Source organism: Staphylococcus caprae (genome assembly GCF_003966625.1).
Taxonomy (GTDB): Bacteria; Bacillota; Bacilli; order Staphylococcales; family Staphylococcaceae; genus Staphylococcus; species Staphylococcus caprae.
Map to the genome: position 1 here is coordinate 1959761 of NZ_AP018587.1, position 230686 is coordinate 2190446.

The window sequence follows — 230686 nt, forward strand, 5'->3', positions numbered from 1 at the left end:
AATCCTATTTGCTACTCAATTATATAAAAGTTCAGAATCCGCTTTTGAAAAGTCTCAAGATAAAAATGACGCGCAACGTCAATCAAATTTAAGAGATTCAAAAGTTAATCCTGAAAAGCAACCTATTTCAATTTTATTCTTAGGAATAGATGATAATGAAGGTAGAGAAAAGAATGGACAAAGTATAGAACATTCCCGATCAGATGCAATGATTTTATCCACATTCAATCAGAAAAAGCATCAAATTAGAATGCTTAGTATCCCACGAGATACAATTAGTTATATACCTAAAGTTGGTTATTACGATAAAATTACACATGCGCATGCTTATGGTGGCCCAATTGCTTCAATGGATTCAGTCGAAGCAACAATGAATGTACCAGTTGACTATTATGTTCGCGTTAATATGAAAGCTTTCGTTGAAGCAGTTGATGAATTAGGTGGCATTTATTACGATGTGCCTTATAACTTAAACGAACCAAATAGTGATGACACTGGAAGAATTAAAATTAAAAAAGGCTATCAAAAACTTAATGGTGATCAAGCTTTAGCAGTAGCCAGAACAAGACATCAAGATTCAGACTTAAAACGCGGACAAAGACAAATGGACTTAATTAAAATTCTTTTCCAAAAAGCACAAAGTTTAGATTCTATTGATAAATTAGATAATGTAGTAACGATTGTTGGTAAAAATGCTAAACACAACCTTACTAAAAAAGAAATTAAAGCTTTAGCAAAAATGTATTTATCTGGCGACACAGATATAAAAACTTCCCAACTTGAAGGTAAAGATGACTACCTAGACGGCATTTATTATTACAATCCAAGCGTAAAAAGCATTATGAAATATTCAAATATCTTGCGCTCTGATTTAGGCTTATCTAAAATAACAGATAAAGATGAATTTTTAGATCACAGAGTTATCAAACATTATGGTTCACTCGTACCTCTAACAGAACTAGATGACAGTTTATTACGTAAAAATCAAAAAGATACTACAAGTGACGATAATGATAGTAACAATAACAACGATGAGAATACCAATAACAATGATAATGAACAGAATAACGTTCAAAATAATCAAACTACAGATAACCAAAATACTTACGAGAATAATAATCAAGACCAATATCAACAAAATAATTATTAAAACAATACTATGAATGATGGTAATAATATGAACGTACAATAAAAGATTGAATGAGTATTCATATTTCAGTATTGGTACATTTAAGAGAGGAGCTAAAGCAATGAGTCGTAAAACATACGAAAAAGTCGCCCATATTAACGGCATGTTTAATATGTTAGAACAACAAATTATCCATAGTAAAGATATGGCGCTATTTCGAAATGAATTCTTCTATGTTAATCATGAACATAGAGAAAATTATGAGGCCCTTTTAATTTATTATAAGAATAGTATCGATAATCCAGTAGTAGACGGCGCATGTTATATTGTTGCCCTACCCGAAATTTTCGATAAAGTGGATGTATTCGAATCTGAATTACCATTCACATGGGTTTATGATGAAAATGGTATTACAGAAACGATGAAAAGTATTAGCATACCATTACAATATTTAATAGCTGCTGCTCTTGAAGTTACAGATGTGAATCTCTTTAAACCATCAGGATTTACAATGGGGATGAATAACTGGAATATTGCACAATTACGTATATTTTGGCAATATTGTGCCATTGTTCGAAAGGCAGCTTTATAAAATAGCTTGATCCTTTCATTAATAAATAAAATAGTACTTAACCGCTAATAAGTTAGTTAGCTTTATTAGCGGTTTTTTTATGCTTTTATCAAAAACGATGACGACTTCGATTTAAAGTGTGTACATTTTTATGTGTGAAAAATTCAATGAATTTTCATCATGTTTTTGATTTATTTACTTAATTTCGGGAAGAACTAGAGATAATGGAGGTGTTTAAAATGTTTAAAAAAGTGCTTGATGATAATATGTTGAACGATTGTTATACAGTTAGAAAAAAAGTATTCGTTGAAGAACAACATGTTCCCCTATCCAATGAAATTGATGATAAAGAATCGATTTCTTACCATATTATTGGTTACAAAGTGAATGGAGAACCTTTTGCTACTGCAAGAATAAGACCAATTGATAACTATTCAGGGAAAATTGAACGTGTCGCGATTACAAAAGAAAACAGAGGTTTAGGTTATGGCATTCAATTAATGGAAGCCATTGAAGAAATTGCCAAAGATTTGAATTTTAAAGAATTGATGATGCATGCTCAAACACAAGCACAAGGCTTTTATACTCGTCTTGGATATAGCACTCACGGGGAAACCTTTATAGAAGAGAATATAGAGCACATTATTATGAAGAAAACTATGGAATGACCTTTCATCGAGAAAGCAACTTAATTTAAAATCAAAAATGTAATACTACGTATAAATTTCGAGTCCCCTTTTTACTGAGGAATGCTGAAATCAGTGGTTTGGACAAAAATTTTACAAAAAATCTTTATAAGCTACAGGTTAAAGTTATATTACAAATCTGTTAAAAGTAATACAGAAATTACAACTAATATTATAATTGACTCAAAATAACATATTAAGAGGAGTAAATAAATATGACGAAGAAATTCAATTACAAATTACCGTCGATGGTTGCATTAACGTTATTTGGAACTGCCTTTACTGCCCACCATGCACATGCTGCAGAAGAAACACAAGATCAAACTAAAAATTCAAATGTACTTGATGACCAAGCCACACTTAAGCAAGCCGAACAAGCTAAAAATGAAGTGACACAATCTGCACAAAATGTTTCAGGCACTCAAACTTATCAAGATCCAACAAAAGTTCAATCTAAACAAGATACTACTTCTAACAATTATGATGCATCATTAGATGAGTTAAACGATTCTTCTAGTAAAGCTTCTCAACAAGAACAATCGAATAATTCAAATCAACCTACAGATTCAAAAGAAACAAATACATCATCAGTCAATACATATCAAGATTCAACTAAAGACATTAAGAATAATGAAATTTCTAAAGATGCTGTCACTTCAGAAGATAATGAAACTTCAAAAGTAGACAACACGAATAAAGAGGTTTCAGAAACTGAACAACAAGAATCAACTGTTGAAAATGTTAATAAAGATGAAAACAGTAATAACAATATTCAAGCCTCTTCTAATCAAACTAATAACCTTAATGATCAAGAAAAACAAGAAGCTACATCTAATCAAGCATCTAATAATAAAACATCTCAACAGGCAACAACAGATTCAACTGAGAAATCTAATAATAAAGTAAGTCAGACAAATAGTTCAGGTTATAATTTTGACGATGATGAAGATGACGTTGATACTACAAACGCTCAAAGTAAAAATACTAAAGCTGACCAACCTCAAGTTGCATCACTTTCAGCACAGAACAATGTAAATACAAAGTCAGAATCAAATCCTACTATTAAAAATAGTACTAACAGTACAAATACTAGCAAATCAGCAACTCAAAATACAAAAGTTTCTAACACTCAAGCTAATAACACGACAACTGAAAGTAATAACAAAGTTTCAACATTCAGTTCAGTTGCCAAACCTAGAATGATGTATGCAGTAAATAAGAAAACGACTTCTTCTTTACCTAAATACACACCTCAAGTGAAATCTTCAATCAATGATTATATTCGTAAGAAAAACTATAAAGCACCACAAATTGAAGAAAACTATACTTCTTATTTCCCTAAATATGGATATAGAAATGGTGTAGGTCGCCCAGAAGGTATCGTTGTACATGATACTGCAAATGATAATTCAACAATTGATGGCGAAATTAATTACATGAAGAATAATTACCAATCAGCCTTTGTTCATGCCTTTGTAGACGGTAACAGAATTGTAGAAACAGCTCCTACTGATTATCTATCTTGGGGTGCTGGGCCACAAGGTAACGAACGTTTCATTAATGTTGAGATTGTACACACTCACGATTATGATTCCTTTGCACGTTCTATGAACAACTATGCTGATTATGCTGCGACACAACTTCAATACTATGGTTTAAAACCTGATAGCGCAGAAAACGATGGTCAAGGTACAGTATGGACGCACTATGCAATTAGTAGATATCTAGGCGGAACTGACCATACAGACCCACATCAATACTTTAGAAGCCATAACTACTCTTATGCAGAGCTTTATGACTTAATTTATGAAAAATATTTAATCAAAACTGGTCAAGTGGCACCTTGGGGTACATCTTCTACAAGTCCATCTAAACCATCTAAACCATCAGATAGTTCAAACAACAATAAATTAACTGTTTCTGCTAATAGTGGTGTTGCTCAAATTAAACCTAGCAATAGTGGCCTTTACACAACTGTTTATGACGAAAAAGGACATTCAACAGATCAAGCTCAAAAAACATTATCTGTTACTAAATCTGCAACACTTGGCAATAATAAATTCTATTTAGTCGAAGATTACAACACTGGTAAAAAGTATGGCTGGGTAAAACAAGGCGATGTTGTTTATAATACAGCTAAATCACCTGTTAAAGTTAACCAAACATATAATGTAAAAGCTGGTTCAACTTTATACACAGTACCTTGGGGTACGCCTAGTCAAGTAGCTTCAAAGGTTTCAGGTTCTGGAAATCAAACATTTAAAGCTACAAAACAACAACAAATTGATAAAGCCATTTATTTATACGGAACAGTGAACGGTAAATCTGGTTGGATTAGTAAATATTACTTAACAACACCTTCATCGTCTAATACGAAACCAAGTAAACCATCGACAGATAATAGTTCAAGTAATAATAAATTAACTGTTTCTGCTAACAGTGGTGTTGCTCAAATTAAAGCTAAAAATAATGGTGTTTACACAACTGTTTACGACAAAAAAGGTAAAACTACTGATCAAGTTCAACGTACATTATCAGTTACAAAGTCAGCTACTTTAGGAAATGATAAATTCTACCTTGTAGAAGATTATAATACTGGTAAAAAATATGGTTGGGTAAAACAAGACGATGTTGTTTACAACACTGCTAAATCACCTGTCAAAGTTAATCAAAATTACAGTATTAAACCTGGTGTTAAATTATATACAGTGCCTTGGGGTACATATAACCAAGTTGCTAGCACTGTTTCAGGTTCTGGAAACCAAACATTTAAAGCTACAAAACAACAACAGATCGATAAAGCTACTTATTTATATGGTACAGTAAATGGTAAATCTGGTTGGGTTAGCAAATACTATCTAACTACTCCTACGCAATCTAAAGTAGCAGTATCTAAACCAAAGACTTCTACTAAAGCCGTAAGTACGAATAGTAAAGCTACAACAGCAGATAGAGCTGCTATAACGCAAACATCTGCTAAAGCGTCTAACACTAACTCGACTCAAACGATAAATAAAATCGCGCAAGTTAAAGCTAACAATTCAGGTATCAGAGCTTCTGTATTTGATAAAAAAGCTAAAAGTGGTGCAAAATATGGTAACCGTACTTACATCATTACGAAACAACGTACTGAAGGTAATAACACATATGTCTTACTTCAAGATAGTACTCGAAACACGCCATTAGGCTGGGTAAATGTTAAAGATGTAACAAGTCAAAATATTGGTAACCAAACTAAAGCTACTGGCCAATACAAAGTTAGCCAAACAAATAATGGATTATACTCTATTGCTTGGGGTACTAAAAATCAACAATTACTTCCATCAAATACAATTGCTAGTAAAACATTTAATGCTTCAAAATCACTTTATGTTGGAAAAGACTTGTATTTATATGGAACTGTAAACAATCGTACTGGATGGATTGCAGCAAAAGATCTTATCCAAAGTAATAAAGATGTACAAGCTCGTCCTTATAATTACACATTTGTAATCAGCAACAGTAATAGCTATTACTATGAAGATCTTGGTAAGAATGCACGTTACTCATTGAAACCTTATTACGACAAGACATTTGTAGTTTCTAAACAAAAAAATATCAATGGTGTAACTTGGTATTATGGAAAATTAACAAATGGTAAATATGTATGGATTAAATCAACAGACGTCGCTAAAGAATCTGTAAAATATGTTAATACTGGATATACTTTAGCTCATGCTGCAGAGATACAAAATGACCTTTATGATACTCCACAAATTCAAAAGGTTCCAGGCCAATGGACAAATGCTAATTATAATGAAATCAAAGACGCTATGGACCCTAACAAGTTAACTAAAGATTCAGGTGCTAGATATCAATTCTTACGCTTAGATCAGCCTCAATCTTTATCTGTAGCAGCGCTTAATGAATTATTAAAAGGACAAGGCGTATTAGAAGGACAAGGTGCAGCATTTAGTGAAGCAGCTAAAAAGTATGGTATCAATGAAATTTACTTAGTCGCACATGCTTTAGTCGAAACTGGAAACGGTACTTCACAATTAGCTAAAGGTGGAGACATTGTAAATGGTAAATTCTCTGATAAAACAAAAACGAAATATCATAATGTCTTTGGTATAGGCGCTTATGACAGTAGCCCATTAATTGAAGGCATCAAATATGCCAAAAACGCTGGATGGGATTCAGTATCTAAGGCAATTATTGGTGGAGCTAAATTCATCGGTCAATCTTATATTAAAGCAGGACAAAATACGCTTTATAAAATGCGTTGGAACCCATCAAATCCAGGTACTCATCAATATGCTACAGATATTCACTGGGCAACTGTAAATGCTCAAACTATTAAAGGCTTTTACGATAAAATTGGTGAAGTTGGTAAATACTACGAAATTCCAAAATATAAATAATTATTAATGTTAAAGAGCTTGGGACATAATTCCCAAAAATAATAGCAGTAAGAGGATTTCAATTGGAATCTTCTTACTGCTACTTTTATATTCAATACTTCGTATTGTATGGCTTCGCGTTCCTAGGGTGCCGTCTCAGACTTGGTCTTTAAAGCAATTCTTTGATTTCAATCATTAGAATTGCTTACTTAAGTGCTAAGCACTTAAGTTCATTTTTAAAAGAATCAGGAGTCTCGCCATAAATACTACGTATTAACATGTAATTTTACATCAATTTACTTTTAAAAAATAAGGCACTTTCGTATAATTTAATAAATACCAATAAACTAAATTAACGAGGTGCTTTCATTATATATCAACGAGTTAACCGGCATAATTACTCTAATAAATTCCAAATTAAATCTCTCACATTAAACATATGCTAATATTAACAACGCAACTCTATTTCAAAATCAACCTTCCCCATCCCATTCTTTTTCTCCAATAAAAAAATAAGCAACTTTGATGAGTAATAAAGCATTACTTCAAAGTTACTTACCTTTTTAGTCAAATATTTAATTAGATGTATATTGCACCCTAAAACAAAAATTAAAATAAAGCGTGCATTAAATGTAAATATGTCTACTATTCAATTTATTTAATAGCTGATTTAGGCTTTCAATTTCCTCAGGCGATAAACATTGGCATCTTGCTTCAATCAATTCACATCTTGCAGTGTTAATTTGTTGAATAAGTGAGCGAGCCTCATCAGTTAAAATTAATTCCTTACATCGTAAATCTTCATGAGATTGTTGACTCGTAATATATCCTTTTAATACTAGTTTCTTAATCCATCGAGATACGATTGATTGTTCTCGGCTTATTTTCATCGTTAAATCATATTGTGATAAACGATCGTAATTATATAAAATACGTAATAATTCTAATTGCTCAGAAGTAATATCTGTGCGCTGTCCGAAACGTCTGTTTACTAAATTTAAATCATTATTTGTAAGTGTTATAAGTTTTTCAAGTTGTTTATACATGTTGTTCTACTCCACTATATTAAGTTGTTAATATTATATGCTTTATTTATAAAATATACAATACTATTATACACTTTGCACAAATTCGTTGCATAATTACCTAGAAGTATACTAAATTAGAAGAAGTCTAAACAGAGAGAAAAAGGAGACGCTTTATGACAGCCATCAAGGATAGGGATTATTTTTTCGATAATGCCCGTGCAGTACTCATATTTTTAGTTGTCTTCGGTCATCTTTTACAACCTTATACTACCGAAGATAAATATTTATCAGCTCTATATTTGCTTATTTATAGTTTTCATATGCCGACATTTCTATTTATTTCAGGCTATTTTGCTAAAAATTTAGATAAGCCACATTACCTTGAAAAAATTGCGAAGAAATTACTTGTACCATATGTCATTTTTTTCGCATTCTTTTCGATATATTATTATTTAACGGGAAAAGAAGATGCAATTCAATTAGATCCATTTAACCCTGTCTTTGCATTATGGTTCTTACTTACACTATTCTTCTTCCACGTCGTACTAGTTATTGTTCGTAGATACAATCCTTATATCGTGTTATCTGTAGCAATACTGGTATCAGTGTTAGCAGGATTTTCAGGGAATATAGATAGTTATATGAGTATTTCAAGAACCATTGTATTCTTTCCTATTTTTTATATAGGTCATTTAGTCACTAAGGAACACACTATGAAACTACGTAATAAAAAGTGGGTACCCATATCAATCATTATTCTAGTAGCCTTCTTTATAGGTTATGTTATCCACCCTATCAACGGTGATTGGCTATTAGGTAGTTCTCCTTATACATCGTTAGAAAGTAACGGTGAAGACGTGTATAGCCCATTCAAACGATTACTCTTATATATCATTATTCTAGTAACAATGGGCGCATTCCTTAATCTGACATCCCAGAAGAAGCGTTTCTATACCTATATTGGACGTCGAACAATGTTTATTTACTTACTTCACGGCATTGTTATTGGCGTCTTAAGAGGTTTTGAAATATATCCATTCAAAGACAACGTTTCAATATTAACTTATTTATTCTTATTGGTAAGTTCAGGTATTATTGTTTTCATTTTATCATCAAGATTTGTTTGCAAATGGACGAATCCTGTGATTAACTTACGCAGACCTTCAGAATTTAGGGATTAACAATTAAATATTAATGTATTTCATACCAGAATGTAGTGCTATAAATATGTTATGATAGTAATAATTTGAAAGAATTATGAGACTATTTTAACAATTCAAATACTACATTTTGGTATTTTTTTAGAGGTGTTTTCGGAAAATGAAGCTATCATTAAATACAAATTCAAAGTTTTTAAGAGCGCCAAGCATACGTCAATTTTCAAATCGAATTAAATACATCGATGATTGCGTAAACTTAACCATTGGCCAACCAGACTTCCCCATGCCAGACGTGGTTAAAGAGGCATATATCAATGCGATAAAAGAAGATAAAACAAGTTATTCACACAATAAAGGGCTACCAGAAACAAGACAAGCGATCAGCCACTACTTTAATCAAAAATATGGATTTACCTATAGCGAAGAGGAAATCATTGTCACAAATGGTGCCAGCGAAGCATTAGACACCTCTCTTCGAAGTATCATCGAACCAGGAGACGAAATTTTAATCCCAGGTCCCATTTATGCAGGCTACATTCCGCTTATCGAAACATTAGGTGGATCTCCTATTTATATGGATACAACGCAATCTGAGTTCAAAGTGACTCCAGAGCTTATTAAGAGCCATATAACGCATAAAACGAAAGCCATATTACTCAACTATCCTACTAACCCTACAGGCGTTATTCTGGAGCGCTCAGAGGTTAAAGCTATCGTAGAAACACTCGTCGATAAAGAACTGTTTATTATTAGTGATGAAATTTATGCTGAAAATACGTTCAAAGGCAATCATACGTCATTTGCAGAATTTGAAGAAATTCGAGACCAATTGTTGCTTATTGGTGGTTTAAGTAAATCACATTCTGCAACTGGTATTCGCATAGGATTTTTAATCGGTCCAGAATACTTAATTGAAAAATTAACATTTATGCATGCCTACAATTGCATTTGTGCCAATGTTCCAGCTCAAATTGCCTGTATCGCTGCTTTAAATGAAGGATTAGAAGCACCTCAATATATGAATGAAGCCTACATGAAACGTCGCGATTACTTAAAAGATAAACTAGAATCACTCGGTTTTGATTTAACTGCTCAACCAGAAGGTGCATTCTACATCTTTCCAAGTATTAAAAAATTCACCGACAATGACTTTGATTTTTGTGTAGATGTTTTAGAGCAAGCACATGTCGCCATTGTTCCCGGCTCTTCATTCACAAACATAGGTAAAGGATATATTCGTATCTCATATGCCTATGAAATGGAAATGCTTAAAGAAGGCATGCGCCGTTTAGAAAAATATTTACAAGAGAATTATCCTGATAAAATGTCATAACATCTCGCTCTTCTTTTCATCTAAAAATCATCAATAAACAAAAAATCCACTCGATTGACATCATCTTATCAATCAAGTGGATTTATTTATATATTCACTAAACGCTTATGGGAATTTAGGGAATTGGTCGAAATCAGGATCACGTTTCTCTTTGAAAGCGTCACGACCCTCTTTCGCTTCATCAGTTGTATAGTAAAGTAATGTCGCGTCCCCAGCCATTTGTTGTAAGCCAGCTAAACCATCAGTATCTGCGTTCATCGCTGCTTTTAAGAAACGAAGTGCAGTTGGAGAATGTTTCATCATTTCTTTACACCATTGAACTGTTTCATCTTCAACTTTATCTAAAGGTACGACTGTGTTAACAAGTCCCATATCTAAAGCTTCTTGAGCATTGTATTGGCGACATAAGTACCAAATTTCTCTCGCTTTTTTATGACCCACGATACGAGCTAAATAACCTGAACCGTATCCTGCATCAAATGAACCTACTTTAGGTCCTGTTTGACCAAAGATTGCATTGTCAGCAGCAATAGTTAAATCACATACAACGTTTAAAACGTTACCGCCACCAATCGCATAGCCTCTAACCATTGCGATAACTGGTTTAGGAATGACACGAATTAAGCGTTGTAAATCTAATACATTTAAACGAGGAATTTCATCTTCGCCTACATAACCACCATGGCCACGTTTCTTTTGATCTCCGCCTGAACAGAAAGCTTTGTCGCCTTCACCAGTTAAGATAATGACTGATATATTTTGATCATCACGTGCACGTGAGAATGCGTCAATCATTTCAGCTACTGTTTTAGGTGTAAACGCATTACGTACTTCTGGACGATTAATCGTTACTTTTGCAATTCCTTCGAAAAATTCATATTTAATTTCATCATATTCTCTAAGTGTTTCCCACTGTCTAGTCATTTTGCTCCTCCTTTAAAAAACCTACTACCATTGTATCAAATTCCGTACTATCTTCCACATGAATTGTATGCCCAACATTCGAAATGTTTACCGTACGACTATGAGGTATCGCTTCAGCTAATTTTTGACCAATACGAACAAATTTTTCATCCTTTTCACCCGTTAAAATGAACGTGCGAACAGCTATCGATGAAATTTGAGGCCAAAGATTCGGCATATTGCCCGTACCATAATCACGTAGCGCTTTAGCCAACCTCACAGGGTTCTGGCTCATTCGATTCGCCCGTATGGCTTTCCGCACCTCAGCATCAAGCCCATACTGCGACCGGAAAAGCGGCAACTTCTCCCAATCATTCACAAATATCTCCAACCCAGCAATCTCAAGCACCTTCGCACGAGCCGCATCCACTTGAACACGTTCCACTTTATCCGCCTCATCTTGAATCCCCGCTGAAGTACTCTCTAAGAGCAGCCCTCGTAGCGCTACACTGCCATATAAAGCATAGTATAGCGCTACGCGGCCGCCCATAGAATAGCCGAGTAGGTACACGTCATACGTGTCAAATTGCGACAATACCTCATCAAGTGCATGAGCAATATACGGGAAATCCCAAGTATCTTGCATGTCTGAAGTATCTTGACCATGTCCGGGTAAATCAATCGTTAATACATTCACATGTTGACTGAAATACGCTACATGACTATCGTACGTTGTTGAATCACTAATAAAACCATGTAACATAACAAGCAATTGCTTGCTATCATTTTCAGATTCAAAAAATTTAAAGTGTAACATTAACGATATCACTCAATTTCTTATATAAAATTTGATGTTGTTGCATATTATCTTCTCGACTAGTTAAAACCTCATAAATATGAGAATCCATGGAAGATAATTCCGCATATTTAAAGTCATTTAAGCTTTCAAAACGTTCAAAAGTAAAATCATAAAGTAACGCCGCATGTTCAAAATCTAAGCCAGTTGGCGTGCCAAATAAACGTTCGAAATAGTCACTTGCCGAATCCTTTTGAGGAAGATAAGAGAAGATACCTCCACCATCATTATTCACTAAAACAATATTAATGTTGATGTCATTTAATTTCGCCATTAATAAGCCATTCATATCATGATAAAACGATAAATCACCGATTAATAACGTTACTTTTTTATGCACTGCCATTCCAATAGCAGTAGATACGACGCCATCGATACCATTAGCTCCGCGATTGGCATAAACTTCGGCTTCAGTTTCAAACATTAAATTATCAACGTCTCGGATTGGCATGCTGTTACCTACAAAAAGTGCGTCACCTTTAGATAATTTATGAATGACCTCTCCTACATAAACCGCTTCATCAGATGCATGATTGAGATAGTCTTTAATTTCAACTCGAGACTGCTGTTCTAGTGATTGCCATAGTTCCAACCAATCTTTACGTTGAACACTCTCTTCCTCCATCAATGATCTAAAGAAATCGTTTGCCGAAATTTCATATGAAATATTAGGCGGCATTGGGAAAACATCAATTTTATCATTATTCTGCACTAAAATTTGGTACGCTTTCGTACGTTTTAACCATTGGTTTAATTTCTTAGAAATTACCGGTTTACCCACACGAATAACGAAATCCACATCTAAATCTAAACCTGCACGATAAAGTAAATCATATGTTGTTATCACATTGGGATGATTACTTTTACGTAATTGACTTAATGGATCAGCTAAAATCGGCATATCATAAACTGTAGAGTACGTCAGAATTTGGTCGACTTCTTGATGTTGCATATCTCCTACAATGATAAGTCCTTTTTTCTTTTGCAATATCGCACTAATCCCTTTTACCGCAATACTCTTTTGATAATGCGGTAATGTTTTAACTTGAGACTTCAGTAAATCTACACGATTCATATCAGGCGTTAATGGTTCTCTAAAAGGCATATTAAAATGAATCGGGCCCCGATGTGGGCCGTATAAATACTGGCTAGCAATTTGCATTTGATAGTGAATCGTATAAAGCATTTGCTCAGTGCCATCCGCGATAGGCAAATCAAATTGAAAATTAACATAATTACTAAACATATTAACTTGATTGATTGCCTGCGGTGCGCCTACACTACGTAATTCATGTGGTCTATCACTTGTTAACACAATCATTGGCACTCGACTAATTTGACATTCAGCAATTGCAGGCGTGTAGTTCGCAGCTGCTGTACCTGACGTACATAATATCGCAACTGGCTTTCCGCTTCCTTTAATCAACCCTAATGCGAAGAACGCTGCGCTACGTTCATCAGGATGTATCCAGGTTTTAATTTTCGGATGTGCCTCAAATGCAATCGCTAATGGTGTAGAACGAGATCCTGGACTAATAACAACTTCTCTTACGCCATACGCATATAATTCTGATGCAAACGTAAACACTTGTTGTGTCAAAGCATCGCTATGATTCGTCATAATTATCTACTCCTAATGCATTCATCATTGGTGAAAATTTGACTGCCGTTTCAGCAACTTCGCTATCAGGATCAGAATTCTTAACGATACCGCAACCTGCAAATAACGTTGCTTGATCACCTTTAATCAACATGGAACGAATCGCTACAATAAATTCACAATCATCGTACACGTCAATATAACCTACAGGAGATCCATAGAGGCCACGCGTACCGAATTCATTATTCTCAATAAATTCTAATGCTTCGGCTTTAGGATAACCACCCAACGCTGGTGTTGGATGTAAGCAATCGATTAAACCAATGTATGATTTGTCGTTTAAATGCCCTTTTATTTCCGTATATAAATGATATAAATGATCATTCTTTAGAATATTTGGCGTTTCATTATAATCGATATCTTGCACAAAGGGTTTAATATCATTCAAAATACTTTCAACAACAAACTGATGTTCACCTAGGTTTTTCTTATCTTTTAAGAACGCCTTAATATTCTCTTCATCTTCTGCTTCATTATGAGAACGTTTAATTGTACCTGCTACAGCCTTTGTCGAAAGAATGCCATCTTCAACTTTAATTAATTGTTCAGGTGTTTGTGAAAAGAATATAGATTGATTAGATTCTAATAAGAAAATATAACTATTCTTCTCATTCTGGAGTGCTCGATTCAACACATAAGGAATATCAATTTCTTTATCAAACTTAATTAAACGTCTACGTGCAAGAACAATTTTTTTAGATTCATCAATTTTTTCAATGGATTCTTCAACGAGTTCACGCCAATCATCTTTATAAATATCTTCCATACGTGTGACGTTACCTCGTTCTGTTTCCGAAGAATCAACTTTCGTATGCTCGAAATACGAAACCAATTGTTTGAACGCTTCAATATCAAAATCTTGACGTTCAGTAGTATAAGTGATGAATGTACGTTCCCCTTCATTAGATATCAATACTTTAGGTAATACAAAGTGATTCAATCCATACTCTCGCCACTCATCATCAGACTTATGACTTGAAAATTGAAATCCGCCACATAATCTAAGATGGTGTCTACTTGTATCTGGATGAATTAATTCGATTTCATCTTTTAATTTTTCCCATTCCCTAAAGATAGACTGCTTATTTTCAAAGTTATTTTTAAACCTTTGAACAGCGTGATATCCAAAATATGAAGAATAATTGTCGTTCAATCGCATGTAAAAACGGTCTCCCGCTTCTTGTTCTGTTAAACGGAACAAAGCACTTGGTTCAATCGTTCTGTCTATTTCGACTTCTACAGAAACCCAGTCTTTGGTACTTGCGTATAACTTATCGACAATGTCTTCTTCTTTTACATTCACAGCCATTCTTATTTCACTTCTTTCTCCTTCGAATTTGACTCATTAATGTATTGTATCACTTTTATACGTAAGTGTTATCATTATTGCTTAAACTAAAAATGCAATTTTTCACGTCAATTGACCTTTAGCTATGATTCCTTTAAAATATTTATGATAAATATATAAAAATAAGAGGTTATGCATAATATGTCAGATCAATATCAACAATACTCAACCGTTAAGAAATACTGGCAGTTAATGAGACCTCATACCTTAACCGCAGCAGTTGTACCGGTTTTAGTTGGCACAGCCACTGCGAAAATTTATCTACTTGGTAGTGAAGACCATCTGAAATTTAGTTTATTCTTAGCCATGTTAATTGCATGTTTATTGATACAAGCAGCAACGAATATGTTTAATGAATACTATGATTTCAAAAAAGGTCTTGATGACCACAATTCTGTAGGTATCGGTGGCGCCATCGTGCGAAATGGTATGAGTCCGAAACTTGTCATGAACATAGCAATTGCATTTTACATTATCGCAGCACTGTTAGGTATCTTTTTAGCTATTCAAAGTTCATTCTGGATTATACCAGTCGGAATCATTTGTATGGCTATCGGTTACCTTTATACTGGCGGACCAATGCCAATTTCATGGACTCCATTTGGTGAGCTATTCTCTGGCTTATTTATGGGTATGATTATCATTGTATTATCATTCTTCATCCAAACTGGAAACGTCCAAGGCTATGCGTTCTGGATTAGTATTCCAATCGTTATTACTATTGGCCTCATTAATATGGCTAATAATATCCGTGACCGTGTTAAAGACAAAGAAAGTGGCAGAAAAACTTTACCTATTTTATTAGGTAAACGCGCTTCAATCATTTTCATGGCTGCAATGTATATTGTTGCTTATGTGTTCGTCATTTTCACAGCACTATTTAGAGCACCGGGTTCACTATTCTATTTATTAGTATTGTTATCATTCCCTATGCCAATTAAAGCTGTAAGACGATTTAATAAGAACGATACACCAGCTACAATGATGCCAGCAATGGCTGCCACAGGCAAAACCAACACATTCTTTGGACTTTTATATGCATTAGGTATATATATAAGTGCACTTTGTGGCGGTATCTAATTTCATATTTTCGATAACGAACTCGGCAATGAAATCATATTCAATTGTCGAGTTTTTAATTTAGTGTCATATGATGATACTTATGACCATATAAATCAATGTCCCCTACATCTTCGAAGCCTAACTTTTTATATAGCTTTAGCGCACCCTCATTATCATAATCACAATTCAAACTCCACTTTGCATTCGGATCACTATCAATCAAATGTTTAAATAACTGTGTTGCAATCCCCTGTCCACGATATTCCGGAAAAGTAGCTACCGCTTCAATATAAATTTCATCATCATAAGCTTCTTTTTGAGGTAAAGGCGTACCTAATTCACGAATATCATCTTCGAGTGGCAAATCTAACCACTGTTGTTCCAAATCTAACTCTTGTTTCCCAGGATAAGCAATGATACATCCCGCAACGCTGCCATCTTTCTCATATACCCAAATATGATCATAATACGTACGATATTTAACATTTACAATGCTTAATTCAATTGCTTCAATGACACGTTCTTGAGTCAAGGCCTGTGTTATATCTAGTTCCATATCTTCCCATATGATATAACACAATTCAGCAATCTGTTTGTTATCACTTGGACGAGCCTTTCTTATCATCATACATTCCCCTTTACAAATTAGGTTGCAATGTCATTATATATAATTTATTTGATTAAATAAAATTATTACTAAAACGATTGTTTTAACTTTGATGCTGTATAAAATTTTCTAAAATTCTAAAATTTACTTTTAAGAGAATCAAAATTCGGGTAGTAGCTAGATAATAAAACTTTAATAAAGGGAGAATGATTATGGATATTTTAAGAAGAGTATTTAGAATCCTAGTCACGGGCTATATTGTCAAAGTTATTAGAAACCTTATTTCAGGAAAATCAAGCCAAGACAACAAAAATGACAGTGACAATAAAGAAAAGTAGTGAGTGGAATAGAAATATCACTTAACAAAATGAATTGCGTAGTTCCACACCCAACTTGCAATGCTTGTAGAATTTCTTAAAAAAGAAATTCTCTATGTTGGGGGTATTCAAGAGCAAGAATAAGTAACATTGAAAGGAGTTTGAGATAATAACTCTTTCAATTTAGAAAATACTCTACTTTGATAAAGAAATTAAAAATATTTCTTAAAGTTAAAGTGATGAACGACAACACAAGCACTAGAATACTTTGTATTATAATAATCGAATAAAAGCTTTTATAATGGCGGCCATATAAAGTGGTCGCCATTTTTTCATGACATTAACTACCCATCTATGAACCATTGACTCACTAGATAGATTGTAGTTTTTAGATTAACTTTAGCGTAGTATATAAAAAAGAGGATTTAACAACCACTTCATGTGATTGCTAAATCCTATCTTTAAATGTAAACAAGTTTTTAAATAATATTAATTATCATTACCAATAAGTCTTACATCATTTTTTAGTTTTCCCTCTTTAGGAGCTTCCAGCTTATAACTATCTCCATCTTTTTCTAATTCGTATACATAACTATCTTTTCCATTTACTGCATACTCCACATATCCTTTATTTTTTATATCTGCCCCAAAAATATATTTAGAAAAATAAGATAGTATTAAATATTTTTTGCTATTTTCTTCTTTTATTTCATATTTTCCTGTAAATTCTTCACCAGCATTTGGTTTTCCTTGTGCTGAAACTACCTTGAAGGTTCCATCATCTTTAAAAGTAAATATAGCATCAGTTTTTCCATCTACTACACCTTTTAATTCTTTTCCAACAAGACCATCGCTACTTTTTCCACATCCAGTTAATAATATCATCAATATACAAATACTGATCGAAAGTAAAACACCTTTAATATGTTTCAAATACCTCATACAAAATCACCTTAATTAAATAATTTTATTATATTATATCAAAAACACCGATTTGATAGTGAACACTTTCAACTTTTTTGAATATTATTCCTATTTTCTTATAAGGCTGCTCTTTATAGATTCTTAATTGAGAATAATCAAATGATTAGAACATTCAAATTTTGAAATCACATGGCGTGTATATAGCCATTTATTAGAGGAATTAAAAAGTGAAGAAGATGCAAAGCTCGTTAATATAATAAATTTTTAAGTGGTCAACGAAATGGACAACTTGACAATAACTCAATTAAAATTGACCACGAATTGACCAAAATATTTAAAACAGACTTTTACAAATTTCTACCAAAATAAAAAAGAACGTTGATTTAACAACGTTCTAACGTAATTCAGTAAAACAAAAGTTTACTGATTTTTACTATTGTACGGAAACGGAGGGATTCGAACCCTCGCGCCGCTCTCGCGACCTACACCCTTAGCAGGGGCGCCTCTTCAGCCAACTTGAGTACGTTTCCATATGGCTCCGCAGGTAGGATTCGAACCTACGACCGATCGGTTAACAGCCGATAGCTCTACCACTGAGCTACTGCGGATTAATGTTATTTTATGTATCTCTATCAAGCACAAATATTATTATATCAATCTTGTTGAGTTTTTCAAGAGATATCTTAAAAAAATATACGGAACATTTACACTAATTTAATATTAACGTTCCGCATATTTTAAAAATAAACACACGAAGTTCAAAACAATTATTAATATTAAAATGCTAAAATTTACGGCTATTTCTCTTCAAAAAGAGAATATCTAGATAAAGCTTCGAAAATATTTAATGAGGATTGATTATAGTCAATGGGTTGCTCAGGATCATTTGATTTCATACGCGCTTGCTTATCGACCATGTAGTAATAAATAATTGCATTCGTATATTGATGCCATAAACTATGATACGAAACATTTAATATAAATGATTCATTATTAGCAAATGTGATTTTACTTTTACGGTTTTTAAGTTCTTTAATACTTTCAATATAATGCATGTTAATCCATATATTTTCTTCTTGTCGATCAGAATGAGTTGGGAAAAAGTAAGTTGGAAATAAAGGAGTAAGTAAAATAGGTGGTTTACTAGTGATACCAGTAATTCGATTAGTTTCAGACTTCTTGCTCAAATAGCTATTACCATAAAATTTGCAAGACCTTTCAATAATTCTTTGTACTTTAAAAGGACTCTCCTTTCTAGTTTTATCAAATCTAATAATCTCAGCTCCTGAAGTTTGTTGATATTCATCATACCTTGGGCGAATTAACATGTCACCTTTTCTAATAACATAGATTGATTCACTAAAATTAGTCATTTGATTACCTCACTTCACAAAAATATTAATTATTGTTACTATTTTCTTTTAATAATAATAACTTAATATTAGTTTATACAAAGCATAAATTAAATCAAGTTCTACTTTTATTTTCTTTTTACACATATTTCTTTCTAAATGTCAGAATATTCATTGATTTCAAAATACAAAAACTGTATACTACTCATATATAAATAAAAAAGAAAGGTAGTGATTTTTTATGAATCATAATACTAATGTTAAACACACTACTCTCGAAGACTTTGTGACCACTGTAAACGATTTAGGCGTTGAACTCGTTATCGATGAAGCACTAAGGGAAGCGAGAAAGAAACAACTCAAAACGCTTATCGATGAAGCACTTGTTAACAAAAATAAGGAAGATTTTATTCAGTATACAGAAGAATATAAAAAATTGGAGGCTTTTCTCAGTGAATAATTTAGATTCGAGTCACTCATTATAAAAGGTCTATTCCCTACTTAATTTAAGTTTGAGAATAGACCTTTTTAATATAATTAAGACATTAATCTAATAATTTCATATTTATCAATATCACCAAAATAGTGATAAAAGTCATAATTTGCTAATGCTTCTTCTAAATGTTCAAAGTCATGTAAGCAACCTACAAGTGCACGCTCTAACTCAGTAATATCTCCTTCACCAAAGAAATCACCAAATATCTTAGCATGTTCTATACGACCTTTTTTAACATCCAATTTGATTTGTATGAACCCTTTTTCAAATTTTTCTTCACGCTCAAAATTATATTTAGGATTATTACCGTAATTCCACTCCCAAGTACGATATTTCTCATTGCTCAACCTTTCAATGTTATTCCAATCTTCATCAGTTAAAACATATTCTTCTACTTCATTTTCCCCAAAAATAGTTTTAAGAATAATTTGTTTAAATTCATTAATGTCTAAAGGTTCTTCTAAAAACTCATCTATATTAGCAACACGCTTTCTAACTGATTTCACACCTTTAGATTTAATCTTAGCAGGATTAACTTTCAAAGCATTTTGAACTTCGTCTAATTCACAATTTAACATCAACGTACCATGGCTGAACATTCTATTTTTCACTTTCACCATAGCATTTCCCGATATTTTAGCTTCTCCCACTTGAATATCATTTCGTCCTGTCATTTCAGCGTTGACACCAAGTGATTGTAAAGCTTGAACAATCGGCATTGTAAATTTTTTGAAGTTGTGGAAACTATTACCATCATCATCAGTAATAAAACTAAAATTTAAATTTCCAGTGTCATGATAAACCGCACCGCCACCAGAAATACGTCGAACGACATCAATTTTATGTTGATCAATGTACGCTTTATTAACTTCTTCTATCGTATTCTGATTTTTACCTACGATAATTGAAGGTCTATTAATATAGAATAAGAAATAACTTTCCTCAGATGGAAGATTCTTAAGAACATATTCCTCCATTGCTAAGTTAAGTGTGGGATCAGTAATATTATTATTACTAATAAACTTCATAACATTCCTCTCCTTAAAAAGTCTCTCTATATGCCCTTACCCTAGTTATGAATGATTTATAATAAAATTTCCAATTATATACTCATTTATGTCTTACTTTTCATAATTAAATCTGCAAATAGAGTTTTTTTTAAGATATTAGTTTATTTGTTATGTAAATTTTAGTACAATATTACCTAGCTATGATTTAAGGGAGGACTCATTATGACTGTTGCAGAAGTAGGTAATATTGTAGAATTTTATGATGGTTTAAGAGGCCGTGTTGAGAAAATTAATGACAATTCTGTTATTGTAGATTTAACAATCATGGAAAACTTTAATGAACTAGATTTACCTGAGAAGACTGTCATTAATCATAAGCGATATAAAATCGTTGAACAAGAAGGTTAATTATAATGAAAAATGTTTCTAAAGCTTTAATTTGGTTTATTATAAGTTTCATCGTATTTCACGCTATTTTATTTGTGATGTGGGGTGAACACCAAGAGTACTGGTACTTATATACTGGCATTATGCTAATAGCAGGAATAAGTTATGTGTTTTATCAAAGAGACATTGCATCAAAACGATTATTAACTTCAATTGGGATTGGTATAATTACAAGTATTGTACTTATTATTGTACAACTTATTTTTTCACTTATTTCATCAGATTTATCATACGCATCGTTAATTAAAGAATTATCTAGAACGGGTGTTTATTTTAAATGGCAAATGCTCGTCACTTTATTGTTCGTGATTCCATGTCATGAATTATATATGAGAACCGTCTTACAGAAGGAATTAATTCGATACAAATTACCTAAATGGTTAAGCATACTTATAGTCGCAATTTGTTCAAGTTCCTTATTCATTTATCTAGATAACTGGTGGATAGTATTCTTTATATTTATAACTCAATTAATTTTATCAGCAAGTTACGAATATACTAGACGTATAGCTACAACTTCTATTGCTCAGATTGTTGCTATAATATTATTATTGATTTTTCACGGATAAAAAGCATTTCTTAGTCTGATTACTTTAGGCTAAGAAATGCTTTTTTAATGAAGTAAATTTACCTCGTGTCTCGTTGATAATAATGACGGGGTTATTTAAAGGTTAACTTTAAAATTATTTTCAACTTTTAAATCATAGTTTGTGTTTTTTAAATTGTTTCTAATCAAGCCGCCCATAGTTTCTCCATATGTTTCATGAATGATTGCATCTTCTAAATATTCTTTATAGTTTCTATAACAATAATCCGTCATAGTTATTCTGTACATTCGCTCACTATCTAAGTCTTCTATTTCGACCCTATGATAAGGTTCTTTATTCATATCAACTGTATAATTAAAACCTTGCCAAAATGTAAATAAAGTTTCATCTACAATCGTTAAACTCAATGTTCCCTGTTCAAATTCAATATGAGAGTAACTATATTCAATGATGTCTTTGATATTTTTACCTTTAACTGTTAAATCCACTGGTTTATCTGGATGAGGATAAGCATCATATAAATCTCTATTACGAATAATGCCACTTAAACCTTCTTCACCATTCTTGGGTATATGCACACAAGAAATTTTGTAATCATATGCATTCCTAATACCATCATGAAGTAATTGAGCAAATGGATGAGGCTTACAAATTATCTCCTCGATACCGTTAATTTCGAGATTAAATTTATTATTAGATATTACCTCGTCTGCCCAATATTCTACAGCCTTACGATCATAATACGTTTCTTTGAGTAATAACTCATCTTCTTCATAATTATTTAAATCTATGACTTTCGAATCTATATTATCAATTTCATATGAGGTCGTACGCTTTTTAAAGTGTATGGAGAGATGGACTAATTCTTCGGCATTTTGCCCCGCTTGAACATAAACTGTCTCATGATCTTTACCAACTACAGTTTGATGTTGATGTGCGGTAATAATTAAATCTATCACACCTAATTCTTCCATAATTTTTTCAGCTTCGTTTGCATTTTGTTCATTTCTTTTGTTTTGTTTGCTAATTTTATTGAGTCCGCCATGATAGATAACAATAAGGAAATCCGGTTCCTCTACTTCATGGATATATCTAATCCATCGCTTAGCAGATAATAACGTCTTTTCAATACTGACATCATCTTCCATTTCTGCATATTCATTTTTCATAAGTCCGTCCGCTGTTAATCCGACAATGGCTATTTTTAAATCATCGTAATTTTTAATCGTATATGGCGTTGAAAAATATGGCTCTCTAGTTACCGTATACTCTATATTCGCAGATAACCATGGAAATCGAGCCAATGCAACAGATCGCGTTAAAAATGATAGACCAAATTTAAATTCATTAGGACTTATACCACTAGCATCATATTGCATAGCATTCATTAATTTAATCATTGGATGTCGCTTATAAGGAGCGACAACTGCATAATAGAAAGCAGCAAGTGAACCGGCTAAACTTCCTCCGCTATCTAACAAAATGACATGTTTATTTAGTTTACGTGCATTTTTTACGTAAGTTCCTGCTCTGTATATATTAGATCCATAATCACCATTTAAGAAGTGACTATGCATATCTGAAGTTGCTATGACATCTACAGTTATATTTTCATTCTTTTCCATCAGGCCACTCCTCTCAATAGATTAAGTTTAACATGGAAGCAGTATCGAGTGTTATTAAACTAATAGCCAATTAGTAAGTTACGTAATGATTTTCAAGTTAAAATAAAAACACTTTCAGCAAAATAAAATATTTTACCAAAAGTGCTTTCATAATTTTTAACCAATTTGTATACGTTCTTTAGGATAGCTATATTTATCTGGTTCTTTACGTCCTGCAAGCATGATAATGAATGAAATTAAGCCAACACGTCCTATAAACATAAGAACCATTAAAACAATTTTAGTTATATTACTAATGTTGTCAGCAGTCGCGCCTAGACTCAGTCCACAAGTCCCAAATGCTGACATGACTTCAAAGAACACTTGTAAAAATGATAACTTACCTTGTTCAGTGGCTGATATCACAATCATACTTATAAAAGTTAAAATTGATGCCATTGTAAATACTGCGAAGGATCTTTGGATATCCATAATGTGAACTTCCCTATTAAAGGCCTTTATAGCTGTTTTATCAGCAGTATTATTAAAATTAATCACAAAAAGTATAAGAATTGCAAAGGTAGTCGTTCTAATTCCTCCCCCAACTGAACTTGGAGAGGAACCAATAAACATTAATATACTCATAATAATATTCGTTGCATCACTGAAGTGCGATGCATCTATTGTTTGTAAACCAGCACTTCTAGTAGTCGCTGACTGGAATAATGAATAGAATAAAGATTGATGCCAACTTAATCCCTTAAAAGCATGGTTATGTTCAAGTAAGAAAATTGATATAACACCAAATACGAATAAAAATAAGTATGTAGACGTTGTAATTTTAGTAAATAATGAGAACCTAAAATTAGTAACTCTATTCTTTAAATACGCTTTTAATTCTAATAGCACGGGAAATCCGATTGACCCTAATACAATTAAGAACATCACTATGGTTTGAACAAAGTAGTCTTTGGCATAGGGTACAAGTGATTGACCAGTAATATCTAGACCACCATTGGTCGTTGCTGAAACTGAAACAAATATTCCCTGCATAAAAGCATTTTTTAAGTCAGGATTATCTCGATAAAAATAAAAAGCTAATAATAATCCTCCTACAAGTTCAATCACAAATATTGTTCTTACAATTTCCAAAATCAGTTTAACTGTACCACTCATTGTATCCTTATTATTATCTAACATAATAAGTTGACGTTCTCTTATACCAATGTGTTTGCCTAAAACTACCCATAACAGTGTACCGATGGCCATAACACCAATTCCACCAATATTTAAGATAACTAATATGATAATTTGTCCAAACGTAGAATAAGTGTCTCCAATACTTACTGGAGATAACCCTGTCACACTAATTCCTGAAACTGCAACAAATAATGTATCAATAGGATTAACATTTACACCAGGTTTATGCACATAAGGTAGATTTAATAATAAGAATGCAACCACAATTGCAAAGAGATAATAAAGTACAATCCCTTGTTGAGGACTCGATTTCTTAAGTAATTGACTTAAAATAGACATAGATTTCACCTCAACGTTTATTTCAATTTAATTTTGATATTTTTTTCTGAACCATTTCTGTATATTTTAGCTGTTAAAGTTTTTAAATCGTCTTTATGACTAAATATTATCTGTCTGTAACGTAGATTATCTTCAACAGTTTTACCATCTAATTCTACTATTACATCATCTTTTTTCAAGCCTGATTTTTCACCTAAACCATTTTTTTCAACGTCTCCAATTAAGACACCGTTGTTTACATTAGAAGGTAAATTTGAAGAATTACGTTCTGACTCATCCATATCTGCTACATTTTTAATTTTAATGCCAGTATTCGGATATTTTACTTTCCCTTTATCTTCTAATTGTTGCGCTATTTTACGTACATCATTAATTGGAATAGCAAAAGCCATGCCCTCGACATTTTCCATATCAATTTTTAAAGAAACTATACCGATTAGCCTACCATCTTTATCAACAACTGCACCACCTGAATTACCAGGATTTACAGGAGCATCAATTTGAAATGCTTTCATTAATACATCATAACTACCATTTTTATCTATATCTACAGGTACATGACGATCTAAACCTGAAATAATACCCTTAGAAACACTGCCTTTAAAGTCTACACCTAATGGATTGCCCACGACTAAAATAGATTCACCTAATACTAAATTATTTGAATCTCCCATCGTAATAGTTTTGATACTGTCGTCTGAAATTTTAGCTTTAACCACAGCTATATCTGACCATTTGTCTTTACCAATGACTTTACCTTCAACTGATTTATTATTACTATATGTAACTTTCTGTTTTTCTTTGTCACCTACAACATGTGCATTCGTTAAAATATAAATAGAGTCGCCCACTTTTTTGTAGACGACACCTGATCCAATTTCATTATCTGAGCCAGATTTACTTTTCGGTACAGTAGTATTATTTGATAAATCATTTTGAACAGTGACTACTGATTTGACAGTGTTATTCGCATTCTTCATTGTTGTAGTATAATTTTTATTCGCCCCATTAAATGCACTATCATTTGTGTGATCATTTTTATTTACTGTAGTAAAAATAGCATTAAGTATTAATAACAATAAGATGATTCCTATAATAATCAGTAATTTAGGCCAATGTTTTTTAAAGAATGAGGTAATCACATTTATAATGTGATCAAAATGATCACCTTTGTTTTCGTGATGTTGATTATGTGAGGTCTCTTGTGATGAATGATTATTGTCCTTTTCAATATTTTGATTTTTAGGTTCTGTAGATTGATTATTTATAGGTGAGTAAGGTTTTTTATTTTCATGTTTACTTTTCTCTGCTGTCTTGTGATTCTTTTCTGGTTCATTACGTGTAGCTGAATCTTTATGAATCTCATTTTGATCACGAGTTATTTCTTTATTATCCACTACATCTGCTTTGGATGACTGTGGTTGATTTCCTTCATCCTTAGAAAGATTATTATCTTTACTATCTACATCTTGGTGATGATTTGTTATTGAATAAGGTACCTTATTTTCTCTATTGTCTTTATTTTGCGCAATTTGACTATGTTCTTTATTATTTCGTTGGTCTTCTGATAAATTTAAACCATCTTTAGTTTTGTTAGTTTCTGACTGTTCTAACCGACTTGCTTGTAATTCTTGATTTTCACCATTTTGTCTTTCCTGAGCTAACTCATGTTGCTGTTGAATTTCTTCCTGAGTTAATTTCTCTATTCTAGCTTTACGTAAATTATCTTTCACACGCTCTTCATTCATCTTAGATTGTTGCTGTGCTTTTTCAACTTTTTTCTCTCGTGCTTCACGTTCTCGTCTTATACGTTCTTCTCTTTCTTCATTATGAAAAAATTCTCGTCGTTTACGACGATACTGGCTACGGGGTATGACTTGCTTTTTATCATTATCCACTTGATGACCCACTCCTAAAATTACTTTGATTCGTATGATATGTAAAAAAATATATATAAGTTATTTCTAAGCTTTTCCAAATTCATAATGATTTAGTTCATAGTTTAAATTCTAATATTTAAACTATAAAACTGCAATGTTCAACATAACAAAGTTAAAAAGAAACTCCACTCAAATTTTAAGTGAGTGGAGCATTTCAAAACTAATACCATTACTTTTGATTCTTTTTATTTTTAATAACAGAAGTAAACCATCCAATAAGTACTAATAAAATAAGTACCGCCCAGAAGATTGACTGCCAAAGTGCCCCGTGTGGAAATTCTTCAGGTAAGACACCAATATCAGGATGTGCCAGTACCATTACTACTAGCTTAATACCAACCCATCCTACAATCGCGAATGCTGCACCTTCTAAACCAGGGTATTTGTTTAGAAGTTCAACAAACCAATTAGCAGCAAATCTCATGAGAATGACACCTATCATACCACCTAAGAACATAACGATAAATTGGCCTAAATCCATTCCACCGAAATGGATGCCCATCTTAGGTAACGTCACCGCAATAGCTAGGGCTGCTAACATAGAATCGATTGCGAATGCTATATCAGCAAATTCTACCTTGAAGACTGTGCCCCAAAAAGCTTTAGGTCCAACCTTCTTTTCATTACCAGATTCATCATAGTGGTGGTCATCACCCGTTTCTTTATGATGCTCTTCGTCAGATTTATGGAAGAAATCCCATAAGTTTTTAATAGACATATAAATTAAATAAATTGCACCAATTGCTTGGATCCACCAGAAATTCGCAATAATACTAATTAAGAATAAAGCAATAAATCTAAATATAAATGCACCTAATAAACCATAAAACAATGCTTTTTTACGTTGCTCTGGTGGTAAATGTTTGACCATCACAGCCATAACAATTGCGTTATCAGCTGCTAATAATCCTTCTAAGAACACAAGTACTACAAGCACCCATAAATAAGGTAAAATCAAACTTGGATCCATAGTGGACAACTCCTTTTATTTCAAAATACAAATAAAGAGACCTATGCTATATCCTAGCAAAGGTCTCACTAAGCAATAGTATTGCCCACTTTACCGGAAGACTTACCTTCGTAATGACGATAAAGTGTTAAATAGTATTCTACTAATCACTTTGATTAGCATTTACTATCCTCAAGTTACTCCCCTCTGACAAACGTGTCATAGGTATTCATTTGTTAATAATAGTATACATAGTTTGTATAACTAACTCAATCTAAATTATATTAAATTCGTTTTATACTTTTCTTAAAGATACCCATCAAATACCCTTCAAAATGAAAGTTAAACTTACAAATTATAATAAACTGTATAATTTAATATCAGGGAACTTTTCTTCAAACCATCTTGTCGCAAATTCGTTTTCAAATAGGAACACGTAATTATCGTATCTGTCTTTCACAAGAATTGAACGTGACGTATTCATGTTGTCTTTAATATCTTCTTCATTTTCAATCCAACGTGCAATTTTACGGCCAACCGGTTCCATTACTACATCGACATTGTATTCATTCTTCATACGGTGTTCAAAAACTTCAAATTGTAATTGTCCCACAGCACCAAGAATGATTTGATTGGTATGTAGTGTTTTATAGTATTGAATTGCACCTTCTTGCACGAGCTGTTCAATTCCTTTATGGAAATGCTTTTGTTTCATCACATTTTTAGCAGAAACTTTCATAAATATTTCAGGTGTAAACTGTGGTAAATCTTGGAAACTATATTTCTGTTTACCGCCAACCAGTGTATCACCGATTTGATAATTACCTGTATCGTATAAACCAATAATATCTCCCGCTACTGCGTGATTAACTGTTTCTTTATCATCCGCCATGAATGATGTAGAACGTGTAATCTTTTGTTTTTTACTCGTTCTTTGTAATGTGACGTCCATACCTCTTTCAAACGCACCACTGACAACACGCATGAAGGCAATTCTGTCACGATGTTTTGGATCCATATTTGCTTGAATTTTGAAAATAAATCCTGAAAAATCAGTATCAATTGGACTTACTTCAACCTCTTCATTTGTTTGACGTGCATTTGGCATAGGCGCATGATCAACGTATGCATTCAAGAAGTTTTGCACACCAAAATTAGCTAAAGCAGAACCAAAGAAAACTGGTGTAAGTTCTCCGTTTAATAACGCATCATTGTCAAAGTCTTCACCCGCTTCTTCTACAAGCATCATTTCTTCAATTGCTTGTTCAAAAGCACTATCATTTTTTATCTCATGATTTTCTTCTAGTTCATAATCTTCGTTTAGATGTAATAAATTCTCTTCATCTCTGAATGGTTCAATTGTTTTAGATTCTCTATCAATAATGCCGAAAAAGTTTTGTCCCATACCTATAGGCCAATTCATAGGATACGTTTCAATATTTAAAGTTTCTTCGATCTCATCTAATAACTCAAACGGCTCTTTACCTACTCGGTCGAGCTTATTTATGAAAGTAAAAATTGGAATGCCTCGCATTTTACAAACTTTAAATAATTTAAGTGTTTGAGGCTCAATCCCTTTCGCACAGTCAATGACCATTACAGCACTATCCACTGCCATTAATGTACGGTACGTATCCTCAGAGAAGTCTTCGTGTCCTGGTGTATCTAAGATATTAATTTTATAGTCATCATAATCGAATTGCATCACAGAACTTGTAACTGAGATACCACGTTCTTGTTCTACTTTCATCCAGTCACTTGTTGCGAATTTTCCTGACTTTTTACCTTTAACAGTACCTGCTTCTCTTATCGCACCACTGAAGTATAACAATTTTTCAGTTAAGGTCGTTTTACCAGCATCGGGATGTGAGATGATGGCAAATGTTTTTCTAGACTCTACTTCTTCCTTTAAATTCATTCATTTATTCTCCTTTTAGTTTGTTCCGATTAATTCACAAATGTCGCGTGCAAGTGCGTCCGCTTCATTTTCCGTATAAAAATTAAAAAATTGCATTAATAGTTCTTCATGAATTTCATCTTTAGACATTTCAATAGGCAGTTCAACAGACCAGTATATATCTGGAATCGCGATCATCATAACTTCCTTATCTACATTTTGGTAAAAATAGACATTCATTCTTAAACTATTATGGCAAAGTTGCTTAATCTTCAACAGGGCCACCGCCAAATTTCTTATACGCAGCTTCTAATCCGATTAAATCATCTCTATGCGGAACTTTCACATGTCCTGGCATGATTTGATAAGGTTCTCTACCTTTAGAGGCTAATACGACAGTATCGCCAGGTTCAGCTACATCTATTGCATGTCTAATGCCTTCTGCACGATCGTCAAATTCCACATAATTATCATGTGTAGCGCCTTTAGCCAATTCGGCTGTAAGCATTTTAGGGTCATCGTTAGCAGGGTTGTCTGGAGTAAAGATAACATAATCTGCACGACAAGCAACACTACCCATTTCTGGAGTTTTAGTCATATCTCTTTCACCAGCCATGCCAACTAAGAATATTAATTTTTGTTTTACAAATGGTTGCACAGCATCAATTAATTTATTCATACCGTCTGCAGTATGTGCATAGTCAATAATTAAATCGATTGGTAATGATGGGTCAAGCACTTCTAAACGGCCTTCCACAGGTTCTAAAGAAGTTACAGCATTAATAATTTCTTCCATTGTGGCACCTTTACTCCATACCGCAATGATAGCTGCCATAATATTAGAAATGTTGAAACGTCCAACATATGGTGACTTCACATGATAATCTCCGAATGGTGTACTCAAATCAAACTCGACACCTTGAAGAGATTCATTAATATTTTTAGCCATAAATTGTGCTTCGTTATCTATACCATATGTAAATACTTCATAAGGCGTGACATTTGCTAAGTAACCTGAAAAATCATCGTCATTATTCAACACAACATATTTTTCTTTAGATAAATCTTCACCGAGTTGGCTAAATAATAATGATTTAGCATGACCATATGCTTCCATTGTGCCATGGAAATCCAAATGATCTTGAGTTAAATTTGAGAAGATAGCTACATCAAATTCAACGCCTCTTAAGCGTCCAAGAGATAAACCATGACTAGACACTTCCAACGTCATTGCTTCAGCACCCTCATCCACAGCTTCTTTAATTTTCTTAGTTAAAGAGACCGTTTCTGGTGTAGTGTTTGCACCTTTCGTTTTCTTTTCATTAATTTGGAATCCATTTGTTCCTAAATATGCACTACTTTTATTTAACTTTCTGTAAATTAAATGAATCATCGTAGCAATTGAAGTTTTGCCGTTGGTACCTGTCACACCGTATGTTGTTAATTGATGACTTGGAAAATCAAATAACGTATGGGCAAGCAAACTCGCAACACGTAAAGTGTCAGGAACAATGACTTGTGTCACGTCTCCCTCAAGTTCTAGTTCTCTATTCACGACAACAATACGACATCCTTGTTCAATGACATTTTGACAAAATTTATGACTATCGACTGTATATCCTTTAGAAGCAACGAATATACTTCCTTCTTTGGCTGTACGTGAATCAGTAGTAATATCATCTACATTTATATCTAACGTTCCAATTACGTTTTTTACTCTTATTTTTTCGAACAACGCACTTGCATTCAAAATGTATCGCTCCTTTTTTTACAATAATTCTATTATACACGTTTTGTGAGTGTTGATAAATTTATTCTTATTTGTGCAATTCAATGTGTTCCAAATGAATTCTTCAATATTTAATATTATTTCATTTTAACTATCTATATATGATTTTAATGTTAATATGAAGCAATTTTATTAAGCTAAAGTAAAAATATCTTTAAAATATTTCCATAACCCTTTTCATCCCGATACAATTTCTACAAATAATGCTAGTATGAAAATAGGTTAAGAAATTATAAAGATTTTGCTAAGATACTTTTGAGTTACAACGAATTTTTATTTGAGTAATTAAAAAATTATTTTGAAGATGAGTATGGTATAATGCATAAATAAAAATTTTAGTTATTTAGTTTGCATAGTAGTTAAACTATTTGGAAAGTGTTGCGCACTGCATTTATAGTGGATGATTGCTAAGATTTATTGTCGCTTAATTCCTTTTATAATGTATGAAAATACGTTACACTTATTATAAATTTTAAAAATTAATGGAGGGTGGCTATAAATGGTTACTCAAAATAAAAAGATATTGATTATTACTGGCTCTTTTGGTAACGGTCATATGCAAGTCACGCAAAGTATTGTCAACCAATTGAATGAAATGAACCTCGATCATTTATCAGTAATACAACATGATTTATTTATGGAAGCTCATCCAATTATGACTTCTATATGTAAAAAATGGTACATCAATAGCTTTAGATATTTTAGAAATATGTATAAACGTTTTTATTATAGCCGCCCTAACGAGCTTGATAAATGTTTTTATAAATATTATGGATTAAATAAGTTAATTAATTTACTTATTAAAGAGAAACCGGACTTAATCTTATTAACATTCCCTACTCCAGTGATGTCAGTATTAACAGAACAATTCAACATTAACATCCCAATTGCCACTGTCATGACTGATTATCGTATGCATAAGAACTGGATTACTCCGGATTCGCAAAGATATTACGTAGCTACAAAGGATACGAAACAAGATTTCGTAGAAGCTGGTGTTCCAGCCTCTCATATTAAAGTTACAGGTATCCCAATTGCAGATAAATTTGAAGAACCTATTAATAAAGAAGCTTGGTTAGCCAAACATCATTTAGACCCGAATAAACCTACGATTTTAATGTCAGCTGGTGCATTCGGCGTATCTAAAGGGTTCGATTACATGATTAATGAAATATTAGATAAGAGTCCTCACTCTCAAGTGGTGATGATATGTGGGCATAGTAAAGAACTCAAACGCTCATTAAAATCAAAATTTAAAGATAATCCAAGCGTTTTAATTCTTGGCTACACAAATTATATGAATGAATGGATGGCTTCAAGTCAGCTCATGATTACTAAACCAGGCGGGATTACAATTTCCGAAGGATTAACAAGATGTATTCCGATGATTTTCTTAAATCCTGCTCCTGGACAAGAACTTGAAAATGCTCATTATTTCGAAGAAAAAGGATTCGGCAAGATTGCAGATACACCTAATGAAGCAATCAATATCGTATCCGATTTAACCAATCATGAACATAAATTGGAAAATATGACTAATCAAATGCGAGAATCAAAGGTAAGTTATTCGACTCAAAAATTATGTAGAGACTTATTAGACTTAATTGGTCACTCATCACAACCTGAAGAAATATACGGAAAGGTTCCTTTATATGCAAGATTCTTCGTTAAATAATTATTCTAATAACAGAAATTTCGTTATTATGTTAGTTATTTTATTCTTAATGGAATTTGCACGAGGCATGTACATACTAAGTTATATTAACTTCTTACCTACTGTGACGTCGATTGCAATTGCAATTACTTCATTTGCATTTTCCATTCATTTTATAGCTGATGCAGCTACGAACTTTGTCATTGGTTTCTTACTCAAGAAATTTGGTGCCAAAGTGGTACTTACTGCTGGCTTTTTACTCGCATTTGTAAGTTTATTTTTAGTGATTTGGTTTCCAGCCTCACCTTTTGTAATTATCTTTAGTTCAATTATGCTGGGTATTGCTGTGAGCCCTATATGGGTGATTATGCTGTCTAGTGTCGAGGAAAATAATCGTGGCAAACAGATGGGCTATGTTTATTTCTCATGGTTACTTGGTTTATTAGTCGGTATGGTTGTAATGAATTTATTAATCAAATTACATCCTACTCGATTTGCATTTATGATGTCATTAGTTGTTCTTATAGCTTGGATTTTATATTACTTTGTTAACATTAAATTAACTAACTATAATACTAAACCAGTTCCCGAGCAACTTAAACAAATTGTAGATGTAACAAAACGCCACCTTGTTTTATTTCCCGGGATATTATTACAAGGGGCAGCTATAGCAGCACTAGTTCCAATTTTACCTAAATACGCTACTAAAGTAGTTAAAGTTTCTACCGTTGAATATACTGTTGCTATCATTATTGGCGGTATTGGCTGCGCAGTTTCAATGTTATTCTTATCGAAGATTATTGACAATAACAGTCGCGGATTTATGTATAGTATTATTTTCGGTGGATTCATCTTATATACTATCCTAATATTCGGACTATCAATGGTAACTAATATTTATATCGTATGGGTCATTGCCCTGTTTATTGGATTAATGTACGGAATTTTGTTACCAGCGTGGAATACGTTTATGGCTGGACATATTAACCCCGACGAACAAGAAGAAACTTGGGGCGTATTTAATAGTGTTCAAGGTTTCGGATCTATGATAGGTCCTTTAATCGGTGGTTTAATTACACAATTTACTAATAGTTTAAATAATACATTCTATTTTTCAGCTTTAATCTTTATATCGCTAGCTGTATTTTACGGTTATTACTTTATTAGTGGTAAACAAAACTCCAAATCATAATAGATCACTAAAGCGTTCAGAATTTTTGTGTTCTGAACGTTTTTCTTTTATCTTAGTAAAAAAGAAAGCTAAGACATGATTATCTCAGCTTTCTTTAACATATTGGCAATAAATGTCTGAATTGGGATTGCGCTTATGCTTATACTAAGCTTCTTTCAATCATAGCCATCCTTGCCGACAATTCACAACATAGAGAATTTCTTTTTTATGAAATTCTATAAATAATGCAAGTTGGATGTGGAACAACAAAAATAATTTGCCAAATGAAATGTCTGCCCCACTTCCATATATTTTTATTATCCTAACTTAAATGTCTCTATTACTGACCATTTATCGTCTTCTTCACTATATTGTAGTAAAGAAAGTTCACTAATTGTTTCTTTATGATCTACCCCTGCTAATTTAACTTGACCATAAATATCTTCGAACTCTTGGCTTGAAAGGCCTTGTGCAATTGTAAAATGCGGAACAAAAGTATGTTCAGCTTTACCATAAAACTCGTCAGTGTTAAATTGATCGAATAATTTTTCTAATGAATCAGTTTTTGCCACTTTGAAGTAAATCACATTTGTTGTTGGAGCAAAATTTGAAGCTTTTGTCGCATGTACATCGACAGGTTGAATGTCGCTAATACGTTTTTTCACTTCTTCTTTAATAGAATTTAATTCATTATCGTCGATTTCAAATTGAGATTTAATTGTAATATGAGGCATAATTTGCGCATAATGCGTATCATAACGCTTACGGTATGCATTCACCTCATCTTGAAATGACTCAGACGGAACTAATGCTAATCCTAAAATCATTTAAATTCCTCCTTTGTTTAACATATTTCCATTATATCAAAATTTTTTGAAAACCGTTACTTTAAAAGTGAAAACAATTACATTTTAGAAATTTCTACATTTAAGATATCTACTTTTCAAGAAACTTTTAAATCATTTTTATAATGTCAAATATATCTTTTAAAACAAGGACTTAATCAGGGATAACATCGCTTAAGAAATATTTTAAGATATCTCCTAACATAGGTTTCCACGATTTCCAACTATGACCGCCTTCAAATTCAGTATAATAATAATCCATATCATAGCCTTTAATGAGCTCAGAAAGTTCTCTATTTGGTGTGAGAAAATTAGCTCTTTCACCATTAGTAGGTAAAGTAAAATCTTCTTCCTCTAAACCAATTGCATGCCATAAAGTAAGTTGCTTTCTATCATCACAACTTTCTAATTTCTGTTTAATATTTTGGTTATACATCGGGCTTAACATTGCAACCTGACTGAAAATCGTCGGATACGTTAAAGCTGTCATCAAAGCAATACTACCAGCCAAACTGTCCCCGATAAGTAATCTAGCGTTACCTACTTTATAAGTTGGAAAAGTAGAGTCAACATACGGCAGAATCTCTTTACCAACAGCTTGTACTGTTAGATGAGAACGGCTTCCAGAAGGATGGAATTCTTCTCTACGTTTATCAACATCTTCATAATGAAATCCTACAATAATTGCTCTTTGTATGTCATTATCCTTTCTCAATTGTTCATAAGCACGTTGTATTCTACCAAATCTTAAGAAATCTAATCCATCAAAACATAAAATAACTTGATACTTAAATAGTTCTGTATACTCCTCTGGCAAATAAATGGAGAGCGTTACATCTCTATCTAAAATATCACTATGTATTACCTTTTTATTTATCTTTCCAGCATTAAACTCTGTCATATATAAGCCCCCCTCGTCGTAGTAGTATTATTGTACCAATACTTAAACTACTTTTAAATTCTTGAAAATCAATTTAACGACTGAATATCATGTTTAAATCACATTTTAAAAAATCAAAGTCGTTCACTAAATCATGTTCATTGTTAAAACCATATATTCTGATTCTCATCATTCTCAACGATGACCAGGAAAGCATTTTTCTCTTTTTAAAGATAGGTTTTTAAGATATACTTATTAGGAATAAATAAATGAAACGTAATAGGAGGAAAGAGGTTTATGTTCAATAAAGTTTGGTTCAGAACTGGCATATTTTTCATCATGCTGTTCATACTCATCAAACTATTTATGGAAGTACACAATGTATTTACACCAATTGCTACAATTATCGGCTCTGTATTCCTTCCATTCTTAATTAGTGGTTTTCTATTTTACATATGTTTACCATTCCAAAATTTGCTTGAAAAGTGGGGATTTCCACGATGGGCAAGTATTCTAACAATATTTATCGGTTTAATAGCAATCATTGCTATTGTAGTTTCATTTATCGCACCGATTATTATTTCCAATATAAATAACTTAATCAAACAAACACCAGCATTGCAAAAAGAAGCTGAACATCTCATCAACTTCTCTTTAAAACAAATGGATAAACTACCTGATGATGTGACACACCGCATTAATAAAGCTGTAAGATCTATGGGTGATGGCGTAACATCAATCCTATCTAATTCAGTCACATATATTACATCATTTATTTCAACAGTTTTCTTATTAATCATGGTGCCTTTCTTCTTAATCTATATGTTAAAAGATCATGAAAAATTCATTCCTGCTATTGGTAAATTTTTCAAAGGTGAACGTAAAGTATTCGTAGTAGATTTACTAAAAGACTTAAACTTCACTTTAAAATCTTATATCCAAGGTCAAGTAACGGTTAGTGTCATACTAGGTATCATTTTATATATTGGTTATACTATTATTGGATTGCCTTATACGCCGTTACTAGTATTATTTGCCGGCGTAGCTAACTTAATTCCTTTCCTAGGACCATGGCTATCATTTGCGCCTGCCGCTATTCTAGGTATTATCGATGGACCAACAACATTCATTTGGGTATGTATTGTAACTTTAGTTGCTCAACAACTTGAAGGTAATGTAATTACGCCTAACGTTATGGGTAAATCTTTAAGTATCCATCCTCTAACAATCATTGTTGTGATTTTGGCAGCAGGAGATTTAGGTGGCTTTACTTTAATTCTTATCGCTGTACCATTATATGCAGTACTTAAGACATTAGTTAGCAATATATTTAAATATCGCCAACGTATCATTGATAAAGCGAATAGCAATGTTAAAGATTAACAATAACTTGATATTTAAACATCACTTACCTTTTCGTAAGTGGTGTTTTTTTATGAATACAGAAAAAGCGGTTGAGCTTGCAACTCAACCGCTTCACACACTTCAATATTCAAATGAAGTTATTATTTAATTGCGTGGAAACCACTATCAACGTGGATGTTTTCACCAGTTACACCGCTTGATAAATCACTTAATAAGTAAGCTGCTGTTTTACCAACCTCTTCTTGATCCACATTACGTTTTAATGGTGCACGTTCTTCAATTTCTTTAAGAATTGTATTAAATCCGCCTACACCTTTTGCACTTAAAGTACGGATAGGACCAGCTGAAATAGCATTCACACGGATATTATCTTCACCTAAATCTAAAGCTAAATATTTCACATTAGCTTCTAAGCTTGCTTTAGCAACACCCATCACATTATAGTTTTGAACCGCAAATTCTCCACCAAGATAAGTTGTTGCGACAATGCTACCGCCTTCAGGCATCAATTTCTTAGCTTCATGTGCAACAATTGTTAATGAGTAAGAACTAATATCTTGTGCAAGTAAGAAACCGTCACGAGATGTTTCAGAGAAACGACCTCTTAAATCTTCCATATTAGCGAAAGCAATTGAATGATATACACCATCAATGTTACCTACTTCTTCACCAATTTTAGCAAAACCATTGATAACGTCTTCATCACTTTGCACATCAATTTGATATAAATGATGTTCAGATTGATTTAATTGTTCTAATAATTTCTCTAATTCTTTGCGACTACGATCTTTACGATATGTAAATACTAATTTCGCACCTAATTTGTCTAATACTTTAGCAACACCAAAACCGATACTACGTTTATTCGCAATACCCATAATGACATATGTTTTATTCTCCAAATTTAACATTGCAGTATAACTCCTTAATAATAAAATAATTAATGTTTATTTATGGTTAAAAACCAACTTCATTTATAACCTATTTACCATATACAGTTTAACACTTTTAGTACCTGATAATAAAGTGATTTAGCATGCCACGAAAGACTTATACTCAACCCTACTTAAAAGAACTGGCGCATTTTATCATGCACCAGTTCATTAACTATGGGGTATTCTAATTTAATAATAAAATTCTAATTCTTGTTTAAGTTCATCAACATATTCTTTTGATCCTGTAACAATTAATCGGTCTTTATAACGCAATTGTGTATCACCATGAGGCACTATGGATTCGTTATTACGTAAAATTCGAACAAATATAATGTCTCCTCCGAATGGGAAATTACGTAATTGAATATTTTCATATTTATGATTTAACATTTGAATTTCATATAGTGATGTTTCCACATTACTTAAAAGATTTAACATATTCGGTGTTTCAATTAAATCTTTTAATAATATTTTATTACTAAGGTAGTTACTAAATACTTCAATACCTTGTGCTTTAATTTCAGCATCTTCGTTTGAATTTTCTAATCTACAAATCACACGATTCACTTCATGCTTTTTAGCCATTAAAGCAACTTTTCTATTAATTTCATCATCATTTGTTGCGCATACCACAATATCTCGTTCAAAAAGTCCTAAACGTTCTAGTAAGTCTTCTTCATAATCAGAAATCTCTACCATTGTAATTTCATCTGATAATTTTCTACTGTCACTTAAATCCTTTCGATAATAAAGTGATATATCATACAATTGAGACGTCAAATTCTGTGCAATTGGAATTGTTAACTGATTCTTACCAATTAAACTCACTTCTATGCGACGATTAACTTCATTCGGAATTGGAAACATTTTTTTGAAAATAATCGGCACAAAAACGCATGTAATGACAGCACTTAAAATTAAAATGCCTGACGTTTCCGCTGAAATTGTTTTGAGTTGCTCTGCAATTTTTGCTGCTGCAATAACTAATGAAAGTGTAGAAGTTAATAAAAATGCCGAAGCAATCGTCGTTTTTGTATCAAACCAACGCTTTATAAAGAATACTGGTATAAGTTTTGAAACGATAAAAGCTAAAATAAGTACAGGAATAATTAAAAGTATCGATGGTTCTTTAATTAAGGACGGAATATTTAAGTCCACACCTACCATAATAAAGAATATCGGTATAAAGAATCCGTAACCGAAAGAATCTAATTTTTCCACCATTTCTTCATCTGGATTAAGTAAAGACACGACTACACCTGCTAAGAATGCGCCTAGTATATATTCAGCGCCTACGCCCTCAGCTAGAGCTACTAGTAAGATAATCAATGCAAAAACTGCACGAATCCCTATTTGTGTCGTCCCATCCATTAACTTTTGTAAAAACGACATTCTTTTAAATAGTCCACCTAGTATGTAGAAAATGACAGTGAAAACAATTAATATACCAGTTAACCAAATCGTACTACCACCATGACCGTTGATAGCACCATAGATCGTTAATAAAATCATTGTAACTAAGTCAGCCAAAACTGCGACTAATAGTATGAACTGACCTATTGTGGTACGCATAATATTCATTTCTTTAAGTGTCGGAACCACAACGCCTAAAGATATGGTAGATATTATGATTACCATTAATAGTACGTCATCTACTAAACCTAACCACTTGAATATGTAGGCTAAAATGATTGAAATAAGCATGATAAAACCAAATACAGTTAATGCTAGGTTTAAATGACTCGGTATATTTGTTTCTTGTTTATTTTCACCTTGTCTTGAACGGGAATCCTTTTTAAAAGCCTTAAAATCAATTTCTAAACCACTTAAAAACATTAAAAATATAAAACCTAATGTAGATAAAATATTAAGTACCGAATCTCTCTCTACTATGTTGAGAAGAGAATGGCCAATAATAATTCCCATCAAAATCTCTGCCACAACGACAGGCAAGAAATTAATATTAAGTCGGTTAACGATAATTGGAGTTAAAAATGCAGCAACAACTACAATAACTAATGATAAAAACTCCATGAGACCTCCTAAGTTAAATATGACATAAATGAAGTTGCTAAACCGAAATAAATTAACATACTGACAATATCATTAATTGTTGTAATAAATGGACCACTTGCAACTGCTGGGTCAATTTTAAATTTATTCATAAGAAGCGGAATCATTGAACCTACTAATGTACCCACTGTCATAGCACAAGTTAGACTTCCACCTACAATAAGTGCTAATAACGGTTGTCTGTATATAACTACAATAATTAAGAAAAGTACAATAGCACAAATCAGTCCAGATAAAAATCCACTACCGGCCTCTCTTAATGCAATTCTAAATTTACTTTGTTCATTTATTTCTCCAGTTGAAATATTACGTACTGAAACGGCTAACGATTGTGTACCTGAATTTCCAGACATCCCACTAATAATAGGTATAAATGCAGCTAATAAAGCAACCTTCGATAAAGTATCTTCGAAACTACCTAGAATTGTTGCCGTTATCATCCCTAAGAACGTTAAGACGATAAGCCATGGAAGACGTTTAGTCGCAGTTTTCACAACAGAATCACTTGTAGAGTCTATATCAGAGACACCGGCTAAACGTGAGTAGTCTTCACTAGCCTCTTCATCCATGACATCTAAGATATCGTCTATAGTAATGATACCTAATAAATGATTTTGATAATCTACAACTGGTACTGCGATAAAGTCATAATCTCTCATAACTTGTGCAACGTTTTCTTGGTCATCAGCGACATTTACACTAATGACACGTTCACTCATAACATCTTCTATATATGAATCATTCTCCGCAACAATTAAGTCTCTTAAAGAAAGTACGCCCACAAGTTGGCCTGCTTCATTCACAGCGAAGATAACGTAAATTGTTTCAGCATCTGGAGCTTGTTCTTTAACATGCATCAGTGCTTCTTTAACAGGTGTCGTAGTTTTAAGAGAAATATACTCTGTAGTCATGATACCGCCAGCGGTATCTTCTTCATAATGTAATAAAGCTTTTATCTCATTTGCTTCATCTTTGTCCATTAGTGTAAGTAAGCTAGCGACTTTAGACTTAGATAACTCATTTAAAATATCTACTGAGTTATCATAAGACATTTCTTCTAAAACATGACTCGCATAAGTAGCATTAATCTTATCAAAAAGGTCTTCGTAATCTTCATCGTCAATATCTAATTGATCGAAGAAATTTGCTACTTCTTTCGGAGATAAAAACTCAAATATTTTTTGTCTTTTATTATCGTCTGTGTCCTCAAAGTACTCACTTTGTTCGTAATTGTGCATAGATAAAAATTCATCTCTAAACTGATCTATATCATTTTCATCTAATAATTTATCTAATAATTCTTCATTATATACGTCTTCACGCACATTCTCTTTAGTCTCTGCGTCGTTAGACATTCATTACACCTCCAAAGCATATTTATTATAGCATGTTAAATAAATTAATTAATTGTTTGTAATCAATATTTATTGATATTTCATTTTTGTAAATTGGATGAAGAAATTTAACTGCACAACATTGTAAACTTTGTCCTTTTATCTGTCTATGGTGTCCTCCATATAAGTCATCGCCAACTATCGGGTGCTCTATATGCTGAAAGTGCACACGGATTTGATGCGTACGTCCGGTATGTAATTTGACTTTACACAAACTCGCATTGTCTTTTTGAACTAATGTGTAGTAACTTGTTTTAGCATATTTACCATCTTTTGAAATTTTACGAGTAATAATACTCTTATTATCCCTTGCTATAGGCGCTTCAATGACACCTTTTGATTTTGTCCGACCATATGCAAGACAGACATATTCCTTTTCAAACTTAACTTTTGAAAATAAATGATGGACATGTCCATACTTAGCAAATACAACTATTCCCATCGTATTTCGATCTAACCTAGTAACTATGTGCGGGTTTGACTTTTCGCCTTTATTGATTAGATATGCTAACACCTGCTCCACTAAACTCTCATGAGGATGTTCTCTAGAAGGCGCACAGTTTTGATATTGAGGTTTGTTAACTATAACTAGAAAATCGTCCTCGAAAATAATTTCCAATGCTTTTTGATAAGGGATTAAATTTGAACTAGGTTGCTCTATTGGCATATGGACTTCTAAATGATCACCAAAAGACATTTCTTTCCTGACGGTTACAGGCTGCTTATTTACAATTAAAGCGCCATTACGTTTAATGGCGCTAATAGTCTTTTTAGAGTAATCATGTCTCTGTAAGAAAGATTTAACTGTTTCAAATTCCTTTATTACATAAGTGAAAATCATTTTTCATCATCACTTGAGATAAATGAATCGTGCACTCTTTTCCAAAAAGGAAATGGTCGAAATCTCGCAAACCTTACTTTTTCATTTGCTACTCTAAATTGAATGGCATTTACATTTTTATGTTTAATACTTACGTGGTCAATTGTTGTTCTAATTGTGTCATGATTGACAGGCATAATTAGACAAGTATGATGCTTTGGTAATACCAAAGGCGATCCCACAGTTCTAAACACACGATTATTAATTGAAGCTATTTCAGCTATTTGCATCGCTTCTAATGATGGATGAATGAGCGCGCCTCCTAAAGCTTTATTGTAAGCTGTTGAACCAGAAGGTGTTGAAATACATAGCCCGTCTCCTCTAAATCGTTCAAAATGTTTGCCACGAATATTAACGTCCACAACTAATGTTGAACCATTTTCAGTTTTCATGGTGGCTTCATTTAAAGCAAGATATCGCGTTTCATAACCGTTATCGTTATATCTCACGATAAGTTCTAATAAAGGATATTCAATAACTTGGAATTCAGAATTATTGATTTCAATAATTAACTTCTCGACTTCATGAGGTAACCAGTCTGCATAGAATCCTAAATGACCGGTGTGTATACCTACAAACGCAACTTTTGAAAGCATATGACTATATTGATGGAATGCTTGAAGTAACGTGCCGTCCCCACCAACAGATATGACGATTTCGGGATTTTCACTATCCTCTACCATTTGAAAATCCTTCATATGATTAATCATTTTATGTTTTAATGCATTCGATTTTGAATCACCTTTAGTTAGGATTGTATAACGCATCATTTACACCTCATTAGTCATTTTCATGTTTCTTGGCACGTTTCTGAGTATAATATTTTTGTGCCTCTTGAATTTCATCCTTAATCTCGGACATTTCCTCATCAAGTAAATATGCTGCTTCAGCAGCTCTTTCAAGACGATGTTGAATTTCATCAGGATAATCGCCATCATATTTGTAACGAAGCGTATGTTCTATTGTTGCCCAGAAGTTCATTGCTAAAGTTCTAATTTGAATCTCTGCTAAGATATGTTTTTGTCCATTAAGCGTTTCAATTGGATACTCAATGATGACATGATAAGAACGATAACCACTCTCTTTTGTATTACGAATATAATCTCGTTCTTCAATAACCTTAAAGTCTCTTCGCTGTCTTAGTATGTCCACTACCACATCAATATCATCTACGAATTGACACATCATTCTTAACCCAGCAATGTCATACATTTCTTCATGTAAGCGGTCAAACGGAATACCTCTTTTATTAGCTTTATCAATTATGCTTGATATTGGTTTTACTCTTCCTGTAACAAACTCGATAGGTGACGTGTTTTCACCTACTTCATATTGTTTACGTAAACCTTTGAGTTTTACTTTTAGCTCATCTACCGCTTGTTTATAAGGTGTTAAAAATTGATCCCATTGGTTCATTTTGTTTCACTCCGCTTCACTCTAGTTCGAAAGTTTTTTCAACAGCTAAAACAAACTCCTTACCATAGTTATTATTTCCTTCAATATTATCTAATATATAATCTAATTCTTCTTGGAAGTGCTCTAATTCTAAATGATTATTTATGATAACCTTCTTATCTCTATTTTCATGTAACATCGACCATGTCTCTTGTACAAAAATTAAATAAGAATACGATTCGCCGTCATCAAGTATGTATGCGAAACCATAATTATCACTGTCAACAAGCATTTGTCCAACTTCTTCTAATCCGTCTGTAGGATCCTCAGAGAAGCAATAAATGCCATCTTCTTCTACTTTAATTTCATTTATATAAATACGCATGCCTGTCTTCCTCCTTATTCCATACTAGTTTAACATAATATATACTTACAAAACACGCCACAACTTACATAGAAATCATAGTACAACTCACTAAAATTCATATTTTCACAACTTATTTTCAACTTTAGAAATCTTAGCAAATATTAAATTCATTTTCAGATAAAAAAGGATCACAGAAAAAAATTTCAGATTGCTACTTACAATGATTAAATTACTTTAATTTAACAAGAACTTTCTTCATAATTAGAAATACTCAGAAGCGTTTAAACGAGGTGTTAATTATGGCAACAAATAATGAAATTGAGTTCAAGCAAATTTTAAATGAAAACGTATATCATCAAATTCGTAACACTTATTTTGAAAATGATAAACCCTTTACTCAAACGAACTATTATATTGATACGAATGATTTCAAACTGAAGAAACATCAATCAGCATTGCGTATAAGAGTTAAAGACAATCAATACGAAATGACTTTAAAGGTACCTGCAAAAGTTGGTTTAACCGAGTATAACCACGCGATTAATATTTCTCCTAAAATAGATACAACAATCTCATTGTCTCAACTGCCTGAAGACATAAGGGATATTATTGAAAATCAATTTGGCGTTTCCGATAAAGAACTTATCATTTTAGGAGCGCTTACCACTCATAGATTAGAAACGCAATTTCAAAATGAACTTTTAGTTTTAGACCAAAGTGAATATCTAGGTAAAACCGATTATGAACTTGAATTTGAAGTTCATTCATACGATGAAGGTTATGAAAAGTTTAATCATTTACTTCAAGAGTTTAATTTAAGTCATGAGAAACCGTTAAATAAAGTTCAACGATTTTTTGAAGAAAAGCAAAATTCAAGCAAAGAATAACGAGATTTCCCATAAGGGCAAATTACTTTCAAATGTAAAAATTCATGTTATATTAGATATATATTAATGGAACACGGTGATATTATGTCTAAAACACCATATGAGATAGTAGGTCCAGAAGCATTGTATCAAATGATTGACCACTTTTATTATCTAGTCGAAAGAGACGAACGAATTAACTATCTATTTCCAGGGGATTTTAGTGAAACAAGTCGAAAACAAAAGCAGTTTTTAACTCAGTTTCTTGGTGGACCAGACTTATATACTCAAGAACATGGTCATCCTATGTTAAAAAGAAGACATATGGAATTTACAATTACTGAATACGAACGTGATGCATGGTTAGAAAACATGCATACAGCGATTCAACATGCAAACTTCCCTGCAGGTGTCGGTGATTATTTATTCGAAAGACTACGTTTAACTGCTAATCACATGGTAAATTCCGAAAAATAATTGTAGGTGAATATACATGGCTGAAGAATTAAGAATAATGGATAATAAGAGTCGTGAAGAGACAAATCTGTCACCTGTAAGTAAAATAGAAATCTATTCATTTTTTGATCCTTTTAGTAAAGAGTGTTTTAAATTATCAGCTATCTTATCTAAATTAAGAATTGAATATAATCAATATATCCGAGTAAGACATATCTTAAATCCATCTCTAAAGGTTTTAACAAAGTGTCAAGCTCAAAGTACTTCTGATTTCGATAATATCGCTCTTGCATATAAAGCTGCAGAACTACAAGGTCGTATAAGAGCTGAGAGATTCATTCATTTAATGCAGAATGAAATAATACCTAAGCGTGATATTATTACAGAAGACATGATTTGTGATTGCATAAAAAATGCAGGCATAGATTATGAAGTTTTCAAGGAAGATTTACAAAAAAGTAAACTCACAGACAGTTTAAAAGTTGATCTTCATATTGCTCGCGAAATGGATATCGAACAAGCGCCTTCTCTCGTTTTCTTCAGTGAAGATGTGCACGAAGAAGGTTTAAAAGTCGAAGGCTTATATCCATACCATATTTATACTTATATTATTAATGAGTTAATGGGCAAACCTATCGAAAAGAATCTTCCGCCTAAATTAGAACAATATATTCAAAAGAAACAATTAGTTACAATGGAAGAATTATTAACTATATACGAATGGCCAGAAAAATTATTAAATAAAGAATTAAAAAAACTATCACTGCAACAAAAGGTTGAGAAATTACAGTATCCTGAAGGCGATTTTTGGAAATCCAAAATGCCTCAGTGTTAATCGAATCATAGATATGAAAAAGGACGACTAATTTTCTAGTCGTCCTTTTTCATATCTATATACGAGTATTCTTATACCCTTTTATGCATATAAAATGTATATTTTACACATGCAAAAGTTAGCGATTTAAATTTAAACATAAAAAAACGCCGTGTCTGATTACACGACGCTAAACAAAGGGGATGGGAGAAATTTTTCACTTCAAACAAAGGGGTATGTTTGTTATGTGATTAATTTCATGTTCATAATATAACACGGTACATACCCCTTTTCAACCTTTGATTAATTATAAATTTAAATTGTCACAATCTGTTCAAATTGTAAGCGAATTCAATCATGTTAAGCTTTCATAAGTTTTTCAAAAGCGTCTAATTTTTGTTCAAATACCTCACATGCTTCTTCAATTGGTTTAAGAGTAGTCATATCTACACCCGCATTTTTCAAGATATCAATAGGATAATTTGAACTACCTTTTTTCAAGAATTCATTAATATATCTTTCAACTGCCGGCTTACCTTCTGTTAAAATTTGATGGCTTAAACTTTGTGCTGCACTATAACCAGTAGCGTATTGATATACATAATAATTCATATAAAAGTGTGGAATACGAGACCATTCTTTACTAATATCTTCATCTGTTTCAACAGCATCGCCAAAGTATTGCTTATTAAGCTTCGCGTATTCTTCATTCATACGAGTCGGTGTAAGTGGTTCCCCAGCTTCTTCAATTTGGTGAATTTTATGTTCAAATTCAGCAAACATAGTTTGGCGGAACAACGTTGCTCTGAAACGTTCTAATTCTTGATTTAATAAAAGTAAACGACGCTCATCGTCTAAATGCTTATCCATATAATCGCTTAGTAATGCTTCATTACATGTAGATGCTACTTCAGCAACGAAAATTGTATAATCGCTTAAATTTGATGGTTGATTTTGACGACTAAAATAACTATGTGCTGAATGACCAAACTCATGTACTAATGTGTATAAATCAGAAACAGTATTAGACCAATTTAATAAAATAAAAGGATTCGTTAAATGCGCACCAGATGAGTATCCTCCAGAGCGTTTACCTTTGTTTTCATATACGTCAACCCATCGATTTTCTAAACCTTCTTTAACTACATTTAAGTATTCTTCACCCATTGGTTCTAAAGCTTTTAGCATCCATGATTTAGCTTCTTCATAAGGCATTTCAAATTTTACATCCTTAACTAGAGGAGTATATAAATCATACATTTTTAAGTCTTCAATACCTAATAACTCTTTTCTTAATTTCGTATACCTGTGTAACAACGGAAGATATTTGTGCACTGTTTTAACTAAGTTATCGTATACTTCTTCTGGTATATGATTATTACTTAATGCGCGTTCACGAGCAGAGTTATAGTTATGTGTTCTAGCATTAAACACATTTTTCTTCACCTCACCTGCTAATGTTGCACCTAATGTATTATTATGTGAGCCGTAAGCTTTGTATACATTTCTAAAAGCTGATTCTCTTAAATGACGATCGTCTGACTCAAGATATTTGATAAATGTACCTTGAGTGAGTGAATGTGCATTCCCATCTTTATCAATTGCGTCTTCAAATTCTAAATCTGCATTACTAAACATGCCATAAACATTTGAAGGCGTTGATAAAGCATCTTGTGCTTCTGTTAATAATTTTTCTGTATTCGCATCTAAAATATGTGGACGTTTTTCATTGATGAGTTTCAAATCAAACTCGTAACGTTTTAATTTATCGTAAGATGAAACAAAAGATTCAATTGTAGATTCATCAATTTGAAGTATTTCAGGCACTAAAAAGCTCCACGCAGAACTATATTTAATTACCAATTGATGTGCACGTGCTTCTAATCCAGTATATTTATCATTAGCAGTATCTTGGTCTTGTTTAAGGTGTGCATAGACATAAACTTTTTCCAGTTTAGTTCCTAATTCATCTTCAAACGCTAATGCGTTGTATAGCGTTTCAGGACTATCTCCTAAGTGACCTTTAAACTGCTCTTCTTTACCTATTTCATTTTCAACTTCTTTAAAGGCTTCTTCGAAAGCATTATCATCTTTGAAAATTGTAGTTAAATCCCATGTATATTCAGGATATTTACGTTCCTGTTCTTCTCTTGTTAATTGTTGACTCATAAAGTAAACCTCCTTGATTATATCAATAGCTTAATTTTCTCATTTTAGCACTACTTTTGCACGTTTAAGCATTTAATAAAATACATTTTCTCAAATTCGTTTACTAGATTCTTCAATACTGTGAATTTGTTGTACCTATAGCATGCAAAACACCTGAATTTAACTTTCCCCATCAATAATTGACACGCTTCATAACTCTTAAAATCTCGTCTTAGTAATAAATATTGAAGCTGCCATTCAATAGGATGTGTTTCGATGTATATTTGATTTTCAAAAATAAATCCTAATCTATCGCAAACTTTTTCATCATTCATTCGTAATTGATACATTGCACTTAAAGTTGGCTCTAATACTGAATTTTTCCATCTACATTGCTTAATGTAGTTTAAAATTTTGGCTCTGGTTAATTGGTAGACTTTATAATGTCTATGATTACTTTTATTAAAAAGCGTTGTTAAATTTGATGTATAACTTTTAGCTACAAATTTTTTCCCACCAATATTTTGAAGATGTCTATAGATTACCAATTCTGCTTTGTCGATACTCCATGTGAAAAGTGTCCGACTCATAGGGTTAATAAATGTAGCTTGAAATTGATTAAGTTTCATGATGTTCTTTTTGATTACCATATCACTAATCAACCAATAAACGCTTAATCCAATGCTTTCTAACCCTCTAGTTCTTTTCATAATTTCATTTACACTTATTCTAGAAAATTGGACTTCTATAGCATATTTATTATCAATAACTAAATCAGGATATTGATATACCCCACCATAATAAGGCTCAATTTGTACATGATGATTTAATTTCTCAAATTTCTGAGCTAATAATATTTTTGTTTGATAATGTTCATACGTTTCGTTTTTATAGCACGGTCTAGAACCTTTTACTTTATGTGCAAAATGAGGAATGACTTTCTCTCCACGTCGAAACACGACTTCGGATTGACAATGTGGACACACATACATTTGTTTTTTTGATGCATTTTTAGCTAAAATTCTTTGATTATTTTCACCAATTGCTACTAACATCTCTTCACCTCATATATTACAACGAGGTTGTAGGTATTTTTACTTTTAAAAATTAAAAAAAGGCACCTTTATCAGGCACCTTGTAAAAGAACTCTAATTATTCTTCTGCGTCAGTAAAATATCTACGAACTTGAGAAGTAACATTATGACTCATGATGATTTTAGCGTAGTCATTTAAATAAACTTCTGTCTTATCAGTAGGATAAGCAAATTCTAATAATTGACTATAGCTATCATTAATGGCTTCTTGAGAAACAGAGTCATCAAAATAGATTGAATAATAATACTGATTATTAATCATATATAATAAATCTTCGTATTCACTCGTATTTTGGTTATTGTGATATGCATAATTAATGACATGTTCTAAATCGTCAAATTTAACAATTACTGTTCTAACATTTGAACGTTTTTGAGTACGTTCATGATTAGCTTTTTGTTCTGCTTTCTTCTGTTGACTGCGTTGTTCAAATAACTCTTCTAAATTATCTTCACCGTCTAAGGTTTGAGCTAGTAATTCATTAACTTGATCATCAAACTGATCATTTGTATCTTCATCAGACATGTTCATTGCATCTTCATTTTTAGATTTAGAGATGGTAACTTCCACACCTTTTTCGAAAGCATGTACTTGAATCCATAAAGGACCTTCTACCACAAAATCTTCTTCTTCATTAATTTCGTCCATCATTGACCAGAAGAATTCTTCGCCACGTTTACGGTTAGTCCATAAATCTTCACGGTTAAAACCACGTGCTTCAATGTCGCTGTATGTTATAAACAATTTAACTGTTGTATCATCAACGCGTTCTATTCTCATATCATCTCACTCCTTACAGTCGATGAATAGTAATCATATTGTATTAGAACGGAACGTAAATTACAATCTATTTGTTTGATTAAATTTAACTATTTTCATTTGGATATTCATATTAACATATTCCCTATTTTGACGCCAAAAAACCATCCGTCAATAATAAGTCGCAACATGCAAAAAACAACACTATCAACAATGAATAGTGTTGTTTTGAATCTTTTAGTAAAGTGATTAAATCACATAGTTATATTGGTTATTAGTCAACCAAACGTTGAGCTTCTTGTAATTGGAACGTACGAACTTTTCTTGGTAAGAAACGTCTAATTTCATCCTCGTTGTATCCAACTTGTAAACGTTTGTCATCTAAAATAATAGGACGACGTAATAAACCTGGGTTATCTTGAATGATAGAATATAAATCTTGTAAAGGTAAAGAATCAATGTCTACATTCAATTTTTGATATGTTTTAGAACGAGTTGAAATAATTTCATCAGTTCCGTCTTCAGTCATTTTTAAAATTTGTTTAATTTCATCAATTGTTAAATGTTCAGAAAAAATGTTACGCTCCGTATATGGAATGTCATGTTCTTGTAACCATGCTTTCGCTTTACGGCAAGATGTGCAACTTGGTGAAGTAAATAATGTTACCATACATCTCACTCTCCTATTGAATGAATTAAATTCATTATTTTTAATATAATTATCGATTTAAGAAATTGAATTTTTAAGCTTTCTTAATCTTACACTTAATAGTATAACCACCTAAGATTAAAATTAAATGAGAAAATCCTAATTTTTCTGAGAAATCTTGAAATTCATCAAATAATTAATTTGTATATTGTGTATACCCAAATATACTAATATTCTAACACAACTTACAATTTAACGAAATACTGTTATAATGTTATCTAAACAATATTAATTAGAAAGTAGGCATCTAATATGGAAACTTTATTTTCAGGAATTCAACCGAGTGGTATTCCTACTATTGGCAATTATATAGGTGCACTAAAACAATTCGTAGATGTACAAGATGACTATGATTGTTTTTTCTGTATCGTTGATCAACACGCCATTACAGTACCACAAGATCGTTTGAAATTACGTAAACAAATTCGACAATTAGCAGCAATATATTTAGCAACGGGAATTGATTCAGATAAATCAACACTCTTTATTCAATCTGAAGTTCCTGCGCACGTGCAAGCTGGTTGGATGCTTACAACAATTGCTTCAATAGGTGAACTTGAACGTATGACACAGTTTAAAGATAAAGCTCAAAAACGTGTCGATGGTGTACCAGCAGGTTTATTAACTTATCCTCCTTTAATGGCAGCCGATATCGTTATTTATAATACAAATATCGTTCCAGTAGGAGACGACCAAAAACAACATATGGAACTTACACGTAACTTAGTAGACCGTTTTAATAGTCGTTATAACGATATTTTAGTAAAACCAGAAATCCGTATGCCTAAGGTTGGCGGGCGCGTAATGAGTTTACAAGACCCTACTAAGAAAATGAGTAAAAGTGATAATAATCAGAAAAACTTTATTTCACTTTTAGATGAGCCAAATGTGGCTGCTAAAAAAATCAAAAGTGCTGTAACAGACTCTGACGGTGTTATTAAATTCGACCGAGATAATAAACCTGGCGTTTCTAATTTATTATCAATTTATTCTGGTTTAACTGATGAACCTATTAAAGATATTGAAGCAAGATACGAAGGCGAAGGCTATGGTAAATTTAAAGGCGACTTAGCTGAAATCGTTAAAGAATTCCTTATTAATTTCCAAGAAAAATATGAAAGCTTTTATAATTCAGATGAGTTAGATGACATCTTAGATAAAGGTAGAGACAAAGCACATAAAGCTTCATTTAAAACATTGAAAAAAATGGAAAAAGCAATGGGATTAGGACGTAAAAGATAACTACAATATAAATGGTACTGGAACAACTACTCCAGTACCATTTATTTATGATTAATTTATTATTTTCTTCCCTTAGGATTAAATGCATCTTTAAGACCTTCACCTACAAAGTTAATACTTAGTATAGTGAGTGTAATCATCAAAGCTGGGGGCATCCAAATCCACGGCTTACTACTTAATACATCCCCTTCTTGAGCATCACTTAGCATATTACCCCAAGAAGGTATTGATTTGCTTATACCAAAACCTAAGAAACTAAGTCCAGATTCGACAACTATCATTCCAGCAAACGTTAATGTTGCTTGTACAATAACTACACTTAAAATATTGGGGAGCAAATGTTTTAATATAATCTTGTATGTAGGTGTACCTATAGATTGTGCTGCTAAAAAGTACTCATTTTCTTTTTCTTGTAGCACCTTACCTCTTACTAATCTAGCGATGCCTCCCCAACTAAGTATAATAATTACAAATACTAAAATGATGGCTGAGCCATATGGATTCTTAATTTTATCTCCTAATGCTGCATTTAAAACAATTGCAAAAATTAAGAATGGAAATAACATAACAAACTCCGTAACCCTCATTAATATAGTGTCTAAAATCCCACCAAAATAGCCTGAAATTACACCAATAGTTATCCCTATTACGAGCATACCTATAGTTGAAGTAAAACCAATAGCTAGAGAAATTCTTCCAGCATACAACAATCTACTAAAATTATCTCTCCCTCCAGCATCAGTACCTAATAGATTTTCAACTGACATATCACCTTTAATATTTAATAAATCTTGTTTGTTTATTGGTAAAGGTGCGATCAGAGGCGCAATGATTGAAATAATTGCTATTAATATAAGAAAAGTAAGTGAAATCATAGCTAGTTTATTGTGACAAAACTTTCTTAAAGATATTGTAAATGGCGAATAAGATTTTTTCTTCAAGATAATCATCCTCTCATTTAATTACTTCGTATTCTTGGATCAACTAGACCATACGTAATGTCTGAAATTAAGTTACCTAATAATCCTAAAAATGAGAAAAATAATGTCATTGCCATCATTACCGGATAATCTTGACCTGTCACAGATTCTAAAAATAATTTTCCTATTCCATTGTATGAAAATATAGTTTCTGTAATGACTGCACCACCTAAAATACTGACAATATCTGCTCCTAAAAATGTAATAATAGGAATTAATGAGTTTCTCAAAATATGTTTGATATAAATTCTATTGGTAGAAAGACCTTTTGATTGTGCAGTTAAGACATAATCCTTTTGGGAGTTTTCAATAATATCGTTACGTAAATATTGTATATAGCCTGCTGTAGAAAGTAATCCCAATGTCGCTGCAGGTAAAATTGTGTGATATATCTTGTTTATATAATACGATAGTGTTCCCTCTTGTACATTGATATCTACAGACCCTTGAAATGGAAATAAATTCAATTGAAATGCAAAGAAGAAAATTGCAAATACTCCAGCTATAAAGGAAGGAATTGCTAACATGATATAGTTAAATATTTGAATTGAATAATCACTAATTGTATATGCATATCTACCTGAAATAATTCCTAATGTGAAAGAAATTATATATGTAATAATAAGGGACATTGCACCTAAAAGAATCGTGTTAGGTAACCTTTCTTTAATTAAATCCATTACTGGTCTTTTATATTTAATCGATTCTCCAAAATTACCATGAACAATATTATTTGCCCATCTTATATATTGCTTTGGTATAGAATCATTTAGTCCTAACTTTTCTCTTTGCGCATCAAGAGCTTCTTGCTTAATGTTTGGGCCTTGCTGTCCAGAAAATGGATCTCCCGGTTGTATGATTGCCAATGAAAACACAACCATAGAAATTAAAATAAGCAAAGGAATCATTAATCCTAATCGTTTAAGTATTAATTTAACCATTAGCTTCACTCCCCACACTTTTAGGATAAAAACAAGCGACTTTATGACCGTTTATTACTTCTCTTAGTTGAGGTTTTTCTCTTTTACATTTATCTTGAACTAATGGACATCTTGTTTGAAATGGACAACCACTAGGAGGATTACTAGGTGAAGGTAACTCACCCTGTAAAATAACTCTGTTCTTTTTTTCTTGATTAAATTGTGGAATTGAAGAAATAAGTGCTTGAGTATAAGGATGTAAAGGCTTATTGTAAATATTTTTATGAGAAGCTATTTCAACCATATGACCTAAATACATCACTCCTATAACATCACTTATATGCTTTACAACGCTTAAATCATGAGCTATAAATAGATAACTAAGTTTAAATTCATCTTGTAAGTCTTTCAAAATGTTTAACACTTGTGATTGAACTGATACATCTAATGCACTCACTGGTTCATCAGCAACTATTAATTTAGGGCGCAAAGCTATAGCTCTTGCTATTCCTATACGTTGTCTTTGACCACCGGAAAATTCATGAGCATATTTATAATATGCTTCTTCACTAAGGCCTACACAATTGAGTAAATGCATTACCTCTGCTTTAACTTCTTCTTTACTCATTTTCTTGTAATTTAATAAAGGCTCAGCAACAATATTTCCTACCATCTGCATAGGATTCAAAGAAGCGTAGGGATCTTGAAATATCATTTGAAAATCTTGTCTAGCTTCTCTTAATTTTTTACCTTTCAAGTATGTAATATCTTTATTGTCTAATTTAATTTGACCACTCGTAACCGTATCCAATCTAACAATAGTTTTACCAATTGTGGATTTACCACAACCTGATTCACCTACTAAACCGAATGTTTGACCTTTCTTAATAGAAAAAGAGATGTCATCAACAGCTTTAACATATTGTTTATTTTTAAATATACCTGTCTTTAATTCATAGTATTTTTTGACATTTTTTACTTCTAATAGGTTATTCATGATGTTCTGCCTCACTTTGTCTATCGAATAAATGACATCGCACTAAAGTGTCATTTATATTACTCATACTTGGACATATACTATTACAAATATCTAATTTTTCGTCACATCGATTTGCAAATCTACAATTATTAAACTGAAATTCCGTGATAGATGGCACTATTCCTTCTATCGTTTCTAATCTTTCTCTTTCACTATCTAATGTAGGAATAGTTCTCAATAATTTTTTAGTGTATGGGTGCTTAGGATTTTCCAAAATTTCTTTAAGATTTCCATACTCTACAATTTGGCCCGCATACATAACCATTACTTTGTCACAGAATTCTGAAACGACACTTAAATCATGAGTAATTAATATGATGGACATCTGAGTATCTTTTTGAATGTTCTTTAATAAATCTAAAATTTGAGCCTGTATAGTCACATCCAATGCTGTAGTAGGTTCGTCAGCTATTAGTAATTTTGGAGAGCAACTAATTGCCATTGCTATCATTACTCGTTGTCTCATTCCTCCTGAAAGTTGATGAGGATAACTATTTAGAACTTCCTCTTGCCTGGAAATTCCAACTTTTAACAATAAATCTTTAGCTTCTTGATACGCCTCTTTTTTAGATTTCTTTTGATGTACTAATATACTCTCAATGATTTGGTTTTTTATTTTGAATACAGGATTTAATGCTGTCATAGGTTCTTGGAATATCATTCCTATATCATTACCTCTAATTTTTAGAAAATCACTCTCGTTATATTCATCTATGCGTTTTCCTTCAAAAATAACTTCACCATGTGTAATTTTCGATATTTTATCTGGCAATAACTTAATAATTGACTTATTCAATATTGATTTACCGCAACCTGATTCACCCACTACACCTAAAACTTCACCTTTCTCTAATTTAAAACTTACTTTATCGACTGTAGGATACCATTGTTTATTTATAAATAAAGATGTCTCAAGTTCTTTAACTTCTAAAAGATGATTCGTCATCATATCCCCCCTTTAAAAATAAACCCCGACAAATCGTCGAGGTTTAGCTCATTTTAATTAACCTTCGTTAATTGATATAAATCTTTGTCACTACCAATTTCTATATCATAGTTACGAACTTTATCATTAACTATACCTATAGATTTCATTTGTAACATTGGTAAAGCAGGCAACTCTTCATTCATATATTTTTGCCATTGAACATATAGTTCTTTACGTTTTTTCTCATCTTTACCAACCTTGTCAAAATCTAAAGCATCATCTAAAAGCTTATCTGATTTTGGAAGAACTGTTCTCATTTCATTCATTGGTCTATCAGTATGGTATAAATCAGATGGATCTGGATCAGTTCCACCTGCCCAAGTTCTAAAGTACACTTCCATATTTTTAGAGGCATTAGCTAAATCATCATTATATTTTCCAAACTCTACTAATTTAACTTTAGTTTTTAGACCAACTTTTTCCCAGAAATCTTTAATTGCTGCAGTTCTTGGTTCAAATGTTGGGTTTGAACCAGCATAATGTTTAAGATTAATAACAAATGGTTTACCTTTAGGATCTTCTCTAAATCCATCACCATCTTTATCTTTATAACCAAGTTTATCTAGAATCTTTTTAGCTTTCTCAGGATCATATTTATATTCTTTTAAATCTTTTGAATCAGCTGCAATCCATTCTGTTGAAGGAACGTATGAATTGATTTCAGTTCCATAACCATTGAAGAATGCATTAATCCATTTTTTTCTATCAATTGCATAAAGTAAAGCTTGTCTAAGTTCTTTACTTTCATATTTTGGACGAACTTCACCAGTTTTATTCTTAGCTTTATCATAATCATGTGATACAAAACCAATAACTGCATAATCAAGACTTGGCGTAGATAAAACTTTAATTTTTTCTTTAGACTTTTTAGCTTCTTTAGCCATTGGCGCCGTAGCTTCATTCACTAAATCAATATCGCCTTTTTCCAAAGCTTTAATCATTTGTGGTTGATCGATTACTTTTATTTCAATTTTGTCTAAAGCTGGTTTACCTTGCCAATAATCATCAAAACGTTCTAATTGAATCGCTTCACCTTGAACAATTTTCTTAACTTTATACGGTCCAATACCAATAGGATGCTTACGAATTTTATCTGACTTAGCTAAATCTTTTACAGGGACATCGCTTAAATATTTCTTACTTAACAGAGGCCCAGATATAAATCCAGTTAAATAATTAACTTTCTTCTTATCAAATGTAACCTCCATAGTATAATTATCTTTCTTCTTAATACCACTAATATGATCTGCTTTACCATCGTGCATTTCTTTGGCACCTTTAATATTTTCTACAGATGGATAGTAACTTCCTGAATAATCTTTATTTGCTAACACTTCTAAAGTGTAAATCCAATCATCTATTGTCAATTCATTACCATCATGCCATTTGATACCTTTTTTAATCTTAAATTCAATTTTTTTACCTGGGTCAATATCTTTCCATGAAGCAATAAAAGGTTTAGGTTTAACTTTTTTATCAACTTTAATGACATTTTCATTAAAATAACCTTCAACTGTAGCATCTGTGTGATCAGAACTTAAAATTGATGAATAAACGCCAGTAGGTGCAGCAGGCATACCAACTTTTAATGTACCGCCTTTATGTTCAGAAGTATCAGTTTTACTTTCATCATTAGAAGCGTCTTGTTGTTTGCCTTTTCCACAGCCACTTAGTACTAATATAATAATTAAAACTAGAGTTAAATACTTAAAGTATTTTCTCATCCAATTCCCCTCCTGCTAATTCTTAGTTGTTTGTTTTAGTTTACTATTAAAAATTTATATTACAAGTTAATTTTTAGAAATTTCTGATAATTTGTTTTCTTAATTTCTATAATGTTTATCAAAATAAAAAAGATGTGCGAATTATATTTTTAAATATATACATACTGAAACACTTCACTCATTTGGAACAAAACTTAGATCAGCTCTATAAACCACAAAAGCGGCACTGGATTCAACTATCCAGTACCCTATATTACTCATTAATCTCTTATATTTCGTTTTAGCTATTGTTATTTCATTTTCAATATAAAAAATCTTCAAGTGCGTCATCTATAAACCCACTTGAAGATTTTTATTTATATTCAATTAGTCTTCAAATTTCTTAAATACTAACACTGCGTTGTGTCCACCAAAGCCTAAGCTGTTACTCATCGCATAAGTAATTTCTAAATCTTCAGCTTTATTAGGAACGAAATCTAAATTACATTCTTCATCTGGTGTCACAGCATGAATTGTAGGTGCTACTTTAGAGTCTCTGATAGATAAGGCTGAGAAGATAGCCTCAATTCCACCTGTTGCACCTAATAAGTGACCAGTCATTGATTTAGTTGAACTTACTTTTAATGTTTTAGCAGCGTCTCCAAAAGTATTTTGGATTGCTTTAACTTCATATAAGTCACCTACTGGCGTACTTGTGCCGTGTGCATTTAAGTATTGAACATCTTTCGCTTCGATTCCTGCATCATCTAAAGCAGCTTGCATTGCTCTTGAACCGCCTTCACCTTCTGGCGCTGGTGCAGTAATATGATAAGCATCTCCAGTTGAACCATAACCTACTATTTCCGCATAAATTTCTGCGCCACGTGCTTTAGCTGATTCTAATGATTCAAGGACAACGATTCCTGCGCCTTCACCCATAACAAAGCCATCACGACCTTCTTGGAATGGACGACATGCGGTTTCTTTATCATCATTTGTAGATAAAGCACGACTTGCACTAAATCCAGCAATTGCCATGTCAGTAATTGGCGCTTCTGTACCACCAGTTATCATCGCATCAGCATCACCACGTTGGATGACTTTAAATGCTTCACCGATTGAGTTCGTACCTGTCGCACATGCTGTAACAGTGGAACCGTTAGGCCCTTTAGCACCTAAGTCAATAGATACTTGTCCAGTAGCCATATCAGGAATTAACATTGGTACGAAAAATGGACTCACACGACGAGGTCCTCTTTCGACTAGTGTTGTATGTGCCGTTTCAAATGTTTCCATACCACCAATACCTGAGCCAATCCATACACCAATACGATCAGCTGTATCATCATTGATATCTAATTTCGCATCTTGTACCGCTTCTCTTGCTGCAACAACTGCATATTGTGTGAAACGGTCCATACGACGCGCTTCTTTCTTATCTATATGATCTTCAATGTTAAAGTCTTTTAATTCACCTGCTAAATGCACGTTATAATTATCAGTATTAATACGTGTAATTCTATCAATACCATTAACTCCATTTAAAGCATTTTCCCATGTTGTTTTAGCATCGTTACCGATAGGAGATAAGGCTCCGATACCCGTTATAACAACTCTGTTTTTTTCATTCATACGTTATCCTCCTATTTTCCCCATTTGATAACGATTGCGCCCCAAGTTAAGCCACCGCCGAAGCCAACTAAGACTAAATTATCGTCATCTTTAATTTTTCCGTTTTGCAATTCTTGGTTAATACTTAATGGTATAGAAGCTGCTGAAGTATTACCATATTTATTAACAGAAACACTCATCTTTTCTTTTTCTATACCCAATCTTTCTCTTGCAGATTCCATAATTCGAATATTTGCTTGGTGAGGTATAAATAAATCGATATCATCTGAAGTTAAACCAGCTTTGTCAACAACACGTGTTGAGGCATCGCCCATTATTCTTACAGCAAATTTAAATACTTCTCTACCATTCATTTTTAATTTACCAGTTTCTTTATCTAAATATAAGTATTTTCCACCGCTACCATCAGAACCCATTTCATAACTGATGATACCTCGACCTTCAGAAACCTCGCCCATCACTACTGCGCCGGCACCATCACCGAATAACACAGCTGTTGAACGGTCTGTAAGGTCTGTAATTTTAGATAATTTGTCAGCACCAACAACCAAAATATTTTTATAATCACCAGATTGGATATATTGTTTAGCTGTAATCATTGAATACATAAATCCAGAACATGCAGCGAGTTGATCCATTGTGGCTACCTTTCCAGTTCCTAATCTCTCTTGTAAAATATTAGCCACACTTGGGAATGGCATATCGCCTGTAGCTGTAGCTACGATAATCATATCGATATCTTCAGGTAGAATTCCTGCATCTTCAATTGCTTTAATACTTGCGTTATATGCTAAGTCAGATGTGTCTTGATCTTCATCTGCCCAATGTCTTTCTTTAATACCAGTCATTTTAGAAATCCATTCATCGGATGTTTCTAAAAATTGCTCAAAATAGGCATTGTCTACAATGTTTTCCGGAGCGTATGCGCCGAAACCTTTAATACCCACGTTCATGGTCGTACACCTTCTTAAATAAATTTTTAATACCAGGTATTAATTTAACACATACTTGTTTTTAAACTCAAGTAGATTCACTTTTCCTCGTTGGTTAAAGGCCTATATTTATACACTTAAAAAAGTATCCGCTTCAATATTATTTCAATTTTAATTTTTAAAATGCCTATGCAACACTCAATCATTTTAAAAACATCAGTCACAACAAAATTGCTACAATGTATGTGTTAAGCATTGATTTACACTATACAAATTTAAATATTTCACTTAAAATAGAGATATCGATTATAAAAGCGGAGGTCAAATCAAATGAAATACCTCATGACATTTATATGGGCAGTATTATTGCTAGAAATGGTAAACTTTGTATTAAACAGTCTAAACAGTGGTCCAGCATTAAATGTAATTAACCCTATTATTATGGCTGTTGTGTTTACAATTTTTGTAGCAATTTTTGGTGCTATCATGAAACCAAGTAAAGGTTCAGATCAATACGAATCATAACATCATGAATAAAAGACGAGATACGTTGACATCAGTGTCAAACGTACCTCGTCTTTTTTTACTCTATTTTATTTTTAACAAATACAGCTTATTAAATCATTCATAAAGTCATTAATGTTGGTGCTTCATTAAACTTTTCTTCCTACTAAATTAATTTTTGCTTTATCTAATAATTTAGAATCTACTTGATGCAATAATTCATTTAAATAGAAAGCATTTTTCAAGTTAAGCTTGTCACTTAAAGCATAAACTACAAGTTCATAGTAATGATCTTTATCTGGAGGCGTAGGTCCTACATAATGATTTTCAATCTCTGAAAAATCTTCATCCAATAAACCTGTTGCAAAGCTGTTCTTACCTTGTACAAAGTCACTTTTAATTCTAGAAAAGTCTTCAACAATATCGATTGTATCGCTATTGACACTCACGTTAGCCACGACCCAGTGAATCCATGGGAAACCACATACTGGAACAGCATCATAATCAATTAAAGTCCAAGCAATATATTGTGTACCTGGTGGCAAGTCTACTACATTAAATGGAAATGATTTAATAGGATTATTGTTAATTAAGTCAACCGGTTGTGCGCCTGCAGCATAGTCATAAGGTATAATGTTGTTGTTAAAATTAGTGTTGATTTTCATGTTGTCTTCTCCTTTAATTTAATGAGTGATATATAAATACATTCGTGTATTATTACAAAATAAAAGTATAAATATATACTACTACAAAACCCCTGCCGTTTAAATTAATATCCTTTAATAAAAAATAAATCCAAGAAGGTGACTTGCACACACTTTCTTGGATCTTTGTTTGATTCATTCTATTTCATTAAATATTTTCTGCTTTTTCAACGTCAAATTGTAATTCATTGTCAGAATTTAAATCTACTTTAATTGTTGTACCTTCAGGTAGACTTTCTTTAATCATCATGCGGGCAAGTGGTGTTTCGATTTGTCTTTGAACAAAACGTTTTAATGGTCTGGCACCGAATTGTGGTTCATAAGCCTCTTCACCTAGCCATTTTTTAGCTTTATCAGATACTTCAATTGAGATTCGTTGCTCTAATAATCTAATGTTTAATTGAGTTAAGATTTTATCGACAATCATACTCATATCACTAACTGATAATGGTTTAAATAATACAATATCATCCATACGGTTTAAGATTTCAGGTTTGAAATAAGCATGTAAGCTATCCATTACCGCTTTCTCAGTACTTTCGCTAATTTCTCCAGCGTCTTTAACGTTTTCAAGTAACACTTGTGATCCAATATTACTTGTCATGATGATGATTGTATTTTTGAAATCAACACTACGTCCTTTAGAGTCAGTAAGTCGACCTTCATCTAATATTTGAAGTAGCACATTAAAGACATCGCTGTGCGCTTTTTCTACTTCATCTAATAAAATAACTGAATAAGGATTTCGTCTAACTGCTTCAGTTAATTGTCCGCCTTCATCATGACCAACATAGCCTGGAGGAGCACCAATTAAACGAGAGACTGCATGTTTCTCCATGTATTCACTCATATCAATTCGAATCATGTGTTTTTCAGAATCAAATAGTGAAGCAGCAAGTGATTTAGCTAATTCAGTTTTACCTACACCTGTTGGTCCTAAGAATAAGAAGCTACCAATAGGTCTATTTGGATCTTTGATACCTGCACGTGCTCTAACTACTGCATCAGAAACCAAGTCTACTGCTTTGTCTTGGCCAACGACACGTTTATGAAGAATATCGCCAAGGTGCAATAATTTCTCTCTTTCAGTTTCTACAAGTTTAGAGACTGGAATACCTGTCCATTGACTTACAATATCGCCAATTTCTTCATCAGATACAACCTCACGAATCATTCTGTCGCTGTCTTCACCTGTTTCATCTTGGAAGACATCTTCTAACTCTCTTAATTCTTTCTCTAATTGTGGAATTTTACCGTATTGTAATTCTGCAGCTTTCTCAAGGTTGTTATTTGTTTGTGCATCTTCGAGGGCTTTTCTACTTTCATCTAATTCAGCTCGTTTTTGTTGTAATTTACCTATTTTTTCTTTTTCTTGTTCTACACGAGATTGTAATGATGCTTGTTTTTCTTTTTCATTAGAAAGCTCTTCCTGTAGTTCTTGTAGTCGTTGTTTACTTGCATTATCAGATTCATTTTTCAATGCGCTTTCTTCAATTTCCAACTGCATTACACGACGATTAACTTGGTCTAATTCAGTTGGATTAGAGCCCATTTCAGTACGAATTGTCGCACAAGCTTGGTCTACTAAATCAATCGCTTTATCAGGTAAGAATCGATCAGTAATATAACGATCTGATAATTCAGCCGCAGCGACTAGCGCACGGTCTTGGATACGAACACCATGATACACTTCATAACGTTCTTTTAAACCACGTAAGATTGAAATTGTATCTTCAACATCTGGTTCGCTGACACCTACTTTTTGGAAACGACGCTCTAAGGCAGAATCTTTTTCAATATATTCTCTATATTCATTTAACGTTGTTGCACCAATGCAATGCAATTCACCACGTGCTAACATTGGTTTCAACATGTTTCCTGCATCCATTGCGCCCTCAGTTTTACCAGCGCCGACTAACATGTGAATTTCATCTATAAATAGAATAATACGACCTTCTGATTCTTTCACTTCTTTAAGTACTGCTTTGAGACGTTCTTCAAATTCACCTCTATATTTCGCACCAGCGACTAAGGCACTTAAATCGAGTTCGAAAATCGTTTTATCTAGTAATGATTCAGGCACGTCTTTTTTAACGATACGTTGTGCTAAACCTTCTACGATGGCAGTTTTACCTACACCTGGTTCTCCGATTAATACAGGATTGTTTTTAGTTTTTCGACTTAAAATTCGAATTGTATTACGAATTTCTTCGTCTCTACCAATCACAGGATCCATTTTACCTTGTCGAACTTCTTCTACTAAGTCACGACCATATTTTTCTAAAGCTTCGTAGTTTACTTCTGGATTTTGAGTTGTCACATGATTTCCCCCTCTTACTTTTGTGATAATTTCTTTGATAACTTCTGCTTTATTACCAATAAATTGTTGCGTTGTTTGATCAATGTCCATAGCAGCACGTAATATATGTTCCATAGAAATGAATTCGTCTTCATATTCTTTCATATATGTTTCTGCTTTATTTAATAATTCATTGGCTTTCGGACTAATATATTGTCCGTATTGTACATTATCTCCTTGTACTGATGGATAATTTTTTAATTTATCTTCATAAGCTTTCGTTAATTGATCGACATCAATATTTGCTCTTTCTAATACACTTTTGAATAAACTTTCACTTTCTTCTAATGTTGCTTTTAGAAGTGCTTCATTTTCAATATTTTGTAATTCATATTCTTTACTGATTTCGACTGCTTTTTGTAAAGCGCCTTGAACAGCGTAAGTCATTTGATTAATATCCAATTTTTTCACCTCTATTTATTTAGAGTAAATAGGTCTAAAGCAAATGTTTTTTGACTTTGACTTTCTTTGACCTTAATTATATTATAGACCCTCTTTCATCAATATTCAACAATTTACACTTATTTTTTGACCTTTTTCCCTATTAATTTTTGAAAATAAATTCTACAATATCTAGTTTCTTTATACCTTTAATTACATAAAAAGAAACTAGCCCAACGTTAGCTGATTAACGTCAAACTAGTTTCTCATTAAACCTATTTCTTTTTCATATTTTTCAATATTTCATCTGTTAGAGCTTCGACACCGCTATTTTCAAGATGTATACCATCTGGAGCAAAGTACTCTGTATGCCCTTCTGAACGTTTGTACCAATCAACAAGTTTTACATTCTTATGACTTTTAGCAGCATTTGCCATTAACTGATTCACATGGCCTTCATATGATCTTGGCACTCTCGTATTAACAAGGTAGACTTGAGCTTTTCCAAATTTATCAATTAGATCATCTAATTGCTCTTTTGAGAAATCCCCATTAGTACCTAATTCTAAAACAACTTGGTCAGAAGATTTACTATAATTCTTATAATTGCTATCTACTAATGGAAGTGCTTGATACAAGTTTCGCCCCACTTTACCATCAATATTTGCCTTCGGAACTCTAGATTTAAACTGTTCACCAATATCGACCATGACCGAGTCCCCGATTAGTAATGGTTTAATATCAGAATACACTTCATCCTCATTCTTACCTTCTTTTGTTTTTCCATCATTCGTAAGCGTAATGTCATCAATAGGCAACATATGGATGAGATATTTGTCATTTTCATTTGTATTAAATGATTGTGCTTTATCAGAAATTTTATCTTTACCTAATTTATCAAATGCACCTGCAAGTATCAGAATAAGTGGTAATGCTAATATAATTGTTACCACAGTTCTTATAAATTGAGGTTTAAATCTCTTCTTAATAGCAAACGCTTTAAGTCCTTGCTTTCTGAAAGGTGTCTCTACGTATCGATAAGATAATTCGGCAAACATAACAGTTAATATGATATCTAAGAAATAAACATAAACTGGAATTTGCCCGTCTATATAATGACTATGAATGAAACTAATTATAGGAAAATGCCACAAGTACAGACTATATGACCGTTTACCAATATAGACAAACAATGGATTACCTAAGGCTTTAGATACCAATGTAGCAGGATGAACGACACTCGCTATGATAAGTAAAGACATAGCTGAGATGAGATAAAACCCGCCATTGTAAATCCAGTCACTCTCATCTTTAACTGTAAAGAATAAAACAACTAAAAATAACAAACCGACTATTCCGGCAGTATCAATAGTTGCTTTTAGTGCCCTAGGTGGATTTGCCTTAAGTTTAAATGGTGGCCACATAAATGCAAGAAGTACACCTAACAGTAATGTTTGTAGTCTTGTATCAGTGCCAAAATATACACGTGAATGATTCATATGTGGTTGAGAAATTACAACCATTAATAAAAGTGAAATTAAAGAAATAATCCAAAATACAAGCGCTACATTTTTATACTTCTTCATTGTCATCAATAATAAAATTAATATTGCTGGGAAGAACAGATAAAATTGTTCTTCAATAGCTAAAGACCATAGATGTTTTAATGGCATAAATGAAAATTGTTCAAAGTAATTAACTTCTTTAGCTATATACCACCAGTTAGATACATAAAAAATTGCGGCAATAATGTCATGCTTGACCCTAACGATATTATCAGGTTCAAGAACAAGTGTTGCAAAACCAACCACAATCAATAAGGCTAACACCGCAGGTAAAAGTCTTTTTATACGTCTAATCCAGAAACTTTTAAGGTTAATAATTCCTGTTTCTTCATATTCTTTTAATAATAGACTTGTTATCAAAAAACCTGAGATAACAAAGAAAGTATCTACTCCTAAGAAACCGCCAGTGAGCCATTTCTTATTTAAGTGATAGATAATAATTCCAAGAACCGCAATTGCGCGCAAACCATCAAGTCCAGGCATATAACGCATTTTTTTACCGCGTTGATGACCTTTCTTTAATTCTTTTTCCATTTTTTATAGTCATTCCCTATTAATAATAAATTTCTAAAAATAAATAAATTGAGCTTCTAACAATGATTCATTGAAGTGACAAACTTCTCAATCACACTCTTCGAATAAAACATTTTATTCAATTTTTCCCGTAAATTGACTAATTACCTTATGTTCCATTCTTGGTGTCTCATTATCAACTTATGTCGAATTCTTCACAATATTATTAATTATACTATTAATAAAGTATAAAGTTATTTATTTTAATGTGAGAATTAATTTTCCCCGAAAAGTAGTAAGTGTTAAACATTGTAATATATTTGTAACATTAATTCAATTTAAATAGCAGTTTGATTTTATTAAAAATTTCTTAACTCCATTTCAGGTTAAATAATCACTTCATAAATATTTTTTATCATTTTCCACACAAAAAAGAATAGCTACTATCATTTTCACAAAGAAAATGTGTAACTATTCCTTAAAAACACAAATTTATCCAACACCTAGAGCGATCTTCGCATAACGAGACATCATATCTTTATTCCATGGTGGGTTCCAAACAATATTAACTTCTGTATCAGAAATCTCAGGAATTTCTGCTAAAACACCTTTAATTTGTTCTATAATTTGTGGTCCTAAAGGACATCCCATAGAAGTCAATGTCATTTCAACTGTGCATAGACCTTCGTCGTCTACATCAACTTTATATACTAAACCTAAATTGACAATATCAATGCCCAATTCAGGGTCAATAACCATTTCAAGAGCTCCTAGGATGCTATCTTTTAAAGCTTCCTCCATGAGTATCACCTCTCTAAATTATCTTTATACTAATATATCAAATATCCGACAAAACGCCAATAAAATGCTATGATACTGATACATGATAATACGAAACACAAGGAGTCATTTATGCAACCATATTTAATTTGTCTAGACTTAGATGGAACATTATTAAACGACAACAAAGAAATCTCATCTTATACAAAACAAGTTTTAACTGAATTACAACAACGCGGCCATTACATTATGATTGCTACTGGTCGACCTTATAGAGCAAGTCAAATCTACTATCATGAATTAAACATGAACACACCCGTTGTTAATTTTAACGGCGCTTATGTACATCATCCAAAAGCTCAAGATTTTGAAACAATTCATGAAGTTTTAGATGTTGAAATATCTAAGAATATCATTACTGCTCTTCAACAATCACATGTAACTAACATCATTGCTGAAGTAAAAGATTATGTCTTTATTAATAATCATGATCCCCGTCTATTTGAAGGCTTTTCAATGGGGAATCCTAAAATACAAACAGGTAATCTATTAGAGCAATTGAATGAATCTCCAACTTCTTTACTCGTTGAAGCAGATGAAGATAATATTCCAGAAATTAAAGATATGCTCACTCATTTTTATGCTGAAAATATTGAACATCGTCGTTGGGGCGCACCTTTTCCAGTAATAGAAATCGTTAAACGTGGTATTAATAAAGCACGAGGCATTGAATATGCAAAACAATATCTCAATATCGCAGACGATCGAATTATTGCATTTGGCGACGAAGATAATGATATAGAAATGATTAAATATGCTACATACGGTATTGCCATGGACAATGGATTGCAAGACTTAAAAGATGTAGCAAATCATACAACATACAGTAATAATAACGATGGCATTGGTCGCTACTTAAATGATTTCTTTGATTTAAATCTACGTTATTACTAATATATACAAATCGTAAATGGGAAGACGTTCATAGAAGTTTCCTTCCTATAAACAAATAAAGGAGTTTACATCGTGAATAAAATTGTTATCGTCGGTGCGGTTGCAGGTGGCGCTACTTGCGCAAGTCAAATTCGCCGTTTAGATAAAGAAAGCGAGATAGTTATTTTTGAAAAGGACAGAGACATGAGCTTTGCAAATTGTGCTTTACCTTATTATATCGGCGAAATCGTTAACGAACGAGATAACGTATTGGCTTATACACCTGAAACTTTTTATCAGAAAAAGCAAATTAAAGTCAAAACATATCATGAAGTTATAGAAATTAATGATGATAAACAAACTGTGACTGTATGCAATCGACAATCTGGAGAAACTTTTGAAGAATCATATGACACACTTATATTAAGCCCTGGTGCTGACGCTAATTCTTTAGGTTTCGAAAGTGATATTGCATTCACTCTAAGAAACTTTGAAGATACTGAAGCGATTGATCAATTTATAAGTGAAACGGATGCAAAGCATGCACTCGTCGTAGGTGCAGGTTACATTTCTTTAGAAGTATTAGAAAATTTACATGAACGTGGCTTGAACGTGACTTTGATCCATCGCTCAAATCATATTAACAAACTAATGGATCAAGATATGAATCAACCTATTATTGATGAATTAGAAAAAAGAAATATCTCTTATAGATTCAATGAAGAAATTAGTAAAATTGATCAACATCAAGTCACTTTCACCTCTGGTAAAGTTGAAAATTACGACCTCATTATTGAAGGTGTTGGAACACATCCAAACTCTAAGTTTATTCAATCTTCAAATGTTCAATTAGATGAACATGGTTTTGTACCAGTGAACGACAAATTTCAAACTAATATTCCTAATATTTATGCCTTAGGAGATGTCATTACATCGTTTTATCGTCACGTTGATTTGCAAGCACAAGTTCCGCTTGCATGGGGCGCACACCGTGGTGCAAGTATTATTGCCGAACAATTAGCTGGAGATGCTTCTATTTCATTTAAAGGCTATCTAGGTTCAAATATTGTTAAATTCTTTGATTATACACTTGCGAGTGTTGGCGTAAAACCTATTGAACTTGACTATTTCAATTATGAAATGGTCGAAGTGAAACAAGGCGCGCATGCAGGTTATTACCCAGGAAATACTCCCCTTCATTTAAGAGTCTACTTTGAAAAGGATTCTCGTAAACTTTTACGTGCTGCGGCAGTCGGTCAAGAAGGCGTAGACAAAAGAATAGATATTATGTCAATGGCAATGATGAATCAAATGACTGTTGATGAATTAACAGAATTTGAAGTCGCTTATGCCCCTCCTTACAGTCATCCAAAAGATTTAATCAATATGATAGGTTACAAAGCAAGATAAAATTAAAAAGCTGCGTATGTACCGTTGTGGTAACGTACGCAGCTTATTATTTATATTCAATTCTATCCTAAACCAAGCATTTTAGTTATAGGACCCCATGGTAAAATAATACCGATGACCATAGTTATAACAATTAATGCAATTGTAATCCAAAAGAATTTATGCCCTTCTTCTTTTTTCTTTCTTTTCGCAATAGATACTTCCATAAAAGCAATCACCGCTAAACCACATAACATTTTGAATGTTAATAACATGTGGTTACCGCCGCCACCGTGTGCAGCAGCAACAAACTCTTTTATTAATTCCCAGAAACCGGAAATCAATGTGAGTAGCATGAATAAACGCAATGCCATATGTAATGGTTTAAAGTAAGGTGTTGCACCTTGAACTTTTGAAAAGTTTAAATAAGTCGCGATAAACAAAATAATTGCTAAAACCCAACTTAAAATATGGACATGTAACATATGTGTCCCCCCATATATATTTTTCTCAACTATCATAACATATTTAGGAAATGTTAATGATAGCATCACTCTTATTTTTATTTCACAACTTCATTAAAATAATCATCATTTTAAATTTATGATATTATTCCAAGAAAAAGGGCACCCTAAAAAGTTCAATTTTACTCCAACTTTTAGGATGCACTTTAAATAATAAAGTAGTTTCTAAAAAATTCATGTCTAAAACTCATTAGAGTACAGAGACATAAATGAAAAGCATTTATTATTTATCTTCAGAAATATAAGTTGTTAACGTACCAATATTATCAATCGTAACTTTAACTTCATCGCCAGGTTGTAAGAATTGTGGTGGTTCCATACCTGCACCCACGCCTGCAGGTGTACCAGTAGCGATAATATCGCCTGGATGTAATGCAACATATTTAGAAATTTCTTCGATTAATTCATCAATTTTAAGAATCATTTCTCCCGTACTACCATCTTGACGAATTTCGTTGTTGACTTTAGTAACGATGTTTACATTCTCAGGAGTAGGAAGTTCATCTTTTGTTACGATATATGGCCCCATTGGACAAGCACCAGTTAAACTTTTAGATAAGAAAGCTTGGTCGTGAGCATTTTGTGCTGTACGGTCAGTAATATCATTAATAATTGTATAACCGTAAATATAATCTAAGGCTAAAGCTTTAGGAATCTTCTCACCTGATTTACCGATGACGATACCTAATTCGCCTTCATAATCTAATTGGTCAGTAATGTCTTTGTGATTAGGAATTGTTGATTCATCACCTGTTAAAGATGATGCAGCTTTAGTGAATACATATAAACGTTCAACTTCATGATTTAACTCGCTTGCATGATCTTGGTAATTACGTCCAAATGCGATGACGTTATTAGGTGGAGTGACAGGTGGTAAAAACTCTACATCGTTAAATGAAATTTTAAATTCTTCTTCTCTTCCACTATCTTCAGCAGCCACTACTGCTTTACGCACTTGTTCTTGGAAATCTAGTGTTTGGTTTTGTTGTAAGCCTTGTAATAATGTTTTAGGATGGAAATCTTCTTCACCAAATTCTGCAAAGACCATTGGTAAATCCCAAACAGCATCTTCACGTTTTACTTTGACACCGTATGAAGTTCTGTCATTGTGTTTGAATGATAGAAATTTCATTCATAATCAACTCCTCATCTATATCTTATTACATATTATAACTATATCTGAGTTCAAATAACAAATATATAAGTAAGAAAATTAAGAAATTTCTTACAGAACATATTTCTCTTAGTTGTTAAAAAAGCCATGTTCTCGAATGCGATACGCTTACGAGAAACATGGCAAATTTTTAACTTTTTATTTTTTTATTTGTTCGATTATTTATCAATTTCTAACATACCAAATTTGAAGAAATAGAGATATCCTTGAACTGGTTGTTTAAGTATTGTCTCTAACGTATTACGATAATACTTCATTTGAATTTGATACTTTTCTTTAAGTTGTTGACCAATCTCATCATCAGTCATACCTTTTCTTCTATTAAATGCATCTGTTTTATAATCAACGAAATAGTATGCTCCATCCTTTTGGAAGATTAAATCAATCATACCTTGAATAATTGAAACGTCTTCTTCCGACTCAGGCAATTGATCTACTTTCGCTTGATTCACAACAAATGGTAATTCAGTATACACTTTATCCGCTTGTGCGATTTGCATATACAGATCACTTTCAATAAAACTCATCATCTCATCAAATTTAATATCTGCTTTAGCATCTTCTTCAATAATATTACGTTCGATTAATTCATCCACATACTGGTCTAGCTCTTCTCTAGTCATACGCCCTTCTTTAAAAGGTAAATGTTGCATGACTGTATGCATTAAAGTACCGATTTCATTAGCTTTACGCTTTTTATTTTGACTTAAAAATCGAGGGCGCTCATATGTGGCAACACCAATACGATATTGTCTGACTCTGTCGTAATTCGTGTCACTTTCTTCTGTTTCAAGTTGACGTTTTAATTCAGACACAGACTGTTTTGAAGGTTTCAAAGTATCCTCTTGATATGGATATTGATACGTCAGTTGTTGATGAATTTTAGCTTTAACGTCATCATTGCCACTATTGATATCATCAATATCACTCACTGTTCGGCGTTCATTTTCAGGGGTAACTTCTTCAGTAGAAACATCTTCGTAGTGATCTACAACGATGGATACCCTTGGCTTCATTTCAGAATTGAGTGTTTCAATATCCTGTTCAAACTTCTGATCATGAGGTAATGACGCACTTTGATGCTTTGCAAGAATACTATAGATTAATTTAAATGAATTCTTAGCAGTTAAACGCTCATTTACAGCAATATGATTCCCAGATATTGCTAATTGTTCAAGATCGGTTAATTCTTTTTCTTTTTTAACCCTACCTATCAAGATGAGTTGTTCTTTCGCACGTGTTAATGCGACGTAAATTAATCGCATTTCCTCAGAAATATGTTCTTTACTATTAATTGCTCTGTAAGCTACTGAAGATAGAGATGGATATATCATTTCCTTTTCAGTATCGAAATAATCCATACCTAAACCATATTGTTGATTTAAAATGACTGGCTTAGTCAGATCGCTTTCATTATATTTCTTAGAAAGGCCAGAATAGATGACGAATGGGAATTCCAAACCTTTACTACTATGAATAGTCATCATTCTAACGACATTATCGTTCGGCCCAACAATATTTTCCTCACCGAAATCTCTTCCACGGTCAATCAATTCATCAATAAATCGAATAAATTGGAACAATCCTCTAAAGCTAGAATTTTCGAATTCTATAGCCTTATTAATGAGTCCATAAAGATTAGCTCTTCTACCCTTGCCACCGAGAAGACCACTAAAATATTGAATAACAAAGTGGTCGTTATAAAATTTATCAATTAACTGGTAAACAGGTTCACTTTGACTATAAATCTGATATTTTTTTATATCTTTAATAAATCGTTTTAACTTATCAACAAGTTGAGCATTTGCGTTGTCATCATTAATATAATGTTCTATTGATTGATAGAAATAGATATCGTTAGGACTTATCACTCGAATTTCAGCTAATTCATCTTCTGTAAATTGATAAATCACTGAACGCATTAAACCAACAAGATAAATATCTTGCAAAGGATTATCTACAGTTCGTAAAAAAGATAATACGAGTCGTACTTCAGTTTGTTCAAAGTATCCTTTTTTACTCTTAACATGAAAAGGAATGTCACTATTTTTAAACGCTTGTTGAAGATTACGAGCATTATCAGTATTTCTCTCTAATATGACTATATCTTTGTAGGTCGCATTTCTATACGTCCCATATTTCATATCGTAAACTTGTCTATTTTCGATGATATCTTTTACTTGTTCAACAATGTAGTCCGCCTCTTGTTCGCTTCCTGTTAAATCACTAGATTCCTTATCCGCTTCAATTAATGCACGAAGTTGTACGGGATTCTCAGCTTGATCATATGGCGCACCGTAATAAAGTTGAGCCGCATCATCATAGGTGATTTCTCCTACATTTTCATCCATCATATGTTTAAATAAATAATTTGTTGTAGAGAGTACCTCTTGTCTAGAGCGGAAGTTTTGTGACAAGTCAATAACCATACCTGAATCTTGTCCGTCACATGTAAAGCGATTGTATTTTTCAATAAAAAGATTGGGATCAGCCTGTCTAAATTTATAAATCGACTGTTTTACATCACCTACCATGAACAGATTCCCGTTATGTTCGTCACCCGTTTTAATACATGACAAAATCTTTTCTTGTACACGGTTTGTATCTTGATACTCATCGACAAGTATTTCTTTAAAGTGTTCTCGATACGTTTCGGCAATGTGAGAAGGTGTCCCATCCTCATTAGTGAGAATTTGTAAGGCAAAGTGTTCATAATCTGCGAAATCCAATAAATTGCGACTACGCTTTTGCTTGCTAAACGCCTCAATCACATCTTTAACGATTTGAGCTAAATATGCTACTCTCGGTGCCAATTTTTGCATATCTAACTTCAAATCTTCTGCGCTTCTTGAAAAGTAGTTATTTTTCACTTCAGTGACTAGTGCTTTATAATGATCATAGTGTTTCTTAGCGTCGTTTAATGCCTCTTCCATACCTTCATTTGTTTCTTTAATTTTCTTGGATATAGAAGGAAAACGACTTACAAATTGATGAGACACAAGCGTGTCAGTGTGAATGACTTCTCCTTCTATCACTTTAGAAACAAATCGACACTCATCTTCAACGACTTCTAAATGTTTCTCCACATCCTCTAACATAGAGAATAAATCGAAACTCTTTTGTATTTCTTCATGAGCTGCTTTTAAGAAAATCATAGCCAAATCATTTAATAATTTTAATAATTGAGCTTGTTGTTCTTCATCTCTATAAGGATGAGATAATTGATTCAACCATTCGAAAGGATTAGGATTCGCAATACTAAAGAAGTACATACGTTTAATAATGTCTCTAAATTGATCATCATTTCTATCAGATGATAATTGTTCGGTTAAATCTATAAAATCTGGATCTAAAATATCATAATGGCGTTCTAAAACATCATCAATCGTTTGATCGAGTAACAACACATTTTCAGCTTCATTACTTGTTCTGAAATTCGGATCAATATCTAATACGTCATAATGTTGTTGAATTAATTTCAAACAAAAACTATGTAACGTTGAGATTTGAGCTTGATGGATTTTAATGCGTTGATTTTTTAAATGTTCATTATTCGGGTCTTCTATTGAAGCTTCTTGAATACGCTGGTCAACACGATGTTTCATCTCACGTGCACTTAAATTTGTAAATGTTACGACTAATAAGCGGTCAACATCAATTTTATCTCTTAAGATACGCTGAATAATACGTTCTACTAAGACAGCTGTTTTACCTGATCCTGCTGCAGCAGCAACAAGTACGTCTTGACCTTTCGCATAAATACTGCGCCATTGCGCGTCAGTCCAAATCACATCATTCGGTTTAGTAGGAATCATCACTTGTCACCACCTTCGTCGATCATTTTTTGAATTAATTCCAGGGGTTTAATGGTTTCATCTACTGTGCGATAACGTTTACTATCTATCATGCCATCGACATGACATACAGATTGATAACTACAAAATTGACACGGCAATGTGTTTTTGTATTTTAAAGGTGCCACTTCAGTGTGACCATCCATAATATGTGTCGCAGTCTCAATGAAATTATTTTTGTTATGTTGAATAAATTGGCGAATAACATCTTCATCGGCTACACGACTTGTATTCTTACTGATTGCACCTTTAGTTGTTAAACCAAGAGGGACAATATCCGAAGTAAAACTTGGTTCCATACGACTATCTATCGCATCAATGACTTCTTCATCACTATTTAGAAGACCACTCATCTTAAAGCTTTTAATTAATTCTTTATCTAATTTTTCTTCATCAATTTTGGACCAATTTTCAAATTTAATACGCGGTTCATGAACATGGAAATAAAGTAGACCACCAGGTTTAACAATATCTGTGAGACCTAATCTTTCTTGATTTTGCAAAACAATATCCATGTAGGTCATCATCTGCATTTGCAAACCGTAATATACTTTCGTTAAATCTAATGTAGCGCTGCTCGTTGATGATTTATAGTCAATGATATTAACATAACTATGATCACCTTTAGTATACGTATCAATACGGTCAATCTGCCCCCGAATATTAATAGGAATACCTTGTTTAGTGTGTAAAGGTTGTGCTACCAATTCCTCTTTATTTTTAGGAGATTTGCGGAAACCTGTTTCGAATCTTTGAGGTACAAATTTTGAAAATCCAGTTTGATACTTCAATGCACTTAATGTTGTCTCTACAATTGAACCTATTCTTCTAGATAAATACTTATAATACGCCGAAGAATTTAATAAATTAAATTGAACTTTAGGTAAAATCATTTCCAGCGCTTCTTCTGTTAATGCTCTGATTTTCTTGCGATCTAAATTTTTAAAGTCTCCTTCAACGCGATCAGATATATGTTTCAGCACTGAATGGAAAATATCTCCTAAATCAAAATTTTGTAATTCATACTTGGTACGTTCATTTAAACGTAAACCATGTGAAGCATAATGTTTAAACGGACATTGTTGATAACCTTCAAAACGAGACACACTTGCATTGATTGTTTTGCCATACAATTGTTGCGTTAAAGATTCGTTAAGTTGTATTGTTTCGTTGTCGTACGTAAGTGATGTGATTAAATAGTCTAGACCTCGATTGAGTCGCTCATCATCTCGTATAACTTGATACGCATCGAGCCATCTTATATCTACATCCTCTTGATCCAACCACGCACGTAAGGCATCAAATAATTCAATTTTAGTTTGATGAACATGTTGCATTAGACTGATTGGTTGTTCTTCATGTTCTTGATGAATGTTAGTGATCTCTAAATGATGATACATGTCTTTAATTTGTGATAGAAACGGGCTGATTTCCTTTTCATCACCAGAATTGCCCATTAAACTATATGAAAATGTCACCTTCTGACGTGCACGTGTCATAGCAATATAACAAACAAATGCTTCATCCATTTGTAAAATATCTGAAGTAGGACTTAATTCTATATCAGCATTTTGTTCGAAATATTTTTTCTCTTCATCAGTAATCAAACTAGAAGAAGATACTGGCTGTGGCAAGGAACCATCATTCATACCTACCATATAAACGTGTTGCTTATTATCCACTTTAGCCAAATCCATTGTACCGATACTAACTTGATCCAATGTTTGAGGTATCATAACAAACTCAAGTTGTTCTAAACCTATATCGAACACCTCAAGAAATTGTTTCAAAGACATATCTTGTGTATCAAATACAGTAACTAAGTCATCTAATATTTGTATGAAACCATTCCATATTTGGTCAATTTCTTCAGCTTGTTGATGCGCGCCTGCTACATCTAATTCATCTCTTTCTGTCATCAGTTGATTAGGTAATTCAAAATATTCCATACTTTCGTAAAAAGCAGTCGCAAAATCTCTTACAGTAGTTGCTTCGCTCATCGCTTTTTCAAAATAAAGTACTTTATCGATCACATGATTCTTCAGACGAATGACTTCTTCATATGTTTCACGTTCTTCAGGCGTTAAAGCATGTGATTTACGCCCCATCTTGTTAAACTGCTCAACATTAAAAATGTCTTCATCTAACCAGCGTTTACCATAAACACCACGTTCTAGGGCAAAATTTTCAAGTAAATCTATCAAATAACTACTATTCTTAAGTTGCGACGTCAGTATGTCAGTCTTGAATAAACGTAGCATGGCATTAATATTCCAATTGGATTGAATCACTTCTATTAAAGAGCGAATCATTTCCATGATTGGATGATGTGACATTGATTTTTTCGTATCTATATTAAAAGGAATATCATACAAAGGAAAAATAGAGTCGAATAAATAGGCATATGACTCATCACGATACAAAATTGCAATATCTTGAAACCTTAATTGATGATCGCGCACGTCTCTTAAGATTCTTCGTGCTAATTCATTCACTTCTTCTCGCATACTGGAAGATTCAAGTATTTCTATAGCATTTGAATGCCCTTGTGGCGTCATTTGTAACGCATCAAAGTCACTTTCTAAATGTTTGAGGTCCTTATTTTCAAAACGGTAACGATGATTAAATTGTGTTTTATTCAGCTCAATATTTAAGTGACTGGCAATGTCCTCTAAGTGAGTCAAAACCTCAGAGGGCTTTCTAAATAAACTAAACTGGTCTTGATTACCATCCGTGGTTAATAGTACTGTCACTTTCTTCGCGTGTTGAACAAGGGCTTCAATCATTCTATATTCAAGTGTTGAAAAGTTATGGAAACCATCAATAAATATTTCGGCACGTTTTAACCATTCTGATTGCGACATTTGATCTATAAATTGCTCTAAACTATCCTCTGTCGTTATAAATTCTCCACTCATACGTGCTTCTAAATGTCTGTATATGAGAGAAATGTCTTCTAATTTATGTTGCGTTCGCGTTTGTAATTGATGTTCAGAAATAAATTGTTCTAAATGGTCAGGTGTGACGCTATATTTTTTAAAGTCTTGAATTTGTTCAGCAAGTTTTTCACTGAATCCATAATATCTAGATTGCGAACGGTACAATTTAAGTTCTGACTCATGTTGCTGGACAATGTGATAAATCATCATTTCCATTGCGGCTTTAGATAACCTTTGCTCTGTATACCCGCCCACTTCTTGAAAAACACGATGACTTAATCTTTCAAAGTGAAGGACTTCTGTTCTTAAACTACCATTCAGTTCAGGATCATTGACAAAGGCTTGTTCAAGTTGAAATGTACTTTGTGTTGGAGCAATTAAAATAATAGGGTCACCTAATGGATCGTGTTTCATTTCGTTCTTTATATAATCAAGCATAGATGCTGATTTGCCCGTACCAGCTCTACCGATATATGTATTTAATTCCATGACATTCCCTCACTCCTTTACCTTTAATATTATCACATCAAAGTCTTATTCTAATATAAATAGAAATGGAGATCTCTATAAAATTTATTTATAGAAATCCCCATCATTGATGTTCTTCTGTTAAGTTTTTTTGCTTAATTTTTAGTGTGATCTGGATTGAAATTAGATTTAAATTCGCTAAATGGCCAGAATCTAAATGAAACTTTACCTACGATTTGATCTTTATCTATCAAACCAAATGAACGACTATCTTTACTTACTTCACGATTATCACCTAATACTAAATATTTACCTTTAGGTATCACATTTGATTTAGGATTCGCATTTGGTAAGTCTTTAACTTTAAAAGTACCAGTAATATACTCAATTTGTTTACGCTTTTCATTATAGTTTAAATATGGTTCTTCTTGCTTTTTACCATTGATATATAATGTATCCTTTTTATATTGAACACTATCGCCTGGTGTTCCAATCACACGTTTGACATAGTCATCTTTTTTATTAGCGTGGAAGACAATGACATTTCCTTTTTCAACACCACCGATTTTATAACCAATGATGTTAACCATGACACGTTCACCATCTTTTAACGTTGGATCCATGGAATCACCTTTAATTGTGTATGGCTTAGCTACAAATGTTTTGATTGCAAATATAAGTGCAAGCGCTACGGCAATGGCGACAATCCACTCCATAATTTCTTTTTTCAATTTTTACACCTCTTCTAATTTCTAAAATTGATAGGCAAATTCTTTAAATGGGTAATATTTTAAACTTACATCGCCAATGATATCCTTTTTGTCAATCAAACCATAGCGTCTTGAGTCTGATTTGTCACTATCTTTATCATTTAATACGACATATGAACCAGGCGGAATTGTATCTCCATCCGAATTTTTAATATCACGTAATGCAATGTTATTGATTTGTCTATGTTTGGCATATTTATCATTTACACGTCTATCATCTCTGTATAAATGATGATTTCTAATTTCAATTGATTCTCCAGGCTTACCAATGATTCTGCTAAAATGAACTCGCCCATCTTGTCGATACATAATAATATCACCATGGTCAAGTAAATCGAAGGTAACTTTAATTTTATTTACAATCACTCTATCATCTTTATTTAAAGTTGGGGACATACTTTGATCTGGTATGACTGCGCCTATAATAATAAAGCTTTGAATGAATAGTACAATAATAATTGCAAAAATTAAGGAAATCAAATATTTAATCGCACGTCGCACATTTTCACTCCTTAGTAGAACCCATGAAATGTTTTTCTACTTTTTTACTAATAAACCAAAGTGCAACGAGTAATAATAGCATAATAAGCGCGCGTATCGGATTAGTAAAAATGGTAGTTACTTCCCTTCCCATTACTCCTAAAATAGTGATTGAAATTAGTTTTGAAATAGTTAATACAATAAAGTAATACTTAACTTTGATATGAGATAAACTCGCTACTAGATTAATCAACGTATTTGGTGTAAATGGAAAGCATAATAATATAAATAAAGGTATTAAACCTTGTCTATCTACAAAACTTATAAGTCTCTGAACGGACTTTCTTCTTTTAACACTTTTCATTCTCTCAGTATTCACAAGTTTCTTACACACTAGAAATACTGTAAATGTACCAGTTACGATGCCTAACCAACTGATGATAATTCCCGGAATTGAACCATATGCGTGCATTAATAGTACAACATACAGCGTCAAAGGTAACACAGGCACAATTGCTCTAAGGTAGAGCATGATGAACCCAGGAATATATCCGAATTGCCGAAATACGTCAAACCATTCTTCTAATTGATGAAACGACAAAACATCAAATCCTTTCTAGGGTTAATATTACTTTATTATTATAGTGGTAATTTACGCTTTTTGAAACAACAAAATTTTGTTAACAATATAAATCAGTCCTTAGTTGTAAGGCTCTATGAATGAAATTGAGCAATATGGGGAGTGGGACAGAACTATAATTTAGCAAAATTATTTTCGTTGTCCCTCACCCAACTTTCATTGTTTGTAGAATTTCTTAAAAAGAAATTCTCTGTGTTGGGGGCCCCGCCGGCAAGGATGGCTAGGATTGAAAGAAGCTTGATATAAGTGCACTTTCAATTCAGACATCTACTGCCAATATGTTAAAGAAAGCTGAGACAATTAATTATGTCCCAGCCTCGTAAAAATACCAACGCCTCGAGTATATAACTCAAGACATTGGCATTTATTTTTAATGATATATGGTAAAACGAGACCTAATCATAATACATATTATAAACGGTCTTCTAATTCTTTTTTCTTATCTTCATATCCTGGTTTACCTAATAATGCAAACATGTTTTGTTTATACGCTTCAACACCAGGTTGGTTGAATGGGTTAACACCTAATTGATAGCCGCTCATCGCACAAGCAAGTTCAAAGAAGTAAACAACATAACCGAAAGTTTCTTCATCTAATTGAGGGATGTTAACTACAATATTAGGAACGCCACCGTCAGTGTGTGCTAATAATGTACCTTCGAAGGCTTTCGTATTCACTTCATCAATTGTTTTACCTGCTAAGTAATTTAATCCATCTAGATCATCGCTATCCTTTTCAATTGTAATATCATGTTTCGGATGATTGACTTTCACAACTGTTTCGAATAAGAAACGACGTCCCTCTTGAACATATTGTCCTAATGAGTGTAAATCTGTTGTGTAATTGGCACTTGAAGGATAGATACCTTTGAAATCTTTACCTTCAGATTCACCGTATAATTGTTTCCACCATTCATTGAAATATTGCATAGAAGGCTCATAGTTAATTAACATTTCAGTTGTATAGCCTTTGCTATATAAGATATTACGAATAGTTGCATACTGGTACGCAATGTTTTGATCTAAATCTTCTGATGATAATTCTTCACGAGCTTTAGCTGCACCAATCATAATGGACTCAATATTGATACCTGCTGTTGCAATTGGTAATAGACCTACTGCAGTTAATACAGAATATCTTCCACCTACATCATCAGGCACAACAAATGTTTCATAGCCTTCATTATCTGCTAATTGTTTCAATGCGCCTTTTGATTTGTCAGTAGTCGCAAAAATACGTTTCTTAGCTTCATCTTTACCATATTTATCTTCAACTAATTGTTTAAACAATCTGAAAGCAACTGCAGGTTCTGTAGTTGTACCAGATTTAGAAATTACATTTACTGAGAAATCTTTATCTGCTAAATAGTTAACTAATTCTTGTGTATAGCTTGAAGATAAATGATTTCCTACAAAAACAATTTCAGGATATTCAGTACTTGTTCTAAATGAAGAAGTTAACATTTCGATTGCTGCACGTGCCCCTAAATATGAACCCCCAATTCCAATCACTACAAGCACATCAGAATTTGATTTAATACGTTTAGATGCTTCCACAATTCTTGAAAATTCTTCTTTATCATAATCAACTGGTAAATCTAACCAACCTAAGAAGTCGTTACCTGCACCAGTGCCTTTATGGATAGTATGATGAATCGTTTTAACGATATCTTTTTGTTGTTCTAATTCATGTTTGTCGAAAAATTCTAAAGTTTTACCATAATCTAATTGAATATGAGTCATCTTATTGCCTCCTATGTTATGTACTAAATTAATTTTACTAAGTTTGTATGTGCTATTCAATTCACAAGTTTAACTCTTCTATTGAAAAGTGAGTTTTCTGTGACTTTTATCACAAAATATAATTAAACAAGCTTTTCTCTCTTCAGCTTACTATTAATATATTATTCATTTTACAGAATTTTTAAATATATCAAAAACACTATTATATCGAACTTTAAACATTATACATAAAAATAACTGGATTTTTACTTTTGAATATTTATGTAATAAAATGGTTTTATTTTCATTAACAATCTGCTATGATGTAGCCATATTAAAATTCTGAAAATTATTTGAGGTGTAAACTTATGAAAGAAAAAATCGTTTTAGCCTATTCAGGCGGTTTAGATACAAGTGTCGCTGTACAATGGCTTATTGATAAGGGTTACGATGTTGTTGCATGTTGCCTAGACGTGGGAGAAGGAAAAGACTTAGACGTGGTATACCAAAAAGCGTTAGATATGGGTGCAATTGAATGTCACATTATCGATGCAACTCAAGAATTTAGCGATGATTATGTGAGCTATGCAATTAAAGGGAATTTAATGTATGAAAATGCATATCCATTAGTTTCTGCACTTTCTCGTCCATTAATCGCCAAAAAGTTAGTAGAAATAGCTGAAAAAACAAATTCTGTAGGTATTGCACATGGTTGTACAGGTAAAGGGAATGACCAAGTACGCTTTGAAGTGGCAATCAAAGCATTAAATCCTAACTTAAAAGCTTTTGCCCCAGTTCGTGAATGGGCTTGGAGTAGAGAAGAAGAAATTGATTATGCGATTCAACACAACATCCCTGTATCAATTAATCACGATTCACCTTACTCTATCGACCAAAATTTATGGGGAAGAGCAAATGAATGTGGGATTTTAGAAGATCCTTATGCTGCGCCGCCTGAAGACGCATTTGACTTAACAACACCTCTTGAAGAGACACCAGATGAGGCTGACGAAATTATCATTTCATTTAAACAAGGTCTTCCAGTTCAAATCGATGGAAAAGCCTATCCACTCGATGACCTTATCTTGTACTTAAATAATCTTGCTGGGAAACATGGTATAGGAAGAATTGACCATGTTGAGAATAGAATGGTAGGTATTAAATCAAGAGAAATTTATGAAACACCAGGTGCGGAAGTATTACTTAAAGCGCATAAAGCATTGGAAACCATTACGTTAACGAAAGATGTTGCACATTTTAAACCTGTTATTGAAAAGCAATTTTCAGAGCAAATATATAACGGGCTATGGTTCTCACCTCTTACAGATAGTCTAAAACTCTTTATAGATAGTACACAGCAGTATGTTGAAGGTGATGTGAGAGTTAAATTATTTAAAGGCAATGCTATCGTTAATGGTAGACAGTCTCCATATACTTTATATGATGAAAAGCTTGCGACATACACTAAAGAAGATGCATTTAATCAAGAAGCAGCTGTTGGCTTTATCGACATCTATGGATTACCAACACAGGTCAATGCGATGTTACATGGAGGTTATAGTAATGAGCAATAAAGCTTGGGGAGGTAGATTTGAAGCACAACCTGAAGATTGGGTTGATGACTTTAATGCTTCAATAGATTTTGATAAAAATCTAATCAATCAAGATGTACAAGGCAGTATTGCACATGCAACGATGCTCGCGAATCAAAGTATTATTTCACAAGACGAAGCAGAGGCAATTATTAAAGGGTTAAAAGAAATTCAAAAAGATTTCAATGAAGGTCATATTGAATTCAAAGCTTCTTTAGAAGATATACATCTGAATATTGAACATGAATTAATCCAACGTATCGGTGAAGCTGGAGGTAAATTGCACACCGGACGTAGTAGAAATGATCAAGTGGCCACAGATATGCATTTATACACGAAAGGACAGGTCCAACATATTATTGAGCTCATTGAATCCTTCCAGCATACGATTGTCAATCTGGCTGACCAACATGTTGAGACAATTATGCCTGGGTATACACATCTTCAACGCGCACAACCTATTTCATTTGCACATCACGTATTGACTTACTTCTGGATGTTAGAACGTGATAAAGGTCGTTTTGAAGATAGTCTGAAACGTATCGATATTTCCCCATTAGGCGCTGCAGCTTTAAGTGGGACAACACATCCGATTGATAGACATGAAACTCAAGATTTATTAGGCTTTGCGCATATATATGAAAATAGTCTAGACGCAGTAAGCGACCGTGATTACATCGTAGAAACATTGCATAATATTTCGCTTACCATGGTTCACCTTTCTCGTTTTGCCGAAGAAATCATTTTCTGGTCAACCGATGAAGCAAAATTCATTACCCTATCAGATTCATTTTCAACTGGATCATCAATTATGCCTCAAAAGAAAAACCCAGACATGGCTGAACTCATCAGAGGTAAAGTTGGTCGAACGACTGGTCACTTAATGAGCATGTTGGTTACACTCAAAGGGCTACCTCTCGCATATAACAAAGATATGCAAGAAGATAAAGAAGGTCTATTTGATGCAATTCACACAATTAAAGGTTCTTTACGTATATTTGAAGGTATGGTTGCTTCAATGACAGTTAACACAGATCGACTTAGTGAAACTGTGAAGAAAGACTTTTCTAATGCAACAGAACTTGCAGATTACTTAGTAAGCAAGCATGTGCCTTTCAGAACAGCTCATGAAATCGTTGGAAAGATTGTTCTAGATTGTATTCATCAAGGGATTTACCTTCTAGATGTACCTTTATCTGAATATCAATCTCATCATTCGAGTATTGAAGAAGATATTTACGACTACTTAACTCCGGAAAATTGCTTAAAACGTCGTAAAAGTTATGGATCAACAGGACAAGAATCTGTAAAACATCAATTAGAGGTAGCTAAATCTTTACTAGCTAAATCATAATTAGTAAGTATAAGAACACAAATGTAAATATTAAACACCTAAATGATACAGTTTATTGAGATTACTTTAATAAATTTTGAAGTTACTAAATTTTAAATTAATATATTGTAAAATCGCCTTTCATCCTTTCAAATTATTGTAATTTTAAGATATCACTTTAATTTGAAAGGATGTTTTTATGTTCAAATCTAAAAAAGTTATTTTCACAAGTTTGACTGCTTTATCGATTGGTCTAGCTAGTGTAAGTGCACCAACTTTTGCCAATGAAACTGGGTTAAAAGGAAACCAAAACACTTCTATCCATTCAAAAAGCACATCTACTCAAACTCAACAGTCAGCAACACATCAAACATCGAACATTACAACACAATCCAGTAAAAATCAAAATTCTCATAATCATCAGTTTAAACGACAACCAGAAGCTGATTCTGTAAGTGGTAAAACAAATGATAAGCACAAAAAATGGGCTAAAAATTTAACTGGAGAAAAATTCACTACCATCGCGCATAGAGGTGCAAGCGGATATGCCCCTGAACATACATTTCAATCTTATGATAAAAGCCATAACGAATTAGGCGCGTCATACATAGAAATTGATTTACAGCGAACAAAGGACGGTCATTTAGTCGCAATGCATGATGAGACTGTAGACCGTACCACTAATGGTCATGGTCGAGTAGATCATTATACTTTGAAACAATTGAAAAAGTTGGATGCTGGAAGTTGGTTTAACAAAGCACATCCTGAATATGCGAATAAAAAATATAAAAACGCAAAAGTACCTACATTAGATGAAATTTTAAGTAGATATGGTAAAAATGCGAACTACTATATTGAAACAAAATCCCCTAATGTTTATCCAGGTATGGAGAAACAGTTACTTAATACTTTAAATCAACATGGTATGCTTTCTAATCACTCATTAAAAAATGGTCACGTGATGTTGCAGTCATTTTCTGGAGATAGCTTACAAAAGTTACATCAAATGAACTCACATGTCCCACTCATCAGATTGATGAATAAATTTGAATTATTAAATGCCTCAGAACAAGATTTAAAAGCAATTAAATCTTATGCGATTGGCGTAGGTCCAGAATATACAGATTTAAATATTAAAAACACTCGACACCTTAAAGATTTAGGATTCTTAGTGCATCCTTATACAGTTAATGACGTAAATGATATGAGACGATTAAATCAGTATGGCGTCGATGGTGTCTTCACAAATTATGCGGATCAATATAAAGCAGTTTCAAAAACACAACAATAATGAATATAAAAAAGACTTTGTGATTAGCTTAAATTGCTTCACAAAGTCTTTTTATAATTGATTCTTATTATGCCCAACCGCGGTAACGTGCAGCTTCTGCCGTACGCTTGATACCAACAATATAAGCAGCAAGTCTCATATCAATTTTTCTATTTTGAGATAATTCATAAATTGTATCGAATGCAGTAACTAATTTATCACGTAATTTTTCATTTACTTCTTCTTCTGTCCAATAATAACCTTGATTATTTTGAACCCATTCAAAGTAAGAAACTGTTACACCGCCAGCACTTGCAAGTACGTCAGGTACAAGTAAAATGCCACGCTCAGTTAAAATACGTGTTGCTTCAGGCGTCGTTGGTCCATTTGCCGCTTCAACGACAATGTCAGCTTTAATATCATGCGCATTATCTTCTGTAATTTGGTTAGAAATCGCAGCTGGCACTAAAATATCACAATCTAATTCGAATAATTCTTGGTTAGAAATTGTATCTTCAAATAAGTTTGTTACTGTACCGAAGCTATCGCGACGATCTAATAAATAATCTATATCTAAACCATTAGGGTCATGTAATGCACCATAAGCGTCACTAATGCCAACAACTTTGGCACCTAAGTCATATAAAAATTTAGCTAAGAAACTACCAGCATTACCAAAACCTTGAATTACTACTTTAGCATCTTTAACATTCATACCTCTACGTTTAGCCGCTTGCTCAATTGCGATAACAACACCTAATGCAGTTGAACGGTCGCGTCCTTGAGAACCACCTAATACGATAGGTTTACCTGTGATGAATCCTGGTGAGTTGAATTTATCAAGTGCACTGTACTCATCCATCATCCATGCCATAATTTGTGAATTAGTAAATACATCAGGTGCTGGAATATCTTTGTTTGGTCCAACGAATTGAGAAATAGCTCTTACATAACCACGAGATAAACGTTCAACCTCATGAATACTCATTTGACGTGGGTCACAAACGATACCACCTTTACCGCCACCATATGGTAAGTCAACAATACCGCATTTTAAAGTCATCCACATAGATAATGCTTTAACATCTTCTTCATCAACTTCCGGATGGAAACGTACCCCACCTTTAGTAGGACCGACAGCGTCATTGTGTTGCGCACGATAACCAGTAAATGTTTTAACGGTACCATCATCCATACGCACTGGAATGCGAACTTGTAAAAATCTTAATGGTTCTTTAATAAGATCGTACATTCCGTCGTCAAATCCCAATTTGTGTAATGCCTCTTTAATAATTCCTTGTGTGGAAGTCACTAAATTATTATTCTCAGTCATGATCCTATTCGCCTCTTTTTTAACTAATGATTTCGCTTTCAAATGTTATTGTAACACAAGTATACGCTTTTTAAAGAGTTTACAAAGCGAATGTTACAACTTTTTGAACTTATTCAAACACACTTTTAATCTTCTCTATCGCTAAGTCTAATTCCTCTTTAGTAATTACTAATGGTGGTGCAAATCTAATCACCGTATCATGTGTTTCTTTACACAATAAACCCTTTTCTTTTAGAGCTTCACAGTATGGTCTAGCACTTTCATGAAGTTCAATACCAATGAATAAACCTCGACCACGAACTTCTTTAATGGAAGGATGTTCAATTTTTTGTAATTCAGATTTAAAATACTCCCCTAGTTCTAATGAACGACCTGGTAAATCTTCATCAACAATGACATCTAATGCCGCAATTGAAACGGCACATGCGAGTGGATTTCCACCAAATGTTGAGCCATGAGACCCAGGTGTAAACACATCTAGCACATCATTATCAGCTAAGACAACTGAAATAGGAAGTACGCCACCGCCCAATGCTTTACCTAGTATATAAACGTCTGGTTTAACATTGTCCCAATCTGTAGCGAATAATTTACCTGAACGGCCTAACCCTGCTTGAATCTCATCTGCAATAAATAAAATATTATGCGCATCACATAATTCTCTAATTGCCTTAAGATAGCCTTCTGGTGGTACATTAATGCCTGCTTCACCTTGAATAGGCTCTACCAAGACAGCAGCAGTGTTCTCATTAATCGCTGCTTTAAGTTTATCTACATCACCAAAATCAACTTTACGGAAGCCATCCAATAATGGGCCATAGCCACGTTGGTATTCCGCTTCAGATGACAATGATACAGGCGCCATTGTACGTCCATGGAAATTACCATTAAACGCAATAATCTCTGCTTTGTTAGGTTCAATGCCCTTAACATCATATGCCCAACGTCGTGCAGCTTTAAGAGCAGTTTCAACTGCTTCAGCCCCTGTATTCATCGGAAGCGCTTTATCTTTGCCTGCTAATTTACAAATTTTTTCATACCATAAACCCAAGTTATCACTGTGAAATGCACGCGATACTAATGTGACTTTATCTGCTTGATCTTTCAATGCTTGTATAATTTTCGGATGACGATGCCCTTGATTCACCGCCGAATAAGCTGAAAGCATGTCCATATATTGATTGCCTTCTGGGTCTTTAACCCATACACCCTCTGCTTCTGAAATAACAATTGGAAGTGGTACGTAGTTCTGTGCCCCATAGTGGTTTGTTAATTCAATAATTTCTTCAGATTTAGTCATAATATCTCCCCTTTGTTTTAAAATAATGAAAACGTATTACCAATATCATAACTTATTTCTTACGGCTCTCATACTTATTTTTGATTGAAAATGAAAATCCAACAAACACTGTGTCAAAGGCATTCTTCACAACAATATTTTAGAGTTAGAAAAAGTATATTTTATTTATGAAAGCCCTTACAAGTATAATGACACAACTCTGTTACAATTTACAAGCAAAACTTTCTATAATTTCACAATTTTTAAAATACAGTTTGCAATATTTTGGTATAAAAAATAATCCAAGCCCTACATGTTAAAAGTAGAACTTGGATTAAACTTATTTCCTATTTATCTTTACGTGGTAATGGATAAAATCCTTCATTGAATTGTTGCCATAAATTTGGTGGTAGATGATGCTTATCTTCTCTATTAGGATCGAATTCGTTAATAATTTCATCTTCACGACCGTCTTTAATTTTACCAACGAAGTCATAGTCAAGTAAGATTTCTCGTCCTAATGCAACTAATTCTACACCCACGTCATTGACAGCATGTAACGCATCATCAGGTGTAAATACTGAACCTATACCCACAAGCGGCATACGACCATTAATCCAATGATGGATAAGTTTAAGACGATTTTCTCCTTTATATTTACCTTCACGTGTTTCAGAATCAATATCCATGATGGATACATGAATATAATCTAGTGGTTCATTAGCGATTTGGTTAATTAATTGTTCAGTGATTTCCATTGAAATGCCTGGTGATTCAACTTCTTCTGGTGATAATCTATAACCGATAATAAAATCATCAGAAGCGTATTCTTTCTTAGCTTTAACAACTTCATTAATTACAGCCATTGGGAATTTGAGGTTATCAGCCCATACATCGTTTCTTCTATTATAATAAGGAGAAACAAACTGATGAATAAGATAGTGGTTAGCACCATGAATTTCCACACCATCAAACCCTGCTTCAATTACTCTACGTGTAGCTTCACCAAAATCTTTAATAGTTTGTTCGATTTCATCTGATGTCATTTCACGTGCATCATGAGCTTCTTCTTGTCCAAAACTTTTAAGGGTCATAGGACTTGGAGCTACAACATCACCTTGAGGTGTTAAGTTAGGTAGTGATTGTGCGCCACCATGATGAATTTGAACGAGCGCTTTAGCACCATTTTTCTTCATTGCTTGTGCGAGTGTTTTTAATCCTTCTATATCTGAATCATGCGCAACTGATGGCTGTCCTGGAAAAGCTTTTCCTACATCGTTAACATTACTTGCTGCATTGATAGCTAAACCGACATCTTTAGAGCGCTTCTCAATATAAGGTACTTCCACATCAGAAATCGTACCATCATCATTTGATGAAATATGGGTTAACGGAGCTAAAACAAATCGATTTCGTAACTCTACGCCATTCGGTAAAACGACTGGTTCGAATAAAGGTTCATATTTACTATTCATGTTATTGATACTCTCCTTATTTTAATGCTGTCATGAATATATCATGTAAGTTTCATACAACCCTAATTATTTGCTTGCACGTGCATATAAAACTAGCCAATACAAAAAGATGAGTTACAATAGCATACTTCCTATTGTTAAGCCCCTTTGTCGCGGGCATGACATGAGAGAAATACGGAAATATCATTTCGTAAAATGATTTTCGTTATCTCCCCATCTCCCTAAATATAAGAAAAAACGATAACCTTCACGAGATAATGTCGTAAAGATTATCGTTATTATGTGATTACTTGTCCTTCGCAAGCTTCATCACATATGGCACGAATGTACAGTCATTCAGTCATTACGAATCGCACGTTTTGACTGTTTGATCCAGACCGGTAAGCGTTCTTCAAGTGTTTGAAACCCATACTTTTCCGTCTCTCTTATTTCATCTAAGACTGACTGCTTTTCTTTTTTACGTTCATAATTTTTAAAGTAATCATTATCCTTTAAAGACAAGTTCAGTTTACCTTCTTCATCGATTGATAAAATTTTAGCTTTAACAACTTGCCCTTCAGATAGAAATTTCTTCAAGTTATGGACATAATCATCCATGATTTCAGAGATATGGATAAGTCCTTCAGTATGGTCAGGGGTCTCAACAAATGCGCCATACGGTTGAATACCAGTCACACGTACCTTGATATGTTGACCTACTTTGTAGTGATTATTCAACGTGATAACCCCTTATTTCGATTTTTCTTAACACACATATCATAGCATAAATCATTTTTTTGGACTAACTAAAACGATAATAAATTTCAATTATTCTAAAAATTATTGTGCGAAACGTAATGCTACCCCACTCGACTTCTAAGATTAACCAAAATAAAAAAGCTTTAAGTCGCATGGTTTGCATCAACACATTACAACTTAAAGCTCAAACGTTTATCTTTTAAATTTATTCTTCAACATCAATTGATTCGATAACCACGTCATAAACTGGTTTATCTTGTGCACCAACTTTTGTATTCGCAATATCTTCTAAAGTAGATTCACCATCAATTAATTGACCAAATACAGTATGTTTTTGATCTAACCAAGGTGTACCGCCCTTTTCACCATAAGCTTCCACAATTGGTTGTGGCCAGCCACCGTCAAGTAATTGATTTAACATATTTTCAGGAACTTCTTTCATTTGAACGACAAAGAATTGAGAACCATTTGTATTAGGTCCAGCATTTGCCATAGAAAGTGCCCCATATAAATTGAATGCTTCTAATGAAAATTCATCTTCGAAAGCACCACCATAGATACTTTCACCGCCCATACCTGTAGCTGTTGGGTCACCACCTTGAACCATGAAATCATTGATTACTCTGTGGAATGTCACACCATCATAGTATCCATTTTTAGAATGTGTAACAAAATTTTCAACTGTTTTAGGTGCAATGTCTGGGAATAACTTAAATGTCATGTCACCTTTGTTCGTATGCATGATAACTTTAATTTCATTATCTTGAATCTCTTTATTTAACTGAGGATAGTTCGTCATTTAAATTCTCCATTCGTGTTATGATATATGCATATATTAACACATTTGAAAGGTAGGAATATAGCATGTTATATCGATTTGCTCACAAGACAGGAAGCTACGGTGTGAGTATTAAAGAAGATGATGGTGATCAAGTCTTAGTCCAAGTGGAACAAGTGATTAAACATCCTAAACAAGGTGATTTGCACAATCCAAATGAAACTGAAGGTGTCTTCTTCCATGAACGCAAAGCACTAAGTCACTTCGAAAAACGTTACGCCAAACGTTCACAACTAAGAGAATTCAACGTTGAAGAAATGAACTATGAAGATTCACTTCAACAAGCCATTACAAATTTAGAACACCAATTAGAAGAAGACGATTCTGAACATGCACGTCTATCACTTAAAAATTTAAACGCACTTAAAGAAGATTATTCAATTCAATATAAAAGAAAATTCACATAAAAATCATATTAAAATAACATCAATAGACATGAATTTATAAAAATTTTTACCCAAATTTTGACGTGTTTCTTCTTATTTAACAGTCCTTTAAAATCAATGCCCATAAGCGTTGACGAGGTTTTTCAGAAGAAGTTCATTCATGTATAATGTTATTCATAAATATATTTTAAAGGAGGACAACATAGTGAGTTGGTTACATATTGCGGTACTCCTACCGTTAATATTTGCACTCATTATTCCTATCCTATATCGATTCGTTAAACGTATACACTTAGGATGGTTTGTATTACCTGTCCCAATTGTCTTATTTATTTATTTTATTTCTTTAATTTCAATAACGATGTCAGGTAATACCGTAATGAAAACCTTAAATTGGATGCCACATTTTGGAATGAACTTCAATTTGTATGTGGACGGTCTCGGACTGTTGTTTAGTTTACTCATCACAGGTATAGGTAGCTTAGTTGTTTTATATTCTATTGGCTATTTAAGTAAATCTGAGCAACTCGGGAATTTTTATTGTTATTTATTACTATTTATGGGCGCAATGTTAGGAGTTGTACTCTCTGATAACTTAATTATTTTATATCTATTTTGGGAGTTAACTTCATTTTCTAGCTTTTTACTTATTTCATTTTGGAGAGAGAAGAAAGCTTCTATATATGGTGCGCAAAAGTCACTTATCTTAACAGTGTTAGGTGGACTTAGTTTATTAGGAGGTATCATCCTCTTATCTTTAGCTGCAGATACATTCAGCATTCAAACAATGATTGAAAAAGCGAGCGAGATTCAAAACAGTCCATACTTTATCTTAGCAATGATACTTGTTATGATTGGCGCATTTACAAAATCGGCTCAAGTCCCATTTTACATATGGTTACCTGATGCAATGGAAGCACCTACCCCAGTAAGTGCCTACTTACACTCTGCGACAATGGTTAAAGCAGGTCTTTATTTAGTAGCAAGAATGACACCTATCTTTGCCATTTCTGAAGGTTGGGTGTGGACCATCACTTTAGTAGGTCTTATCACACTATTTTGGGCATCGCTGAATGCAACGAAACAACAGGATTTAAAAGGAATCCTAGCGTTTTCAACTGTGTCTCAACTTGGTATGATTATGTCAATGTTAGGTATTGGTGCTGTGAGTTACCATTATCAAGGTGCTGATAGCCAGCTGTATGTTGCAGGTTTTGTTGCTGCAATTTTCCATTTAATTAATCATGCTACATTTAAAGGTGCATTGTTTATGATTACTGGTGGTGTAGATCACGCTACAGGTACTCGTAACGTTAAGAAATTAGGTGGATTACTTACAATCATGCCAATTTCATTCACGATGACTATCATCACCGCATTAAGTATGGCTGGTGTGCCACCATTTAATGGTTTCTTATCTAAAGAGAAGTTTTTAGAGGCTATGATTGATGTTACTCATGCAGATTTAATGAGCTTAAACACATTAGGTATTATTTTCCCAATTATTGCGATAGTAGGAAGCATATTTACCTTTGTTTATTCTATTAAATTTATTATGCATATATTCTTTGGGAAATATAAACCTGACAGTTTACCGAAATCTGCACATGAATCATCAATGTTAATGCTTTTATCTCCAATTATTTTAACTATATTAGTTGTGGTATTTGGACTTTTCCCAAGCATATTAACTCAATCAATTATTGAACCTGCAACACAAGCAGTAAGTCAAACAACTGGAATCACTGCTGAATTCCATCTTTTCCATGGGATTACGCCAGCATTTATCTCTACTTTAGTCATCTATGTGGTCGGAATTTTACTTATTCTTACATTTAGTTATTGGGTTCGTTTACTTGAAGCACAACCTAATCAACTTAAGTTTAACTATTGGTATGACACGACAGGTCGTGTAGTTCCAGGCTATTCTGAAAATATAACAAATAGCTATGTTACAGGTTTTACTAGAAATAATTTAGTCATTATTTTTGGCATCTTAATACTACTTACATTCGTAACCTTATTAAGTGTGCCATTTCACATTACCTTTAAAGATGTAAGTCAGCTTCGTATATTTGAAGGTGGCATCGTGATATTCTTACTTATTGCCTCATTCTTGATTATATTTGCGAAATCACGCTTATTTAGCATTATTATGTTGAGTGCAGTCGGTTATGCAATATCTGTATTATTTATATTCTTTAAAGCACCGGATTTAGCCTTAACTCAGTTTGTAGTTGAGTCTATCTCAACAGCTTTATTCTTATTATGCTTTTATCATTTACCTAACCTTAACCGCTACAATGAAAAGCCTGCATTTAAAGTTACGAATGCTTTGATTTCTATTGGCGTAGGTTTAGTAGTCATTATTTTAGGTCTAATCGGTTATGGAAATAGACATTTTGGCTCTATCACGAAGTATTATCAAGATCATGTTTACGATTTAGCACACGGCAAAAATATGGTGAACGTTATCCTTGTTGACTTCCGTGGCATGGATACATTATTCGAATCATCTGTATTAGGTATCGCCGGTTTAGGTGTATATACAATGATTAAGTTACGCCTTAAACAGAAAAATCAATCAAGCGAGGTGACTGACCATGAATAGACAAAAGAATAACTTAATGTTTCAATACGAAGCTATCGTCATTTTCTTCATGGTCATCGTCTTTGGATTCTCACTATTTCTAGCTGGACACTATACACCCGGAGGAGGATTCGTCGGAGGTTTATTATTTGCGAGTGCACTTCTAGTCATTACAATCGCTTTCGATGTTAAAACAATGCGTAAAGTCTTCCCGTTAGATTTTAAAATTCTAATAGGTGTAGGTTTGTTATTCTGCGTAGGTACGCCTATTGCCAGTTGGTTCATGTCAAAAAACTTTTTCACACATGTCACTTTTGACATTCCGTTACCCCTTCTTGAACCTATGCATATGACGACTGCGATGTTCTTCGACTTTGGGGTACTTTGTGCAGTAGTAGGAACTGTAATGACAATTATTATTTCGATTGGAGAGAACGAATAGTGGAAATTATCATGATATTTGTTAGTGGTATTCTCACAGCAATTAGTGTCTATCTCGTTTTGTCTAAAAGTTTGATACGAATTATTATGGGGACTACGCTACTAACACACGCTGCAAATTTATTTTTAATTACTATGGGCGGTTTGAAACATGGTACGGTTCCTATCTATGAAAAAGGAACTCCGAGCTATGTCGATCCTATCCCACAAGCACTAATTTTAACTGCTATCGTTATCGCATTTGCTACAACAGCATTTTTCTTAGTTCTTGCCTTTAGAACTTATAAAGAACTAGGTACAGATAACGTTGAACGTATGAAAGGAGCGCCGGAAGATGACAGAGAGTAACTTGCTCGTTTTAACGCTTGTGATACCTATTCTAACTGCAATTTTACTCATCTTTATTGGAAAGCGCCCGATAATCAAGCGTTATGTTGCACTGATTGGTTCAGCACTCACACTCATTGTGGCTATCATTAATTTAAGAAATGTATTACACGATGGTCCTTTAAAAGTAGAATTAGGTTCATGGAAAGCACCATACAGCATTGTGTTTGTATTAGATGTTTTTAGTGCTTTACTTATCATCACAAGTATTGTTATTACGATTTTAATTATTTTATATTCATATCGTTCCATTGGTATAGATCGAGAACGCTATTACTATTACTTTTCTATCATGTTTATGTTAATCGGTATTATCGGTGCATTTACGACTGGTGATATCTTTAACATGTTTGTATTCTTTGAAGTCTTTTTAATGTCTTCATATTGTTTATTAGTTATCGGTACCACGAAAATTCAACTCCAAGAAACAATCAAATATATATTAGTGAATGTCGTATCGTCATCATTCTTTGTTATGGGTGTCGCGGTACTTTATTCAGTAGTTGGTACTTTAAACTTAGCACATATTAGTGAAAGATTATCTAATCTATCTGTTCACGATAGTGGTCTCGTCAATATCGTCTTTATCTTATTTATTTTCGTCTTTGCCACTAAAGCTGGTGTATTCCCTATGTATGTATGGTTACCAGGTGCGTATTATGCCCCACCGGTTGCTATTATTACATTCTTTGGTGCACTACTTACCAAAGTGGGTGTATACGCCATTGCAAGAACATTGAGTTTATTCTTCAATAGTACGGTTAGCTTTTCACACTATGTGATTCTTTTCTTAGCGTTACTGACAATCATTTTCGGATGTGTGGGCGCAATAGCCTATTACGATACGAAGAAGATTATTCTTTACAATATTATGATAGCGGTTGGCGTTATCTTAGTTGGCGTTGCCATGATGAACGAGGCAGGAATGATGGGCGCAATATACTATACGATTCACGATATGTTAGTTAAAGCTTCACTGTTCTTACTCATCGGAGTGATGTATAAGATTACGAAATCGACCGATTTACGCAAGTTTGGTGGTTTAATTCAAGGATATCCTATTTTAGGATGGACATTCTTTATCGCTGCATTGAGTCTTGCTGGTATACCACCGTTAAGTGGTTTTTACGGGAAATTTTATATTGTTCAGGCTACATTTGAAAAGGGATTCTACCTAAGCGGCATCATAGTCCTCCTATCTAGCTTAATTGTTCTATATTCAGTGATTCGAATCTTCCTCAAAGGTTTCTTCGGCGAGGCAAGAGGCTATGATACAACGCAGAAAGTGAATGTCAAATACCTGACTACAATTGCAGTAGTATCGACAGTAATTACAGTCCTATTCGGATTATCGGCAGATGTACTGTTCCCTATCATTAAAGAAGGCGCTGAAACATTTACTGATCCAAATATTTATATTCATAGCGTTTTAGGAGGTAAATAATATGGCCGCACAATTTATCGTAAACTTATTAGTCGCAATGATTTGGTTATTCGTTACAGACAGTTACACGTTAAATAACTTTGTATTGGGCTTCATCTTTGGCCTTGTTCTTGTCTACCTTCTACATCGTGTCATGCCAGGTCGATTCTACTTGGTAAGAGTGTATCGCATCATTATGTTAGTGCTCACATTTTTAAGTGAATTGATTAAGGCTAATTTTGATGTCCTGAAAATTATTTTAAAACCAAGTATTACGAATAAGCCAGGATTCTTCGTGTATGAAACAGACCTCAAGACAGATTGGCAAATCGTATTACTTTCAAATCTCATTACATTAACTCCAGGGACGGTAGTATTAGGTATCAGTGATGATCGCAAGAAAATCTATATCCATGCGATTGATTTTAGTACTAAGGAAGAAGAAGTAGAAAGTATCAAATCATCTCTAGAAAAGGTAGTAAGAAAGGTGGGTGAAAAATAATGACACATAACATATTTATCATCATTGCACTCATTATTGTCGTATTATCAATGTTAGCAATGCTTGTACGTGTCATTTTAGGCCCTTCTTTAGCCGATCGTGTAGTTGCATTAGATGCGATTGGACTACAATTGATGGCAGTCATTGCCTTATTTAGTATTTTACTAAATATTAAATATATGATTGTAGTTATTTTAATGGTAGGCATACTCGCCTTTTTAGGGACGGCAGTCTTTTCTAAATTTATGGATGAAGGTAAGGTGATTAAGCATGATAGCAACGATCGTCACTAGTATTGCAATAATTTTTGTCGTACTAGGTGCTTTAATAAGTGCCTTTGCAGCCATAGGTTTATTACGACTAAAAGATGTATATTCTAGAGCACATGCTGCTGGTAAAGCAGCAACGCTTGGTGCCATGTTCTTACTCTTCGGTTCTTTCTTATATTTCATTGGTACTGAAGGTTATGTCAATATGCAATTAATTATTGGAATTATCTTTGTCTTTATCACCGGTCCCCTTTCAAGTCATATGATTATGAAAGCAGCTTATAATATTCAAACACCTTATAGTAAAGAAACAAAAGTAGATGAAATAAAAGACGATATGAAGGATACGAAATTGTAGAATTCATGCGATATGCCCTCAAAAGTTGGAAGAAACCAATTTTTGAGGGTACTTTTTTGTGAAAATCTCCTATTTGAGAGCACTACACAACATCTTTCTCTTAATTTGCAAGTTAGTCGTATGCGCCTTACTTTCCGATAATTATTTTGTACTCTTGGATGAAATATGATACTATTTAAATCGTAATTATTTCGATTTAACTTTTCAAAAAATAAAGGAGCGGTTTGAATGCATTGGACAATTATCGGTGGTGGTATTCAAGGAACAACGGCAGCAATCAAATTAAGACACGAAGGTTTAGAAAAAGATCAATTGACCATTATTGATCCTTATATAACTTTATGTGAACAATTTAATCAGTTCACCCAGCGTATTAGCATGCCTTTCTTGAGGTCACCATTTGTGCATCATATACATCCCCAACCCTTTCATCTCAAGCAATACGCAAAATTAAATCAATACACCTCAGCTTATTACGGTCCATACAAACGTCCTCAAAGAGATATGTTTATGCATCATGTTCATGATTTAGTGCACCAGTACGAACTCAATGATTGTCACATTCAAGGTACCGTATCTAAATTAAACCGCCATAGAGGTAAGTGGCAAGTCCAATTAAAGAGTGGCAAGATGGTCACGACTGACTGTGTTGTGATTGCAAGTGGATGTAATCATAAGCCTTTCATACCTGAACAATTTAAAGAGAATGCAAAGGTTACTCACATATTTGATCTTAATTACAATGCTGAAATAGACAATAAGACAAATCATGTTGTTGGTTCTGGTATATCTGCTGCACATTTAACTTTGAAATTATTAAACCATCAAAATAGCGATGACATCATACATCTTTGGCTTAACAAACAAATTGAAATACATGATTTCGATGCAGATCCAGGATGGTTGGGTCCTAAACGAATGAATCAATTATCAGTGATTTCATCATCTGCAGAACGGATGAAGCTCATTGAGCAAGAACGCCATAAAGGGTCAATGCCTATGGAGTTATTCTTACGTTTGAAGAAGCATGAACAGACCGGTAGATTACAGCTACATCATTCACCTATTGATGAGGTGCGTTCTAATCAAATTATTTCTGAAGGTCACACTTATCCTTACCAACACATCCTACTTGCAACTGGATTTGTAAATCAGTTAGGTGCTCAACCATTTGTGCGCGCTCTGATTCACGAAGAAGATGCCCCGCTAAATGAGTGTGGTTATCCATCATTAACGTATGATCTTGAGTGGCTACCACAATTATTTGTGATGGGCGGACTTGCTGATCTTGAATTAGGTCCCTTTGCTCGAAACATTATGGGTGGTAAAGAAGGTGCTGAACGTATTAGTAAAGCGTTAAGCCGTTTAAGTAAAAAGATATCGTAGTATAAAAGAAGCGCGTCCTTAGATTGTAAACTAACATGTTTTTTAACAATCTAAGGACGCGCTTTATTTGTATAATATTTATTTGATTGGTTTGATGGCTATTGTACCTCGCATAATGCTGATTAATTGATGATTGTCATCTTTTATTTCAACGTTCCATACTTGAGTTGATTGACCTTGATGCACAATCGTTGCAGTTGCAGTTACACGACCTTCTCTTGTAGAGCGTATATGATTCGCATTCATTTCTAAACCTAAAGGTATATATTGATTTGTATCTATTAAATTTGCTGCTCCCATAGAGCATGCTGTTTCACCTAAAGCTAGACTCGCCCCACCATGTAAATAACCGAAAGGCTGTTTTACCTTGTCAGTGACTGGCATAGAAATGATTACCTTGCCGTTGTCTTCATTTTCAATTCGCATTTCAAATGTCTCTAAAAGATTCGTCATGCTTTACACCTCATTTCATATTTTATAGTACCATAGCAGCTATCGTACCAAAAATCATTAGAGGTATATTATAGAATAAGAAATTCGGCACACATGTGTCACGAATATGATCGTGTTGACCATCAATATTTAGCCCTGCCGTTGGACCTAATGTTGAATCACTAGCGGGTGAACCTGAATCACCTAATGCACTCGCTGTACCAATGAGCGCAATCAGTGCCATCGTATCAAGACCAATGGATGCACCAAACGGTATAAATAATGACGCTATAATTGGAATGGTCGCAAATGAAGAACCAATGCCTAACGTAACGATAAGACCAATCACGTACATCATTATAATACTAATCAATTTATGATCACCTGTCAGACTCGTTAAACCTTTCACTAAGGTATCAATATCTCCTGTCGCATTCATCACTCCAGCAAATCCATTTGCCGTTAAAATAACTACACCAATGTAGGCCATTATTTTAATACCATCTACAAATTGTTCGTCTAATTCATACCACTTATATACTCTTGAAACAAAGAAGACAAGTACACCTGCAAGTGCACCAAATATCATAGAATCTGTAAATGTTTGAACTAAGAAAGTAGCTAATATCGCAATGACAGTCACGATTAACACATAAGGCTTTAATTCAGTCACTGTTTCACGATTGTTCACATTGCGTTGCTCGTAATCACGTGGCTTTCTATAAACGATAAGGCCTAATATCAGCCCTACAATATAACCCATTGATGGAATCAACATCGCTTTCCAAATCATGTTAAATTCAATTGGATGATGTGCCTTTTGGAAACCGCTTTGAATAATTTGTTGGAAAATTTGACCGAAACCATAAGGAAGTAGAACATATGGCCAACATAATCCAAAACCAATGACTAGACCAATGAGTCGTCTATCGATCCTTAAATCATTAAATAAACTAATTAATGGTGGTATAACAATTGGAATAAATGCGATATGTACTGGAATTAAGTTTTGACTCATAATACTCATTGCTAATAATGCAATTATAATGATGACTTTCACTTTTATTCGAGAGAGCCTACTATTTTCAGAGTGAATGCCTTCAATGATTTTACCGACTAAGTAATCAGTAATCCCACTATAAGAAATGAGTGCCGCAAATCCTCCTAATAAAGCATAACTCAATGCAACTTCTGCACCGTCTGTAATATTCTTTCCAAATACACTAATAACTTTCTCAACACTCATGCCAGAAATTAAACCACCCACAAGTGCACTGATAAATAAACTAATGACTACGTTTAATCTACATAGACATAACACAATCATTAGTATTACCGCTATGACAACTGCATTAACCATGACGCTCTCCATCCTTTATCACTCTATCGAACTAAAGTATTTATAATCTACATAGTAGCAATACATGATTTCAATGTCAATGTTAAAAGAGATCAGTCGCTTACGTTTTCCCCGGACAAAAATTCATAATTAAAATATAAACTTTGAAGGGAATTTTCCGTCATCCGACTAATCTCTAAATTTATATTGTTATCCATTTCTATGAGTGAATATATTTATTTATATTGCTGTTTCATCCATTCAATTACAGTAGGAATCATATAGCCTGTAGGTCCTTTAGGTCCTTTGAATGTAGCTCTGTTAATCGTAGCAGGTCCTGCAATATCAAAATGAATATGTGGCGTCTGACCACTAAAGTGAGTAATAAACGCTGCTGCAAATAATGCTTTACCATGCCCATTTGTGTGATTAACTAAATCCGCAACATCTGATTTCTTTATTAATTGCCCTTCCGTTTCTGTCACTGGTAATTCAAATACCTTTTCATCAACAGCCCTTGCAGTATCTAACAAACTGTTGATTTCATTTTCAGCGTGAGAGTGAAAGGCAGCTGCCTTATCTTCGCCAAGTGCTACTACTGCAGCTCCAGTTAATGTTGCAAAATCCAATATAAGATGAGGTTGGAATTGTGTGGCATAAAATACAGCATCTCCCAATACCATACGACCCTCAGCATCACTATTTAACATTTCAACTGTCTCACCATTTAATGCAGTAAACACATCATCAGGTTTCATAGAGGCTTCGTTAATCATATTCTCAGCAGAAGCAATAATTCCTACCACATTCACAGGTAAACGTAATTTCGCGATGCTATCTATCATACCCACGACATTCGCAGCCCCGCACATATCAAATTTCATCGTCTGCATACCCATCTTAGACTTTATACTATAGCCGCCTGAATCATATGTAATTCCCTTACCAACTAACGCAAGTGGCGCTTCGTCTTTCTTGCCACCGTTATATGTCATCGTAATTAATCTTGGACCATTTACAGAACCTTTACCTACCGCATGAAGGAGACCAAACCCTTCAGACACAATCGTTTCAGCATCTTTAATATCTACCGTAACTTCACTTTCTTTAAAATGATCATCAATTTCTTCGGCAAAGTATTTCGGTGTCAGAATATTCGGAGGCATTTGACTCAATTCTCGCGCAAGATTAATAGACTGTCCTAATTGCTGACCTTCTTGAATATAAGAATCTATATCTTTATGAGTAGTTTGGATACTAATATTTAGTTGATACGGTGCCTTTTTATCTGATTTATAATTATCGAATTGATAAATGGCTTGTTCACTTTGTAAGCCGAACGCTTTAGCGACTTCTGAAGGATGATTATATTTAGAGATAAACGTATCTAAGAGTAGCTCTGCTTCATTGATATGTTCTGCCTTTATATATTGAAAAGTATGCCCCCATACCTTTAATAATTGTTGATATGACAGATTTTTTAAGTTACCTAATCCAACTGTTAACAAACGTTTAGGTTGATTATTTATATAAAACATAGTTGAAGATACTTTTCCTACTGAACTACCAATAATGTGATGCTGTTTTAACGTTTCAAGTTGGTCGGTCATTGATTCGTCATAGTATTTCACATCATTTAATTGATTAATATGATCTGGTAAACCAATCACAAGTGTTTCTATAGGCTGTTTAGATTCTTTATTGATTTGAAAATTCATTATCTTCCTCCGTTCCACATGTGTGTATGTATATTGTGATATAAATATTAAAAAACCTCCCGCTCATGAGCAGGAGGCAAAATACATGATATGTTAATATGATTTAGTTTAGAATTTACCTTTTTTGAAAGCTAAACCTATGCCACCAATTTTGAATACAGCACGTGTATCAATGACTTTCTTCATGAATGCAGCTTTTTTACCTGCAATATCTCTGCCATAAACGATACCTACACCATCATGAGAACCTAATGAGCAAACTGTACCACGGTTAACATAGTGGAAGTCTTCTTTAGCTTCACCATTTAAGATATGTTTAATATTTTTAGCAACATGTTCACCTTGTTGCATCGCAATTTGTGCTGTAGTTGGTAATGGACGTTCTTCTCCTTCAGGAATAAACGCTGAACAGTCACCAATTACAAAGATATCGTCATGACCTTCGATAGTTAAATCTTGTTTGTTGATGATACGTCCACGTTTAACACCTTCAAATGATTCTTCCATTAAGTGGCTACCACGAACACCAGCAGTCCAAACTGAAGTACCAGCTTCTAATTGTTGTTTTTCTCCGTTTACTTCTACTACGAAACCTTTGTCGTTACAAGCAACGATTGGCGTAGCAATTTTAAATTCTACACCGCGGTCTTCTAAGAAGTTTACAGCATAGCTAACAAGTTCGTCAGAGAACATTGGTAACATTTTAGGTGCAGCCTCAACACAAGTAATTTTTACTTTGCTTTGGTCAATACCATATTTACTGCATAATTCTGGAATTCTTTCAGTTAATTCACCTAAAAATTCAATTCCAGTAAAGCCAGCTCCACCTACTAAGATTGCTAAATCTTTGTCATCTTTTTCTTTAGAAGCTGCATAGTTAGCAAATTTATCTTCAATGTGACGAGATAATTTACGAGAAGTTAAAACGTTCTCAATTTGGAAAGCATAGTCTTTCATACCATCAATGCCAAATGTTTCACTTACGAATCCTAATGCTACAACTAAAACATCGTAGTCGTATACACCTTTATCAGTTTCAACACGTTTAGCATTGCGATCAATTTTTGTTACTTCAGCAACAACAAAATTTACTTTATCTTGTTTTAAAGCACTTTCAACTGGATACATTAAGTCTTCATAGTTGATAGTACCAGCAGAAGCTTCATGTAACCATGTTGATTCATAATGATATTCATTTTTGTTGATTAAAGTAATTTCTGCTTCATCAGTAGAAATTTCTTTTTGTAATTTAGTAACAGTTTGTAAACCAGCATAGCCGGCACCTAAAACTAATACTTTCTTACGATTTTGAGCCATCTCTAATTCACCTAAGCTTTCATAATATTTTAACCAAAATGAAGATTAAGGCTATAAACTTATGACAAAGTAAATTGCCTTATCATTATAGACTTCCTCGACATCTTAAATTATAACGTCTTTTAATCAGGCAAAATCTTTAGTTGTTCACACAAAAGACAATTTTTAATCCAACTATAATTTTATAGCTTTTACACTACATTTTCAAGTTACAACAAGCGAGATTGTGAAATTTTTAATTTAACGAATGCTTCCTAAAATGAATTGTAAATGTGTACCAATTTTAATTAAGAGACGATCCATTAAATTAAATATTATCCAAACAGTTACACACTGACTTATACCCTTTTAAACATTTTTAAAATACAAAAAAGCAACCTATCTAGGTTGCCTTAAAACAAAATCATTGTATTTAATTTGTTATAGGATAATTAACATTGTTCAGGGTTTCCTGAAACTTTAGCTGTTTTAAATGAACTGCCACAACCACATGAAGCGATGGCATTCGGGTTATCGATTTGGAAACCGCCACCCATTAATGATTGTTTAAAATCAATTGTCGTACCATTTAAAACTGGGGCGTCATATTTATCTACGAGCACTTTAAGTCCATAATACTCTAACACTTCGTCATTATCGCCAGGTGTTTCTTCAGCAGACATACCGTATGTTAACCCAGTACATCCACCGCCATTTACTTTAATTTTTAAATAGCCATCTGACATATCATTACTTGCTAACATATCTTTCACTTCATAAGCTGCTGCTTCTGTTAAGATTACCGTTGGCATATTACTACCTCCCAAGATCATTCTCTCTGATAATAAAATTCTACTAAATCTATTCTAATATGTTTTGCTTTTCTCATTAAAACATATTCGTAATATCATTTTCTTCAATATGTTTATAAATGTTATTTAATAAATCATCCGGTGTATCACCTTCAACAATATCACCATCGACAAGTGCATACAACCCACTAGAACATATCCCACAATTTTGTAGGCATCCATATTCTAATACGTCAACATCTGGATCATTTTCTAGTTTTTCGTAGACAATATCTCCGCCCTTTGCCATATTCGAGACACAAAATTCTACTAACGGAAACATAAGACACCTTCTTAATATTTATTAGTTCACATATTATAACAAAGTTACTGCCTCTATGACTATCCGTCAGCTTGACGATTTCTACAACCTACATTTTTACTATTTTTACAAATTAAATTGCATTCTACATTTGTTTGTAGTCATTTTGAAAAACCGATATAATAGTGTTACACATACATATTTACTTTAAAATTCAGGGGTTAAGTAAATATTACGAAAGTTATCTTTGATGTTAACGGGTACATGAAAGATATTTTAAAAAGGGTCTCAATAATTAATAAATAAAATATGTTGAATAAAGGGGTATAAGGTAATGAAAAACTTAGTATTACTAGGCGGGGGTTACGGTAATATGCGAATTATGTCACGTATTTTACCTAATTCAATTCCCGAGGGGTACAACGTGACGTTAGTCGATCGTATGCCATTCCACGGTTTAAAGCCTGAATTCTATGCATTGGCAGCAGGAACGAAATCCGACAAAGATGTGCGCATGCGCTTTCCTGATAATAACCAAATTAATACGGTTTATGGAGAAATAAATGACATCGATTTGGACGCACAAATTATCTCAGTAGGAAATTCAAAAATTGACTACGATGAACTTATTATAGGTCTTGGTTGTGAAGATAAATATCATAATGTACCAGGTGCAGAGGAATACACGCATAGTATTCAGACTTTGTCTAAATCTCGTGATACTTTCCACAGTATTAGTGAATTACCAAGTGGCGCTCGCGTAGGTATCGTTGGCGCAGGATTAAGTGGTATCGAATTAGCAAGTGAGCTACGTGAAAGTCGCTCAGATTTAGAAATCTTACTTTATGACAGAGGTCCACGTATTTTAAGAAATTTTCCTGAAAAGTTAAGTAAATACATATCAAATTGGTTCTCAAAACATAATGTTACTGTAGTACCGAATTCAATCATTGATCGCGTTGAACCAGGGAAAATTTATAATAATGGAGAACCAGAAAACATTGATTTAGTAGTATGGACTGCTGGTATCCAACCTGTTGAAGTAGTTAGAAATTTACCTATCGATATCAGTAATACCGGACGTGTCATTCTTAATCAATATCATCAAGTTCCAACATACAAAAATGTTTACGTCGTAGGCGATTGTGCAGATCTTCCTCATGCACCAAGTGCTCAATTAGCTGAATATCAAGGCGATCAAATTGCTGATGTGCTCAAGAAACAGTGGAATAATGAACCACTTCCTGAAAAGATGCCTGAAATTAAAATTCAAGGTTTCTTAGGATCACTTGGAGACAAACAAGGTTTCGCGTACATTATGGATCGCACGGTGACTGGACGTTTAGCTTCTATACTTAAGTCCGGCGTATTATGGCTTTATAAATATCATAATGGTTAAATATGTTTATGAAGGCAAGTTCTATTTATTCTAGAACCTGCCTTCAATTTGTATATTCAATTAATTTTCAAAGTGAGCGTCAATAAAACGTGTGACTTGCTTCGTTTGAATGTATCCATCAGCGACATATTCATCGTTCATTGTCACTAAAGGGTAAAATAGCTCATCTTCATGAATTCTTTCAATAAACTGTTCATCATGATCCGTCAAATTCTCTTTATCTTTATTAATATCAATATAGGTGAACTCAAAATGATGTTCAGGAAACTTTCTTTTAAGTAATGGTTGTAACCACTCAAATGTATCTTTTGAGGTTGGTGCATTAACGCAACTCGCACACACCACGTCAGCGCCATACACAACAACACTAATTTTAGTCATCAAAATCCCCCATCTTGTTTTATAGATTTTTACTACTGAATCTATTATAATGAATAAATAATGATTATGAAATAAATGACTTGAAAGGAGACATGTCTCATGCCTACTGAGAATGCAACAATGTTCGATCAAGTAGCTGAAGTCATTGAACGCTTACGTCCATTTTTATTACGTGACGGCGGTGACTGTACACTCGTAGACGTCGAAGATGGTATTGTTAAATTACAACTACACGGCGCTTGTGGTACATGCCCAAGTTCTACAATCACATTAAAAGCTGGTATTGAACGCGCACTTCACGAAGAAGTTCCAGGCGTTATCGAAGTAGAACAAGTATTCTAATTCAATATATAAGAAACGCGATAAGTGCTCTAATGAGCGCTTATTTTTTATAACAAAGAAGCCAAACACTACTTTGTGAGGAATCCCCTGAAAGTTAGATTTTAATCAAACTTTCAGTGACTTACCGATTTGAGTTAGTGTTTGGCTTCTTTTTAATCTTTATTATTTTTTATCTTCTTTTTTCTCATGATGCTTTTGGTCTTTGTGTGTATCGTGTGGTGGTTTATTTTTAGAGTAATCTACTTTTTGATTTTTTGGATCTTGACCTTTCATATGTTTAGCAATTTGTTGATCTACGTAGACCCAACCTTTCCATCCAATATGGACAGCATCACTAATTACATACTTTTCATAATCTTTATTAGTCATATCGTAAATCTTACCACCATTATCGACAACGGTAGAATGAATTTTTTTATAAACGCCTTCACGTCGATCTTTATCAATACCGATATGGTCATACCATCTACCATTGGATGGAATACTTACATATTGTACGTCCGCACCTGCTTCATGCAATGTTTGTACTAATAATTTTAAGTCATCGAATTCAGGAGAATTAATATTGAACTCATAATCACGTTTAACTTTACGTTTATTTTCTTTAATTAATTTCCAGTAAGGATCTCTAATATCAAAACGATTTGTTTTAGTATTTGCCTTACCGATATCAACCGCTTTATCTTTCATCTCATCCCATGATGCATCCTCTTTAGTAGCAGGTTTAACATGTGCTAATGGAGGTTGCTTGAATGAGAATAAAGATTTAATCGCTTCAATTTTAACAAGTTGATTTTCTTTGAATGCTGAAATGTAATTGCCTGAAACGTCTTCAGGATGTTTCGCTTGCTCTCTTAAATAAGGTTTGTTGTGAGCATGCGGGAATTGTAATAATCTTTGTGCATAACGTTTCTTTAAGTCAGCTGGCATATCCTTCTGATTGAACATTTGGTTGATTTGAGTTTGAGACATACGAGCATCAAAATTTTGGTTCGTTAAACCATGGTTTGTAAACCATTGTGGAGAAATTATAAATGTTAATTTCTTACCCTTAAGTTGATCGTATTGAGATGCCAATTCAACAGCATTAATCAAATCTGTTGATCCACCTGTACCGAGTAAAAATGTTTGTTTGCTTGAATTGTGTTTATTCAAAGCAATTGCCGGATTAAATGGATCGTCTTTACCAAGTTCACTTGAACCAAAGATAGGATAATACTTATTTGACTCAAATAATTTATTTTGAATGAGCGTGCCTTTTAAAACTTGATCAGTTAGAGAAATTCTATTATCAGCTAGCGTTTTATTCGTTACTAGTCCTGTAAACCAACTGGCTGGTAAAAGAACAAAAATAATGAATATCACGCCACTGATTAAGATAGGTAAAAAAGGTTTAAATTTCATCGTAATTCTTCTAATGCTTCTACGATTTTATTTGGAGTTGCCCACTCATCTCTATCAAAGTCCATAATTGAAACTTCAATATCTAATTTATTTTGAATTTCCAAAAGTAAACCAACTGTTTGGAATGAATCAATAATTCCTTCTTCAAAGATTTCAACGTCTGGGTTTTCTTTTACAATATCATTTTCAGCAACTTCTGCTAATAAATCTAATACTTGATCTCTAAATTCCATAATTAATTACTCCTTTATTAAATAAATTTACCTGAGAAAATTAAGAATCCAAATGTTACAAAATGGAATGTAATAATGATACTTAGTGCGGTTGTAAATCCATTTTGCCAACGTGGTGGATGCTTTTTACGCCAACGTTCATAATAGCCATAACCAATGAACAATGCTGCATGGTATAAACCATATACAATGTAATAAACTTCAAGACCGTGCCATACACCCATGATAAAGAAGTTCAAGAAGAATGCCATATTAGACATTGCGAATTGGCTTTTCAATAACTTCTTACGAGACATATAGAATAATGATCTCATGTAAATGCAATCTCTAAACCAGAACGATAAAGTCATGTGCCATCTGTTCCAGAAATCTTTAATATTTCTAGCCTTGAATGGTTGATTAAAGTTCGGTGGCGTTTTAATTCCGTATAAATAACTTACTGCTATCGCAAATAAACTGTATCCTGCGAAATCGAAGAATAAATAGAAACTATACGCGTACATGTATAACCACATGTGCGTAAAGCCATGTAAGTTTAATTGTAACGGATTAACCGCATAAACTTGAATGAAATACGCAATAATGTATTTATATAAGAAACCTAACATAATCATGTGGATAGCTTTAAGAACAAGTTCTCTATATTCTCCACCTGTAGGTACCTTTTTATCGTCTTTAACAAAGCGTTTATAACGATCGATTGGTCCTGAAGAAATCGTTGGGAAGAATGAAATAAATTGAATTAACTTCCCTACTTTAATTTCTTTAATTGAACCATCACGAATTTCCATGATTAATTGAACACTTTTAAATGTGACATATGAAATACCAAGGAATCCAACAAATTCGATTAACTTGCTCTCATGAAAATGAATTTGATGTCCGCCTAACCAAGTACTTTGTAATATTTTAACCAAAGCTAAAGGTAGAATGGATAAAACCATTACAGTTACAAACTTAGCAAATGTATTATTCTTCTGTCTTGATTTATAGTAGAACATAATCAATGCGACTTGCCAAATAACATAAATAATAAAACTCAATAGTTGTACACTTAAATACTTTTGACCGAATAAATTGTGTTTATCTGAAGAGAAGATTAACACAATCATAATGGCAGTACTTATACCGTTATAAATATAACTTCGCTTACCTAAAAATCCGAGTATAATAACTGGAATAAGTACAATAAAAGCAATTAAGAAGAAGGTAAACGTTCCATATGGAATCATCCGTTAACTACCTCTGCAATCTTTTTACGATCTAATTTACCATTTGATGTAAGTGGCAACTGTTCCATCCATTCGAACTTTCTCGGAATCATATACTCTGGTAAGCGAGATTTAAGTTCATGTTTGATGTTCGTCGTCATTGCTAAATTATCTTCAACTGGTTCATGTGGCACAACTGCGCCAATGAGATGTACAACTTTACCATTTTTATAAACTGGTACAACAATTGCTTCTCTTACATATTGAGATTGACGCAATTGTGTTTCAATTTCTTCAAGTTCCATACGATAACCATTAAGCTTGATTTGGAAATCAATACGTCCTTGGATAAACCATTGTCCGTCTTCCTCTTTAGCTTTATCGCCTGTATGATATGTTCTTGTACCATCTTCAAAATTGAATACAGCTGAAGTTTTCTCTTCATTCTTCAAGTAACCTAAGCTCACACTTTGACCTTCAATGACAAGTTCGCCTTCATCTGTTGTTGATAAAGTAGTACCAGGTCTAGCCACACCAACTGGTAATGGATTGTAATGATCTAATATATCTTGTGTAATTTGAATACTAGTCACAGCTACAGTCGCTTCAGTAGGACCGTAAGTATTATAAATTGTAGCGTTAGGATATCTACTTACTAATGCATTCGCTGTTCTATGAGGTAAGATTTCTCCACAGAAGAAGAATTGATTTAAACTACCATATTGTTCCTCATTAAGATTAGGTAATAGTAAACACATTTCTATGAATGACGGAGTTGAAACCCACACATTAATAGGCGTATTGACTAACATTTCATTTAGTAGTTTAGGCTTTTTAATCATATCTTTGTCTACTAAATTTAAAGTTCCGCCTGATGTTAAACATGGGTAAATCGCCATTACAGATAAATCAAACGAGAATGGCGCTTGGTTAAGCCATTCTTTACCTTCGCCTGCTTTATTAAGTGAAACCATCCATTCTGCAAATTCAATCAAACTTGCATATTCGATTTGTACACCTTTAGGCTCACCTGTCGAACCAGATGTAAAAATGGTATAAACAACGTCATTTGTTTTCATTTGGCTATCGAAAACGATTGGAAATTGAGATTCCTTAACGTCTTTGATAGAAATGACTTCAGCAATAGATTGGTCTACATCTTCTTCTGAAGTATTGAAAATATATTCTGGTTGTACCTTTTCAATGATCATTTTCACACGTTCTTCTGGAACTGATGTGTCAATAGGTACATAACCACAACCTGCTTTGATTGCACCTATCATACCTACAATCATGTAAGGAGACATATGACCATATAAGACCATTGGTTTCTTACTATCTTGTAATTGATGCGCTAGCTTACTTGATGCATGATCTAATTCTTTATAAGTTAAGACTTCATTTGTATGTCTAACCGCAATCGCTTCAGGTTGTACCTTAACGAAATGGTTTAACGTATTAATTATTTCTGCCATAATTACTCTCCCTCATTAGAATTCATTATAAATGAAGTTATTATGTGTATCGCCACTACCGTATATTAAATACAAAGCTATAAATATAGCTAAATATAATAATGTTAGTAAGTAAGGCTTCATTTTCTCAAAATGCTTGTTAGGTTCTTTACCTTTAGCTTTCATATAGCACCTCTCAAACTTGGACTATTTTATTCGTTCATAAACAACTATTCTGCTTATATAAAATACGTCTATTAAAATCTAACGTTTTGAACCGTGATTTTTAAAATACAAAGCTACTTTTATATTTTAGTTTTACAATTTATTATAATCGTATTCGAATTATAATTCAATTCAATTTTTATAATCTTTGTATAATGAGCTAACTTAATATTGAATGACGAATAAAAAAAGTCGTCACGTATTTTAAACGATTGAACGTTCTCACTTTTATTAGAACAACATTATTTTAAAACTAAACAGTCAAATAGACAATTACAGACTGTATAACAAAATTGTTAGATTAAGCCACAAAAAACTCACGTAATCAAAACACGTGCTTCAAACTATGATTACATGAGCTTTTATGTCTATTTAATTTTTAAATTCCACAGCAGTGATTGGTGGTTTATTTTCCAAAACGGCTAAAATATTATCAACACAAAGTTGAATCATTCGATCTCGTGTACGGCGAGAAGCACTACCGATATGAGGCAACACCACTGCATTTGGTAGTTGTAACAATGGATGATTCATATCAATAGGTTCTTGACGTAAAACATCCAGGCCACAAGCTAAAATGTCATGACGTTGTAATGCTGCAACTAATGCTTCTTCATCAACGATGGCACCTCGCCCAATATTGATAAATATGGCATCATTTTTCATCATCTCAAAAGCTTTAGCATCGAATTTGTTTTCCGTTTCTTGGGTCAATGGTGCTGTACAAATCACAAAATCACTCTCTTTTAACAATTCTTCGAAAGTGACATATGTGGCGTTTAATTCCTTTTCAGCATCTGAATGACGAGAGCGATTATGATATAAAATACGTGTATTAAACCCCTTCAACCGATGAGCGAATGCCTTACCAATATCGCCCATACCAAAGATGCCAACTGTTGAACCATAAACATCTTTGCCTGAAAGTAGATACGGTCCCCAGCTTTCCCACTGGCCTTCTTGCACATATGTTGCCGCTTCTATAATTCGTCGCGCCACAGTAAGCATCAATGTAAACCCTAATTCAGCGGTTGTTTCAGTCAATACATGAGGCGTATTTGTTACTGTTATACCATACTGACTTGCCTTATTTACGTCGATATTGTCATATCCGACTGCCATGTTCGCAATAACCTTAAGGTTTGATGCTTCTTTTAATACTTCTTCATCTATTCTTTCACTTAAAGTACTTAAACATGCCGTGGCGTCTTTGATTTCCTCTAGGAATGCTTCTCTAGGCATGGGCGTTAGTTCTTTATCCCACATGACAACATTGCCAATCCGTTCTAATTGTTTCACAAATGGTTGCGGTACCTTTCTGGTAATCAGTATTTTATTCATTTAATCACTCCCTTACTTCCCAAAAAGTAAAATCTTATTCTGCACATTCTACTAACGCTCTTATTATCTAGGTTTACTTTTCAAGTTCGGAGATTGCAACATTTAAATCAGCAAATGAATGTGTAGGTGGAACGTCTTTAGTTTGAATCTCTTCATATGTCGTTACGCCTGTTTGAACGTGAATCGTATCAATACCTACATTAATTCCTGACATGATATCTGTATCATATAAGTCACCAACCATAGCAACATCTGATTTATCTAGCCCAAGAATTTCTATCGCTTTATTCATAATGATAGGTTCTGGTTTCCCAATAAATTGAGGTTGAACACCTGTTGAAACGCTGACAACACTAGTAATTGCACCATTACCTGGTAAGAATCCTCTTTCTTTAGGTATAGAAACATCTGGGTTAGTTGATATAAATTTAGCACCATTACGCACGCCAAGTGTAGCAACAGCGAGCTTTTCGTAAGTGACTTCCTCGTCTAAACCAATTACCACATAATCTACGTGTTCATCATCTTTAACTGTAAGTCCAGCTTGAGTTAAAGCTGTTTTCAATCCATTGCCACCTAACATATAAACAGAAGCATTAGGATGTTCTTCTGAAATGTAATCAGCAGTTGCAAGTGCTGAGGTTACAATTTCGTCTGGCTTAGCATCAATCTTCATATTGCGAAGTTTTTCCGTTACTTCGTCTGGCGTTTTCGTTGAATTATTCGTTACATATAAATGCGGAATATTGTTTTGATTTAAATAATCGATAAATTGTGCTGCACCATCAATTTCATCTGTACCTTTATACATGGTACCGTCTAAATCGATTAAATATGCTTTATAATGCTTCACTATTTATTCTCTCCTTTTCCAAATGCAGTGATTGGGACATTCTCACTCTCAAGAAATTGCGCAACTTCTTGAATAAACTGCTTATAATAAGGTAAAGCTTTATCAAATAAAGGAGCGATTTCTTCAATATTTAATTCTGTATAATCATGAGCAAACTGCTTTCTCACATCTACCGTGTCATTAATATGAGTTTGAGTCTCTTTAGAAATGACATTTTCCAATTCTAAGATATCAATCACATCTTTATAATTACCTGGGTCTCTTAATATAAATCCATCAATAATCATATTTCCAATATCCACAGAAGATTCTATTAACATTTGTGCAATTCGCTCAAATGCATAATGATTTTCTTTATTTTCACCATAATCTTGCGTTAAATTTTGTAAGTATGTTAATTTCTGAGTTAATTTATCTTTATCTACGAAATACATTCCCTAGTCACCTCTTCATACGTCTATCATGATTATCATATCATAATTTTGCAGTCCTCTTCATTTGTCGTTATACTTAGACGTAACACTTTTTGGAAAATAAAGGAGCGCATCACGCATGATTGATATGTACTTATACGATGACGAAGAACAAAGCCAAGTTCAATTCGTGGGATTTGTTGGCGAACACAGTCGTTATGATTTAATGCTCGTTCAAACAGATAGACATTACGGTAAAACACTCGTATTGAACATGCAAACAAATAAATTTGGAATAATCGGTACTGATGATATAGAAGAAGAGGGTTATATTGCGCATATCTTAGGCGTTACAGAAGAAGAAGGCAATGAAATTATCGAATATTTAAATGAGGTCATTCAGTAATTGAAGAGAGATTCAGTTGAGCTTGTATAGACCGAAAGTTTATCACCTTCAAATTCAAAAAATATTAAAGCAAAAAGTCCATTAAATCGAGGTATATTGACTCGACTTAACGGACTTTTATTTATGTTCATCTTTATTTTCAGTATCTTGAATGGTCGGTTGTATCTTAACATCATGAAGTTTATCTATAAGCACTTCTTCATCTTCTACTTCTTCAATCAGTTCATCGGCCGGAATATGTCGTAATACGAAATAAGGACATCCAAAATTGCAATATTCTAGCAAGTAATCTTGAATACTTGAAAAACGCTTGCTAATTTCAGCTTTTCTATTATTATCTTGATAAAACCCTTTTAAACGTAATTGATCATATCCGAAGTCGCCGACCACATAATCATATTTGTCTAAAATATCTGAATATCTCGATGCAAAAATTTCTTCATCAAAACAATCTCTATATTCTTCAATTAATTCAAAGTATTGTTCTTCCACTTTAATCATGATTTCACCTAATTTTATTAATATAAAAAAGGTTAGGACAATTATCGTTAAGTTACTCTGTTCAAACCCTAAACGTCTTTGTCCCGACCTCTTTTAAAATAGATTTATTTACTTAATTGTTCTTCCCCTTGACGTTGTCTTTCTTTAGCCGCTTCGTTAACTTGTTCATCGGCATGATATGAACTACGTACAAGTGGTCCTGCTTGGCAATGCTTGAATCCTTTATCCATAGCAACCTTTCTCATTTTGCCAAACTCTAATGGTGTATAGTATTTCTCAACTTTAAGATGTTTACGAGAAGGCTGTAAATATTGACCAATCGTTAAAATATCTACATCATTTGCACGTAAATCATCCATTGTTTCGTAAATTTCTTCCATTGTTTCCCCTAAGCCAACCATTAAGCTAGATTTTGTAGGAATATCTGGTTGTAATTCTTTAGAACGACGTAAAAATTCTAATGTTCTATCATACGTTGCGCGCGCACGAACTCTTGGCGTTAAGCGACGAACTGTTTCGATGTTATGGTTTAAAATGTCTGGTCTTGAAGCCATTAATGTCTCAAGTGCTTCATAGTCACCACCCATATCTGATGGTAAAATTTCTATCGTTGTAAATGGATTTCTCGCTCTTACTTTACGTACTGTTTCAGCATATACATTTGACCCTTGGTCTCTTAAATCATCACGTGCTACTGCTGTGATCACCACGTGTTTTAAGTTCATTAACTCCACTGATTCAGCAACACGTTCTGGTTCGTTCAAGTCTAATTCGTTTGGCAACCCTGTTTTTACCGCACAGAATCGACATGCTCGTGTACATACTGCACCTAATATCATAAACGTAGCTGTACGTCTTGCTCCCCAACATTCATGTATATTAGGACACTTGGCTTCTTCACAAACCGTGTGTAAATTCTTCTCACGCATCATCTTTTTGAGGCCAGTATAGTTTTCGTTCGTGTTAAGCTTTATTTTCAACCAATCCGGTTTACGTAAAATTTCTTCATTTTTAGTCGCCATAACAACGCATACCCTCCTGTTTATTCTCTCTCCGTATATTATAACGAAATTAACAATAAATTAAAATCTAATATACGTTAAATTTAAAGACTAAGCAACTTTTCCTTAAAAATGTCTCTTAAAAATTCAGGCATAATATAATCAGTTGGTAACCCTTTTAAAATAGGGAAATATCTCCCAAATGTATACATATCAACAGTGCCCAATGTATACTGCTTATCCCTTTGAATTTCCTCATTATTAACAAAATAACGATCTTCTGACTCAATGAAACCTATGTTATATAGAATGTATCCTCCGAAAATGTCTCCCCTAAATCCTAAACCTTGAGCATGTTCATAGATGTACTCTTGTTTTTGACTTTTCTTAATCACTTGAATCAATTCATCTCCAGTTAATCGTACTCTCACTAAGTTGATAGGATGTGGTAACATGCGATGAATGTCGTATTCTGTCACTTCATCCGCTTCTATACTATTTACAATTAAGCCTGCATTCACTATCGCGCAATCTGCATGGGTAAATTCATACACACTCTCAGCAAGTAAATATGATGTTTCAGTAATCATATCTGTTTTTTTCTGCAATTTCACATGATGGTTAATCACAGGTTCACTTAATAGTGCTTTACCTTCTTCGTCAAAGTGCGTTTCTACCTGAGGTAAACCGTCAAGTGGGTGAAGCTTTGCTCTTTTATCAGTTACTTTACCTTGCTCAATAGTAAGGTTGACTTCGCCTAAATAATGCCCATACTTTCCAGCCGCAGCCATTAAAACGCCATTGTTGATTTCTCCATTTTCAAAATAATGGTGCGTATGGCTCCCAAAAATAACATCAATTTCAGGAATTTCTTGGCATAATTTCTCATCAAAGAACACACCGACATGGCTCATAACAATTAAAATATCGAACTGACCTTGTTGTGCATCAATTCCGTCTTTAATAGCGGCTAGAGGATCCGTCACAATCCAATCTAACGCCCTATAGAAAGGCGTGAACGGTGCTGTCGCAGCTACAAATAGAATGCGTACGCCTTCAATTTCTTTAATATAGGAAGAAGCAATTTGGTTAGGTAACTGACCTTGCTCGTCAAACACATTCGCACAAATCACTTTGAACTTCGCTTCGTTATAAAGATTTTGCAACGCTTCGTGAGAAATAGTCATACCTTCATTATTACCAATGGTCGCAATATCACAGTGCGCTTCATTCAGTAGTTCAATATTCTTCTTACCTAGAGTGGCTTCTGTAACAGGCGCTGATAGGTCAACATGATCACCAATATCTATGTAAAGTGAGGGATGATGAAGTTGCGGACGGTGATCGGCTAAATAGGCTTGAATACGTGCATATTCATTTAAATGACTATGAATATCGTTTGTATGATAAATCGTTAACTCCATAACTAGACCCCCTCTTCAATCATTGATTATTATGTACTTATTTTTTACTTTAGCATTTAAATACGTTATCTAAAAGTAGAAGTGCTTATCAAATTATAATAACGATTTGATAATTAAATATGCACCTATAAGTAACATCACTGTTCTTAATAGCATGACAACAGTGTCAGATTTAATTGAACGATTCACTCTCACTCCAATTTGTGCACCAATAATACTAGAAATAATTAACGCAATAGAGTAACCCCACGCTACATGGCCTTGCACAATGTGTCCAACTGAACTCATCACACTTGAAAAGAAAATCATCATCATGCTTGTACCTACAGCCACATGAGGTGGAAATCTAAAGACGATGAGCATCAGTGGTGTCATAAGTGCGCCTCCACCTATACCAAATAGTCCAGTAAGTACTCCAATAAATAAAGTAGCTACAAAGGCAAAGAGTGGTGGCACACTGTAATGATAAGTTTTCCCTTCCACATCTACATATGTACGTTCGTATTGAGGCTTATCAAAGATTTTAAATGGTTTAATTTTGTGGCGAACCATCAGTAAAATGGCTACACAAATCATAAATATTCCAAAATATAAATTGAAAGAATCTAATGTTAAATATCTACTCAAAAACGAACCAATCAGAGACCCTGGGAGCAACCCAAATAAAAAGATTGACCCATTTTTAATGTCGACTTGCTTCGTTTTTAAATATCCTAAGGAAGAAGACAATCCGGTAACGATAAGAATGACTGAAGATGTACCAATAGCAATCTGTGGTGTGATACCGTGAAGTAAATGATGATTCACGCCTAAGTAAACAAGTGTTGGTACTATGATGATGCCTCCACCTATACCTACGATTGAACCAAGTATTGCAGAAAGGCCTCCGATAAGTACTAATAAAATAATAGTTAATAACATGACATTTCGCCTCTTAGAATAATTTTAATTGTTGTGGTGCTAATCCTTCGTAATCAATACCTAAAATATCTTGATACGTTTTAGCATTTTGAGCAGCATGACCACCAGAATTATTATTAAAAACGACATAAACCTTTTTAGCTTTATGATTTAATATCTTCACCTTTTGTGCTAAATCTGAAAGTTCTTCATCGTTATAATTATATAAATATCTTACATCTCGCCACTCTTGATCAGTCATATCCTTCTTCGTCCAACCGTGCCTATTTCGACCGTGATAACGAACAAAGGCAATTTCATGAGTAATACGATTGACCAATGGAATACTTCCTTCTTTCACTTGTGGTTCATCAACTACAGAATGAATAATTTGGTGTTCCATTAAGAAAGACAATGTTTGCTCTTTGAAACGTTCATCAAACCAAGATTGATGTCGAAATTCCACACACATTGGGAAATCCTCTAACTGTTTCCTCACATATAATATGTAATTAATATTTTGAACATTACAATCAAACCATGGTGGAAATTGAACTAATACCATTGCAAGTTTGCCATGTTCCTTGAGAGGTCGAATCATAGCCTTGAATTGTTCAAATAATTCGTTACGCGTCTCTGAAAAATCTTTATAATCCGCATGTAACGTTAACGCTTGATGTATTTTCACGATAAACTGAAAGCGCTTGGGCGTCTCATTTATCCATTTTAATATGTTTCGTTCTGGCTGAATCGCATAATATGAAGCATCCAGTTCCACTATTGGAAAATGACTAGCATAAGTCTTAAGCTTATCCGTTTTACGTTCTAAATCTTCATATAATGTATCATGGTCTCCCCAACCAGTAAGACCTATTTCTATCATATTTATCACCACCAACATGATACCATACAATAAATCAGCGATTCACTTTATCAATCTAAAATTTACATATTCTTTAATGATTAAAATCGAATCACTTTTATTTTGATTGAGAGAAGTATAATTTAAGCGCACTTTCAATTCAGCCATCTACTACCAATATATAAAAGGAGACTCAGACAACAAATTTTGTCCGAGTCTTCTCCAATTGTGACACTATTTTGATTTAATTCTGTTTTAATCTTTCCTCAACTTGTGAAACAACTTTATCCATAATCATAGCCGCATGCATTTTCTCAGCAAGTCGTGGCGACTGACCACTCCACATATGTGTGAGTTCTGGGTTACCATCTTTAGCAGCTGCTTTCCTAATACTATTCGTCAATTGATTTTGAATAGGATAATCAGGAATTTCTCCATCATATTGATTCATCTCATCGATAAACGCATTATGAATACCTCGCGCATACTTTCCGCTAAATACTTTAGTAACAACTGTATCTGTTTCTTTACTATTTAGGATGGCATTTTTCAATAAATCATTCGCAGCACTTTCATCAGTAATTAAGAACGCCGTACCCATTTGAACACCTTGGGCGCCTAGCATCATACTCGCAAGAAGGCCTCGTCCGTCCATGATGCCTCCTGCAGCGACAACAGGTAACGACACTGCATCCACCACTTGAGGGACGAGAGACATCGTTCCAATCATTGGTTCATACTTTCCATTATTTAAAAATGACCCTCTATGTCCGCCCGCTTCACTACCTTGAGCGACAATTAAATCCATACCGGCACGCTCGTTCTCAATGGCTTCATCTACAGTAGTAGCTGTACCAATCAATGTTACTTTCGCTTCTTTAAGTTTCTGTATCGTTTCATGATCAGGAATACCAAATGTAAAGCAACACACAGGCACATGATATTTAATGATCATGTCTATCGCTTGCTTGAATTGTATTTCTTCGGTCACATTTACTACAGGTTCTTCTAAGTTAAATGCACGTCGATAGGGTTTCAACCATGCATTCATATGCTCAACTTGATCTGGTAAATAATGATTCTCGCTAGGAACAAATAAATTCACACCAAATGGTTTATCAGTTAGTTGCTTCACTTCTTGAATTTCTTTTTCCAACTTTTCAGCATTAAAATAACCGGCACCAATCGTGCCTAAACCACCTTGTTCACTGACAGTCGCAACCAGTTGAGGTGTAGTGCTACCAGCCATCCCTGCTTGGATAATAGGATAGCGCACGCCTAGTCGTTCAGTCATGTCATTATCATTCCACATCATGCTCTCCCCTTTACAACTCAGTTATCGTCGTTCCACACTTTGCGGGAACTTTTGATTTTTCAATTTTTCTTCCTCTTCTTGGTCCATCTCGTCTTCAATGTCCATACCTAACAATTCCTCGATTAAATCTTCATGTGACACAATCGCATCGGTGCCACCATACTCATCAAGCACGATGGCTAAATGTTTACGTGTCACTGTCATTTTACGTAAGACCCATTCCGCACGATTATGCTCATTAACGAATAGTGGACTTGAAGCATAATTCGTAATCCTATCATTTTTATGCTTACTCCACGCAAGTAAGTATTTTGAATGAAAGACGCCAATAATATCATCAATATCTTCATCATATACTGGATAACGTGTATACGGTTCATTCATTACAGTTTCATATGCTTCATCATAAGTCACTTCTTTTGAAAATGCCACTACATTCACACGTGGCGTTGTATCTACATCGGTTACTTTTAATTTCTCAAAGTCCATTACATTTTGTAAACGTGCATTCTCCACTTCATTAAAGGCGCCTTCTCGCCCAGCAATATTTAATAACGTACGTATTTCTTCCTTATTAAAACGTTTTTCAACTGGCTTTCCTCGAGAAAACATATGATTAATTCCGTCAGTCATTTTATTTAATAATACTGTTATCGGCTTTAAAACAATGACACAAATATTGATCACAGGATAAACCAAACGTGAAATTTTGTCAGGGAACGTCGCGGCTACTGATTTTGGAATCACTTCCGAAATTAAAATAATCACTATCGTAATAATGGCAGCTGCAATTCCTATATTAACCCCCATTCGAATAGCTAAAATCGTCACTAATATAGGTAAAATAATGTTTGCTACATTATTACCAATAAGGATTGTAGTTATAAACTCACTCGGCTTGTCTAATAGTCGAGTTAACCCTTGGGCCTTTCGATCACCATTCTTAGCTTCCGTTTGAAACTTAGTACGATTTGCCGCTGTTAAAGCCGTCTCACTTCCTGAAAAGAAAAACGAGACAAAAATCAAAATAACAATCGCAACAATCATGATGCATTCTCCTTATAGAAATAATCAATTTAAGCATTAATAAACTATTTCCCGAGAAATACGTATTTGAAACGGGACCAATTCCAATGTGGTACGTATTAAAAAAGATGAGAATACTAAGTTATAAACTTAATACTCTCATCTTCTATATTGTGTGAAGGTAGTTGGAAAATTGAATTTATTTAGCATTTATTTCTCTCAATTAGATTCAGTCATCTAATCCTCTATAATTATAGCTTTAAAATCCGCATATTTTTTCATATATAAAAAGGCAACAACATTTGCTGAGAGAATAATGAGGATTGAAGCTATTATAGTAAATTTATTGTCTAAATAATATGGAAGCATAAAATATTCAATAATCTTCTCCACAAATATTAATTGTGCTAATGCTTTGAAGATAATACCCAATTTTGCAATTAATTTATTATCTATAAATTTTTCAATAAAAGGTACATCGATTAAAATAAACATGTTACTGATTAAGTCTAAAATACAAAAAAGTAAAATTATAGATGTAGTTACTAACCAAAAATTTTCTAAATTATATTTACTTTGTAGTGCTAATACATAGAAAATATTATGGAACATAAAAATAGCGTTATAAGTGCTTAAAATATTAACAGTTGTTAGAAATTTCGCATACTTCTTTACCTTAAACTTATTATCTATATTTTCGTATTTGAAAAAATCTTTAAATTGAATAACACTTATAATTATAATAATGATTTGAACTATCAAAAATATTCTTAATCCTAAATACATATCTTCAATATTTGCACCAAAAAGAAATACCAATGATGCATAACTCAATATTAAAAATAAAAATATACTAAGTACTTGAGCTCCTGGTTTTCTTATATCATCTAAAAATTCCGCAGTAGACATTTTTATCCCCTAACATATGACTATATATTCTTATTCGATCCAATCTAAATAAAATTACTGTTTCTAATTCAATGAAACTAGACAATTATAAAAATATTGAATGTTATTATTATTTAATTTTCACTTCATATATATCAAAAAAATGTTACCCACTATACATAATGTTAATTAAGTAGCAAGGCGATACTAATACTTACCCAAATAGCACACAAAATAGAAACTAATATATGATGTGTAACAATTTTATATTTAATTAAATAAAATATCATCTGTATGAATGTAAATATCAAGTAAAATACAACTGTTACGGCAACGAAAGAATAAAATTCATCATCACTTCTTATAAATTCATTATTATTTAATATAATTGTCATTAGAAACAAACAAATGGAAATATAGAAAAAGTGAAATCCTCTATTCTTTGAAGTTCGTAAAAATTCTAATTTTTCTTTAAGGTTACTTTGTCTAATATGGTCATTAGAATGTTTTATTTTCTTAATAATTAACGTCTTTCTCATTTTCACAAAATAACTTCTAACAGCTAAAATCATATATACATATGAACTGAGCAAAAGATTTTCATTTAACGATTTAGTATTATTGAAATAACTTAATATAAAAATTATTAAAAGTATACTTAAATTCACTATACAAATGTAAAACCTTTTAGTGTTAAAATCATCATTATTTTTACTTATATACGAGGAAATCATATATAATAATACGATTATTATAGTTATAACTATTGTCATATTTCACCTCTGTACATTTTTATTTAGTACCTACTTTAACTTTTACTTCTGACCAATTAGTTATGAAATTTGATTTAGTCATGTTATCTATATTCAAATATAAACTAAAACAAATATGGTGCTTCGATTTTTAAGATCATAATAGTTTTAGAAATTCCCTATGAAAATTCACATTACTCTTTTTTATAACCATATAAAATTTTATTTATATTCTTATTGCATTTTTAAAATCAACGACTCTGGCTTAAATAATGATAAATAAATATAACTCTTAATATATAAAATAGATTTAATATTAGTACTATAAGTTGAAACCATAAAAAATACTTGCTTTGTTCTAAAGATGGAAAAGTGAAACAATTAATCATTATATAAACCACACCCAATATAAGAAATATTGTTAAAATAGCAATATTTAAAATTTTATTAGCGTATACTATGAAAGTCGTTAAAATTAAAATAAATCCAATGTAAACTGCTGTATTTTTAAACCAAAAATTATAAATATTAATATCGTTAAATAGTACTATTGTAAAATAAATCATTGAAATTAGATATGGTATACTTAAGCCAAAAATTACATTATTAAATAAATAAGATTTCAATAAAATTTTCGATTCTCTATTGGCATTACGAATTTCAAAATAAAAATCATTAAAATAGAAAACTATGTTTAAAATCCAAATGAATAAGATGATTATTAGACTAAGGTATATATATGGTGTTGCCTTATTAATTCCTTCTAATACTACAAAACCTGTAATTATTATAAAAAAAGAAACAATATTTATTATACTAACAGGTACCAAATAAGCATCTTTATATATTCTATATTTATTCATTAATAAACTCCTTTTAAAAAGGATAACTATAGAGTACTCATTACCAAAATTCTTAAGTAATTCACTCGTTTTTTAAGTTCTATTAACACTTAATAATTCATGCTTAAAAGAAAAATACTAATTATTTTTATAGTCCAACTTGTCTCACTTATCAATTAGTATTATTTTCGATAAAAATTGATAACCAAAAAAAAGATTTATCTCCTAAATTAATATAGGAAATAAATCTCTAATATAAATACTAAACCATTTTAAAACTTCCGTTTTCAGTATAATATTGATAAATTTCTTATATTGAATATACTGCTATGGTTATAGTGCATTTCATTTTAAGTAAACATTCTAATTATATTTATACCCACAACAACTACTACAACAATAATTGATATTTGTAGTAATTGCGCGCCTTTTTTCTCTTCGTATTTTTTATATTTAATACTACAAAGTATGCTCCCTATTGCAAATAATGGGAAAATAACCGTTAATACTATAAAAATCCACGCCCATACCTTTAGAGCTTTTCCATCTTTTTCCATGCGTACAATTCTCCTTAAGTAAATAGATTAATAAAATATAAATTCTATGATTCAATTATATGAAAATTTCATTCATTTTCATATAGATTAATCGAAGATATTACCAACGATATAACTATTTCATTAAAATTATTAATAATTATATTTTCAACTGACTACTTAATTTATTTCTTTTCAACTTTTTGATTTTCTTCCTCATAATCAGCATCATGTTTTTTCATATATTTCATTGGATCCGCTTCTTCATCAAATTTTGCTTTGCCATCCTTAATATTATAATAGAAGTAATGTAATTTATTTTCCTTTTTAAATAATTGAATGCCAATGATGATAACTTTTCCATCTTTATAAACATGAGTATTACTTTTATCTCGATCAATTTTAGTATTTACTTTATCACTAAACAGTGAAATCTCTTTGTTGAGCTTTTCTTGTTCTTTATAAACTTTATCAATATCTTTTTTATATTTTTCCCCATTATTGCACCCTGCTAAAACTATCGTTAACATCAATAATATAACTAAAACTCTTTTCATAATATGTATCTCCCTATCATTTGATTTTATTAAACTATTATAAAATTAAGGTTGTTATAATAATCCAAATAGTAACAGTTAGAGGAACTATTGTTTTAAATAAGAAAATACCATAACGGCCCTTTCTATAAAAATCAATAATCAACCATAAAACTATTATAATAATCCCAATTAACATCAAAGTTGAATTCACAGAAACTGCATCATCCTTCAAATCAATATTCATCCTTAATTTTGTAATAATGAAAAGCATCACTGAAATAATAAAATAGTATACTGATCTAACTCTAGCAGTTTGTAAATTTAATTCACGTTCTTCCAAATCTTCATCTGAGTTTAAATGCTCTTTTAGAATGACATACTCAACTACTTTTGGTTTTATCCAAAAATATTTTATTGCAAAATACATATATACATATGAACCATACATAGTAAACATAAGATAATTACTTAAATCCTTAGGTTTTAAATATCCACCTATATAATAAAAAACAATAATCGATATTAAAATGAGTAAATCAATACATAAAGGTAAAATTGCAAAACCCTCTGTTTTTAATAAACTCACAAAAATTATTGTATAAAAGAGAATAAATAACCCTATTAATACTACAAATACCATTAAAGTTCTCCGTTCTTATTAGAAAAATTTACTCATTTTCATAAACTTTTGCTTTAACTTCTACCCATGCTTTTTCATTCTTATAGTTAGTCTTGAATATATGATAGTAAGGTGAAATAAATGTCAAATTATTTTCTTTGGCAAATGTCTGCATTTCATTTAACAATTCTATTTCATCTTTAACAAAATTATTTGAGGTTATGCGACCCTGAAGTAAATTGTTAATATAGAAATACGTTCTATACTGTAGTTCTTCACATGACTCGAATGGCTTATTGACCGCTATAAAAACTTCAATATTTGAATTCTTATGTAAATCCACTTGAGTAACCGCAAAATGTAAGGGGCTTTTAGCAATTACTCCTTTACGTTCTAATAACTTATTAAAGTTCAAAAATACGCTCTCAAAGTCACTTTCAGTTACATCAAAATATGTTTTGTAGGCAACATGTTTCAACATTATAGTTGAATAACTATGTTTATTCATTTACTTCACCATCATTCACTTCTAACTGAGCATATATTTCAAATGCCGTACCACCAAAATAATCTACCATTACATGATAGTAAGGCTCATCTTTAATCGATATATCATTATCTTTTGCAGCTGTTTCAATTTGTCTATATACTTGTTCAAATTCTTCTTCATCAAAACACTTTTCAGATAATGTTGGACCTACTTCTAAAACATCAATATATTCAATATTTAATTCAGGTATATCTTGTAATTCATTGTTTAACGAAATATAGGCTGTGTATTTAAATTCACCTAAACCAATAGATTTTCTTTGAAATACTATAGGTCCCGTAGGATAAATATCCTTATCCATAAAAAAATCATTTATCGTATCCAAACCTTCTAACCAATCATCATTTTCATCAATTTCATATGTAATTTTCACACAATATGGCATGATTAACATTCCCAGTTCCATTATTGCACTTCCTCTTCCCCATTTTTCATCAGATATAAATACCATGAATAATTGTAATAGCTTCTAGTTAAAAGACCATATACACATAATAAAGCTATAATTCCACCAACTATAAACATATTTTCACCATCTGTAATTGGAACGATAAAAGCAAAGTAAATTAAAGAAATAATAGATAAAATGATAAGAATAATTCCTATTACTTGTATTAGTTTATTAATTGATAAGTCAATAACTTTAAAATAACTAATGCAAAAGAGATGAAATCCTATCCATGATACTAAGAGTATAATTAATAAATATAACCAATAATTAAATACATTAAATTCATTAACAGTTGCCCCTATAAAATAAATTGAAATAAACGCGATTATCAAACTGTAACCACACAACACATTTACTATCATATAAGTAAGGACGTGTTTTTTACTAAGGTTAATACTCTTATTTCTCTCTTGTAGAATGGATATAATATTAATGATCAACCATAACACTATGAAAATAATTATATATATTGGCAAACGTTGATACGTATTATTTAAAGATAATAATATTCCATAAAATAAAATCGTTAGACCATTTATAGCTATTCCAAAAGGAGTTAAATACGCATTTTTTATATTTCTAACGGCTTGTTTTAACATTTAATTCACCTCTAATTAAAATTCATTTTAAATGCTGAAGTTGTTTTCTTCCATGCATCCTTCGCATTGTCCAAACCACTATTTATACCGTCTTTAGCTACTTGTGTAACAGACTTATGAATAAATGGAAGTTTCGTTTCTAATGCTAAACCTGCTATCGCTCCTACACCGGCTCCTACCAATGTTCCTAATACTGGAACTGGAATAGCAGTACCTATTGCTGCTCCTGCAGCACTGCTCGCCCCAATAGCAGCTAAATCCACGCCAGAACCTACAAAAGTTTTTTGTGGATCATCTTTTTTATAGTTGTCCATAATTGCTGAACCTATTGCAAGTGGTTTTAAAATCTTCCCTCCCATTTTTGTAATTTTACCTATTTTTCCTAGTATATTTTTATTTTTAAATTCGTTCACTCCACCTCTAACATTCTTATTCCAATATTTTTTGAAATTATTTTTAAAACCACTTATAGTGAAAGTCCCTTTGTTTCCAAAAGCTTCTCTAAGACCTTGATTAATAAAAGTATTTTTAAATTCGGTACTAGCTGCTTTTTTCATTTCTTTTGTATCAAAAAATTTCTTTGCATCACCAAATTGGTATTTAAAATTCTTATTTTTTATACTTTCTCTTAAAACTTTAGCATTCATACTATCATAGTTCTGCACTTTTGATAGCCAATTCACTAAGTTTCCTTTTTTAAATGGGTTATTTCTCACAAATTCACTAGCATTTTTAAATGAATTTTTTAACTTAATGTCTGACTTACTTACATTAAATAGAGTCATAACTCTACGTAATTGTCTTTTATTCATACTATTGAATATTTTATTTACGTCTCTGTATTTTAAAAATTTGTCAAAACCTCTTTTGACACTACCATCACCAATAGCTTTAACAACAAAGTACTCCCGTCCTGCTTGGACCATTGCTTCATAGTATTTTTTATTTAAACCAGGTTGACCTTCTATACTATCGCTAATACTTTCCATGTATTTTTGCCATTTTATCAATTCTTCGCTTGTTTTATGTACAAATCTTGCTTTATCTATCTTTCCACTTGTTGAACTTATCCTAGCTCTATTAGGTGATAGCTTTTTAACATATGAATTTAAACCACTTAATTCTTCGATTAAATTGTTCGTTCGATCCCCATCGATTGAATTATTAGTATCAAAATCACGAAGTTTTTCCAATGTCTTGTCTATTTGTTTATTGAATGTAGCCATCTTATTAGCTAAATTAGTGGTGTCAATTTTATTAGCAGTGGTTAAATCTGCTACATCCATAATCGAATTATTGGCGTCGTCACTTGATTTATAGACATCGCCTAAAGTATCGTCAATTTTTTGTTTATAATCTTTTATTTCATCTTCGACCAATATAGCAGATGAATTTTTATCTACTTCGCTCTCAAATTTATCTATTGATTTCTTTATATCTGATTTATATTTTTCATTTATTGTTTTTATTTTACTTATGTTTTTTTCATGAAAAGTTTTTGTATAATTTTTAACACTATCGGCAGCTTTCCCTTCAAAACCGTCAGTCCCAATCAAACTTGTCATACTACTATTTAAATTTTCAACTTTAGAATTTAGAGAATCTAGAGAACTATCAATTGATTGTTTCATATTATGAACTTCGTTCATATCTACTTTTAACCCCATAACAACATTCTCCCTTCACTATAATTTATTTTTTAAAGAATTTATTTCATTTTCTAATCTAGTTATTTCTCCCTCTACTCCTGTAATTTCATTCTCTTTTTTAGATATATCAGATTCCAAGTCATCTATAGCTTCTTCATAATCTTTTTTTACTTTTTTCATTTCCTCGTCCATGTTCTCTTTATGTTCGTCGCTCTTTGATCTGGTTTCCCCTTTCCAATCTGAATCTGCAATCTTAGTATTGTTGTACTTAGAATGTGCGGAATTAAAATCATCTTGAGCACTTTTTACACCTTTTAAAGCCTCTTTCAAACGTTTTAAATCTTCCCTTAACCCGCTTAATTCGCTTTGTTTACCACTTTTTTCATTTTCCTTTTGAGAAATTTTCATTCTTATCTCAGCTTTATTACTCATTCATACCCATCCCTTTTTAATTTCACAATAAATTTATGACTCCCGAATTTGTCCAGCAATATTTTGATCATTTTCTACTATTTCGTTGACCGTAGTTTCCATAGCTGAAGTATCTTGACTAACAATACTTTCATAGTTAGATATAGCAGATGTATAGCTTTCAAACATATCTACGTATTCTTCAAAAGTGACTAAATTTGTTTTAGATAGGTTTACTTCGCTATTATTTCCCATTAACCCTTGGCCATTATTTCGTATATTATTGATATCCGATGAAACAGAGTCTTTGTTTAATTTTATCATCAGTTTCACTCCTCGAATAATTTGAACTTTTTATATTCTTGATTAGAAATATAATACATTTCTTTTGATTTCAATTCAGGTTCACCAAATCGATCTTTGACTCTAATGAACTCTTGTTCAGATATTTTATGACCAATAACTGCCTGATTAACAGTTCTAGTCATCATTTTGCTTTCTTTATCGTATGCGCCGACGGTATCTGAATATAAGCCGCTACCGATAACAAAGACATTATATTTAACGCCTTCATTAAATAGATAACGTATTTCATTTTCGTTCATACCAGTAATTTGATTAAACCTTTTTACATTATTAATAAATACAATTTTTCTTTCAGATGTAGATCTTTCTCCATTTTTTCGCGCAGCTATTTCCTGAGAAAATCCTTTTCTGATCATAGTTAAATCTGAAGGACTAGAATAATAAGATGATACTTCATTCGCATACTGTGCCATGTTTTCATCTGCATCTGCTAATAGAACTACATGTTCACGGGAGTAAACACTTAAATGATCTAAAATTAAATGATTTAAATATTCTTGTTCATTTGGTTTAATTGCGGTAACAATTGAAGATTTATCAACTTCTAAACTCACTAACTCTACGTCTTCAAAGTCTAATCCGAGTGGTAGTTTGTGTTCTTCTAAGATAAGTTGTTCGAGATTGTATCTTCGTTCTACGTCTTCTCTGATTACTTTCTCTGGCATCATTGGAATGTGTGCTGGGTAATCGCCAACGAAGTTTTCGTTCATTTTGGCGATTTCGTCTTTAATGTGACTGTTATACGTTTCGCCTTCGCCTACTCTAAATGGTTGTGCAATTTGGAACTGAGTAAAGTTATCATCATTAATCGCAGCTCGTCCTTTGATGTCTTTAACTCCTTTTTTATAAGAGCCAATAATATTTGTAAGTTCGTTATTTTCGAATAAATATAGTGCAATTCGTGTTTTAATATTTGTGAAAATGGCTGACTTAATCGCATTAGATCTTGAACCAGTTAAAATGATATACACGCCAAGTGCTAAACCTTCACGTGTCACTTTCATCATCATTTCTTCATATTCTTCAACGAATGGTGATTCTTTAACCGTGTCGTAGTTATCAATGATGATAAATACATTTGGCACCGCATCGTTCGTTTCACGATTGTATTGTTCAATGTTAACTACACGTTGTTGACTTAATAGCTTTTTACGATCAGAGATTAATTGATTAATGCGCTTAATTGACTTGGCAATTTTATCTTCTTGGTCAACTGTAAAGTAATCAGCTACATGAGGAACATCGGATACTGGCATTAAACCATTTGTACCAAAGTCGAATAGATACATATGTGCTTGATCTGGTCGATAATGTCTAGCAATATCGAAAATAGTATTGTGTAAGAAATTGGTGCGTCCATAACCAGGACTTCCAATAAGCGCAATATGCCCTGCTTTTTTAAGTTCTAATTCAAGCGGACCTTGATATTGTTCTTCAGGCACATCTTTTAAGCCTACCGTTAATACAACTTCACTAGGTTGATCTGACCATAATTTTGTGAAATATGTTTCAATTAAATCTTCTTGATATACTGCTTCTGGTAATGGTGGCAACCAAGGACGTTTTAAGTCATCAATTGCTAGTTGTTGTGTAACATCTTGAATGTGATGAATCACCGCTTCAAGTTCTGTTTGACTCTCTTGTGGTTCTTCATTTTCCAAACCACTAAGGTCTCTATTAATTGCTTCAAACTGACCATAATCATTGATCATATAAATCGTCTTATCTTCAACTTCATAATTATCCCCTGCAACATCATACGTCGCACCACTCCAAGCAGATTGGAACAATTCGTAAATTTCATTATTACCCACTTGTAAATACGCACGACCTGGTAACGTGATGTCAGCAGCGTCAGGTGTTTTTAAGATTTCATTACTGTCTTGACGGTCTTGCACTTTCAACGCCAATTTAAATTTAGAGTTCGACCAAATTTGGTCATCAACGACACCTGATGGTTTTTGCGTAGCTAAAATTAAATGAATTCCTAGTGAACGACCGATACGCGCAGTTGATACAAGCTCTTTCATAAAGTCAGGTTGTTCAGATTTTAATTCGGCGAATTCATCCGAAATAATATATAAATGTGGCATAGGTTCTGTTGCAATACCATCTTTAAATAGTTTGTGATATTGATTGATATGGTTCACATCATGTTTACCAAATAAACGTTGACGTTGGCGTAATTCAGCTTTAATAGACGTTAACGCTCTCATTGCTTCATCACCATCTAAGTTGGTAATTGTTCCAACGAGATGTTTCAAGTCTTTAAATAAGTTCGCCATACCTCCACCTTTATAGTCGATTAATAAGAATGCCACTTCATGTGGATGGAAGTTAACCGCTAATGAAAGAATGTAAGATTGGATTATTTCAGATTTACCAGACCCAGTCGTACCAGCAATTAAACCGTGTGGTCCATGTGCTTTTTCATGTAAGTTAAGATTGAGAATGTCGTCTTTACCTCTTACACCTAATGGCACTGCCATTGTTTTAAATGTTTCATTTACTTGCCAACGATGCTTGATATCTAATTCGCTTACTTCATTCACGTTATACATTTGTAAGAATGTCACGCTATCTGGAATCGCATTTTTCATATGTTCAATATGATTTAAATTTGCGATACGACGTGCAATATACTCTTTATCCACCCCATCAATATTTTCAGGCGTGAATTTTAATTGCACGAGCTCTTCATTTTTCATAACAAGTTCGCCTTCAGTGCGTGATTTCACATCAATAATCGTCTCAACATGTTCTGGTAAGCTTTCAATGACATCTTCAACGAAAATAAGCGAAATTCCATAATCTGTTAAGTCTTGGTTCACATATTCTAAAATAACGTGGTCAATAATTAGAGACATATCAGTGATAATAAATACAAGATGCGGCGTGAATATAACTTTTTCATTACTTTGTGTCTTTTCTCGAACTGTTTGGATACGCTCTTTAATCATGCTGTAAATTGACGTTAGAATTTGGTCTCTTGTACGTTGATTGTAAACAAACCCTCTAATATTTTGAGCGCCTAACGTCATATGTGGTAACCATCTTGACCAACTGAATGTGTCCTTCTCATCTTCCCTAATTACCAATAAAAATTCTAATTCATGGTAACTATGGAACGTTGATAATTGAAGAATCATTTTTTCAATTTCTTCTATAATAAGATGACGTGTACCAACATAAGCGATTGGCCCATGTGTTAAATCATTGATTAAAGGTGCTTGTTCAACTTCACCATAGAATTCATACAATCTTTTCGCATCGTCAAAGAGTTCGTCACGACGTTGATTGAATTCCTCTTCATGGTAGTCGATTTTAAATGATTTCTTAATATTTGCGACGCCGAGTTTATAGTGAAGATAATCATGGTGGTGAGATGTTTTTTCATATATTCTAGGTGCCTTCGTTTCAACAATATCTTTAATTTCTGGTAATGTTGGATAATGAAAATTTAAACTAAAGCGTTGATCTTTGATGGCTTTGTTAATTTCTGTTGCTTTCTCTTCTAAATACTTCTTATAATCTTTCTCTCGTTTTTCGACATCTTCTTTATATTTCTTTTTCTCAGTGAAATACGTTGTGATACCGAAAATGATTGTAACGGTACTCATACCAAGCATAAGTAAAATATAGACACCTATAGGTCTTACTAAGAAGATAATTACCGTCAATGCAATCATTACTAAAGGTGGAATAATCGCTCGCCAAATCATGGTGTTATTCTTTTGAACAGGTTGAGGTGGTCTTTCAATTTTAATTGTTTCCGTAGGTTCACGATGAATGATTCTAGGCGAACGGTGATAATCGTTATAATCTGTATCAACAGCTTCCGGTTCATCATTATTGAGTACGATCAATTCAGAATGAATGTCCCCATGCGACAGTATTGAGAGGCCTTCTTCTTGAACTTCAAACCAAATACCGTCTATAAATACATGGTCCCCTATATACGCTTTACTTACTTCTTGCGATTGCTTTTCATAATTAATAAATAGCGTGTTATTTGTATTATGCACAATTCTGATAAAATGATTGCGATAAATTTGTTGGATATCCTTAACCATCACAATATCATTCAAGCTTTCAACTTGAATGTCATCAAATGCATTCTCACCAATTGTCATGACTTCTTTAGATGAAGGATACGCATATGAAGTAAGATTGTTTTTAAAATAAATATTGAATATTACTTCGCCATTGTTCGTTTGATATTTAAATTCTTTAAATATTGACGTGTGATTTGCTTGCCATACACCTTGTTCATTTTGTTCAAGGTGTATGGGTTCTTCTAATAATTTAAAGGTAATATCTGCTTCTTTATCATTACTAATGGTATACGTTTTACCATTTCTTAAATTAAGCATGCTTATTTGGTCATTATATTGAATAATCAATTTATGCATAGTTAGTCCCCAGTCCTATACTATTTTTTGCGTTCTGCTTCTTGACGTTTTTCTTTGTCTTTTTGAGCTTGTTTCTTTTGTTTTTTCTCGTTTTCTTCTTGTTGTTTTACTTTTTCGTCTTTTTTCTTAGCTTCTTCTTCTTTCTTTTTAGCTTTTTCGTCTTTAACTTCTTTCTCTTTGTCTAAAATATCTTGAAGTTTATCATTATATTTCTTAGTCTGTTCTGAACGTTTATCATTTGAAAGATTTGAATTATTTTTAATATCACTTAATTTATTAATTAAAGCGAGTTTCATAATATCGTTATCATCTAAATATGTTGCGATATTCAATGCTTCATCTAAATGGCCTTGTCCAAGTTCAACCCAATAAAGTAAATAATCTTTATTAGAATTTGGAGTAATATTATTTAATAAGTTTTCTTTTTTATCTTTTTCTAATCCCTGCTTATTCGTTTGAACATAACTTTTCGCATAAATATATAGCGCTTCTTTATCTAAATTCTTACCATTTAAATCTTTATAGTCATTTAAAACTTGAGTGTAGTCTGATTTAACATAGTCTTTATAACCTTTTTCAACTTGATTATGATTCTTCATAACTGAAAAATAGAGATACACTAAAAATGCGATAAGTAATAATCCTAAAATACTTGCCCCAATAGCTAACCATTTAAAGATTTGGAATTTTCTTTTTCTAACATATGTGAAATTTTGAGAATAATCTTTTTGTTGCTTATTAAACTGTTGCTTAAGAAAATCTTTCAATTCATCTAATGATTTGATATTAATAATTTGATTTTCAAAAGGCGTTCCCTTATGTAGTTCCAAATTCCCTTCAACAAGTGAATCAAATGAAACCTTACTATTAAACGAAGTAATTACTAACGCTTTATATCGAGTCAGAAAATCTTCGTCCGACATTGGTAACGGCTCCACAATGTTTTTCAATCCTCTTGTCTTAAGAAGTGGTAAGCCATCCTTAGTAAAATACAGCTCATTTGGTGCTAAAACGAAGGTATATCTTGTATTTTTAATATCTTCTAATTTAGCAATATTCAATAAATATCTTAATTTTTCATTTTTAGAGAACTTCGTTATTTTGTGAAAAGATGTAATATCATCTGAGATCTTATAATAGACTTGATAACTATCACGCAACTCGGTCAATTCAGCATCAATAAAGTAAGTAGCTTTCTGTTCGAGTAAGTACATTAAATGATAATGTTCTTTCTTAATAGAAGACTTCGTTATTTCTCTCATATCTTCTCTATCATGCTTTTTAACATCTTGCTTATTATCTAATGTTTCTAATTCACTAAGTTCTTTGGATTTTTTATTCGCCATGATTGAATTCTCCCTATAATAATTTCAAAATGTCTCCATCTGCAACTTGAAAATCTACTAATCTATCATTTTCAACTAATAATTGATTTTTCGTAATTACTTTAACTTGGTTTTTAAAATTATGAATATCGATACCTAAACTATCAATAATTAAAGGAATCAATGTTTTAAGTGGTAAATATATTGGAACTGATAAATCATAAGTCCCCATATGATAATTTGAAAAATCTATAGTCACTTTTTTATGTTGGTTCATTGTTTACTTCTTCTCCCTCTTCTAATGGAAAATATGACAAATCCTAACGTCAAAAGAACCCCTATACTTAACAAGATGTAAGGAAAGATGTTTCTCTTTTGTTTGTCTTGTATATAGGGGCTCTTATCACTCTCCACAGCATTATTTGAACTTTTATGGGAAAACAATACGTGCTTTGTTTCATCCAAGCGAGTCGTGTGACTCGCTTGGTTTTGAAACAAATTATTTTTAACTTTTTCATCTTTATTCTTTTGTTGTTGTTTTATTGCGTCATTAATAGATTTACTATCTTTATCAAATAACGTTGTGTCGTATTCTTTTATATCTTTATTCACATTCTCTTTATCTTCTTGGTCAATTTCTATGTTAAGGTCACCTCTATGATTATCAGCTGTTAACAATGTCATTGCTATCATACTTTCAATTATCATTAGATGAGCCTCTCTTTCTTAAAGTGTTTAATGAACATATTTAACACAAATCCTACAATTGCCAATAATGATAAAACAAGTAATGCGAGACCTACTGGATGTTCAGCATTTAAATAGTTATAAATCATTGAGTCTACGTAAGATAATGGTGATAAACGATTTAACGTGCTACCACTTCCTGATGGATTCAAGTAATTCATCGCGATAAAGTAAACTGCTAATATCACAATCATGATAAACATACCGATAGATTTTAATTGTCTTAATAGATAAGTATTAATTAAGACGAACACAATCATAGTCACTAGAATCATGAAAATGAATTTAACCTTATAACCTGGCATCACTTGATAACGATTCATAGCAATTAACCCAATCGCAAGTCCTTCAACCATTCCAGTAAATGTCACTATTGCTGAAGAAATGACTCTATTCCATATATGATTATTTTTACTAAAATCATCTTTAATAAAGTTAATCTGACCTTTTGCACGTTCATAACTATAGAACACATATGCTGTCATCATTGAGATAAGATACATCAGTAATACGAGTAATGTTGGTGAGAACGTATCTTTATCTCCATTATTAGCCAATACGTTTTCTAAGTTTTGTTTCTGTATTGGATTACTCATAAAGTCTTTAAGTGCTTTATTTTGTCGATCTCCATCTTTAGAATTTTTCAGCACATTTGCAAAATCTTTAGCAAAGAGTTGGTTATCTTTATCATTGTTTGCCATTTGTTTATTTAAATCATTCGCTCTTGTACCAAGTGCTCTACCACTTGCATGTAAATTATTGACATTGTCATCAAGTTTATTTAATTCTCCACTGATTGAATCAGCTGTAGATTTAGAATTCTGGCTATCTGAAAGTAGTTTCGTACTACGTTCAGATAATTTATTCACTTGATCGTCTAAATGCGTTGATAAAGTTGTAAATTCTTTACCTTTATCTTTTTCGATTTTAGGTGTTTCAGGATCTTCTTCAAGTTGCTTTTCAACATCATTTAAACTATCAATGATTGAATTAAGTTCTTTTTTATTGTTTTCAACGCTTTGTTTATTATCAAATATTTTATCAATCATGTCGTTTGACGAATTGCTTAGAGAATCAATTTCTTTGAGTAATGCAGACTTATCGTCTTTAAAACTTTCCATATCTTTGATAACTTGGTCAACCATCATATTCACAATTGCTTTATTATCAATTTTTGGTTTTTTAGGATCAAGATCACTATCTTTATATAAATCGTATTCTGATTTAAATTGATCTAAAGAACGCAATTGTTGGTCTAAATCTCCACTAACTAATTTGCCTTCCAAGTTATGATTGATACTTAAATCTACGACATTCGCTTTCTTATTTTCATCATCTTTATCAGCTTGACCGAAGACAAGTTGTAGATGCATCGTTTTATCTTTAAGGAAGTCTTCTTGATTTTTATGGTCGCCTTTCAACTTAGCTGTACCTTTAACTTCTACATCATATGATTTCTGAGTTGTATCTAATTTAATGTCTTGATCTTTAACATCATATTTTTTGTCATTAATATAGACAGTACCATCGAAGTCGAAGTTAGGATCAGTCGCAATGCTTAATCTGTTGATGTCTTTACTCTTAATTGTTTCTTTTCTTTCGAATTTTACACCTTCATTAGTTAACTTAGATGTATCATCCGCATTAATTTCTCCATGATAATCGTCTTGTTTAATTGGATGATCAGGGTTTGCCTCATTATATTTACTGATAAATTGATTCATGTCATCTAGAATATGTTGATATTCACGTGTTGCTTTCCAACTTAACCCTGCATTTTCTAAATCTTCATTTGTCAGCTTTCTAATATAATAATTATCGAAACCTGTATGATCATTTTCTATTGTATTTTTAAGATGATTCATCATTGTATCTTGTATGTTTTGATTATCTTGTTTAATTTGGTCTAATGCGTCATTGAGATCTTGATTATTTCTAAGTTGTTCTTCTAAAGACTCAGTTAATTTCTGACGATAATCTTCTATCATATCTTTTGTAAATGGTGATTCTTGTTCTTTTACATCATCTTTAACTTTTTCTAAATTCTCTTTAAATGTTTGATTATATTCTTCTTTAGAACGGTCTTGTTCTTCCGATTGTTGATCAATTTGTTTATTCATTTGTTTTAATTCTGAGATGTAGTCGCCAACGTTAATGTTATCCTTTTGAGTTTTATAATCATCTAACGTTTGTTCTAATGCTGATATATTTTTATCGAAAAATGATCCTTGATCCTGAACAATTGAAGAAGCGTTATAATCATTATCGATGTTAAATATATTTGAGTTAGCACTTAGAAGTGAATGATTATAATTTTGAATCCATGACGTGATGTCTTTATTTGCCACGAGTGAATTTACTAATGTATCCGTAAATAATTCTGGAAAATCATTGAGCGGATTTAATAGATAGTTGGCAAAGTTTTGGTCCACATTACGTTCACGCTTCATAATGTCTCCTACATTCTCTTGAGCGTTATGTAAATTATCAATGATACTTGTTAGATAAATATTGATTAAATTCTTATTAAAATCGTTAAGAACATCGCTTACTACTTTTTCAGTTTTCTTAGCAACATCCTCTTTTTGTCCTACAGCTGTTTTATATTGAATAGACATTTTTGATGGTGTTTTTTCATCTAATTGCATTGCTAATTTAGAAAAGTTCTTAGGAATAACAATCATTACCTGATATTTACCATCTTTAAGTCCATTTTCAGCGATATTTCTTGATACTGTTTCAAAATTGTAATTACTATGCTCAGATAACCTCTTAATAAAAGGTTCACCTAATTCAATTTTTTTACCGTTATATTTAGTTGGTTGGTCTTCATTTATAATTGCAATATGTATATTTTTATAATCTTTAGTTTCATTTTTAGTATGATTTTCAGCTTGATTTCCATATTTCGTATGTACAAAAGTAATTAGTCCTACTATGGCTAACACTATAATTAATATTATGATGAGTGAATATATCCAATTTTTCTTTTTCATTTTTATATTTCCCTTTCAAAACATTCTCCCCATGATGAAAAGTAAAGCCACATTGAAATGTGGCTCTACTATACACAAAATTATTATTGTAATCCGAAGTTATTAGACAACTGTTGGTCTTGTTCTTGAACTGCGTCTGCAGTGCTGTTTAATTGTTGTTTAATTTCTTCTAATAACTGAGCAAATTTTTCAACTTTTGGACTAAGTTGTTGGAATTGCTCTTCGAAACGATTGAATGCTTGACCTTCCCAGTTTGAAGCGATTTCTCCTTGTGCACGAGTTAAATCAGATAAAATTTGACGAATTTGTTCAGATCCATTCCCGTAAGATTGTGACTTAGCTCTGATTTCATCCGGACTCATCTTAATAAGTGCCATATTGTAGAACCTCCTGAAAATTTTGAGTTAGATCTTGCATGTAGACATACTAAAAAAGTTTTAGTGTGCCTTACGTAAATAATATAAAAATTATAAGTATATGTACATAGTTTTCTTCAAATTTATCAATAATTATTTATTTTTACTTCGAAAAATGTAGAAATTTAAAATTCCTTATTCATTTAAGTATTTTTTATGTGTATAATAAAAGTAAAATTTCAAATAAAGGATTAGCGATTAATGAGCAAAAAATTATTATTATCAACTATTTCTACACTTACTATATTAAATATACTTAATATAGATAATATAGGTTACGCTAAGAATTATGGGACAATCGAAGAAGCTAAAAAAGAACATCCAAACGCAGATTTCAAGGTCAATCCATCTGATGGTTCTTTTACTTATACATATGGGAAAAGTAATGGGAATGTAAATAATGGCAGAAATAATAATGATGATGGGCAACATAATATCTCTACAAATCATTCTTCTGGACAAAATAATGTAGCACATCGTTATTCAACTTCGCAGAAAAAAGTTAATCAACCTCAAGAATCGAATCAAACTAATTCTAATAACTTATTAAATAGAAGTAATGGGGCAACACCATTACCAGATGTTCAAAATGGGAATAATGATCAAGGGGAAAAAATAAATAATAGTGATACTCCTCCACAAAATAACCGTTCACCAATTGCGCCTCCCAACCTTAACAACGATGATGATCATAACGCTGATGTTTCTCAAGCTTTCAAAAAAGATAAACATGGCATGATTACTAACTTAGATATGGATGACTTATATGATGAACTTAAAGTCTCAGAATTTAATGAAAAAGCTAAAACTAAAGATGGGAAACCGTTAGCTTTAGGTAATGGTAAGATTATTTCACAACCACTATTTACGAATAAGAATAATTTATACACTGCAGGTCAATGCACTTGGTACGCATTTGATAAACGTGCTCAAGATGGACATACTATAAGTACGTTTTGGGGAGATGCGAAAAATTGGGCTGGACAAGCATCTAGCGCAGGATTCAAAGTCGACCATACTCCAGAAAAAGGTGCGATTCTTCAAACAATAAACGGTCCCTATGGCCATGTCGCTTATGTCGAGCGTGTCAATTCAGATGGTAGTGTTTATATTTCAGAAATGAACTGGGTAGCCCCTTATATCGTCTCAACTAGAACAATTTCTTCTAGCGAAGCTGGTTCCTATAGTTATATACATTAATAAAATAAGAGGATAAGGTAGAAGTTGATCTCTACTTTATCCTCTTATTGCATATTACTCATATTTTTATTTCAAAAGAATTTCATCAAATTATAATTAGGATATTAAAGTTGATTAACTATAGTCGATAAAATTCGTCACTTACATTTCGAGAATTTTAATTTGTATTTGACGGTTGCAGGTTCACATTATCTGTAAATGAAATTGTTTCATCTGTTCTCTTTATAAATGAAAATTCTATACTCTTGTATCCTACTCTTGCGTGATCGAGACTACTTTGCCCTTCTATTAACAATTTTGGCTTTTTGTTTGTAGGGATATTATAAATTTCTCTAAGTTTTTTTACATTATTTTCTTCATTATTTAGATTATATTCTAAGGTATAGCTAGGAACATTAGGATTGTAACCTAACTTTGAATACTGATTCGTTTTCAAATCTTTAAAATCTCCATATTGAACAAAAAACTTAAAATTTTTAATTTTGTTTTTTACTTTATTATCATGAACTGGTTTTGTAATTATAAATTTATTATTCACCATTTTAACTGGATATCTTTTCTCACTACTGTCCTGACTTCCACGTTTATCAGTAAAATAACTGCTTATATAATAATAACCTTTTGCAGTTTTTGTATTTCTATTTATTTTTAGCAACATACCTTCTGATTTTAAATCTTCTCCTTTTCTCTGGATATTCATGGCTGAATTCAGATACCACGTTCCTTTATCTTGTTTGTCGAAATTTTCGTCTTTATAACCTTCTATATTATAAAAATCTTCCAAATTTTTAATTGGATAAACATTAAATATCGTTTTATCTAAATCTTTAACTAATTGTCTTTCCTTTTTATGTTTATACATTAAAAGGCTTCCTACCAATAATACAATAATCACTACAACAATAACTATAATAGTTAGAAGTAGTTTAGTTCTGCTTTTCATAATTTCTCAACCTTCTCAAATGATTTGTTTTTCATTAATCATTTTAATATCCGAACAATGTATTTTCACTTATTTTTAATAATTTTAATTACTTATTTTCTGTTACTAATTAATTAACAGATATTTGTTACACAAATAACCTTTTATTAAATCTTTATTCCAACAAAAAAACTGCCAACAACTCGTATAAAGAATTGTTGGCAGTTTATTCATAATTATTAAATTTATAGCTCTAGTCTATATTAACCAATTGAACCTTCCATCTCGAATTTGATTAAACGGTTCATTTCTACTGCATATTCCATTGGTAATTCTTTTGTGAATGGTTCAATGAAGCCCATAACAATCATTTCAGTAGCTTCTTCTTCAGAAATACCACGGCTCATGAGATAGAATAATTGTTCTTCTGACACTTTAGACACTTTCGCTTCGTGTTCTAATGAAATATTGTCATTAAATACTTCGTTATATGGAATTGTATCTGAAGTAGATTCATTATCTAAGATTAACGTATCACATTCGATATTTGAACGTGCACCTTTAGCTTTACGTCCAAAATGAACAATACCACGATAAATAACTTTACCACCATTTTTAGAGATAGATTTAGATACAATTGTTGAAGATGTGTTTGGTGCTTTGTGAATCATTTTAGCACCCGCATCTTGAACTTGTCCTTTACCTGCAAAGGCAATAGATAATGTGCTACCTTTTGCACCTTCACCTAATAATACACAGTTAGGGTATTTCATAGTCAACTTAGAACCTAAGTTACCGTCAACCCATTCCATGTTACCATTCTCATGGACAAACGTACGTTTCGTAACTAAGTTATAAACGTTGTTGGCCCAGTTTTGAATTGTTGTGTAACGAACATGCGCATCTTTATGAACAATGATTTCAACTACAGCTGAGTGTAATGAACTAGTTGTATAAACTGGTGCAGTACAACCTTCAACATAGTTTACTGATGCACCTTCATCAGCAATAATCAATGTACGTTCGAATTGACCCATGTTTTCAGAGTTAATACGGAAATACGCTTGTAATGGTGTATCTAATTTAACGTTTTTAGGTACATAGATGAATGAACCACCTGACCATACAGCTGAGTTAAGTGCAGCGAATTTGTTATCAGCTGCAGGTACAACAGATGCAAAGTATTCTCTAAATAGTTCTTCATTTTCACGTAATGCACTGTCTGTATCTTTGAAGATAATACCTTTTTCTTCTAATTCTTTTTCCATATTATGATAAACAACTTCTGATTCATATTGTGCAGAAACACCAGCTAAATATTTTTGTTCAGCTTCAGGAATACCTAATTTATCAAATGTACGTTTGATTTCTTCAGGAACTTCATCCCATGAACGCTCAGTATGTTCTGATGGTTTAACGTAATATGTGATGTCATCAAAGTTTAATTCTGATAAATCTCCGCCCCATTGTGGCATTGGCATTTTATAGAATAATTTCAATGCTTTAAGACGGAAGTTTAACATCCATTGAGGTTCTTCTTTCATTTTAGAAATTTCAGTAACGATATTTTCTGTTAAACCTCGCTCTGATCTGAAAATGGACACATCCTCATCGTGGAAACCATATTTATAATCTCCAACATCAGGTGCTTTTTTAGCCATTTTAATCACTCCTTGAATTTATAATTAATAAACGACGTGCGTGTGAGATTTTTAATTTTATATAGTTAAAAGTGTAATATTTAAAAATGACTATTCTTTAATGTTGTAATATCTATATTATAACAACATGCTATATTCATCTAAAGACTATACAGCTGTTATAGTTTGAGTTTACCCGATTCATTTTCAAATACACTGAAGGAAACTTTGTAAATAAATTACTCTTCTTCAGTAGTACCTTCTGTTTTACCTTCTTTTTCGACTGTGCCTTTTTCTAATGCTTTCCAAGCAAGTGTGGCACATTTGATACGTGCTGGGAATTGAGAAACGCCTTGTAAAGCTTCAATGTCTCCCATATCTTCAGTAATTTCATAATCTTCACCAAGCATCATCTTAGTGAACTCTTGGCTCATTTGCATAGCCTCAGCTAATGAATGACCTTTTACAGCTTCAGTCATCATAGATGCACTGGACATTGAGATAGAGCAACCTTCTCCTTCGAACTTCGCATCATTAATTATCCCGTCTTCAATATCAAATGTTAAACGTATACGGTCACCACATGTGGGATTGTTCATATCTACTGTCATTGAGCCGTTATCTAAAACACCTTTGTTTCTAGGGTTCTTATAATGATCCATAATTACAGATCGGTATAGTTGATCTAAATTATTAAAATTCATAAGAGAAAAACTCCTTCGTTTGTTTCAATGCTTGAACTAACTGATCTACGTCTTCTTTTGTATTGTATACATAAAAGCTTGCACGGGCAGTTGATGATACATTGAGCCATTTCATTAGCGGTTGAGCGCAATGATGACCTGCACGTACTGCAACACCCTCAGTGTCTACAGCTGTTGCGACATCATGAGGATGGATGTCAGAGAGATTAAATGTAATCACTCCAGCACGACGATCTTTAGGTGGGCCATAAATGTCTAATCCTTCTATAGAAGACATTTGTTCATAGGCATACTCAGTTAATTCTTTTTCATGTTTGTGTATCGCATCGAAGCCAAGGTCTTCAATGTAGCGAATTGCTTCACCTAAACCAATCGCTTGAGCAATAAGTGGTGTGCCCGCTTCAAATTTAGTTGGTAAATCTGCCCATGTCGCATCATATTTACTAACGAAATCAATCATGTCACCACCAAATTCGACTGGTTCCATGTCTTTAAGTAAATCACGTTTACCGTAAAGCACACCAATACCAGTAGGACCAAGCATTTTATGTCCACTAAAGCTATAGAAATCTGCATCAATTTCTTGCATATCTAATGCCATATGTGGTGCTGCTTGTGCACCGTCCACACTAATAATTGCGCCATGTTCATGTGCAATGTCTGCTATCGTCTTAACATCATTAATTGTTCCAAGTACATTTGAAACATGTGCAATGGCTACAATTTTCGTTTTATCGTTGATTGTTGCTTTAATGTCATCAAGATTAAGTTCGCCCTCGTCTGTCATTGGGATAAATTTTAATGATGCATTTTTACGTTGAGCTAATTGTTGCCATGGAACAATATTCGCATGGTGTTCCATCTCAGTTACAACAATTTCATCGCCTTCTTCAACGTTTGCATCTCCATAACTACGTGCAACAATATTGATAGATGCTGTTGTCCCTCTAGTGAAAATAATTTCTTCAAAATATTTAGCATTGATGAAACGGCGCACAGTTTCACGTGCACTTTCATATCCATCTGTTGCTAGTGATCCTAAAGTATGAACGCCTCGATGAACGTTTGAATTGTAACGCTTATAATAATCGTCTAAAACGTTTAATACTTGTATTGGTGTTTGACTTGTTGCAGTTGAATCAAGATACGCTAAGCGTTTTCCGTTTACTTGTTGCTCAAGAATCGGGAAATCTTTGATGATAGAATTTACATCAAAAGTACGTTCGGTCACTTTATTCACGACCTTTCTATAATTAAAAATCTCATCGTATTTTGGTTTTACTTTTCATATAGTGCGAAATAAGTTTATTTAGAAACTTTACGTTCAATAACTTCTCTTAATTGACGTTTAACATCCTCGATTGGTAATTCGCGAACTACAGGATCTAAGAATCCATGAATAACTAAACGTTCTGCTTCTGTTCTTGAAATACCACGACTCATTAAATAATACAATTGTTCAGGGTCTACACGACCTACTGATGCTGCGTGACCTGCTTCAACATCATCTTCATCTATTAATAGAATTGGGTTTGCGTCACCACGTGCATTCTCAGAAAGCATTAACACACGAGATTCTTGGTTAGCGATAGATTTCGTACCACCATGTTTAATATAACCAATACCGTTAAATACTGAAGATGCGTTTTCTTTCATTACACCATGTTTTAAGATGTAACCATCTGTTTCTTTACCATATTGTACAATTTTAGAAGTTAGGTTGATTTTTTGATCACCTGTACCTACAACAACTGACTTCAATTCACTTGTTGAACGGTCACCTACAAGGTTTGTTGTGTTGTCGATAATTTGACTACCTTCGTTCATTAAACCTAATGCCCATTTAATAGATGCATCAGCTTCAGTTGTACCACGACGAATAATGTGACCAGTGAAACCTTTATCTAAGTAATCTACTGAGCCATAAGCTACATTTGAATTTGCTCCAGCAATCACTTCTGAAACAATATTAATTTGATTACCTTCACCACTTGCGTTAGATAAATAGTTCTCTACATAAGTAACTTCAGCACTTTCCTCAGTCACAATAATAACGTGGTTGTAGAAACTAGCATTCTCATCATCATGTAACACAACGTATTGAATTGGATGTTCAACTACTACATTCTTAGGTACATAGACGAATACGCCACCATTAAGTAATGCAGTGTGTAAAGCTGTTAAACGATGTTCATCAATGTCTACAGCTTCAGTCATAAAGTATTTTTGAACTAGGTCACTATGATTAACTAATGCTTCTGATAAACCTTCGATAATCACACCATCATTTTTAGCTTGGTTTGACACTTGAGTATAAGCTAAATCGTTATTATGTTGGATGACTAAGTTTTCAGTGTTCTCCACATCAATGATTTGCTTTACTGATTCTGGTAGTTCATCAAGATTATTATATGCACTACCTTTTGTTTCGTGTTGTTTAAATGTATCAAAGTTCCATTTTCGTAATTTTGTTTTGTCAGGTTTTGGCATTTCTAAAGTTTCTGTTAATTCCAACGCTTTTTTACGTAATTCTGTCATCCAAGAAGGTTCATTGTGCGCTTTTGAATAATCAACAAGTTGTGCTTCAGAAATGTTCAAAGTTTCAGTTGTCATAACTTTCTTTTCCTCCTGCTTGATGAAATAGTTTGTTGCTCGGCATGTTCATTTTCATCATTAAAAGTGAACATCTCAATGTTAAAAGTCTGATTGACGACTATTCAGTTGCACCAAATTCTTCTTTAACCCATTCGTAACCTTCTTCTTCAAGGCGTTTAGCTAATTCTGGTCCACCAGATTTAACAACTTTACCACCATACATAACGTGTACTTTATCCGGTGTAATATAGTTTAATAAACGTTGATAGTGCGTAATCATTAATGCGCCAAAGTCTTCTCCACGCATTTGATTAATACCTTTAGATACAACTTTCAATGCGTCAATGTCTAAACCTGAGTCAATTTCGTCTAAAATAGCAAATTTCGGTTCTAACATCATTAATTGTAAGATTTCGTTACGTTTTTTCTCCCCACCAGAGAAACCTTCATTTAAATAACGTTGCGCCATGTCTTGATCGATATCTAAGAAATCCATTTCTTTGTCTAACTTCTTAATAAATTGCATTAAGTTGATTTCTTGTCCTTCTTCACGTTTTGCATTGATAGCTGAACGCATAAAGTCAGCGTTAGTAACGCCAGTGATTTCTGAAGGATATTGCATAGCTAGGAATAAACCAGCTTTAGCTCTCTCATCAACTTCTAATTCTAAGATATTGACGCCGTCTAGTAATACTTCCCCCTGAGTCACTTCGTAAGATGGGTGTCCCATGATTGCAGATGATAATGTTGATTTACCAGTTCCGTTAGGCCCCATGATTGCATGTATTTCACCTGTGTTGACAGTTAAATTTACACCTTTTAAAATTTCTTTATCCTCAATAGACACATGTAGGTCTTTGATTTCTAATGTTGATGACATTTATATTCCCTCCGTAAAATATAAAGTTTTCTTAACTAGTTTATAATAATTTTAATCTGTAGTCAAAAAGACTTAGTGATATTCAATTCTCTTTATTATAACGCACTTAGTTGCTAATATAAACTTTTTGAACCACTAATTTAGATTTATTCTTTAAATAAAATTATTTTTATCTAACGCGTAAAATTTCATTAAATGATAAACAAGCTCTTAATTTCTCAATAGCCAATTTTTAGACATATTAAAGTATTTATTGCCCTAAAATTTCATTTCTATGATATGATGCACTTTAACCTTTAAATCATTTATAGAAAGGAGCCATTCATGAACAATTTCAAATGGATTAATATCCTTAAAGGTTTTGGTATGGGCACCAGCGATTTAGTTCCCGGCGTGAGCGGTGGAACAATTGCCTTACTATTAGGTATATATGACGGATTTATTAGTTCAATTAGTGGGCTGTTTTCCAAACGGTTTTGGCCTAGCCTCAAATTTTTACTTCCTATTATAATAGGAATGGGTTTAGCCATAGCAATATTAAGCAACTTATTTAATTATTTGTTAAGTCACCACGAAATTTCTACAATGTTCTTCTTTACTGGACTAATCATCGGTATTATTCCATATTTACTTAAAGTTTCAGATTTCAAGCGTACCTTCAAAACTAAACATTATTTAATGGTGCTAGCAGGCATCGTCATTTTAGTTGTAATTACTCTTCTAAATAACGGTGATAAACACTCCGGCGAAACATTATCTTTATCTTTTAGTCTTATTATTAAATATTTTATAGCTGGAATGTTTGCCTCTAGTGCAATGCTGTTACCGGGTATTTCTGGGTCATTTATGTTATTAGTTTTTGGTGCGTACGGCACAGTAATGTTCTCAATTTCTGAACTTGTTAAGTTGAATATTTCAGCATTACCTATTTTACTTATCGTTGGTTTAGGAATTCTCACTGGATTTATGGTATCTAGTCGCATTATTCAATATTTTTTACATCATCACAGTACTATGACCTTCGCTCTAATCATTGGTTTTGTTATTGGATCAATTTTCGCAGTTTATCCAGGTCTTCCTGAAAATGGATTAACCTGGGCGATTTCTTTAACAACATTAATTGTAGGTTTCCTAATAAGTCTAAGCTTAGGTCGTATGACAGCTCATAATGAAACATCATAACAAGCTAGAACACAACAAAGCCCTCAAGTACGTTTCTGTACATGAGGGCTCATTTAAGTGGTTAGACAACCTTAGTTGTCTCCTTTATTACCTTTGAATTTATCAATAACGTCATTTGCTTTTTCTTTTGCGTTATCTACAAATTCTTTTGCTTTGCCAGAAGTTTTATCTTCTTTACCTTCTTGTTCTAAATCTTTATTGTCTGTAGCATTACCTACTGTTTCTTTAATATTACCTTTAGCTTGTTCAAATTTGTTATCTTCAGCCATTGTAATTTCCTCCTTATGACTTTTATCTTTATCACTTTTACCCTCTAAAATATTAAATAAACATCCATATGCTGTTAAAAGCTTAATTTTTAACTTAAAAAGATTGCTTTATACTTTAATTTTCATATATTAAAAGTACCTAAAATGATTTAAGGAGTGACGTTATGAATTTCGTCAACATTACATCTATGACTGAAAATGGACTCAATAAGAAAGTGAATCGTTTTTTTGAACAAAATCCAAATATAGAATTTCTAAAATTTGATTATCAAATGGGATACGGTGGTGTAGGTATACTATAATAAAGTATTATAATAATTAAAAATCACTCTCTTAACGCACGCGTTAAGAGAGTGATTTTTTGTTACTTAGCAGGCATCACGGCACCATCATATTTATCTTTAATGTAGTCTTGAATTTCTTTAGATTGTAATACTTCCATTAAAGCTTTGATTTTTTTATCATCTTTATGTCCTTTTTTAACAGCGATTAAGTTAGCATATGGATTATCTTTAGCATTTTCTAATGCGATAGAATCTTTCTTAGGACTTAATTTTTGATCGATTGCGTAGTTAGAGTTAATGATGACTGCATCAGCTTTTTGGTTTTGATAGATTTTAGGTAAGTATTCAGCAGATTGTTTGTCGTTAAATTTAATATCTTTCTTGTTTTCAGTGATGTCACTGAATTTCGCATCTTCAATTTTAACGCCTTTTTTAAGTTTAATTAAACCTTCATCTACGAAGAATTTTAAGAAACGACCTTGTTCAGCAGGGTTATTTGAAACATAAACTGTTGCACCTTTAGGTAAGTCTTTTAAACTTTTATACTTTTTAGAGTACACAGCCATTGGTTCAAGTTCTACGTTTCCTGCAGATTCAATTTTATATCCTTTTTCTTTACTTTCAGTTTTTAAGTATGGCGTATGTTGGAAGAAGTTAGCATCAATTTCGCCTTTATCTAATAATTTATTAGGTGTAGTGTAATCGTTAATTGTTTTAATTTGTAAATCGTAACCTTTTTTCTTCAATAATGGTTTAGCTTTTTCTAAAATTTCAGCATGAGGTGCTGGTGATGCACCTACTGTGATTGTTTTGCTCTTGTCGCCACCGCCACAAGCAGCTAAAGCAACTGTTAATGCTAATACTAAAATTATTCCTAAGATTTTTTTCATTGAACGTTGTCCCCTTTTCTTTAGCGTTTATCAATTTTATTTGTAAGCCAATCCCCTAGGAATTGAATTATAAATACTATGATTAAGATGAATACAGTTGAAACTAAGATGACATCATTTTGATTTCGAGTGAAACCAGTTAAGTAGGCTAAGTTACCTAAACCACCGGCACCAATGACACCAGCTATAGCAGTTGAACCGACTAAAGCAATAGCTGTCACAGTAATACCTGAAACTAACGCAGGCATCGCCTCAGGAAGTAGTACCTTGCGTACGACTGTCCAAGTATTCGCACCCATTGACCAAGCCGCTTCGATAACTCCCTTATCAATTTCTTTGAAGGCAATTTCTACTAAGCGAGCATAAAATGGTGCTGCACCGATAATAAGTGCTGGTAAAGCGCCTGTTGGTCCACTAATCGTTCCAAGAATTACACTTGTAAACGGTATAAGTAATAAAATTAAAATGATAAATGGTATCGCTCTAAATAAGTTAACTATAAATGAAACAATTGTGTAGAAAACTCGAGCTGCTGGTGAATGACTTTTCGCAGATAAGAAAAGTAACACCCCTAAAATCAAACCAAAGATGAAAGCAAATATAGTAGAAACAACAGTCATATATAGTGTCTCTAATATTGCTTGCCATACATCTGGCCACTGAACATTAGGCATTGTAAACATTTCGTGGAATATTTCGCCATATGATTTACCCATGTTTCAACACCTCCACATTCACATGTTGTTGATGAAGATCATTCTTAAATTGTTCAAAGTTATCACTATCAATATGCGGTATTTGAATAACTAAGAAGCCTATAGAACCATCCTTTGTATTCTTGATATTAGCTTCAAGAATATTAACGTCTATATTATGTGTTTTAGTAATATATGAAACAATAGGTTCTGTCGTATTATCCCCAGTAAAGTTTAATCTCACTATGTAAGAATCACTCGCTAATGGTTCTAATTCATCTAGAGCATCTTCAAAGTCATCATTTAAATCATCCTTAACAAAACGTTTAGTAACTGCATGTTGTGGATTTTCAAATACTTCGCTAACTTTTCCTTGTTCTATGACTTTACCGTTTTCCATTACCGCGACTTCATCGCAAATGCGTCTAATCACATGCATTTCATGAGTAATTAATACGATTGTAAGGTTTTGTTGTTCCCTTACCTTAAGTAATAAGTCTAGAATTTCATCAGTTGTTTGAGGGTCTAAAGCACTCGTTGCTTCGTCACAAAGTAAAACATCAGGGTCATTTGCTAACGCTCTAGCTATACCTACTCTTTGCTTTTGTCCACCTGATAATTCTGATGGATACGCACTCTCTCTGCCTTTCAATCCTACAAGTTCTACAAGTTCAAGTGCTTTTTGCTTCGCTCTACCACTCGGTACTCCTGCAATTTCAAGTGGGAAAGTAATATTTTTTAATACGGTTCTTGACCATAATAAGTTGAAATGTTGGAAAATCATACTTACTTTTTGTCGTTTTTTACGCAACTCTGATTTGGATAATTTACTAATATTGTCACCATCAATAATGACATCTCCAGAAGTAGGCGCTTCTAGATTGTTAAACATTCTAATTAGCGTACTTTTACCTGCACCAGAGAAACCAATAACGCCAAAAATCGAGCCTGATTCAATATTTAAATCAACGTGATCAACTGCTAGAACATCTTTGTTCTTAGTATGATATCGTTTCACTATTTGGTTTAACTCAATCACGTTAATAGCCTCCTTAAATTGCTTATATAAATTAAAAAATGCTTCCTCAATCTTTAGAGAGTTGAGAAAGCATTTGTATATCTTCTTTCTCTCATCTTCTAAAGTTAAACTTTATGTGAATTGGCACCATTTCTATATCAGACGGTTGCCGGGCTTCGTAGGGCACATCCCTCCACCTCTCTCGATAAGAGTTTACGCATCATTTAATTTGTTTTAATCCTACCACCGTACTAAAGTTTCGTCAATAACTATTTTAAATTTTCTAACAAATAAGGGACTGATTGAAAAGCATAGATTCTTTTTACTTCTTGATCCTTATTCATCACCAATAAAACAGGCACTGACATAATTTCTTTTTCTTTACTAAATTCAGGATGAAAATTAAGATCCACCTTTTTAACCGGAAGCTGTAAAATATCATTCGCAATATCTAACATTCTTTCTGAAACTTTACACGTTCCACACATTGGCGTATAGCCAAATATAAGATGTTTCTCTTCATTATAATTTTCTGTTATATCTTCAAGATCAATTGAACTATTCATTAACTAGAACTAACCTTTCAGTGTTTAAATTAGGCATGAGATTCTTTTCTTTTTTCACTGAGAAACCATATCTATTCAAAACATTAGCTAAATAATTTTTCGGACATTTCGCAACTTCACAATATGTTTTATCAACATATATGTGTTCACTTTCGCTTAAATATCGTTTAAACCATTTTCTAATTTTTTCTCCTTCGTCATCAGAATCTGCAAGAACATAAACTTGTTTACCATAAAGTGATTCTATCATATCATCAATTTTATCTATACTCATGGTCCCATGTGTACAAATAATACTTACTGGCTCTGCGATAACTTGTTGCACTCTTTTCTTATCCGATTTACCTTCAACAATGATAACTTTATTCACAATAGTCATGTCAATCCACCTTCTAAGCGTCGATAGTTAACTGTCACTTAAACCATTCACAGAATTTAGAAAAACTAAACATCACAACGGGCAAACTTACATATGGTTAATGAAAACTAAACACTGATTTAAAATATAGTGTAAAAATTCTTTTATATTATAAATAAAACTCCTTGATTAAAATAATCGAGGAGTTTAACACATGCTATTCACCAATCATTTCTGAATATTGGTCTGCTGATAATAATGCATCTAATTGACTTTCGTCATTCATTTCTACTTTAACCATCCATGCTTTTTCGTATGGTGATTCATTAACGAATTCTGGGCTATCTTCTAATTCTTCGTTGATTTCTACAATTTTACCTGAGATAGGCGCGTATAATTCGGATACTGTTTTAACAGATTCTACACTACCAAAAGTATCGCCTTCATTTAATTCGTCATTTGTTTCAGGTAGTTCAACAAATACAATGTCGCCTAACTCGTTTTGAGCGTACTCTGTAATACCAATTGTTGCTACATTATCTTCTATTTTAACCCATTCATGTTCTTTAGAATATTTAAATTCGCTCGGTACTGCCACGAGAATCCCCTCCTAATTATTAATTACATTTTAATGATGCCACACTGATATAGTTCAATCAACTATTATCTAAAAGAATTAATATGATAAAATTCGTATTTATTTATGTAAAACACGATATTTGATACATTTTCATTTCTAATGTTCACTTTTTACGACGAGTGTTAAAAAATTATATCCAAGTATTTTTGTACGTTTCTTCTTTAAAACCTAAAGTGATTTTTTCTCCAGAGATAGCTAGTGGACGTTTTACCAACATTCCATCAGATGCTAATAAATCTAATTTTTTATCATCTGACATGTCTTTTAATTTATTTTTCAAATCAAGTTCACGATATTTAGCACCATGTGTATTAAATAATTTATTTATTTCTACACCTGTTTTCTCAATAATATCTTCAAACTCTTTTTTAGTGGGTGTGTGTTGAACAATATCGATAGGTTCGTAGCTCACACCATATTCATCTAAAAATTTAGCGGCTTTCTTGCAAGTCGTACAATTTGAATATTGATAAAATTTTATCATATGTTTATTACCTCCTTATCTCTATTAAGACAAATATATCATTTTCTATAAGAAAACGCTCTACTTTTTAGGCTAATATTTTTATAAAAAAGATATCATTCGTTATAATAAATTTACTAATATTGAAAGGGAGTATAAATGATGCAAGGTATTCATAAAACTGAAGATTTTAATTCAACAATTAACAGTAATCATCCAGTTATTGTAAAATTCGAGGCCGATTGGTGTCCTGATTGTAAAGCAATGGATATGTGGATTGATCCTATTGTTGAGAAATATAATAACTATAGCTGGTACGTCGTAGACCGTGATGAATTAGAAGATGTAACCACTGAAAATGACGTAATGGGTATTCCTAGTATTTTAATTTTCCAAAATGGTGAAAAATTAGCGCATTTACATTCAGCAAATGCGAAATCTCCAGAACAAGTGGAATCATTTTTAGATGAAAATTTAAATCAATAAAAGTTAAAGGAGCTTTCTCTACTGTTTAATGTAGGGAAAACTCCTTTTTTATTTTCATACACTCAATTTTTTAAACCTTATTCAAATTCAGTGATTAAATTTTTATTTTTACGTTGTGCTTTAGTTGGTTCTACTTCTAAATCTGTAAGATATAAGAAACCAGCTAAAATTTCATCGTTTTTAATATCTAAAGCTTTACGTACTTTAGGCTCGAAAATGTAATGTGGTGATTTCCAACATGTTCCGATACCTGCCTCATATAAGAGAAGCATTAAGTTTTGAGCAAATGCCCCAAATGCAAAGTAATTTTCACGACTTTGTCTTTGTCTAGGGTCATCTTTTAAGATTAATAATAATAAACCTCCTAGATTTGTTACTGCATTATAATGGTCTTCTCTTTTTTCAGGATTATCAGGAAATGCAAATCTCGTAATATCCTGACTGAAATCACCTAATTTATCTTTTGCAACATGAACGACTCTCCAAGGTTCTCTCATTCCGTGATTTGGAGCGTCTGTAGCTTTTTCGACAGCATCATATAATGCCTTATCGTCAATAACCATATCATGTTTAAATTTCTTGATACTTCTTCTATTAGATATAGCTTCTTGTAATTCCACTTTAATTCGCTCCTTCTACGTTCGTTGATAACAATTATCAATTATAATTCACAGTCACATTTTATTCAACTTTTCTGTTTATGATTCATAAAATTGGAGTTGCTGTTTCAGCTCCTTAACATGAATCTGACCAGGAGCTTGCGGTTCTCCCAAACAACCATACGAAACTGCACCGCCGAAGACGCCTTGAGCTGTACGACTAATTACACCTAATTTAGACATCGATATGCCAATCACTTGATATGGCGTACTATCAGAAGTCACACTCATCGCCTCTAATAAATGTAAGACATCCTCTTTGCTATGAGGCATCACTGCTAACTTCAAATATTGTGGTGACAATTTTTGCATTTTGAAATAAATAAATTTTAATTCCTCTAATGAAGGCGTCTCTTGAAAATTATGATGCGATAACACCACTTTGAGACCATTCTCTTGCGCGTGTTGAATTAACTTACCGTAAACCTCTACATCTATGGACACGTTCCACTCAATATCTAACATATCAAACTGTGCATGTTGGATTAACTTATACAGTAACTCTAAATATTCAGTTTCTCCAATATCCCCTTTACCGCCTTGAGTTGATGTTCGATACGTCACAAGGATTTTACAATTCATATTCAATTGTTTTAATTGATGAATGGTCGTTTCAAATGGTTCCATATTAAAGTCGATCCATTGGTCTATTCTTAACTCCACAATATCAAGCGATTCTCTATATCGGTAAATATCATTTAAGAGTGTTTGTGAAATTTGATTTTCCGGTGCAATTGTAGCTGCCACATCAACATGTGTCATAGTATATACCTCGTTTCTAACATCGTATTAAACTTATTTTATATTAATTGCTTTATCACTTACAAATTAATGTTATTTAATTCATTTTCCTGAAAATGAAATTCTCTATGATTTAAAAAATTAGTCATCGGGTAGTACACAAGTATAATGAATTTAGGAGGTAATCATAATGGCAGTTCAATATGAAACTAAAGCTACAAACGTAGGTGGACGTAAAGGACATGTTCACACTGACGATAACGCAATAAATGTAGACGTATTACCACCACAACAAGCTGACGGAAAAGCTACAAACCCTGAACAATTATTTGCAGCAGGCTATGCTTCATGCTTTAACGGTGCATTTGATCTTATCTTAAAACAAAATAAAGTACGTGACGCTGAACCTGAAGTCACATTAACTGTACGTTTAGAAGATGATCCAGATGCAGAAAGTCCAAAACTAAGTGTCGATATTGACGCAAAAGTTAAAAACGTTTTATCACAAGAAGATGCAGAAAAATATTTAAAAGATGCACATGACTTCTGTCCATATTCTAAAGCAACACGTGGCAATATCGATGTTAACTTAAATGTAGAAGTTGTAGATTAATAATAATAAATAGTCAATTGAATATATTTTAGATTCAACCACCAACAAATTTACGTATTTTGTTGGTGGCTTTTTTATATCTAAATTCAGTAAGCTTATAAATTGTATACACCTGAAATAAAATTTATTAAGATTTAGTAAATAGAGTTAAATGAATAAATATTTCGTTAAAATAGTGCGTATTAAAATCATTTCAAGCGACAAGAAGTTCTTAATATTTAAAATAATAGTTTTAATATTAAAATTTACGCTTAAATATATTTTCAGAAATGTTTTTTGTTATCATAAAACGATTATTGCGTATTTTTAATAATTCTTTTATTATGTATTTGATAAGTCTCTTTAACTAAAGGTATTTTATAATTTTGTATTTTCTTTAAATCTGGAGGTCAACATGAACAATATCCGTTTATTAAATAATGATGATTTAGAAGCATATAAAGAGTTAATGTCAAACGGTTACCATAATTACGCATGGGATCGCTATTATTTAGAAAATGTTTCGGAAGATTGCCTTAAAACCATTCTTTCTCAAGAAACAAAATATTGGAATATTTTTGGTGCATTTGAAGATGACCAGCTTGTCGCTACTTGTACGTTAAAACAAATGAAATTTGTAAGTAAGCGTCATAAAGCGATTCTTGAAAATAATTTTGTTAAAAATAATGATGAAATCATCAATAGAGAATTGATTAATCATATTATTGAATACGCTAAGACTCAAAATATTGAAATGTTAATGACTACTATCGCTTCTAACAATATTAGTGCCAAAGTTTTCTTTAGTTCTATCGGTTTTGAAAATCTAGCTTTTGAAAAAAATGCGAGCAAAATTGATGACGAATACCTTGATGAAAACTGGTTGATTTATTATGTTTGTGATCATTTAGCTAACTCATAATTGAATATATCAACAATTTTGTACGTATATGGGGTATTTCACATCATACCCTATCTACGATATATTCGATATTTATCTCTTCAATGACTTTAATCACTTTTTAAATCTGGTGAAAAGTAAATGCATTCACTTTATTTTTAAGATATAATTAATTTGAATTTTCTAAATTTTCATTTATTAAAGTGATGTGATTTAAAATGATTGAAGCTATTTTACATGCTTTCCTTTTGGCGCTCGGGCTTATACTTCCATTAGGTGCCCAAAATATATTTGTTTTTAACCAAGGGTCCACCCAACCACAACTCGTTAAAACATTACCAGTTATTATTACAGCTGGATTATGCGACACTATACTCATAAGTTTAGCCGTTCTAGGTGTTTCACTCGTACTCATGTCCTTACCTACTTTACAACTTGTGATATATATTTTCGGTCTTATTTTCCTATTTTATATAGCTTGGACACTTTGGAATGAGAAAACTCAGAATGTTAAACAGGACAACAGTCTGTCCGCATCAAAACAAATAAGTTTTGCCCTTTCCGTTTCTCTTTTAAATCCCCATGCAGTAATGGACACAATTGGTGTGATAGGAACAAGTGCGTCAGCATACGTTGGTTACGAAAAGTTTGCTTTTACATTAACGTGTATTTCAGTTTCATGGATATGGTTCATTTTCTTAGCGTTAGCAGGAAAATCAGTAGGTTCTTTAGATAAAAACGGTAAGCTATTAATCTTTGTGAATAAACTATCTAGTATCATCATTGTTATTGTAGCTTTAATAATAGTTCAAAAAATATTCATGCTCCTTTTCAAATAAAAAAGCTCATCAACCACTTGTACCATTTAATTTCTTACAAGTAAGTTGATGAGTTCTATTTTTAAACGATTGGATCAATAATCTCTACAAATTTGAATTCATTATTATCATATTCAAATTTTGCTATATGGCAATTACCCATATCATATTTACTGCCCTCGTCATAACCAAGAATCACTCTTATAAATAAGCCAATTGTACTACCATGACTTACAGCTAAAACTGTGTCACCATTCGAGTTTTGCATGATTTTTTCAAGAGTATGATAGACACGCGTTTCAACTTCCTCTCGAGACTCTCCCTCAAACGGAACAATTTTGTCACCATACAAAAATTTAGGATCATAAGTGGCATTCAATAGACTAACACTTTCACCCTCAAATAAACCAAAACTCCATTCTTTAATGCCTTTTAAACGTTGATAATTTCGCTCAGGAGCAACATTCTCTAATGTATCACTAGCGCGCTCTTGTGATGATGAAACGAGCGTATCAAACGTAATATTATGAGTTTCGAAATATTTTCGTGCAGCCTGAGCTTGTTGAATACCTAGTGATGTTAAGGGTGAATCACTAGCGCCTTGTATTTTACCTTTTAAATTAAAAACTGTTTGACCATGTCGCATTAAATATAATGTTTTAGTCAAAATAAACACCTCTTCAATAACAATTACTTAAATTATTCTAAACGAATAGATTCTCTCTTTTTATCCCCTTCATTTAATCACTAAAGAAAACAGAAGTAAACGAAATCTATCAGTTTTAAAAAAATATACAAATTGACGTATTTGACTATTAAATTGTTTGAAAGTTGCGACCTTGGGTAAAACTTAACATCAGGTTTACATTTATTATAAGGAGTGTTTTGCTATGGATAGTCATAATCAATGCAATTATGTAAATCCTAATACAGTCTCGTTAGACTGGGAATGTTTCATTATTAGTAAAACTGATATGTTGTTAGACGGTGTTCCAAGAGAATTGATTAATACATGGTTAGATGAAGATGTTATTGAACCATTTTCCATTCGAAATAATGAAATTAATTTTAAAACAAAAGATGTGTGGGAAGCACTAAATACTCATAATTGGTACTATTCAAATTAATTTATATAAACTAATCGCTCTATTTGTACTCTCAATTAAGTTGTGATCTCGATAATGAGTCATCACGTACGTGCGAATTTCTTTATTATTTTTCTCTTCTCGGGGAAAATGAGTATCTTCTAGGATATGATTAGCTAAACTACCTAACGGCGTATCATCATTTACAAAACCTAACATAAAATCATAAAAAGTCATTAAATCTCTTCCCTTTTATAAAATTGATTAAAATCAATCATTTAATTAAAAGCTTGCTATTAATCATACCAAAATAGTCGAGATTGTCTATGTGCAAAATTTCTTTTTTTGCACATTTTTTACATAAATTCTTCAGAATTTTAAACCCTCAAAAATCTTCATACTTTAATCACTCTCAAAAAATAAGTAATCATCATACTTCCAAGCCATAATTATAGCAATAATGATAACTTTTAAATCTTCGATTGATTTTTGTCGAAATCATGACTCTTTAAATTAAGAAACGTTTTTGTCATTGTATATATTTGTTTTACAATGCTTTCTAATTGTGCATAAATAAAAATGTAAAATGTATTTATTTACCTATCTGTATTAAATGATATGATATTATAGTATATAAATGACCTTTTGCTATTCATGTGTCTGATGAGGTGAAACACCTATGAAAATAATTAGTGTAAATGTGATTAATATCATCTTAACCGTACTATTTATAGCTTTTAATGTACTCATTACCTATAATGCAAACGTTGATAATCACCTATGGTTAATACCAGGATTATGTATTTGTGGTATTGCTCTATTTACGAGTTTAACAATAGCAATTATTTATACTGATCTTTTAAGTGAAATTTTGTTCTTTATTAATATTGTCTTAGCACTTTACTATATTTATCCAATTTTTTATGACTTCCTATAGGGAAAATTTTTGATATAAGGAGGGAGTAAGATGAATTTACATTTTCAAATATTATTATGGCTTTCAATTATATTCATTGTTGCTGGTGCAATTATTTTAGCCATTATGCTTAAAACGAAAAAAGAAGAGAGAAAAGAATCTTATTTAGGTTTTACGGTTATTTTCTTAATTTTCGGCTTTGCAATGCTCATTTATACATTTATTTTTGGTATATTATAAATTTCAATTTCACTTTTATGAACAAAAATTTTTACAGAACAGTATTGATGTATTGAATTTTAATGAAAATTGTTTACACTTTGTCACTCAGTTACAATCACGTAACTGAGTTTTTAATTTTTCTATTTGATAATCCATTTCTTGAAATTAATGTTTAATTTTCACAGATATTAATTTAATATAGTAATTAATTTAATGACTCAATTTAAGGAGTTTTCACTAATAATGAAAGCGATACATAAATACATATACTTAATTATTGCCCTTTTCATTGTATTAGTAGCATTTTTTTCGATAAATGAATTTACCAAAAATAAAGATGCTGTCGCGACAAATGATAATAATGACTTCAAACTTAAACCTGGAGATATCGTAATCACTAAAGGTCCAGTGTTATACGGGTTCTTCGGGCATTCTAGCATCGCAATCGATGAAGATACCGTTCTTCAAATTGAAGGTCCTGGCGATAAACCTATCACTGAATCATTTGAATCTTATAAGCACCGATTCGGTACGGGGAAAAACGAATGGATTAAAGTTTATCGTAGTGTTAAACCAGGTGCTGGTCAAAAAGCCGCTAACTGGGTTAAACGTCATTATGAGAATAGTCACAGTCGCTATCTAGTCACACTTAATTTAAAAAGTACGAAATATACATATTGTACAAAAATAATTTATCAAGCATATAAATATGGTGTTGATCAAAATGCCGTGAGTGATCATGGATTATACATTATTTCTCCATATGCATTAAAAGATAATTTCACCAAAGATTATCGATTAAAGTTAGTTAAAAGTATTAAAAATTAAACCCTCCAAATGATAGCGTAGAGATTTCCTAGCTATTATGATTGGAGGGTTATTTTTAGTCAGTTAGACTTCTTTAAAATAATTAACAAACTGCTCGTTTCTATCTAGTACATCTAAATATGAAATTGAGCTAAAAGGAATAATACGTGTGCAATTCTTGAGCGGATAAATAATGATTTCGTTTTCGTAATCGACATGAAGATCATTCTCTAAGACGATTTTCTTATTTCCTATGACCACTGCTACAGCTTTAAAGCTATCATCGTTTAAATATCTTCTTAAAATTTCCTTATTCATAACAACATCACATCCCTTTATTTTAAAATAGCATATTATTGTTAAGGGAGTGTGAAAACATTTCAAGTATTTATTAAAATTATTATATAATTTCGAGTGTGTAGTTATAAAATGACAAATTTGTCGTTTATGATTATCAAATTAGATATTCTTTCTCATTTGATAAAGGTAAAATGGTGATTTATTGATTTCTCCTACTATAGAGAATCCAAATTTCTTATATAGATTTAATGCTTTGTCATTATCTTTAACTACTGTTAATGACAATTTATTAAAGCCTTCTTTTTGGGCTTTTTTCTCGGCAAAATTAAGTAAACGCGTTCCTACACCTTTACCTCGCGCCTCAGGTAACGTCGCTAACATACTAATATGGAATTCATCTTTATTACCTTCGTCCATTGTAATTAAAGAATATAATTTTTTAGGGTTTGAGAAAATAATTTTCAAAGCTTTTAATTTTTTCATTTTTATTATTTCTAAAACAGTCTTAACCATAGATTTTTCTATTTTAACTAGCGATGCACACGTGATTGCTCCTAAAACTCTGTCGTCTTCTTTAGCTACATAAGAAATATCATGGCTAAATCGATTACCTCTTTTTTTCCATAATTTCTGTAACTGACAATTAATTCGATTTTTAGATGTTTCTCCTAAAATGACTTTTGCCATTTCATCAATTGCAAAATGAGTTAACTTGCCACCTTTTTTGTTACTTGGATGTGCTGGAACTACTTGAATATTAACCAAAATTTCGCCTCCGTAAAATAATTTTAAAATTAAAAATACATGTATTTAACATTAATTGTATACCCTATTATAGTAAGTTCAATTATTTTAAAATTTTAAATAAAAGTTAAAATACTTGTTAATTAGATAAAATCATTGTTATCATTTATGAGTTATAATTTTGAAATTAAAGGAGACATAATGAAAGATAAAGGGAGTCTATATTCAAAACTATACTATATATTCATAGCTATAATTATTATCGCCATTATCTTAGTGGTTATGATTTTTTATAATACAAGAAAATCACCATCAAAACCGGCTAGTGATCGTTACAGTGATTTTAATGAACTTAAAAAGCATACGACTAAAAATAAAGATTGGAAAGTTGTTACAAAGCATCGAAAAGATAAGCGTATTCTAGTGTCAGCCATTCACGGTGGCGGAATTGAACCTGGGACAACTGAGTTAGCAAGACGTATCTCAAACGTTGGAAAATATAATTTCTATTCTTTTGAAGGCCTACGCACTAATAATAATGATCAGTTGCATATCACTTCTACAAATTACGATGAACCAAAATTAATTAAAATGTTAGATAAAACTAAAGAAACAATTTCTATACATGGATTTTCTGGCGATGATCCTATCGTCTATATTGGTGGTAAAGATAGAGACATGTCAAAGTCTATTGCAAAAGAATTACGTAAAAAAGGTTTTACTGCGAAGGAAAGTCCTAAAGAAATTGACGCTCAATCGTCAGATAATTTCGTAAACATGAATGATACTGATTCAGGTGTTCAACTAGAATTAACTACTGCTTTGAGACAAGAATTCTTTAAACATCAGAAATTAGACAAAACAACACGTGGTAATCCAAAAAAATACACTAAAACATTCTATAAATTTGCGAATGCTGTTCAAAAAGGCATAAAAAATGCGAATTAAATTTAAAAATAGCCTTCATATTCATTTAAAAATCCCAAAAAATATTATCTAATTTTAGCGTTTTTCTAAGCATTCATCTAGGGTATATAGACATAGGTAATATGTGTGGAGGGATAATACATGGACGAACTTACGAAAGAACAAAAATATACAATTGCAAAGTTTTATAAACTATATATGGAGAGATCCAACGAAGGAATATCAGAAGAATTAGCTAACGATTTTAAAGATTCCGTAACAGCTCAAGATGATTACTTTTGCGACCGTGAGTATGATGATTTTATCTATAATTGCAAAGTACTCATTCAAGAAGGTTATCTAGAGGGAGATATAGATGAAAATAAAATCTATAATATCAAAGTAACCACTAAAGCTTTTACTGAAATTGAAAAAAGTTTTGGTTAAATTATTAATTTTAGTTAGGTGACATAATATGAACGACTGGAAAATAAATAACTATTCAAATCGAAAATTTCTTATTCAAAAAAATGATAATGATATTTCAATAGTCGAACCTATAGATAATGGGTCGTTTAAAATACTTGCTGAATTCAACTTATCTAATGAAAATCATGTAAATACTTATGATGATAATTTATATATTTCAGTCAAAAATGAAAATGAAGAAATAAGTATTTTCGATAAAAAATAGAAAACTTAAGCTGCGTACTAAAAATGCGTACATTTTCAAAAAATTGTCAATTTGTGTTAACAAAAAAGTAACATTAATTATATTAATTTTAACCAAATTAAATAGCCACAAATATAGTTTTATGGTAATCTGTAAATGTTACACTCTGTGAGTGTTTAACATTACTTCTTGTTGTCGCCTTGCAGACTTTAATTTTCGTCATTATTAAAGTATCTGCATAGGCGATTTTTTGTTTTTAAAAGACTTATGATGCTTATTAGTATAAAATATAGGTGAAATAAGAATATATGAGGAGGATTTTATGAAAAAAGTTGTAATTTTATTATTGAGTAGTTTTTTAATATTAACAGCATGCGGTAATAAAGACACTTCTTCAACTAAGGACGACAAAAAATCTGAATCAACACCTAAAAAAGAAAAAAGTCATAATACTAAAAAATCAGATAAAACAAAGACAGATACCAAGAAACAAAATAGCAACGACACAGTTAAAAATGAAAGCCAAAGTGCAAACAAAAAGAATAATCCTAAATCACAAGATGCTAAAAGAAATTCAGAACGTGTAGATGGTAAAGATGTAAATAAAAACAAAGATAATAGCAACCCATCTGATAATGGTAATAAATAACTAAGTAATCTTCCAAGCTAATCTCAAAATATTCAAGATACTCAAAGTATCATTCAAACGAAAGTTATCGATATGAAATGTTACAACAATATTCACAAGTCATTCATTATTATGAGAAGCAATATTTCAATCATCACAAAAAGGATGTGCGGCTGCCAAAGTTAGATTTAAAGTCCAACTTTAACGCGTGCACATCCTCTTTAATTTATAATATCTCATCCAATTGTCTTACTATGATGGGTGTATATAAATAGCGGTACCCTTTTTTAGTTGGGTGAGCATCATCTGCCATCATTTCTCTATCACTTTTAGCTAATTTATTAATTTCCTCATTATTAAATATATCTATAATATGTATATCCCATTTTGTTCTAAGACGATGAAGCTGATTTACTAAATCTCGATAGTTTTCGTCGTTTTCTCTAATACAAGTATAAAAAATAATTGGGCAACGCCATTTCATTTGAACATACTTAATTATATATTCTATCGCGCCAATCGTCGTGTTAATATCGAAATCCTCTTGCTCAAACGATGAACTCATCTGACCTATTTCATACTCAAATCTCCCATCATTCGTCGATAACTGACAAACTACTGCATCAATTTTTGTATTCACAAAGTTTAATTTCTTCAGTCTATTCACGTAACTATCAGACTTGTCCCCTGCAAGCGTAGTCCCTGATTTAGCTTCCTTAATCCCCTTTACTTCATATTCAGTTGTTAAATATTCGACAAATGATATCCCCTTCGAAGCTGCACCATATGTAATTGAAGATCCTAAGAAAATAATCTTTTTACCATTAAGATTATCGTCATCCTTTTTCAAGTCAATTTTAGGATTATAGTAATCTTTATTACCATTGATAATATTGAAAATGTTCTTCAAAGACTTCATCAAAGTTGTCATTTCACTCAATATCATTTTCCCTTTTTTCATGCTTGTCTCCTTATTTTTATATGTATGTAGAATTAAAGTATCGTATATATTCTTGAATGTTATTGTAACATGGTTATCATTTTCCAAATAAAAAAGCCCTCCGAAGAGGACTTTGAAAATTGTTATTACATTTTAACAACGTTTGAAGCTTGTTCGCCACGTTCGCCTTCAACGATGTCGAATTCAACGCTTTGACCTTCTTCTAATGATTTATAACCGTCTTCAACGATTGCTGAGAAATGTACGAATACGTCTCCGCCATCTTCTCTTTCGATGAATCCAAAACCTTTTTCTGCATTAAACCATTTAACTGTACCGTTATTCATATAGAATACCTCCGCGTGCTTTTGCACTAAATATTTGTAACAAATCCATTAATCAAAAGAGAATATTCTATAAAAATATTTCAACAATCAACTTCACGTGCTTTATTACTTAACCTCCACTATACGCTTATTTTGAGAAAAGTAAAGCCTTTTTAGTTAATTCTTCAAATTATTTATATTCTTCAAGTTTCTAAAGATAACAATTTATTATCAAACGTATGTGAATGTTAATCCAAATGTAAATCATTCTAACGATTCTAATCACTTGCCTAATTATGGTAGTGACACACCTAAACCTGGTGAACATGTAGCGGGTTCTCCTGGCTATGATCCTAAAAAATACCGTGACAAAGACGGTATATCAGGAGAAAAATAATTAGACCTACAGTTAGGAATTCACAATTATTAAAATATTTATTTTTTTGACACAAAGGAATCATATATTGTAATTAACGCATTTAATGACAAATCCTCCAATTCGTACTATAAGATAAACACATACTCAATTAATTGGAGGTGTTTCATATGTTCATCTTTGATTTATTAAAAAAAGGTATAGAATTCTTTAAAGACGTATTCAAATAAGACTGTTCTAGAGTAGTAGCAATACCCTTCTTCAATGAAGGGTATTTTTTACAAATTAATCCCTACTATTCTTATAATATATATTGAATAAATTTGTTATTGTTTTGCAATTTTAACAGAAATGAATTCCAAATTATTAAATTTTAAGTTAAATTTTACATCTATGAACAATTTTTTACGACTTTTGAAATAATCAACTAAAATATATCCAATGAGAATATACTACAGTTAATAAATACATAGGAGGTGAGTCAAATGTTCATCATCAACTTAATCAAAAAAGCAATCGAATTCTTCAAAGGTTTATTCGGCGGTAACAAATAATTGTTTACCTTTCCCCTCTTGATAAGAGGGGCTTTTTCATGCCTTTATAAATATTCAAATTTTGAAAATAGAAATTTTACATAAATTTAAAATTAATCGTGTAGATTTTGGGTAAAGATAATTTATTAACACCAATATTTAAAATATAGGAGCGAACTTTTTATGAAGAAATTATTTACCATCCTATTATCGAGTTTTTTAGTATTAGGCGCATGCAGTCATACTGATAGTTCTGACAAAAAAGAAACTGATAGTAGTAAGAAGTCTGATTCAAAAAAAGATAATAAAAAAGACTCTAAAGGCGATAAAAAAATAAATAACGCAAAAGATAAAATTAAAGATAGTAAATTAGCAAAGAAAAATAAAAATAAAGATTCAAAAAATAAAGACGACAAATCTAAATCTAAGCAACAAAACAACAAGCAAAATCATCCTACTAACAATAATGCATCTCAAGCGAACAACACTACTAAACAATCCCAATACAATAACAACAACGCTAATCAGAACGCAGCCAATAATAATCAAGCTAACACAGCAAATCAACAACAAAATCAAACAAACGGGAAAGCACAAAATAATGTTCAATATCCTCAAGGAGCTGCAAATAAAAATCCGCAACAAAGTAATACACAACAATACTCAAATAATGGATCAAACGTGAATAACAATCAAGGCCAGGCCAATACAAATAACCGAAATGGATATTAAAATGCAAAAGTCATGGTTAGCTATTCATAGCCTCCATGACTTTAAATTTGCTTTTATGAAATTATGATTATCCTATAATAATTTTAAGAATCTTATCTGAATGAAAACTATCTGATTTCACACGCAACTCCATTATGATTTCCATCTAACCTTGCGCTGTATGCTGGATGACCTATTGGCACACCCGCAGGATATACTGCTCTAAGTGCTTTACAGTTAGAAAATTGTACGGGTAAACTATTATTGTTGTTGTTTGAATCATTATTGTTATTATTTGAGTGATTATCGGACTGATTATTGTTTTGCTCTTTATTATCCTCTTCAGAATCTTCACTCCATATATTTAACTTCTCAGCTTTAGCCAATGATTCACTCTCTTTCAATTTACTTTCATACGTGTCATTAGGAGGAAAAACATACTTTACTCTAGCTAACCCATTTCTAACCAAAGCATTGTTTAACATTTCACCATCCGCATAAACATATGCTAAGCTTCTTCCATATTTATCAGTATGCGAACCTTTATCGAATTCAACTTCTATCTTTTTAGCACTGGTTAACTTATTTGTAGTAAATTCACTTGCTTCAGGACCATATTTTTCTACCGGTTTTCTTGGATCTTTTGTTTCAGGAGTATCTATCAGTAATAATCTGAAAGTAGTTTTCTTACCTTTATAATTAAATTTAACAGTATCACCATCTACAACTTTAACAAGGGGCACTACTTCTATATGATTACTATTATTGTCTTTTTTCTTTTCTTCTGTATTTTTATTATTGCTTTCTGATTTTTTACTACTTTTTACATCGTTCTTCTTACTACTTTGTGTTTGAGTAACTTTATCTTTTTTACTATGTTTTTGCTTTTGTTCTCCATTAGGTCCTATTAATAATATGCTGATTATAAAACAAGTTGCAGCAACAATTATTTTTTTGATTTTTTTCTTTCTTTTCGCGTAAACAAGAGCCGTTATTAGCAATATAAATGCTACTAAAAATAATGATACTCCAATATTTATTAATATATCTTTCATGTTGCACCTCTAAAGTTGTTATTTTATAATATTTTATAACAATTTTATCAATTAAACTATAAATATTTTAATTTTAAAATTTAAGATTTCGATAGATGCGGTTCTTTATAACAATTTTCATGAAAATTATATCAACGAAAGAAGGAATACTATGGCAAGCAAGAAGAAAAATATTCAACAATTAAAAGATATTATACTTAATGAGAGCGAAGAATTGCAATACGTTATTGAAGGTATTTATGAAACGCATACAATAGGTGTGGATGTATATAGAAATGGTATTCTAGCAGCTACAAATCAAAGAGTTATATTCTTTTCAAAACGATTAACAGGCTATGATTTCGAGAATTTCGATTACAATCGAATTAGCACATTTGAATTAAGCAAACGCCTAACAGGCAATAAAATCACTTTTTATTCCAGTGGAAACAAAGTAACAATGAAATATATTAATGATAAAGAAATCAATGATTTTGTAACATATGTAAATAGAAAAATGGAAAATGAGAAAAACAGTGAGCCACAAAATAACCTTCAAAATGATAATTTGTCCAAAATAAAACAACTTAAAGAATTATTAGACATCGAGGCTATTACTCAAGAGGAATATGAACAAAAGAAAAAAGAATTATTAGAATTAAACTAATGCAAATGAAAAAGGCAATCTCTATATTATTTCAATAGAAATTGTCTTTTTTACACTTATCAAAGCTCTTTAAATCTAATCTCGTTTATTAATTATTCTATTTCTCTTCTTTTTTCGATTTTTCTTTCTTTATTTGTGATACTGATTTTGTATTTTTCTTATACATTTTTTCAAGTTTGGCAGAACTCGTTATATCCCCTTCAAACTTAAAGTTTTCTACAGATCTTATACCAGCAGTAAAAGAGCTTTCTTTATCATTATTTATATAACCACTAATATCATATCCATCCATAGGATTTCTTTTCATTTCAGAAAAGTGAATAGTCTTATACCCTTTAACATTATGCTTCATAAAAAGTTCAATTCTTCCTTTTTGTACATCATAGTATTGTTGTTCTTTTTCTTTTTTCTCATCATATTTCATTTTAAAATAGATGCCCCCTATAATTAATACTATGCCAAATAGCGTTATTAATATTAAAATTATTTTTTTACTCAAATAATCATTCCTTTGAAGTGATATATTAGACAAATTTTATAAATATGATAACATTTATCATTAAATATTCTGTACTTCATAAAAAGCAAATATATATAATAAAAGTTTTAAGTTTTAAGCTTCTTACATTGAAAATAGTAATATTTTTCATGAAAAGGTAATTACCCTATAGATAAAAAGTCAATCTCTATATTATATCGGTTCTATGTCAAATAGGACTGGTGACAAATATTTAGAGGTTAAGCAACATTTTGGGCTCTATACTAAATTGGACTAATGAGAATTTTTAAATTCTCACCAGTCCAATTTAGTATAGAGCCATTATATCAATAGAAATTGCCTTCTTTACACTTCTACAAGCCACTATATCTCGTCCAGTTTATTCATTATTTTATTTATCTTCGTTTATAGATTGCTTCTTCTTTATTTGTGATACTGATTTTGTATTTTTAATAAATTTTTTACTTAATTCTTTTGAATATGAAAGATCTGCATCAAAATTAAAATTATCTATAGAAGTAATACCTGCTGTAAAAGATATTTTTTTGTCGTCATTCAAGTATCCTTTAATATCATATCCATCCATAGGGTTTTTTTTAATTTCTGTAAATTTAATACTTTTAAAACCTTTTACATTATACCTCATATACAATGTAATTCTTTCTTTTTGTTCATCATAGTATTTTTGTTCTTTTTCTTCTTTATCGTCATACTTCATTTTAAAATAAATGCTTCCTACAATTAATATAATACTAATTAATACAATGAATATTAAAATTAATTTTTTATTCAAAATATCATTCCTTTGAGGTGACATAATAGACAAGTTTTATAATTATGATAACACTTTGTCATTGAATATTTTGCTACTTCATATAAATTCCATATTAAAAAATAATATGTATGTGCTCTTTTCATAATAAAACAGTCTATACACAACTTTAAATATTTTAATTTAATCTTTATTCTCACCATGTATGTTCATCCTTCAATTTTAAGTATAATTGATGAGAAATGATTTATAGACGTATTATCTCCTTTTTATTTGTTTGGTCACTTATAATTATAGAGATGATTGTGACTTTTTATATTTAAAACCTAAAATTCCACAACCGTAATGGCTGTGGGTTTCAATATGAAGACGACGGCAGTTCATTAAACCTTTTATCTATTCATGTTAAAATCGCTATAAGTATTGTCATGTAAATGCTTACATTGTTTATCACATTGTGTGTAAAATGCTGAAATTGAAAAAATTTTGGGGAACAAGATGTTATAAGCAAATTGATAATTATACGCTTGCTCTTTGATTCAAAATCATACCCTTTTTCCGCTTTTAATAATAATCTTTCATAAGTATTTAAAATAAGACAAATATATCGTTACACCTACCATAATTAAGGCAATGAAACCATGCATTAATAAATTAATTTTAATCGCTTTCTTATCCATATTTTTACTATTGTTCATTCTTCTATAATTTATATTGTACAAAAGTGCGTTTATAACAGAATACAAGTCTATAAATTTTATGCCAAATAGAATAGCAACATATATTTTCAATATCGTTCACCTCAATTGTTTAATAAACTATTCCAACTGTATTATTAATTTAAATTACTTATCTCAATGCAAAATAATATTTCTCTCAGCGTCTCTTTTGCGTCCCTATAACTAATTTATGTATAAAAAAATAAACGTCAAACCTCTATAGTCTCAACGCTATGAGACAATACTATGACTCTTAAGCTGTTCAAAATTTATTTCATTGCAACACAAGGCGTTTCTCAGCATTATGTAATAGGGATTAATATTTCACAAAAATTATCTAATCCCTCTTCTTCTTTATAACGCTCTAGTATAGCTTCATTTTTCACTTTCAAATGATTATTATCTATAATGTTTGGTAATTTAGAATAGAAGTTTTTTACATCTTTTATTGTATGAGGAATTGTAAAAACTGCGTATTTTCCTCCTATAAAACTTCTAGAATTTATAGAATCATTTGTCTTTACATCTTCATCTATCTTTATAACTAAATCATATCTACATAATTCTTCATCGATAATTTTTGGATTATCTAATGCTACACCTATTATTCCATTTGTTTCAACATATCTCCAATAACCATTTTCTTTAATCCACTCTTTAAATCTTCGCAGCATTTCATAATTCTTATTACTGCCATATTTACCTTGATTTCTAACAAAAATAACATTACAATCAGCTAAAACTTCTATTTTATAATTCATTTACCCACCTCCAACATTAGGCTAACCCGAGTTAAAATTTATTACAATATGTATTTTAAAGTTATTTTATAAACAAAACGCCACTTTGTAAGTGTGATGCGCACCCTAAACACTAAAAAACCCACAACCTCAATGGTTGTGGGTTTCAATATGGAGACGGCGGGATTCGAACCCGCGTCCAGAGGTCCTGATACACACCTTTCTACGTGTGTAGTCTATTGATTAAATTCGCATAATAGTAAGCAACAGACAACCAGTATTATGCTAGTTTGATTGGTATTCATCTAAACAGACTTCAAACGGCAGTGTTTAGCATATCCTACTAGGGTTGAATCGCGTTAACAGCACGTAGGAGATGCTGTTAGGCGATGCAGTATGCTATTACGCAGCTACTGCGAAATTATTGTTTGATTTGTCAGTTATATTTACTGAAATGTGTTGATGTCGGAGACAACCCTCCGACACGCTTAGTGTGCTCGAGGGACCCCTGTCGAATCCAAAAACGCCCCCGCAATAAAATTATAATAATTAAATAATGACTGTTATAAACAAGCCATTTGGTGTGATAGACTATGTCACCTTTTAAAATACAACATTAATAATCATACCAAATGGCACTCGATTAAGCAACAAACGTGCTTAATAACGGTCTTTGACCGCTCGATCAATGTCACGTTTCATTGCTTTTTCCTTAAGGGCTTGACGTTTATCATGTAATTTCTTACCACGTGCAACACCTAATAAGACTTTACATTGGCCATGCTTTAAATATAATTTTAAAGGAATAAGTGAGTAACCAATTTCTCGTGTACGTTCCCCTAATTTGAGGATTTCTCTTTTATTAAGTAACAATTTACGAGAACGTAATGGATCATGGTTAAATCGATTGCCTTCTTCATACGGTGCAATATGCATGTTATTTAAATACATTTCACCACGTTTTACTTGAGCATAACTATCTTTCAAGTTCGCACTGCCACGTCGAATAGACTTAATTTCAGTACCTCGTAAAGCAATACCCGCTTCAATCGTATCTTCAATATTATAATCATGTCTTGCTTTACGATTCTCCGCTAACGTACCTGGTGATTTTGATTTTTTCTTAGCCATTCATTCTCACCTCATCTTTGCTGACTATTTTTTCTTACGACGTGATTTCTTTTTCACGCTTTTATCTTTATAGAATGGTTTATGATTCGTTTTACCTTGTTTATCTTTTTTACGGGCATTTTTACCCTTACGTTGTTTGCGTTTCTTCTTATTGCCTTTATTATTGTGGTCATCCTTAGCTTTATCTAATGACTTACCACGCGTCTTAGCTTGAATTGTTTTACCACGTGCTGGACGTTGTGATTTATCATTTTTAGGTAAAGGCATACCCACAATTTGAAAATCAATCATCCGTTCGTCTACATCAACGTGTGTGACTTTAACTTTCACTTCATCACCAATACGGAATACTTTCGCTTGACGTTCACCTATTAAAGCCATTTGACGTTCGTCGAAATGATAGTAATCGTCAGTCATATTAGCAATATGAACCATACCTTCAATGGTATTAGGCAACTCTACAAACATACCGAAGTTTGCTACTGAACTAATGATACCTTCGAATTCATCACCAATATGTTGAATCATATATTCAGCTTTCTTCAACTCATCTGTATCACGTTCAGCTTCAATTGCACGACGCTCACGTTGAGATGTGTGTTCAGCAAGCTCAGGCAATGTATCTTCCCAATGTCTGAGTTCCTTTTTATCCATAGAATTCTCAATTAAATACTTACGAATTAATCGATGTACGGTTAAGTCAGGATAACGACGAATTGGAGATGTGAAATGCGTATAATACTCTGCTGATAGACCAAAGTGTCCAAGATTGACATCATCATAATGTGCTTGTTGCATTGAACGTAACATCATAGTTGAAATCACCATTTGTTCTGGTCGTCCTTCAACTTCTTCTTGAATGTTCTGTAACGTTGTAGGATGAATATCTTCGCCCGTACCTTTGATCATAATACCGAAATTCGTAATAAAGTCGAAGAATTGTCTTAATCTTTCGGATTTAGGTTGCTCATGAACACGATAAATAAATGGAACTTCCATTTTATTAAAATGCTCTGCCACCGTTTCATTAGCTGCTAACATGAACGACTCAATTAAACGTTCACCTTCGCCACGTTCACGCATTTGAACATCTGTAGGAATACCTTCTTCATTTACGAGTACTTTAGCTTCGTTGATATCGAAGTCAATTTCACCACGACGTCGACGCATGCTGATTAAACGATTGGATAAATCTTGTGCTAAATCAAGCATTGGCGTTAATTCTTTATATTGCGCACGTACTTGTGGATCTTGGTCAGTAATGATTTTATTGACTGCATCGTACGTCATTCGATAATTAGAATGAATGACACTATCAAAGATTTCGTGTTTAACGACTTCTCCACGTGCATTGATTTCCATTCGACAACTCAATGTTAATCGGTCGACTTCAGGATTCAATGAACAAATACCATTACTTAAACGGTGTGGAATCATTGGAATGACTCGGTCGACTAAATAAACACTCGTCGCTCTATCGTATGCTTCTTGGTCTAATGCAGAATCTTCCTTCACATAGTAACTTACATCTGCAATACTTACGGTTAACTCAGTATTACCATTTTTCAGCTTTTTAACGGCGATCGCATCGTCTAAGTCTTTCGCATCTGCACCGTCAATCGTAATGGTTAAATCATCTCTTAAATCACGACGACCTTCAATTTCTGACGGTTCAATTTCTTCTGGCACGTCTTCGGCTTCTTTAAGCACATTGTCTGGAAATTCGATTTCAATGCCATGTTGATAGATGATAGATAAAATATCGACGCCGGGATCATTCTTATGACCTAAAATTGCTGAAATATGACCTTCAGGATTGTCTGTACCATCAGCATATTTCGTAATTTGAACTAATACCTTATGACCATCTACAGCACCAAGACTTTGTCCTTTAGGAATAAAGATATCTTGCATGATACGCTTGTCATCAGGTATGACGAAGCCAAAGTGTTTCGCTTCGCTATAAGTGCCTACTACTTGCGTCACCGAATGTTTCTCAATAGATTTAACTTCGCCTTCAACTTTACCTTTGTGTTCGCCTCGAGATTTTTGAATTTCTACGATGACCGTATCTCCATCTAAGGCTCTATTAATTTTAGTTGGTGGGATGAATATATCTTCCATCTCTTCATCTTCTGGTCGAAGGAATGCAAAGCCTTTTTTGTTCTGACTTAACGTTCCTTTAATTAGTTTTGAATTGGACTTACTTGTTTCTTTTCGTTGATATCTATCTGTCTTCGTACGTTCAATTAAACCAGTTTGTTCTAGTTCAACGAGCACCTTAATTAAATCTCTAAATGAGTCGGCACTATTTAAACCTAACGCATCTTGAAAATCTGACACTGACATTGGTTCATAGTCAGGTTGTTTAATTATTTCTTCAATGGATTGCTTTAAATTCATTATGCCCCTCCTTTCTTACTTCTTCATCTTTTTATTCTGTCCAATCTAATGACTCTAAAAATTGATAAACATCTTCAAAGACCTGTTCTTTCTCTTTATCAATTGTAATCACATGACCAGATTCATGATACCACTTGATGTCTTTCTCATCAGAATCAACATGTTCGTATATATAATTTGCTGATTGAGGATCAATCATTTTATCTTGCTCTGCTTGTATAACTAGAATAGGTTCAATAACCTCATCTACTTGTTCTTTACCACGTTTCAATGTGTCACTGAGCTCTTTAAGCGTTTCTGTAGGATGGAAATCCTCCATTTCTCTATCAATGGTTTCCTGATCCTTGCCTTCATACTTTTTAAAATTACGGGCATATTCTAGAAAACCTTCATATATTGTTCCTTCAGTCTTACCATCCATTGGTGCACACATTGTTACAATACCCTTCACATCGCGATTTAAGCTTAACTTCAATGCGAAGACCCCACCTAGTGACAATCCGGCTACAGCAATTTCCTCATAGCCTTGATCGACTAGATAATCATAACCATCTAAAACATCCTTAAACCATACGTAAGGGCTAGATTTTAAAATTTCCTCTGGTGGTGCTGAATGCCCTTCATATTGAGGTGCATACGATGTATAACCCTTTTTCTGAAGGTAACGACCTAATTGTCTCACATCAGCTGAATTTCCAGTAAAACCATGTAGTAATAATACAGCTCGTTTTCCTTCTTCGAAAAAGAATGGTCTCGGTAGTTTAATTTGCATGGTTTGAATTCCTCTCCCTTTTCATTGAGAACTAGATAGCTCTATTTAAACTTTAAATCATTTAAGGTTATTGATTTCATTTTCAAAAATAAATTGAATCTTTGATAAATGCATAATTGGACTATTCCCTTAATTACAGGTGTTAAAAACATTGCTATCATCTATTATAAAATAAAAAAGCCCGACAAGCATATCGTCGGACTCAGGCTGATGTCAAATGTGAATGTTGGATAGTGTTCCTTTATCACATTGTACATCAGACTTGATTAGATTCATTTACTTCATTCAATAACTTATTATCTACATACCTAAATAACTGATACAGAACATAAGTACGAAGAAAATAATTGCTAAAAAAATTGTTAATCTATGCAAGAATAAATCGACGCCACGTTGCTTTTGTTTACCAAATAACTGTTCTGCGCCACCACTAATAGCACCTGAAAGTCCATTACTTTTACCTTCTTGGAGTAATACAACAGTCACTAATGCAATACAATCTATAATTAATAAAACGATGATTAATGTATGCATAAAAATTGTCCTCCGTTCATTATATACGAGACGAATTATAACACATCTCTATTCGTATTATCAAACTTCTATCTATTAAAAGTGCTTTTACGAGCGATTGACACGACTAACATATAAATTGCTAAAACAATTGAGCCAATCACAACGATTAAGATTGGTAAAATTGCGATAACGTTCTTCACATCTAAAATTGCTTGTACAAACATGTATAAATTCACTAACGTGAATAAAGCATTAGATACATAAACTGCAAACATAAACCACCATAAATAGGGATGACGATTCCATAGTGCAACAACACCTGCTAAGTAAGCAAGAATGTACATGACACCAGTATATCTATCACTATTTAAAATATTATGCACAGCAGTGTCTGACGTTTTCTGTCCTGCTAAAGATAACAATGATTTCGCCGTGGTTTCATCTAATACTACAAAATGATGAATAATAAGTAAGATACAAAATATAAAGGAACTGATCGCGATTAAACGTCCGGCTCTTATTTCTCTAGCGCTTGACTCTGTGATATCTGCCATAATGGTACTCCTTTTTCAGAATTACTTTCATTAATTATATCAGTTTAGCGAAGTAAATTAAATGAGATGTCCCTCACTCAAAAGGTTTGATGTTAAATCAAACTCATCAATTTTTCACCAATCCACTGTATTTCTCTACATAAAAAGACCCGTTACAGCCTCAACTCTGTAACGGGAATAGATTTACTTTAGGGCGTGAAACCCAAAGATATAAGCGTGAACTCTTTTATTTAGCTATAGAGATATTATTTGTCTAAATTGTAGAATGATTTAATTCCATCAAATTTAGCTGTTTCGTATAATTCATCTTCAATACGTAATAATTGATTGTATTTAGCAATACGATCAGTTCTTGATAATGAACCAGTTTTAATTTGTCCAGCGTTTGTAGCAACTGCAATGTCAGCAATTGTAGTATCTTCAGTTTCACCTGAACGGTGTGAAACAACTGCTGTGTAACCAGCTTTTTGAGCCATTTCAATTGCATCAAATGTTTCAGTTAAAGTACCGATTTGGTTCACTTTGATTAAGATAGAGTTACCAATTCCTTGTTCGATACCTCTAGATAAAATTTCAGTGTTAGTTACGAATAAATCGTCACCTACTAATTGAACTTTATCGCCAATACGATCAGTTAATTGTTTCCAACCTTCCCAATCGTTTTCGTCCATACCATCTTCAATAGTGATGATAGGATATTTACCAATTAATTCTTCTAAGTAGTCAACTTGTTCTGCTGCGCTACGTTTAGCACCGTGTTCACCTTCGAATTTAGTGTAATCATATACACCATTTTCGTAGAATTCAGAAGAAGCACAGTCGAATCCTAAGAATACATCTTCACCTGGTTTGTAACCAGCTTTTTCGATAGCTTTGATGATAGTTTCAACAGCATCTTCAGTACCTTCAAATTTAGGAGCGAAACCACCTTCGTCACCTACTGCAGTTTCTAAACCACGTTCACTAAGGATAGATTTCAAGTTGTGGAAGATTTCAGCACCCCAACGTAATGATTCTTTAAATGATTCAGCACCAACTGGTAAAATCATGAACTCTTGGAAAGCGATTGGTGCATCAGAGTGAGAACCACCGTTAACAATGTTCATCATTGGTACTGGTAATTGTTTACCATTGAATCCACCTAAATATTTATATAAAGGTTGACCTAATAAGTCAGCTGCTGCACGAGCTACGGCAATAGAAACACCTAAGATAGCGTTAGCACCTAATTTACCTTTGTTACTTGTACCGTCTAATTGAATCATCATTTTATCGATAGATACTTGATCTAATACTGAAAATTCACCTTCAACGATTTCTGGTGCGATAATTTCATTTACGTTTTCTACAGCTTTAGTCACACCTTTACCTAAATAACGTGATTTATCTCCATCACGTAATTCAACTGCTTCGTGTTCACCTGTAGAAGCACCTGATGGTACTAATGCGCGACCGAATGCACCACTTTCAGTTAAAACTTCAACTTCAACTGTTGGATTACCACGTGAATCTAAGACTTCGCGAGCGTAAACATCTGTAATAATTGGCATGTTAATATCTCCTTTAAATATATTATAAAGCTATTATAGCCCTATTTATAATTTTAATAAAATAATTCTACTAAGTAATATTCAAATTTCGGGAGTACGTTTATTCCTCCCAAAATTTGAGTGTTTTTATAATCAAAATTAATGATTAATCAATGATTCACCAGTCATATCAGAAGGTTGTTCTACATTTAACAAGTCTAATAATGTAGGAGCTAAATCTCCTAATCGACCTGTTTCACGTAAAGTTACGCCTTCTTTAGTAACAATAACTGGAACTGGATTAGTTGTATGCGTCGTCATTGGTTGATCATCATCTGTTAACACTTGGTCTGAGTTACCATGGTCAGCAGTGATAATAGCATAACCATCCATTTCTAAAATCTTGTCTACAACTTCACCAAGACATTCGTCTACAGCCTCAATTGCTTTAATTGTAGGTTCAAGCATACCACTATGACCTACCATATCAGGGTTAGCAAAGTTTAATAAGATTAAATCTAAATCACCTTTGTCTAACTCTTCTAAAAGTGCATCTTTAACTTCATATGCACTCATTTCTGGTTTTAAATCATACGTAGCAACTTTTGGAGAGTCGATAAGACGACGACGTTCTCCTTCAAATTCCTCGTTACGACCCCCACTCATAAAGTAAGTCACGTGAGGATACTTTTCAGTTTCAGCAATACGTAATTGTTTTAAATTATTGTTTTGTGCGACTTCACCAATTGTATTGTTTAAGTCAACTTTTTCAAATACAACTTCAGCATCTACATCGTCATTGTATTTCGTGAACGTTGCATAGAATAAATCTTTAACTTGTTCAACTTCGAAACCATCAAATGCTTTATTAGTGAAAATTTCTGAAAGTTGAGCAGCTCTGTCAGGACGGAAGTTGTAGAATACAACAGCATCGCCGTCATTAACGCCATTATTTTGATTATCAATAATGAATGGTTCAACGAATTCATCAGTAACGTCATTACTGTAATTCGCTTCTACACCTTCTTTAGCTGAAGCGTATGTTGGGCCTTCAAAGTTACGGATAGCATTGTAAGCTTTCTGTTCACGGTCCCAACGTTTATCACGATCCATTGCATAATAACGTCCAGACACTGAAGCGAATTGGCCAACGCCTAATTCTTTGAATTTAGCTTCAGTTTCTTCAATATATTTGAGGGCAGATTTTTGATCAACGTCACGACCATCTAAGAAAGCGTGCACGTAAACTTTATCTACACCTTGTTTTTTAGCTAATTCTAAGATTGCAAATAAGTGTTTATAGTGACTGTGAACACCACCATCTGATAGTAAACCAAACACGTGAAGTGCTGAGTTGTTATCTTTTACATGTTTAATTGCGTTGTTTAACACATCATTTTCAAAGAATTCTCCATCTTCGATTGATTTGTTAATGCGAGTTAAACTTTGATATACGATTCGTCCAGCACCGATGTTCATGTGTCCAACTTCAGAGTTACCCATTTGTCCTTCTGGAAGACCTACATCTAAACCACTTGCTTCAATTTGAGTAGTTGGGTATTTCTCATAATAACGATCAAAATTAGGTTTGTTTGCTAATTTAACAGCGTTGCCATGTTCACTTTCACGATTTGCAAAACCATCTAGGATGATTAAGGCAGTTGGTTTCTTAGCCATAATTATTTTGCACCTTCTAACAATTGTACGAAATCTTCAACTTTTAATGATGCGCCACCTACTAATGCACCATCGATATCTGATTGAGCCATGTATTCTTTAATATTGTTTGGTTTCACACTACCACCATATTGAATACGAGTTGCTTCTGCAACGTCTTGGCTAGATAAGTCAGCTAATGTTTTACGAACGTGTGCGCACATTTCATTAGCGTCTTCTGAAGTTGATGATTTACCTGTACCGATTGCCCAGATTGGTTCATATGCGATGACAACTTCTTTAAGTTGCTCTTCTGATAAACCTTCTACAGCTTTCTTAACTTGGTTGCCAACAACTTCATTAGCTTTGCCAGCTTCACGTTCTTCGTCTGATTCACCAACACAAATAATTGGTGTCATACCATGATTGAAAATAGCATGAGCTTTTTTATTTACTTCTTCGTCTGTTTCGTGGAAATAGTCACGACGTTCAGAGTGACCAATCACTACATATTTAACACCTAAATCAGCTAATGCGACAGGTGAAGTTTCACCAGTATATGCACCGCTATCTTCAAAGTAAGCATTTTGAGCACCGATTTTTAACCCTTGTGCTTTGCCGTCTTTAACAGCAGTTACTAATGCGTCTAATTGAATTGTAGGCGCACAGATTACTGATTCTACTTCTTTAGGATCAGGTAATGTTGGTAATTCGTTTACGAAATCTTTAGCTTCTTGAACTGTTTTATTCATTTTCCAGTTTCCGGCTATAATTGGTGTTCTCATTCGTTACACTCCTTAATAATTTAGTGTTAAATTTAAAAGCTTATATCGATCATTACTTGAATAACTTAAGGTTAAAACACGAAAGCTTACTGTGGCTTTCACTTGTTCATTTTCCCAAATCATTTCATTTAGAAACTTTCGCCTTAACTAAGCGTCGATTAATAATTATTTATTATTAATTGCTTTAATTCCAGGTAATTCTTTACCTTCAAGATATTCTAATGACGCGCCGCCACCAGTTGAGATATGTGTGAAATCATCTTCAAATCCAAGTGAAATTGCAGCGGCTGCAGAGTCGCCACCACCGATAATAGTCGTAGCATCTTTTAAGTTAGCAATAGATTCACAAACGCCGATAGTACCTTGGGCAAAGTTACTGAATTCGAATACACCCATTGGTCCATTCCATACTACTGTATGAGCGCCTTGTAATTCTTTATTGAATAATTCAACCGTTTTAGGTCCAATATCCATTGCTTCTTGGTCTGCAGGGATATCATCGATGGATACTTCAGTGATTTTAGCATCATTAGAGAATTCTTTAGCAACTTTACAATCTACTGGTAAAACGATTTGGTCGCCATTGTTTTCTAATAAATCTTTTGCAAAATCAATTTTATCTTCTTCTAATAATGAAAGACCGATTTCTTTTCCTTGTGCTTTCATAAATGTGTAAGCCATACCGCCACCAATTAAAATTTTGTCAGCGATATTCACTAAGTTTTTAATTACATTGATTTTATCTGATACTTTAGCTCCACCAAGGATTGCTACAACTGGTTTATGTGGGTCGTTAACTACGCCACCGATAAATTTAATTTCTTTTTCCATTAAGTAACCAGCTGCTGTTTCTAAGTGTGTAGAAATCCCTACATTTGAAGCATGTTCACGGTGAGCAGTACCGAAAGCATCGTTAACAAATACATCGCCTAATGAAGCCCAATATTTACCTAATTCAGGGTCATTTTTAGATTCTTTTTTACCATCGATATCTTCGAAACGTGTATTTTCAACTAATAATACATCGCCTTCATTTAGGTTTTTAATAGCAGTTTCTAGTTTTTCACCACGAGTTTCAGGAACGAAAGTAACTTCTTTACCTAATTTCTCAGATAAATCGTCTGCTACAGGTTTTAAAGATAAACCTGCTTTATCGCTTTCTTCTTTCACTTTACCTAAATGAGAGAATAATACTAATTTACCACCTTGTTCGATGATGTATTTAATAGTTGGTAATGCTTGAACAATACGGTTATCGTTTGTGATTTTTCCATCTTTTAAAGGAACGTTAAAGTCTGCACGTTCGAGAACTACTTTACCTTTTAAATCTAAATCTGAAACGATTTTTTTAGCCATTATTAATTTCCTCCTTTTAATAGGAAAACTTTATATAAAAATAAGCGGAGAAGCGTCTGTGCTCCCCGCTTACTCATAAGCTTTTATATCTAATTAAACAGTACAGAGCACTAATCAAATTATGAAGGTTTGGAAGAGTTCAATCTCTTCACATGTTTACTTTAAATAACTTGAATAACGTGCTTATACACTATGGTTCAATTATTTAGAAAGTTCAGCTAAGTGAGCTAATGTACGAACTAATTGAGAAGTGTAAGACATTTCATTATCGTACCAAGCTGCTACTTTAACTAATTGACGGTCACCAACAGTCATTACACGAGTTTGAGTTGCATCGAATAATGAACCATAAGTGATACCTACAACGTCAGAAGATACGATTTCATCTTCAGTGTAACCGAATGATTCGTCAGAAGCTTGTTTCATTGCTTCGTTAACTTGATCAGCAGTTACATCTTGTTTTTCTAATACTACAGTTAATTCTGTTAATGAACCTGTAGCAACTGGAACACGTTGTGCACCACCGTCTAATTTACCGTCGATTTCAGGAATTACTTTACCGATTGCTTTAGCAGCACCTGTTGAGTTAGGGATAATGTTTTCTGCTGCTGCACGAGCACGACGTTTGTCACCTTTTCTGTGAGGTGCGTCTTGAGTATTTTGGTCACCTGTGTAAGCGTGGATAGTTGTCATTAAACCTTCAACTAAACCGAATTCATCATTTAATACTTTAGCAACAGGAGCTAATGAGTTAGTTGTACAAGAAGCACCTGATACAACTGTTTCTGAACCATCTAATTCGTCATGGTTAGTATTGAATACGATTGTTTTTAAATCACCAGTAGCTGGAGCTGAGATTAATACTTTTTTAGCACCTGCATCGATATGTGCTTGTGCTTTATCTTTATCAGTGTAGAAACCAGTACATTCTAATACTACATCGATGTCAAGGTCACCCCAAGGTAATTTGCTTGCATCTGGTTCGTCGAATGATTTAATTTCTTTACCGTTTACGCGGAATCCGCCTTCGATAACTTCAACTTCTCCAGTGAAGCGTCCTTGCATAGTGTCATATTTTAATAAATGAGCTAACATTTCATCGTCTGTTAAGTCGTTAACTGCTACTACTTCAAGACCTTCTACATCTTGGATTCTTCTGAATGCTAAACGACCAATTCTACCAAAACCATTAATTGCTACTTTAATTGCCATTATAATGGCCTCCTTTAAAAATGATATTTAAAAAGTATTAAACTTTTTATTACTATTGTAAAATAACTTTCGCTGCAGCTTCATCTGTAATGAGTACAGTGTTGTCAGGCGCAATCGAAAGATAAGCTTTAATCGCTTCTCCTTTAGATTGTCCACCTGCTACAGCAAAGATAAAATCTTTACTCTCAAGATCTTCTAATTGTAGTCCGATTGTCTTCACTTTATGAACTACCTTTCCTTGAGCATCAAAATAATATCCAAAAGCTTCTCCAACGGCTTGATGATGTTGAAGTTTATCAATCACTTCTTTAGGTGATTGACGTCGATGCGCCATCTTCAGCGCATCACCAATGCCATGTATGGTAACATTTGCTTGTTTTATTTTATCGAGCGTGTGAATAACTGATGGTTCTAACATTAATGTATTATATGTCGTTTCACTCACATTATCTGGTACATATAACGTTGTATAGTAACCACCAGCTTGTTGTGCCATGCTTGACGAAATGGTATTTGCTTGGTAGACCATGTTTTCACCAAGTCCACCTCTAGCCGGCACGAAGAACACATTGAATGGAAGTAAATGTATGGATTCACTTACATAAGCCATTGTAGATCCTCCAGTTACTGAAACAATGGCATCTTCGTAAAGAATGCTTTCAACTAACTGACCAGCTTGTCGCCCCATTTCTCTTTTAACTGTTTGATTAGAATCTGAATCTCCTGGAATGACGTGAACATCTTTGATGTGAAATTTATCTCTGATTGCTCGAGCCATTTTATTGTCATCACTATATACATTGAAGTAATCATTTAATTGCGATAGTACTTCAGTTCCTTCATTAGTGATTTCCATGCCAGTTGATTTGACTCTGATTAATTCTTGTTTCTTTAACATGTCTGTTTCAGATCGTAAGACCCTTTCAGTCATATCCATGTGCTCACTTAAACTTCGTCTTCCAACTGGTTGATTTTGTGAGATAGTAGTTAAAATTGAAAAACGTCGATACATCTTATCTACAAGATCAGGTATGAGCTTTTGTTGAACTTTCATTAAGTCTTTCACTACTACCTTCCTCCTTATATCTTTATAAAAAGGTATCTAAGGGGTCGCTCACAACCATTGGTTGACTTTTTAAGTCCCACCTGGGACAAAAATTAACCTCTTTACACATGCAATAGTACTATTGCGTATAATAAATTGCAAGCAAATTAACTCAAAATTTTATTAATATTTATTAAAGTTAACAATAAAACGTTTACATCTAGATTTTGCTATCTCACGACGCCAAAAAGTTCACATTTTTGTGTTATTACCTTTACGAGATAATTTTACCCACGGTCTTTTGTGAATAATCATTCGTTTTGATTACATAATCATTTCATTTATAATTAAATTGTTATGAAGCTTTTTATAAAGAAGGGATATTAATGGCTAACGACAAACGTTCCGAGGATAAAATAGAAGTCATCGATCCAGATGATTCACGTTATAAAGATGATGATTATTTTAAAAATCATCAGTCTACATATAAACATCATCAATATGAAAATGGTAAGACCATCAATAAAACATATTCTTATGGTTGCACGCATACGGGTTGTGGATGTTCTATAGGCTGCTTTTCAATTATGTTTATTTCATTTCTCTTATCGATGTTAATCTACTGGTTATTTTAATATGTACTTAAAAAGCCAATGTCCCAAAAGTGGACATTGGCTTAAACTATTAATCTTCGTTTGAACTATGTGATTGATTACTATTTGAGTTTTGACTGCTTGATTGTTGTGACTGACTAGAATTTCTTTGACCGCTTGACTGTTGTGACTGACTAGAATTTCTTTGACCGCTTGACTGTTGTGACTGACTTGTATTTCTTTGCGCAGATTGATTACTATTATTAGATTGCTTTTGCTGAGAGCTATTTTGTTGTGAACGAGGTTGTTGAGAAGATGGTTTCTCTTCTGAACTTAGTTGTTCTTTAGAAGCATTATCTTCTTTTGGTTCCTCTTTTTCTTGTGTTTTAGGTTGTTGTGATGATTTTTCATCAGTTTTAGTTTCTTGCGTTGAACGTGGTTGTTTTTTCTGTTGTTTTGTTTGTTGTGTTTCTTGCGTATTTCTTTGTTGGGTTGGTGCTTGTTTAGTCGGCGGTGGTGTTTGTTGAGTCTGTTGCGTTTGCTGAGTTTGTTGCGTTTGTTGTGTCGTGTTCATGCTATTCTCATCAGACTTTTTATCTTTTTTCTTGTCTTTGTCTTTATCTTTTTTATCCTCTTTAGACTTATCATGTTGTTCTGTTTTTTCACTATTAAGTCGTTCATTCGCTTTTTTTGAACTATCTACAAAAGAGAATATTCCAAATGCTAAGCCAATTAGTAATAATAATACGATAATTGTGCTAATTATTTTTGCCATGCCACTCATTCTCTACTTACCTCTCTTTCAATTATTAGGAATTAATTTATAATAAAAATATGTTTGTTGTTAAATGTGCATTTCAATCTTGTTCATTTCATTTAATTAAGGATGACCTCAACGCATTACAATTACTTATTATGTCGAAACTACAGAATTCAACTTATTATAATGAACTAACTATGTAATAATTGCAATAAATTACCATTACTTAAAAGTTGTACGTTTACAAATATCTATCCTGTATATGATAACATCATACACATAGGTGAACATTATTTTTTTTAGTAACTTAATCTAAACTTAATACGAATGGTACGTGATGTTTATGTATGGATTTAATGATGATGAATTTTTAAAAAGTAAGTCTAAAAAAAGTTTAAAATATATGATGATTGAGAATGATAATTATGAGGAAGAAAAAACGAATCATGTTGCCGGATTTATCATTACATCTTTTATTATATGTATCATACTTTTTGTAAAATGGATGATTGGTTAAGTAATTAAATAATGTAATTTGTTTTTAACCATTAATAATACAAATTAAACAATGATTGTAGATTTTATATTCATCAAAATAATTTTTGTATAAAGCAATAATTATACCTTAAAATACAAATAAAAAGGATCCATACGTTGCTCGCATGGATCCACTACTAAAGGGAGTCAAAATTTACCTTCGTTAGTATATTATGGGGTATACTCATACTAATTAAGAGATGTTTAATTAATTATCGAAGGTACAAGTTCATTATAACTGATATCTTTTAATTTTAAATGCAAATTAAAAAAAGTATTTGACATCTTATTGGCTAAAAAATGTATAAAATTTGAATATCAATAATGACTATCAATAAGGTTAGCGCTTTAATTTTTCAAAATGAGGTGAAATAATGAAACACTATTTAATTACAGGTGGAACAGGAATGGTAGGTTCCCACTTAGTAAATGAAATCAAGCAAACCGATGCACATATTACGATCTTAACAAGACAAGATAAAACTTCGAACGACGCTAAGATTTCATATGTCAATTGGTCAAAAGAGGGTTGGCAAGAGAAAGTTCCAGATATCGATATTGTCATAAACTTAGCAGGTGCCACTCTCAATAAAAGATGGACAAAATCACATAAACAAATCATGATGGTAAGTCGCATCCAATCAACCCAAGCTTTATATGAATTATTCAAAGATCGTACTCAAAAGCCTGAAGTGTTATTTAATGCTAGTGCGATGGGATATTATCCACCAGATTTATTTTATAGTTATACTGAATTATATAAAACGTTACCTTTTGATTTCTTATCAGATGTTGTTTATCAATGGGAACGCTTTGCGAATAAATTCAAAGACTTCGGAACTCGCGTAGTCTTAGGAAGATTCGGACTTATTCTTTCTGATGATGGCGGTGCATTGCAAACAATGGAATTACCTTACCGTTTCTATGTAGGTGGTAAATTAGGTTCAGGACAACAATGGTATTCATGGATTCACATTGATGATTTAATTAGAGGAATTTTATTCACAATCGGTAATAAAGATGCACATGGTCCGTTTAATATGACAGCGCCTATACCTGAAAGACAAAATTTATTTGGCTATACTTTAGCACGCGCAATGCACAAACCTCATGAAACATGGGCGCCTAAATTAGCAATGCGCTTAGTTCTAGGTGAAATGTCTACAGTTGTTCTCGATACTCAAAAGGTTCTACCTAATAAATTACATGCACTTGGTTTTGAATTTAAATTTAACAACTTGAAAAATGCTTTAGATGATTTAGTTAAAGCATAAGAAATAACTACGTACGAAGAAGGTTTATACAATGAAAGACAATCAATTAACTTATATTTTGTTAATTATTGCTAGTATTTTATTAATTTTAAATGGGATTTTTGCGTTTGAACATACAATAGCAATGATACTACTTTCTTTGCTATTTATAATTATTGGAGTAGTGTTATTAATTGTTGTTGTACGCTTAATGTTCAAAGGGAAGAAAAACTAAAATAGAGACAGTCTATGATATTGTCACTATTGGCATATGAAGAGGCGATGACGCGCCTCTTTATGTTTCATAACACTATAAATTGAAATATAAAGACTGTCAGAAGAGTTTGCAGGGGCGATGATATGAATTCTTAACTTCTAGAATTCTGTATCGCTCCTTTTTTCATAAAAAAACTAGGACATTAGAAATGCCCTAGCCTCGAATTTTATTTACTATTTACCTTCTGGTTCCATGACTTCATCAATTAAACCATATGATTTAGCTTCTTCTGCTGTTAAGAAATTGTCACGATCAGTATCTTGTTGAATTTTTTCAATTGATTGACCTGTACGTTCTGCTAAAATACGATTTAATTTTTCACGAGTTTTTAAGATATGGTTGGCAGCAATTTCAATTTCAGTTGCTTGACCTTGTGCTCCACCTAATGGTTGGTGAATCATTACTTCAGCATTTGGTAAAGCAAAACGTTTACCTTTAGCGCCAGCTGCTAGTAAAAATGAACCCATTGACGCAGCCATACCGATACAAATAGTTTGAACATCTGGTTTAATATGTTGGATAGTATCATAAATGGCAAAACCAGCAGTTACACTACCACCTGGTGAGTTAATATATAGGTAGATATCTTTTTCAGAGTCTTGTGCTTGTAAGAATAATAATTGAGATACAATTGAATTTGCTACATTATCATCAATTTGAGAACCTAACATGATAATACGGTCTTTTAATAAACGTGAATAAATATCATATGCGCGTTCACCGCGATTTGTTGTTTCTATAACTGTAGGAATTAAATTCATCTATTTTTCCTCCTTGTAATAACTGTTATAAATTATTTTACCTTAAAAGTCAAAAATGGTCAAAATATTCAACTTTAAGTTTTGAAATTTCAGTTTGACGCTTAACTCTAAGATTTGTAAACTAGAATTATCGTTTTAATTGTACTGTTATCAACTTCTTTAGTACAGAAAAATGATTCTACCCTCATTTACCCCTCGTAGTGTAATGGATAACACATGAGATTCCGGTTCTTATAATAGAGGTTCAATTCCTCTCGAGGGGGTACCTATAAACATAAAAGACATAACAAAGCAGGTATTTTTGAACCTCGTTCAAAGATACCTTTCTTTATAATTCAATTTGTTCACCATTACGAATTTTGTCTGCTAGCTCATTTAACTTTCTCAGTCGATGATTCATTCCAGATTTAGAGATAGGTCCTGTTGAAATCATTTCTCCTAATTCTTTTAAAGATATTTCTTGATGTTCTACACGTAATTTAGCTACTTCTCTCAATCGATCTGGCAAATTATCTAAGCCTATTTCTTCATCTATTAGCTGAATACTTTCAACTTGTTTCATCGCAGCACTAACTGTTTTATTAAGATTAGCTGTCTCACAGTTTACCAATCTATTCACCGAATTTCTCATATCACGTACGATTCTCACATCTTCAAATTTAAGCAATGCTTGATAACCACCGATTAAACTTAGAAAATCTGAGATTTTTTCCGCTTCTTTTAAATAAGCAATACTTCCTTTTTTCCGCTCTAAATGTTTCGCATTTAATTCATAGCTATTCATTAATTTAGTTAAGCCTTCAGAATGATTCTCATATTGAGAAAATATTTCAAGGTGATAAGATGACGTCTCTGGATTATTCACTGATCCACCTGCAAGAAATGCCCCTCTTAAGTAACTACGACGCATTTCATCATCTTTAATCATATTAGGGTCGATTTCATGAGTGAAGACGCCCTCTTTGAGAATGCCTAAATCATTTAAAATTTCTTTTGCTAACATTTTAGTGCGACAAATATAAATATTATTTTTCTTTAATTTCATCTTTTTTCTAACTAATATTTCAACTTCTACATTGAAAATTCGTTTGATAAGAGAGTAAATACGACGAGCGGTTGTCGCATTCTCAGTCTGTACATTGATTACAAATTGCTGATTCGATAAACTAAGTGCGCCATTCATACGAATTAATGCACTGAGCTCTGCTTTAGCATTTGCTTCATCTACTTCAATGCGTGTTAATTCATTTTTCATGTCGGATGCAAAGCTCATAGAACACTCATTCCTTCCTAAATCAACTCTATTTTAATCTATGTATGGTCGACATAGAGATTATGAATTTTAATTATTAAACACACGTAAGTTATCATATCATAAACGTTTCTATTGCCAATACTATTAACGTTTACGATTCGGATTAAATTGAATTGTACTAGTTAAGTCTAATGCCAATTCATATATCATTTTTGATAGAACTTTAGTATTATGGCGTACGAGATGTGTATCTGAAACTTCAATTAAATTTGAAGCCGTTAAAACTCTTATTCCGTTCTTTTTCAACTCTTCTTTATTAACTTTAACTGGTTTAGAATTTTGTTCTTCATAACGACGTAAGGTAGCTTGGCTATATTTTTCATTACTACAAATGACAAAGTCTACAAAATCTTGACCAACCTGCTGACAAAGGGCATCAATATGTTCTTTCACATCATAATTATCTGTCTCGCCTGGTTGTGTCATCACATTTGAAACGTACAGTTTAGGTGCTTCGGAACGTAGTAATGCTTCAGATATCCCCTTCACACATAGATTCGATATCACACTTGTATACAATGAACCGGGACCGAGCACAATTAAATCAGCGTGTTCAAGTGCATTTACCGCTTCTTCCATCGGCTCGACATCTCCAGGTTCTAGGAATACGCGGTCAATTTTTTTATGCGTATTTGGGATATTCGTTTCACCACATACAATTTCTCCATCTTCCATCACTGCATTAAGTTGAACACTTGTGTTTGTAGATGGAATAACTTGCCCTTTAATATTTAAAACTTTACTTAATTCTTTAATCGCATGCCCGAAATCATTCGTAATACTTGTCATTCCGGCAATAACTAAATTACCTAAAGAATGCCCGTCGACTTGATTTTCTCCAAAACGGTACTGGAAAAGTTGAGTAAGGATGGACTCTGAATCACTTAAAGCTGCAATGACATTTCGAATATCACCTGGTGCAGGAATATCCATCACATCTCTAATTTTCCCAGTGCTACCTCCGTTATCAGCAACAGTTACAATAGCAGTAATATCTATGGGGAATTCTCTTAACCCTCTAGCTAAAACGGATAAACCTGTTCCTCCACCTATAAGTACTACTTTTATTTGTTTCATATTTTATCTCCACTTTCGATATGCGCATCTCTATGATGCACATAAACATTGTAATCAAAAATCTCATCAAGATATTCGCCTAGACGTTTCGCTAGCGCAACTGAACGATGTTGACCACCTGTGCAACCAATTGCAATAACAAGCTGTGACTTCCCTTCTTTTTTATATCCTGGAATCATAAATTTTAAAAGGTCAGTCAACTTATCAAAGAAGATTTCTGTTTCTTTCCACTTCATGACATAGTTATACACCGGTTCATCAAGCCCCGTCAGTGGACGTAATTCTTTAACATAATATGGATTAGGTAAAAATCTCACATCAAAGACTAAATCAGCATCCATTTGTATACCATGTTTAAAACCAAAACTTGTTACATTAATACTAAATGTTTCGAAATGATCATCCAGATAAAATTTACTAATGCGTTCCTTTAATTCTTTCGGTTTTAATTGCGTCGTATCAATGACATAATTCGCAATACTTCTAATTTCAGAAAGATGTTTACGCTCTTCATTGATAGCTTCTATAAGTGAGCGTTGCCCTTGTTCATTTAATGGATGTGCTCTTCTAGATTCTTTATAACGCGAAATGAGTTTTTCCGTTTTCGCTTCTAAAAACATGACATCCAAGATGACATCATTACGACTTTTGATAATGTCTATCTCTTTAATTAATGATTTGAAAAGTTCTTTCCCTCTCAAATCAATGGCAATCGCCACTTTTTGTAAAGAGGGATTACCCTGCTCCATCAATTCTACAAATTTTGGTAACAAAACCGGTGGCAAGTTGTCTACACAGAAGAATCCCATATCTTCGAGACTTTGAATCACTAATGATTTACCCGCGCCAGACATTCCTGTAACAACTAATAATTCACTTTTGCCTATTTCATTTTCGTTGTTTTTCATTTTAAAAGTCACCGCCAATTCAATTCTTCAGTCTATCGTTGATTCTATTAAAATAATCTTATCACACTCGTATATCCAAAGGAATGTACTTTCATATTTAAAAAATTACGCTTCAAGTTTATCTTTGAGCTCTGTGATATAGTCAGCCGCACTTTGCGCAGCAATACTACCGTCTCCTGTTGCAGTTACAATCTGACGTAAGCCTTTATCACGAACGTCCCCAGCAGCAAAAATACCAGGCACGCTTGTACTCATATCAGCTTTAGTCACAATATAACCATTGTCGTTAGTAATTCCTAAATTAGTAAACGGTGCTGTTAATGGTTTCATACCGATATAAATAAACACGCCATCAGCATCGTATGTTTGTTCAGAACCGTCTTTCGTAGATTCTAAAGTAACTGATCCTACTTTTCCATCTTTTTCATTGATTGTTTTTAACGTATGGCTCCAAATAAAGTCAACTTTTTCATTTTTGAAAGCACGTTCTTGTAAGATATTTTGCGCACGTAACTCATCTCTTCTATGAACAATTGTGACTTTATCAGCAAATTTAGTTAAGAATGTTCCTTCTTCGACTGCTGAGTCACCGCCACCGATAACAAATAAGCGTTTGTTTTTAAAGAAGGCACCATCACAAACAGCACAGTAACTTACGCCTCGTCCACCAAGTTCTTGTTCACCAGGAACACCGATTTTTTTATATTCTGCTCCAGTTGAAATAACTACTGCATGAGCTGTGATTTCTTTGTTACCTAAGTTGATAACTTTATAATCACCTTTATCTTCTATAGATTTAATATCACCATATTGATATTCCGCTCCAAATTTTTTCGCGTGTTCAAACATTTTAGTAGATAAGTCTGGACCCGTAATCATTTCAAAACCTGGGAAGTTTTCCACTTCTTCAGTATTAGCCATTTGTCCACCTGGCATACCACGTTCAATCATAACTGTTTTTAAATTTGCACGAGATGCATACACTGCTGCTGTCATACCGGCAGGCCCCGCACCAATAATCGCTACGTCAAAATCTACTTCAGTCATTTTAAAATGCCTCCTAGTTATTAATCATTATGCGCATTATATACCATACCATTTATTTCATAAATTTAAATGCTCATTAAAAACTCAATCGTTTTATCTAATTTATAGCGTGTCACGTCAAAATAATCAATTATTTCTTTTTTGGTCAATGCATTGTTCGTATGTCGATAGAACATATATACAAATGCGGCAAGGTATCTATCTACATCAGCTAAATCTACCTTTTCAGAGATAATCGCCTCAGCTTGATCAATCCATTCAATAAATAATGTTGTATCATATTTCAAATTCTCTAGGTTATAAAGTTTTAACATCCCTCTATGAATAAAATCTAATTTATTGAGCGTCAATCCTTGCACGAGATAAGTAAGGTATAGCTTTTCATAATCATTCATTGATTCAAGAATTGACCAAATCTCTTCCGTCATTAATATTTCTTTACCATTGAGTTGATTTAATAAAAAGATTCCATATAGTCTATAATGACTGTCATCATCTAATAGTAATGGGAGTATTCGTTGATTGAAAACAGATTTACTTTCTTCAAGCACCCACGGCGCATATCCTACGTCGACTTTAGAAATTTGTAATAGTTTATTCCAAAATTCTACACTTTCATCTTTATTACCTAGGTAATAAAAGTTAAAGCTCAATGCATTATACATTTGAATGGATAAAAATTTACCTTTTTTATATAGAGGATAAAGTAAGTTTTGAGATGCTTGATATTGTTTTAAATAACTTAGGACAATACCCAGTTTAAAACTTTCATCGTCATTCATTGGAACTACTTTATTCAATATTTTAAGATATCTCTTATATTTATCCATTTCGTTCGTATTATAAAGTAATAGTGTGTAGTGACATAATGCATGAACATCTGAGTTATCTTCACTCAGTAATTCTTCAAACATCTCTTTGGCTGTTTCATACTCACTTAAATATAAGTAACACATTGCAAGTAAATTACGAATGACGCGATGAGATTGAATATGTTCATCTTGGCTTAAAATATATGCACGTGCGTCAGTTAATCTTCCTTGAGAGAATAAAAACTGGAATAATAGTTGCGTCGTAAATAATTGAGCTTCTAATTCAATTTTGTGCTCACTTGTATACGTCACTTCGAATGTTTTTTCAAGAACTTCTCTAAATTCTTGGTCATTTGTTAAAAGTACATAATTAATACCAAACAAGAACGCCTTGTTTGGTTCATTAAGTTCTATATTTAATTGACTGAGCTCATAAAAACTATCTGCTACATGAAAGTCATTAACAATATTCTCGTAAAATAGGTGCTCAGCCTTTCTCCCAAGGTTTAATTTCGTTAAACATTGAGCATAATGTAGTTGTATATCGTAATCTTCAGGTGACAATTCAAGCACTTTCTCATAATAGTCCGCTGCTTTTTTATAGTCTTGTTGTTGCCACTTTTGCGTAGCCATTTTACGATAAAATGCTTCATCAAAAATCATTGGAATAATTTTATTGTCTGCATGTGCCATTAATTGTCACCTCCTTTATAAACTTTAATTTGCATAGGATTACCATATACAAAACTGTCATCTGGTACATCTTTAGTAATCACGGTACCAGCTCCAATCTTTACATGGTTCCCTATTTTAACACCCGGCAATATCGTCACATTTGCGCCAATTAAAGTGTGGTCGCCAATGTGAACTTTGCCATATCTCCACTCGTCGACAAGTACCTCATGCGTTAATATTGTTGTATTATAACCAATAACACTGTTATTGCCAACAGAAATTAACTCTGGATAAAACAAGTCAGGTAAGACTTTATAAGCAAAGGCTGTGTTTTGACCCACAGTCATTTTTAAAAATTTACGGTATATATGACTTTTGAAATTCATACTTGGTATAAACCGCGACACTTCAATAATCACCGTCTGTTTGAATACTTTAGGAAACTTCACTATTTGATATATTTTCCATAAGGGATTAACGTTGTGATATTTTTCTTTATTTAATCGTCTCAATATAACCACTATACCTTTTTGCCTGGCCACGTTAATGGTCCAGCATTTTTAAATGTTGAAGGTTGATACTTAATTCTTCTATAAATAATTAAAATAATACTTATTACGATAAGAATCACTGAAACAAGTTGTGCCACTCGAATATGACTTGTAAGCATTAAACTGTCTGTTCTCAAACCCTCGACAAAGAATCGTCCAATAGAATACCAAATAAGGTAGCCGAAAAATGTTTCCCCTAATTTCAAATGTTTTCTTAATGTGATTAAAATAATGAACCCAAGCACATCCCAAAGAGACTCATATAAAAATGTAGGATGATAATACTGACCATCGATGTACATGTTTCTAATAATAAAATCAGGCAAATGTAGGTGTTCGAGGAATGCTTTTGAAACAGGTCCGCCATGCGCTTCATGATTCATAAAGTTTCCCCATCTGCCAATACCTTGAGCCAAGATAATACTTGGAGCAACAATATCTCCAATTTGGAAAGGGTGAAGATTTTTGGTTCTACATACAATAATACCTGTGATAAAGCCACCAATTAAACCACCATGGATGGCGATACCTCCATGCCATATTTTAGGTATCTCTCCTGGATTTTCCATGTAATATGGCCATTGGAAAATAACAAAATACAATCTAGCTACTATAAAACCAAAAATGGCACTATAAAATATGATATCTATTAAAGTATCTTTATGTAACCCTACATTCTTAAGTGCGGCTTGCGCAATAAAATAACCTAATAAGATGCCACAAGCAATAATGATGCCATACCAACGAACATGGATAGGTCCAATGTTAAAGGCAACTGGATCGATATAACCTAGCGTTAAACCCATTTCATATTACTCCTCACTTTTATGACTATTGCGAACAATCTCTTCATTTAGTCGTTCGCTAAATTCTTCTGCTGTATTAATCCCCATGATATTAAGACGATAGTTCATTGCAGCAACTTCAATGATGACTGCGACGTTACGACCTGGTCTAACAGGGATTGTCTTTTTAGTAATTTCAGTATCTAGAATCTTTAGGGTTTCTTCGTTTAGCCCTACGCGATCATATAATTTATCTTTATTCCAATTTTCTAAATTAATATTTAAGCGGATTTGCTTTTCAGTGAGAATAGACCCTGCGCCGAAAAGTGTCATAACATTGATTATGCCGAGACCACGAATCTCTAGTAAATGTTCGATTAACTTAGGTGGCTTTCCTATTAATTCATCTTTAGTAATTTCTTTGATTTCAACATTATCATCAGCAACTAGTCTATGACCACGTTTCACTAACTCTAATGCTGTTTCACTTTTCCCTATACCAGAATCACCTGTAATGAGTACACCAACGCCATAAACATCTACAAGCACACCATGGAGAGATGTTGTTTTAGCCAATTCATGTTCTAAAAATGTAGTTAATCGACTCATTAAACTTGTTGTGGCATCTTTCGCTATGATAATCGGTGTATGTAATTCTTTAGCAGCATTCACTAATTCTTCAGGGGGAGTTAATCCACGCGTAACAATAATTGCGGGCGTTTCTGGTCGGCACAATTTTCTCATTCTTCCTTCTTTTTCTTCATCAGGAAGTAAGTTATAAAATGATAGCTCTGTAGTTCCTAATAATTGAATTCTATCAGAAGCATAATGAGAGAAATAACCTGCCATTTCTAAACCTGGACGTGAAATGTCTGTATTCTTTATTGGTCTATCTAAACCTTGTTCACCGGCAATTACTTCTAAATTAAGCGTATTAACCAATCTTTCTGTTGTTAACATGGGTTCACCTCAATTTTCAATATCCCTTCATTTCTATTCTCTATTCTATTATCATATCAAAAATAAACTCACAATCTATATTAAAATGATGCTTTAAAATATAAAACATTCTTAAATGACTATTAACTTGAACATTTTAAGTCACAAATTCTTTTGCTTTTTGAAAATGAAGCATTGAACAAGTTACAATGAATGACTCATAAAAGTGTCAAAGCGTCTCTGACTTAAATCGATGTTTATCTTCATATTAAAAATAAGAGAGACTAAAACGCATTTGTGGTTCATGCCCCTTCAAAGTTTGAGTTGTTAAACTGGCTACTTTGTAAGAAACATTTCATTGCATTCTAGTCTCTCTTTAGTCATTCTATTCCAAGTTTATTATATGAACTAAATTATTCAACACTGTCTCTTTCTAATACTGGTTTCAAGTACTTTCCAGTATAAGAATCTTCGTTTTGTGCTATTTCTTCAGGTGTACCGGTAGCAACAATGGTACCACCGCCATCACCGCCTTCAGGTCCAAGGTCAATGATATGATCTGCCGTCTTAATGACATCAAGGTTATGTTCAATAATTACGACGGTATCTCCATTTTCCACTAAACGATTTAACACTTTCAACAAGCGACTGATATCATCCACGTGTAAACCTGTCGTAGGTTCATCAAGAATATAAATTGAACGACCTGTTGAACGTTTATGCAATTCAGATGCAAGTTTCACACGTTGTGCTTCACCACCTGAAAGTGTTGTTGCTTGTTGTCCTAAAGTTATATAGCCAAGTCCTACATCTACTAGTGTTTGTAGTTTTCTCTTAATTTTAGGTATATTTTCGAAAAAGTGTGTTGCTTCTTCAACCGTCATTTCTAAAACATCTGCAATATTTTTACCTTTGTAAGTGACTTCTAAAGTTTCACGATTATAACGTTTACCATCACAAACTTCACATGGAACGTATACGTCAGGTAAGAAATGCATTTCTATTTTAATGATGCCGTCACCTTTACAAGCTTCACAACGGCCACCTTTTACGTTAAAACTAAATCTTCCTTTTTGATATCCACGTATTTTCGCTTCATTTGTTTGCGCAAAAACATCGCGAATGTCATCAAATACACCAGTATAAGTAGCAGGATTCGAACGAGGCGTTCTACCGATTGGAGATTGATCGATATCAATAATTTTATCTAAATGATCGATACCATCAATTTTGTCATAATCTCCAGGTTTAACTTTGGATTTATTAATTTTTTGAGCAAGAGATTTATATAAAATTTCATTTACTAGTGAACTTTTACCTGATCCTGATACGCCAGTAACTACTGTCATAACTGAAAGCGGAAAATCAATATTAACATCTTTAAGGTTGTTGCTACGTGCGCCTTGAATACTAATTTTCTTATCTGTTATTTCTCTTCTATGTTCGGGTACATCGATACGTTTTTTACCACTTAAATATTGACCTGTTAAAGATTTTTTATCCTTCATTACTTTAGATGGTGTACCACTTGATACGATTTCTCCACCATGATTACCAGCGCCTGGTCCAACATCAACTAAATAATCTGCAGCTCTCATCGTATCATCATCATGTTCTACAACGATAAGTGTATTACCTAAATCACGCATTTCTTTTAAAGTATTAATTAAGCGATCATTATCTCTTTGATGCAAACCAATGGAAGGTTCATCTAAGACATACAAGACACCTGTCAATCTTGAACCTATTTGCGTTGCAAGACGAATTCGCTGTGCTTCACCACCTGATAAAGTACCTGACGAACGATTTAGCGTCAGATATTCTAAACCTACATTATTTAAGAAAGATAATCTTGAAATAATTTCTTTTAAAATTTGATTCGCAATCGCTCTATCTTGTTCGCTCAACTCAATGTTTTCATAATATTTCAAAGCATTTTTAATTGAGTATTCTACAACTTCGCCAATATTTAATCCGCCTACATATACTGATAAAGCTTCCTTGCTTAAACGTTTACCATGACATGTTTCACATGGTAATTCTGTCATATATTTACTCATCATTTCACGTGTATATTCTGAAGGTGATTCATGATAACGACGATTAACGTTAGGAACAACACCTTCAAACACCATTGTACGTTTACGTGTTCCGCCATTTCGTTGTTTGAAAGTGAACTCTATCTCCTTATCACCAGAACCGTTCATTAAAATATCTTTTTGTCTATCTGTCAGTTTCTTATAAGGTTTATCCATGTTAATTCGATACACTTCGCACACACGTTTTAAAAGTGTTGGATAGAAATCTGAGCTTGTAGGTTCCCATGGTTCAATGGCACCTTCATTTAAAGTTTTATTTTTATCTGGCACAACTAAGTCTAGGTCTACTGTTAGCTTTTGACCTAAGCCATCACAAGTGGGACAAGCACCGAATGGACTATTAAAACTAAACATTCTAGGTTCTAATTCACCAATTGAAAATCCACATAAAGGACATGCATGGTTCTCAGAGAACTTGAGTTCTTCTCCATCGATAACATCAACTGTTAAATTTCCTTCAGCTAATTCTAAAGCTGTTTCAATTGAATCAGCTAAACGCGTTTCTATACCATCTTTAACTACTAAACGGTCTACAACGACTTCTATTGTGTGATTTTTATTCTTATCTAACTCTGGGACTTCATTAACATCTACGATTTCTCCATCTACACGAAGACGTACATACCCCTTCTTGCCGATATCTTCAATTAATTTTTCATGCGTTCCTTTTCTATGGGACACAACTGGGGCAAGTAATTGTATTTTAGTGCGTTCTTCAAGCTCTAAAATTCTGTCCACCATTTGTTGAACCGTTTGCGACTCAATTTCTATGTCATGATAAGGACAATAAGGCTTCCCAACTCGAGCATATAGTAGACGAATATAGTCATAAATCTCCGTAACTGTAGCTACAGTTGAACGAGGATTTTTACTAGTAGTCTTTTGATCGATAGATATCGCAGGCGATAAACCTTCAATTGTATCTACATCTGGTTTATCCATTTGACCTAAAAATTGACGAGCATATGCACTTAACGATTCCACATAGCGTCTTTGACCTTCAGCATAAATGGTGTCGAACGCTAAGGAAGATTTACCAGACCCTGAAAGCCCGGTCATGACAATAAGTTTATTCTTAGGTAATTCAATGTCTACCCCTTTTAAGTTGTGTGCACGAGCTCCTTTAACTACTATAGACGGTCCTTTCATTTAAACGTCACCCTTCTGCTTTTAATTCAAATAACATATCTCTTAATTCTGTTGCTTTTTCAAAGTCTAAATCTTTAGCTGCTTTTTTCATTTCTTTTTCTATATTTTCGATTGTTTTTTGTCTTTCTTTTTTAGTCATTTTCTTAGGTAGTTCTGTTTGTTTCTGTTCGTTCGTTTCATCACTTTCCACTGTAGCACTAATGACATCATGTATTTTTTTGTTAATTGTTCGTGGTGTGATACCATATTTTTCATTATGTGCCGTTTGTATATCCCGACGTCTTTGGGTTTCATCAATTGCATATTGCATGGAATCAGTGATTTTATCGGCATACATAATAACTTCACCTTTATCATTACGGGCAGCACGACCAATCGTTTGGATAAGTGAACGATTTGAACGTAAAAATCCTTCTTTATCTGCATCAAGAATTACTACTAATGAAACCTCAGGTATATCAATACCCTCTCTTAGCAAGTTAATACCTACAATTGCATCATATGTGCCCATTCGCAAGTCACGAATAATCTCAATTCTTTCCAATGTTTTAATCTCAGAGTGAAGGTAATTCACTTTAATTCCCGCTTCTTTCATGTATGTGGTTAAATCTTCACTCATCTTTTTAGTTAATGTTGTAACTAAGACGCGTTCGTTTCGCTCTACACGTTCTTGGATTTCACTTAATAGGTCATCAATTTGATTTTCAGTTGGTCGAACATCCACTTTAGGATCAAGTAATCCTGTTGGACGGATAATTTGTTCTACCATCTCATCAGTATGTTCTAACTCATATGGTCCTGGTGTTGCAGATACATACACTAATTGTTTTGTTTTATCTTCAAACTCTTCAAATTTAAGTGGGCGGTTATCTAGCGCGCTTGGTAAACGGAAACCATGATCTACAAGTACTTGTTTACGTGCTCTGTCACCGTTATACATACCACGAATCTGCGGTAACGTAACGTGTGATTCATCAATCATTACAAGCCAATCGTCTCCGAAATAATCAAGTAACGTGTATGGTGTAGAACCTAAAGGTCTTAAAGTAAGGTGAACTGAATAGTTCTCGATTCCTGAACAGAAGCCCATTTCTCTCATCATTTCTAAGTCATAATTTGTACGTTGTTCAAGTCTTTGAGCTTCCAATAATTTATTTTCATCACGTAATTCTTTTAATCGTTCTTCTAATTCTTTTTCAATACGTTCAATTGCTACTTTCATTTTTTCTTCTCGAGTTACGAAGTGAGAAGCTGGGAAAATTGCAAAATGTTCACGTTCGCGAATGACTTCTCCTGTTAAGTAATTAACTTCTCTAATTCGGTCAACTTCATCACCGAAGAATTCAACACGAATACACATTTCTTCTCTAGATGCAGGGAATATTTCAACAACATCTCCTCGCACTCTAAACGTACCACGTTGGAAATCAATGTCATTCCGTGTATATTGGACATCGACTAACTTTCTTAAAAGTTCACTACGGTCCATTTCCATTCCTACGCGCACACTTACGACTAAGTCTTTATATTCTTCTGGATTACCTAAGCCGTAAATACAACTTACGCTGGCAATAATAATGACGTCATCACGCTCAAATAACGCACTTGTAGCGGAGTGACGTAATTGGTCAATTTCATCGTTAATTGAGGCGTCTTTTTCGATGAAAGTGTCAGTTGATGGTACATATGCTTCTGGTTGATAATAGTCATAATAACTGACGAAATATTCTACTCTATTTTCAGGGAAGAACTCTTTAAACTCACTGTAAAGTTGTCCAGCTAATGTTTTGTTATGTGCAATGATTAATGTAGGTTTACCAACCTCTTTGATCACGTTGCTCATGGTGAATGTTTTACCAGTTCCTGTAGCCCCTAATAACGTTTGATGGCGTTTCCCCTCATTTACTCCATCAACAATCTTTTGTATTGCTTGTGGTTGATCTCCTTGTGGTTCGAATTCAGAATTCAACTTAAATGGAACGTGTTCGACCATTCTGACATACGCCTCCTATTTATTTATCGCTTATATTTAGTTTAACATGCATGTTTATGAACTGAATTTTCACGTTTTATTTATGTTCTATTTTAACAAATTTATATCTTCTAAAGCAAACATTTGTTCGCTTATCATTGATTATTTTCAAAATAAAAACAAACATAGCGATGCACTATGCTTGTTTAAAAAAGTTATTCAATTTAAGTCTTTAATGTGTAAATATACTATAAAACATTCTTCTTAAACCTTCAAAAGATATGTTTAGTTATTTTACGATTCATATTATCCTATCGAGAATCTTCTTGGTTCTTATGAAACTTTAATTTATCTATAATCAAATAGCCTGCCAATAGACTTACGACATCTATAAAAATAATCCATTCATTATGGAAAAATCCTTTATAGATAGATGTTCCTATTAATATAAGTGTTAATAGTGTGCCAATCCATTTACTTCTCGTTACAACGCTAAATAGCACGACTAAAATACAAGGAAAAAAGGCGGCACATGCATACCAAATCATTATCGTCACCCATTTCTTCTATTTAAAATTGTCATAGTAGTTTCACGCAATTCAGTTCTAGGAATAAAGTTTTCAGTTAACATCTCGGGAATAACATTATCTATAAAGTCTTTAACTGAATGTAGGTGGTCAAATTGAATGATTGTTTCTAAACTCATTTCATAAATTTCGAAAAATAAAGGCTCCGGATTACGTTTTTGAATTTCTCCAAATGTTTCATATAATAAATCAATCTTATCTGCTACTGAAAGTATTTGTCCTTCTAAGGAGTCATCTTTACCTTCTTGAAGTCGTTCTCGGTAAACGTTTTGATATTGTTCAGGAATTTCTTCTTTGATAAAAGTATCTACCATTTCTTCCTCGACTTGAGAGAACAATTTCTTCAGTTCTCTACTCGCATATTTAACGGGCGTCTTGATGTCTCCTGTAAAAACTTCTGCAAAATCGTGATTCAGCGCTTTTTCATACAGACTTTTCCAGTTGATTTCATTGCCATGATATTCTTCAACCGTTGCTAAATACTGTGCAATTTTAGTTACTTTGAAGGAGTGAGCCGCCACATTATGCTCAAAGTATTTAAATTTTCCTGGCAATCTTATTAATTTTTCTAAATCTGAAAGTCTTTTAAAGTATTGATGTACGCCCATATCACGATACCTCCTCATACACGAACTTAGTTTAATTTTTATAGTTATCGCTTATTGACAAATAATATTTATAAAGCAGATATTTTACTTATAGTTATTATATCAATCAATCTCATTATTGAAAGTAAATTCATATTTTATAGATTTATTTTCAACAAAAAAGAAGCCAAGATAATGATCTCAGCTTCCTTTAACATATTGATAGTAGATGACTGAATTGAAAGTTCACTGATATCAAGCTTCTTTCAATCCTAATCATCCTTGTTGGCAGAGCCCCAACATAGTGAACTTCTCTTTTTTAAGAAATTCTGCAAACAATGCAAGTTGGGTGCGGGAGACCGAAATTATTTTTACAAAATTATATTTCTGTCCCACTTCTTAATTTCAAATGATGGATTAGTGAATATAACTATATGAACCAGGGTTATAGATTGTTCTATATGATTTAACGTTGACTCCACCGTTCCAGTTCATTTCTGAAACAGTTAATGTACCGTTAGGATTTACTGACTCAACTACACCTACGTGACCATATGCACCAGCACCATTTTGTCCTGGTCCACTTTGGAAGATTGCACCGACTTCAGGTGTGTTATTAACATTGAAACCAGCTTGGCTTGCAGATGCTGCCCAGTTGCTAGCATTTCCCCATAAACTACCAATTGGTTTACCTAATTCAGCACGACGATTAAATGCATAGTAAGTACATTGCCCATCAGTATAGAGGTTACCTGCATTAGAGATACCTTTTAAGCCATCATATGATGTTTGTGAAACATTAATTGGTGTTTCATAATTTTCATATGTTACGCCTGATTCATCTGTTGCTGTAGATTCAAAAGATGCTTGAGAAACTGGTGTTTCATTACTTTCTGTAGAAGTCACATGATATTGAGCAGTTGCTGCATTTTCAGAAACTACGATTTTATCTCCAGGGAAAATAAGTGGTTGAATACCTGGGTTTAATGCATATAATTGATCTAAAGTAATACCGTGGTCTAAAGCAATATTATATAAGCAATCTCCTGCTTTTACGATATAAGCACCTAAGTTAGATTGATTCGTTGAAACAACGTCTGGTGAATTTACGTCTTGTTGAGACGCCTCTGTTTCTTGAGCGTTAGCTGCAGTGTTGATTGCAAAAAAAGCTGCAATCGAACTAAAAGTTACAGTTAGCGATTTTTTCATCTAGTTGTCATTCCTTTGCTAGTTTGTTCTAAATTTACAAGTCTTAATATAGCACAATGCCTTTTTGAAAAGTGTATTGTTATAGCGATGTAATATAACAGTTAAAAAGTAAATTTCATCATGTTACCTACATAAATGTGGCTAACTATTACTATCATAAAGGTGTAAAGGGTTACTTTTGAGAATAAACAAAACGCTCTAGTAACATTATAAGTTGCAAACTACATATTATTATTTAAAATTAAATATCTCTAACTATCCATTCGAACATGTTCCTGACAAGAAAAAACCTCATTTACTAGCAATAAATAACTAATAAATGAGGTGATATTTAAATTATGAATCTTGATTATCCATTTCTTTTCTTAAATATGCTTCAATAAATGGCTCGATTTCGCCATCCATTACAGCATCAACCTTACCTGTTTCTTCATTTGTGCGGTGATCTTTAACCATTGAATATGGATGGAACACGTATGAGCGAATCTGACTGCCCCAACCTATTTCTTTTTGTTCACCACGAATTTCAGCCATCTCACGTTCTTGTTCTTCCAACTTAAGTTGATACAACTTCGATTTCAACATCTTCATTGCGGCTTCACGGTTCTTAATTTGGGACCGCTCATTTTGGTTATTAACGACGATACCAGTTGGATGGTGCGTAATTCTAATCGCAGACTCTGTTTTATTAATATGTTGACCGCCTGCACCCGAAGCTCTAAATGTATCTACTGTAATATCATCCGGATTAATTTCTATTTCAATTTCATCATTATCAAAATCAGGAATTACATCACAAGATGCAAAAGATGTATGACGTCTACCTGAAGAATCGAATGGAGAAATTCTTACTAATCGATGAACACCCTTTTCAGCTTTCAAATAGCCATATGCATTGTGACCTTTAATTAACAGTGTCACACTCTTTACTCCAGCTTCATCTCCTGGAAGGTAATCAACTGTTTCAACTTTAAAGCCTTTTTGTTCACCATATCTCTGATACATTCTTAATAACATGCTCGCCCAATCTTGAGATTCTGTACCGCCAGCACCAGGGTGAAGTTCAAGAATCGCATTATTCGCATCATGCGGTCCATCAAGTAATAATTGCAACTCATATTGATCCATTTTCTCTTTAAATTGGATAACTTCCTCTTCAAGTTCTGCTTTCATATCTTCATCATATTCTTCTTGAAGCAATTCTCTTGTCGCACTCATATCTTCAACTTCATTGGCTAAATCATGATAACCATTGACGATAGATTTCAATGCATTATTTTTATCGATAATATCTTGTGCTTTATTTTGATCATCCCAGAATCCTGGATCTGCCATCATTTCTTCATATTCTTGAATATTTGTCTCTTTATTTTCTAAGTCAAAGAGACCCCCTAATTTGGTTAAGGTTATTCTGATATTCATCAATATTACGTTTAATTTCTGATAATTCCATTGATTTTCTCTCCTATTAATACAATCTTTAGCAGTTTTATACACGTATCATTTACATCATACATGAAATTCATATTTTTGAAAATTAAGGCAACAACTTTAATATATGCAATCACATTTTAAAAACAACAATAATAAATGAAGTGTGAAAGAAGAATCATTGAGCAAAATAAATTTACTTGTCTCCCACCACCTTGTCTTATTGGCAAAATTTCTTAAAAATTTCTCTATGTGAGAGCCTCGCCAACAAGGATGTCTAGAGGTTGAAAGAAGCTTGATATAGTCCCACTTTCAATTTAGTACATTTACTTCATATGTTAAGAAGGCTAAGACAATAAATGATGTCCCAGCCTCCCTACTATATATAACTTATTTTTCAATTATGCTTGACCATGGCAATTTTTATATTTTTTACCACTGCCACATGGACAAGGATCATTACGTCCTACTTGATCACCTTTGACAATAGGTTGAGGTTTTACTTTTTCTTTACCATCTTCTGCTGTGACGTGCTTAGCTTCACCTAAGTCTTTCGTTTTCTCACGTTCAATATCATCTTCGAATTGAACAACAGATTTCAAGATATATTTACATGTATCTTCTTCGATATTTTGCATCATCATATCAAATAATTCATGACCTTCATTTTGATAATCACGAAGTGGGTTTTGTTGTGCATATGAACGTAAGTGTATACCTTGACGCAACTGATCCATCGTATCGATATGGTCAGTCCAGTGACTATCGATTGAGCGTAATAATATCATACGTTCAAATTCATTCATTTGATCGCCTAAAGTTTCTTTCTGTTTGGCATAGGCTTTTTCTATTTTAGCCCAAACCACTTCAAAGATATCTTCAGAATCTTTACCTTTGAGTTCAGAATCCGTTAGCTCGCCTTCTTGTAAAAAGACATCATTCACATAGTTAATGAATGGAGCATAATCCGGATTATCGTCATCTTCGTGAATATGATAATTGATCGCACGTTGTAATGTTGAACGAAGCATAGCATCGACAACTTGTGAACTATTCTCACTGTCGATAATTTCGTTACGTTCATTATAGATAATTTCACGTTGTTTACGTAAGACTTCGTCATATTCAAGGATACGTTTACGCGCATCGAAGTTGTTACCTTCAACACGTTTTTGAGCTGATTCAACCGCTCTTGAAACCATTCTAGATTCAATTGGCGTAGAATCATCCATACCTAAACGATTCATCATTTTTTGAAGACGTTCAGAGCCGAAACGTACCATTAATTCGTCTTGTAATGAGAGGTAGAATCGACTGTCACCTCTATCACCTTGACGTCCAGAACGACCACGTAATTGGTCATCGATACGACGTGATTCGTGTCGCTCAGTACCTATAACTGCAAGGCCGCCTAATTCTTCTACGCCATCGCCAAGTTTGATATCAGTACCACGACCTGCCATGTTTGTTGCAATTGTAACAGCGCCTTTTTGACCTGCATTAGCAACAATTTCCGCTTCACGTTCATGGTTTTTCGCGTTTAATACATCATGTCTGATACCACGTTTTTTAAGTAAATTAGAAATATATTCTGACGTTTCAACTGCAACTGTACCAAGTAAAACAGGTTGTCCTTTTTTGTGTTTATCGACAACATCTTCTACAACTGCATCAAATTTACCTTTTTGACTGATATAAATAAGGTCTGATTTATCCACACGTTGAACAGGTTTATTAGTAGGAATTTGAGTAACTGTCATATTGTAGATATTACGGAACTCTTCTTCTTCCGTTTTAGCTGTACCTGTCATACCTGCTAATTTGTTATACATTCTGAAATAGTTTTGGAACGTAATAGATGCCATTGTCTTAGATTCATTTTGAATAGTTACGCCTTCTTTAGCTTCGATAGCTTGGTGTAATCCTTCAGAGAAACGACGACCCGGCATCGTACGACCTGTAAATTGGTCAACGATTAATACTTCGCCATCAACAACCATGTAATCGACGTCACGTTGTAACGTTACATGCGCACGTAAAGCCGTATTAATATGGCTAATGACCTCAACATTTTGAACGTCGTATAAATTGTCTACTTTAAACATACGTTCAGCTTTGTCAGCGCCTTGTTCAGTTAAATGAACTGCTTTTGTTTTTTCATCAAAATTATAATCATCTTCTGCTTTAAGCATTTTAGCGAAAACATTCGCTTGCGTGTATAAAGAAGTAGACTTTTCAGCCTCTCCTGAAATAATCAGAGGTGTTCTTGCTTCATCGATTAAAATGGAGTCAACCTCATCAATGATTGCAAAATGTAATGGACGCATGACTCTTTCTTCAGCATAGTTCACCATGTTATCTCTTAAATAATCGAAACCAAGTTCGTTATTTGTACTGTAGGTAATATCTTGAGCGTAAGCTTCACGTTTCTCTTCAGTAGATTTACTATTTAAGTTAAGTCCTACAGATAAACCTAAGAAATTATATAGTTCAGCCATTTCTTCACTTTGAAAACTTGCCAAATATTCATTGACAGTAATGACATGAACGCCACGTCCAGCTAACGCATTTAAATACGTAGGCATTGTAGCTGTTAATGTTTTACCTTCCCCTGTTCTCATTTCAGCAATATCGCCTTTATGAATCGCGATACCACCCATGACCTGTACTTTATACGGAATCATATTGAATACACGTTTTGATCCTTCACGCACAAGTGCATATGCTTCTGGTAAAATCTTATCTAAATAATCATTTTGTTTTTTAACATCTTCAATTTCTGATAATTCTTTTTGGAACGCTTTCGTTTTTTCACGAATTTCTTCATCAGTTAATAAAGCAGTATCTTCCTCTAATGCGAGTACTTTGTCTGCTAATTTTCCTAAGCGTTTCGTTTCTTTTTTATTGCCGTCAACAATTTTCGATAAAAATCCCATTACATGCGTCGCTCCTTTAGCTAAAACTGTTTGGCTTACAACAATTTATCTTATCATTTATCCCATTAAAATTATACTTATATACTCATACGATTGGTAACTTGAAAGTTATACTTTAACAATTTTATTCCTCTGAAAATGAAACTCTCAATTACTATAAGAAAGTTAAATTAAAACTCTTCCTAATTATACTTTCAATTCAATTTATTTAAATTGACAACATGTTTATTTTAACACGGTTGAAACAATTTTTTCTTGTCATAAATAAATAATTTTCGAATATATTATAAAACATGATATTTGAGTAACAAAAAGTGAAATTACCTCTATTTTAAACATCAAGTCACAATAGCACTGTGTCATCTCTAGTGTCCATTAATTATATTTAAATCATAAAAAAGAGACTACACTGATAAAGCGTTTCATAATTCAAATCGATATCTATAAATGTTGATTTGAGCTAACCACAATCATTTATTTTAATATCTATTTCACATAAAATAACCCCCTCCTAAGTTTCCATTTATACAATGTCTACTTCAGAAGGGAGCATATGAAATTTAGATTCAATTTGTATTCTTAATACGTGTTCAAATTCTTCTGGAAATTCTCTCTTTGAATTTATCCTGGGATATTGTCGTAGTGATATTTTACGAGTTCGAATAATTGATGCATATCATAACCCCATCTTGCATAATACTCTATTGGGTCAACATGGTCTGTACCACCCCAATATTGAGAAACTGCGTTATGACTAATGATAGAGCCTATGCCTTCATTGTCATCTGCAAGTGTTGGTTTAATACCATTTTGTTTTAACATGTACGCAGCAAGCCACGCTTGATTATTTACAGATTTAGCAAAGTCTTCAAATGTATACTGACGTACAAGTTCTATTTGATAAAAGTACGGATTAGCTTTTGCGCCCGCCCCCCATACATAGTATTCAGAAGGTGCAGTAATATGAATTTCATTATTATCTACAAATGCATGTACAAATGCTCTATCGAACGTTCTATACATTTGATCTACCCAGTCTTGTAATGAACGATGGTCTTCACCTACTTCATGAATCACAATACCAATATACGATTTAAATTTATATGGGTTTTTAGGGAGGTTATTCATTCGTGGATCTTTCACAATCTTTGAATGTTGGAGATGATTTTCAATTATGTACCTATTTACCTTTGAATCTTTAGGGAGAGATGGGTCATCTGGATTACTAGTTAAATTCTTTTCATTAACTTTTTTTAAAGCGTTAGCTTGAGTACTCGATTGAGAGCTAGTTGGTTTTTGTACATTTGCTGAAAATTCTGATTTTTCATGAGATAAACCTTTGGCATTGGTATCAGGGGCATAAAAAAGCGACAGTGACATTAAAGCGATAGATGCTGTTGAAACTAGGGAAAAAGCTTTTAACATAAGTGACACTCCTTTCAAATTATATTTAAACTTTTAAAAAAGAATATAAAATATTTATATTAATAATATCTATTAAAAGCTGTCAAAAGTCAAGTGTTTTATTTCTTTAAAAGTGAAATATTTATGTCCTTTTGAAATTCGCTAATTCGCTAATTCGATACCTTAATACTTATTTATATTTTGCAATTAAAGTTTGTATTCTCGTAATAATGGAATGAATCGTTATGAGTTATCTATAAAATATAAAAAAGAGAGGTTTCTATTCGATTAAATAGAAACCTCTCTCATCAAACTAACTGTAGACGAGCTACAGAATTATATATCAATTTCAAATTATAATTATTCAGTTGTTTCAATCAATCCATATTTACCATCTTTACGACGATAAACAATACTTGTACCATCTGTTTCTCTATCCGTAAAGATAAAGAAATCATGTCCTAATAAGTTCATTTGTAATACTGCCTCTTCAGAGTCCATAGGTTTTAAACTAAATTGTTTTGAACGGATAATTTCAATATCGCTGTCATTATCAGGTTCTTCGGCACCACTAACTTCTTCGGGTGTAGCTTCCTGGACTTCAGCTACAAAGACTTCTTGATCTCCACGATCTCTATGTTTACGATTTACACGTGTTTTATATTTACGTACTTGACGTTCTAATTTGTTTGTAATTAAATCAATGCCAGCGTATAAATCATCGTGTCTTTCTTCAGCTCTTAATGTAACGTCTTTTAATGGAATAGTGACTTCAATTTTAGTAGCTGAGTTAGAATAAGTTTTAACTTTAACGTGTGCGACTGCATTAGGCACATTGTTAAAATAACGCTCCAACTTACCAATTTTTTCCTCAATATAGTTGCGAATAGCATCTGTGATAGTGAGGTTATCTCCATGAATTTCAAATCTAATCATAGTCATCTCTCCTTTAACCTCGAATATTGGTAATCCTTAACTATATTTTATCACGTTTAGCCTATCGTGCAAACGCAAACACTTTGAATTTTCTGACATTTAATGCTGATAATTTACACCCTGCATGATGTATTGTTAACCCTGTAGTATAAATATCATCAATAAGTAAAATTACTTTATCGCTTAAATCCATCTTTTCATCTTTGATATAAAAAGGATTCATCGCTTTCGCTCGTTCTAATTTACCTAATTTAGATTGTTTTGGTCGTAGATTTGTTCCTAAAATATTCACATATTTAACGCCCATTTTATCTAAAACAGTTGCTACTGGATTATATGTACGTTCTACATCTCTCTCATAAGGAGATGGTATAGGCACGATCATATCATAGTCTGTTCGAGGTAATTTTAATTTTTGTGCCAACACTTTTGAAAGTTCATAATCCCTCATAAATTTATATTGATGTATTGTTTCTTTCATTATTCCTTGATATTTATAGTCACAATATAATTGTTCCATTAAGCGGAAATCATTTTCCAAAAACTGACAATCTAAACAAACCTGTGTATCAGTCTTCTTCAAGTTAAGACATCGGGCGCATCTCTCTTCATCATCATTGAATAATTTAATTGCTGCCCACTTTTTTTCGCATTCTTCACAAAATTGTCGAGGCGGTTTAAAAAAATTATAAATATGTAGCACGTCATGAATTGGATTCATACATTGTAAACATCTAGACATCTAACCACCCTTTTTCTATTCCTAAACGATTCATCGATACAATATCTTTTTTAGCCAAAATCATAGACAGACTGACCCCTTCATGAAGAAATAAAACAAGGCCTTGAGGTGCTTCTATTTTACGTCCAACTCGTCCAGCAATTTGTACTAATGCAGCCTTTTCAAATGTTTCAGCATTCATAACTATGACGTCTAACTTCGCCATAGTAAAACCTCTTTCAAGAATAGTCGTAGTAAATACGATGAAATGTTCACCTCTTCGTAATGCTTCTACCTTTTCAAACCTGTGCGCATCTTCACTAGAAACACTTATTAAATTAGGTATCAATGTTCGATATTTAAGATAGGTCTGGTGCATCGTTTCAATATGATTAAAAAATACTAACGTATACCGTTGTTGATCCATTTGTTTCTGAAAAATATTTAATAATTGCGGTTGCACACGTGATTGATTTAATTTGAAATATTTAAATTGAGGTACTGGAAGCGGATGTCTATGGAAACGGGCAGGAAGTTTAATTACTTGATTCGAAGACATTTGTTGTAGTAAATGACGTGGAGGCGTGGCCGTCATGTAAATGTGAGAATAAATAGATTTGGAAGCAGTTTGAATAGCAATGGTGAGTTGGGGATCCATCGATAAAGGAAAGGCGTCGACCTCATCGATGAAAATAGTATCGAAATGTTGTTTAAACCTAAATAATTGATGAACAGTCGAGATCACAAAATGACCATTATATTCTTGAGAACGTTTCTGATGAAGAATATCAATCTCTTCATTTTTGAAAGCATCTTTGATTCGTTGACTAATTTCAATGACCACATCGACTCTAGGTGAAAGTATAGCTATATTATGACCAAGCTGACGTGCTAAACGTATGCCTTCAAACATCATTTCTGTCTTACCTGCGCCTGTAACCGCATATAATAAGAGACTCTTTGAATGTTTGATTGCATTAACAATTGATTTCGATGCATATTGTTGTTGTTCTGACAACGTAAAGGGAAGCTCATACGCACCATCTGAGATGTTCTGAACACTCTCTGTAATTCGATATTCTGTGACACTATCTATTCTTCCTAATTGAATACACCGTCTGCAGTAAATCATTTCTTCTTTTAAATATGAAGAATAATAAGTGGAAAAGTAATCATGATCTTCATTACTGCACTGAATACAATAATGATGTCCATCTTTATCGATAATCCCTTTTGTATGGTAAGCAATCTTCTCACCATTTAACTGCACAGTAGGAAAAATAAGTTTACCGTAATGTTTGATTTCATATCACTTCTTTCACAAAAAAAGCCTGAAACAACTTTAAAAATTAAGATTTCACTAAACTTTCGTCGTAAAAACTTAATCTTTATTCATGTCTCAGACTTTATTTCAAAATATTAATTAATTTCAATTTTTCTAGGGAAGTAACCTACACCTAAACCACCAGAACCTAAATGAGAAGCAACTACTGGACCGAATTCAGAATACTGAACATTCACATGAGGATGATCATCTTTAAGTTGTTGCAAGAATGCCTTTCCTTCTTCAGTTTTATCGCCATTAATCACGAATACTGTAACTTCATCTAAACCTTCTATTAATTCAAAGATGTTATTTTCTAACGATTTAAGGGCACGTTTTTTAGTACGCACTTTTTCATGTGGATGAATTTTACCATCTTCTTCAAAGCGAAGTACAGGTTTCATTTTTAATAAAGTGCCGACCCATGCTTGTGCACCAGTAATACGGCCACTTTTTTGTAAGTTTTTCAAATCATCAACAATAAGATATGCACCAATGTGTTCTCTGATTTCATGTAATTCTTTAATAATTTCCTCAGCTGTATACCCTTTTTCTACTAATTGTAGTGAGTAAATCACAAAGCTACCTTCAATCATTGCCGCTAATCTTGAATCGAAAGTATGTACGTTGATACCTTCAATCATCTCACCTGCTTGTGTTGCAGATTGATAGCTGCCACTAATACCACTAGATAAATTTATCACAATAACATCAGTGTATCCTTCGTTTTTTAGTTTCTCGTAATTTTCTAACCATTCACCTATTGCTGGTTGGCTAGTAGTTGGAATTGTCTTAGATGAAGCCATTTTCTTATAAAATTCGTCAATTGAGAAATCATCGTTCTCTGTAAATGTTTGTCCGTCATCAAATGTCACACTTAACGGGGCAATCGGTATATTATATTTATCAATGATTTCTTGTGGTAAATAACCTGTTGAATCGGCCATTACTGCAATCTTCATACTAGTCCTCCTCAATTATACTCATAGTCATAATACAATATTTTTTTGAAAAAGAAAATCTTATTTAAATGATTTAGACGCACGAAAGTTATGTGTATAATAATATTAGTGAAAATTGAACGGAATTGCAGGTGACAAAGACAAATGGCGAAACCATTGATTACAATTAAAGAAGCGCATTCGATTGAAAATGTCATTAATAAATCTCGATTTATTGCGTATATCAAACCAGTCCATTCTGAAGATGAAGCAAAATCATTTATTAACGAAATTAAATCTAAACATAAAGATGCCACACACAATTGTTCAGCCTATACAGTTGGTCCCGAAATGAATATCCAGAAAGCTAACGATGATGGCGAACCCAGTGGTACAGCAGGTATACCTATGCTTGAAATATTAAAGAAACTTGATGTTCACGATGTATGTGTAGTCGTTACACGTTATTTTGGCGGGATTAAATTAGGTGGTGGCGGACTCATTCGTGCCTATAGCGGTGCAGTAAGAGATGTGATTTACGATGCCGGAAGAGTGGAATTAAAAGAAGCGGTTCCAGTAACCGTAACACTTAGTTATGATCAAACTGGCAAATTTGAATATGAACTTGCCTCAACACCTTATATACTAAGAAATCAATTTTATACCGATAAAGTAAGTTATCAAATTGATGTCGTAAAGGAAGATTACGAAGCATTCATTCACTTTTTAAACCGAATCACAGCAGGTAATTACGATATTGAAAAAGAAGATATTAAACTTCTTCCTTTTGATATTGCTACAACATAATGAAATAAAGTATTAACCTAAAAAAACACTATTGCGAATGAGGTGTTCTACTCAACTTTCCTCACACGCGATAGTGTTTCTTATGATTTAGGAGGCTGTTGCTCATCATATCGATGTTGCTTACGGTCTCCTTTTCTAGTGATTAAATTTAAAACTGGACGATAATTATCATCTATTAGGCCTGTGAACTCTACAATCAATTCTATTGTGAAAATAATCAAGATAAACATCATGAGCGCACCGAGTGGTTGTGATAAGTAAAGAATCACACTCGAAAGACTAAACATAATTGCAATGGAATATATAAGTAACACTGTTTGTCTATGTGTATATCCAAGTGCTAGTAACTTATGATGTAAATGTGATTTATCAGCTTGCATAATATGCTGACCCTTTTTCATTCGACGAATCATTGCAAACAGCGTATCGATGAATGGTACAGCGAGGATTACAATAGGGAAGAATAACGCAATAAACGTAATATTCTTAAAACCAAGTAAAGATAAGAAGCCAATAATAAAACCAATCATGAGCGCGCCGCTGTCGCCTAAGAAAATCTTGGCTGGGTGGAAATTATAAAATAAAAACCCTAGTAGTGAGCCTAGAAGCACACAACATATCATGATGATAAAGATATTAGCTTGTAAAATTGCAATAAATCCTATGGTCATTAAACCTATTGCTGAAACACCAGATGCCAAACCATCTAATCCATCGATTAAATTAATCGCATTCGTAATCGCCACAATCCAAATAATAGTAATCGGTATGCTAAAAATACCAAAATGAATTGTAGGTCCCATTGGTAATGAGATAAAATCTATCGTAATACCATAAAATGTTACAACGCCTGCCGCAACAATTTGACCTGCAAGTTTAATGTACGGTTTCAAATCATATATGTCATCGATAAGCCCTACAAGATACATAATAATAGCACCTAATATGAGCGGTTTAACCTCTCTTTCAATAGGATGGCCTAACCAAATGCCTATTAAAAAGGAGAATAGTATGACTGTTCCACCCATCACTGAGATCGGTTTGGTATGTACTTTTCTAAAATTAGGCCGATCTACCAAATCCAATTTCTTCGATACTACAATGATAATGGGCGTAATTATTAAACTGACTATCATGGTAAATGCTATGAGTAGTAAAGTATACATCAGTTCACCTTCATCAAATAAGTTAATCAATATCTAAATATTTATTGTGTAGCTCTCACCCTCTCTTCAACGATATAGCGTTGACGTTTCTACACAATTCTTTTTAGTTACTACCTCTAGACGTATCAGCGTTACCACAATGAGTAAGTAACGCTCCCTCCCCTATAGCCTAGTATCATTTCTATCGGAATGCCCTTCCCGACAAAGTTTTCAATTATAACTTAAGGTATAATAAAAAATTTATCATACACTTTCGAATTTCAATTCAAATACATTTTTTCTATCATACCATTTAAGCGACCATTTTAACATTAAATACCATTTTATGTATGAAATTTCTGATGCTAAGTGATGACAAATTGTAAGTTTTCACTTACAATAGCTAATGGTCAACGAAGGAGTCGGTTAAGAAATGTTTGAAGCAATCGTTTACAACATATCTGTCATGGTTGCAGGTATATACTTATTTCACAGATTACAATATTCAGAGAACAAAAGAATGGTGTTTTCTAAAGAATATGTAACAGTTTTAATGACACTCGTTTCTTTACTTTTAGCTGCATATCCCATTCCATTTAAAAACGAATATCTCGTTCACTTAACTTTTGTTCCATTACTATTCTTAGGACGCTATACAAATATGATTTATACACTCGCCTCAGCATTTATTGTAGCCTTAGTCGATGTGTTCATATTTGGCAATTCAATTATTTATGGCATCACTTTAGTCGTCATAGCTGGTATTGTGAGCGCAGTGGGACCATTCTTAAAGCAAAACGACATCATCTCTTTACTTATTTTAAATGTAATAAGTATCATTATTCTATTAATTTTAGCGTTAGTAAGCCCAATTTATGATTTAATCGAGATTCTTGTACTTATTCCAATTTCATTAATCATCACAATCTCTTCCGCTATAACATTTGTTGATATTTGGCATTTCTTTTCATTGGTTAACCGTTATGAAAATGAAGACAAATATGACTATCTTACAGGTTTAGGCAATGTTAAAGAATTTGATAGACATTTAAATGAAGTTTCAAGTCAAGCTGAAGAGAAGAATCAAAGCTTAGCTTTATTACTGATCGATATTGATGGATTCAAAGATGTTAATGATACCTATTCACACCAATCAGGCGACGCTGTACTTAAACAAATGTCACAGCTATTAAAAAATTATGTTCCAAATCAGTTTAAAATTTTCAGAAACGGTGGCGAAGAATTTTCTGTTGTAATTCGAGATTATACATTAGATCAAAGTGTTAAATTAGCAGAAAACATTCGTTCAGGAGTGGAGAAATCATCATTCCATCTTCCAAACAAAGAAGTCATTAAACTATCCGTTTCAATTGGTGTTGGTTACTTAACGCAAGAAGATCGCAAATCTCAACGTAAGGTATTTAAAGATGCCGATGATATGGTTCATGTTGCTAAAAATGAAGGACGTAATAAAGTCATGTTTAACCCTATAGTTAAATTATAAGTCATTATACTGCTATCATAGATGTAGGAATGTTCAACTACGTGTTGAAATACCATCTATGCATAGCAGTTTTTTTAAATTTATTAAGCGGATTACGGTCATCCCTATTCAAATAAGAAACCACATTTACTTATATGAAATCATTTATCAAAATCATGGTGTCTATTGAAAGTTACAGGCGCAAGTTGTAAACTTCAATTGTTCATAAAAAATAAAACGATCTTGGAGGTGAACGTGTATGTCAGATTCAATCACTATTATCGATGAAAATAAAGTGATTGATGTAGTCTTGATTGCAGGTAGAATTTTACTTGAAGCGGGCGCAGAAACATACCGCGTTGAAGATACAATGAATCGTATTGCACATAGTTACGGTTTACATGATACATATAGTTTCGTTACGTCTACTGCGATTATTTTTTCACTTAATGATAGAACGAGTACAAGACTTATACGTATTCGCGAACGTACCACAGATTTAGAAAAAATCGCACTAACAAACAGTTTGTCACGAAAAATCTCCAACAATCAACTTACAATTGATGAAGCTAAAACTGAATTAATTCACCTAAGAAAGGCATCATTACAATATTCATTTTTAATGAATATCATCGCATCATTTGTAGCTTGTGGCTTTTTCTTATTTATGTTTGGAGGAACCGCTTCTGATTTCTGGATTGCATGTATTGCTGGGGGTGCAGCATTTTTAACGTTTAGTTTTGTACAAAAATACATTCAAATTAAATTCTTCTCAGAATTTGTAGCATCAGCAGTTGTCATTAGTATTGCTGCCATTTTCACTAAATTAGGAATTGCTCAGAATCAAGATATTATTACGATTGCCAGTGTAATGCCCCTCGTTCCAGGGATTTTGATTACCAATGCCATTCGTGACTTATTAGCTGGTGAATTACTTGCGGGAATGTCACGTGGCGTGGAAGCTGCACTCACTGCCTTTGCGATTGGTGCCGGCGTGGCAATTGTATTATTACTATTATAAGAAAGGCTGTTAACGATGTTATTTTACTTATTTCATTTTACAATTAGCTTTATTTCCACAGTCCTTTTTTCAATTATATTTAACGCCCCTAAAAAGTTACTTGTCGCTTGCGGTTTTGTAGGTGCAGTCGCTTGGACAATTTATCAACTTACTGTTGGGATGGACTTAGGGAAAGTGGGCGCTTCTTTCCTAGGAAGTCTAATATTAGGATTAATGAGCCATACGATGAGCAGACGTTATAAAAGACCTGTCATTATCTTCATTGTTCCAGGAATCATTCCACTTGTGCCAGGAGGCGCTGCATATGAAGCTACACGTTACTTAGTTTCAAACGATTATACTAACGCAGTAAACACCTTCTTAGAAGTCACATTAATTTCCGGAGCCATCGCCTTTGGTATTCTTGTCTCAGAAATCATCTACTACATCTACACACGTATCAAACAGTATTATGGTAAAATCAAAGGTAAAACTTATAAGAAATCTTATAATATGAACAACAGAGTATAATTCTAAGGGGGATGATTACAATGAAAGCACAAATCATAGACAGATTAACAAGATATGTAAAAATCGACACACAATCTGATCCAAATTCAGAATCTACACCTTCTACAGAAAAGCAATGGGACTTATTACGATTATTAGAAAGTGAACTTCAAACTTTGGGATTATCTACAGATATAGACGAATACGGTTACCTGTTTGCGACGTTAGAAAGCAATGTTGATTATGACGTACCTACAATCGGTTTCTTAGCACATGTAGACACATCTCCAGACTTTAATGCAACTGGCGTCAACCCACAAATCATTGAAAACTACGATGGTCAAGCACTTCAATTAGGTAAAACAAACCGTGTGCTTAACCCGAGCGTCTTTCCAGAATTAAATCACCTTATCGGACATACACTCATGGTTACAGACGGAACTTCATTACTTGGAGCTGACGATAAAGCCGGTGTGGTAGAAATTATGGAAGGCATTAAATATTTAATAGAGCACCCAGAAATTAAACACGGACGCATTCGTATAGGATTTACACCGGATGAAGAAATTGGCAGAGGCCCTCATAAGTTTGATGTTGAACGCTTTAATGCTGATTTCGCTTATACAATGGATGGAAGTCAATTTGGCGAGCTTCAATTTGAAAGTTTTAACGCAGCAGAAGCGACGGTGACATGTCACGGTGTGAATGTGCATCCTGGTTCAGCTAAAAATGCGATGGTCAATGCCATTAGTTTAGGCCAACAATTTAATAGCCTACTTCCACCTAAGGAAGTCCCTGAACGCACAGAAGGTTATGAAGGTTTCTATCATCTGATGAAATTTGAAGGAAATGTTGAGAAAGCGACCCTTCAATATATTATTCGTGACCACGATAAAAAGGAATTTGACTTACGTAAAAAACGTTTGATGGAAATTCGCGACGATATTAATACACACTATGAAGGTTATCCTGTTAAAGTTGATGTTCACGATCAATATTACAATATGGCTGAAAAGATTAAACCTTTACATCACATCATTGATATTCCTAAACGTGTATTTGCGAAATTAGATATCACACCTAACACAGAACCTATACGTGGTGGAACAGACGGCTCACAATTATCATTTATGGGATTACCTACTCCAAATATCTTTACAGGTTGTGGTAACTTCCATGGTCCGTTTGAATATGCTTCTATTGATGTAATGGAAAAAGCAGTTCAAGTTGTAGTAGGAATTGCCGAAGAGGTTGCTAAAAAAGAAAGTAATTAAAGTGTTATAGATAGTAAAACGTCGGGCGAAAAGTTTAGAATTTCGCCCGACGCTTTTTTTAAAATTGATAAACTTTATTGATTTAAACTCGTTTTGAGTAATTTAAGTGCTTGAACAGTATAGTGTCGAATTTGAATACCCATTTTGAAATCTGTATACGTTTCTGGCATATCTATAAATGTATTAAACATTGCTGTCACACCTTGTGACTCAAATAAATCAAACTTATCACTTGTCGCACAAATTGCAATTGCAGGTTTATGATATTTAGATGTTAAATCTGCAATTCGTAATGTCGTCGTTTCAAGAATTTGATCATCTTCTTTTAATCCTTCACCAAAAATGATTAAATCAGCTTGTTCAATTAAATCTTCTAAATGCGTAATTTGATTAACAAGTTCATGACTAGTTAAAATTTCAGCTTGATACAATCCTTTCAAGACAGCAGCAATACCACCGCCCGCGCCACCACGTTCAATAGGACCAATAGCTAATTTAAGTTCACTTTTGAATAATTCACTAAAATACCATACTAAATTATCAATTTCCGCAGCTTCATTTTGAGTTAATCCGTGCGCTTGGTACGTTTGCATGATTTCACTTTGTTTACCATATAAACGACTTGAAAAATCAGACATTAATTGTAATCGCGCCTCTGCAAGTTGAGGATGAATATTAGATAAATCCATTCTTCTAATGTATTTAATCTTATAAGCGCCTTCACTTACATCAACAATATTGGCCTCATCATCATAAAATTTTGCACCAAGTGCTTGTAACATTCCTGCACCAGCATCAAAGCTGCCAATGCCACCTAAAGAGATGATGATGTGTTTCGCATCATTATCGAGTGCTGCTTTTAAAACTTCTCCTAAACCATAACTTGAACGCTTATCGATAGGTTGATTTCCATTTAAGAATAGGTTCCCTTCTATCACGGTCATTCCACTATCAGTACGTCCATACATCGCTTCGACTTCATTCATATCAGCGTCATGTGCTTTAACGCGATACTTACTTCCAGATTGCCAAAGAAATACAGAATCCATTAACTCGTGACGTCCATTAAATAAAGGAACTTGAACAACATCTGCATCTTCAATTTGACTTGCTACCGCTTCTTCAACATATCTATTCGCTTGATAACTAGAAATAATTCCATTGAATTCATCCATGGCTACTAAAACTTTCATTGTCTTAACCACCTTATATCTTTTCTCTTTTTGGAAAATGATTTACAACTTAAATAATATAAAATATTCTCTATTCGATGATGAATGATAAACAATATGTTAAGTTCAAATAATCATTAACATTATCGTTTACATTTCATTTTTAAATTTATAAAAACGAACTGTGCGCTAACACTTATTCATTAACACATTATACATTTTTTACGTTTGATTTTCATAACATACGAAAAGCTTGCCATAAACTATCGTCAAACGATATCTATGACAAGCTCTATTTCTTTAAAAATAATGATTTGATTTATTCCTCAGCTTGTGCAAGTTGAGAAACGTTAATATCATCATGATCTGCATTCCATTTCATTTCACCATCTACAAAGTAGAAAGCTTGTGGTGATTCATGTTTTACGTTTGTTTTTTCAGCAATATAGTCCGATAATTTACGCTCTTGTTGTACGATTAAATAGTAACCATCAATATCTCTTTCATATAAAAACTTATTGAATTGATCATACGCATTTGCAGAAATTGGACAAGTTTCACTGTGTTTTAATATAAAAACATATTTGTTCTCTTCTAAGACTTGTTCAAATTGGTCAATTGAACTCAGCTTAATAGCCATTCTATTCACCTCTAAAAATATTTATCACATTTTATGAGCATATGCGTGATATTCATATCCCAAAAATCATCTCAGTGGGTACAATTATACACACTCTGCTGTGTAATGTTAACCATCAATTTTTATTTTATTTAATATAAATCTCATCTAATTTACTTTTTCTTTTAACTCATTATATTGTTGATTGAAGTCTTTATCTTTGTTAGAGATATCTTTACCCTCTTTTGGAAGTTTATCGACATCAATTTTAGATAATTTTTCACTTACTTCAATTGTGTCTACACGCGTATCATAATAATTTTGTAAACTATAATACATTTCAATCGCATTTTTTCTCGCATTATCTACATGTGAATCAGATATATTTGTTTGGTTAATATCTTTAATTTGCTTGTCAATCAACGGTGAAATGTGATCATTGATTGCTTTCTTAGCTGAATCTGAATCAGTTGTAGAAGAATCGAGATATTTTTTAGCTGTAGATTTTAATTGTTTATTATTTGCCTCTAGCTTAGACGTTAATTGATCTGCATCACTTTTATTTGTAGCTTTATTGATGTCGGACTCTACTTGCGATCTATTCTTCTCGAAAAGTTTCGTATAATCTAATATGTCTTCATTATCTTTAATTGAACGATTACATAAATCGACAAATGATTTTAAATCTTTGATTGAAGATTCTTTTGATTTCACACTTTCTAAATAAGTTGCGCGGAGTTTTTTAACATCATTTGTTTTTGCCGGTAATTGTTGTGTAGATTTCTTATATTTTTTAAATTCGGGAATGAGATAATTATTAATATCCTTTTGAAGTGCAATAAATTCTTTTTTATTTTTATCGGTCGTATCTGTTTTACTCAAATTATCTAACTCTTTTAAATGTATCTTATCTATAACTTCTTCAACATTTTCTTGCTTTTGCTTAACATCTTTATATTGATGTTCAAAATCCTTTAAATCTTTAGTTGATTTACTTCCACATGCAGTCAAAGTAATAGCAAAAATAACAATTGTAGTGATAAATAGTAATTTTTTCATATCTGCACCCCTTATCATTAAACATTATACATAAACGTATTTATTATGAAAATGAATTGTGTTATAGTATGTCAGACTTTACTGTATTTTTGAGAATGATTAATTTTTAAGGAGTAATTTATGTACGCATATGTCCAACCTTTAGTTAAAGATGAGTCTCATAAATCTTTTGAGAAAGAATATCTTCGCGTTAAAAATGTTTTGTTTGGCTTGTTAGATTCACCGGTCAAATACACGCAACATATCGGTGGTACACGTCATTTTAATTATGAAACAGAACCTATACTAGACGTGCTTGTCGGTGTAGATAATTTACATGATATTACAGCGCTAGATGAGAAACGATTAAACTATGCTGGTTTTTATCGATTACACCACTCTTATAAAAAGAAAGTGATGATGGCACGTTTTAATAACTTTAACGAACTTAAACAAGAAGTAAGATTACATATCATACAGTTAAATACTCCTTTGTTTGAACAATATCAAAATGTTGATAAAGTATTATCTCAAGATAATGAAATTTCACAATTATTTTCAAAGAAAAAGCAAGATATATTGAAACATGTCCAGACGATTCGTATGTATGAAAATCAAAAACAAAACTTATTTGAAAAGATACATAAGCAATTAAGTTAATTTAAGTTAATATATAAAACATAAGATACATCATCCCTATGTGTCTATATAATGTTAAAATAATATATTCAAATTTCGCAAATAACTTTTAAAGTTGATATAATAGTACTTATATTAAGAAGTTGAGAAAGGATGTTCAAGACGTTGAATAAAAATGACATCTTACGTGATTTAAAGTCAATTATTCCCGAAGACATTATTAAAGTGGACGAACCACTTAAACGTTATACCTATACTGAAACAGGTGGAGAAGCGGATTTCTATTTATCACCCACTAAAAACGAAGAAGTACAATCGATTGTTAAATACGCTTATAACAATAATATTCCTGTTACATACTTAGGAAACGGTTCAAATATTATTATACGCGAAGGTGGTATTCGGGGCATCGTTCTAAGTTTACTTTCTTTAGATCATATTGATGTTTCAGACGATGCAATTATAGCTGGTAGTGGCGCTGCAATTATTGATGTTTCAAGAGTGGCACGTGATTATGTATTAACTGGTCTAGAATTTGCGTGTGGAATTCCAGGTTCAATTGGTGGCGCAGTATTTATGAATGCTGGTGCCTACGGTGGAGAGGTTAAAGATTGTATTGATTACGCACTTTGTGTGAACGAAGAAGGCGACTTAATTAAACTCACTACCGAAGAATTAGAACTTGATTATCGAAATAGTATTGTTCAGAAGAAACACCTCGTAGTACTTGAAGCAGCTTTCACATTAGAACCAGGTAAATTAGATGAAATACAAGCTAAAATGGATGATTTAACTGAACGTCGTGAATCAAAACAACCGTTAGAATATCCTTCGTGCGGAAGTGTATTCCAACGTCCTCCAGGTCATTTTGCTGGAAAACTTATTCAAGATTCTGAGTTACAAGGTCACCGTATTGGTGGCGTAGAAGTCTCTAAGAAACATGCTGGATTTATGGTAAATGTAGATAATGGTACAGCTACGGATTATGAAGACTTAATTCATTACGTACAAAAGACAGTAAAAGAAAAATTTGATGTTGAACTTAATACTGAAGTACGTATTATTGGAGAGCACCCTGAGAGCTAATTCTGTAAGGAGGTACATCTATCTATGCCTAAAATATATGGATCAGTTATAGACAAAGAGACCAGATGTACTCACTATCATTCTTTTTTAGATGTTATTGCTATTAAGTTTAAATGTTGTAATAAATATTATCCGTGTTACAAATGTCATGAGGAGCATGAATCTCATGCTATAAAAAGATGGACAGAAAAAGAGTTTGATAAAAAAGTGATTATGTGTGGTGTTTGTAACCATGAAATGAGTATACATGATTATATGATGGTTGAAATGTGCCCCAACTGCAAAGCACATTTTAATAGCAGATGTAAGTTTCATTACCATTTATATTTCGAAATATAGAAAAACGTGATAAGACGTTGATTATAATACTATAGCTCCTAAACTGGATTTCATTAAAAAATCAGTTTAGGAGCTTTTTTATAAAATTACTTTTCTGCTTTATCGATTACTTTGTCTAATTCATCAATTTGTTTGATAGTAGTCGTTGAAGAACCAGAAGAGAAGTACCATAGTTTAGGATCTAATTCATAAACATTATTACTTTTAATTGCTGGTACATTTTTAATAACTTTATTTTTTAGAACTTGATTAGTCGTTGATTTACCACCTACAACTGACCCACGATCCATTGCTAGAATCACATCCGGATTTTGTTTGTTAATATATTCATTATTAATGTTTTGACCATGCGGACTATTGCTTACCTTTTTATCAGCAGGTTTAAATCCTAATGTATCAAATACTAAACCACCAAAACGTCCTCCTGGGCCATATGTTGATAATTCACCTTCATTTACCAATAAGTACATTACTTTCTTATTAAAGCCTTTAGTTTTATCTTTCATTCCAGAGATTTTTTTATCTAGGTCTTTATTAATATTTTTGGCTTTATCTTCTTTATCATAGATTTTACCTAAATTCTCTGTATTTTTCTTCATATCCTTAACTAAGTTATCATCACTTGTACCGACATATACTACTTTGGCATCTGGTGCAGCTTTTCTAAATTCGTCTAAATTTTTCTGATTAGCTGTTCTTCCTGAAATGAAGATAACTTCTGGTTTCGCTGATGCAACCTTATCAAAGTTTACTTCTTTTAAATTCCCTGTATTGATATACTTACCATCTTTAAATTTATCTAAAAATTTAGGTAATGATTGATTATTTTCTCCTTTAGGTAAGCCTTTTACTTTATCTGCCACACCTAATTCGTTTAACACATCAAGTGCACCATAATCTAATACTACGGCATTTTTTGGATTCTTTGGAACTTTGACAGTATTAGATATTTTTTTAGCATCACTTCCGTCACGTTCCTTACCGCTTGCTTCAAAGTTATTCTTGATGGTTACAGTTTCTTTTGAATCACTATTTTTATTCTTAGAATCTGAATCATTATTATTCGAACCATTACTACAAGCCGATAAAACTAAAACTAAAGATAATAATAAAAATAAGACAGTTTTTTTCATTTGTACGACTCCTTAATAAAATTTGACCTAAGTGCAGCGTTACATTTAAACTTTTCTTTTTATCTCTGTGCAGACATCACCCCTTTAACTATGAGTCTAAATTTCTAAGATTAAACTGAGTCAAAAGTAGCTTCATCATAATAAAGACAAATACGTTGTCCTCTTATTTCTTCTATACGGACATCCATTTCATATAATTTCTTCAATATGTCAGACTGAATAACATTATCTTTAACATCAGCTTTAACAATTTCACCCTGTTTAAGTGCAATAATATTGTCTGAATAACAAGAAGCAAAATTAATATCGTGTAATACGATAATGATTGTTTTATTTAATTTACGACACAATTCTCGTAACGTTTGCATTATTTGTACAGAATGTTTCATATCTAAATTATTTAGAGGTTCATCCAGTAATATATAGTCAGTATCTTGAGCAATCGTCATAGCAATATATGCACGCTGACGCTGACCTCCTGATAGTGTTTTGATATTACGATTTCTAATTTCTTTTAGTTGTAATAAATCTAAGGCATAGTCTACTTTGTCATAGTCTTCTTTCTTCATTCGTCCTTTCGAATATGGAAAACGACCAAAGTTAACTAATTGCTCAACAGTAATATTCATTTCAGTATGATTGGATTGTTTTAAAATACTTAATTTTTTAGCTAAATCATCAGTTTTATAATCTGATATTACTTTGTCTTCAATCGAAATTGTGCCATTGTCACAGTTAAATAAGCGACTCATCGCAGATAATAATGTACTTTTGCCAGCACCATTAGGTCCTATTAAAGAAGTCAGTTTCCCTTTTTCAATATCAACACTAATATCCTTTAAAATAGGTTTATTCTCAATCGTTTTGTCTAAATTTTGAATTTGAATCAATTTGCACTTCTCCTTTTAACAAGTAAATAAATGAAGTAACTACCACCTACTAAATCCACTATTAAACTGAATTCAGTGGTTGCTTCAAATAGGTTTTCAACTACCCATTGCGCCATAAATAAACTGATCCAACTAAAAAGTATGGTCGTAGGTAAAATATATTTATGTTCATAGGTCTTCATGAATTCATGTGCTAAGTTGACTGTTAATAAACCAAGAAACGTTACAGGGCCTATTAATGCAGTGGATATAGAGACAAGTAAGGCAACCAAAATAAGTAATAACCGCGTCATGTTTTCATAAGATACACCTAAATTAATTGCTTGCGCTCGCCCTAATAGAAGTACATCTAAATAAGGTCGAAGTATAATTGTTACAACAATTAAGATAACTAACAATATGCCTGAGACACTTACTAAATTAGAATTTGATGCTTCAAAGCTAGCAAACATGACACTTTGAACCGCTAAGAAAGATTCTGGATTCATTATAAGTTGGAGGAAACTTGTAATACTACGGAAGAATGTTCCTAATATCACGCCGACTAATAGGATAAAATAGACTGAAAAGTGACCTAGTTTAAATATGACTTGAAATAGTAGTAATGAAAATAACACCATAACAATCAAGGTAATTAAAAAATTAAGATAGATGTTTGTGACTACGGCAGCTTGCTCACCTAATATAAAAATGGGTAATACTTTGACAAATAAATAAACTGAATCAAGTCCCATAATGGAAGGAGTTAATAATCTGTTTGTAGTAATAGATTGAAAAATAACTACTGAGGTTCCTATTGCTGCACCTACTAATAGGATAAGAATGAATTTTTTAAAACGACTTTGGAATTGATATTCAAATATATTAAAGTCTAAACCTACAAATAAATAAAAAATGGCCATACAAATTGCTATAACGACTAGTATACTTATTTTTTTGTTAGAGCTCATTTGCATAATTTTTCCTACCTTTCATTAGCAAGATTAGGAAAATAATTGTGCCAAACACACCTATCGTTAACCCAATATTAATCTCATAAGGATAAACTATTATTCTGCCAATAATATCAGCAATTAATACAAAAATCGCACCGAGCATGAGTGTGTGCGGTAATGCATTTTTCAAATGATCACCTCTGTAAATAGAGATAATATTCGGTACAATTAATCCTAAAAATGGTAGCGTTCCTACTGTAACAACGACTAAAGCTGTTAGCGTTGCAGTAATAAATAATGCGATGTTAATGATTTTTTCATAACTTACACCTAAATTATGACTAAAGTCTTTTCCCATACCTGCAATTGTAAAATGATTTGCAAAAACAAACGCTAGAATAAGTAAAGGTATAGTGAGATACAATACCTCATAACGACCACTCGTTATAATGCCAAAATTTCCAGTTAACCAATTGCCAATGCTTTGTAACGCATTTGTTCTTAACGCTATAAATGTGGTAAAGCTGGATATAATACCACCAATCATAATCCCTAAGAGTGGAACAAAAATGACCTCTTTTACACGTATAAGATTAATTAATCGAACAAATATAAAAGTCCCAATAATACTTAAAGCAACAGCGAATAATAATTTGATTAAAATATGTCCATTTGGAAAGAACAGTAGTGAAATTAAAATACCTAATTTCGCCCATTCCATAGTACCTGCAGTGGTAGGGCTTACAAATTTATTTTGCATCATCTGTTGCATAATTAATCCTGCTAATGCAAGTGAGCTTCCTGAAAGGAGGATACTCACCGTTCTAGGAATTCGGCTTGAAAACAAAATGTTCATTTGTTCATCATTTAAATGAAAAATATCTAAGAGAGAGAGCTGACTCACTCCTATAAATAAAGAGACAATAGTTAAAATCACTAATAAAATAAATAAGGTATAACCTTTAAATATAAATTTCATTAGTCATTCTCCTTAATAAATATGTATGATGCGAAGTAAATAACCGACTTAAATGATAATGATTATCATTACCATTAATATTATAGATTATGTTATCGTTTTTCAATAGCTTTTCACATTTTTTGAAATTTTCTTTATAAATATTTCTATACAATAATTCGTAATACATAACATTATTTATCATTTATAACTTTTTACACGCAAAAAAGGAGATTCCTACTCAATT

At 32.7% G+C, this 230686-nt stretch carries 223 protein-coding genes, 3 tRNA genes, 1 other RNA gene, 3 pseudogenes and 2 riboswitches (1 of these 232 only partly in view); of the genes and pseudogenes, 67 read left to right on the plus strand and 163 right to left on the minus strand.

The window, feature by feature from the left end:
* The 4 genes from JMUB898_RS09415 to JMUB898_RS09430 form a co-directional block, all read left to right on the plus strand.
* Window positions 1–1150, plus strand: the 3' portion of a protein-coding gene (locus JMUB898_RS09415) for an LCP family protein (protein WP_002442080.1). Its footprint begins 59 nt before the window's first position; 1150 of the gene's 1209 nt are visible here — the last part of the coding sequence; its start codon lies off the left edge, out of view; its stop codon occupies window positions 1148–1150.
* A 100-nt stretch (window positions 1151–1250) separates the two neighbouring features.
* Window positions 1251–1721 carry a DUF2538 family protein gene (locus tag JMUB898_RS09420; RefSeq protein WP_037541300.1) on the plus strand — a complete coding sequence of 157 codons (471 nt, stop codon included), beginning with the start codon at window positions 1251–1253 and terminating at the stop codon, window positions 1719–1721.
* A gap of 218 nt (window positions 1722–1939) precedes the next feature.
* Complete coding sequence (locus JMUB898_RS09425; protein WP_037541298.1) at window positions 1940–2368, plus strand: GNAT family N-acetyltransferase; 429 nt, start codon at window positions 1940–1942, stop codon at window positions 2366–2368.
* A 233-nt stretch (window positions 2369–2601) separates the two neighbouring features.
* Window positions 2602–6789 carry a glucosaminidase domain-containing protein gene (locus tag JMUB898_RS09430; protein ID WP_002442073.1) on the plus strand — a complete coding sequence of 1396 codons (4188 nt, stop codon included), beginning with the start codon at window positions 2602–2604 and terminating at the stop codon, window positions 6787–6789.
* 605 nt (window positions 6790–7394) lie between these two features.
* Here the strand turns inward: JMUB898_RS09430 and JMUB898_RS09435 are convergent.
* Window positions 7395–7814 carry a MarR family transcriptional regulator gene (locus JMUB898_RS09435; RefSeq protein ID WP_002442071.1) on the minus strand — a complete coding sequence of 140 codons (420 nt, stop codon included), beginning with the start codon at window positions 7812–7814 and terminating at the stop codon, window positions 7395–7397.
* A gap of 155 nt (window positions 7815–7969) precedes the next feature.
* Here JMUB898_RS09435 and JMUB898_RS09440 point away from each other — a divergent pair, with 155 nt between their 5' ends.
* Window positions 7970–8977, plus strand: a complete 1008-nt coding sequence (locus JMUB898_RS09440; RefSeq protein ID WP_044466311.1) for an acyltransferase family protein — start codon at window positions 7970–7972, stop codon at window positions 8975–8977.
* Between the two features lie 139 nt (window positions 8978–9116).
* Window positions 9117–10289, plus strand: a complete 1173-nt coding sequence (locus tag JMUB898_RS09445; RefSeq protein ID WP_002442065.1) for an aminotransferase class I/II-fold pyridoxal phosphate-dependent enzyme — start codon at window positions 9117–9119, stop codon at window positions 10287–10289.
* Between the two features lie 105 nt (window positions 10290–10394).
* Here JMUB898_RS09445 and menB read toward each other — a convergent pair whose 3' ends face one another.
* From menB to JMUB898_RS09465, 4 genes are read right to left on the minus strand one after another with little or no spacing between them, the layout of a single operon-like run.
* A complete protein-coding gene (menB, locus tag JMUB898_RS09450) occupies window positions 10395–11213 on the minus strand; it encodes a 1,4-dihydroxy-2-naphthoyl-CoA synthase (RefSeq protein WP_002442063.1) in 819 nt (272 codons plus the stop codon).
* A complete protein-coding gene (gene menH / locus JMUB898_RS09455; RefSeq protein WP_002442061.1) occupies window positions 11206–12009 on the minus strand; it encodes a 2-succinyl-6-hydroxy-2,4-cyclohexadiene-1-carboxylate synthase in 804 nt (267 codons plus the stop codon). The genes menB and menH overlap by 8 nt, the downstream gene beginning before the upstream one ends.
* Window positions 11996–13669 carry a 2-succinyl-5-enolpyruvyl-6-hydroxy-3-cyclohexene-1-carboxylic-acid synthase gene (menD, locus tag JMUB898_RS09460; protein ID WP_002442059.1) on the minus strand — a complete coding sequence of 558 codons (1674 nt, stop codon included), beginning with the start codon at window positions 13667–13669 and terminating at the stop codon, window positions 11996–11998. The genes menH and menD overlap by 14 nt, the downstream gene beginning before the upstream one ends.
* Entirely contained in the window at window positions 13656–15017 is a 1362-nt protein-coding gene (locus tag JMUB898_RS09465; RefSeq protein ID WP_044466312.1) for an isochorismate synthase, read from the minus strand. Before JMUB898_RS09465 ends, menD begins: the two co-directional genes overlap by 14 nt.
* Window positions 15018–15197: 180 nt before the next feature.
* On the opposite strand from JMUB898_RS09465, the gene JMUB898_RS09470 reads away from it, so the two are divergent.
* A complete protein-coding gene (locus JMUB898_RS09470) occupies window positions 15198–16136 on the plus strand; it encodes a 1,4-dihydroxy-2-naphthoate polyprenyltransferase (RefSeq protein ID WP_037541296.1) in 939 nt (312 codons plus the stop codon).
* Window positions 16137–16191: 55 nt separating this feature from the next.
* Here the strand turns inward: JMUB898_RS09470 and JMUB898_RS09475 are convergent, their stop codons facing one another.
* Window positions 16192–16743, minus strand: coding sequence for a GNAT family N-acetyltransferase (locus JMUB898_RS09475; protein ID WP_037541294.1), 552 nt, complete (start codon window positions 16741–16743; stop codon window positions 16192–16194).
* A 194-nt stretch (window positions 16744–16937) separates the two neighbouring features.
* On the opposite strand from JMUB898_RS09475, the gene JMUB898_RS12885 reads away from it, so the two are divergent.
* Entirely contained in the window at window positions 16938–17063 is a 126-nt protein-coding gene (locus tag JMUB898_RS12885) for an SAR1012 family small protein (protein ID WP_002442051.1), read from the plus strand.
* A 468-nt stretch (window positions 17064–17531) separates the two neighbouring features.
* Here JMUB898_RS12885 and JMUB898_RS09480 read toward each other — a convergent pair whose 3' ends face one another.
* The 4 genes from JMUB898_RS09480 to JMUB898_RS09500 all read right to left on the minus strand — a co-directional run bounded on the left by JMUB898_RS09480 (window position 17532) and on the right by JMUB898_RS09500 (window position 19339).
* Complete coding sequence (locus JMUB898_RS09480; protein WP_044466313.1) at window positions 17532–17984, minus strand: hypothetical protein; 453 nt, start codon at window positions 17982–17984, stop codon at window positions 17532–17534.
* A gap of 423 nt (window positions 17985–18407) precedes the next feature.
* A tRNA-Ser gene (locus JMUB898_RS09490) sits at window positions 18408–18496 on the minus strand.
* A 3-nt stretch (window positions 18497–18499) separates the two neighbouring features.
* Window positions 18500–18574 (minus strand) — tRNA-Asn (locus tag JMUB898_RS09495).
* Window positions 18575–18763: 189 nt separating this feature from the next.
* Entirely contained in the window at window positions 18764–19339 is a 576-nt protein-coding gene (locus JMUB898_RS09500) for a competence protein ComK (RefSeq protein WP_002441902.1), read from the minus strand.
* Window positions 19340–19559: 220 nt separating this feature from the next.
* On the opposite strand from JMUB898_RS09500, the gene JMUB898_RS09505 reads away from it, so the two are divergent.
* Window positions 19560–19778, plus strand: coding sequence for an IDEAL domain-containing protein (locus JMUB898_RS09505; protein WP_002441901.1), 219 nt, complete (start codon window positions 19560–19562; stop codon window positions 19776–19778).
* A 77-nt stretch (window positions 19779–19855) separates the two neighbouring features.
* On the opposite strand, the gene JMUB898_RS09510 is transcribed toward JMUB898_RS09505, so the two are convergent.
* Window positions 19856–20842 carry a lipoate--protein ligase gene (locus JMUB898_RS09510; protein ID WP_002441899.1) on the minus strand — a complete coding sequence of 329 codons (987 nt, stop codon included), beginning with the start codon at window positions 20840–20842 and terminating at the stop codon, window positions 19856–19858.
* 204 nt (window positions 20843–21046) lie between these two features.
* Here JMUB898_RS09510 and JMUB898_RS09515 point away from each other — a divergent pair, with 204 nt between their 5' ends.
* On the plus strand, window positions 21047–21232 hold the full coding sequence (locus JMUB898_RS09515) for a YkvS family protein (RefSeq protein WP_002433441.1): 186 nt from the start codon (window positions 21047–21049) through the stop codon (window positions 21230–21232).
* 5 nt (window positions 21233–21237) lie between these two features.
* Entirely contained in the window at window positions 21238–21840 is a 603-nt protein-coding gene (locus JMUB898_RS09520; protein ID WP_002441897.1) for a CPBP family glutamic-type intramembrane protease, read from the plus strand.
* A 95-nt stretch (window positions 21841–21935) separates the two neighbouring features.
* Here JMUB898_RS09520 and JMUB898_RS09525 read toward each other — a convergent pair whose 3' ends face one another.
* The 7 genes from JMUB898_RS09525 to JMUB898_RS09555 all read right to left on the minus strand — a co-directional run bounded on the left by JMUB898_RS09525 (window position 21936) and on the right by JMUB898_RS09555 (window position 31498).
* Window positions 21936–23444, minus strand: a complete 1509-nt coding sequence (locus tag JMUB898_RS09525) for a bifunctional metallophosphatase/5'-nucleotidase (protein ID WP_002441895.1) — start codon at window positions 23442–23444, stop codon at window positions 21936–21938.
* A gap of 156 nt (window positions 23445–23600) precedes the next feature.
* A complete protein-coding gene (locus JMUB898_RS09530) occupies window positions 23601–24962 on the minus strand; it encodes a TrkH family potassium uptake protein (protein ID WP_002441893.1) in 1362 nt (453 codons plus the stop codon).
* 17 nt (window positions 24963–24979) lie between these two features.
* The gene (locus JMUB898_RS09535) at window positions 24980–26860 is read right to left on the minus strand and encodes a S1C family serine protease (RefSeq protein ID WP_044466315.1); all 1881 of its coding nucleotides are present in this window, start codon (window positions 26858–26860) and stop codon (window positions 24980–24982) included.
* A gap of 211 nt (window positions 26861–27071) precedes the next feature.
* The gene (locus JMUB898_RS09540) at window positions 27072–27872 is read right to left on the minus strand and encodes a TerC family protein (RefSeq protein WP_002441889.1); all 801 of its coding nucleotides are present in this window, start codon (window positions 27870–27872) and stop codon (window positions 27072–27074) included.
* Window positions 27873–27942: 70 nt separating this feature from the next.
* A riboswitch (yybP-ykoY riboswitch) is annotated at window positions 27943–28069 on the minus strand.
* A 137-nt stretch (window positions 28070–28206) separates the two neighbouring features.
* Complete coding sequence (locus JMUB898_RS09545) at window positions 28207–29769, minus strand: peptide chain release factor 3 (protein ID WP_002441887.1); 1563 nt, start codon at window positions 29767–29769, stop codon at window positions 28207–28209.
* A gap of 15 nt (window positions 29770–29784) precedes the next feature.
* Window positions 29785–30024, minus strand: a complete 240-nt coding sequence (locus JMUB898_RS09550) for a YueH family protein (protein ID WP_037541273.1) — start codon at window positions 30022–30024, stop codon at window positions 29785–29787.
* On the minus strand, window positions 30014–31498 hold the full coding sequence (locus tag JMUB898_RS09555) for a UDP-N-acetylmuramoyl-L-alanyl-D-glutamate--L-lysine ligase (RefSeq protein ID WP_002441883.1): 1485 nt from the start codon (window positions 31496–31498) through the stop codon (window positions 30014–30016). Before JMUB898_RS09555 ends, JMUB898_RS09550 begins: the two co-directional genes overlap by 11 nt.
* A gap of 538 nt (window positions 31499–32036) precedes the next feature.
* Here JMUB898_RS09555 and JMUB898_RS09560 point away from each other — a divergent pair.
* Window positions 32037–33212, plus strand: coding sequence for a diglucosyl diacylglycerol synthase (locus tag JMUB898_RS09560; RefSeq protein WP_002441881.1), 1176 nt, complete (start codon window positions 32037–32039; stop codon window positions 33210–33212).
* Window positions 33190–34383, plus strand: coding sequence for a lipoteichoic acid biosynthesis MFS flippase LtaA (ltaA, locus tag JMUB898_RS09565; RefSeq protein ID WP_002441879.1), 1194 nt, complete (start codon window positions 33190–33192; stop codon window positions 34381–34383). The genes JMUB898_RS09560 and ltaA overlap by 23 nt, the downstream gene beginning before the upstream one ends.
* A gap of 296 nt (window positions 34384–34679) precedes the next feature.
* Here the strand turns inward: ltaA and JMUB898_RS09570 are convergent, their stop codons facing one another.
* Both JMUB898_RS09570 and JMUB898_RS09575 read right to left on the minus strand, forming a co-directional pair.
* The gene (locus JMUB898_RS09570; RefSeq protein WP_002441877.1) at window positions 34680–35189 is read right to left on the minus strand and encodes a YjcG family protein; all 510 of its coding nucleotides are present in this window, start codon (window positions 35187–35189) and stop codon (window positions 34680–34682) included.
* A 172-nt stretch (window positions 35190–35361) separates the two neighbouring features.
* Window positions 35362–36108: an esterase family protein gene (locus JMUB898_RS09575; protein ID WP_002441875.1), complete on the minus strand. Its 747-nt coding sequence runs from the start codon at window positions 36106–36108 to the stop codon at window positions 35362–35364.
* A 276-nt stretch (window positions 36109–36384) separates the two neighbouring features.
* On the opposite strand from JMUB898_RS09575, the gene cozEa reads away from it, so the two are divergent.
* Window positions 36385–37470, plus strand: a complete 1086-nt coding sequence (cozEa, locus tag JMUB898_RS09580) for a lipoteichoic acid biosynthesis protein CozEa (protein ID WP_044466316.1) — start codon at window positions 36385–36387, stop codon at window positions 37468–37470.
* A 122-nt stretch (window positions 37471–37592) separates the two neighbouring features.
* Here the strand turns inward: cozEa and fabI are convergent, their stop codons facing one another.
* From fabI to JMUB898_RS09615, 7 genes are all read right to left on the minus strand, one after another.
* Window positions 37593–38363, minus strand: coding sequence for an enoyl-ACP reductase FabI (gene fabI, locus JMUB898_RS09585; RefSeq protein ID WP_002441867.1), 771 nt, complete (start codon window positions 38361–38363; stop codon window positions 37593–37595).
* A 213-nt stretch (window positions 38364–38576) separates the two neighbouring features.
* Window positions 38577–40421, minus strand: coding sequence for a monovalent cation:proton antiporter family protein (locus tag JMUB898_RS09590; protein WP_126514795.1), 1845 nt, complete (start codon window positions 40419–40421; stop codon window positions 38577–38579).
* Between the two features lie 8 nt (window positions 40422–40429).
* Window positions 40430–41815, minus strand: a complete 1386-nt coding sequence (gene mgtE, locus JMUB898_RS09595; RefSeq protein ID WP_002441862.1) for a magnesium transporter — start codon at window positions 41813–41815, stop codon at window positions 40430–40432.
* A gap of 25 nt (window positions 41816–41840) precedes the next feature.
* A complete protein-coding gene (locus JMUB898_RS09600) occupies window positions 41841–42695 on the minus strand; it encodes an RluA family pseudouridine synthase (protein ID WP_002441860.1) in 855 nt (284 codons plus the stop codon).
* Entirely contained in the window at window positions 42692–43501 is an 810-nt protein-coding gene (locus tag JMUB898_RS09605) for an NAD kinase (protein WP_037541268.1), read from the minus strand. Before JMUB898_RS09605 ends, JMUB898_RS09600 begins: the two co-directional genes overlap by 4 nt.
* 13 nt (window positions 43502–43514) lie before the next feature.
* On the minus strand, window positions 43515–44150 hold the full coding sequence (locus JMUB898_RS09610) for a GTP diphosphokinase (RefSeq protein WP_002441856.1): 636 nt from the start codon (window positions 44148–44150) through the stop codon (window positions 43515–43517).
* Between the two features lie 16 nt (window positions 44151–44166).
* A complete protein-coding gene (locus JMUB898_RS09615; RefSeq protein WP_002441855.1) occupies window positions 44167–44514 on the minus strand; it encodes a UPF0738 family protein in 348 nt (115 codons plus the stop codon).
* A 281-nt stretch (window positions 44515–44795) separates the two neighbouring features.
* On the opposite strand from JMUB898_RS09615, the gene JMUB898_RS09620 reads away from it, so the two are divergent.
* From JMUB898_RS09620 to yjbH, 3 genes are all read left to right on the plus strand, one after another.
* Entirely contained in the window at window positions 44796–45383 is a 588-nt protein-coding gene (locus JMUB898_RS09620; RefSeq protein WP_002441853.1) for a CYTH domain-containing protein, read from the plus strand.
* A gap of 84 nt (window positions 45384–45467) precedes the next feature.
* Window positions 45468–45839, plus strand: a complete 372-nt coding sequence (locus JMUB898_RS09625; RefSeq protein WP_037541540.1) for a truncated hemoglobin YjbI — start codon at window positions 45468–45470, stop codon at window positions 45837–45839.
* Window positions 45840–45855: 16 nt separating this feature from the next.
* Window positions 45856–46653: a protease adaptor protein YjbH gene (yjbH, locus tag JMUB898_RS09630; RefSeq protein ID WP_002441849.1), complete on the plus strand. Its 798-nt coding sequence runs from the start codon at window positions 45856–45858 to the stop codon at window positions 46651–46653.
* A 339-nt stretch (window positions 46654–46992) separates the two neighbouring features.
* Here yjbH and pepF read toward each other — a convergent pair whose 3' ends face one another.
* From pepF to spxA, 4 genes are all read right to left on the minus strand, one after another.
* Window positions 46993–48801, minus strand: coding sequence for an oligoendopeptidase F (pepF, locus tag JMUB898_RS09635; RefSeq protein ID WP_126501989.1), 1809 nt, complete (start codon window positions 48799–48801; stop codon window positions 46993–46995).
* A 50-nt stretch (window positions 48802–48851) separates the two neighbouring features.
* Complete coding sequence (locus tag JMUB898_RS09640) at window positions 48852–49835, minus strand: competence protein CoiA (protein ID WP_002441846.1); 984 nt, start codon at window positions 49833–49835, stop codon at window positions 48852–48854.
* 97 nt (window positions 49836–49932) lie between these two features.
* Window positions 49933–50655: an adaptor protein MecA gene (mecA, locus tag JMUB898_RS09645; RefSeq protein WP_002441844.1), complete on the minus strand. Its 723-nt coding sequence runs from the start codon at window positions 50653–50655 to the stop codon at window positions 49933–49935.
* Between the two features lie 253 nt (window positions 50656–50908).
* Complete coding sequence (spxA, locus tag JMUB898_RS09650; RefSeq protein WP_001829294.1) at window positions 50909–51304, minus strand: transcriptional regulator SpxA; 396 nt, start codon at window positions 51302–51304, stop codon at window positions 50909–50911.
* A gap of 291 nt (window positions 51305–51595) precedes the next feature.
* Here spxA and trpS point away from each other — a divergent pair, with 291 nt between their 5' ends.
* The gene (trpS, locus tag JMUB898_RS09655; RefSeq protein WP_002441842.1) at window positions 51596–52585 is read left to right on the plus strand and encodes a tryptophan--tRNA ligase; all 990 of its coding nucleotides are present in this window, start codon (window positions 51596–51598) and stop codon (window positions 52583–52585) included.
* A gap of 59 nt (window positions 52586–52644) precedes the next feature.
* Here the strand turns inward: trpS and opp4C are convergent, their stop codons facing one another.
* The 7 genes from opp4C to JMUB898_RS09690 form a co-directional block, all read right to left on the minus strand.
* Window positions 52645–53526: an oligopeptide ABC transporter permease gene (gene opp4C, locus JMUB898_RS09660; RefSeq protein WP_037541265.1), complete on the minus strand. Its 882-nt coding sequence runs from the start codon at window positions 53524–53526 to the stop codon at window positions 52645–52647.
* A 17-nt stretch (window positions 53527–53543) separates the two neighbouring features.
* Entirely contained in the window at window positions 53544–54506 is a 963-nt protein-coding gene (gene opp4B, locus JMUB898_RS09665; protein WP_002441838.1) for an oligopeptide ABC transporter permease, read from the minus strand.
* Entirely contained in the window at window positions 54499–55482 is a 984-nt protein-coding gene (locus tag JMUB898_RS09670) for an ABC transporter ATP-binding protein (protein WP_002441836.1), read from the minus strand. Before JMUB898_RS09670 ends, opp4B begins: the two co-directional genes overlap by 8 nt.
* Complete coding sequence (locus JMUB898_RS09675; protein WP_002441834.1) at window positions 55475–56470, minus strand: ABC transporter ATP-binding protein; 996 nt, start codon at window positions 56468–56470, stop codon at window positions 55475–55477. The genes JMUB898_RS09670 and JMUB898_RS09675 overlap by 8 nt, the downstream gene beginning before the upstream one ends.
* Before the next feature lie 53 nt (window positions 56471–56523).
* Entirely contained in the window at window positions 56524–58236 is a 1713-nt protein-coding gene (gene opp4A, locus JMUB898_RS09680; RefSeq protein ID WP_002441832.1) for an oligopeptide ABC transporter substrate-binding protein, read from the minus strand.
* 366 nt (window positions 58237–58602) lie between these two features.
* Window positions 58603–59847 carry a beta-ketoacyl-ACP synthase II gene (fabF, locus tag JMUB898_RS09685; protein ID WP_002441827.1) on the minus strand — a complete coding sequence of 415 codons (1245 nt, stop codon included), beginning with the start codon at window positions 59845–59847 and terminating at the stop codon, window positions 58603–58605.
* 11 nt (window positions 59848–59858) lie between these two features.
* On the minus strand, window positions 59859–60800 hold the full coding sequence (locus tag JMUB898_RS09690) for a beta-ketoacyl-ACP synthase III (RefSeq protein ID WP_002441825.1): 942 nt from the start codon (window positions 60798–60800) through the stop codon (window positions 59859–59861).
* Window positions 60801–61109: 309 nt separating this feature from the next.
* Between JMUB898_RS09690 and JMUB898_RS09695 the strand changes: the two genes are divergently transcribed.
* Window positions 61110–61304 (plus strand): YjzD family protein, encoded by a 195-nt coding sequence (locus tag JMUB898_RS09695; RefSeq protein WP_002441823.1) that lies wholly within the window; start codon window positions 61110–61112, stop codon window positions 61302–61304.
* Between the two features lie 128 nt (window positions 61305–61432).
* Here the strand turns inward: JMUB898_RS09695 and JMUB898_RS09700 are convergent, their stop codons facing one another.
* The 4 genes from JMUB898_RS09700 to JMUB898_RS09715 all read right to left on the minus strand — a co-directional run bounded on the left by JMUB898_RS09700 (window position 61433) and on the right by JMUB898_RS09715 (window position 67606).
* On the minus strand, window positions 61433–61948 hold the full coding sequence (locus JMUB898_RS09700) for a YbhB/YbcL family Raf kinase inhibitor-like protein (protein WP_002441820.1): 516 nt from the start codon (window positions 61946–61948) through the stop codon (window positions 61433–61435).
* 187 nt (window positions 61949–62135) lie between these two features.
* Window positions 62136–64748 (minus strand): ATP-dependent chaperone ClpB, encoded by a 2613-nt coding sequence (gene clpB / locus JMUB898_RS09705; protein WP_037541261.1) that lies wholly within the window; start codon window positions 64746–64748, stop codon window positions 62136–62138.
* Window positions 64749–65002: 254 nt separating this feature from the next.
* The gene (locus tag JMUB898_RS09710) at window positions 65003–66826 is read right to left on the minus strand and encodes an acyltransferase family protein (protein ID WP_126501990.1); all 1824 of its coding nucleotides are present in this window, start codon (window positions 66824–66826) and stop codon (window positions 65003–65005) included.
* 471 nt (window positions 66827–67297) lie between these two features.
* Window positions 67298–67606 carry a metal-sulfur cluster assembly factor gene (locus JMUB898_RS09715; RefSeq protein WP_002433201.1) on the minus strand — a complete coding sequence of 103 codons (309 nt, stop codon included), beginning with the start codon at window positions 67604–67606 and terminating at the stop codon, window positions 67298–67300.
* A 111-nt stretch (window positions 67607–67717) separates the two neighbouring features.
* On the opposite strand from JMUB898_RS09715, the gene JMUB898_RS09720 reads away from it, so the two are divergent.
* Both JMUB898_RS09720 and JMUB898_RS09725 read left to right on the plus strand, forming a co-directional pair.
* Window positions 67718–68539, plus strand: a complete 822-nt coding sequence (locus JMUB898_RS09720) for a Cof-type HAD-IIB family hydrolase (RefSeq protein WP_044466319.1) — start codon at window positions 67718–67720, stop codon at window positions 68537–68539.
* A gap of 72 nt (window positions 68540–68611) precedes the next feature.
* Complete coding sequence (locus JMUB898_RS09725; RefSeq protein ID WP_002441815.1) at window positions 68612–69928, plus strand: CoA-disulfide reductase; 1317 nt, start codon at window positions 68612–68614, stop codon at window positions 69926–69928.
* A 62-nt stretch (window positions 69929–69990) separates the two neighbouring features.
* Here the strand turns inward: JMUB898_RS09725 and JMUB898_RS09730 are convergent, their stop codons facing one another.
* The 8 genes from JMUB898_RS09730 to JMUB898_RS09765 form a co-directional block, all read right to left on the minus strand.
* Window positions 69991–70392 (minus strand): YisL family protein, encoded by a 402-nt coding sequence (locus JMUB898_RS09730; protein ID WP_037541255.1) that lies wholly within the window; start codon window positions 70390–70392, stop codon window positions 69991–69993.
* Window positions 70393–70654: 262 nt separating this feature from the next.
* A complete protein-coding gene (locus JMUB898_RS09735; RefSeq protein ID WP_002441813.1) occupies window positions 70655–71563 on the minus strand; it encodes a fumarylacetoacetate hydrolase family protein in 909 nt (302 codons plus the stop codon).
* Between the two features lie 200 nt (window positions 71564–71763).
* Window positions 71764–75420, minus strand: coding sequence for a helicase-exonuclease AddAB subunit AddA (addA, locus tag JMUB898_RS09740; RefSeq protein ID WP_126514796.1), 3657 nt, complete (start codon window positions 75418–75420; stop codon window positions 71764–71766).
* A complete protein-coding gene (gene addB / locus JMUB898_RS09745) occupies window positions 75420–78887 on the minus strand; it encodes a helicase-exonuclease AddAB subunit AddB (protein ID WP_002441811.1) in 3468 nt (1155 codons plus the stop codon). The genes addA and addB overlap by 1 nt, the downstream gene beginning before the upstream one ends.
* A gap of 134 nt (window positions 78888–79021) precedes the next feature.
* Window positions 79022–79597: a signal peptidase I gene (gene lepB / locus JMUB898_RS09750; RefSeq protein ID WP_037541252.1), complete on the minus strand. Its 576-nt coding sequence runs from the start codon at window positions 79595–79597 to the stop codon at window positions 79022–79024.
* A gap of 21 nt (window positions 79598–79618) precedes the next feature.
* The gene (lepB, locus tag JMUB898_RS09755; RefSeq protein ID WP_002441809.1) at window positions 79619–80137 is read right to left on the minus strand and encodes a signal peptidase I; all 519 of its coding nucleotides are present in this window, start codon (window positions 80135–80137) and stop codon (window positions 79619–79621) included.
* A gap of 4 nt (window positions 80138–80141) precedes the next feature.
* On the minus strand, window positions 80142–80717 hold the full coding sequence (locus tag JMUB898_RS09760) for a TVP38/TMEM64 family protein (RefSeq protein ID WP_037541249.1): 576 nt from the start codon (window positions 80715–80717) through the stop codon (window positions 80142–80144).
* 450 nt (window positions 80718–81167) lie between these two features.
* Entirely contained in the window at window positions 81168–82499 is a 1332-nt protein-coding gene (locus JMUB898_RS09765; RefSeq protein WP_002441807.1) for a glucose-6-phosphate isomerase, read from the minus strand.
* Between the two features lie 347 nt (window positions 82500–82846).
* Here JMUB898_RS09765 and JMUB898_RS09770 point away from each other — a divergent pair, with 347 nt between their 5' ends.
* From JMUB898_RS09770 to JMUB898_RS09780, 3 genes are all read left to right on the plus strand, one after another.
* On the plus strand, window positions 82847–84052 hold the full coding sequence (locus tag JMUB898_RS09770; protein WP_002441806.1) for an argininosuccinate synthase: 1206 nt from the start codon (window positions 82847–82849) through the stop codon (window positions 84050–84052).
* The gene (gene argH, locus JMUB898_RS09775) at window positions 84042–85424 is read left to right on the plus strand and encodes an argininosuccinate lyase (protein WP_044466320.1); all 1383 of its coding nucleotides are present in this window, start codon (window positions 84042–84044) and stop codon (window positions 85422–85424) included. The genes JMUB898_RS09770 and argH overlap by 11 nt, the downstream gene beginning before the upstream one ends.
* A gap of 178 nt (window positions 85425–85602) precedes the next feature.
* Window positions 85603–86694 (plus strand): glycerophosphodiester phosphodiesterase, encoded by a 1092-nt coding sequence (locus tag JMUB898_RS09780; RefSeq protein ID WP_002441802.1) that lies wholly within the window; start codon window positions 85603–85605, stop codon window positions 86692–86694.
* A 67-nt stretch (window positions 86695–86761) separates the two neighbouring features.
* On the opposite strand, the gene JMUB898_RS09785 is transcribed toward JMUB898_RS09780, so the two are convergent.
* From JMUB898_RS09785 to JMUB898_RS09805, 5 genes are all read right to left on the minus strand, one after another.
* Complete coding sequence (locus JMUB898_RS09785) at window positions 86762–88006, minus strand: Glu/Leu/Phe/Val family dehydrogenase (RefSeq protein WP_002441801.1); 1245 nt, start codon at window positions 88004–88006, stop codon at window positions 86762–86764.
* A gap of 109 nt (window positions 88007–88115) precedes the next feature.
* Window positions 88116–89306, minus strand: a complete 1191-nt coding sequence (locus JMUB898_RS09790; protein WP_044466321.1) for an ornithine--oxo-acid transaminase — start codon at window positions 89304–89306, stop codon at window positions 88116–88118.
* A 326-nt stretch (window positions 89307–89632) separates the two neighbouring features.
* Window positions 89633–90760 (minus strand): NADH-dependent flavin oxidoreductase, encoded by a 1128-nt coding sequence (locus JMUB898_RS09795; RefSeq protein WP_002441797.1) that lies wholly within the window; start codon window positions 90758–90760, stop codon window positions 89633–89635.
* 336 nt (window positions 90761–91096) lie between these two features.
* Window positions 91097–91477 (minus strand): S1 domain-containing post-transcriptional regulator Ygs, encoded by a 381-nt coding sequence (gene ygs, locus JMUB898_RS09800; protein ID WP_002441796.1) that lies wholly within the window; start codon window positions 91475–91477, stop codon window positions 91097–91099.
* A 226-nt stretch (window positions 91478–91703) separates the two neighbouring features.
* Window positions 91704–92297, minus strand: coding sequence for a peptidylprolyl isomerase (locus JMUB898_RS09805; protein ID WP_002441794.1), 594 nt, complete (start codon window positions 92295–92297; stop codon window positions 91704–91706).
* Window positions 92298–92362: 65 nt separating this feature from the next.
* Between JMUB898_RS09805 and JMUB898_RS09810 the strand changes: the two genes are divergently transcribed.
* From JMUB898_RS09810 to JMUB898_RS09850, 9 genes are all read left to right on the plus strand, one after another.
* Window positions 92363–92743, plus strand: a complete 381-nt coding sequence (locus tag JMUB898_RS09810; RefSeq protein ID WP_002441791.1) for a kinase-associated lipoprotein B — start codon at window positions 92363–92365, stop codon at window positions 92741–92743.
* Window positions 92744–92927: 184 nt separating this feature from the next.
* Window positions 92928–95333, plus strand: a complete 2406-nt coding sequence (locus JMUB898_RS09815; RefSeq protein WP_037541244.1) for a Na+/H+ antiporter subunit A — start codon at window positions 92928–92930, stop codon at window positions 95331–95333.
* Window positions 95326–95754, plus strand: coding sequence for a Na+/H+ antiporter Mnh1 subunit B (gene mnhB1 / locus JMUB898_RS09820; RefSeq protein ID WP_126501993.1), 429 nt, complete (start codon window positions 95326–95328; stop codon window positions 95752–95754). The genes JMUB898_RS09815 and mnhB1 overlap by 8 nt, the downstream gene beginning before the upstream one ends.
* Entirely contained in the window at window positions 95754–96101 is a 348-nt protein-coding gene (gene mnhC1, locus JMUB898_RS09825) for a Na+/H+ antiporter Mnh1 subunit C (protein WP_044466322.1), read from the plus strand. Before mnhB1 ends, mnhC1 begins: the two co-directional genes overlap by 1 nt.
* On the plus strand, window positions 96088–97584 hold the full coding sequence (gene mnhD1, locus JMUB898_RS09830; protein ID WP_002441782.1) for a Na+/H+ antiporter Mnh1 subunit D: 1497 nt from the start codon (window positions 96088–96090) through the stop codon (window positions 97582–97584). Before mnhC1 ends, mnhD1 begins: the two co-directional genes overlap by 14 nt.
* Before the next feature lies 1 nt (window position 97585).
* Window positions 97586–98065, plus strand: coding sequence for a Na+/H+ antiporter Mnh1 subunit E (mnhE1, locus tag JMUB898_RS09835; RefSeq protein ID WP_002441780.1), 480 nt, complete (start codon window positions 97586–97588; stop codon window positions 98063–98065).
* The gene (gene mnhF1, locus JMUB898_RS09840) at window positions 98065–98358 is read left to right on the plus strand and encodes a Na+/H+ antiporter Mnh1 subunit F (RefSeq protein WP_002441778.1); all 294 of its coding nucleotides are present in this window, start codon (window positions 98065–98067) and stop codon (window positions 98356–98358) included. The genes mnhE1 and mnhF1 overlap by 1 nt, the downstream gene beginning before the upstream one ends.
* Window positions 98336–98692 carry a Na+/H+ antiporter Mnh1 subunit G gene (mnhG1, locus tag JMUB898_RS09845; RefSeq protein ID WP_002441776.1) on the plus strand — a complete coding sequence of 119 codons (357 nt, stop codon included), beginning with the start codon at window positions 98336–98338 and terminating at the stop codon, window positions 98690–98692. The genes mnhF1 and mnhG1 overlap by 23 nt, the downstream gene beginning before the upstream one ends.
* 228 nt (window positions 98693–98920) lie before the next feature.
* On the plus strand, window positions 98921–100078 hold the full coding sequence (locus JMUB898_RS09850; protein ID WP_002441774.1) for an NAD(P)-binding domain-containing protein: 1158 nt from the start codon (window positions 98921–98923) through the stop codon (window positions 100076–100078).
* 78 nt (window positions 100079–100156) lie between these two features.
* Here the strand turns inward: JMUB898_RS09850 and JMUB898_RS09855 are convergent, their stop codons facing one another.
* The 6 genes from JMUB898_RS09855 to JMUB898_RS09880 all read right to left on the minus strand — a co-directional run bounded on the left by JMUB898_RS09855 (window position 100157) and on the right by JMUB898_RS09880 (window position 105997).
* Window positions 100157–100531, minus strand: coding sequence for a PaaI family thioesterase (locus JMUB898_RS09855; protein ID WP_002441773.1), 375 nt, complete (start codon window positions 100529–100531; stop codon window positions 100157–100159).
* Window positions 100532–100553: 22 nt separating this feature from the next.
* A complete protein-coding gene (locus tag JMUB898_RS09860; protein ID WP_037541241.1) occupies window positions 100554–101870 on the minus strand; it encodes a Na+/H+ antiporter family protein in 1317 nt (438 codons plus the stop codon).
* A 215-nt stretch (window positions 101871–102085) separates the two neighbouring features.
* Window positions 102086–103567: a M17 family metallopeptidase gene (locus tag JMUB898_RS09865; RefSeq protein ID WP_002441768.1), complete on the minus strand. Its 1482-nt coding sequence runs from the start codon at window positions 103565–103567 to the stop codon at window positions 102086–102088.
* A gap of 108 nt (window positions 103568–103675) precedes the next feature.
* On the minus strand, window positions 103676–104884 hold the full coding sequence (locus tag JMUB898_RS09870; protein ID WP_002441766.1) for an NAD(P)/FAD-dependent oxidoreductase: 1209 nt from the start codon (window positions 104882–104884) through the stop codon (window positions 103676–103678).
* A gap of 431 nt (window positions 104885–105315) precedes the next feature.
* Window positions 105316–105675 carry a HesB/IscA family protein gene (locus JMUB898_RS09875; RefSeq protein WP_037541238.1) on the minus strand — a complete coding sequence of 120 codons (360 nt, stop codon included), beginning with the start codon at window positions 105673–105675 and terminating at the stop codon, window positions 105316–105318.
* Window positions 105676–105751: 76 nt separating this feature from the next.
* On the minus strand, window positions 105752–105997 hold the full coding sequence (locus JMUB898_RS09880; protein WP_037541236.1) for a YuzB family protein: 246 nt from the start codon (window positions 105995–105997) through the stop codon (window positions 105752–105754).
* Window positions 105998–106310: 313 nt separating this feature from the next.
* On the opposite strand from JMUB898_RS09880, the gene JMUB898_RS09885 reads away from it, so the two are divergent.
* Window positions 106311–107375, plus strand: coding sequence for an NAD(P)/FAD-dependent oxidoreductase (locus tag JMUB898_RS09885; RefSeq protein ID WP_002441759.1), 1065 nt, complete (start codon window positions 106311–106313; stop codon window positions 107373–107375).
* A gap of 60 nt (window positions 107376–107435) precedes the next feature.
* On the opposite strand, the gene JMUB898_RS09890 is transcribed toward JMUB898_RS09885, so the two are convergent.
* Window positions 107436–107756, minus strand: coding sequence for a YuzD family protein (locus JMUB898_RS09890; RefSeq protein WP_002441758.1), 321 nt, complete (start codon window positions 107754–107756; stop codon window positions 107436–107438).
* Window positions 107757–107855: 99 nt separating this feature from the next.
* On the opposite strand from JMUB898_RS09890, the gene JMUB898_RS09895 reads away from it, so the two are divergent.
* The gene (locus JMUB898_RS09895; RefSeq protein WP_002433501.1) at window positions 107856–108098 is read left to right on the plus strand and encodes a NifU family protein; all 243 of its coding nucleotides are present in this window, start codon (window positions 107856–107858) and stop codon (window positions 108096–108098) included.
* Window positions 108099–108260: 162 nt separating this feature from the next.
* On the opposite strand, the gene dltD is transcribed toward JMUB898_RS09895, so the two are convergent.
* From dltD to JMUB898_RS09935, 8 genes are all read right to left on the minus strand, one after another.
* Window positions 108261–109502: a D-alanyl-lipoteichoic acid biosynthesis protein DltD gene (gene dltD, locus JMUB898_RS09900; protein WP_044466325.1), complete on the minus strand. Its 1242-nt coding sequence runs from the start codon at window positions 109500–109502 to the stop codon at window positions 108261–108263.
* Window positions 109499–109735 (minus strand): D-alanine--poly(phosphoribitol) ligase subunit 2, encoded by a 237-nt coding sequence (gene dltC, locus JMUB898_RS09905; protein ID WP_002433359.1) that lies wholly within the window; start codon window positions 109733–109735, stop codon window positions 109499–109501. Before dltC ends, dltD begins: the two co-directional genes overlap by 4 nt.
* A 17-nt stretch (window positions 109736–109752) precedes the next feature.
* The gene (gene dltB, locus JMUB898_RS09910) at window positions 109753–110967 is read right to left on the minus strand and encodes a D-alanyl-lipoteichoic acid biosynthesis protein DltB (protein WP_044466326.1); all 1215 of its coding nucleotides are present in this window, start codon (window positions 110965–110967) and stop codon (window positions 109753–109755) included.
* Window positions 110964–112421: a D-alanine--poly(phosphoribitol) ligase subunit DltA gene (gene dltA / locus JMUB898_RS09915; RefSeq protein WP_044466327.1), complete on the minus strand. Its 1458-nt coding sequence runs from the start codon at window positions 112419–112421 to the stop codon at window positions 110964–110966. Before dltA ends, dltB begins: the two co-directional genes overlap by 4 nt.
* Window positions 112422–112436: 15 nt before the next feature.
* Window positions 112437–112586: a teichoic acid D-Ala incorporation-associated protein DltX gene (locus JMUB898_RS09920; RefSeq protein WP_002441749.1), complete on the minus strand. Its 150-nt coding sequence runs from the start codon at window positions 112584–112586 to the stop codon at window positions 112437–112439.
* Window positions 112587–112997: 411 nt separating this feature from the next.
* On the minus strand, window positions 112998–113966 hold the full coding sequence (locus JMUB898_RS09925) for a 2-hydroxyacid dehydrogenase (protein ID WP_002441747.1): 969 nt from the start codon (window positions 113964–113966) through the stop codon (window positions 112998–113000).
* A 73-nt stretch (window positions 113967–114039) separates the two neighbouring features.
* Window positions 114040–114819 carry a TIGR01457 family HAD-type hydrolase gene (locus tag JMUB898_RS09930; protein WP_002441745.1) on the minus strand — a complete coding sequence of 260 codons (780 nt, stop codon included), beginning with the start codon at window positions 114817–114819 and terminating at the stop codon, window positions 114040–114042.
* Window positions 114819–115253 carry a DUF86 domain-containing protein gene (locus JMUB898_RS09935; RefSeq protein ID WP_002441743.1) on the minus strand — a complete coding sequence of 145 codons (435 nt, stop codon included), beginning with the start codon at window positions 115251–115253 and terminating at the stop codon, window positions 114819–114821. The genes JMUB898_RS09930 and JMUB898_RS09935 overlap by 1 nt, the downstream gene beginning before the upstream one ends.
* A 118-nt stretch (window positions 115254–115371) precedes the next feature.
* On the opposite strand from JMUB898_RS09935, the gene JMUB898_RS09940 reads away from it, so the two are divergent.
* On the plus strand, window positions 115372–115638 hold the full coding sequence (locus tag JMUB898_RS09940) for a DUF3055 domain-containing protein (protein ID WP_002441741.1): 267 nt from the start codon (window positions 115372–115374) through the stop codon (window positions 115636–115638).
* 117 nt (window positions 115639–115755) lie between these two features.
* Here JMUB898_RS09940 and JMUB898_RS09945 read toward each other — a convergent pair whose 3' ends face one another.
* The 24 genes from JMUB898_RS09945 to JMUB898_RS10060 all read right to left on the minus strand — a co-directional run bounded on the left by JMUB898_RS09945 (window position 115756) and on the right by JMUB898_RS10060 (window position 140726).
* The gene (locus JMUB898_RS09945) at window positions 115756–116139 is read right to left on the minus strand and encodes a YutD family protein (RefSeq protein ID WP_002441738.1); all 384 of its coding nucleotides are present in this window, start codon (window positions 116137–116139) and stop codon (window positions 115756–115758) included.
* A gap of 104 nt (window positions 116140–116243) precedes the next feature.
* A complete protein-coding gene (lipA, locus tag JMUB898_RS09950) occupies window positions 116244–117161 on the minus strand; it encodes a lipoyl synthase (protein WP_002441736.1) in 918 nt (305 codons plus the stop codon).
* 83 nt (window positions 117162–117244) lie between these two features.
* Window positions 117245–118564 carry a bifunctional metallophosphatase/5'-nucleotidase gene (locus tag JMUB898_RS09955; protein WP_002441735.1) on the minus strand — a complete coding sequence of 440 codons (1320 nt, stop codon included), beginning with the start codon at window positions 118562–118564 and terminating at the stop codon, window positions 117245–117247.
* A gap of 93 nt (window positions 118565–118657) precedes the next feature.
* Complete coding sequence (locus tag JMUB898_RS09960; protein ID WP_002441733.1) at window positions 118658–119485, minus strand: sulfite exporter TauE/SafE family protein; 828 nt, start codon at window positions 119483–119485, stop codon at window positions 118658–118660.
* Between the two features lie 13 nt (window positions 119486–119498).
* Complete coding sequence (locus tag JMUB898_RS09965; protein WP_037541233.1) at window positions 119499–120347, minus strand: DUF72 domain-containing protein; 849 nt, start codon at window positions 120345–120347, stop codon at window positions 119499–119501.
* A gap of 223 nt (window positions 120348–120570) precedes the next feature.
* Entirely contained in the window at window positions 120571–121638 is a 1068-nt protein-coding gene (locus tag JMUB898_RS09970) for an NAD(P)H-dependent flavin oxidoreductase (protein ID WP_037541232.1), read from the minus strand.
* Between the two features lie 24 nt (window positions 121639–121662).
* Window positions 121663–122688 carry a hemolysin family protein gene (locus JMUB898_RS09975; protein WP_002441726.1) on the minus strand — a complete coding sequence of 342 codons (1026 nt, stop codon included), beginning with the start codon at window positions 122686–122688 and terminating at the stop codon, window positions 121663–121665.
* Between the two features lie 216 nt (window positions 122689–122904).
* On the minus strand, window positions 122905–123576 hold the full coding sequence (locus JMUB898_RS09980; protein ID WP_002441724.1) for a DUF5079 family protein: 672 nt from the start codon (window positions 123574–123576) through the stop codon (window positions 122905–122907).
* Between the two features lie 982 nt (window positions 123577–124558).
* Entirely contained in the window at window positions 124559–125170 is a 612-nt protein-coding gene (locus JMUB898_RS09985) for a hypothetical protein (RefSeq protein ID WP_002441721.1), read from the minus strand.
* Window positions 125171–125499: 329 nt separating this feature from the next.
* Window positions 125500–125706: a hypothetical protein gene (locus tag JMUB898_RS09990; protein ID WP_002441720.1), complete on the minus strand. Its 207-nt coding sequence runs from the start codon at window positions 125704–125706 to the stop codon at window positions 125500–125502.
* A 164-nt stretch (window positions 125707–125870) separates the two neighbouring features.
* Window positions 125871–126242, minus strand: coding sequence for a cystatin-like fold lipoprotein (locus JMUB898_RS09995; RefSeq protein WP_002441717.1), 372 nt, complete (start codon window positions 126240–126242; stop codon window positions 125871–125873).
* A gap of 37 nt (window positions 126243–126279) precedes the next feature.
* Window positions 126280–126864 (minus strand): DUF5080 family protein, encoded by a 585-nt coding sequence (locus tag JMUB898_RS10000; protein ID WP_002441714.1) that lies wholly within the window; start codon window positions 126862–126864, stop codon window positions 126280–126282.
* A 28-nt stretch (window positions 126865–126892) separates the two neighbouring features.
* Complete coding sequence (locus tag JMUB898_RS10005; RefSeq protein WP_002441712.1) at window positions 126893–127351, minus strand: DUF5085 family protein; 459 nt, start codon at window positions 127349–127351, stop codon at window positions 126893–126895.
* On the minus strand, window positions 127344–127799 hold the full coding sequence (locus JMUB898_RS10010) for a DUF5085 family protein (RefSeq protein ID WP_037541228.1): 456 nt from the start codon (window positions 127797–127799) through the stop codon (window positions 127344–127346). Before JMUB898_RS10010 ends, JMUB898_RS10005 begins: the two co-directional genes overlap by 8 nt.
* Complete coding sequence (locus tag JMUB898_RS10015; RefSeq protein WP_002441708.1) at window positions 127799–128443, minus strand: DUF5079 family protein; 645 nt, start codon at window positions 128441–128443, stop codon at window positions 127799–127801. Before JMUB898_RS10015 ends, JMUB898_RS10010 begins: the two co-directional genes overlap by 1 nt.
* 11 nt (window positions 128444–128454) lie before the next feature.
* Entirely contained in the window at window positions 128455–130110 is a 1656-nt protein-coding gene (locus JMUB898_RS10020; RefSeq protein WP_044466328.1) for a T7SS effector LXG polymorphic toxin, read from the minus strand.
* A gap of 18 nt (window positions 130111–130128) precedes the next feature.
* Window positions 130129–130524: a YwqH-like family protein gene (locus JMUB898_RS10025; RefSeq protein ID WP_002441703.1), complete on the minus strand. Its 396-nt coding sequence runs from the start codon at window positions 130522–130524 to the stop codon at window positions 130129–130131.
* A gap of 33 nt (window positions 130525–130557) precedes the next feature.
* Complete coding sequence (locus tag JMUB898_RS10030; protein ID WP_037541224.1) at window positions 130558–130827, minus strand: TIGR04197 family type VII secretion effector; 270 nt, start codon at window positions 130825–130827, stop codon at window positions 130558–130560.
* 5 nt (window positions 130828–130832) lie between these two features.
* A complete protein-coding gene (gene essC, locus JMUB898_RS10035; protein ID WP_126501996.1) occupies window positions 130833–135281 on the minus strand; it encodes a type VII secretion protein EssC in 4449 nt (1482 codons plus the stop codon).
* A gap of 20 nt (window positions 135282–135301) precedes the next feature.
* Window positions 135302–136627 carry a type VII secretion protein EssB gene (essB, locus tag JMUB898_RS10040; RefSeq protein ID WP_002441698.1) on the minus strand — a complete coding sequence of 442 codons (1326 nt, stop codon included), beginning with the start codon at window positions 136625–136627 and terminating at the stop codon, window positions 135302–135304.
* A gap of 13 nt (window positions 136628–136640) precedes the next feature.
* The gene (locus JMUB898_RS10045) at window positions 136641–136883 is read right to left on the minus strand and encodes an EsaB/YukD family protein (RefSeq protein WP_002441695.1); all 243 of its coding nucleotides are present in this window, start codon (window positions 136881–136883) and stop codon (window positions 136641–136643) included.
* Window positions 136880–137314: a type VII secretion protein EssA gene (essA, locus tag JMUB898_RS10050; RefSeq protein WP_002441693.1), complete on the minus strand. Its 435-nt coding sequence runs from the start codon at window positions 137312–137314 to the stop codon at window positions 136880–136882. The genes JMUB898_RS10045 and essA overlap by 4 nt, the downstream gene beginning before the upstream one ends.
* Entirely contained in the window at window positions 137314–140349 is a 3036-nt protein-coding gene (gene esaA / locus JMUB898_RS10055; RefSeq protein WP_002441691.1) for a type VII secretion protein EsaA, read from the minus strand. The genes essA and esaA overlap by 1 nt, the downstream gene beginning before the upstream one ends.
* Window positions 140350–140432: 83 nt before the next feature.
* Window positions 140433–140726: a WXG100 family type VII secretion target gene (locus JMUB898_RS10060; protein ID WP_002441688.1), complete on the minus strand. Its 294-nt coding sequence runs from the start codon at window positions 140724–140726 to the stop codon at window positions 140433–140435.
* Between the two features lie 240 nt (window positions 140727–140966).
* Here JMUB898_RS10060 and JMUB898_RS10065 point away from each other — a divergent pair, with 240 nt between their 5' ends.
* The gene (locus tag JMUB898_RS10065; RefSeq protein ID WP_044466331.1) at window positions 140967–141965 is read left to right on the plus strand and encodes a CHAP domain-containing protein; all 999 of its coding nucleotides are present in this window, start codon (window positions 140967–140969) and stop codon (window positions 141963–141965) included.
* Window positions 141966–142122: 157 nt separating this feature from the next.
* Here the strand turns inward: JMUB898_RS10065 and JMUB898_RS10070 are convergent, their stop codons facing one another.
* From JMUB898_RS10070 to sufC, 6 genes are all read right to left on the minus strand, one after another.
* Window positions 142123–142908, minus strand: a complete 786-nt coding sequence (locus JMUB898_RS10070) for a tandem-type lipoprotein (protein ID WP_002441682.1) — start codon at window positions 142906–142908, stop codon at window positions 142123–142125.
* Window positions 142909–143150: 242 nt separating this feature from the next.
* Entirely contained in the window at window positions 143151–144548 is a 1398-nt protein-coding gene (gene sufB / locus JMUB898_RS10075; RefSeq protein WP_002441680.1) for a Fe-S cluster assembly protein SufB, read from the minus strand.
* A gap of 218 nt (window positions 144549–144766) precedes the next feature.
* On the minus strand, window positions 144767–145231 hold the full coding sequence (gene sufU / locus JMUB898_RS10080; protein WP_044466333.1) for a Fe-S cluster assembly sulfur transfer protein SufU: 465 nt from the start codon (window positions 145229–145231) through the stop codon (window positions 144767–144769).
* Window positions 145221–146471: a cysteine desulfurase gene (locus tag JMUB898_RS10085; RefSeq protein WP_002441676.1), complete on the minus strand. Its 1251-nt coding sequence runs from the start codon at window positions 146469–146471 to the stop codon at window positions 145221–145223. Before JMUB898_RS10085 ends, sufU begins: the two co-directional genes overlap by 11 nt.
* 65 nt (window positions 146472–146536) lie before the next feature.
* Window positions 146537–147844 (minus strand): Fe-S cluster assembly protein SufD, encoded by a 1308-nt coding sequence (gene sufD / locus JMUB898_RS10090; RefSeq protein WP_002441674.1) that lies wholly within the window; start codon window positions 147842–147844, stop codon window positions 146537–146539.
* A gap of 100 nt (window positions 147845–147944) precedes the next feature.
* Window positions 147945–148706: a Fe-S cluster assembly ATPase SufC gene (gene sufC, locus JMUB898_RS10095; protein WP_002441672.1), complete on the minus strand. Its 762-nt coding sequence runs from the start codon at window positions 148704–148706 to the stop codon at window positions 147945–147947.
* A 324-nt stretch (window positions 148707–149030) separates the two neighbouring features.
* Here sufC and JMUB898_RS10100 point away from each other — a divergent pair, with 324 nt between their 5' ends.
* Window positions 149031–149888 (plus strand): polyprenyl-phosphate transporter PopT, encoded by an 858-nt coding sequence (locus tag JMUB898_RS10100; RefSeq protein WP_002441670.1) that lies wholly within the window; start codon window positions 149031–149033, stop codon window positions 149886–149888.
* 71 nt (window positions 149889–149959) lie between these two features.
* Here the strand turns inward: JMUB898_RS10100 and JMUB898_RS10105 are convergent, their stop codons facing one another.
* Window positions 149960–150157 carry a CsbD family protein gene (locus tag JMUB898_RS10105; RefSeq protein WP_002441669.1) on the minus strand — a complete coding sequence of 66 codons (198 nt, stop codon included), beginning with the start codon at window positions 150155–150157 and terminating at the stop codon, window positions 149960–149962.
* Window positions 150158–150321: 164 nt separating this feature from the next.
* Between JMUB898_RS10105 and JMUB898_RS12690 the strand changes: the two genes are divergently transcribed.
* Window positions 150322–150459, plus strand: coding sequence for a hypothetical protein (locus JMUB898_RS12690; protein WP_002441667.1), 138 nt, complete (start codon window positions 150322–150324; stop codon window positions 150457–150459).
* A gap of 62 nt (window positions 150460–150521) precedes the next feature.
* On the opposite strand, the gene JMUB898_RS10110 is transcribed toward JMUB898_RS12690, so the two are convergent.
* From JMUB898_RS10110 to JMUB898_RS10140, 7 genes are all read right to left on the minus strand, one after another.
* A complete protein-coding gene (locus tag JMUB898_RS10110; RefSeq protein ID WP_002441665.1) occupies window positions 150522–151331 on the minus strand; it encodes a MetQ/NlpA family ABC transporter substrate-binding protein in 810 nt (269 codons plus the stop codon).
* Window positions 151332–151351: 20 nt separating this feature from the next.
* Window positions 151352–152047: a methionine ABC transporter permease gene (locus JMUB898_RS10115; protein ID WP_002441663.1), complete on the minus strand. Its 696-nt coding sequence runs from the start codon at window positions 152045–152047 to the stop codon at window positions 151352–151354.
* Window positions 152040–153065: a methionine ABC transporter ATP-binding protein gene (locus tag JMUB898_RS10120; RefSeq protein ID WP_002441661.1), complete on the minus strand. Its 1026-nt coding sequence runs from the start codon at window positions 153063–153065 to the stop codon at window positions 152040–152042. Before JMUB898_RS10120 ends, JMUB898_RS10115 begins: the two co-directional genes overlap by 8 nt.
* Window positions 153066–153153: 88 nt before the next feature.
* A riboswitch (SAM riboswitch) is annotated at window positions 153154–153256 on the minus strand.
* Window positions 153257–153313: 57 nt separating this feature from the next.
* A complete protein-coding gene (locus tag JMUB898_RS10125; RefSeq protein ID WP_002441660.1) occupies window positions 153314–153610 on the minus strand; it encodes a thioredoxin family protein in 297 nt (98 codons plus the stop codon).
* Window positions 153603–153989, minus strand: a complete 387-nt coding sequence (locus JMUB898_RS10130; RefSeq protein ID WP_002441658.1) for a toprim domain-containing protein — start codon at window positions 153987–153989, stop codon at window positions 153603–153605. The genes JMUB898_RS10125 and JMUB898_RS10130 overlap by 8 nt, the downstream gene beginning before the upstream one ends.
* A gap of 196 nt (window positions 153990–154185) precedes the next feature.
* Window positions 154186–154566 (minus strand): glycine cleavage system protein GcvH, encoded by a 381-nt coding sequence (gene gcvH, locus JMUB898_RS10135; RefSeq protein WP_002441656.1) that lies wholly within the window; start codon window positions 154564–154566, stop codon window positions 154186–154188.
* Between the two features lie 172 nt (window positions 154567–154738).
* Entirely contained in the window at window positions 154739–155092 is a 354-nt protein-coding gene (locus tag JMUB898_RS10140; protein ID WP_002441654.1) for an arsenate reductase family protein, read from the minus strand.
* A 141-nt stretch (window positions 155093–155233) separates the two neighbouring features.
* Between JMUB898_RS10140 and JMUB898_RS10145 the strand changes: the two genes are divergently transcribed.
* Entirely contained in the window at window positions 155234–155557 is a 324-nt protein-coding gene (locus JMUB898_RS10145) for a thioredoxin family protein (protein ID WP_037541218.1), read from the plus strand.
* Window positions 155558–155634: 77 nt separating this feature from the next.
* On the opposite strand, the gene JMUB898_RS10150 is transcribed toward JMUB898_RS10145, so the two are convergent.
* Both JMUB898_RS10150 and aroD read right to left on the minus strand, forming a co-directional pair.
* Window positions 155635–156177 carry a nitroreductase family protein gene (locus JMUB898_RS10150; protein ID WP_002441651.1) on the minus strand — a complete coding sequence of 181 codons (543 nt, stop codon included), beginning with the start codon at window positions 156175–156177 and terminating at the stop codon, window positions 155635–155637.
* Between the two features lie 78 nt (window positions 156178–156255).
* Window positions 156256–156978, minus strand: a complete 723-nt coding sequence (gene aroD, locus JMUB898_RS10155) for a type I 3-dehydroquinate dehydratase (protein ID WP_002441649.1) — start codon at window positions 156976–156978, stop codon at window positions 156256–156258.
* 169 nt (window positions 156979–157147) lie between these two features.
* On the opposite strand from aroD, the gene JMUB898_RS10160 reads away from it, so the two are divergent.
* The 3 genes from JMUB898_RS10160 (at window position 157148) to JMUB898_RS10170 (ending at window position 159289) form a co-directional block, all read left to right on the plus strand.
* The gene (locus tag JMUB898_RS10160; protein WP_002441647.1) at window positions 157148–157570 is read left to right on the plus strand and encodes an organic hydroperoxide resistance protein; all 423 of its coding nucleotides are present in this window, start codon (window positions 157148–157150) and stop codon (window positions 157568–157570) included.
* A 394-nt stretch (window positions 157571–157964) separates the two neighbouring features.
* Window positions 157965–158471, plus strand: a complete 507-nt coding sequence (locus JMUB898_RS10165) for a GNAT family N-acetyltransferase (protein ID WP_002441644.1) — start codon at window positions 157965–157967, stop codon at window positions 158469–158471.
* A 197-nt stretch (window positions 158472–158668) separates the two neighbouring features.
* A complete protein-coding gene (locus JMUB898_RS10170; RefSeq protein ID WP_002441642.1) occupies window positions 158669–159289 on the plus strand; it encodes a LysE/ArgO family amino acid transporter in 621 nt (206 codons plus the stop codon).
* Between the two features lie 61 nt (window positions 159290–159350).
* Here JMUB898_RS10170 and JMUB898_RS10175 read toward each other — a convergent pair whose 3' ends face one another.
* Window positions 159351–159935: a histidine phosphatase family protein gene (locus JMUB898_RS10175; RefSeq protein WP_037541214.1), complete on the minus strand. Its 585-nt coding sequence runs from the start codon at window positions 159933–159935 to the stop codon at window positions 159351–159353.
* 223 nt (window positions 159936–160158) lie between these two features.
* Here JMUB898_RS10175 and JMUB898_RS10180 point away from each other — a divergent pair, with 223 nt between their 5' ends.
* Window positions 160159–160395 (plus strand): hypothetical protein, encoded by a 237-nt coding sequence (locus tag JMUB898_RS10180; protein WP_002441638.1) that lies wholly within the window; start codon window positions 160159–160161, stop codon window positions 160393–160395.
* On the opposite strand, the gene JMUB898_RS10185 is transcribed toward JMUB898_RS10180, so the two are convergent.
* On the minus strand, window positions 160387–160590 hold the full coding sequence (locus JMUB898_RS10185; protein WP_002441635.1) for a sterile alpha motif-like domain-containing protein: 204 nt from the start codon (window positions 160588–160590) through the stop codon (window positions 160387–160389). The genes JMUB898_RS10180 and JMUB898_RS10185 overlap by 9 nt on opposite strands.
* Window positions 160591–161032: 442 nt before the next feature.
* Between JMUB898_RS10185 and tsaA the strand changes: the two genes are divergently transcribed.
* The 3 genes from tsaA to lnsA all read left to right on the plus strand — a co-directional run bounded on the left by tsaA (window position 161033) and on the right by lnsA (window position 162319).
* On the plus strand, window positions 161033–161290 hold the full coding sequence (gene tsaA / locus JMUB898_RS10190) for a type II toxin-antitoxin system antitoxin TsaA (RefSeq protein ID WP_002441634.1): 258 nt from the start codon (window positions 161033–161035) through the stop codon (window positions 161288–161290).
* Between the two features lie 30 nt (window positions 161291–161320).
* Window positions 161321–161509, plus strand: a complete 189-nt coding sequence (gene tsaT / locus JMUB898_RS10195) for a type II toxin-antitoxin system toxin TsaT (RefSeq protein WP_002441631.1) — start codon at window positions 161321–161323, stop codon at window positions 161507–161509.
* Window positions 161510–161734: 225 nt separating this feature from the next.
* Entirely contained in the window at window positions 161735–162319 is a 585-nt protein-coding gene (gene lnsA, locus JMUB898_RS10200) for a lipoprotein N-acylation protein LnsA (RefSeq protein WP_037541212.1), read from the plus strand.
* A gap of 63 nt (window positions 162320–162382) precedes the next feature.
* On the opposite strand, the gene JMUB898_RS10205 is transcribed toward lnsA, so the two are convergent.
* A complete protein-coding gene (locus JMUB898_RS10205) occupies window positions 162383–162616 on the minus strand; it encodes a hypothetical protein (RefSeq protein WP_002441627.1) in 234 nt (77 codons plus the stop codon).
* 141 nt (window positions 162617–162757) lie between these two features.
* Entirely contained in the window at window positions 162758–163363 is a 606-nt protein-coding gene (locus JMUB898_RS10210) for a GNAT family N-acetyltransferase (RefSeq protein ID WP_002441625.1), read from the minus strand.
* A 180-nt stretch (window positions 163364–163543) separates the two neighbouring features.
* On the opposite strand from JMUB898_RS10210, the gene JMUB898_RS10215 reads away from it, so the two are divergent.
* The 4 genes from JMUB898_RS10215 (at window position 163544) to JMUB898_RS10230 (ending at window position 165570) form a co-directional block, all read left to right on the plus strand.
* Complete coding sequence (locus JMUB898_RS10215) at window positions 163544–164290, plus strand: poly-gamma-glutamate hydrolase family protein (RefSeq protein WP_044466334.1); 747 nt, start codon at window positions 163544–163546, stop codon at window positions 164288–164290.
* 120 nt (window positions 164291–164410) lie between these two features.
* Complete coding sequence (locus JMUB898_RS10220; RefSeq protein ID WP_002441619.1) at window positions 164411–164695, plus strand: hypothetical protein; 285 nt, start codon at window positions 164411–164413, stop codon at window positions 164693–164695.
* Window positions 164696–164723: 28 nt separating this feature from the next.
* Window positions 164724–164942 (plus strand): hypothetical protein, encoded by a 219-nt coding sequence (locus JMUB898_RS10225; RefSeq protein ID WP_002441617.1) that lies wholly within the window; start codon window positions 164724–164726, stop codon window positions 164940–164942.
* Between the two features lie 301 nt (window positions 164943–165243).
* Entirely contained in the window at window positions 165244–165570 is a 327-nt protein-coding gene (locus JMUB898_RS10230) for a hypothetical protein (protein ID WP_002441615.1), read from the plus strand.
* Window positions 165571–165775: 205 nt separating this feature from the next.
* Here the strand turns inward: JMUB898_RS10230 and JMUB898_RS10235 are convergent, their stop codons facing one another.
* Window positions 165776–166510 (minus strand): SGNH/GDSL hydrolase family protein, encoded by a 735-nt coding sequence (locus tag JMUB898_RS10235; protein ID WP_037541208.1) that lies wholly within the window; start codon window positions 166508–166510, stop codon window positions 165776–165778.
* Window positions 166511–166635: 125 nt separating this feature from the next.
* Window positions 166636–166836, minus strand: coding sequence for a cold-shock protein (locus tag JMUB898_RS10240; RefSeq protein ID WP_037541206.1), 201 nt, complete (start codon window positions 166834–166836; stop codon window positions 166636–166638).
* Between the two features lie 840 nt (window positions 166837–167676).
* Between JMUB898_RS10240 and JMUB898_RS12890 the strand changes: the two genes are divergently transcribed.
* Both JMUB898_RS12890 and JMUB898_RS10250 read left to right on the plus strand, forming a co-directional pair.
* The gene (locus JMUB898_RS12890) at window positions 167677–167745 is read left to right on the plus strand and encodes an epsilon family phenol-soluble modulin (protein WP_115177471.1); all 69 of its coding nucleotides are present in this window, start codon (window positions 167677–167679) and stop codon (window positions 167743–167745) included.
* A gap of 162 nt (window positions 167746–167907) precedes the next feature.
* Complete coding sequence (locus JMUB898_RS10250) at window positions 167908–168456, plus strand: hypothetical protein (protein WP_044466335.1); 549 nt, start codon at window positions 167908–167910, stop codon at window positions 168454–168456.
* Between the two features lie 107 nt (window positions 168457–168563).
* Here the strand turns inward: JMUB898_RS10250 and JMUB898_RS12800 are convergent.
* Together JMUB898_RS12800 and JMUB898_RS12895 are read right to left on the minus strand one after the other, a co-directional pair.
* A pseudogene (locus JMUB898_RS12800) lies at window positions 168564–168668 on the minus strand (excalibur calcium-binding domain-containing protein); the annotation flags it as partial.
* 96 nt (window positions 168669–168764) lie between these two features.
* A pseudogene (locus JMUB898_RS12895) lies at window positions 168765–169394 on the minus strand (thermonuclease family protein); the annotation flags it as partial.
* A 247-nt stretch (window positions 169395–169641) separates the two neighbouring features.
* Here JMUB898_RS12895 and JMUB898_RS10260 point away from each other — a divergent pair.
* On the plus strand, window positions 169642–170136 hold the full coding sequence (locus JMUB898_RS10260; protein WP_002441603.1) for a PH domain-containing protein: 495 nt from the start codon (window positions 169642–169644) through the stop codon (window positions 170134–170136).
* Between the two features lie 97 nt (window positions 170137–170233).
* On the opposite strand, the gene JMUB898_RS10265 is transcribed toward JMUB898_RS10260, so the two are convergent.
* The 15 genes from JMUB898_RS10265 to JMUB898_RS10340 form a co-directional block, all read right to left on the minus strand.
* Window positions 170234–170635: a DUF1433 domain-containing protein gene (locus JMUB898_RS10265; RefSeq protein ID WP_037541204.1), complete on the minus strand. Its 402-nt coding sequence runs from the start codon at window positions 170633–170635 to the stop codon at window positions 170234–170236.
* Between the two features lie 391 nt (window positions 170636–171026).
* Window positions 171027–171428, minus strand: coding sequence for a DUF1433 domain-containing protein (locus tag JMUB898_RS10270; protein ID WP_037541202.1), 402 nt, complete (start codon window positions 171426–171428; stop codon window positions 171027–171029).
* 1000 nt (window positions 171429–172428) lie between these two features.
* Window positions 172429–172887 (minus strand): GyrI-like domain-containing protein, encoded by a 459-nt coding sequence (locus JMUB898_RS10280; protein ID WP_002441593.1) that lies wholly within the window; start codon window positions 172885–172887, stop codon window positions 172429–172431.
* 148 nt (window positions 172888–173035) lie between these two features.
* Window positions 173036–173397: a transfer-messenger RNA gene (gene ssrA, locus JMUB898_RS10285) on the minus strand.
* 129 nt (window positions 173398–173526) lie between these two features.
* Window positions 173527–173997 (minus strand): SsrA-binding protein SmpB, encoded by a 471-nt coding sequence (smpB, locus tag JMUB898_RS10290; RefSeq protein WP_126501998.1) that lies wholly within the window; start codon window positions 173995–173997, stop codon window positions 173527–173529.
* Window positions 173998–174021: 24 nt separating this feature from the next.
* Complete coding sequence (gene rnr, locus JMUB898_RS10295; RefSeq protein WP_002441589.1) at window positions 174022–176400, minus strand: ribonuclease R; 2379 nt, start codon at window positions 176398–176400, stop codon at window positions 174022–174024.
* A gap of 31 nt (window positions 176401–176431) precedes the next feature.
* A complete protein-coding gene (locus JMUB898_RS10300; RefSeq protein WP_002441587.1) occupies window positions 176432–177172 on the minus strand; it encodes an alpha/beta hydrolase in 741 nt (246 codons plus the stop codon).
* A gap of 300 nt (window positions 177173–177472) precedes the next feature.
* Complete coding sequence (secG, locus tag JMUB898_RS10305; RefSeq protein ID WP_002441585.1) at window positions 177473–177706, minus strand: preprotein translocase subunit SecG; 234 nt, start codon at window positions 177704–177706, stop codon at window positions 177473–177475.
* Window positions 177707–177774: 68 nt separating this feature from the next.
* Window positions 177775–178233, minus strand: coding sequence for a hypothetical protein (locus JMUB898_RS10310; protein ID WP_095323332.1), 459 nt, complete (start codon window positions 178231–178233; stop codon window positions 177775–177777).
* A 254-nt stretch (window positions 178234–178487) separates the two neighbouring features.
* On the minus strand, window positions 178488–179792 hold the full coding sequence (gene eno, locus JMUB898_RS10315; RefSeq protein ID WP_002441581.1) for a surface-displayed alpha-enolase: 1305 nt from the start codon (window positions 179790–179792) through the stop codon (window positions 178488–178490).
* A gap of 138 nt (window positions 179793–179930) precedes the next feature.
* Window positions 179931–181448, minus strand: coding sequence for a 2,3-bisphosphoglycerate-independent phosphoglycerate mutase (gene gpmI, locus JMUB898_RS10320; protein ID WP_002441579.1), 1518 nt, complete (start codon window positions 181446–181448; stop codon window positions 179931–179933).
* A 2-nt stretch (window positions 181449–181450) separates the two neighbouring features.
* On the minus strand, window positions 181451–182212 hold the full coding sequence (tpiA, locus tag JMUB898_RS10325; protein WP_002441577.1) for a triose-phosphate isomerase: 762 nt from the start codon (window positions 182210–182212) through the stop codon (window positions 181451–181453).
* A 165-nt stretch (window positions 182213–182377) separates the two neighbouring features.
* The gene (locus tag JMUB898_RS10330) at window positions 182378–183568 is read right to left on the minus strand and encodes a phosphoglycerate kinase (RefSeq protein WP_002441575.1); all 1191 of its coding nucleotides are present in this window, start codon (window positions 183566–183568) and stop codon (window positions 182378–182380) included.
* A gap of 201 nt (window positions 183569–183769) precedes the next feature.
* Window positions 183770–184780 (minus strand): type I glyceraldehyde-3-phosphate dehydrogenase, encoded by a 1011-nt coding sequence (gap, locus tag JMUB898_RS10335; RefSeq protein WP_002441572.1) that lies wholly within the window; start codon window positions 184778–184780, stop codon window positions 183770–183772.
* A gap of 52 nt (window positions 184781–184832) precedes the next feature.
* Complete coding sequence (locus tag JMUB898_RS10340) at window positions 184833–185846, minus strand: sugar-binding transcriptional regulator (RefSeq protein WP_037541196.1); 1014 nt, start codon at window positions 185844–185846, stop codon at window positions 184833–184835.
* Between the two features lie 365 nt (window positions 185847–186211).
* On the opposite strand from JMUB898_RS10340, the gene JMUB898_RS10345 reads away from it, so the two are divergent.
* Window positions 186212–186460, plus strand: coding sequence for a hypothetical protein (locus tag JMUB898_RS10345; protein WP_002441568.1), 249 nt, complete (start codon window positions 186212–186214; stop codon window positions 186458–186460).
* Window positions 186461–186509: 49 nt separating this feature from the next.
* On the opposite strand, the gene JMUB898_RS10350 is transcribed toward JMUB898_RS10345, so the two are convergent.
* Window positions 186510–187202, minus strand: a complete 693-nt coding sequence (locus tag JMUB898_RS10350) for a DUF4887 domain-containing protein (protein ID WP_044466931.1) — start codon at window positions 187200–187202, stop codon at window positions 186510–186512.
* 319 nt (window positions 187203–187521) lie between these two features.
* On the opposite strand from JMUB898_RS10350, the gene JMUB898_RS12695 reads away from it, so the two are divergent.
* The 3 genes from JMUB898_RS12695 (at window position 187522) to JMUB898_RS10360 (ending at window position 189203) form a co-directional block, all read left to right on the plus strand.
* The gene (locus JMUB898_RS12695) at window positions 187522–187695 is read left to right on the plus strand and encodes a hypothetical protein (protein ID WP_167495588.1); all 174 of its coding nucleotides are present in this window, start codon (window positions 187522–187524) and stop codon (window positions 187693–187695) included.
* A 394-nt stretch (window positions 187696–188089) separates the two neighbouring features.
* Window positions 188090–188989 carry a TIGR01777 family oxidoreductase gene (locus tag JMUB898_RS10355; RefSeq protein ID WP_002441563.1) on the plus strand — a complete coding sequence of 300 codons (900 nt, stop codon included), beginning with the start codon at window positions 188090–188092 and terminating at the stop codon, window positions 188987–188989.
* Between the two features lie 31 nt (window positions 188990–189020).
* Window positions 189021–189203: a hypothetical protein gene (locus tag JMUB898_RS10360; RefSeq protein WP_002441562.1), complete on the plus strand. Its 183-nt coding sequence runs from the start codon at window positions 189021–189023 to the stop codon at window positions 189201–189203.
* A gap of 215 nt (window positions 189204–189418) precedes the next feature.
* On the opposite strand, the gene clpP is transcribed toward JMUB898_RS10360, so the two are convergent.
* Entirely contained in the window at window positions 189419–190006 is a 588-nt protein-coding gene (gene clpP, locus JMUB898_RS10365) for an ATP-dependent Clp endopeptidase proteolytic subunit ClpP (RefSeq protein WP_002441560.1), read from the minus strand.
* A 191-nt stretch (window positions 190007–190197) separates the two neighbouring features.
* On the opposite strand from clpP, the gene JMUB898_RS10370 reads away from it, so the two are divergent.
* A tRNA-Arg gene (locus JMUB898_RS10370) sits at window positions 190198–190269 on the plus strand.
* A 65-nt stretch (window positions 190270–190334) separates the two neighbouring features.
* Here JMUB898_RS10370 and whiA read toward each other — a convergent pair.
* The 20 genes and pseudogenes from whiA to fakB1 all read right to left on the minus strand — a co-directional run bounded on the left by whiA (window position 190335) and on the right by fakB1 (window position 215432).
* A complete protein-coding gene (gene whiA / locus JMUB898_RS10375) occupies window positions 190335–191279 on the minus strand; it encodes a DNA-binding protein WhiA (protein WP_002441558.1) in 945 nt (314 codons plus the stop codon).
* Window positions 191280–191405: 126 nt separating this feature from the next.
* On the minus strand, window positions 191406–192398 hold the full coding sequence (locus JMUB898_RS10380; protein ID WP_002441556.1) for a gluconeogenesis factor YvcK family protein: 993 nt from the start codon (window positions 192396–192398) through the stop codon (window positions 191406–191408).
* Complete coding sequence (rapZ, locus tag JMUB898_RS10385; protein ID WP_002441553.1) at window positions 192395–193306, minus strand: RNase adapter RapZ; 912 nt, start codon at window positions 193304–193306, stop codon at window positions 192395–192397. The genes JMUB898_RS10380 and rapZ overlap by 4 nt, the downstream gene beginning before the upstream one ends.
* Window positions 193307–193411: 105 nt before the next feature.
* On the minus strand, window positions 193412–194374 hold the full coding sequence (gene trxB, locus JMUB898_RS10390; protein ID WP_301280170.1) for a thioredoxin-disulfide reductase: 963 nt from the start codon (window positions 194372–194374) through the stop codon (window positions 193412–193414).
* A 44-nt stretch (window positions 194375–194418) separates the two neighbouring features.
* The gene (locus JMUB898_RS10395) at window positions 194419–195858 is read right to left on the minus strand and encodes a tetratricopeptide repeat protein (protein WP_002441549.1); all 1440 of its coding nucleotides are present in this window, start codon (window positions 195856–195858) and stop codon (window positions 194419–194421) included.
* Complete coding sequence (locus JMUB898_RS10400; RefSeq protein WP_037541194.1) at window positions 195858–196352, minus strand: acyltransferase; 495 nt, start codon at window positions 196350–196352, stop codon at window positions 195858–195860. The genes JMUB898_RS10395 and JMUB898_RS10400 overlap by 1 nt, the downstream gene beginning before the upstream one ends.
* Window positions 196353–196360: 8 nt before the next feature.
* Window positions 196361–197197 carry a prolipoprotein diacylglyceryl transferase gene (gene lgt / locus JMUB898_RS10405; protein WP_002441545.1) on the minus strand — a complete coding sequence of 279 codons (837 nt, stop codon included), beginning with the start codon at window positions 197195–197197 and terminating at the stop codon, window positions 196361–196363.
* Window positions 197198–197203: 6 nt separating this feature from the next.
* Window positions 197204–198136, minus strand: a complete 933-nt coding sequence (gene hprK / locus JMUB898_RS10410) for an HPr(Ser) kinase/phosphatase (RefSeq protein WP_002441542.1) — start codon at window positions 198134–198136, stop codon at window positions 197204–197206.
* Window positions 198137–198528: 392 nt separating this feature from the next.
* Window positions 198529–201363: an excinuclease ABC subunit UvrA gene (gene uvrA, locus JMUB898_RS10415; protein WP_002441540.1), complete on the minus strand. Its 2835-nt coding sequence runs from the start codon at window positions 201361–201363 to the stop codon at window positions 198529–198531.
* A gap of 7 nt (window positions 201364–201370) precedes the next feature.
* A complete protein-coding gene (uvrB, locus tag JMUB898_RS10420; RefSeq protein ID WP_002441539.1) occupies window positions 201371–203356 on the minus strand; it encodes an excinuclease ABC subunit UvrB in 1986 nt (661 codons plus the stop codon).
* Between the two features lie 290 nt (window positions 203357–203646).
* Window positions 203647–203883: a CsbA family protein gene (locus JMUB898_RS10425; protein ID WP_002441536.1), complete on the minus strand. Its 237-nt coding sequence runs from the start codon at window positions 203881–203883 to the stop codon at window positions 203647–203649.
* 5 nt (window positions 203884–203888) lie between these two features.
* Window positions 203889–204530 carry a YfbR-like 5'-deoxynucleotidase gene (locus tag JMUB898_RS10430; protein WP_037541189.1) on the minus strand — a complete coding sequence of 214 codons (642 nt, stop codon included), beginning with the start codon at window positions 204528–204530 and terminating at the stop codon, window positions 203889–203891.
* Window positions 204531–204926: 396 nt separating this feature from the next.
* Window positions 204927–205565: pseudogene (locus tag JMUB898_RS10435) on the minus strand (CHAP domain-containing protein); the annotation flags it as partial.
* Window positions 205566–206054: 489 nt separating this feature from the next.
* Window positions 206055–207171, minus strand: a protein-coding gene (gene prfB, locus JMUB898_RS10440) for a peptide chain release factor 2 (protein WP_103212275.1) whose coding sequence is annotated in 2 segments (ribosomal slippage) — window positions 206055–207098 and window positions 207100–207171 — 1116 coding nt in all. Because the reading frame shifts where the segments join, the coding sequence is not laid out codon by codon here.
* Between the two features lie 379 nt (window positions 207172–207550).
* Complete coding sequence (gene secA / locus JMUB898_RS10445; protein WP_002441528.1) at window positions 207551–210085, minus strand: preprotein translocase subunit SecA; 2535 nt, start codon at window positions 210083–210085, stop codon at window positions 207551–207553.
* Window positions 210086–210706: 621 nt separating this feature from the next.
* On the minus strand, window positions 210707–211510 hold the full coding sequence (locus JMUB898_RS10450; protein ID WP_002441526.1) for a peptidoglycan recognition protein family protein: 804 nt from the start codon (window positions 211508–211510) through the stop codon (window positions 210707–210709).
* A gap of 339 nt (window positions 211511–211849) precedes the next feature.
* Entirely contained in the window at window positions 211850–212425 is a 576-nt protein-coding gene (hpf, locus tag JMUB898_RS10455) for a ribosome hibernation-promoting factor, HPF/YfiA family (protein ID WP_002441524.1), read from the minus strand.
* A gap of 61 nt (window positions 212426–212486) precedes the next feature.
* Window positions 212487–213167 (minus strand): ComF family protein, encoded by a 681-nt coding sequence (locus tag JMUB898_RS10460; protein ID WP_037541187.1) that lies wholly within the window; start codon window positions 213165–213167, stop codon window positions 212487–212489.
* Window positions 213160–214416 (minus strand): DNA/RNA helicase, encoded by a 1257-nt coding sequence (locus JMUB898_RS10465; protein WP_002441521.1) that lies wholly within the window; start codon window positions 214414–214416, stop codon window positions 213160–213162. Before JMUB898_RS10465 ends, JMUB898_RS10460 begins: the two co-directional genes overlap by 8 nt.
* A 149-nt stretch (window positions 214417–214565) precedes the next feature.
* Complete coding sequence (gene fakB1, locus JMUB898_RS10470) at window positions 214566–215432, minus strand: fatty acid kinase binding subunit FakB1 (RefSeq protein ID WP_002441519.1); 867 nt, start codon at window positions 215430–215432, stop codon at window positions 214566–214568.
* 144 nt (window positions 215433–215576) lie between these two features.
* Here fakB1 and JMUB898_RS10475 point away from each other — a divergent pair, with 144 nt between their 5' ends.
* Window positions 215577–216218 (plus strand): YigZ family protein, encoded by a 642-nt coding sequence (locus JMUB898_RS10475; RefSeq protein ID WP_002441517.1) that lies wholly within the window; start codon window positions 215577–215579, stop codon window positions 216216–216218.
* A gap of 80 nt (window positions 216219–216298) precedes the next feature.
* Here JMUB898_RS10475 and JMUB898_RS10480 read toward each other — a convergent pair whose 3' ends face one another.
* Window positions 216299–217384 carry a glycosyltransferase family 4 protein gene (locus tag JMUB898_RS10480; RefSeq protein ID WP_037541531.1) on the minus strand — a complete coding sequence of 362 codons (1086 nt, stop codon included), beginning with the start codon at window positions 217382–217384 and terminating at the stop codon, window positions 216299–216301.
* Between the two features lie 412 nt (window positions 217385–217796).
* Between JMUB898_RS10480 and gdpS the strand changes: the two genes are divergently transcribed.
* The 4 genes from gdpS (at window position 217797) to pepT (ending at window position 221630) form a co-directional block, all read left to right on the plus strand.
* Window positions 217797–218867 (plus strand): GGDEF domain-containing protein GdpS, encoded by a 1071-nt coding sequence (gdpS, locus tag JMUB898_RS10485; RefSeq protein WP_002441514.1) that lies wholly within the window; start codon window positions 217797–217799, stop codon window positions 218865–218867.
* Between the two features lie 238 nt (window positions 218868–219105).
* Window positions 219106–219867, plus strand: coding sequence for a threonine/serine exporter family protein (locus JMUB898_RS10490; RefSeq protein WP_002441511.1), 762 nt, complete (start codon window positions 219106–219108; stop codon window positions 219865–219867).
* Window positions 219868–219882: 15 nt separating this feature from the next.
* On the plus strand, window positions 219883–220377 hold the full coding sequence (locus JMUB898_RS10495) for a threonine/serine exporter family protein (RefSeq protein ID WP_002441510.1): 495 nt from the start codon (window positions 219883–219885) through the stop codon (window positions 220375–220377).
* A gap of 20 nt (window positions 220378–220397) precedes the next feature.
* Window positions 220398–221630, plus strand: a complete 1233-nt coding sequence (gene pepT, locus JMUB898_RS10500; RefSeq protein WP_037541185.1) for a peptidase T — start codon at window positions 220398–220400, stop codon at window positions 221628–221630.
* A gap of 74 nt (window positions 221631–221704) precedes the next feature.
* Here pepT and JMUB898_RS10505 read toward each other — a convergent pair whose 3' ends face one another.
* From JMUB898_RS10505 to JMUB898_RS10515, 3 genes are all read right to left on the minus strand, one after another.
* Window positions 221705–222823, minus strand: a complete 1119-nt coding sequence (locus JMUB898_RS10505) for a glycerate kinase (protein ID WP_002441504.1) — start codon at window positions 222821–222823, stop codon at window positions 221705–221707.
* Window positions 222824–223121: 298 nt separating this feature from the next.
* Window positions 223122–223442, minus strand: a complete 321-nt coding sequence (gene ytxJ, locus JMUB898_RS10510) for a bacillithiol system redox-active protein YtxJ (protein WP_002441501.1) — start codon at window positions 223440–223442, stop codon at window positions 223122–223124.
* A gap of 147 nt (window positions 223443–223589) precedes the next feature.
* On the minus strand, window positions 223590–224480 hold the full coding sequence (locus tag JMUB898_RS10515) for an EMYY motif lipoprotein (RefSeq protein ID WP_037541183.1): 891 nt from the start codon (window positions 224478–224480) through the stop codon (window positions 223590–223592).
* Window positions 224481–224600: 120 nt separating this feature from the next.
* Between JMUB898_RS10515 and JMUB898_RS10520 the strand changes: the two genes are divergently transcribed.
* From JMUB898_RS10520 to JMUB898_RS10530, 3 genes are all read left to right on the plus strand, one after another.
* Window positions 224601–225119, plus strand: a complete 519-nt coding sequence (locus JMUB898_RS10520; protein ID WP_002441497.1) for a GrpB family protein — start codon at window positions 224601–224603, stop codon at window positions 225117–225119.
* A gap of 132 nt (window positions 225120–225251) precedes the next feature.
* On the plus strand, window positions 225252–226184 hold the full coding sequence (murB, locus tag JMUB898_RS10525; protein ID WP_002441495.1) for a UDP-N-acetylmuramate dehydrogenase: 933 nt from the start codon (window positions 225252–225254) through the stop codon (window positions 226182–226184).
* 24 nt (window positions 226185–226208) lie between these two features.
* Complete coding sequence (locus JMUB898_RS10530) at window positions 226209–226523, plus strand: CHY zinc finger protein (RefSeq protein ID WP_002441494.1); 315 nt, start codon at window positions 226209–226211, stop codon at window positions 226521–226523.
* 86 nt (window positions 226524–226609) lie between these two features.
* Here JMUB898_RS10530 and JMUB898_RS10535 read toward each other — a convergent pair whose 3' ends face one another.
* The 4 genes from JMUB898_RS10535 to JMUB898_RS10550 form a co-directional block, all read right to left on the minus strand.
* Window positions 226610–227656, minus strand: a complete 1047-nt coding sequence (locus JMUB898_RS10535) for a ferrated catecholamine ABC transporter substrate-binding lipoprotein SstD (protein WP_002441492.1) — start codon at window positions 227654–227656, stop codon at window positions 226610–226612.
* Between the two features lie 110 nt (window positions 227657–227766).
* A complete protein-coding gene (locus JMUB898_RS10540) occupies window positions 227767–228546 on the minus strand; it encodes an iron ABC transporter ATP-binding protein (RefSeq protein WP_002441490.1) in 780 nt (259 codons plus the stop codon).
* Window positions 228543–229502: an iron chelate uptake ABC transporter family permease subunit gene (locus tag JMUB898_RS10545; protein WP_002441488.1), complete on the minus strand. Its 960-nt coding sequence runs from the start codon at window positions 229500–229502 to the stop codon at window positions 228543–228545. The genes JMUB898_RS10540 and JMUB898_RS10545 overlap by 4 nt, the downstream gene beginning before the upstream one ends.
* The gene (locus JMUB898_RS10550; RefSeq protein WP_126514797.1) at window positions 229486–230460 is read right to left on the minus strand and encodes an ABC transporter permease; all 975 of its coding nucleotides are present in this window, start codon (window positions 230458–230460) and stop codon (window positions 229486–229488) included. The genes JMUB898_RS10545 and JMUB898_RS10550 overlap by 17 nt, the downstream gene beginning before the upstream one ends.
* Between the last annotated feature and the right edge of the window lie 226 nt (window positions 230461–230686).

Excerpts from the sequence above, each read along its gene's own strand:
- pepF (WP_126501989.1), bottom strand. The coding sequence starts at position 48,801 with ATGAGTCAACAATTAACAAGAGAAGAACAGGAACGTAAATATCCTGAA.
- JMUB898_RS09795 (WP_002441797.1), bottom strand. The coding sequence starts at position 90,760 with ATGAATAGTAAATATGAACCTTTATTCGAACCAGTCGTTTTACCGAAT.
- JMUB898_RS09805 (WP_002441794.1), bottom strand. The coding sequence starts at position 92,297 with ATGACGAACTATCCTCAGTTAAATAAAGAGATTCAAGATAATGAAATT.
- JMUB898_RS10480 (WP_037541531.1), bottom strand. The coding sequence starts at position 217,384 with ATGTATACTTTACTACTCATAGCATTTACCATGATAGTCAGTTTAATA.
- JMUB898_RS09515 (WP_002433441.1), top strand. The coding sequence starts at position 21,047 with ATGACTGTTGCAGAAGTAGGTAATATTGTAGAATTTTATGATGGTTTA.
- tsaA (WP_002441634.1), top strand. The coding sequence starts at position 161,033 with ATGAAAATAATTAGTGTAAATGTGATTAATATCATCTTAACCGTACTA.
- JMUB898_RS10170 (WP_002441642.1), top strand. The coding sequence starts at position 158,669 with ATGATTGAAGCTATTTTACATGCTTTCCTTTTGGCGCTCGGGCTTATA.
- gpmI (WP_002441579.1), bottom strand. The coding sequence starts at position 181,448 with ATGGCTAAGAAACCAACTGCCTTAATCATCCTAGATGGTTTTGCAAAT.
- essA (WP_002441693.1), bottom strand. The coding sequence starts at position 137,314 with ATGATAATTGAAAGTATGATAGCAATGACATTGTTAACAGCTGATAAT.
- JMUB898_RS10140 (WP_002441654.1), bottom strand. The coding sequence starts at position 155,092 with ATGATAAAATTTTATCAATATTCAAATTGTACGACTTGCAAGAAAGCC.
- JMUB898_RS09935 (WP_002441743.1), bottom strand. The coding sequence starts at position 115,253 with ATGTATTTCGTAGATAAAGATAAATTAACTCAGAAATTAACATACTTA.
- spxA (WP_001829294.1), bottom strand. The coding sequence starts at position 51,304 with ATGGTAACATTATTTACTTCACCAAGTTGCACATCTTGCCGTAAAGCG.
- dltC (WP_002433359.1), bottom strand. The coding sequence starts at position 109,735 with ATGGAATTTAGAGATCAAGTATTAGATTTATTAGCAGAAGTTGCTGAA.
- JMUB898_RS10300 (WP_002441587.1), bottom strand. The coding sequence starts at position 177,172 with ATGCAAATTAAACTACCGAGACCATTCTTTTTCGAAGAAGGAAAACGA.
- aroD (WP_002441649.1), bottom strand. The coding sequence starts at position 156,978 with ATGACACATGTTGATGTGGCAGCTACAATTGCACCGGAAAATCAAATT.
- hprK (WP_002441542.1), bottom strand. The coding sequence starts at position 198,136 with ATGTTAACAACAGAAAGATTGGTTAATACGCTTAATTTAGAAGTAATT.
- JMUB898_RS09785 (WP_002441801.1), bottom strand. The coding sequence starts at position 88,006 with ATGACTGAGAATAATAATTTAGTGACTTCCACACAAGGAATTATTAAA.
- JMUB898_RS09600 (WP_002441860.1), bottom strand. The coding sequence starts at position 42,695 with ATGATTTTCACTTATGTAATAAAGGAATTTGAAACAGTTAAATCTTTC.
- JMUB898_RS10355 (WP_002441563.1), top strand. The coding sequence starts at position 188,090 with ATGAAACACTATTTAATTACAGGTGGAACAGGAATGGTAGGTTCCCAC.
- JMUB898_RS09465 (WP_044466312.1), bottom strand. The coding sequence starts at position 15,017 with ATGGCTGTGAATGTAAAAGAAGAAGACATTGTCGATAAGTTATACGCA.
- JMUB898_RS09790 (WP_044466321.1), bottom strand. The coding sequence starts at position 89,306 with ATGACTAAATCTGAAGAAATTATTGAATTAACAAACCACTATGGGGCA.
- JMUB898_RS10145 (WP_037541218.1), top strand. The coding sequence starts at position 155,234 with ATGCAAGGTATTCATAAAACTGAAGATTTTAATTCAACAATTAACAGT.
- mnhE1 (WP_002441780.1), top strand. The coding sequence starts at position 97,586 with ATGGCCGCACAATTTATCGTAAACTTATTAGTCGCAATGATTTGGTTA.
- JMUB898_RS10015 (WP_002441708.1), bottom strand. The coding sequence starts at position 128,443 with ATGTTAAAACAAGCCGTTAGAAATATAAAAAATGCGTATTTAACTCCT.
- hpf (WP_002441524.1), bottom strand. The coding sequence starts at position 212,425 with ATGATTAGATTTGAAATTCATGGAGATAACCTCACTATCACAGATGCT.
- secG (WP_002441585.1), bottom strand. The coding sequence starts at position 177,706 with ATGCATACATTAATCATCGTTTTATTAATTATAGATTGTATTGCATTA.
- whiA (WP_002441558.1), bottom strand. The coding sequence starts at position 191,279 with ATGAGCTTTGCATCCGACATGAAAAATGAATTAACACGCATTGAAGTA.
- JMUB898_RS09590 (WP_126514795.1), bottom strand. The coding sequence starts at position 40,421 with ATGGAGTTTTTATCATTAGTTATTGTAGTTGTTGCTGCATTTTTAACT.
- JMUB898_RS09420 (WP_037541300.1), top strand. The coding sequence starts at position 1,251 with ATGAGTCGTAAAACATACGAAAAAGTCGCCCATATTAACGGCATGTTT.
- ytxJ (WP_002441501.1), bottom strand. The coding sequence starts at position 223,442 with ATGGCTATTAAGCTGAGTTCAATTGACCAATTTGAACAAGTCTTAGAA.
- JMUB898_RS10495 (WP_002441510.1), top strand. The coding sequence starts at position 219,883 with ATGTTATTTTACTTATTTCATTTTACAATTAGCTTTATTTCCACAGTC.
- JMUB898_RS12885 (WP_002442051.1), top strand. The coding sequence starts at position 16,938 with ATGGATATTTTAAGAAGAGTATTTAGAATCCTAGTCACGGGCTATATT.
- JMUB898_RS09530 (WP_002441893.1), bottom strand. The coding sequence starts at position 24,962 with ATGTCTATTTTAAGTCAATTACTTAAGAAATCGAGTCCTCAACAAGGG.
- murB (WP_002441495.1), top strand. The coding sequence starts at position 225,252 with ATGTTCAAGACGTTGAATAAAAATGACATCTTACGTGATTTAAAGTCA.
- JMUB898_RS09700 (WP_002441820.1), bottom strand. The coding sequence starts at position 61,948 with ATGAAAATCAACACTAATTTTAACAACAACATTATACCTTATGACTAT.
- sufC (WP_002441672.1), bottom strand. The coding sequence starts at position 148,706 with ATGTCATCAACATTAGAAATCAAAGACCTACATGTGTCTATTGAGGAT.
- opp4A (WP_002441832.1), bottom strand. The coding sequence starts at position 58,236 with ATGAGAAAATACTTTAAGTATTTAACTCTAGTTTTAATTATTATATTA.
- JMUB898_RS09975 (WP_002441726.1), bottom strand. The coding sequence starts at position 122,688 with ATGATTGTTGCGATTGTTATTTTGATTTTTGTCTCGTTTTTCTTTTCA.
- JMUB898_RS09425 (WP_037541298.1), top strand. The coding sequence starts at position 1,940 with ATGTTTAAAAAAGTGCTTGATGATAATATGTTGAACGATTGTTATACA.
- JMUB898_RS09615 (WP_002441855.1), bottom strand. The coding sequence starts at position 44,514 with ATGCGTATTTATATAAATGAAATTAAAGTAGAAGAAGATGGCATTTAT.
- JMUB898_RS09440 (WP_044466311.1), top strand. The coding sequence starts at position 7,970 with ATGACAGCCATCAAGGATAGGGATTATTTTTTCGATAATGCCCGTGCA.
- JMUB898_RS10505 (WP_002441504.1), bottom strand. The coding sequence starts at position 222,823 with ATGAAAGTTTTAGTAGCCATGGATGAATTCAATGGAATTATTTCTAGT.
- JMUB898_RS09955 (WP_002441735.1), bottom strand. The coding sequence starts at position 118,564 with ATGGAGTTAACGATTTATCATACAAACGATATTCATAGTCATTTAAAT.
- addA (WP_126514796.1), bottom strand. The coding sequence starts at position 75,420 with ATGATTCCTACTAAACCGAATGATGTGATTTGGACTGACGCGCAATGG.
- JMUB898_RS09640 (WP_002441846.1), bottom strand. The coding sequence starts at position 49,835 with ATGTTAGTAGCAATTGGTGAAAATAATCAAAGAATTTTAGCTAAAAAT.
- JMUB898_RS10345 (WP_002441568.1), top strand. The coding sequence starts at position 186,212 with ATGGCTAACGACAAACGTTCCGAGGATAAAATAGAAGTCATCGATCCA.
- JMUB898_RS10215 (WP_044466334.1), top strand. The coding sequence starts at position 163,544 with ATGAAAGATAAAGGGAGTCTATATTCAAAACTATACTATATATTCATA.
- sufB (WP_002441680.1), bottom strand. The coding sequence starts at position 144,548 with ATGGCTAAAAAAGCACCTGATGTTGGAGATTATAAATATGGTTTCCAC.
- JMUB898_RS09690 (WP_002441825.1), bottom strand. The coding sequence starts at position 60,800 with ATGAACGTGGGTATTAAAGGTTTCGGCGCATACGCTCCGGAAAACATT.
- JMUB898_RS09925 (WP_002441747.1), bottom strand. The coding sequence starts at position 113,966 with ATGAATAAAATACTGATTACCAGAAAGGTACCGCAACCATTTGTGAAA.
- tpiA (WP_002441577.1), bottom strand. The coding sequence starts at position 182,212 with ATGAGAACACCAATTATAGCCGGAAACTGGAAAATGAATAAAACAGTT.
- mgtE (WP_002441862.1), bottom strand. The coding sequence starts at position 41,815 with ATGTCTAACGACGCAGAGACTAAAGAGAATGTGCGTGAAGACGTATAT.
- JMUB898_RS10545 (WP_002441488.1), bottom strand. The coding sequence starts at position 229,502 with ATGCAAATGAGCTCTAACAAAAAAATAAGTATACTAGTCGTTATAGCA.
- mecA (WP_002441844.1), bottom strand. The coding sequence starts at position 50,655 with ATGAGAATAGAACGCGTTGATGATACAACAGTTAAATTGTTTATAACA.
- JMUB898_RS10225 (WP_002441617.1), top strand. The coding sequence starts at position 164,724 with ATGAACGACTGGAAAATAAATAACTATTCAAATCGAAAATTTCTTATT.
- JMUB898_RS09430 (WP_002442073.1), top strand. The coding sequence starts at position 2,602 with ATGACGAAGAAATTCAATTACAAATTACCGTCGATGGTTGCATTAACG.
- JMUB898_RS09470 (WP_037541296.1), top strand. The coding sequence starts at position 15,198 with ATGTCAGATCAATATCAACAATACTCAACCGTTAAGAAATACTGGCAG.
- JMUB898_RS10220 (WP_002441619.1), top strand. The coding sequence starts at position 164,411 with ATGGACGAACTTACGAAAGAACAAAAATATACAATTGCAAAGTTTTAT.
- JMUB898_RS09865 (WP_002441768.1), bottom strand. The coding sequence starts at position 103,567 with ATGAATTTTCAAATCAATAAAGAATCTAAACAGCCTATAGAAACACTT.
- ltaA (WP_002441879.1), top strand. The coding sequence starts at position 33,190 with ATGCAAGATTCTTCGTTAAATAATTATTCTAATAACAGAAATTTCGTT.
- JMUB898_RS09435 (WP_002442071.1), bottom strand. The coding sequence starts at position 7,814 with ATGTATAAACAACTTGAAAAACTTATAACACTTACAAATAATGATTTA.
- mnhG1 (WP_002441776.1), top strand. The coding sequence starts at position 98,336 with ATGATAGCAACGATCGTCACTAGTATTGCAATAATTTTTGTCGTACTA.
- JMUB898_RS10185 (WP_002441635.1), bottom strand. The coding sequence starts at position 160,590 with ATGACTTTTTATGATTTTATGTTAGGTTTTGTAAATGATGATACGCCG.
- JMUB898_RS10360 (WP_002441562.1), top strand. The coding sequence starts at position 189,021 with ATGAAAGACAATCAATTAACTTATATTTTGTTAATTATTGCTAGTATT.
- pepT (WP_037541185.1), top strand. The coding sequence starts at position 220,398 with ATGAAAGCACAAATCATAGACAGATTAACAAGATATGTAAAAATCGAC.
- JMUB898_RS10130 (WP_002441658.1), bottom strand. The coding sequence starts at position 153,989 with ATGACTATTGTGAATAAAGTTATCATTGTTGAAGGTAAATCGGATAAG.
- JMUB898_RS09880 (WP_037541236.1), bottom strand. The coding sequence starts at position 105,997 with ATGTTTCCGTTAGTAGAATTTTGTGTCTCGAATATGGCAAAGGGCGGA.
- JMUB898_RS09850 (WP_002441774.1), top strand. The coding sequence starts at position 98,921 with ATGCATTGGACAATTATCGGTGGTGGTATTCAAGGAACAACGGCAGCA.
- JMUB898_RS10240 (WP_037541206.1), bottom strand. The coding sequence starts at position 166,836 with ATGAATAACGGTACAGTTAAATGGTTTAATGCAGAAAAAGGTTTTGGA.
- mnhB1 (WP_126501993.1), top strand. The coding sequence starts at position 95,326 with ATGAATAGACAAAAGAATAACTTAATGTTTCAATACGAAGCTATCGTC.
- JMUB898_RS10260 (WP_002441603.1), top strand. The coding sequence starts at position 169,642 with ATGGCAAGCAAGAAGAAAAATATTCAACAATTAAAAGATATTATACTT.
- JMUB898_RS09720 (WP_044466319.1), top strand. The coding sequence starts at position 67,718 with ATGCAACCATATTTAATTTGTCTAGACTTAGATGGAACATTATTAAAC.
- JMUB898_RS10515 (WP_037541183.1), bottom strand. The coding sequence starts at position 224,480 with ATGAAAAAATTACTATTTATCACTACAATTGTTATTTTTGCTATTACT.
- JMUB898_RS09475 (WP_037541294.1), bottom strand. The coding sequence starts at position 16,743 with ATGATAAGAAAGGCTCGTCCAAGTGATAACAAACAGATTGCTGAATTG.
- JMUB898_RS10460 (WP_037541187.1), bottom strand. The coding sequence starts at position 213,167 with ATGTCTAGATGTTTACAATGTATGAATCCAATTCATGACGTGCTACAT.
- JMUB898_RS09980 (WP_002441724.1), bottom strand. The coding sequence starts at position 123,576 with ATGTCTACTGCGGAATTTTTAGATGATATAAGAAAACCAGGAGCTCAA.
- JMUB898_RS09810 (WP_002441791.1), top strand. The coding sequence starts at position 92,363 with ATGTTATATCGATTTGCTCACAAGACAGGAAGCTACGGTGTGAGTATT.
- fabF (WP_002441827.1), bottom strand. The coding sequence starts at position 59,847 with ATGAATGAAAAAAACAGAGTTGTTATAACGGGTATCGGAGCCTTATCT.
- yjbH (WP_002441849.1), top strand. The coding sequence starts at position 45,856 with ATGGCTGAAGAATTAAGAATAATGGATAATAAGAGTCGTGAAGAGACA.
- JMUB898_RS10030 (WP_037541224.1), bottom strand. The coding sequence starts at position 130,827 with ATGATAAAATTAAACAAAGACTCTGTTTCATCGGATATCAATAATATA.
- JMUB898_RS09520 (WP_002441897.1), top strand. The coding sequence starts at position 21,238 with ATGAAAAATGTTTCTAAAGCTTTAATTTGGTTTATTATAAGTTTCATC.
- JMUB898_RS10330 (WP_002441575.1), bottom strand. The coding sequence starts at position 183,568 with ATGGCTAAAAAAATCGTTTCAGATTTAGATTTAAAAGGTAAAGTAGTT.
- JMUB898_RS10070 (WP_002441682.1), bottom strand. The coding sequence starts at position 142,908 with ATGAAAAGCAGAACTAAACTACTTCTAACTATTATAGTTATTGTTGTA.
- smpB (WP_126501998.1), bottom strand. The coding sequence starts at position 173,997 with ATGGCTAAGAAAAAATCAAAATCACCAGGTACGTTAGCGGAGAATCGT.
- JMUB898_RS09940 (WP_002441741.1), top strand. The coding sequence starts at position 115,372 with ATGATTGATATGTACTTATACGATGACGAAGAACAAAGCCAAGTTCAA.
- JMUB898_RS10250 (WP_044466335.1), top strand. The coding sequence starts at position 167,908 with ATGAAGAAATTATTTACCATCCTATTATCGAGTTTTTTAGTATTAGGC.
- JMUB898_RS09545 (WP_002441887.1), bottom strand. The coding sequence starts at position 29,769 with ATGAATTTAAAGGAAGAAGTAGAGTCTAGAAAAACATTTGCCATCATC.
- JMUB898_RS09625 (WP_037541540.1), top strand. The coding sequence starts at position 45,468 with ATGTCTAAAACACCATATGAGATAGTAGGTCCAGAAGCATTGTATCAA.
- JMUB898_RS09605 (WP_037541268.1), bottom strand. The coding sequence starts at position 43,501 with ATGCGTTATACAATCCTAACTAAAGGTGATTCAAAATCGAATGCATTA.
- JMUB898_RS09620 (WP_002441853.1), top strand. The coding sequence starts at position 44,796 with ATGGCAACAAATAATGAAATTGAGTTCAAGCAAATTTTAAATGAAAAC.
- JMUB898_RS09870 (WP_002441766.1), bottom strand. The coding sequence starts at position 104,884 with ATGGCTCAAAATCGTAAGAAAGTATTAGTTTTAGGTGCCGGCTATGCT.
- JMUB898_RS09770 (WP_002441806.1), top strand. The coding sequence starts at position 82,847 with ATGAAAGAAAAAATCGTTTTAGCCTATTCAGGCGGTTTAGATACAAGT.
- JMUB898_RS10010 (WP_037541228.1), bottom strand. The coding sequence starts at position 127,799 with ATGGAACTGGGAATGTTAATCATGCCATATTGTGTGAAAATTACATAT.
- JMUB898_RS10115 (WP_002441663.1), bottom strand. The coding sequence starts at position 152,047 with ATGGGTAAATCATATGGCGAAATATTCCACGAAATGTTTACAATGCCT.
- fakB1 (WP_002441519.1), bottom strand. The coding sequence starts at position 215,432 with ATGAAGATTGCAGTAATGGCCGATTCAACAGGTTATTTACCACAAGAA.
- uvrA (WP_002441540.1), bottom strand. The coding sequence starts at position 201,363 with ATGAAAGGACCGTCTATAGTAGTTAAAGGAGCTCGTGCACACAACTTA.
- essB (WP_002441698.1), bottom strand. The coding sequence starts at position 136,627 with ATGGCGAATAAAAAATCCAAAGAACTTAGTGAATTAGAAACATTAGAT.
- JMUB898_RS10350 (WP_044466931.1), bottom strand. The coding sequence starts at position 187,202 with ATGAGTGGCATGGCAAAAATAATTAGCACAATTATCGTATTATTATTA.
- JMUB898_RS10530 (WP_002441494.1), top strand. The coding sequence starts at position 226,209 with ATGCCTAAAATATATGGATCAGTTATAGACAAAGAGACCAGATGTACT.
- JMUB898_RS10380 (WP_002441556.1), bottom strand. The coding sequence starts at position 192,398 with ATGAAACAAATAAAAGTAGTACTTATAGGTGGAGGAACAGGTTTATCC.
- sufU (WP_044466333.1), bottom strand. The coding sequence starts at position 145,231 with ATGAATTTTAATAATTTAGATCAACTATACCGATCTGTAATTATGGAT.
- essC (WP_126501996.1), bottom strand. The coding sequence starts at position 135,281 with ATGCATAAATTGATTATTCAATATAATGACCAAATAAGCATGCTTAAT.
- JMUB898_RS10000 (WP_002441714.1), bottom strand. The coding sequence starts at position 126,864 with ATGGTATTTGTAGTATTAATAGGGTTATTTATTCTCTTTTATACAATA.
- opp4B (WP_002441838.1), bottom strand. The coding sequence starts at position 54,506 with ATGGTTAAATTAATACTTAAACGATTAGGATTAATGATTCCTTTGCTT.
- JMUB898_RS09505 (WP_002441901.1), top strand. The coding sequence starts at position 19,560 with ATGAATCATAATACTAATGTTAAACACACTACTCTCGAAGACTTTGTG.
- JMUB898_RS10020 (WP_044466328.1), bottom strand. The coding sequence starts at position 130,110 with ATGGGGTTAAAAGTAGATATGAACGAAGTTCATAATATGAAACAATCA.
- tsaT (WP_002441631.1), top strand. The coding sequence starts at position 161,321 with ATGAATTTACATTTTCAAATATTATTATGGCTTTCAATTATATTCATT.
- secA (WP_002441528.1), bottom strand. The coding sequence starts at position 210,085 with ATGGGATTTTTATCGAAAATTGTTGACGGCAATAAAAAAGAAACGAAA.
- lgt (WP_002441545.1), bottom strand. The coding sequence starts at position 197,197 with ATGGGTTTAACGCTAGGTTATATCGATCCAGTTGCCTTTAACATTGGA.
- JMUB898_RS10235 (WP_037541208.1), bottom strand. The coding sequence starts at position 166,510 with ATGAAAAAAGGGAAAATGATATTGAGTGAAATGACAACTTTGATGAAG.
- JMUB898_RS09525 (WP_002441895.1), bottom strand. The coding sequence starts at position 23,444 with ATGGAAAAGAATGAAAATATAACTGTAGATGTCATAGCAACTTCAGAT.
- dltB (WP_044466326.1), bottom strand. The coding sequence starts at position 110,967 with ATGATTCCATATGGAACGTTTACCTTCTTCTTAATTGCTTTTATTGTA.
- JMUB898_RS09575 (WP_002441875.1), bottom strand. The coding sequence starts at position 36,108 with ATGACAGAGTTTAATGCTGGAAAGATAAATAAAAAGGTAATACATAGT.
- menH (WP_002442061.1), bottom strand. The coding sequence starts at position 12,009 with ATGTTACACTTTAAATTTTTTGAATCTGAAAATGATAGCAAGCAATTG.
- rapZ (WP_002441553.1), bottom strand. The coding sequence starts at position 193,306 with ATGAAAAACAACGAAAATGAAATAGGCAAAAGTGAATTATTAGTTGTT.
- JMUB898_RS12690 (WP_002441667.1), top strand. The coding sequence starts at position 150,322 with ATGAATTTCGTCAACATTACATCTATGACTGAAAATGGACTCAATAAG.
- JMUB898_RS09965 (WP_037541233.1), bottom strand. The coding sequence starts at position 120,347 with ATGATAGAAATAGGTCTTACTGGTTGGGGAGACCATGATACATTATAT.
- sufD (WP_002441674.1), bottom strand. The coding sequence starts at position 147,844 with ATGACAACTGAAACTTTGAACATTTCTGAAGCACAACTTGTTGATTAT.
- JMUB898_RS09875 (WP_037541238.1), bottom strand. The coding sequence starts at position 105,675 with ATGCCAACGGTAATCTTAACAGAAGCAGCAGCTTATGAAGTGAAAGAT.
- JMUB898_RS10475 (WP_002441517.1), top strand. The coding sequence starts at position 215,577 with ATGGCGAAACCATTGATTACAATTAAAGAAGCGCATTCGATTGAAAAT.
- JMUB898_RS10110 (WP_002441665.1), bottom strand. The coding sequence starts at position 151,331 with ATGAAAAAAATCTTAGGAATAATTTTAGTATTAGCATTAACAGTTGCT.
- rnr (WP_002441589.1), bottom strand. The coding sequence starts at position 176,400 with ATGAATTTAAAGCAATCCATTGAAGAAATAATTAAACAACCTGACTAT.
- uvrB (WP_002441539.1), bottom strand. The coding sequence starts at position 203,356 with ATGGTCGAACACGTTCCATTTAAGTTGAATTCTGAATTCGAACCACAA.
- JMUB898_RS09890 (WP_002441758.1), bottom strand. The coding sequence starts at position 107,756 with ATGACTAAAATTAGTGTTGTTGTGTATGGCGCTGACGTGGTGTGTGCG.
- dltA (WP_044466327.1), bottom strand. The coding sequence starts at position 112,421 with ATGGCAGAAATAATTAATACGTTAAACCATTTCGTTAAGGTACAACCT.
- JMUB898_RS10025 (WP_002441703.1), bottom strand. The coding sequence starts at position 130,524 with ATGAGTAATAAAGCTGAGATAAGAATGAAAATTTCTCAAAAGGAAAAT.
- JMUB898_RS10100 (WP_002441670.1), top strand. The coding sequence starts at position 149,031 with ATGAACAATTTCAAATGGATTAATATCCTTAAAGGTTTTGGTATGGGC.
- JMUB898_RS09995 (WP_002441717.1), bottom strand. The coding sequence starts at position 126,242 with ATGAAAAGAGTTTTAGTTATATTATTGATGTTAACGATAGTTTTAGCA.
- trpS (WP_002441842.1), top strand. The coding sequence starts at position 51,596 with ATGGAAACTTTATTTTCAGGAATTCAACCGAGTGGTATTCCTACTATT.
- JMUB898_RS09985 (WP_002441721.1), bottom strand. The coding sequence starts at position 125,170 with ATGAATAAATATAGAATATATAAAGATGCTTATTTGGTACCTGTTAGT.
- JMUB898_RS10205 (WP_002441627.1), bottom strand. The coding sequence starts at position 162,616 with ATGAATAAGGAAATTTTAAGAAGATATTTAAACGATGATAGCTTTAAA.
- JMUB898_RS10105 (WP_002441669.1), bottom strand. The coding sequence starts at position 150,157 with ATGGCTGAAGATAACAAATTTGAACAAGCTAAAGGTAATATTAAAGAA.
- JMUB898_RS10160 (WP_002441647.1), top strand. The coding sequence starts at position 157,148 with ATGGCAGTTCAATATGAAACTAAAGCTACAAACGTAGGTGGACGTAAA.
- addB (WP_002441811.1), bottom strand. The coding sequence starts at position 78,887 with ATGGAATTAAATACATATATCGGTAGAGCTGGTACGGGCAAATCAGCA.
- gap (WP_002441572.1), bottom strand. The coding sequence starts at position 184,780 with ATGGCAATTAAAGTAGCAATTAATGGTTTTGGTAGAATTGGTCGTTTA.
- JMUB898_RS09570 (WP_002441877.1), bottom strand. The coding sequence starts at position 35,189 with ATGATTTTAGGATTAGCATTAGTTCCGTCTGAGTCATTTCAAGATGAG.
- JMUB898_RS09855 (WP_002441773.1), bottom strand. The coding sequence starts at position 100,531 with ATGACGAATCTTTTAGAGACATTTGAAATGCGAATTGAAAATGAAGAC.
- JMUB898_RS10535 (WP_002441492.1), bottom strand. The coding sequence starts at position 227,656 with ATGAAAAAAACTGTCTTATTTTTATTATTATCTTTAGTTTTAGTTTTA.
- JMUB898_RS10230 (WP_002441615.1), top strand. The coding sequence starts at position 165,244 with ATGAAAAAAGTTGTAATTTTATTATTGAGTAGTTTTTTAATATTAACA.
- JMUB898_RS10520 (WP_002441497.1), top strand. The coding sequence starts at position 224,601 with ATGTACGCATATGTCCAACCTTTAGTTAAAGATGAGTCTCATAAATCT.
- JMUB898_RS09990 (WP_002441720.1), bottom strand. The coding sequence starts at position 125,706 with ATGGAAAAAGATGGAAAAGCTCTAAAGGTATGGGCGTGGATTTTTATA.
- JMUB898_RS10125 (WP_002441660.1), bottom strand. The coding sequence starts at position 153,610 with ATGAATAGTTCAATTGATCTTGAAGATATAACAGAAAATTATAATGAA.
- JMUB898_RS10065 (WP_044466331.1), top strand. The coding sequence starts at position 140,967 with ATGAGCAAAAAATTATTATTATCAACTATTTCTACACTTACTATATTA.
- JMUB898_RS09670 (WP_002441836.1), bottom strand. The coding sequence starts at position 55,482 with ATGAATAACCTATTAGAAGTAAAAAATGTCAAAAAATACTATGAATTA.
- mnhD1 (WP_002441782.1), top strand. The coding sequence starts at position 96,088 with ATGACAGAGAGTAACTTGCTCGTTTTAACGCTTGTGATACCTATTCTA.
- JMUB898_RS10180 (WP_002441638.1), top strand. The coding sequence starts at position 160,159 with ATGGATAGTCATAATCAATGCAATTATGTAAATCCTAATACAGTCTCG.
- JMUB898_RS09480 (WP_044466313.1), bottom strand. The coding sequence starts at position 17,984 with ATGAGGTATTTGAAACATATTAAAGGTGTTTTACTTTCGATCAGTATT.
- JMUB898_RS09695 (WP_002441823.1), top strand. The coding sequence starts at position 61,110 with ATGAAATACCTCATGACATTTATATGGGCAGTATTATTGCTAGAAATG.
- fabI (WP_002441867.1), bottom strand. The coding sequence starts at position 38,363 with ATGTTAAATTTGGAGAATAAAACATATGTCATTATGGGTATTGCGAAT.
- JMUB898_RS10490 (WP_002441511.1), top strand. The coding sequence starts at position 219,106 with ATGTCAGATTCAATCACTATTATCGATGAAAATAAAGTGATTGATGTA.
- clpP (WP_002441560.1), bottom strand. The coding sequence starts at position 190,006 with ATGAATTTAATTCCTACAGTTATAGAAACAACAAATCGCGGTGAACGC.
- JMUB898_RS09885 (WP_002441759.1), top strand. The coding sequence starts at position 106,311 with ATGAAAAACTTAGTATTACTAGGCGGGGGTTACGGTAATATGCGAATT.
- JMUB898_RS09765 (WP_002441807.1), bottom strand. The coding sequence starts at position 82,499 with ATGACTCATATTCAATTAGATTATGGTAAAACTTTAGAATTTTTCGAC.
- JMUB898_RS09500 (WP_002441902.1), bottom strand. The coding sequence starts at position 19,339 with ATGACTAATTTTAGTGAATCAATCTATGTTATTAGAAAAGGTGACATG.
- mnhF1 (WP_002441778.1), top strand. The coding sequence starts at position 98,065 with ATGACACATAACATATTTATCATCATTGCACTCATTATTGTCGTATTA.
- JMUB898_RS09945 (WP_002441738.1), bottom strand. The coding sequence starts at position 116,139 with ATGATTAAAGTGGAAGAACAATACTTTGAATTAATTGAAGAATATAGA.
- JMUB898_RS09675 (WP_002441834.1), bottom strand. The coding sequence starts at position 56,470 with ATGACGAATCATCTTTTAGAAGTTAAAGAACTTGAGACATCTTTATTT.
- menD (WP_002442059.1), bottom strand. The coding sequence starts at position 13,669 with ATGACGAATCATAGCGATGCTTTGACACAACAAGTGTTTACGTTTGCA.
- lipA (WP_002441736.1), bottom strand. The coding sequence starts at position 117,161 with ATGGCGACTAAAAATGAAGAAATTTTACGTAAACCGGATTGGTTGAAA.
- JMUB898_RS09510 (WP_002441899.1), bottom strand. The coding sequence starts at position 20,842 with ATGAAGTTTATTAGTAATAATAATATTACTGATCCCACACTTAACTTA.
- JMUB898_RS10045 (WP_002441695.1), bottom strand. The coding sequence starts at position 136,883 with ATGAACCAACATAAAAAAGTGACTATAGATTTTTCAAATTATCATATG.
- esaA (WP_002441691.1), bottom strand. The coding sequence starts at position 140,349 with ATGAAAAAGAAAAATTGGATATATTCACTCATCATAATATTAATTATA.
- JMUB898_RS09895 (WP_002433501.1), top strand. The coding sequence starts at position 107,856 with ATGCCTACTGAGAATGCAACAATGTTCGATCAAGTAGCTGAAGTCATT.
- JMUB898_RS09780 (WP_002441802.1), top strand. The coding sequence starts at position 85,603 with ATGTTCAAATCTAAAAAAGTTATTTTCACAAGTTTGACTGCTTTATCG.
- cozEa (WP_044466316.1), top strand. The coding sequence starts at position 36,385 with ATGTTCAATAAAGTTTGGTTCAGAACTGGCATATTTTTCATCATGCTG.
- gdpS (WP_002441514.1), top strand. The coding sequence starts at position 217,797 with ATGTTTGAAGCAATCGTTTACAACATATCTGTCATGGTTGCAGGTATA.
- JMUB898_RS10165 (WP_002441644.1), top strand. The coding sequence starts at position 157,965 with ATGAACAATATCCGTTTATTAAATAATGATGATTTAGAAGCATATAAA.
- JMUB898_RS09540 (WP_002441889.1), bottom strand. The coding sequence starts at position 27,872 with ATGGATCCAAGTTTGATTTTACCTTATTTATGGGTGCTTGTAGTACTT.
- JMUB898_RS09960 (WP_002441733.1), bottom strand. The coding sequence starts at position 119,485 with ATGTTATTAACTATTATTTTATTAGTACTTATCGGAGGCCTTTCTGCA.
- JMUB898_RS09445 (WP_002442065.1), top strand. The coding sequence starts at position 9,117 with ATGAAGCTATCATTAAATACAAATTCAAAGTTTTTAAGAGCGCCAAGC.
- JMUB898_RS09715 (WP_002433201.1), bottom strand. The coding sequence starts at position 67,606 with ATGGAGGAAGCTTTAAAAGATAGCATCCTAGGAGCTCTTGAAATGGTT.
- JMUB898_RS09920 (WP_002441749.1), bottom strand. The coding sequence starts at position 112,586 with ATGAAAGCTAAAGGTAAAGAACCTAACAAGCATTTTGAGAAAATGAAG.
- JMUB898_RS09710 (WP_126501990.1), bottom strand. The coding sequence starts at position 66,826 with ATGGAAAAAGAATTAAAGAAAGGTCATCAACGCGGTAAAAAAATGCGT.
- JMUB898_RS09730 (WP_037541255.1), bottom strand. The coding sequence starts at position 70,392 with ATGTTACATGTCCATATTTTAAGTTGGGTTTTAGCAATTATTTTGTTT.
- eno (WP_002441581.1), bottom strand. The coding sequence starts at position 179,792 with ATGCCAATTATTACAGATGTTTACGCTCGCGAAGTCTTAGATTCACGT.
- JMUB898_RS10425 (WP_002441536.1), bottom strand. The coding sequence starts at position 203,883 with ATGATTTGGTATGCATGTGCCGCCTTTTTTCCTTGTATTTTAGTCGTG.
- JMUB898_RS10060 (WP_002441688.1), bottom strand. The coding sequence starts at position 140,726 with ATGGCACTTATTAAGATGAGTCCGGATGAAATCAGAGCTAAGTCACAA.
- menB (WP_002442063.1), bottom strand. The coding sequence starts at position 11,213 with ATGACTAGACAGTGGGAAACACTTAGAGAATATGATGAAATTAAATAT.
- lnsA (WP_037541212.1), top strand. The coding sequence starts at position 161,735 with ATGAAAGCGATACATAAATACATATACTTAATTATTGCCCTTTTCATT.
- JMUB898_RS10430 (WP_037541189.1), bottom strand. The coding sequence starts at position 204,530 with ATGGGCGTACATCAATACTTTAAAAGACTTTCAGATTTAGAAAAATTA.
- JMUB898_RS09970 (WP_037541232.1), bottom strand. The coding sequence starts at position 121,638 with ATGTGGAATGATAATGACATGACTGAACGACTAGGCGTGCGCTATCCT.
- JMUB898_RS10395 (WP_002441549.1), bottom strand. The coding sequence starts at position 195,858 with ATGGCACATGCAGACAATAAAATTATTCCAATGATTTTTGATGAAGCA.
- JMUB898_RS10280 (WP_002441593.1), bottom strand. The coding sequence starts at position 172,887 with ATGAATTATAAAATAGAAGTTTTAGCTGATTGTAATGTTATTTTTGTT.
- JMUB898_RS09860 (WP_037541241.1), bottom strand. The coding sequence starts at position 101,870 with ATGGTTAATGCAGTTGTCATAGCGGTAATACTAATGATTGTGTTATGT.
- dltD (WP_044466325.1), bottom strand. The coding sequence starts at position 109,502 with ATGAAATTTAAACCTTTTTTACCTATCTTAATCAGTGGCGTGATATTC.
- JMUB898_RS12695 (WP_167495588.1), top strand. The coding sequence starts at position 187,522 with ATGTATGGATTTAATGATGATGAATTTTTAAAAAGTAAGTCTAAAAAA.
- JMUB898_RS09610 (WP_002441856.1), bottom strand. The coding sequence starts at position 44,150 with ATGAACCAATGGGATCAATTTTTAACACCTTATAAACAAGCGGTAGAT.
- argH (WP_044466320.1), top strand. The coding sequence starts at position 84,042 with ATGAGCAATAAAGCTTGGGGAGGTAGATTTGAAGCACAACCTGAAGAT.
- JMUB898_RS10450 (WP_002441526.1), bottom strand. The coding sequence starts at position 211,510 with ATGTTAAAAGCTTTTTCCCTAGTTTCAACAGCATCTATCGCTTTAATG.
- JMUB898_RS09560 (WP_002441881.1), top strand. The coding sequence starts at position 32,037 with ATGGTTACTCAAAATAAAAAGATATTGATTATTACTGGCTCTTTTGGT.
- JMUB898_RS10005 (WP_002441712.1), bottom strand. The coding sequence starts at position 127,351 with ATGAATAAACATAGTTATTCAACTATAATGTTGAAACATGTTGCCTAC.
- JMUB898_RS10550 (WP_126514797.1), bottom strand. The coding sequence starts at position 230,460 with ATGAAATTTATATTTAAAGGTTATACCTTATTTATTTTATTAGTGATT.
- JMUB898_RS09735 (WP_002441813.1), bottom strand. The coding sequence starts at position 71,563 with ATGAAATTTCTATCATTCAAACACAATGACAGAACTTCATACGGTGTC.